Below are 229,449 nucleotides of genomic sequence, written 5' to 3'. Positions count from 1 at the left end.
GCCGCCGCGTCGTGATTCAGCCCTTGCGAAAAACCGCTGGCATTGGCGACGATGCCGGCAAGGGCCGCACCCACGGCATAGCCGATCCTCTGCATGGTCGGCACCGCTGCCGAGGCGATGGTCTGCTCGTCGTCCGGGGCGGAGGCGACGATGACGCGGGTCAGGAATGGCCAGGCAATGCCGAAGCCGCCGCCTTGCAAAAGGGCGCAGACCAGGATCAGCGGGATCGAGCCCAGCGGTATCGTGTAGGCAAAGCCGGCGATGCCCGCCGCGATCATCAATGCCCCACAGACGATGATGAGCCGCTCGCGCCGCGGCGGCGCGTTGGCGACGAGGATCGACAGGATCGACCAGGCAATCGATTCGGCGGCGATGATGTAGCCGGTGGTGAGCAGCGGAATGTCGTGCAGGCTGGTCAGCAGCAACGGACCGTAGACGCCGAAGGAGCAGGTCGCTATGGAAAAGGCGGCGACCATGGTCATGCCGGCGCCGACCGGCGTGCGCCACGAGAACAGCCGCGCCGGGAAAAGCCGCGAGCGCGGCTTCAGCCCGTCGACGTAGAAGAACAGCGCGAGACCCGCCAGGCCAAGCACGATCAGCAGCGAGGAACGCAGCAGGGCGATATCGACGCCCGCCGAGGCGATCAGCACCACGGCGACGGCAAGGCAGCCAAGGGTAGCGAACGGGAAGGGTGGCGCCTTGCCGGCGCTTGTCGCTGGTTTCTTCGCCTCCGGCGTGTCGAGCACGAGGAAGCTAGCCAGTGCCATGGCGGTGCCGCCGACGGTGAAGACGCCGAACGCCCAGCGCCATGACAAGAACTCGGTCATGATCGCCCCGAGCAACGGGCCGCTGAAGGCGGCGATGCCCCAGATCGCCGACATGATGCCGAAGAGCTGCGGCCAGATGGCGCGCGAAAACAGCCGCTCGACCGAGACGAAGGCCAGCGACACCAGTGCGCCGCCACCCAGCCCCTCGATCAGCCGGCCGGCCAGGAACAATTCCATGGACGGCGAGGTGGCGCAGATCAGCGCCCCGGCGGCGTAGAGCAGGGCCGCGACCACCATGGTGGTGCGCAACGCCACATAGCTCACCAGTCGTCCGGCGGCAGCACCGGCGACAATGGCGCCGAGCTCGTAGATCGCCAGCGACCAGCCGACGAGCTGCACGCCCGCCAGTTCCCCGACCATGGCCGGCATGACGGTCGCCACCATCGTCTCATTGGTGGCGTGCAGCAGGATGCCGAGGCTGATGAAGCAGAAGCGCGCCAGATCGCCGCTCGCCCACAAGGCGCGCCAGTCGACCCTGTTTGTGCTGATTTCAGTCATTTCCACCCCTGCCTCTGCATAACTCGACGCCGGCGCGTGGCACCAGAAGCCAGCAAGGGTTTCCGGCAGGACCATGCGCGATCAGGATCGTGCGCCGCACCAGGCGCTGTTTGCCTGGGCGGGCTTGTAGGACCTCAACCGCGCTTGAGCTCAAGCGAATTTTTGAGAGTGCGTTCCGCGGCTGTCTCCCGCGACTGGCCGCGTTCGCGAAGCAATCAGTTCTCTGTACTGCGCAGCTGGAACTGGCTGACGCCGATGGCGAGATTGATGCCGGTCTGGGTCTGCAGGCTGAACGGCTGGAGGGTGAAGGCCTGCGAGGAGCCGCCGACCAGCAGATTGGCGCCGGCGCCGACGGCCGCCGTCACCTCGGCGCTGGCGCCGATATAGTCGCCCGCCAGCGCACCAGGCGCGTAGATGTTCTTCAGTGGCGTCAGCACCAACCATTGCATCACCGACTGCTGCGTCGTGCCGATGTCGAGGCCGTATTTGTTGACGGCGCCGAAATAGGCTTCCGGCGCGAAGGTCTTGTCGGCCGGGGTGAAGGTGCAGCTCAGATCCTTGCTCGAGCCGAAAATGAAGCCGGTGCCGCCCCCGATGGCGCATTCGAGCGTGCCTAGCTCTATTCCGCCGTCCTGCGCTTGTGCCGCGCCGGCAAGCACGGTTGCGATCACGGCAGCGGCAATGGCTGTCTTCAGCATGGCGGTCCCCCCAAATCAAACGGCGCGGAACCAATCCTATCCGGTTCCGCGCCGCAGGGTGAGGGGTCGTGGAGCTCAGAGCAGTTCGCCGTGTCACGGAAACGGTGAACTGCTCTAACCCTTTGTTTTAGCGCAATTGCGGACGGAAAACCGTCTCAAACTTTTCCTGTAATTGCGCGAGACCCATCCACTCACTTGAGCGAATGGATCAGCTCAAGCGAGGTCACGGCCACGGCAAGATTAACGCCGGTCTGCGCCTGGACGCTGAGCGGCTCAAGCATGAAGGCGCTATCGAGGCCGCCGACCAGCAGATTGGCACCGCCGCCGGTAACGACGCTCGCCTCGGCGTTCACGCCATAATAGCTGCCGGCAAGATCGCCCGCGTCACGGTCGCGGGTCGCGGCAAGGACCGCCCAGACGAGCTGGCCCTGATGCGTCTGGCCAACGTCGACGCCGAGCTTGGAGATGACGCCGGTGTAGATCTCCGACGGCCCATGATGGTGGGGGCGGAAGACGCAGGACACACCCTTGTTGGACGTCACGATGTAGCCGGTACCGCCATCGATGGTGCAGTCGAGCGTGCCGAGCTGCAGCCTGCCGGCGCTGGCCGGGGCAGCAGCGAACACGGTCGTGGCGAGTGCCGCGGCGCAGACGAGTCTCTTGATCATGGGAGGGTCCTTTCGCAAAATGCTTCGAAATAACGGCTTGGGTGACCAGACCGTTCCGCCGAAAACTTGGCGCGAACAAGGCAAGGGTAAACGGCTTGTTGCGGGGGTTAACGCGCGGTTGCCAGATTGGCGGCGATCTGCGGCGGCGCGTGTCCTTTTGGACACGCAACCCGACCCGCAATGCTTAGCCGGCTGTCAGCTGACGCGAGCGAGGCCATCCTTGGCCGGCTGGTAGCTGGGATTGAGGCGCACGGCTTCGTGATAGGATTTCGCCGCCTTCGCCTTGTCGCCGCGCTTCTCGTAGATCAGCGCCTGGTTGGCCCAGGCCTCGGCATTCTGGCCGTCGAGCTTGATGGCCATGTTGAAATCGGAGAAGGCATTGTCCTCGTCGCCCGTCGCCAGATAGGACAGGCCGCGCCCGTTGTAAGGCTCCGCGGCATCAGGGGCCAGCGAGATGGCGGTCGAGAAATCCTCGATGGCGAATTTGTGCTGGCCCTGGCTCTGATAGATCAGGCCGCGATTGTGATAAGCGCGGGCGTCCGTGGTGTCGAGCTGGATCGCCTTCTGGAAATCGTTGAAGGCATCCTGGGTGCGGCCCGCCTTGCGATAGAGATTGCCGCGGCCGATATAGGCGGCATCATAATTGCCGTTGATCTGGATCGAGCGGTTGTAGTCGGCAAGCGCCGCTTCCTGATTGCCGAGGAAGCGCTGGATGAGCGCGCGGTTCGAATAGGCCTGGTAGAAATTCGGATTGAGCTGGATAGCCTGGTTGAAGTCCTTGAGCGCCGCCTGGTACTGGCCGCCCCGGCCATAGGCCGAGCCTCGCACATTGTAGCCTTCGGGATCCTGGGGATTGCGCTGGATGACCGCCGACAGCGAGGAGATGTTCTCGCTCGACCCCTGCGCCTTGTCGATGTTGTTGAACTCGCCGGCCGGGCCCGACGTCTGGCAGGCGGCAAGCACCAGTCCGGAAAGCAGGGCCGCTGTCAGGGCAAAACCACGCAATGCGGTCCCCCGCTCCACGCTTGTTGCGTTCATGTCTGCCCTGTCCTCACTTGCCGCGTCGTTCAGGTCCGGATCCCCCCTCCGGGCCGGTCACAATGTCATAAAGTGTCAGAGCGTACCCCTGTGCGCCCAGGCGGGCGCACATGCTCTAAACAAAAAGGTGGCGGCGATTCCGCATCGCGCCACCTTGGTATCCTTCGAAAAGGACGAAATATTGGCGATAATCAGCGCGGCGGACGCGCTGCACCGGCAGCACCGGCAGCCACCGGACGCGGCGTCATCGGCAGCAGGCCTTCGCGCTGTGCGCGCTTGCGGGCCAGCTTGCGGGCGCGGCGCACGGCTTCAGCCTTTTCGCGGGCGCGCTTCTCGGAAGGCTTCTCGTAGTGACCACGCATCTTCATTTCGCGGAAAATGCCTTCGCGCTGCATCTTCTTCTTCAGCGCGCGAAGCGCCTGATCAACGTTATTGTCGCGGACGAGTACCTGCACGGGCAATCCTGTCTTTCGGGTTTGATATCAATAGGCAAGCGGCCATAGCCACTAGCCTCCGCAGCGGTCGACACCACGAATTGTGGCGGCTGATAGCAGAATCAGACCGCGCTGTCCACAGCCGAAATGAAGGACGGCGGCCTAATCGCCACGAATGGACAAGAGATAGGGGGCCGACTACGCCGTGGCCAGATGCAGCCGTTCAAAATCCTCGAAGAACTCGCCATAATCACAGGTGATCTCTTCGCCAATTGCAATGTCGCGGGTGGCGGTCGCGCCGCCATATTGCGAAAAGTCGGTGTTCGGCGTCGCCGAATGGTTCATGAAGCGGCCATTGTCGACCTCATAGACCATGAAACCCGGCCGATCGGGGCTCGGATAGGCGTAGCGGTCGAGCAACTCCTTCAGAGGCGGCGGCGCCGCCTCGTACTTGTCCATCGGGATCAGCCGGTCGAAATCGGGATCGAGGCGCCAGATCGAGGCGCCTTTCCGGATCGGCTCGGCGGCGAACATGCCGACGCCCTCGATCGCGCTCGCGGCCACGTAGGTTCGGATCAGCATCATGGTTCCAGGACCTTTTTCGGCAAGAAGACCCGTTTCGACAGGAAACGAGATCGTCAAATCGCGCCGAAAAAGCAAGTCCGGTGGGCTGCGTCAAAGCGACGAAGTGGCTGTTCGCCCCGAAAATCCTTCACGTCCGGTTGATCGAGACGCCGCCGTCGGCAAACAGCGCGGTCCCCGTGGTGAAGCTCGATGCATCGGAGGCGAGATAAAGCGCCGAGCGGGCAATCTCCTGCGGCTGCGCCATGCGCTTCAAGGCATGGATGCCTTCGACGAAAGCGCGGGCTTCGGGGGTGGTCGTCGTCGCGCCTGGGGTGTCGGTGCCGCCGGGCAGCAGTGCATTGACGCGCAGGCCCCTCGGCCCGTATTCGGCGGCAAGAACTTGCGTCAGCCCGATCAGGCCGGCTTTGGCCGCCGCATAGGCGGCCATGCCCGGCATGCCGGCGGTGTAGCCGACAAAGCTCGACGTGAAGATCAGCGAGCCGCCACCCCGCTCCAGCATGGCCGGTATCTGGTACTTCGCGCAGAGGAAGGCGCTGGTCAGGTTGGTGTCCATCGTGTCGTGCCATGCCGCCGGCATCATCTCGGGCAGGGGCACCATCAAGCCGACGGCGCCGGCATTGTTGAAGGCGATGTCGAGACCGTCGAACTTCTCCAACGCCAGGTCGACAAGGGCCTTCGCATAGGCCTCGTCCCTGACGTCGCCGGCAAGGGCGACGGCGGTGCCCTCCGCGTCTGATATCTCGGCGACAAGCGTATCGAGCTCCGCCTGACGGCGGGCGGCGATGACGATCCTGGCGCCTTCCTCGGCAAAGAGCTTTGCCGTGGCGCGGCCGATGCCGGAACTGGCACCGGTGACGATGGCGATCTTGTTGGCGAGTGCGAGCATCTTTTGCATCCCTTTTTGTTCGTGCCGGTCTCGCCGGCAATCGGGATGCTTGGTCGCAAATGGAGAGGGGGTGGAGCCACCCGAAAGCTGCGAAAGCGTTACTGCCTCAGCAGCCAACCGAGCCGGCCGAGCGATAAGGCGTAGCTGATGGCGATGAGCGCGGCGACGGTGATGCCCGCGACGGCGTACCCGGCGACATGGAATCCGGCGGCACCGGCAAGCAGGATGACCAGTTCCAGTACCAGCCGCACCATGCCTGGAACCGGCACCGGTGCGCGGCCAGATCGGCTTGGATCGCCTGACACCGCGAACGTACCCCACAAGACAGCCGCAATGAACGGCAAGCCCAGAGCCAGGATCCAGTGCCACGATCCGCTGGAGAAGCTCCAGCCCGCCATGCCGATGCCGAGCAAGGCCGCAAGCTCCAGAAGGAAGCGCAACGTCAAGTTCCACCAGGCATTGCCCACGATCGTCCTCCGGAGTTTCACCGCCGGCACTGTGTCGGAAGGCCCTCATCGGAACCAGAGAGCACGCGTCTTTTTCGTCGTGGCGCAAAACGGCAAGCGCCGTCGCAAACAGCGCAAGGGTGGCAGCGCTGTTTCGCTAGTGATACACCTCGCGCGCCGGGGCCGAGTGAATGCCCTGCGCCATTTTGCGAGACCTTTTTGGCGAGAGGCTGGGACGTTGAAAAAATATTCGGTATTCGCCATCGCCCGCGAGGCCATGCGCGGCCACAAGGGCTGGGAGGAGCAATGGTCCTCGCCCGAACCCAAGAAGGAATACGACGTCATCATCGTCGGTGCCGGCGGCCATGGCCTGGCCACTGCCTATTATCTCGCCGCGGTGCACGGCATCACCAATGTCGCTGTGCTGGAAAAGGGCTGGCTCGGCGGCGGCAACACCGGCCGCAACACCACCATCATCCGCTCCAATTATCTCTATGACGAGAGCGCCGGCATCTACGACCACGCGCTGAAGCTGTGGGACGGGCTGAGCCAGGAACTCAACTACAACGTCATGTATTCGGCGCGCGGCGTCATGATGCTCGCCCACAATGTGCACGACATCCAGGTGCTGAAGCGCCACGTCCATGCCAATCGTCTCAACGGCATCGACAATGAATGGCTGTCGCCGGAGCAGGCCAAGGAATTCTGTCCGCCGCTCAACATCTCCAGGGAGGCGCGCTATCCGGTCGTCGGGGCTGCCCTGCAACGCCGTGGCGGCACCGCGCGCCACGATGCCGTCGCCTGGGGCTATGCGCGGGGTGCTTCCGCGCGCGGCGTCCACATCATTCAGAATTGCGAGGTCACCGGGGTCAAGCGGGCACCGAACGGCGCGGTCACCGGCGTCGAGACGACGCGCGGCTTCATCGGCGCCAAGAAGGTCGGCGTCGTCGCCGCCGGCCATTCCTCGGTGATCATGAACATGGCCGGCGTGCGTATGCCGCTGGAGAGCTACCCGCTGCAGGCGCTGGTGTCGGAGCCGATCAAGCCGGTGGTGCCCTGCGTGGTGATGTCGAACACCGTGCATGCCTACATCTCGCAGTCCGACAAGGGCGAACTGGTGATCGGCGCCGGCACCGACCAGTATGTCTCCTATTCGCAGACTGGCGGGCTTCACATATTGCAGCATACGCTCGACGCCATCTGCGAGATGTTCCCGATCTTCACGCGCATGAAGATGCTGCGCTCGTGGGGCGGCATCGTCGACGTGACGCCCGACCGCTCGCCGATCCTGGCCAAGACGCCGGTGCCCGGCCTGTATGTCAATTGCGGCTGGGGCACGGGCGGCTTCAAGGCAACACCGGGTTCAGGCCATGTCTTCGCCCACACCATCGCCAAGGACAATCCGCATCCGATCAACGCGCCCTTCACCATCGAACGCTTCCGCACCGGCCGTCTTATCGACGAGGCGGCGGCGGCGGCGGTGGCGCACTGATGATGGCCGAAATGGCTGTCGCGATGCCGCTGATGCTGGCGGGGGAACAGGGCATGTTCCATTTTCCGACGCCGGAGGAAGTCCGGCTGCAGCCGATAAGCCGCGCCGGCAACGAGACCGCATGGCCGTTTTCGATCGACGAGGGAATGCTCGCCTGTGTGTGGAGCGCCGGTCAGAAAGTGGTGATGTTCTTTGAAGGCCGGCCGCATGGGCTGGATGAAGACGAGGATTTCAAACCGCGTGGCGTGATCGTCACCACCGACCCGATACAGCTGACGCTCGGCAACATGGCTAACCGCGCCCTGTTTCGGCCGGCGGCCAGCGTCGAGGAGCGGCTGAAGCTCGTCGCTCCATTCATGGCCATGGGTCAAAAGCTCTGCGACCAACCGGCGGGCGCGCACGTCGGCCACGGCGAACTGTAGGATCAAACACGATGCTTCTCATCCGCTGCCCCTATTGCGAGGAAGAACGCCCGGAACTCGAATTCCGCAACGCCGGCGAGGCGCACATCGCGCGCTCGGCCAACATGGCAGGCGAGAGCGACGACGATTTCGAGAAGTTCTTCTTCATCCGCTCGAACCCCAAGGGCATCATCTACGAGCGCTGGCGGCACATGCATGGTTGCGCCCGCTTCTTCAATGCCGTGCGCGACACCGTGACCGACAAGTTCATTATGACCTACAAGGCCGGCGAGCCGAAACCCGCCAAGCTGCCCAAAGATTCCAACGAAGTGGTTGCCAAATGAGCGGCGCATTCCGCATTCCGAGCGCCGGTCGCCTCAGCCAGGCGAAGACCGCGCGGTTCAGCTTCGACGGCCAGTCCTATAGCGGCATCGAGGGCGACACGCTGGCCTCGGCACTGCTTGCCAATGGCGTGCATCTGGTCGGCCGCTCGTTCAAGTACCACCGGCCGCGCGGCGTGCTGTCCGCCGGCGCGGAAGAGCCCAACGCGCTGGTGCAGATCGTGCGTGACGACGCGCGCAAGACGCCGAATGTGCGCGCGACCGTGCAGGAGCTCTATGACGGGCTCGCCGCCAACTCGCAGAACCGCTGGCCGTCGCTGTCCTTTGACGTCGGCGCGGTCAACGACATCGCGTCGCCGATGTTTTCGGCCGGCTTCTACTACAAGACCTTCATGTGGCCGAAGGCCGCCTGGAAGAGCCTCTACGAGCCCAAGATCCGCGAAGCCGCAGGCCTTGGCGTTTCCCCCGACAGACCGGATCCCGACCATTATTCGTCGCGCTACGCGCATTGCGACGTGCTGGTGCTGGGCGGCGGTGCCGCCGGCATCGCGGCGGCACTTGCGGCGGCCGGGACCGGCGTACGCGTCATCCTGGCCGACGAGCAGGCCGAGTTCGGCGGCAGCCTGCGTTTCGAGAGTGGAGCGAAGATCGATGGCCAGGACGGTTTTGCCTGGGCGCAAGCGGCCATCGCCAGGCTGAGCGCGATGGACAATGTCCGCGTGCTGCCGCGCACCACGGCGTTCGGCTACTACGCACAGAATTTCGTCGCCCTGGTCGAGCGCGTCAGTGATCACCTCAAGGCTCCCGGCCATGATCTGCCGCGCGAACGCCTCTGGCAGGTCCGCGCCAAGCGCGTCGTGCTGGCCTCCGGCGCCATCGAGCGCCATATGGTGTTCGCCAACAATGACCGGCCGGGCATCATGCTGGCCGGCGCGGCGCGCACCTTCCTCAACCACTATGGCGTGGCCGTTGGCAGGAATGTCGGCGTCTACACCGCCAATGACTCGGCTTACGCAGCGGCGATCGACCTGAAGAAGGCCGGCGTCAATGTCGCGGCGATCGTCGACCTGCGCGACAATCCGACCGGTCCGGTGATCGACGAGGCGAGGGCGCTCGGCATCGAGATCAATTTTGGCCGCGCGGTGATCCGCGCCGGCGGCAAACTGCGCGTGTCGTCGATGACGGTGCAGCCAAAGAATGGCGGCGGCGAGCGCACCATCCCCGTCGATGCAATCCTGATGTCGGCCGGCTGGACGCCGTCGGTGCATTTGTTCTCGCAGTCACGCGGCAAGGTCGCCTTCAACCACGAGACCCAGCGCTTCGTGCCGGGCACCTATGCGCAGGACTGCGTCTCGGTCGGCGCTTGCAACGGCACCGACGGCTTGTCGGCCACGGTGGACGAGGCCTATGCGGCGGGCGCCAAGGCGGCCAAGGATGCCGGCGCCAAAACCGCCAAGGGCACGAAGCCGAAGGTCGATGCCTCGGAGAACTGGTCGCGCGGCATGCTGGGTGCCGCGCCGGGGGCCGGGCCGGACACGACGGTGAAAGCCTTTGTCGATTTCCAGAACGACGTTACCGCCAAGGACATCCGCCAGGCGGTGCATGAAGGCATGCGCTCGATCGAGCACGTCAAGCGCTTCACCACCAACGGCATGGCGACCGACCAGGGCAAGACCTCCAACATGCATGGACTGGCGATCGCGGCCGAGACGCTGGGTAAGCCGATCCCGGAGGTCGGCCTGACCACGTTCCGCGCGCCTTATACGCCTGTCACCTTCGGCGCGATCGTCAGCCATGCGCGCGGGCCGCTGTTCGATCCGACGCGCAAGACGGCGATCCATCCGTGGGCAGAGGCACATGGTGCCGTGTTCGAGGATGTCGGCCAGTGGAAGCGCGCCTGGTATTTCCCCAAGGCCGGCGAAGACATGCATGCCGCGGTCGACCGCGAATGCGTCGCCGTCCGTAACCAGGCAGGCCTGTTCGACGCCTCGACACTGGGCAAGATCGAAGTGGTCGGGCCGGATGCCGCCAAGTTCATGGAACTGCTCTACACAAACCCGTGGGAGAAGCTGGAGCCCGGCCGCTGCCGCTATGGCATCATGCTGCGCGAGGACGGCTTCATCTATGATGACGGTGTCGTCGGCAGGCTGGCGCCGGACCGTTTCCATGTGACGACGACGACTGGCGGCGCGCCGCGCGTCATGAACCATATGGAGGACTATCTCCAGACCGAGTTCCCGCATTTGAATGTCTGGCTGACCTCGATCACCGAGCAATGGGCGGTCATCGCCGTGCAGGGGCCAAGCGCGCGGAAGATTATCGAACCCTTGGTCGAAGGCATCGACATGTCCGACGAGGCGCTGCCGCATATGTCGGTGCGCGAAGGCAAGATCTGCGGCGTGCCGACCAGGCTGTTCCGCATGTCGTTCACCGGCGAGCGCGGCTTCGAAGTCAACGTGCCGGCCGATTACGGCCAGGCCGTCTGGGAGGCGCTCTGGGCCGAAGGCCAGAAGCATGGCGCCGCCGCCTACGGCACCGAGGCCATGCACGTGCTGCGCGCCGAGAAGGGCTACATCATCGTCGGCCAGGACACGGATGGCACGGTGACGCCGAACGACGCCGGGCTCGACTGGGCGGTCGGCAAAAAGAAGACCGACTTCGTCGGCATCAGGGGCATGATGCGGCCGGACCTGGTCGCCAAGGGCCGCAAGCAGCTTGTCGGCCTCAAGACCAAGGACCCGAAGGTGGTGCTGGAAGAGGGCGCGCAGATCGTCGAAGATCCCAAACAGGCGATCCCGATGAAGATGATCGGCCATGTCACCTCGAGCTACTGGTCGCAGAATTGCGGCCGTTCCATAGCGTTGGCGCTGGTCACCGGCGGCCGTGACCGGATGGGCGACACGCTTTACGTGCCGATGCCGAACGGGGTGATCGAAGTGGAGGTTACCGGCATGGTGTTCTTCGACGAGACGGGAGGGCGCCTCAATGGCTAAGGCTGCTGCAAAGACAACCGCGACGGCTTCGCCTTCGGCCGAGCGGCGTCCGGCATTGGCCGGGCGCAGCGTCTCCGCGACGGACGTCAAGGTCGAGGTGCTGCCGCCGGCCGAACGCATTTCGCTGCGCGCGCCGGAGGCTTCCGTCGCGGCCCTGTCGAAGGCGCTCGGCGTGACCTTGCCGAAGAAGCCGAAGACTTCAACGTCGAAAGCCGGGCGCACGGCGCTTTGGCTTGGGCCAGACGAATGGCTGGTCATCGACGAGGCCGGCAATGACCCGCTCGCCGATTGCGCAGGGGTTTCCGCCTTGCATTCGTCGGTCGGCATCTCGCATCGCAACATTGCCATAGCCGTCACTGGTCCGGCGGCCGAAGCCGCGATCAATTCGGGCTGCCCGCAGGATCTGTCGCTCGAAGCCTTCCCCGTGGGCGCCGCCTCGCGCACCATCCTGGGCAAGGCCGAGATCGTGCTGTTGCGCACGGCCGAGGACGCCTTCCGGGTCGAATGCTGGCGTTCCTTCTCGGACTATGTCTTTACTTTCCTGTCCGAGGGAGCCCGCGACGCCGCCGGCTGATCCCGGAACGTTTGCCGCCAGCATTCGTTGTGCGGCGACAGGTCGAGGGAGAAATGCCGATGCCGTCGAAGTCCGCGCCGAAATCGCCCAAGAAAACCATAGCGAAAACGGCGGCGGTTCGCTCGTTTGAACATGAGCGGCATCACGAGGCCAACGCCGAAGAGGAACTCGAGGAGGGCCTCGAGGACACGTTCCCGGCCAGCGATCCGGTGTCCATTACCGGCTCGGCCATTCCGGGCGGGCCGGCGAAACCCGGCAAGGCCAAGACCGTCCCCGGACGCAAGGCCCGCCAGCCCTGATTTTGAGAAATTTTGGTCGAGAGGCATCTTCCCAACACCTCAGCGGATGCGATATTCAAAGCGCTTTGGAGAGGGAAATGACGATAAGAGCCATTGTCTGGGGCGAGAACGTCCACGAACAGACCAATGCCGCCGTGCGAGGCCTCTATCCCCTGGGCATGCATGGCACCATCGCGGCCGCGCTCAACCGGGACAAGCGCATCGAGGCGACCACCGCCACCTTGCAGGAACCGGAGCATGGCCTGAGCGAAAAGCGCCTTGCCGCCACCGACGTGCTTTTATGGTGGGGGCATGCGGCGCATGGAGAGGTCAAGGATGAGGTCGTCGAGCGGGTGCAGAAGCGGGTCTGGGAGGGCATGGGGTTGATCGTGCTCCATTCCGGCCACTACTCGAAAATATTCAAGCGGCTGATGGGCACGCCCTGTTCGCTGAAATGGCGCGAGGCAGGCGAGCGCGAGCGTGTCTGGGCGATCAACCGCGGTCACCCGATCGCGCAAGGCATCGGCGAATGCCTGGAGATCGGCGAGACCGAAATGTATGGCGAGCCGTTCGCGGTGCCGGAGCCGCTGGAGACGGTGTTCATCTCCTGGTACGAAGGCGGCGAGGTGTTCCGGTCGGGGCTGACCTATCAGCGCGGCGCCGGCCGCATCTTCTATTTCTCGCCCGGCCACGAGACCTATCCGATCTATCACAATGAGGGCGTGCAGCAGGTGCTGCGCAACGCCGTGCACTGGGCGCACAACCCGGCACCCGCGTGGGCCGGTATCACCAATGCACCCAACGTGCCGACCGACAAGGCCAAGGAGAAGATCGTCCAGAAGGGCCTACGCCTGCATGCCGACGGCGACAAGGGATTGAGCTGATTGGGGCCTGAGTTGATTGGGGGCTGAGTTGCCTGGGGTGAGTTGATGAGGGGCTTGGGCCGATGACACACAGGCTGCTTCTGCTCGGCACCGGCGGCATTGCCGGGCATCACGTCGAGGAATTTGCCGCGATTCCCGGCTGCACGATCGTCGCTTGTGTCGATCAGGTGCCGGGCCGCGCGGCGGCGTTTGCCGCCGCCAACAGGATCGGCGATTTCTTCGAGAGCCTGGAGGCGGCGATCGCCTGGGGGCAGTTCGACGCCGCCATCAACGCGACGCCGGACGGCGTGCACAAGGCAACGACGCTGGCCCTGCTGGCTGCGGAAAAGCACGTTTTCTGCGAAAAGCCTCTGGCGCCGAACCACGCCGATGCGCTGGCCATGACGGAAGCGGCCGAGGCGGCCGGGGTCGTCAACATGGTCAACCTGACCTATCGCAACTCGCCCGCGATCCAGGAAGCGCGGCGCATGGTGCAGGCCGGCGAGATCAGCGATTTGCGCCATGTCGAGGCGAGCTACAAGCAGAGCTGGCTGGTCAGCAAATCCTGGGGCGACTGGCGGGTCGAGGACAAGTGGCTGTGGCGCCTATCGAGCCGGCATGGTTCGACAGGTGTGCTGGGCGATGTCGGCATCCATATCCTCGATTTCGCCACCTACGGCGCGGCGGAGGACATCGTCAGCCTGCATGCCGATCTGGTGACGTTTCCGAAGGCCGACGGCGATCGGATCGGCGATTACGTGCTGGATGCCAATGACAGCGTGGCGATGACGGCGCGGCTGAAGTCGGGCGCGCTCGCCACGATCGTGGCGAGCCGCTACATGACCGGCAACACCAATGAGCTGTCGCTGGCCATGCACGGCACCAAGGGAGCCATCAAGGTCGAGACCGACGGCAAGGTGTCAAGCCTGTCGGCTTGCCTCGGCAAGGATGTCGACCAGCAACGCTGGCGGACGCTGACGCCGCCGGATGTCAAGCGCAACGCCCGGCGTTTTGCCGAAGCGCTGAACACCGGCCTGAACGGCGATCCGTCCTTCCGGCGCGCCGCCGACATGCAGAAGCTGATCGACGCGGCCTTTGAGAGTTCTGCTGCCAGGCGACCGCTGACGATCGCCTGATACGGTCTTTCGGAGAGCCAGTCCCGGCCCTGAAGCTGGGCTCCGAGGCAACTTTTCGAAAGCCGTGGATCAGAAGTTCGGAACGATCCACGGATTGATGTCGATGCCGAGCCGCGGGCTCTTGCCTTTGGTCGAACTGGTGGTCGTTTTTTCGACCGATCCCGTCGCGCTGCAATCAAGCTTCGCATGGGTCTTGGTGTCAACGCAGGTTACGGCAGGCGCCTGCTTGACCGGCTGGGTGGCGCTGGCGGCGAAGGCCGAGCCTGAAAGTGCCAGCACGGCGGCGAGGGCGAGGAGGGTCTTTTTCATTGTCAGTCTCCGTTCTTGACGGGTGAATTCTTTTCGTACATGTACGATATGCTGTACAGATACGCCCGTCGACCCGGAAGTTCAAGCCAAAATCGTACGCGTACGGTAGATTTTTGTTAACCCAAAAATTTCCCCCCGGTTTGGCCGGGGATGACGGGGTGATCCAGGAATGAAAGAAGCAACTGTCAGCAGTTGACCGGCGTCTCGGTCAGAGGCGGCACCTCTTGCGTGCTGAGCGTGGCAAGGGTGAAATCGCACATCCGCTTCACGAAAGCCTGCGGGTCGCCGAAGGGGTAGAAGGGAAAGGTGATCAGCAGCGAGATCGTGCCGTGGCCGACGGCCCACAGCATGGTGGCGATGGCGCGCGGATCGCCATGCAATTTGCCGGCGGCGACGCAGGCCTCGACCCGCTTGATGAGCACTTTCATCGCCGGGTTGCCTTCCTCCATGTCCTTATAGCTTCGGCCTTCCGGCGGCTTGGTTTTTTCCGTCATGAAGACGGTGCGGTATTCATTGGGATTGCCGAGCCCAAACGCGGCATATTCGGTCATCACAGCCTGCAGGGCCTCGATCGGATCGTCGGACGGGTGCTCCTCGATTCGGCGGGCAAGCGTCTCGAACGCATCTTCGGCCAGCGCGAACAGGATGTCCTGCTTGTCGGCGAAATAGGAATAGACGGACATCGGCGCATAGCCGACCCGCTTGGCCAGCTTGCGGATGGTCAGGCCTTCATAGCCTTCTTCCTGGACGAGCTTGTGCGCGGCCTCGACGAGCTCGGAGCGCAGTTCGGCCTTTTGTTTCGCGCGGCGTTTCTGGACGCTCAGCGGCAAGTCTGGTGCCTCTTTTGGTTGGTGTACCTGGCTAATTATATACGCTGTACGGAAACGAACAAGGGCGGCGCCTGTTCCCAGGCATCAGATGGCGCCGACGCCGCCATCGACGGCCAGTGCGTGCCCGGTCATGAAGGAGTTGGCCGGGTTGAAGCGGCCCGTCATGTCTCCTCCTCAATCCGTCTGGCGGCGAGATGCGAAAGCAGCTTCACCGCCTCGCCGTAGGTTTTGGCCTTTTCGGGATTGGAGGCGTTGCCGTCGAGCGCCCGCTTGTAGACGCCTTGGCAGATCGCGGCCAGCCGGAAGAAGGAGAAGGCGAGGAAGAAGGTCCAGTTGCCGATGCCGGCGAGCCCGCGCCGGCGGCAATAGGCGGCGACATAGTTCTCTTCGGAAGGCAGGCCGAGGGCGGCGCGGTCGATGCCGCCGAGACCGCGAAAGCCGGAAGCATGCGGCAGGCGCCATTGCATGCATTGATAAGCGATGTCGGCGAAGGGGTGGCCCAATGTCGAGAGTTCCCAATCAAGCACCGCCAGCACCTTTGGCCGGTCCGGCGCGAAGATCAGATTGTCCAGCCGATAGTCGCCATGCACCAGCGATATCAGGACATCATCGGCGGGCATATGCGTTTCCAGCCAGGCGATCAACTGGTCCATGTCGGCGATGGTGCCGGTTTCCGAGGCACGGTACTGGCTGGTCCAGCGCGCCAGCTGGCGCTCGAAATAATTGCCCGGCCGGCCGAAATCGGACAGCCCCACGGCCTCGACGTCGACATCGTGCAGGGCCGCGAGCGTGGCGTTCATGGCATCGTAGATCGCGGCGCGCTCGTCATTGTCGCACGCCTCCGGCAGTGCCGGATCCCAGAAGATGCGGCCGTCGAGGAAATTCATGACGTAGAACATGCGGCCGACCGGCGACTCCTCGGCCGATAGATGCAGCATTTCGGGCACCGGCACGGCGGTGCCGGAAAGCGCCTTCATCACGCGGAATTCGCGGTCGACCTGATGCGCCGATTTCAGCAGCTGCCCCGGCGGCTTGGCGCGCAGCACGTAGCGGCCGCTGGCCGCCTTAAGAAGATAGGTCGGGTTGGACTGGCCGGATTTGAATTTCTCGATCGTGGCGAGCCCCGAAAAGCCCGGTATTGCCGCCTCGAGGTAAGGCGCGAGCGCTGCCTGGTCGAGCGCGTTGGCGTCGTTCATGCGGTCTCGGGCTGGCGTTCGATCAGGGTCAGCGTCAGCCAGCGGGCGGTGAGCGCCGGTTTCTTCGATCCCTCGATCTCGATCGTCACATCGTGCGCTGTCTGCACCCAGCCCGACGGCCGGACCTTGACGTCGGCCAGCACGAAATGGGTGCGGATGCGAGCGCCGGTCTTGACCGGTGCCAGGAAGCGCAGCGAATCGAAGCCGTGATTGACGCCCATCTTGCCATTTTCCAGCGGCGGCATGGTCTCGAAGGTCATCGCCGACAACAGCGAAAGCGACAGGAAGCCATGCGCGATGGTGCCGCCGAACGGCGTCTCGCGCTTGGCCCGCTCCGGATCGCAGTGGATGAATTGGTGGTCGTCGGTGGCGTCGGCGAATTGATCGATCATGCGTTGCGTGACCACACGCCACGGTGAGACGCCGACTTCCTTGCCGACACTGGCCAGAAGCACATCGAGACTGATCGGTTCCACGCTCATGTCCTCCAGTTCATCTCCGGCTTCTGCGGCCGGAACATGTCATTCCTTGAACAGGGTCAATCCATGCTGCACCGACTGCCCGCCGTCGATCGGCAGGATGGCGCCGGTGACATAGCTGCCCGCACGGCTGCACAAATAGAGCGTTGCGCCGGCAATGTCATCTGGCGCGCCGATGCGGCCGATCGGAACATGGCTGCCGACATGCCGGGCCTGTTCCTCCGTAGCCGTCGCGAACGCCGTCATGCGGCTCTGGAAAGGCCCCGGCGCGAAGGCGTTGACGGTGATGCGGCGGGCGGCGAACTCAAGCGCCAGGGTGCGCGTCAGATGATGAACGGCGGCCTTGGAGGCGGCGTAGGAATAGGCGTCGTCGGCCAAGGGCTGCGTGCCCATCACCGAACCCAGATTGATCACCCGGGCCGGATCGTCGTCGCTGGCCGCCGCTTCGAGCAGCGGCAGCAATTCGCGCGTCAGATGGAAGACCGCGGTGACATTGACGCCGAACATCTTGGCCCAGGCCGAGTAGGGAAAACTCTCCAGCGGCGCGCCCCAGGAAACGCCGGCATTGTTGACGAGGATATCGAGCCTGTCGGTCCGCGCCTTGACCTCGGCGACGAGCGCCGCAATGCCGGCCTCGCTGGAGACGTCGCCGGCAAAGCCCTCCGCGCGGCCAGAGGCGCCGAGGGCGTTCATCTCGCCGGCGACCTTGATGCAATCCTCGCCCTTGCGCGACGCGATCATCACGCTGGCTCCCGCCCTGACCAGCGCGGTCGCCGCCATGCGGCCGATGCCTGTCGCGGCTCCCGTCACCAGCGCGATCTTGCCGGTCACCGAAAACAGCTCGTCCAGGTAGGCCATTCCAATCCTCCGCGCTCGGTGTGCGGGCAAACAGTTCGCGTTGACAAGGCTATCCGAAGTGCGGTCATCCTTGCCACTGACAAAATGCCCGGCTTGCATGAAGGGTTAGCGACCGATGAGGGAGATGAATCTCGGCATGACCGAGCGGCTGAAGCCGATCCACGCGCGTGTCGCTGCCATGGTGCGCGACGAGATCATGCCGCTCGACAAGGAATTCCTGGGCGAAGTCAGCAAGGCCGGCGATCGCTGGACCTACAGCGCGCGCCAGAGCGAGATCCTCGAAGGGCTGAAGAAGACCGCGAGAGAGCGCGGCCTTTGGAATTTCTGGCTGACCGGCTCGGAACGCGGTTATGGCCTTTCCACTGTCGAATACGCCTATCTTGCAGAAGAAATGGGCAAGGCGCATCTCGGTGCGGAGACCTTCAATTGCTCGGCGCCCGACACCGGCAATATGGAGGTGCTGGAGCGCTTCGGCTCGGCCGACCACAAGCAGGCATGGCTCGAGCCGCTTTTGGATGGAAAAATCCGTTCGGCCTATCTGATGACCGAGCCGGATGTCGCCTCGTCCGACGCCACCAACATTTCGATGAGCTGCGAGCGGCAGGGCGACGACTATGTGCTCAACGGCGAGAAATGGTGGGCGTCGGGCGCGGGCGATCCGCGCTGCGCCATCTACATCGTCATGGTGCGGACTGGCGGCGACGGGGAGCCACAGCACCGCCGCCATTCGATGATCCTGGTGCCTGCCGACACGAAGGGCGTGACCAAGGTCCGCGCCATGCAGGTCTATGGCGAGGATGACGCGCCGCATGGCCACATGCACCTTCGCTTCGACAATGTCCGGGTACCGGCATCCAACCTGATCCTCGGCGAGGGCAGGGGATTCGAGATCGCGCAGGGCCGGCTCGGCCCCGGCCGTATCCATCATTGCATGCGCGCCATCGGCCAGGCCGAGATGGCGCTGGAGATGCTGTGCCAGCGTTCGGTCCGCCGCGAGGCCTTCGGCCAGCCCCTGGCGAAACTCGGCGCCAATTTCGACATCATCGCCGAATGTCGCATGGAGATCGAGATGGCCCGGCTGCTGTGCCTCAAGGCGGCGTGGATGATCGATCAGGGCGATGCGCGCGCCGCGGCTCCCTGGATCAGCCAGATCAAGGTGATCGCACCGCGCGTTGCGCTGAAAGTCACCGACGAAGCGGTGCAGATGTTCGGCGCGCAAGGCATCAGCCAGGACACGCCGCTGGCCCGCTCGTGGACGCATCTCAGAACCTTGCGCCTTGCCGATGGGCCGGACGCCGTGCATCTGCGGCAGGTGGCACGCACGGAGCTGAAGAAGTACACACAGGAGAAGATCTGAGCAGCGGTTCAGGCCGCCGCATTTCCGCGACAAGCAAGGAGTGTCACCAATGACCATTCCCTCCGAAATGAAGGCGCTGCTCCTGGTCGGCGACGGTTATACCAAGACACCAAGCGGCAGCGTGCTCGAGGCAATGGAGCCTTATCTTCAGCCGGGCAGCATCGCGGTACCAACGCCCGGACCGAGCCAGGCGCTGATCAAGGTCAGCCTGGCCTCGATCAATCCCTCGGATGTTGCCTTCATCAAGGGCCAATATGGCCAGCCGCGGGCCAAGGGTCGGCCGGCAGGCTTCGAGGGCGTCGGCACCGTCGTTGCCGGCGGCGACGAGCCTTACCCCAAGGGCCTTGTCGGCAAGCGCGTCGCCTTCGCCACCGGCCTCAGCAACTGGGGCTCCTGGGCCGAATACGCGGTTGCCGAGGCGGCGGCCTGCATCCCGCTTCTCGACAAGGTGCGCGATGAGGATGGCGCGGCCATGATCGTCAATCCGCTCACCGCGATCGCCATGTTCGACATCGTCAAGCACGAAGGCGAAAAAGCCTTCATCATGACAGCCGGCGCCAGCCAGCTCTGCAAGCTGATCATCGGCCTGGCCAGGGAGGAAGGGTTCCGGCCTGTCGTTACCGTGCGCCGCCATGAGCAGATCGCGCTTCTGAAGGAGATCGGCGCCGCCCATGTGCTCAACGAGAAGGCGCCGGATTTCGAAGCCGCGCTGCGCGAGGTGATGAAGGCCGAACAGCCGCGCATCTTGCTGGACGCGGTCACCGGTCCGCTGGCGTCGGCCATCTTCAATGCGATGCCAAAACGGGCGCGCTGGATCATCTATGGCCGGCTCGATCCCGATCCCACCATCATCCGCGAGCCTGGCCAACTGATCTTCCAGCACAAGCATATCGAGGGCTTCTGGCTGAGCGAATGGATGCGGCAATCCAAGGATCGGCGCGGTCCTGCGATCCTGGAAGCGCAGAAGCGTTTCTCCGACGGACGCTGGTTGACCGACGTGACGGCTGTCGTGCCGCTCGCCGAGGCGATGGCGCGGGTGCCGGGTGAACTGGCCAAGCCCAACGGCAAGGTTTTCATCCGGCCTTGAGGCCATTCGGAGCTGTGCCGGAAGTTTCAATCCGAGGCTTTCAGGGCTTTTCCGAGCCAGGCCCCATGATGCATGGCCGTCGGCGGCAGTCCGCGAAGTTGATGGCCGCGTCCTTCAGCCCCTATGCCAATTCGCTTTGTCCGTGATATGCCGCCGCCATCGAAATGCCGGACGGCGCGGGCAAGGGCCTGTTCTGAAGTGGTGTGGGGTGCCTTTATGACGATTTCCAAGCCGGTTTTCGACCGTTTGGGATTTGGCCTGTGGATCGGGGCGTTTCTGGTCGTCCTTGTCCTCGTCCTGTGGGCGCCCGACACGCGTTCCGTGTTGCTGGCCTACAGGTATGGCAGCGAGGAGTTTCTGGCCGGCCGTCCGCTCTACAATATCCAGTCCGAGATGGGATATCTCTACGCGCCCGCCTTTGCAGCGCTCTACATCCCACTGTTCAAGCTCGGCCCTCATCTTGGCGGCCTGGTGTGGCATATCATCGGTTTCGCGGTGCTGACCTTCGCCGCGATGCGGCAGGTGCGCAAGCTTGGCGGCGGGGAATTGACGTGGCTGCTTTCGTTCGGGCTCTTCCTTGCCCTGCCGATGTCCCTGGGCGCGATCCGCAATGGCCAGGCGACGATCCTTTTGACCGGCGCCTGCTGGCTCCTCACCCTGTCGGCGCTCGAAGGGCGGCGCGCCGAGACCTTCTTCTGGGCTTCGGTCGCCATCATCGCCAAGCCGACCGCGGTCATCATGCTGTTGTTGGTGGGCGCCGTGCGTTTCCGGTTGATACCGGTGCTGGTGCTGGCGGTGCTGTTCGTGATCGCGCTGCCTTATGCATTCGCTCCCGCCGGCTACCTGACCGAGCAGTACCGGGTTTTTGCCGGGATGCTGACCTCGATGGCTGTCGACAACACCAGCCATTTTGTTCCCACCGACTTCACGGCGCCCTTTACCAAAATGGGGCTGCCGATCCCGGAATTCGGCGCCACGATCGTGCGCATCGTCATGGCGCTGTTTACGCTTTCCATGGTCGTCTGGTTCGACCGCAAGCTCGAACGCGGAACGGCTGAGCTCGCCATCTTCCTGACGGCGGCGTTCTACATGTGCGTCTTCAACCCGCGCGTCGAGCCCAACACCTATGCCATGATCGCCGTGCCCGCCGGTCTCGCCATTGCCTTGCTGTGGCGCGAGCAGCGAGGCGGTGTGCTCGCCTCGATACTGTCCGTGATGCTGTTCGTGACAGGGTTGACGGGCATCGAGCGTCATATCCAAGATTTCACGTATCCTTGGTTCCGGCCGATCGCGGTCACCGTCATCGCCGGCTCGCTGATCTGGTGGTTTTGGGCCAAGGCGCGAGACAAGGTGGCTCGAGACAAGGTGATGAATGAAAGGCCTATCGCAAATGGCTGAGTCGCGGCCTGCTCTCGATATCGTGGCGCCGTTCTTCAACGAGGCGCAATCCGCATCGGCTTTCGCCGCCTTGCTCGACAAGCTCGAGGCCGCGGTGTCGCAGCGTTTCGGCATGGCCGTCCACAAGATCCTGGTCGACGACGGCAGCCGCGATGACGGCGCGGAGCGATTTTCGCGGGCGCTGTCCGGTTCCTGGGAGATCGTGCGGCTCAGCCGCAATTTCGGCAAGGAGGTCGCGGTGCTCGCCGGCCTCGATTACGCGCGCGGTGACATGGTGCTGATCATGGATTCCGATCTTCAGCATTCCATGGATGTCAGCCTGCGAATGATTGGCGAGTTGGTGGAGCATCCCGACATCGACGTGGTTTACGCCCAGAACGACCGGCGCGAGGCCAGCTGGCGGCGCAGCCAGTTGGCGAAGCTGTTCTATAGCCTGATCAACAGCAGCCAGCGTTTCGACATTCCCGAGAATGCAGGCGATTTTCGCGTCATGCGCGGTACCGTGGCCCGCGCGCTGACAAGCTTGCGTGACAAAAGGCGCTTCAACAAGGGTCTGTTCGCCTGGGCTGGCTTTCGCCAGAAGGCCATAGCTTATTCGCCGGAGAACCGCGCCAGCGGCACGTCGAAATGGAGCAGGCTCAACCTGCTTGCCTTTTCGCTGGAAGGTTTTACCTCGTTTTCCGTCATTCCCCTGCGCCTGATCAGCCTGAGCGGATTGCTGGCGGCGCTGGCGGGTGCGGCCTATGGCGCCAAGGTGTTCTTCGAAGTGTTGTTCTACGGCATTGCCGTTCCAGGCTACCCCAGCCTTCTGGTCGCCGTCGTCCTGCTCGGTGGTCTCAACCTAACCTTGCTTGGACTGATCGGCGAATATGTCTGGGTCACACTCAGCGAGAGCAAGGACCGGCCGGTTTACATCGTGCGCGATGTCGTGCGCGGCGACGTTTTGCACAGGCCGCCAGGCGCGTCCGGCGCATGACGCGGCGCATCCGCCTGATCGCCGATGACTATGGCCTGGCGCCCGGCGTCTCGGCAGGGATTCTCGACCTGCTCGATCGTGGACGCCTGACCGGCACTAGCTGCATGACCGGCTTTCCCGAATGGGCGGAGGCGGCGGCGCTTATCAAGCCGCTGCGCGGCCGCGTGGCGATTGGGTTGCACCTGACCCTCACCGACCAGCCGGCCATCACCGGCCAGTCGAGCCTGGCGCCAAAAGGCCGGCTGCCGCCGCTCCGTTCGCTGGCACTGCCGATCCTGCGCGGCCGCGTCGACGACCGGGATGTCCATGCCGAACTCGACGCGCAATACAGCCGATTCATCGAGACGCTTGGCCGCCTGCCCGACTTCGTCGACGGGCATCAGCACGTACATTTCCTGCCGGTCGTACGCAAATGGGTGCTGGCCCGTTTTCCCGCGGGCACGGGCAGGCCGATGCTGCGCGGCGCTCCTGCACCGGCAGCGATGCCGAAGATTGCGGCGATCGCAGCACTGGCCCGGGGCTTCAATCGGTCCATGCAAGGCGCTGGTTTTATCGTCATGACGCCTCTTGCCGGCATCTACGATTGGCGGCAGCCGGAAAAGTTCGCGCCTGCCCTGCAAGCCGCCGTCGAGACGTTGCCGCAAGAGGGGCTGTTCATGTGCCATCCCGGCCATGTCGACGAGACGCTACGCGCGCGAGATCCGATGCAAAGCGTGCGCACGGTCGAATTGGAGATCCTGGCCTCGGACGCTTTCGGCGCGAGCCTCGCCCGTGCCGGTGTCGAGATCATGGATGGCAGAGGATGAGCGGCGCCGATCAGCCCCGGCGCTCGACCGGCAACAAGATCGTCCGCTTTGCCATTGTCGGGCTTGCGAACACCGCCATCGACCTTGCCGGCTTTTTCCTGCTGCTCAGGCTGCATGTCCCGCCGTTGCCCGCCAACGTCATCTCATGGTCGATCGCCGTCGTCTTCTCTTTCGTGGCAAATGGCTTCTGGTCGTTCGAGCGCGATCAAACCATCCGGCTGCATGATGCCTTCCTGCGTTTCGTCTCGCTCGGGGCGCTGATTTCGCTGGGCGTCTCCAGCCTGTCCATCGCACTCTTTGCCGGCATCGCCGGCGTGTGGCCGGCAAAGATCGGCGGTGTCATCGTGGCGGCGGTGCTGAATTTCCTCGCCGCGCGCTGGTCGATCGAGGGCCGGCTGCTGAAATAGATCTGGATTACCCTATTCCGCCGATTCCACATTGGCGTAGGCGGCTTCCTCGAGCTCGCGCTTCCGCCGCGCTTCCTCGTGGGTCTTCGGCGTGACGAAACGGCCGAGCAGCAGATAGGCGACCGGCGTCAGGAAGAGCGTCGAGATGGTGGCCAGCCCCAGCCCGCCGACGATCACCCAGCCGAGCGCCACGCGCGCTTCGGCGCCCGCACCCGCTGCCAGCACCAGCGGCACGCCGCCGAGCACGGTGCAGATCATCGTCATCATCACCGGCCGCAAGCGGATGGTCGAGGCCTGCTCGATCGCCTCGCGCACGCCGAGCCCGCGATCGCGCAGCTGGTTGGCGAACTCGACGATCAGGATGCCGTTCTTCGCCATGACGCCGACCAGAAGCACCAGGCCGATCTGACTGTAGGCATTGAGGCTGGTGCCCGAAAGCAGAAGCGCGAAGATGCACAGGCGAGGCCGAGCGGCACCGTGGCCATGATGATGACCGCGCTGACAAAACTTTCGAACATCTCGGTAACGTGAAGGCGGGACGGTCTTCGGCGCGGCTGCGATTTGCCCGGGATCGGCTGCCTGATTCCGCTCCCGTTGTTTTGGCGCAATTCCGGAAGGGAAAACCGTTTCACAGATTTTCCCGGGATCGGGCTAGCGGAGACCTTCCATCTCGCGGAGGCGCCGGGCACCGTCGGCCTCGAGCTGTCTCGTGACGGCGCCGATCAGCGTTTCGGCGACGACGAAAAGCGCGGCCGATGAATCCCATGCGGAAGGCACCGCCGTACGTCCGGCGATGACGTGGCGGGCAAAACGGGCGATTGGCGACAGCCACTGGTCCGTGAAGAGCACGATCTGAACGCCGCGCTGATGCGCCTTTTCGGCGAAGCGGACGAGGCTGTCCTGGTAGCGCCTGATATCGAAGATCACCAGCACGTCGCGCTTGCCCATGTCTATGAGCCGGTCGCGCCACATGCTCTCCTGTCCGGCGAGGTGAAAGACATCGGGCTGGATGACGGCGAGGTGGGCCGCCATGTAGCGTGCCAGTGGGTCGGTGAAGCGACCGCCGATCAGGAAAGTCTTGCCACGCCGGTCGGCAAGCCGCGCCGCGATATCGTCGAGCTGCCGGTCGGAGAGGTGGCGGAAGGTCTCGCGCATGTTGTCGAGCGTCGCTTCCAGCACCGGCGACACAGCGCTGCCGCCGGGCGAGGGCGGGTTGAGCGTCCGTATCGCCGGCGATTGAAGTTGCGCGGCCAGTTCGTCCTGAAGGCTCGACTGGAATTCCGGGTAGTTCTGAAAGCCGAGCCGGGCGACGAAGCGCAGGATCGTCGGCGAGGAGACGCCGGCGGCAGCCGAGAATTCGGCGACCGTCTTCAGGCCGATCATCGGATAGCTGGCGATCAGCGTCTGGGCGGCGCGCCGTTCGCCCGCCGGCATCGTGCCGACGCGGTCGGCGATCAGTTCGGCAATGCTGGAAATCATCTTTTCCCCCACGCAGTGGCCTCGCCAATGAGATCGCATTTGACAAAGCCGGATAAACTGTATGAAATCATTCACAGGGACGCAATGAGACAAAATACGTAACATACGGTACAGCGCTCCCCGGGGACGGCAGACTATGGAGCAAGCACGGCCCGCCAGCCTTGCATCGTCTGATACCGTGAGGGTAACCAATCCCCGCGGATCAAGTCCTTTCGTGCTGACCTGCGATCACGCCTCCAATTTCCTGCCCGCCGAATTCGGCGCGCTCGGCCTCGCCGCCGAGGACCTGTCCCGCCACATCGCCTGGGATCCCGGTGCGCTGCCGGTTGCGTTGCGCATGGCGCAGGCGCTGGATGCGACGTTGGTCGAAACCCGCATCTCGCGCCTCGTCATCGACTGCAACCGGCCGCTCGACGCGCCGGACCTTGTACCCCCGGTCAGCGAGACGACAGCCATCCCAGGCAATACCGGTCTGTCGGAAAAACAGCGCGCGGCGCGGGTCGCCCTGTCCTGGCAGCCGTTTCACAGCGCCATCGAGCGCATCGTCGAAGACCGGCTGGCGCGCGGCCAGGAGACGCGGCTGGTTTCGGTCCACTCCTTCACGCCGGTCTACAGGGGCCGCAACAGGCCCTGGCATATCGGCATCATCCACGACGAGGATCGCCGGCTGGCGTCGCCGCTGATATCGGCGCTGCGGCGGCTTGCCGGCGTCACCGTCGGCATCAACGAACCCTATTCGCCTGCCGACCGCGTCTATTTCACGCTCGAACGGCATGCGCGCTCGCGTGGGCTGCCCTGCGCGATGATCGAAATCCGCAACGATGAAATCTCCGGCGAGACCGGGCAGCGGAAATGGGCGGATCTGCTCACAGGCATTTTTTCGAATCTGGAGCCCGAGGAGGCCAAGGGCTCTCGATCAAGTGCAGTTGGAAAGTCAGTTCAATCGGCCAGCCAAGAATAAGGGGACTTCAGATGGCAGCACCGGGTTATACCGAAGTTGACAAGGCGGAGGACATAAAAGTCCTCCACAACATGGGCTACGCCCAAGAACTGGAGCGGCGGCTCAGCCGCTTTTCGAATTTCGCCGTTTCCTTCTCCATCATCTGCATCCTGTCGGGCGGCATCAACTCGCTGGCGCAGGCCACGTCCGGGGCCGGCGGTATAGGCATCGGCATCGGCTGGCTGGTTGGCTGCTTCATATCGCTGACCTTCGCGGTGGCCATGTCACAGATCAGCTCGGCCTATCCGACGGCCGGCGGCCTTTATCACTGGGGCTCGATCCTCGGCAATCGCGGCACCGGCTGGGTCACGGCCTGGCTCAACCTGCTCGGCCTGATCACCGTGCTCGGCGCCATCAATGTCGGCACCTGGACGTTTTTCGTCGGCGCCTTCGGCCCTGCGCTCGGCATCGAGGGCACGCTGACCAACCAGATGATCTTCCTGGTCATCATCACCGGCGCCCAGGCGCTGATCAACCATCTGGGCATCAAGCTGACGGCGAAGCTCACCGACTTTTCGGGCTACCTGATCTTCTTCGGCGCCATCCTGATCGCCGTGGTCTGCCTGATTTCGGCCGAACACTGGGATTTCAGCCGGCTGTTCACATTCCACAACTATTCCGGCGATGCCGGCGGCGGCGTCTGGCCGTCGGTGTCGAATGCCTGGGTGTTCGCCCTTGGCCTTTTGCTGCCGATCTATACGATCACCGGCTATGATGCCTCGGCGCATACCTCCGAGGAAACGATCAAAGCAGCCAGTTCCGTGCCTCGTGCCATGGTGATGTCGGTTATCTGGTCGGCATTGTTCGGCTATCTTTTCCTTGTCGCCTTCGTACTGATGATCCCCAATATGGACGACGCCGCCAAGCAGGGCTGGAACGTGTTCTTCTGGGCTTTCGACCAGCGCGTCAGCCCCGGCGTCAAGGAGTTCGTCTACCTCGTCGTGTTCGTTGCCCAGTTGCTCTGTGGCCTCGCCACCGTGACCTCGGCTTCGCGCATGATCTTCGCCTTCTCGCGTGATGGCGGCCTGCCCGGCTCGGCGGCACTCGCCAAGGTCAGCCCGACCTACCGCACGCCGGTGGCGGCGATCTGGACGGCGTCGATCCTGTCGGTGCTGTTCGTCTGGGGCTCGACGCTGGTTTCGGTCGCCGGCACCTCGGCCTACACGATCGTGGTGTCCTGCACCGTCATCTTCCTGTTCCTCTCCTTCATCGTGCCGATCGTGCTTGGCATGCTGGCCTGGGGAACGCCGAAGTGGGACAAGATGGGTCCGTGGAACATGGGCCGCGGCGTCTTCATGCTGTTCGGCTTCCTGTCGATCGTGTCGATGGTCCTGATCTTCGTCATCGGCATTCAGCCGCCGAACGACTGGGCACTCTACATAACCGTCGGTTTCTTCATCCTGACGGCGATCGTCTGGTTCGCCTTCGAGCGCAACCGCTTCCAGGGTCCGCCGCTCGGAGACATCATCGCGGCACGCCAGGCGGCGATCAAGGCGGCCGAGATGGCCGTCGGCGAAACCGGCCACTGACACTTCGCCTCAAGCTCATGGCCGGCCTCGCGCCGGCCATGACTGCGTTTATCCCTTTCAACCGAAAAGCATTTGGAGTGCCAAAGGAATGGCCGGGAATTTCTCGTTCGATCAGTTGAAGAAAGCGGTCTCAAACGATGAGATCGACACGGTGCTGGCTTGCATCGTCGACATGCAGGGCCGGCTGGCGGGAAAGCGGTTCCTGGCGCAATATTTCGTCGATTCCGCGCATGACGAAACGCATGGCTGCAACTATCTGCTCGCCGCCGACATCGATATGGAGCCGGTGCCGGGCTACAAGGCGGCAAGCTGGTCGAAGGGCTATGGCGACTTCGTCATGAAGCCGGACCTTGCGACGCTGCGGCGCATTCCATGGCTGGAAAAGACCGCCCTGGTGATCTGCGATGTGCTCGACCACCACACCCATGACGACCTGCCGCATTCGCCGCGCGCGATCCTGAAGAAGCAGGTCAAGCGGCTGACGGAGCGCGGCTATATCGGCTATTTCGCCTCCGAGCTCGAATTCTACCTTTTCAACGAGACCTACGATTCCGCCCGCAAGAAGCACTGGCAGGGTCTCGACACCGCCTCGCCCTATATCGGCGACTACCAGATCGGCATCACTACCAAGGAAGAAGGCGTCATGCGCCGGCTTCGCAACGAGATGGAAGCGGCCGGCATTCCGATCGAGAATTCCAAGGGCGAATGGGGTCCCGGCCAGGAAGAGATCAATGTGCGCTACGCCGAGGCGCTCGACATGGCCGACCGCCACGTCATCCTGAAGAACGGCGCCAAGGAGATCGCCGAGTCCGAGGGCAAGGCCATCTCGTTCATGTCCAAGTACAATTACGGGCTCGCCGGCAATTCCAGCCACATCCACAATTCGCTATGGAGCGCCGACGGCAAGACGCCGCTGTTCTTCGATAAAAAGGCCGACTGGACGCTGTCGACGCTCGGCCAGCAATGGGCGGCGGGACAGCTCAAATATGCCAAGGAGTTCACCTGGTTCCTGGCGCCCTACATCAATTCCTACAAGCGCTTCCAGGCCGGCACCTTCGCACCGACCAAGATCATGTGGAGCGAGGACAACCGCACCGCCGGCTTCCGCCTGTGCGGCGAGGGCACCAAGGGCATCCGCATGGAGTGCCGCATCGGCGGCGCCGATCTCAACCCCTATCTCGCCTTCGCGGCGCTGATCGCGTCAGGCCTTGCCGGCATCGACGAGAAACTGGAGCTGCAAAAACCGTTCGTCGGCGATGCCTATCAGGCATCTCGTTTGCCGGAGATCCCGAAGACCCTGCGCGATGCCACCGAGACGCTGGCGAAGTCGAAGATGCTGAAGCAGGCGCTCGGCGAGGATGTGCTCGAACACTACGTGCATACCGCGAAATGGGAACAGTTCGAATACGACCGCCGGATTACGGATTGGGAACTGCACCGGGGGTTCGAGCGGTACTAGTCGGCGTTGTCCTCTCAGCCATCGTCTGAATGGCGGGCTGCGTCAAAATCAACATTTCATGAAGTGTGAGGACCGAAGGAATGACCGAAACGGTCAAGTTAAAATCTCCCATCGACAGCTTGATCTATGCCGAGCGGCCCGTGGCAACGGACCAGGCGATCAATGCCGCTGTCGAGCGCGCCAAGGCGGCGCAGGAGAAGTGGGCCGAGACGCCGATCGTCGAGCGCGGCAAGTACATGCTCGCCATGCTCGAAGCGCTGGTCGCGATGACCGACGAGATCGTGCCGGAGATCGCCTGGCAGATGGGGCGGCCTGTCCGCTATGGCGGCGAGTTCGGCGGCGTCAAGGAACGCACCAATTACATGGTCGAGATCGCCGAGGCGGCGCTGAGATCGGTGCCGGCCTCCAATCCCAAGGACGGGTTCCGCCGCTATGTGAAGAAGGATCCGCTCGGCGTGGTGATGGTGATTGCGCCCTGGAATTACCCTTACCTGACCGCCGTCAACACCATCGTGCCAGCGCTGATGGCCGGCAACGCCGTCATCCTCAAGCACGCGGCGCAGACGCTGCTGGTCGGCGAGCGCTTCCAGCAGGCCTTCGACAAGGCCGGCCTGCCCAAGGGCGTGTTCCAGAACGTCGTGCTGAACCACGCTCAGACGGAAAGGCTGCTCGGCTCCGGCAAGATCGATCACGTCAATTTCACGGGTTCGGTCGCCGGCGGCCGCGCTATCGAAAAAGCCGCAGCGGGAACCTTCATGACACTTGGCCTCGAGCTTGGCGGCAAGGATCCAGCCTATGTGCTGCCCGATGCCAAGATGGATCACGCCGTCGCCAATCTGGTCGATGGCGCCTTCTACAATTCGGGCCAGTGCTGCTGCGGCATCGAACGCGTCTACGTGCACGAAAAGGTTTATGACGAGTTCGTCGAAGGCTTCATCGCCGAGACCAAGAACTATGTCGTCGGCAATCCGTTGGAACAGGCGACGACGATGGGGCCGATGGCGCAGGCGCGTTTCGCCGACCTGATCCGCGAGCAGAAGGCGGAAGCGCTGCGCAAGGGCGCCAAGGCACACATCAACATGAAGGTGGCTAACGACAAGGCCGGCTCACCCTACCTGGCACCGGAGGTGCTGACCGAAGTCGACCATCAGATGAGCGTCATGCGCGAGGAAAGCTTTGGCCCGATCGTCGGCATCATGAAGGTGCGTAATGACGAGGAGGCGATCGCGCTGATGAACGACAGTCCCTATGGGCTGACGGCCTCGATCTGGACGCGCGACAGCGAGCACGCGGTGGCGATCGGCAACCGCGTCGAGACCGGCACGGTGTTCATGAACCGCTGCGACTATCTCGATCCGGCGCTGGTCTGGACCGGCGTCAAGGACACCGGCAAGGGCGCGGCATTGTCAGCCATCGGCTACGACAATCTGACCCGACCGAAATCCTTCCACCTGCGCGAAGCCATCTGATTTTTCGAAAGACAAGCAATGTCCAAACTGATCTCCAAATGGAACTACCCCACCACCGTCCGCTTCGGCGCCGGACGCGTCAAGGAACTGCCCGAGGTGCTGGCGGCAACCGGCATCAAGCGGCCCTTGTTCGTCACCGATCCGGGCCTTGCGAAACTGCCGGTCGTCGCCTCGACGCTGAAGATTCTCGACGATGCCAAGGTTCCCTATGGCGTCTTCTCCGAGGTGAGGCCGAACCCGGTCGAATCCAATCTGACCGCCGGTATCGCCGTGTTCAAGAAGGGCAAGCATGACGGCGTCATCGCCTTTGGTGGAGGCTCGGCGCTCGACCTCGGCAAGCTGATCGCTTTCCAGGCCGGCCAGACGCGGCCGGTGTGGGATTTCGAGGATGTCGGCGACTGGTGGACGCGCGCCAATTCGGACGCCATCGCCCCGATCATCGCGGTGCCGACCACCGCCGGCACCGGCTCGGAGGTCGGCCGCGCCGGCGTCATCACCAATGAGGAGACGCACACCAAGAAGGTCATCTTCCATCCCAAGCTGCTGCCGGCGATCGTGATCGCGGATCCGGAATTGTCGGTCGGCATGCCCGGCCTCATCACCGCCGGCACCGGCATGGACGCGCTCGCCCATTGCCTGGAAGCCTATTGCGCGCCGGGCTACCATCCGATGGCCGACGGCATTGCGGTCGAAGGTGTGCGCCTGGTGTTCGAGAACCTGCCGAAAGCCTTTGCCAACGGCAAGGACCTGGTCGCGCGCGCCCATATGATGAGCGCCGCCGCCATGGGCGCCACGGCCTTCCAGAAGGGGCTGGGCGCCATCCACTCGCTGTCGCATCCGATCGGCGCGCTCTACGACACCCATCATGGCATGACCAATGCCGTGTTCATGCCTTATGTGCTCGCCTTCAATCGCGACTCCATCGAGGAGCGCATTGCCCGGCTCGCCGCCTATTGCGGCATCAAGGGCGGCTTCGACGGCTTCGCCAAGGCGATCATCAAGCTGCGCAAGGACCTGAAGGTGCCGCACGCCCTGCCGGGCCTGATCAAGGGGCTCGACATGGACAAGAAGCGCAAGGCACTGATCGCCGACATGGCGGTGGTCGATCCCACGGCCGGGGGCAACCCGGTCAAGCTGACAAAAAAGGCGGCGCTGACCTTGCTCGAAAACGCCATCGCGGGCACCGTCTGAAGCACTTTTCGCGCGTCGAGTTGATCTGGAAATGGGGCAGGGAAACAAGGGGAGGCGATGCAGGACAAGGCAGAAACTAGTTAGCCGGAAAAAGATACGCCGGCCAATTGCTACATCAGGTTAAAAAGAGTTTACTTTTTCGCACTGCGGGCTGCCGGTTTCACAAAGCTTTCATCTGGCTGTCACATGAAGACGATACCGCATCGCAGGCGTCCAACGGCGTCAGTTCAACGGAGAGAACACATGTTCAAATTCACGGGGAAGGTGCTTTCCCTTTCGGCCGCGACCCTCATGGTGTCGTCGGTGATTTCGTCCGCGGCTTCGCTGGACGATCTCGTCAAGGCTGCAAAGGCTGAAGGCCAGCTCACGACCATCGCCCTGCCGCATGACTGGTGCGGCTATGGCGATGTCATCGCCGGCTTCAAGGCGAAGTATCCGGGAATCACCATCAACGAACTCAATCCCGATGCCGGCTCCGGCGACGAAGTCGAGGCGATCAAGGCCAACAAGGATAACAAGGGCCCGCAGGCTCCCGACGTCATCGACGTTGGCCTGTCCTTCGGCCCGACCGCCAAGGCCGATGGCCTGTTGATGCCTTACAAGGTATCGACCTGGGACTCGATCCCGGACAGCGCCAAGGATGCCGATGGCGCCTGGTACGGCGACTATTACGGCGTTCTGTCGTTCATGGTGAACAAGGACTTGATCAAGGAATCGCCGAAGGACTGGGCCGATCTCCTGAAGCCGGAATTCGCCAATGCGGTAGCCGTTGCCGGTGACCCGCGCGCTTCGAACCAGGCCATCCAGGCTGTGTATGCCGCTGGCCTGTCGTCGGGTGCCGCTGCTGGTCAAGCCGCCGGCACCGCTGGGCTCGACTTCTTCAAGAAACTCAACGCCGCTGGCAATTTCGTCCCGGTCGTCGGCAAGCCCGCGACGCTGGCACAGGGCCAGACCCCGATCCTGATCAACTGGGATTATAACGCCCTTGCTGGCCGCGACACACTGAAGGGCAACCCGCCCGTCGACGTCATCGTACCGAAGAGCGGCGTTGTCGCCGGTGTCTACGTGCAGGCGATCAGCGCTTTCGCTCCGCATCCGAACGCAGCCAAGCTCTGGATGGAATACCTCTATTCCGACGAAGGCCAGATCGGCTGGCTGAAGGGCTATTGCCACCCGATCCGCTTCAACGACCTCGCCAAGAACGGTAAGATCCCGGCTGACGTGCTGGCCAAGCTGCCTCCGGCTGAAGCCTACGCTTCCGCTGCCTTCCCGACGCTCGACGAGCAGGGCAAGGCCAAGGAAGCCATCAGCAAGAACTGGGACGCCGTTGTCGGCGCCAACGTCAAGTAAGACTTGAAATGACCGGGCGGCCGTGAGGCCGCCCGGCTTTCCCTCGAAGACGGTAGCCGGCGCATGACCGATCTTACGCTTTCAAATCAGTCGCTTGCCGCCAAGCCCGCGCCGCCGAACGAGGCGACTGCTTTCCGCTTGCCGACGCAATGGATCGGCGTGGCGCCCTTCTTTATCTTCGTCCTGATGTTCCTGATCCTGCCGACGATCTACCTCGTCGTGGGGGCGTTCCAGACCGGCGACGGCCGATTTACGCTGGACAACATCCTGCAGCTGGTCAGTGATCCGTCGATCAGCGCTTCATACTGGGTTTCGATCAAGATCAGTTTCTGGTCGGCCATCATCGGCGCCTTTGCCGGGCTCGCAATAGCCATCGCGATCGTGCGCGGCGGACTTCCAAGCTGGACGCGCTCCGCGACCCTGACCTTTTCTGGCGTCGCGTCGAATTTCGCCGGCCTGCCGCTGGCCTTCGCCTTCCTGGCGACGCTCGGCCGGGTCGGCATCGTCACGACGCTGCTGCGTGACGTGCTCAATATCAACATCTATGCGATGGGCTTCAATTTCCTCACCACGTCGGGGCTGATCGCCGTCTATCTGTTCTTCCAGATTCCCCTGATGGTGGTCATCATCGTGCCGGCCATCGACGGCTTGAAGAAAGAATGGGGCGAGGCGGCGGCCACGCTCGGCGCCACGCAGTCGCAATATTGGCGCATGGTGGTCATACCGGTGATATGGCCAAGTTTCCTCGGCACCGTCATCCTCCTGTTCGCCAATGCCTTCGGCGCCATTGCCACCGCCTATGCGTTTGCCGGACCGGCACTCAACATCGTTCCCATCAAGCTCTACTCGCAGATCAATGGCGATGTGCTGCACAACCCGCAGCTCGGCTATGCCATCGCCTTCGGCATGATCGTCATCACGGGCTTGGCCAACGTCTTCTACATCTGGTTCCGGACTCGCTCCGAGAGGTGGCTCAAATGAAGTCGGGCAAATTCTGGGCCTGGGTCATCTTTATCGTCGGCGCGGCCTACTTCTTCATTCCGCTGATGGCGACGGTCGAGTTCTCGCTGCGGATGCGGCGCGGCGTCCATTCCTTCGACGCCTATCAGATCGTGTTGGGCGATGCGCGCTTCCAGTCAACCTTCCTGTATTCGGTGATCGCTGCCATCTTCACCATCATCCTCGGAATCCTGATCGTGGTGCCGGCTGCATACTGGATCCGGCTGCGTCTGCCTCAGCTCAGGCCGATCGTCGAGTTCATCACATTGTTGCCGCTGGTCATACCGGCCATCGTCATCGTCTTCGGCTACATCAGGATGTACGGTTCGAATTCGCCGCTGCCGTTCCTGGGAAGCAATATGGGTGCGAACGCTTTGCTGGTGATCGGCTATGCGACGTTGTCGCTGCCTTACATGTATCGCGCAGTCGACACCGGGCTGCGCACAATCGACGTGAGGACATTGACGGAAGCAGCACAGATCCTGGGCGCGGGCTGGTCGACGATCGTCGGCCGGGTTATTCTGCCCAATGTGCTGATCGCGGTGTTGTCAGGGGCGTTCCTGACCTTCGCGATCGTTATCGGCGAGTTCACCATGGCGAGCCTGCTCAACCGGCCGGCCTTCGGCCCTTACCTGCAGAACATCGGCGCCAACCGCGCCTATGAGCCGGCAGCCCTTGCCATCATCGCCTTCGCGATTACCTGGGGCTGCATGTCGCTCATCCAGATCCTGTCCCGCTTCGCGCCGAAATCGGCGAACCGTCCGAATTGACCTGAGAGAAAAGCCATGGCCGAGCCATTTCTGTCCATCCAGCATGTGCGAAAATCCTACGGCGCCAACACAGTGGTCCAGGATTTCAGCCTCGACGTCGAGCCGGGCGAGTTCGTCTCGTTCCTAGGACCGTCCGGTTGCGGCAAGACCACGGTGCTGCGCATGGTTGCAGGCTTCGAGGAGCCGTCGGCCGGCAAGATCGTTGTCGCCGGCAAGGACATCACGCGACTGAAGCCCAATCAACGCAATGTCGGCATGGTGTTCCAGGCCTACGCGCTGTTCCCGAACCTCACCGTGGCGCAGAACATCGCTTTCGGGCTGAAGGTTGCAGGCATGCCCAAGGCCGACGCCGACAAGCGCGTCGCCGAGATGCTCGACATGATCAAGCTGCCGCAGATGGCCGACCGTTACCCCTACCAGCTCTCGGGCGGCCAGCAGCAGCGTATCGCGCTGGCGCGTGCGATCGCGCCGAAGCCGAAGCTTCTGCTGCTCGACGAACCGCTGTCGGCGCTCGACGCCAAGGTGCGCGTTTCGCTGCGCGAGGAAATTCGCTCGATCCAGAAGAAGCTCGGCATCACCACCATTTTCGTCACGCACGACCAGGAAGAAGCGCTGTCGATATCCGATCGCATCGCGGTCATGTATGGCGGCAAGGCCGAGCAGGTCGCCACGCCGTTCGAGATCTACAACCGGCCGGCGACCAAGTTCGTTGCCAACTTCGTCGGTACGCTGAACGTGCTCGAAGGCAAGGTCACCGATGCCGCGTCAGGCAAGGTGCAGGTCAACACGCAGGAAGTCGAGTTGAAGGGCAAGCTCAACGGCTCGAAGTCCGGCGATACGCTGGCGCTGGCGCTGCGGCCCGAGGCAATTTCGCTCGGCCGTCAGCCCGGCCGCGATTCCAGCCTGTCCGGCGAGATTTCGGAGGTGCATTTCCTCGGTTCGGTGATCCGGGTCCGCGTCGGCATCGGCGGCAACACGGTATCGCTCGACACGTTCAACAACTCGGCGACGCCTCCGCCCGCCGTTGGCGAGAAGGCTGAGATTTCGTTCTCGTCGGGCGATATGCTGGTGCTGCATTAGCCCGATCGCATGAGCCTCAGGGAACGGGGTTGAGCCCCCAGATTTCGGCGGCAGCGTCGCCGGAAATTGCGTTGCTGTTCAATCCAGCCGGGATTGCGGCGGCAAGGATGCCAACACATAGTTGGACACATTCATTATTCCCGCCCCTCTCAAGCGTCGGCAAGCGGCGTCAAGCCGGTGGTGAACGACCGCGATATCTTCTGGGCAACGGGCAAGGCCTCCATCCGAGGCGATTTCGGGCGTATTGCCGGAGGGCTTGAGTTCGATGGCCAATCCACCGCATGCTGCGTGCATATCTGCGCCAGCAATCCCACGGATGTAACAGCCCATGGCTCTTTTCGAACTGACGCTTGTCCTGCTTTTGACTGCCGTCGCATTGACGGCGTTGTCACGGCGGCTGGAGATTCCCTATCCGTCCCTGCTGGCCTTGGCCGGCGTCGGGATTGCCTTCGTGCCTGGCGCGCCAACCATCGAGATCGATCCCGAACTGGCGCTTGCGCTGTTCATCGCCCCGGTGCTTCTCGATTCCGCCTATGACACCTCGCTGCGCGACCTGAAGCGCTACAGGCTGTCGCTTGTATTGCTGGCGCTCGGCGCCGTTGTCTTCACAACCGCCGTCGTTGCCTTCGTCGGCTGGAAGATGGCCGGCCTGCCGATCGCGGCGGCGATCGCGCTCGGCGCCATCGTTGCTCCGCCGGATGCGGTGGCGGCGAGCGCGGTTCTTGGGCAATTCAAGGTGCCGCACCGCATCACCGCCATCCTGCAGGGCGAGAGCCTGCTCAACGATGCCACCGCGCTGCTGATCTACCGGCTGGCGGTTTCGGCGGCGCTCGGCTCGATCACGCTGAGCAACGCCGTTCCAACGATCCTGCTGTCGACCATCGGCAGCCTCGTGGCGGGCTATCTGCTTGGCCGCTTCTCACTGTTGACGCTGTCCCGGATCGAGGATGCGGCAAGCAGCACCGTGGTGCAGTTCGCCGGGACGTTCGGCGTCTGGATCCTGGCGGACAGGCTCGGGCTGTCCGCGATCATCACCATTGTCGTCTACGCCATCACCATCGCGCGCAGCGCGCCACGGCACATGTCGGCGAGACGCCGCGTCAGCACCTATTCGGTCTGGGAGTCGGCGGTGTTCGTGCTCAACGTGCTGGCCTTCGTGTTGATGGGCCTGCAGGCACGATCGATCGTCGGGCGTCTCTCCGGCGATGGGCAAGGCGAAGCTTTTCTCTTTGCCGCGATGGTGCTGGCCGTTGTCATCGTGGCACGCCTGGTCTGGGTGGCGAGTTTCGTTGCGATCATCCGATGGTTTGCCCGCTTCGACGGCGAAGAGCGGAGGCGCGATGCGCCGACGTTTCGCGGCGCCGTGCTCGTCGGTTGGTGCGGCATGCGGGGGCTGGTGACGCTGGTGGTGGCCATTGCGCTGCCCGCCGGCTTTCCCGGCCGCGATCCGATCGTGCTTGCCGCCTTCGCGGTGGTGCTGGGCACGCTGGTGCTGCAAGGGATGAGCCTGAAGCCCCTGCTGCGGATACTCAACTTCGAACGGGATACGACGATAGACCGTGAGGTGGCCCAGGCACGCGTCGCCGTCATGCAGGCCGCGCTTGACGTGTTGAGCCGCAAGACATCGGCCGCGGCGGCCGTCGTGCGCGAGCAATACCAGGCTCAACGCACGATCGCGGAAAACCCTGACGACGCACAGGCGGCAACCGAATACGACCGGCTGCGCCTCTATGCCATCAACCGCCAACGCGATACGCTGGAGGAATTGCGCAGCAATGGCACGATCGGCGACGAAGCCTATCATCGCCTGGAAGAAGAGATCGACTGGTCGGAACTGGCGGCGTCTCCGGCTGGTCGGTTCCAGCCGTTGACGACGGATTAGACGGCTCATCGCCAGACTTGAGCCGCTACAGTCCGCGAAATGTCATACGCCGTTTTCCGGCGCGCGAAGGATACCGGAACGGACCGGAATCGGTGCAAGATCGCGCGGTGAGGCGGAGGGCTCCTGGCACAAGCCGCATCCATTCTCCTGCACATTGCAACCAACCCGCCGAACCGCTACTGCCATGATGGAAATTAAGCCGGATAAGCAATGAAGCTGGTCAGCTACAACATCCAGTATGGATTCGGCAGCGACGAGCGCTACGATCTTTCGCGCGCGGCACGCATCGTCGACGGCGCCGACATCATTGCCCTGCAGGAGGTGGAGCGGCACTGGCAGCGCAGCAATTTCGACGACCAGCCGGAATTGCTTTCACGCCTGCTGCCCGATTATTACTGGGTCTACGGGCCGGCCTTCGACATGGATGCTAGCGAGCGGCGCGAGGGGCGCCTGGTCAACCGGCGGCGGCAGTTCGGCACCATGGTGCTGTCGAAGCTGCCGATCGTATGGTCGCGGCTGCATGCGCTGCCGATGCGCCGCACGCTGCGGCCGCTCAACACCCGCAACGCCGCGCTGGAATGCCTGATCCGCACGCCGGCCGGCCCGGTGCGCGTGCTGTCCTTGCATCTGGCGCATATCGCGGCCGAAGAGCGGTTGGAGCAGATCGAATACCTGCTGGCCGAACATCGCCGTGCGCCCACCGACGGCGGACCGTGGAGCGGGGTCGATGACGAACCTTCGCGCAACTGGACCCATGGCGAAGCCGAGCCGGAAAATCCGCCGGCGGCGATCTGGATGGGCGATTTCAACATGGAGCCGGGCAGCGCCGAATATCGCCGCATCGTCGGCAGCACGCCTTACCATCGTGGCGCTGCCTATCTCGACGGTTTCGTCGATGCCGCCGCCGTGGCGATCGAACCGGCGGCTGACTTCCACACGCATGAGAAGATCATCGACGGCAGGCTGGCAAAGCGCCGGCTCGACCATTGTTTCGTCGGCGGCATGTTCGCCGGGCGGGTGCGTTCGGTCGGATCCGATATGGGCGAGGTGGCATCCGATCATTTCCCCGTCCGGGTCGATATCGATCTCGAAACGCCCCTCGGCTTGGGAGGTCGACAAGCCTGAAATGACGCTTTTCGTCTTCTTCGCGGTGCTTGCCGCGGCTGCCATGCACGCCATCTGGAACGCACTGGTCAAGGTCCATCTCGATCGCTTCCTGTCGATCACGCTGATGACACTCGGTATGGGCGCGGCCGCGCTCCTGGTGCTGCCCTTCGTCGAGGTGCCGAAGGCGGAAGTCTGGCCCTACATCATCGCGTCGGTGATCTTCCACATGGGCTACCGCACCTTCCTGATCGGCGCCTACCAGGCCGGGGATTTCGCCCAGACCTATCCGCTGGCGCGCGGCACGGCACCTTTGCTGGCCGCGATCGGTGGGATGTTCGTCGTCGCCGAAGTGCCGTCGCCGCTTGCCCTTGTCGGCATCGTGCTTTTGTCGGCCGGTACGCTGGTGATGTCGTTTCGCGGTGGCGCGCATCTGGAAAAGCTCAATTTGCGCGCGGTCGGCTTTGCATTCGGCACTTCGCTGTTCATTGCCAGCTATACGCTGTCCGACGGCAGCGGCGCACGGCTGGCGGCAACCGCGCAGAGCTATGCCGCGTGGCTGTTCGTCTGCGATGCGCTTGGCGCGCTGGTGCTGTGCCTCATCTTCCGGGGGCCCAAGGCGCTTCCTATCCTGGCGCGCGACTGGAAGACCGGGCTGTTCACCGGCGTGCTCAGCGGTGCGGCCTACTGGATCGTGATGTGGGCCATGACCGAGGCGCCGATCGCCTCGGTGGCGTCGCTGCGCGAGACCTCGATCCTGTTCGCCATGCTGATCTCGGTCTATGCGCTCGGCGAGAAGATGACGGGCTGGCGCGGGGCGGCCGCGCTCAGCATCGTTGCCGGGGTCATTGCACTCCGGCTGGGTTAGACAAGGCCGCGCTCAACCCAGCACGGTCATCACCTGGCCGCGCCGTTCCGGACTGAAGCGGATGACGACGATGATGCAGACGGCAACCACGCCGGCGAAAAGCGCCAGCGCGTAGCCGTAGCTGCTCCCCGGTGCCTCCGCGATTCCCGCCTGATACGGACCGCCATACGACGCGGCGAGATTGCCGGCCTGATAGATGAAGCCGGGCAAGGTGGCGCGCACGGCGCCCGGCGAAAGTTCATTGAGGTGTACCGGGATGACGCCCCAGGCGCCCTGGACCGCGATCTGCATGACGAAGGCGCCGATGGCGAGCATGAACGGCGTGGAGCTATAGGCCCATAGTGGAATCGCCGGCAGGGCGATCAGGCAGGCCAGGGTGATGGCGTTGACGCGGCCGATCTTCTCGGATAGCGCGCCGAACGCCAGGCCGCCAACGATGGCGCCGATATTGGCGACGATGGTGATCCAGCTCACCGTATGCGGATCGAAGCCATGCTGCTTCTTCAGGAAGGTCGGGTAGAGATCCTGCGTGCCATGGCTGAAGAAGTTGAAGAACATCATCAGCACGACGGCGTAGAGCGCGACGCCCCAATGCTTCTGCAGCGTTTCCAGCATGCCGGGTCTTACGGTCTTTTGCGCCTCGACGAAGGCCGGCGATTCCGGCACATGCGAGCGGATGAACAGGACAATCAGCGCTGGGGCAAAGGAGAGCAGGAACATGGCGCGCCAGCCGATCGTGTAGCCGCCGATCGTCTGCTGAAAGAGCAGGCCATAGACCACCGCCGCCAGAAGGTAGCCTGCCGGATAGCCGCATTGCAGGATGCCCGAGACCATGCCGCGCGCGCTGGGTGGGATGGATTCCATGGCAAGCGAACTGCCGAGCCCCCATTCACCGCCCATGGCGATGCCGAACAGAGCGCGCAGGGCCAGGAAGATGCCGAGATTGGGTGAGAAGGCGGCCAGCGCGCCGATCACCGAATAGCTGACGATGTTGAGCATGAGGATGGGCTTGCGCCCGTATTTGTCGGCGAGCATGCCAAAGAAGAACGCGCCGATGAAGCGCGTCGCCAAGGTCAGGAACAGTGCCTTTGAGACTGCCGGGACATCTGTGTGGAATTCACTTGCAATATCGGTGAGCAGGAATGTCAAAAGGAAGAAATCAAAGGCATCCAACGTCCAGCCCAGGAATGAGGCCAGGACGGTTTTCTTCTGCTCGGCATTGAGGTTCAAGGCGTCCTCCTTTGGTTCCCCAAAGGAACGATATGTCGCCTGGTAAACAAAAGAGAACAGCGATCGGCCGGCTTTCGAAGAGCCGGCGGTCACTTTTTCGTAAGATCGAGGTCGAAGACCATCAATCCGTCGGCGCCGCCTTCGAGTGCCGCGACCAGCCGGGCGCCGGCGCGTTGATGCGCTTCATGGACCAGATAGGCGTCACGCGCGGCGGCATTGCGGAAATCGATGGTGAAGCCGTGGGTGGAGCCGCGCGCGAAAGGCTCCGGGCTGACATTCGCGCTGAAGTGCACCGTGTCCATGCCGTCGATCACCTGGCGCAGTGCCTCCAGGTCGGCATGGATCGCCCTGCGTTCACCGTCGGGGACATCGTCGCGAAACCTGCCGAAGACACAATGCCTGATCATTTTCTCTTCCCTCAAGCGGCGCGATTCCCGGAAAACACGGCCGGCGCCAGAGGCTCGCGGCCAAGCACCAGATCGGCGCCCTTTTCGCCGACCATGATGGTCGGCGCGTTGGTGTTGGAGGAGGGCACGCGCGGCATCACCGAAGCGTCGCAGACACGCAAGCCTTCGATGCCGCGCAGCCGCAGGTCCGGCGTCACCACGGCCATGTCGTCGTGACCCATCCGGCAGGTTCCGACGGGATGGTGGTCGGTCTTGGAACTGCGGCAGGCATAGTCGATCAGCTCGTCGTCGCTTGCGAGCGACGGACCGGGCAGCAGTTCGCGCAGCACGTAGGGCTGAAGTGCCTTCTGCCGCATGATCTCGCGCGCCAGCCGCAGCCCCTTGAGCGACATGGCGCGGTCATAGGGATCGGACCAGTAGTTCGGGTCGATCAGCGGATGGTCGGCCGGGTCGGCGCTCTTCAGCCGCACCGTGCCGCGCGAGCGCGGCCGCAGGAAGGCCGAGTTCAAAGTGACGCCCGGGTTATTCAGTTTCTCGACGCCGGCCTCGATGCCAGATCCGAGACCCAGATGGAACTGGATGTCGGGCGAGGCGGCGGTCGGGTCGGCGTACCAGAAGCCGCCGGTCTCGAAGAGGCTCGAGGCCACCGGCCCCTTCTTCAAGAGCAGATATTGAAGGCCGGCCCACGCCGTGCGGTGCAGCTTTGCGTAGTTGTCGTAGGTGTGGTCCCCGGTGCATTCGGCGATGACGAACAGGTCGAGATGGTCCTGCATGTTGGAGCCGACGCCGGGCAGGTCATGCACCGGCGTGACGCCGACCGATTTGAGGTGGTCGGCCGGTCCGATGCCCGACTGCATCAGGAGCTTCGGCGAGCCGATGGCGCCGGATGAGACGATCACCTCGCGGTCGGCACGCAGGACCGTCTTTTCGCCGCCTGGCTTGTCGACAATTTCGACGCCGATGGCGCGGCCTTTCTCGATGACGATGCGGGTCACCAGGACATCAGTCCTGACGGTCAGGTTCTTGCGCGCGCGGATCGGCTTCAAGTAGGCAACGGAGGCCGACGAGCGGCGGGCGTCCTTCTGGGTCAGCTGGTAGTAGCCGACGCCTTCCTGGTTGGCGCCGTTGAAGTCCGGATTGAAGGGAATGCCCATCTGCTGGCCGGCGCGGAAATAGGCCTCGCAGATCGGCAGCGGCGAAATCGGGTTCGACACGCCGAGCGGACCTTGGTCGCCATGAAAATCGTTGGCGTAGCGCTGGTTGTTCTCGGCGCGCTTGAAATAGGGCAGCACGTCGCGATAGCCCCAGCCGGCAAGACCTTCTTCCTTTTCCCAGGCGTCGTAGTCGCGGGCATTGCCGCGCGTGTAGATCTGGGCGTTGATGGAGGAGCCGCCGCCGACCACCTTGGCCTGCGTGTACCAGAAAACGCGGTCGTTCATGTGCCTCTGCGGCACGGTCGACCAGCCCCAGGAGGCGATGCCCTTGGTCATCTTGGCAAAACCCGCCGGCATATGGATGTAGGGATGCCAGTCCTTGCCGCCGGCCTCGAGCAGCAGCACCGAATTGGAGGGATCCTCGCTCAGCCGGTTGGCCAGAACGCAGCCGGCCGGGCCGGCGCCCACGATGATATAGTCGGTCATGACACTATCCACTTACAGCCGCGGCACGGAGAGCGCGCCGTCGACATTGATGATCGAGCCGGTCGAAAAGCCGAGCTTGCCGGTGGCAAGCGTCGCCACCACGGCGCCGATGTCGGAAGCCTCGCCCCAACGCTTCGACGGCACCAGGCCGCCATCGATCAAGGCGTCGTATTTGGCGGTCACGCCTGCCGTCATATCGGTGCGAATGATGCCCGGCCGCACTTCGAACACGCCGATGTTTTCCGGCGCGAGCCTGAGCGCCAGGTTTTTCACCCACATGGAAAGGCCGGCCTTCGACATGCAGTAATCGGCGCGTTCCGGCGAGGCCATGTCGGCGCTGACCGAGGTGATGGTGATGATCGATCTTGGGAGGTCGCCCGGTGTGGTCAGCATCGCCTTGGCCACGGCCTGGCTCAGAAATACGGTGCCGCGCAGATTGATGCCCAGTGCGCGGTCGAAATTCGCCGGCTTCAGCTCGAGAAGATCGCCGCGCACGACGGCACCGATGCCGGCATTGTTGATCAGGCAGTCGATGCGGCCGAAGGCGCGCATTGCGGCATGGACCAATGCGGCGTGGCTGGAGAGGTCGGCGATATCGCAGCTGACATAGCCGAAATTCGCGCCGCGTGCGGTGATATTTTCCGAAAGTCCGTCAGCCGGGCTGTCGGCCAAGTCCGCAACGAGAATGTCGAAGCCTGCGTCCGCAAGCGCCTCGGCGCACGCGAGGCCAATGCCACGCGCACCGCCGGTAACTATCGCAACCGGGCGGATCATATGAGCCTTATCCTAAGAAGGCTGGTGCCGCCCCTCATCGCCCTGCCGGGCACTTCTCCCCGTATAGCGACGGGGAGAAGGAGGCCGTCGCCGCCGCTTTCGCCAATCGCCGACGCTGCAAAAGGAGCGCCAAGGTTGCGGCCAGCCCTCTTCTCACCGTTTACGGGGAGAAGGTGCCGGCAGGCGGATGAGGGGCGGCGCCGACAGATCATGCGGAAAGCTCCGTCGTGCGAATATGCTCCGCCACCCGCAGCGCCTGTGCGGCGATCGACAATGCAGGGTTCACCGCCGCCGAGTTCGGCAAAAAACTGCCATCGACGACGAACAGGTTCCGGTGGTCGAACGACCGACAGAACGGATCGAGTGGCGAGGTCGCCGGGTTGTCGCCCATCTTCACCGTGCCGCACTGATGCGAGGGCGTGCGCTTGTCGAAGGGGCGCGACAGCACGAGGGGATAACCGCAGGCGCGGAAGTTTTCGCGCATCACCTTGGTCAGGCCGTCCAGAGACTGCATGTTGGAGCGCCGCCACTGCATGACGATGTCCTTGCCGTCGACCATGATGCGGCTTTCGGGATCGGGCAGGTCCTCGCACATCAGATACCAGTCGATGGCGTGGCCGGCCATGAAATCGAGCGCGAATTTCGGCGCCAGCTTGACGTTGGCCCTCAGCATGTTGCCGTCGATCTTGCCGAGAAGCTGGACGTTGCCGAGCGGTTTGCCGCCCTTGCCGTCGGACAGGTAGTAGTCGTTCAGCATCAGCGTCTTCTGGTAGACGGCATCATTGCGGCGGCGCGGATCGATCGCCAGCATGGCGCTGGAATTGTGGTTCATGAAATTGCGGCCGACCTGATCGGAGCGGTTGGCAAGGCCCTTGCCGTCGGCCGAAGGCGAGCGCAGCAGGATGACCGCGGAGTTGACCGCACCGGCGGAGAGGATGACCAGCTTTGGCGTCACCTTCTTCAACTCGCCGTTCTGTCGGTAGTGAATCGCGGATATGGTTTTGCCGTCCGGCGATGCCTCGAGATATTCGACATGGGCACCGGTTTCGAGCTTGATGTTGCTGTCCTTCAGTGCCGCCGTCAGCGGTCCGGTTTGGGCGTCGACCTTGCCCTGGCCGGTGTTCGGAAAGGCATCCCAGCCGGTACTGCCCTCCTTCAGCCAGGTGTCGATGTCAACGCCGAGCGGCAACGAGGCCGGGTGCAGGCCGAGGCTCTTGAGTTCTGCCCGGGCGCGCGCGATCGGCGCCTCGTCCGGCACCGGCTTATAGGCGTAGGGGACCGAGTGGAACGGCTCGGTCGGGTCTTCGCCCAGAGTGCCGCGCACGCGAAACAACTGCTCGGCCTTGGAATACCAGGGCTCGAATTCTTCGTAGGAGAACGGCCATGCCGGCGAGACGCCGCCAAAATGCTCCATAGCGGAGAAATCTTCCTCGCGATAGCGGATCAGCACCGCGCCGTAGAATTTCGAATTGCCGCCGACATAGTAATAGTTGCCGGGGTTGAAGGCAGCGCCGCCGGCCTCTCGCCACATCTCCTTCGGCCGATAGTGGCCGTCGAGGAAGATCGAGCGCGTGTCGCGGGCATGCGGCGTTGCCGGCAGGAGCTCGCCGCGCTCCAGCATCAGGATCGTGGCGCCGCTGCCGGCCAGACCGGAGGCGATCGTGGCGCCGCCGATGCCGGAGCCGATGATGACGATGTCCGGATTTGTCATAGCTGTCAGCGGATGCGGTTCTCGGTCGCCGGATCGAAGAACACCGCCTTGGTCAGGTTGAAGGCGAGCGGCGTGCTGGTGCCCGGCTGGATGTTGGCGTCGGCGCGCAGCCGCGCCACCACGCCCTTGCCGCCGAGATTGGTGACGGCGAAGGTGTCGGAGCCGGCCGGCTCCACCACCTCGATGTGACAATCGGCGGTGGCAATCTGTGAAGCGTTGCGCTCGGCCCCTTCCGGATCGGTCAGGGCTTCGGGGCGGACACCAAAGATGACGGGCTTGCCCTTGAAGGCCGCCAGCCCGACCGGCGCATTGGTCATCGGCAGAGTGATCGGCTGCCGCGCCTCGCGGTCGAGCATGACAGCCAGTCCGCTGCCATTGTCGCCAATGGTCGCCGGGATCAGGTTCATCGCCGGCGAGCCCATGAAGTCGGCGACGAAGACGTTGGCGGGGTTGTTATAGATCTCGGCCGGCGTGCCGAACTGCTGCACCTCGCCATCGCGCATCACGGCAATCTTGGTCGCCAGCGTCATCGCCTCGATCTGGTCATGGGTGACGTAGACGATGGTGGTGCCGGTGGTGGCGTGCAGGCGCTTGATCTCGATGCGCATGTCGACGCGCAGCTTGGCATCGAGGTTGGACAGCGGCTCGTCGAACAGGAACAGTTTGGGGTCGCGCACCAGCGCCCGGCCCATGGCGACGCGCTGGCGCTGGCCGCCCGAAAGCTGGCTTGGCTTGCGCTTCAGGAGATGGCCGATCTGCAGCACCTTGGCCACCTTGTCGATCGCCTTCTGGCGTTCGTCCGCCGGCACGCCGCGCATTTCCATGCCGAAGGAGATGTTCCCGGCCACCGTCATGTTCGGATACAGCGCATAACTCTGGAACACCATGGCGATATCGCGCTTGGAGGGATGCAGATCGTTGATTGCCCGACCGTCGACGCGGATCTCGCCCGAGGTGATCGTCTCCAGTCCGGCAATGGTGTTGAGCAGCGTGGACTTGCCGCAGCCGGACGGGCCGACCAGCACCAGGAAGCCGCCTTTTTCCAGTTCCAGATTGATCCCTTTCAGGATCTCGATCTGGCCGAAACGCTTCCTCAGACCGTCAATTTCAAGAAAAGCCATTGGATTATCCTTTGACCGCGCCCGCCATCAGGCCACGCACGAAATAGCGGCCGGCGAGCACATAGACGAGAAGGGTGGGGAGGGCCGCGATCATCGCGGCCGCCATGTTGACATTGTATTCGACGACGCCGGTCGAGGTGTTGACGACGTTGTTGAGCGCCACCGTCATCGGCATGGAGTCACCCGTGCCGGCATAGGCGGAAGCGAACAGGAAGTCGTTCCAGATGTTGGTGAACTGGTAGATCACCGTGACGACGAAGATCGGCATCGAGTTGGGCAGCATGATGCGCCGGAAGATCTGGAAGAACGAAGCGCCGTCGACCTGGGCGGCTCTCACCAGTTCGGTCGGGAAGGCCTCGTAATAGTTGCGGAAGAACAGTGTGGTGAAGCCGATGCCGTAGACGACGTGGACGAAGACGAGGTTGACCGTCGAATTGCCGAGGCCGAAACTGGTTCCGACCGAGTTCCGCAGCGACGCGCCGAAACGGCCGACGCTGCCGAGGATTGTCGCCATCGGCAGCAGCACCGACTGGAACGGGATGAAGCAGGCAAACAGCATCAGCCCGAACACCAGCGTGTGGCCGCGGAAGCGCCATTTGGTCAGCACGTAGCCGTTCAAGGCGCCGAGCAAGGTCGAGATTATGACCGCGGGGACCACCATCTTGATGGAGTTCCAGAAATAGCCCTTGATTCCGGCGCAGGTGAGGCCGACGCAAGTCTCACCCCAGGCCTTCAGCCACGGATCGAAGGTCGGTGCCTTGGGCAGCGAAAGCATGTTGCCGTTCTGGATCTCGTCCATGGTCTTGAACGAGGTCACCAGCATGACGAACAGCGGCATCAGGTAGAACAGCGCGAACAGCGCCAAAAGCCCATAGATGACGACGCGGTTGACGGTCTTGACGTTAACCCCGCTGGACGGCAGGCGGGCGGGAGTGGCCACGGTGCTCATCGCGACTTCTCCCTGAGTTCCGAATAGAGATAGGGGACGATGATGGCGACGATGGTCATCAGCATGATCACCGCACTGGCCGAGCCGACCGCCATCTCGTTGCGCTTGAAGGTGTACTCATACATGAAGTTGGACGGCAGCCACGCCGAGCCGCCGGGGCCGCCGCTGGTCAGCGCCACCACAAGATCGTAGGACTTGATGGCGAGGTGGGCGAGCACGATGAACGCCGACAGGAAGATCGGCCGCAGCAGCGGAATGACGATGCGGCGGTAGAGCTGGAAGGTTGTGGCGCCGTCGATCTGCGCCGCCTTCATGATCTCGCCGTCGATACCGCGCAGGCCGGCCAGGAACATCGCCATGATGAAGCCCGAAGCCTGCCAGACGCCGGCGATGACCACCGTGTAGATGACGAAATCCTTGTTCTTGATCCAGTCGAAATGGAAGCTCGTCCAGCCCCATTGATGCAGGGTCTGCTCAAGGCCGAGGCCCGGATCGAGGAACCATTTCCAGGCGACGCCGGTGACGATGAAGGACAGCGCCATCGGATAAAGATAGATCGGGCGCAACACGCCTTCGCCACGGATCTTCTGGTCGAGCAGGATGGCCAGGAACAGGCCGAGCGCCAGGCAGATCAGGATATAGAGAAAGCCGAATATGCCCATGTTGGTGATCGAGGTGTACCAGCTTGATGGCGGGTCGGTGTCGAAGGTCCAGCCCCACAGCCGCTGATAGGCGCGAGGCCCTGTTATGGCGTAGGACGGGAAGGTCTTGGAATTGGTGAAGGACAGATAGATCGTCCACAGGATGAAGCCGTAGACGAAGATGACAGTGATGGCGAAGCTCGGCGCCAGCACGATCTTCGGCAAGGCATCCTGCAGGCGCGAGCGCACGGTGGCGCGCGGTCGGGCATGCTCCGGCGTCAGCTTGATCTGGCTTGTCGCAACTGTGCTCATGAGGTTCCTCCCGTCAGCATTCGGCCGGGGACCCTTCCCCGCCGAAGCGGGGAAGGTGTTTTGACGCGTAACGCTTACTTGGCGTCGTCGATCGCCTTGACCAACTCGGTCACGGCTTCGTCCGAGGTCTTGATCTGGCCGTGGACGAACTTCGAGACGACGTCCTTATAGGCATTGGCGACGGCTGGAGGCGCGCCATAGCCCTGGGCCAGCGAGCCGAACAGCGTGCCGCCTTCATTGGCCTTCTTCAGGTCGGCGATGCCCTTCTTGCCGCAAGCGTCGAAGTCGGTGTCCGGCACGTCGGTGCGTGCGGGAACCGAACCCTTCACCACATTGAAGGCCGACTGGAAGCTCTTCGACAGGGTGGCGGTGGCCAATGCGACCTGGGCGGCCTTGCGGTCTTCCGGAACATTGAACATGCCGAACATGTCGGAGTTGTAGATCACCGAGCCGTCGGTGCCCGGGAAGCGATAGCACAGGAAGTCGGTGCCCGGGGTCTTTTTGGCGGCGTGGAACTCACCCTTGGCCCAGTCACCCATGACCTGCACCAGGGCATCGCCCTTGATCACCATGGCGGTGGCAAGATTCCAGTCGCGGCCCGAGAAGTTCGGGTCGACATAGGTGACCAGCTTGGCGAGGTTGTCGAACGACTTCTTCATCGTGTCGGACTTGAGCGAAGCGTCGTCGAGGTCGTTGAAGGCCTTCTTGTAGAAGTCAGGTCCGCCGGTCGAGAGCACGACCGAGTCGAACATGGTTGCTTCCTGCCAGTTCTGGCCGCCCAGCGCGAGCGGGATGACACCGGCAGCCTTGGCCTTATCGAGCAGCGCGACGAATTCGTCGAAGGTCTTCGGCTCGGTGCCGCCGATCTTGTCCATCAGCGCCTTGTTGATCCACAGCCAGTTGACCGAGTGGACGTTGACCGGAGCCGCGACCCACTTGCCTTCATAGACCGAGAATTTCTGCAGCGCCGCCGGAACGGATTTGTCCCAGCCTTCCTTCTTGGCCGTCTCGGTCAGGTCGCCCATGACGCCGGCCGCGGCATAGTCGAGCACGGTGTAGCCGAGCATCTGCGAAGCGGTCGGGTAATTGCCGGCCGCGACCATCGCCTTCAGCGCGGTCATGGCGGCGTCGCCGCCGCCGCCGGCCACCGGCACGTCTTTCCAGGCATAGCCTTCCTTGGCCAGATCCTGCTTCAGCACGTTCAGAGCAGCCGCTTCGCCGCCCGACGTCCACCAATGCAGCATCTGCACTTCCTTGACGTCCGCGGCATGCGCCGAAAATGCAAAGCTCGTCGCAAGAGCCGTTCCGATAAGCAGTTTGCGCAACATGTACTTCCTCCCTTGTTGCAGTCATACGACCGGCGGAAACCCGCCGGGTTCTTCCAAACTCAGCCGACCCACCATCCGGTGCGCTGGCCGCGATGAAACTGGATTGTCTTTTCCTCGGTATAATCCTCGACGGCGCGTTTGCCGAGTTCGCGTCCAAGGCCGGACTGTTTATAGCCTCCAAAAGGCAGCTCGGGGTAACCTTCCATGAATGTGTTCACCCAAACTGTCCCCGAACGCACCCCACGCGCCACCGACATGCATGTGTCGATATTGGCGCTCCACACGCCTGCCGACAGACCATAGGGCGTGTTGTTGGCGATGTGCAACGCCTTTTCAATCGTTTCAAAAGTCAGCACCGAGAGCACGGGGCCGAAGACTTCCTCACGCGCAATGGCCATGTCCTCGGTGACGCCGCGGATGATGGTGGGATCGAGATATTGACCGGCATTCGAGGCCAGCTGCTGGCCGCCACTATAGACAGTACTGCCCACGCTTGCCGCTGCCGTAACGTAATCCGTCACCTTGGCCAGGTGGTCGGACGAGATCATCGCGCCGACCTTGGTCCGGTCGTCGAGCGGGTCGCCCACAGTCACCCTGGACGCAAGGGCCTTCACAGCGGCAAGAAAATCGTCGGCGATCGCCTCATGCACGATCAGCCGGCTGCCTGCATTGCAGCATTCGCCGGCATTGAAGAAGCCGCCGAACACCGCCGCGTCAGCCGCGGCCTTGAGATCGGCGTCGGGGAAGACGATCTGACCGTTCTTGCCGCCGAGTTCCATCGAGACCTTCTTCAGCGACTGCGCGGCGGAAGCCATGGTCATCTTGCCAACGCGGGTCGAGCCGGTGAACGACACCATCTCGACGAGGGGATGGCTGACCATCGGCGCGCCGACATCGGCGCCAAGGCCGGCGAGGATGTTGACGACGCCGGCGGGCAGGCCGGCCTCCATCAGGATGTCACCGAGCACGAAGGTGGAGGCCGATGTCATTTCGCTCGGCTTGACCACGGCGGTACAACCGGCGGCCAGCGCGAAAGGAAGTTTCTGGCTGACGATCAGGAACGGGAAATTCCATGGGGTGATGATCGAGACGACGCCGATCGGTTCACGGACCACCACGCCCAGCATGGCGTCGCCGAGATTGGCATAGGATTCGCCATGCAGCGTGCGGGCGAGCGAGGCCGCATAACGCCAGATGTCGACAGCGCCGCCGATCTCACCGCGCGCCTGGGCGACCGGCTTGCCGGATTCCAGGGCATCGAGCCGGGCGATGTCTTCCAGCCGCGCCTCGATCAGGTCCGCCGCCCTGAGCAGGATCGCGGCGCGTTCGGCTGCCTTCATGCGCGGCCAGGGGCCGGTCTCGAACGCCTGGTGCGCGGCCTGCATCGCTGCTTCCACTTCGGCCGCGCCGGCTTGCGCATAGCGCGAGACGGTGAAGCCGTGGCCGGGGCTCTTGCGTTCCAGCACGCGGCCGTCACGGGCATCGACATGCTTGCCATCGATCAGCAGCCGGTAGATTTTTGGCGCTGCGGATGCCTCGGCGGGCATGGCGATGTTGAGGGGAGCGTTCATCAGCTTCACTTTTCTCTATGATCTTGAAAATGCCGGCTTCTGCTTGGTCTTGAAAGCACCGACACCAGCCTTGAGGTCGTCGGTTAGCGCGATGAAGCCGCTGGCCAGCGCCTCGGTCGCGGCAGCACTTTCCTCGCCTTCGGCGACCGCGATCATCAGCTTGGCCGCTTCCGTCGCCAAGGGGCCGCGCTCGGCGATCTTCTCGGCCCAGGCCTTCGCCTCCGGTAGCGCCTTGCCGGTTTCGACCACCCTGTCGACGACGCCAAGGGCCAGCGCTTCGGGTGCCAGAACGATCTCGCCACCAAGGGCCATGCGACGCACCGTCTGTGCGCCGAAGCGGCGCACGGCGCGTTGCGTGCCGGACCAGCCGGGCACGACGCCGATCGAAGTTTCCGGGAAGCCCAGTTTCACATGCGTCTCGGCGACGCGGAAGTCGCAAGCGACAGCCAGTTCCAGCCCGCCGCCCAGCGCGTGGCCGGACAGCACCGCGATGGTCGGTTGCCTGAGCCGCGCCAGCCGGTCGAAGACGCGGTGGCCGTAGCGGACCCATTGCACCTGGAAATCGGCGGCGCTCATGGCACCCCAGGCCTCGATATCGCCGCCGGCGCAAAAACCCTTGCCTTCGCCGCGCATGAGCACGACGCGCACGCCCTGCGCCGCTTCAGCTTCGTCGAGCGCGGTTTCCAGTGCCCGCAGCATCGGAACATCCAGCGCGTTGAATTTCTCCGGCCGGCGCAGTGTGACGATGCCGATGGCGCCATCCTGCTCGAAGGTGACGAGACGCTCAGCCATGCATGCCTCCAAGCGAGGCGCCGCCATTGAGCGACAGGCCGATCGGCCGATCCTGATAGAGCGCCGCCGGCGTCACCTTGAGGTCGTTGGCGACACCGAGCGGAATCTCGGCCTGATCAAGCACATCGCGCTCGAGGTCGATCCCGGGTGCGAGTTCCGTCACCATCAACCCATCGGGCGTCAGCTTCATCACGCAGCGCTCGGTGACATAGGTGATGTCCTGCCCCTGAGCGACCGCCCGCTTGCCGGAGAAGGAGATGTGCTCGACCTCGTCGACGATCTTCTTGACCTTGCCCTCCTGGTCGATGCGGATGCCGCCATCGGCCAGTGAGAGCTTGGCGCCGGCATTGAAGAAGCCGGAAAAGACGATCTTCTTCGCCCGCGACGTGATGTCGACGAAGCCGCCGGCGCCGGCGGTGACATGCGGCCGCGCCGAAAGCTTCGACACGTTGACCGAGCCGTGGCGGTCGATCTGCAGGAAGGAAAGCAGCGAAGCGTCGAAGCCGCCGGCCTGGAAATAGATGAACTGGTGCGGCGAAGGCATGATCGCCTCGGCGTTCGATGCGCAGCCGAACTTGAAATCGAGCAGCGGCACGCCGCCGACAGCGCCCTGTTCGATAACCCACGTGACCTTGCCGTGCTGGCCTTCTTCCAGAAGGATGCGCGGCACGTTGGCCGAGATGCCGAAGCCGATGTTGACGGCCATGCCGTCGCGAAGCTCCATGGCGACGCGGCGCGCGATCACCTTCTGAACGTTCATCTCGGCATTGCGGAAGCTCGACAGCGGCCGGAAGATCTCGCCGGAGATCGCCGGATCGTAAGGGGTCAGCGTGGTCTGCAACTGGTCGGGCGCGACAACGATATGGTCGACCAGCACGCCGGGCACGCGGACGTCGTGCGGCTTCAGCGTGCCGTTCTCGACGACGCGCTTGACCTGCGCGATGACGATGCCGCCATCGTTGCGGGCGGCGAGCGCCTGTTCGAGGCCGCCAAGATAGGCGCCTTCATGCTCATAGGTGAGGTTGCCGCGCTCGTCCGCCGTGGTGGCGCGAATGATCGAGATGTTGGGCACGATCGAACGGAAATAGAGCCATTCCTCGCCGTCGAACTGCTGTACCGAAACAATCGGCTCGTTTGCCGCCGCGTTCATGGCGCAGCCCTGATGGCGCGGGTCGGCGAAGGTGTCGAGGCCGACCTTGGTCAGCACGCCCGGCCGCTTGGCGGCGGCTTCGCGGTGCATGTCGAACAGGATGCCGGACGGGACGTTATAGGCGGCGACCGAATTGTCGCCGATCATCTTCCAGATCCGCGGCGGCTCGGCGGAGGAGGGGCCGGACGGATAGGAGCCGCACAGCGTGCGCTTCAACAGGCCCGGCTTGGCCAGATGGTCGATGCCCTTGATGCCATACATGTCGCCGGCGGCGATCGGGTGCAGCGTGGTGATCTCCTTCGGATGGCCCTCGGCGTCGAAGCGCTCACCGATCGCGGCGAGCACGGCGTCCGGGCAGCCGAGGCCGCTCGACGAGGACACGGAGACGACCATGCCGTCCTTGATCAGGCTGGCTGCCTGCGCCGCTGAAACGACCTTGCTCAATTCATGCTCCCGAGTTTGGGGTCGATCTTGACGGCCTTGCCGGAGCTGGCCGATTGAAGCGCCGCCTCGGCTGATGCCAGCGACCAGACGCCGTCCTCTCCGGTGGCGGCAGGCTGGCCCTTGCCGCGGATCGCGGCATGGAACTGACGCACAGACCTGACGTAGAGATCCTCGCGGTCGAAGCTCAGCTGCTCCTCCCCCTTGGCGGTGCGCAGCAGTACCGAGCCGTCCGGCTTCTGGGTCATCACATTGCTGGCGATCAGCGAACCTTCCGAGCCGTGTACCTCAAGGCCGGTGCCGGCGAACCTGGTGGTGAAGCCTTCATGCGACTGGGCGATAAGGCCCGAGTTGAAGCGCCAGATGCACATGGCGCCATCTTCCAATCCCCCGCCGGCCATGCCGGCCGTCTGCGTGAAGGCCGAGACCTCGGCCGGATCGTCGCCAAGCACGAAGCGCAGCGTGTCGGCATCATGCACGGTGATGTCGAGCACCACCCCACCGCCGGCCTCGGGTTTGGTGATGCGCCAGCCCTGCAGGGTCTCCGGCAGGTAGACGGAATGGAAGACCCGCGCGGCGATCGGCTTGCCGATGCGGCCGGCGGCGATCGCCTCGCGCATGGCACGGTGGGCGCCGGCATTGCGCAGATGATGGTTGGTGCCGAGCACGACACCCGCTGCCTGAGCCGCGGCGACCATGTTGCGCGCGTCGGCGCTGGTCAGCGCCAGCGGCTTCTCGCACAGCACATGCTTGCCCGCCCTGATCGCGGCGAGCGCCTGTTCGAGATGCAGTTCGTTGGTGGTAGAGATATAGACCGCGTCGATGCCGGATCCGAGCAGGGCATCGAGGCTCGACATGGCGGCTGGAATGCCATTTTCCCCGGCATAGGCCGTGGCGCGTTCCGGGTTGGAACTCATCACCGCGACGATCTCGCCATCGGCTTGCGCGCGAATGGCATTGATCATGAATTGCCTGGCGATCGTGCTGGCGCCGATCAGTCCCCATTTGACGCTCATACGGTCACTCCCGGCCCCGCGGGCCTGTTTCGTGTGCGGCGATCCGGGCCGCAGCTTTCCCTGACCACGAGATTGACGGCGCCGATATGGTCTTCCGCACGCGTGGTGCGCGACTGGATCATCTTGAGCATGACGTGGGCGGCGCGTTCGCCGAGACCGGCACTGTCCACCGCGACGCTGGTCAGTGCTGGCATGTAGTGTTCCGCCTCCACCACGTCGTCGAAGCCGACGACGGCAAAATCCGCGCCGGGTTCAAGCCCGCGCTTGCGCAGCGCCAGCAGGGCACCAAAGGCAACCGCATCGTTGAAGCAGAGGGCCGCGGTCGGAGGCTCGGCCATCGTGAGTGCGGTTTCCAGGCACGCAATACCGCCCTTGCGGCTGGTCTCGCCCTCGATGATGAGCACGTCGCGGGCGGCGATGCCGAGGGTCTCACAGGCCTCGCGAAAGCCGCCAAGGCGCTCATGGTAGACCACGAGGTCGGGCGAGCCACCGAAGAAGACCAGCCGGCGATGTCCCTTGCCGATAAGATGGGCCGTGGCGAGGTAGGCGCCGCGATGATTGTCCGGAGCGATCACCGGGATACGGCTTTCAGGCAAGCGTCGCATAGCGAAGACGATCGGCACGCCCGCCGTCTCCAGCCGCCGAAACGCGCCCGGCGTGGTGCCACGCGCCGGCGACACGATGAGGCCGGCGACGCCCTGTTCCATCAGCGACTTGAGCACCTCTTCCTGACGCACCGGATTCTCCGCCGTGTTGGCGATGAAGGGCACGATGCCGGCCGACTGGAAGACGCGCTCCATGCCGACCGCCAGTTCGGCGAAGAAGGGATTTGTGAGGTCGTTGATGACCATGCCGATGACATTGGAATGGGCCTTGCGCAGATTGGCTGCGCCGCGATTGTAGACATAGCCGACATCCTCGATCGCCTTGCGAACCTTGACCGCGGTCTCAGGCCGGATCAGCCCGCTGCCCTGGAGCACGAGCGACACCGTCGATTTGGACACGCCCGCCTCGCGGGCGATGTCGAAGATCGTCGCCTTGGCCCGGCTGGCCATTCAGATATCTCCTCCGGTTCGGGTCGAGTTTTATTGGAACGTTCTAATCATTGCTCCGGCCGAGAGTCAATCGGGATTTTTCCTGGCGCGAAAAATCGATAATTCGATGCTGCGGGACGTGTGATTGAAGGCATCGCGTGCTGCGACGCAGCATTTGAGGGAAGTCGCCTGCAAATCCTAAAGGTTCTTGATTTATTGGAACGTTCCATTTATAGGCGCAATGAAGGGAGAGATCGATGGATATTGCCTTGCCTGGTGAGAGTGGTGGCCGCAGCACCCGTTACGCGCTTGTCGGCCAGCCGGTGCAGCCGGTGATGGGCGCGCGGTTTCCGCGCATCGCCTATGCCGCCGCGCATGTCGTCGCCGATCCCCTTGGAATGTCCGATCCGTGGTCACGGCCCGTGGTCGACTGGGACAGGACGATGGCGTTTCGTCACCATTTGTGGCGGCTCGGCTTCCGCATCGCCGAGGCGATGGACACGTCGCAGCGCGGCATGGGCTTCGATTGGGCAAGCGCGCAGGAATTGATCCGCCGCTCTATCGCCGAGGCACGCACCGTCGCCGGCGCCGATCTTGCCTCGGGTGCCGGTACCGACCATCTGGCGCCGGGGTCGGCCAGGACACTGGACGACGTGATTGGCGCCTATGAGGAGCAGTTCGCTTTTATCGAAGGGCAGGGCGGCAAGGCGATCATGATGGCCAGCCGCGCCCTGGCGGCAGTGGCGAAGGGGCCGGACGACTACGCCGCCGTCTATGACCGTATTCTGAACCAGGCCTCCGGCAAGGTCATCCTGCACTGGCTGGGCGACATGTTCGATCCGGCCTTGAAGGGCTATTGGGGCGGCGACGATTTCGAGGCCGCGCTCGATACGGTGGTCACCATCATCGAACGCCACACAGACAAGGTCGAAGGCATCAAGATATCGTTGCTCGATGCAGGCAAGGAGGTTGCACTGCGCGATCGGCTGCCGGACGGCGTCGTGATGTTCACCGGCGACGACTTCAACTATCCCGAACTGATCGCCGGCGACGGCAAGAGGCACTCGCACGCGCTGCTTGGCATTTTCGATGCCATCGCGCCGGTCGCCAACGCGGCGCTGGCGAAACTGGCGGATGGCGACCGCGCCGGCTATGACGCTCTGATGGCGCCGACGGTACCGCTATCGCGAAAGATCTTCGAGGCGCCGACCGAATACTACAAGGCCGGCATCATCTTCATGGCCTGGCTGAACGGTCATCAGGACCATTTCACGATGGTCGGCGGCATGCAGTCGGCGCGCGGCATCCGCCACTATGCAGATATTTTCCGCCTTGCCGACCAGGCAGGATTGCTGGCCGATCCGGACCTTGCCATATCCAGGATGAAGAGCCTGTGCGCCGTCGCAGGCGTCTGAGCTGAACGAAATCGGGCCATAAGAATCCCCCAAGTGGGGATTTGCGAGATGGAGCGGCGTCTGGGCCGGCTGAGGACGTCTCTACCCATGCATCCGCCCCGCAACAATCGCGGACCGTCCCGGTTTCGTGCATGTCGCCCAAAGACGCCTGGTGATTCAGGCTCGCCGCGCCGATCCGCGCACGATGCGCCTTCTGCCGGAATGGCCGCACCTTGCGCTATTCGTCCGGTGGAACGGAACCGGGCCTCTGCCGTAGCGCCCTTGTCGCCTTCGGACGGTTGGCCGCTTCGATGATGCGCAAGGCTTCTTCTTCTGTAATTCCGCACTTGCGGGCCTAGTAGGCGGCTTCCGTTTGAATCTCGTCATCCAACGGTAGTGCAATAATCGCCTGCTTTGCCTTGCGCTTTTCCTTCCTGCCCATGTCACGAATCATGCGACATTTCTGATATGGACTATGAAAGTAGGGTGGTCCATCAGTTTCAAATCTGAGAGGCGGATTTACTTACTGATGATCCAATCCACCAAGCCGGGCTCAACCCGCTCGCAGTGGCAAAACTCGTAAACCAGGCTCTGAGCTAGATTACGCCATTGACACTCCGGTGCCTTCATTTCCAAGATCAAATCTCGAAAAACAGACCGGAGAATGTCTGCGTCGAACGCTGATACCGAGGGGTGTTGCTTAACCTCCCATAGCGCCTCGTCTATCTTGCGTTGGCGAAACCGCTTTAGAAGCTCGCGTGATGCCGCGATTGCACTCCGGGTTTGAGCTATATCGGCGCGTAGTGAGGCAATGTCAGCCCTAGCGCGGTGCTGCGACAGAAAGATGGCGTCAATCGTCACCCGCGCCATGTCTGTATCGCCTGGAGACACCGCCACCTCCCTTATGCCTAAGGAAGTATTTACTCCTTCAGCGGAGGACATCAAAGGGATTCAAACGTCGGTTTGGTACAAAGCTAACCCGGAAGGATGCGATCGCCAGGCAGACGAGCATTTGCTTCATCCCGGCCCGGGTTAGGGAGGAGTGTGCGGATAATACGCCCCATTCACCAAGTGCCATCAATCTCATTGTGGGTGCCGCTGATGGGCATAGCGTGAACCGGCGCCCCGCCCGCGACGCCGCGTCATCGAGCGGCATTTCTGTGCCATCCGACTAAGGGAAACGGCTAAGTTATTGAAAGGATGGTGGGCGTGACAAGGATTGAACTTGTGACCCCTGCAATGTCAATGCAGTGCTCTCCCGCTGAGCTACACGCCCATCCGACGACGCGCATACACCATTTTTGATCCGGCGCGTCAATAGCAGGAAAAAGGAAAGACGGCGTCGTCTCGCCGCACCGGCAAACAAGTGCCGATGCTCTTGCTGGAAGCGCTCAGGCCGCCTGCAGCATCTTCTCGACCTCGTTGACGAGATCGCGCAGGTGGAAGGGCTTCGACAGCACCTTGGCGTCTTTCGGCGCCTTGGAATCCGGATTGAGCGCGACGGCGGCGAAACCGGTGATGAACATGACCTTAAGGTCCGGGTCGATCTCGGTGGCGCGGCGCGCCAGTTCGATGCCGTCCATCTCCGGCATGACGATGTCGGTCAGAAGCAGCGAGAACGGCTCCTCGCGCAGCCGCTCATAGGCGCTGGCACCGTTGTCGAAATCGCTCACCTGATAACCGGCGCGTTCCAGCGCCTTGACGAGGAAACGACGCATATCGTCGTCGTCTTCCGCCAGAAGAATGCGTGCCATGATATCCCGTCCGAATCACCCGCCCGAGACTGCCGTGGGGCAGGCCCGTTAACCATCCTGTATATGAGGAGGCGAGGGTAAACATCAAGTGAACGAGGACGGCGATGACCCATATTTGCCTGGCGGCACGACCGCTGAAATGCTGGACATACGGCCGGCAAGGTGGCAGCTTCATGCCATGATGCACTGGTGTTTTCGGGTTCGTTCAAATTGAAGACGGCAGCCGAGGATTTTTCGGTCTTTCCACCCTTCGAAATCCGGGCGGGCGCCGAGCAGCGCGTCCCCTTCCTCTTCAACTCACCGCATAGCGGCCGCTACTATCCGGAACGTTTCCTTGCCATGGCAAGGCTCGACCGCAACGCCATCCGCCGCTCGGAGGATTGCTATGTCGAGGAACTGTTCGGCGGCGCCGTAGCGCTGGGCGCGCCGATGCTGGCGGCGAATTTTCCACGCGCCTATCTCGACGTCAATCGCGAGCCGTGGGAACTCGATCCGCGCATGTTCGCCGAGCCGGTGCCGTCATTCTGCAACATCCGGTCGGCGCGGGTGGCGGGCGGACTCGGCACCGTGCCGAAGCTGGTCGGCGAGGGGCTCGACATCTATTCGGGCCGCCTGCCGCTTGCTGAAGCCGTCGCCCGCATCGAGGCCGTCTACAAGCCCTATCACGAAACGCTGAAGCGGCTTTTGACCAGAACCCATGCCCGCTTCGGCTTTGCCGTGCTGATCGATTGCCATTCGATGCCGGCGAGCATCCGTGTCGGCGAGAGCGGCGTGCGGCCCGACTTCATCATCGGCGACCGTTTCGGCATTTCGGCGACCTCGGCCCTCACTGAAACCGCGATCGGCCTGCTGACCGCAATGGGCTATACCGTCGCCCACAACAAGCCCTATGCCGGCGGCTTCATCACGGAACATTACGGCCGCCCGGCGCGCCATCTGCATGCGCTGCAGATCGAGATCAATCGCGGGCTCTACATGAATGAGCGGACCTTCGAGAAGGCCGCCGGCTTCGACGCGCTGGCCGACGATCTGACGCGATTTTCGGCCGACCTGATGGCAATGCCCGACCATCACTTCATCGACCTGCCACTGGCGGCTGAATGAAACTTGCAGCCGGATTCGCGGCTTAAAAAAAGACCGCATCGTTTTCACGATACGGTCGAAGTCTAGGGAGGAAACGCCCAAGGAGGGCATGGACAGGAAAACCTATCCAAGGCTGAAGGTATTGTGCGGTGCACAAATGTCAAGCGACCTTCAGGCTTTTTTAATTCAGAGTGATGTGGAAATTGTGTTTCGATGATATCCATGTGACATTTTGGCAACGATGAACGCAGGGATAATCGATAAACACCCTTGTTTTGGCGGGAAAGTCGCGGCAGAGCCGGGCTAGGGTATGCCGCAAGGCGGGAGAATCAGTTGGACATCAGCATCGATTTCATGCGCCGTATCGCGCAAGCGGCAGCGGCCGAGACTTTGCCGAGGTTCCGCAGCCAGGGGGCGGTCGCCAACAAGGAAAAGGGCAGTTTCGATCCGGTCACGGAAGCCGACCGCGAGGCCGAGCGCGCCATCCGGGCGCTGATCTCGGCGCAGTATCCCGACCATGGCATTCTTGGCGAGGAGCACGGCAGCGAGAACACCGCCAGCCGGCACGTCTGGGTGATCGATCCGATCGACGGCACGCGCGCCTTCATCTCCGGCCTGCCGGTGTGGGGGACGCTGGTCGGGCTGACGGTCGAGGGTGACGCTGTCGCCGGCATGATGTCGCAGCCCTTCACCGGAGAACTGTTCTACGCCAATGCCTCCGGCTCGCACTATGAGGGACCGGGCGGGCCGCGCAAGCTTTCGACCCGCAAGACGACCAGCCTCGCGGACGCGACGCTGTTCACCACCACACCGGCGCTGTTCACGGGCGAGGCGCGCACGCGCTATGACGCGTTCGAGAAACAGGTACAACTCGCCCGTTACGGCACCGATTGCTATGCCTTCGCCATGATCGCCTCGGGAAGCGTCGACATCGTTGCCGATCCCGGATTGAAGCCCTACGACATCGTGGCGCTGATCCCGATCATCGAGAAGGCGGGCGGCGTCGTCACCACTTTCGACGGCGGCCCGGCGGAAAAGGGCGGCGATGTGCTGGCGGCAGCGACGCCGGAGCTTCATGCCGCCGCGATGGCCGCCTTGCGCGGCTGATTGGCTTCCTTGTTGGGGCCACTGGATGATCCGGGGCGTATCGCTCAGTCCTCGCGGAGGCTGACCGGGGTGCCGCTCAGGCCGTTGGGTCGTCCGAACCGGGAATGAAGGCGTCGAAGGCGGCGAGGAATTGTTCGCGGTACAGGTCGACTTCCTGCAGGATTTCGTGCTTGGCGCCGTCGATCATGAGCAGCGAACCGAGCCTCAGACTTCTGGCGTATGCCTCCACCGCCTTGGTCGAGACAACCTGGTCGGCGCCGGCGGCGATGATCAGCAGGGGCACTTGAATGCGGGCCATGAAGTCGGGGTCGCTGATGACTTCCGATGCCTTCGCGGCTGCCTGCAGCCAGCGGATCGTCGGGCCGCCAAGCGCCAGTTGCGGGAATGCCTCGTAGATCCCTGTATTGCGGCGATAGCGCTCTGGATCGGACGTCACCTTGTTGGTTTCGAAGGGCGCCGTTACCTTGGGCCGCGGACCCCAGGCGGCATAGAGCCGGCCAAGACCCAGCAAACAAAAGAGCGAACAGACGCGGCGGACGGTCGATATCGAGACCGGCAGATCCGGCAGTGTCAGGAACGGCGCGATCAGCACCATGCGGCGCACGCGGTTCACCATGGACGGCGCCGCAAGCAGCGTGATCACGGCGCCCGCGGAATGGGCGAGGATATAATACGGCCCGCGGCAATCGGGCAGCACGATCTCCTCGAAGAACTGCTCCAGATCGGCCGTATAGTTGCGGAAGGATCTGACATAGCCGCGCTGGCGATCACGGATCAGCCGGTCGGAACCGCCTTGGCCGCGCCAATCGAAGGTGGCGACGCCAAAGCCTCGCGCGGCAAGGTCGCGGATGGTCTCGAAATATTTCTCGATGCATTCGTTGCGGCCGGACAGCAGCACTACGGTGCCCCGCATCGGACGCGCCACCGCCGCGAACAGGCCGTAGCGTATCTTCTTGCGATCGCGCGTGGTGAAGAAGCCACCCGTGGCGTTCTCCGGCCGCGGATTGCCCTGCGTTTCGTAAAAAAGAGGGGTGTCGTGGAAAGTGTCCGTCATGCGGCGCTTTTTGCCCGGCGTCTTCGCGCCAGCCCGTCGCGGCTGGCCTCCTCAAGGTGATAGACGCCAATACGTCAAAAGCAAAGCAAATCCAGGGTATGCAGGACCGCAAAGGGGAAGGCCGGAAGCAAGCTTGCAGCATGCTTCCGGCCCCTGTCGATCCGGGAGGAAGGGACGTTAACACCCGGTTCGGCCTCGTTGCTGCACCTCTGTCAATTCGGCGCCGCCAATTCTGATCTTGAGGCTACTTTAGCGGCGACTCTCTGAACGCGCGCCGAAGCGACGGTTCATCTGCCGTTCATCAGGCGCAAATGGGCCGCTTTTTCCATCGGGTAAAAATCTTGAAATGCCTTGGGACGCTTCCCAAATGACTGGAGCGGTCGCCAAGATTGGGGCCGCTGGTCCATCCGGGACGCCAAACCAAGGGTTCCGTACCGGCCATACGCAAACCATGTTGCTCAACAGGAGAACACATCATGCGTCACGTTGACTTTTCCCCGCTTTACCGTTCGACCGTCGGCTTCGACCGTCTTTTCACCATGCTCGATTCGCTTGCGCAGCCTGATGGCGCGCAGACTTATCCGCCCTACAACATCGAGCGCACCGGCGAGGATTCCTACCGGATTTCGATGGCTGTTGCCGGATTCTCGGATGAGGAAATCTCGATCGAGGCTCATCGCAACGTGCTGACCGTGAAAGGCGAGCGCAAGGATGAGGGTACCGGCGAAGAATCCGAACTGCTTTATCGCGGCATTGCCTCCAGGGCCTTCGAGCGCCGCTTCCAGCTTGCCGACCATGTCGACGTCGTCGGCGCCACGCTGAAGAACGGCCTGCTCTTCGTGGACCTGAAGCGCAATATTCCGGAGGAGTTGAAGCCGCGCAAGATCGCGATCACTTCGGCTCCGGCCAATGCCAAGCAGATTGAGGCCAAGACTGCAGCTTAATATCTATGCTACCGCAATTCCGGACGGAAAACCGCTTTACACTTTTCCTGGAATTGCTCCGAAGTCTCCTCCCGAAACGGAAGCGGCGCCGAGAGGCGCCGCTTTTTTATTGTCGGGGAGACTGATTCTATCCGGCGATCAGCCGGCCAAAGCGGTCGACTTCCTCTGAGGTCGTGGCGAAGCTGGTGACGAAGCGATAGAGCAGTTCGTCCTCGCCGATATGGCCGTCGAAGCCATGCGGCTTGTGCCAGTCGTAGAAGACCGCGCCCGCCGCCTGCAGCTTGTCGGCCTCGGCCCTATTGATCACCGCGAACACCTCGTTGGCCTGCGGCAGCCAGGCCAGCTTCGCCGTTTGCGAATCCTCGATCGCCGCGGCCAGGCGCGCGGCCATGGCGTTGGCATGGCGCGCTGTATCGAGCCATAAGCCGTCCTTGAAATAGGCTTCGAACTGCGCCGCGACGAAGCGCGACTTCGAAAATAGCTGGGCGGCACGCTTGCGCAGGAAGGACAATTCCTTGGCGCGATCGAGGTCGAACAGCACGATCGCCTCGGCACACCAGCAACCGTTCTTGGTGCCGCCGAAGGACAGGATGTCGACGCCGCGTTTCCAGGTCATCTCGGCCGGTGTCGTATCGAGAGCGACCAGCGCATTGGCAAAGCGGGCGCCGTCCATATGCAGCGGCACGGAATGCTGCCTGGCGATGGATGAGATCGCGGCGATATCGTTCAGGCCATAGACGGTGCCGACCTCCGTCGACTGGGTGATCGAAACAGCCATCGGCCGGCCCCAATGGACCACCTCGCCGGCGAAACGGCCGATCGCCCTTTCCAGATTGTGCGGGTCCATCCTGCCCAGGGCGCCATCGACTGCATGCAGCCGCGAACCGCCGGAAAAATATTCCGGCGCGCCGCATTCGTCCTCGATGACATGCGATTCGCGGTGGGCGAAGGAAATGCCGCCGGGCTTGTTGAAGGTGGTCAGCGACAGCGAATTGGCGGCGGTGCCGGTGGCCACGAAGAACACGGCGACCTCGCGTTCGAAAATCTCGCTGAAGCGCTGGTAGACGGCCTGGTCGAGCGCGCCGTCACCATAGGCGGTGGCAAAGCCGTCGGCCGCGGCCGACAGGCCGGCAACGATATTGGGATGGGCGCCTGCCCAATTGTCGGAAGCGAAGAACATGCATCTGCCTGTGTTGGGGAAATCAACGTCGAGTTGACCGGTTTCGGGAGCCGACCGCAAGAGGCCAGAGGCTGGAAAACCGTTAAAGCCAGCCAGGCCGACTGGCAGGGATTGAAGACTGAAGCTTACGTTTCCTGCAGGCTTCACGTAATTTTATGTCGCGGAAGCTCCAAGTTTTTTGTGAATCGGTCTTGTGCGCACCAGGGAATTCTGCCATAAAAATTTAGGACAGTAGTGCTGTCTTATTTTGTCGCACAAAACTGGCCGGATTGGCGTAACATATTGGCCTCTCCGGCTGTTGCCGCGAGCGACAGGTGGACGGCCAGACGCTGGCCTGTACGAATGCGAACCATGCGGAATGCCGCATGGTTCGGCAAGGATTTCGCAAGACGTGCCGCAAGGATCAGGGTGAGCCAAGCGCTTGCCGAGGCAAACCGGCGCCTGCAGGGCTGAAATGGAGACCAGGACGATGACGGATATGACGCTCTCTGCGACGAACGGCCAGGCCGCGCAGACGAAAGCGGCTGCCGTCAAAAATGCGCCTCGAATCGACATTGGCCGAACCACCAATGGTCTTGCCGCTCAGGGCCTCTACGATCCGCGCAATGAGCATGACGCCTGTGGCGTCGGCTTCATCGTCAACATGAAGGGCGTGAAGTCGCACCAGATCGTCGAGGACGGTCTTGCCGTGCTCGAGAACCTGACGCATCGCGGCGCCGTCGGCGCCGATCCTCTCGTTGGCGACGGCGCCGGCGTGCTGGTGCAACTGCCTGACCAGTTCTTCCGCGAGGAGATGGCGGCCCAAGGCATCGAACTGCCGCCGGCCGGCCAGTACGGCGTCGGACACTGGTTCATGCCGCAGGACGCAGCCCTTCGCGCCCATATCGAGGACATCATCGCCGAATCGGCGCAATCCGAAGGGCTGCCGCTCATCGGCTTCCGCGATGTGCCCGTCGACAACTCATCGCTGTCGAAGGCGCCTGACATCGCGGCGTCCGAGCCATTCCATCGGCAGGTCTTCATCGGCCGCACATCGGACATTCCCGACGATGAGGAATACGAGGCCCGGCTTTACCTGCTGCGCAAGGTCATTTCGGGCCGCATCTACGCCGAGAACGACAACAAGGATATCGGCGCCTATTGCGTGTCGCTGTCGGCACGCACCATCGTCTACAAGGGCATGTTCCTGGCCTATCAGGTCGGCGCCTACTACAGGGACCTGACCGATCCGCGCTTCGAAACGGCGCTGATCCTCGTCCACCAGCGTTTTTCGACCAACACCTTCCCGTCGTGGAAGCTGGCGCATCCCTACCGCATGGTCGCGCACAATGGCGAGATCAACACGGTGCGCGGCAACAACAACTGGATGGCGGCCAGACAGGCATCGGTCGATTCCGAACTGTTCGGCAACAACATCTCGAAGCTCTGGCCGATCTCCTATGAAGGCCAGTCGGACACCGCTTGTTTCGACAATGCGCTCGAGTTCCTGTTCCAGGGCGGCTACAGCCTCAGCCACGCCATGATGATGCTGATCCCGGAGGCCTGGGCCGGCAACAAGCTCATGGACGCCGACCGCAAGGCTTTCTACGAATACCATGCCGCGTTGATGGAGCCGTGGGACGGGCCGGCGGCGGTGGCCTTCACCGATGGCCGCCAGATCGGCGCCACGCTCGACCGCAACGGATTGCGCCCCGCACGCTACATCGTCACCGACGATGACCGCGTCATCATGGCCTCGGAAGCCGGCGTGCTGCCGGTGCCGGAGGAGAAGATCGTCCAGAAGTGGCGGCTGCAGCCCGGCCGCATGCTTTTGATCGACCTTGCCAAGGGCCGCATCGTCCCCGACGAGGAGATCAAGTCCGAGATCGCGACCAAGCACCCCTACAAGACCTGGCTCGCGAACACGCAGCTCATCCTGGAAGAGCTGAAGCCGGTCGAGCCGCGCGCGCTGCGCAAGGATGTCAGCCTGCTCGATCGCCAGCAGGCGTTCGGCTACACCCAGGAAGACACCAAGCTGCTGATGTCGCCGATGGCCACCACCGGCCAGGAAGCGGTGGGATCGATGGGCACCGACACGCCGATCTCGGCGATGTCGGACAAGTCGAAGCTGCTCTACACCTATTTCAAGCAGAACTTCGCCCAGGTGACCAATCCGCCGATCGACCCGATCCGCGAGGAACTGGTGATGAGCTTGGTGTCCTTCATCGGGCCGCGGCCTAACATCTTCGATCTGGTCGGCAATTCGCGCCGCAAGCGGCTCGAAGTGCGCCAGCCTATCCTGACCAACGGCGATCTGGAGAAGATCCGTTCCATCGGCCATACCGAGGACCGTTTCGACACCAAGACGATCGACATCACCTACGGGTCGAGCGAGGGCGCGGCCGGCATGCAGGGCGCCATCGACCGCCTGTGTGAACGGGCGGAAGCGGCTGTCGCCGGCGGCTACAACATCATCATCCTGTCCGACCGCCAGGTCGGGCCGGACCGCATCGCCATTCCGGCATTGCTGGCGACGGCCGCGGTGCACCACCACCTGATCCGCAAGGGGCTGCGCACCGCGGTCGGTCTCGTCGTGGAATCCGGCGAGCCGCGCGAAGTGCATCATTTCTGCTGTCTCGCCGGCTATGGCGCCGAGGCGATCAATCCCTATCTCGCCTTCGACACGCTGCTCGACATGCACAAGCGCGGCGAGCTGCCGGAAGAAGTCGACGAATACGAGGTCGTGTCGCGCTACATCAAGTCGATCGGCAAGGGCATCCTCAAGGTAATGTCCAAGATGGGCATTTCCACCTACCAGTCCTATTGCGGCGCGCAGATATTTGACGCCATCGGGTTGAAGTCGGATTTCGTGCGGCAGTATTTCACCGGCACGGCGACCCTGATCGAAGGCGTCGGGCTGGATGAGATTTCGGCCGAGACGCTCAGCCGTCACACCGATGGTTTCGGCAACGATCCGGTGCTGCGCAACAGCCTGGAGGTCGGCGGCGAATACATGTTCCGCATGCGCGGCGAAGCGCATATGTGGTCGCCCGACGCGGTCGCCACCCTGCAGCATGCCGTGCGCCAGGGTTCATGGGAGACGTTCAAGGACTATTCGGCGCAGATCGACAGCGAGACGGCGCGCGCGCAGACCATCCGTGGCCTGTTCAAGATCAAGCTGGCTGACGAGACCGGCCGCAAGAAGGCCGCGCTGGACGACGTCATGCCGGCGGCCGAGATCGTCAAGCGCTTCTCCACCGGAGCGATGTCATTCGGCTCGATCTCCAGGGAGGCGCACACCACGCTGGCGCGTGCCATGAACCAGATCGGCGGCAAGTCGAACACCGGCGAGGGCGGCGAAGAGGCGGATCGCTACCTGCCGCTGCCCGGCGGCGGCAAGAACCCGGAGCGCTCGGCGATCAAGCAGGTCGCTTCCGGCCGGTTCGGCGTGACCGCGGAGTATCTGGTCAACTCGGATGTGATGCAGATCAAGGTCGCACAGGGCGCCAAGCCCGGCGAGGGCGGGCAATTGCCCGGCCACAAGGTCGACGCGACCATCGCCAAGGTCCGGCATTCGACGCCGGGCGTCGGCCTGATCTCGCCGCCGCCGCACCACGACATCTATTCGATCGAGGATCTGGCGCAGCTGATCTACGATCTGAAGAATGTCAATCCGGCGGCCGACGTGTCGGTCAAGCTGGTGTCGGAAGTCGGCGTCGGCACGGTCGCGGCGGGTGTCGCCAAGGCGCGTGCCGATCACATCACCATCTCGGGCTATGATGGCGGCACGGGTGCATCGCCGCTGACCTCGCTCAAGCATGCCGGCAGCCCGTGGGAAATGGGCCTTGCCGAAACGCACCAGACGCTGGTGCTGAACGGTCTGCGCTCACGCGTGGCGCTGCAGGTCGATGGCGGCCTGCGCACTGGGCGCGACGTCATCATCGGCGCGCTGCTCGGCGCCGACGAGTTCGGCTTCTCGACCGCGCCGTTGATCGCGGCCGGCTGCATCATGATGCGCAAGTGCCACCTCAACACCTGTCCGGTCGGCGTGGCGACGCAGGACCCGGTGCTGCGCAAGCGCTTCAAGGGCACGCCCGAGCATGTCATCAACTTCTTCTTCTATGTGGCGGAAGAGGTGAGGGGGCTGCTCGCCGAAATGGGCTACACCCATCTCGACCAGATCATCGGCGACAGCGACCTTCTGGAAAAGCGCGACGTGATCCAGCATTGGAAGGCGCGCGGGCTCGACTTCTCGAAGATGTTCTACAAGCCCGATGCGCCGCATGAAGCGGTGCACTGGACCGAACGGCAGAAGCACCCGATCCACGACGTGCTCGACCGCAAGCTGATCGAACTCGCCAAGCCGGCGCTGGAGGCCAAGCAGCCGGTCAAAATCGAGGTGGACATCCGCAATGTCGACCGCTCGACCGGCGCCATGCTGTCGGGTGAAGTCGCCAAGCGTTTCAAGCACAAGGGTCTGCGTGAGGACACGATCCAGGTGAAGCTGACCGGCACGGCCGGCCAGTCATTCGGCGCCTTCCTGGCGCGCGGCGTGTCGTTCGATCTCGTCGGCGCCGGCAACGACTATGTCGGCAAGGGTCTGTCGGGCGGGCGCATCGTCATCCGCCCGCCGGAAGAGGCCAAGATCGTCGCGGCCGACTCCATCATCGTCGGCAACACGGTGCTCTACGGCGCGACCGAAGGCGAGGCCTATTTCGCCGGCGTCGCCGGCGAGCGTTTCGCGGTGCGCAATTCGGGTGTCGCGGCGGTTGTCGAAGGCGTCGGCGACCATGGCTGCGAATACATGACCGGCGGTGTCGTCGTCGTCATCGGCAAGACCGGCCGCAACTTCGCCGCCGGCATGTCGGGCGGCGTTGCCTATGTGCTTGACGAGGCCGGCGATTTCGCCGAGCGCTGCAACATGGCCATGGTCGAGCTGGAGCCGGTTCCGGAAGAAGACGACCTGATGGAGAAACTGCTGCATCATGGCGGCGACCTCGATCACAAGGGGCGCGTCGACGTTTCCGGCGACATGACCAGCCATGACGAGGAGCGGCTCTACCAGCTGATCTCGAACCACGTCCACTTTACGGGTTCGGTGCGCGGCCGCGAGATCCTCGACGACTGGGCGACGTTCCGGCCGAAATTCCGCAAGATCATGCCGGTCGAATACCGCCGCGCGCTGATCGAGATGGAACGCATGCGCATGGGCGTCGCGGCCGAATAGACTTTTGCAATTGCCGGGGAGCCCAGGCTTCCCGGCCACCTTCATCGACAGTTTGACCTCGGGCGCAAGGTTGCCATGGCTGCCTCAAGAGGTTAACGGGTGCGGCGAAAACCGCACCATCTGGACAGCAGGAACTGGACTATGGGCAAGGTAACAGGCTTTCTCGAAATCGACCGGCAGGTGCACAAGTACCAGCCTGCCTCCGATCGCATCCGGCATTTCCGTGAATTCACGCTGCCGATGTCGGACAAGGAGGTCGAGAAACAGGCCGCGCGCTGCATGGATTGCGGCATTCCGTACTGTCACGGACCGACCGGCTGCCCGATCCACAACCAGATCCCCGATTGGAACGACCTCGTCTATAACAGGGACTGGGACAATGCGATCCGCAACCTGCATTCGACGAACAATTTCCCGGAATTCACCGGCCGCATCTGCCCAGCGCCCTGCGAGGAAGCCTGCACGCTGAACCTCGAGGACATTCCGGTCGCCATCAAGACGGTGGAGCAGGCGATCGCCGACAAGGCCTACGAGACCGGCCATATCAGGCCCTATCCGCCGGAGAAGAAGACCGGCAAGCGGGTCGCAATCATCGGCTCCGGCCCCGCCGGCATGGCCGCCGCCCAGCAGTTGGGCCGCGCCGGCCACGACGTGCATGTCTATGAGCGCGAGAGCCGGCCGGGCGGACTGATGCGCTATGGCATTCCCGACTTCAAGATCGAGAAGCACTATATCGACCGGCGCATCGAACAGATGCAGGGCGAGGGCGTGACCTTCCATTGCGGCGTCAATGTCGGTGTCGACAAGCCGGTCGCCGAACTGCTGGCCGAGCATGATGCCGTGCTCTATTGCGGCGGGTCTGAGGCGCCGCGCGCGGCCAATATTCCGGGCGACGATCTCGGCGGCGTGCACGACGCCATGCCTTATCTGGTGCAGCAGAACCGCCGCGTCGGCGGCGAGCCGATCCAGTCGGTTGCGTGGCCGTCGCATCCGATCATCGCCAGCGGCCAGCATGTCGTCGTCGTCGGTGGCGGCGATACCGCCTCCGACTGCGTCGGCACCGCATTCCGCCAGGGCGCGGTGCGCGTCACCCAGCTCGACATCCGTCCGCAGCCGCCCGAGAAGGAAGACAAGCTCGCTGTCTGGCCGTACTGGGCGACCAAGATGCGCACCTCGTCCTCGCAGGCCGAGGGCGCCGAGCGCGAGTTCCAGGTGGCGACGCTCGAATTCATCGGCGAGGAAGGCCAACTCACGGGCGTCAAGTGCTGCGAGGTCGACGAGAAGCGCAAGCCGATTCCCGGCACCGAATTCGTCATCCGCGCCGATCTCGCCTTCATCGCCATCGGCTTTGCCGGCCCGGCGGTGGCCGGCGTGGCGAAGGAGCTGGAGGGTGAGATGAAGATCGTCACCGACAGCCGCCGCTCCAGGAACGTCGAAGCCAATGACCGCGACTACAAGACCAGCGTCGACCGGCTCTATGCGGCGGGCGACGTGCGCCGCGGCCAGTCGCTGGTCGTCTGGGCGATCCGCGAAGGCCGCCAGGCGGCGCGCTCGATCGACGAGGCGCTGATGGGGTCGAGCGTCCTGCCCCGCTAGAGCAGTTCACCGTTTCATAGAAACGGCAATCTGTTCTAGCTCCTTGTTTTGACGCAATTCCGGACGGAAAACCGTTTCACACTTTTCCTGGAATTGCTCTAAGGGGTGACCGACGTCGTGGTATCGGCCGCCGCGGCCGTGGCCGCAGGATTTGCCTTGGGCGGCCAGGAGAAATCATCGGCGCGCCCCGGCGAAGCCTCCGGCGCCTTGCCCTCGATCATCAGTCTTTCCCCGGGGAGAGCTGGATCGGCTTTCGGCGGAGGAGCCGCGCCGAGCAGTTCGGTGCCGCCGTCGAACGCCGGGTCGCTGAGCAGCATCGGTGCCGTGCGGTCTATCACGATCGGTGCGGCCGCTGGGCCCGGTGCCTCGATGGGCGCGCCCGCCGACACTGCTGCCGGGGTCACGCCGCCGGGCGCGGCCAGGCCCAGGATCTTCATCAGCGGCTTTTCGGTGTAGAAGGCGAGCTTGCGCTTGCCGGCCTTCGACACGTTGATGCCGTCATCGGCACGCAGCCGCACGGGCTGGCCGTTCATGTCGGGACCGCTGGTGACGAAGGCGCCGTTCTCATCGACGAACCCATCCCAGACGTCGACGAACTCGCCGCCATTGCTTTCAGCAGCCTTGTGATAGATGTCATTGAAGGCCAGCATGTCGGAGGTCATCTTCGGCAGCCGGAAGGCCGGCATGCCGACCCACAGGAAAGGCACCTTGGCGGCGGCGATGACCTTGCCGAGTGAATCTGTGCGGCGCTCATATTCCTTGGTCCAGTTCTCCGACCTGGGCTGCTCGCGAACGTCCCCGACCTTCATCTGCTGGCGGTCGTTGGAGCCCAGCATGACAACCACCACGGCCGGTTTCTCGGTCTCGATCAGGGATTTGATCCGTTCGGGCCAGTTGTAGAAATCATCGCGCACGAAGCCGGAGGAGCCATTGCTTCGCGCCACGATGTTGACGCCGGGATTGTCAGCGAAAGCGGTGTCCAGACCCTCGGCGAGGCCTGCAGCCATGAAGTCGCCAACCACCAGGACGGTGCGGGCGTCCGGCGTTTTTTCGACCATCGGGGTTTCAGGTTCCGTGGGCGGGCGGGGCGCTCGGGGTTTCCTGGCCTTGGGTTTCGGTCTTGCCTTTTGGACGTCGAGCGGCGGCTCGACCCGCTCGCTGCGGCGTGGAAACAGAAGGTCGCGCAACGACCAGCCGCGATCCTGCTGCTCCTGCGCCAGGGCCGGCGCATGGAAGGCGCCGGCGGCGCCGATCGCCAGCAGGACGATCGCCAGAATCAGGATCGGCGTGCGACGAACAAGGATCGCGATACGCGCGGCCGAAACCAATCACTCCTCCATCCCCTTGCCCCTGATCCCGCAAACCGGAGCCGGTTTCAGGGCCGGGCGCAAGTTCAAAGTTCCCCGGCAGCCGATGCGTGCGCCAGAAACGCGCGGCGCCGCGGCCGGTTCTATTTTTGCCTGAGCCATTTAAGCACTTCCATGCTCGGATAGCCGTCCTGGGTCAAGCCGACCTTTGCCTGATAGGCCATGATGGCGCTCTTGGAGCCGTCCCCGATCTTGCCGTCGAATTTGCCGTCATAGAGCCCGTGCTGCGAAAGCCGCTTCTGCAACTCCTGCCTTTCCTCGAAGCTGAGCTTGGTGAAGGGCCGGTTCCAGTCCTGGACCAGGCCGCTGCCACCGGCGATCTCGTCGGCGAGAAGGCCGACGGCGAGGGCATATTTGTCGGCGTTGTTGTAGGCCTTGATGACCGAAAAATTCCTGATCATCAAGAAGGCCGGTCCGCCACGGCCGTCCGGCACCTTCAGTGTCGCCTTGTCCGTGAGGTTCCTGAACGGCTTGCCGCTGGCCCTGACGACGCCGAGCGTCTCCCACTGCGCCAGCGTCTTCGCTCCGCCGGGCAATTTGCCGGCCGGCAGCGTGACTTCGTAGCCCCAGGTCTTGCCGGCTTGCCAGCCGTTCTTCTTCAACAGATTGGCCGCGGTCGCCAGCGCGTCGGGGATGGAATTCCAGATATCGCGCTTGCCGTTGCCGTCCATGTCGACGGCGTAGTGCTGGTAACTGGTTGGGATGAACTGGGTCTGGCCCATGGCGCCGGCCCACGAGCCCATCAGGTGGCTTTCGTCGATGTCGCCGGTCTGCAGAATCTTCAGGGCCGCGACCAACTGGGTGCGGGCATATTTCGACCGTTTCGGATCGCCATAGCCCAAAGTCGCCAGTGAGCGGATGACATTGCGCATGATGTCGTCGCGCTTGAGGATCTCGCCATAGTTGGATTCCATCGACCATATCGCCAGGAGGACATAGCGGTCGACACCAAACCTCGCCTCGATCCTGTCCAGCCACGGCTTCCACTTTTTCGCCATCGCCTGGCCATTGGCCACCGACTGGTCATGCACGCGGTTGTCGAAATAGTCCCAGGCGGGCGCGGTGAATTCCGGCTGCGTGCGGGCCTTTTCCAGCACCACCGGGTCCGGCTCGTTGATGCCCCGGAAAGCCTGGTCATAGACAGACGCGGAAACGCCGCCCGCAACGGCGGTGGCACGGAAGCTGGCGACCCACTGCCGAAAACCGGCGTCGGCGAGGGCCGGCCCGGCGGGCATCAGCAGCGCAAGCGAGAGGCTGGCCGCCGTCATGACGCTGGTGAAACGTTTTGCGGCATTGCGAACGGACATGTTTTCCTCCTTCTCTATCTCAGGAAAGACCATTCATCGCCGAACCGGGTTAGGAATTGGTTTACCATAGGCGTCGTCTGGAACGAAAAGACACCTTGATGCTTTACCGGTGGAAGCTCCCCTCGGTTGTGCGAGTAATCCTCAATTCCGGCGTGAAAATGTCGACTGACGGGATTGCGGAGCCGGCCATCACATGGATAATTGAAAGCATGAAGAGAGTTCGCAAGGCAGTTTTCCCAGTCGCCGGCCTCGGTACGCGGTTTCTCCCAGCCACCAAGGCTGTTCCCAAGGAGATGCTGACCGTCGTCGACAGGCCGGTCATCCAGTATGTTGTCGATGAGGCCCGCGAAGCCGGCATCGAGCATTTCATCTTCGTGACCGGCCGCAACAAGGCGGTCATCGAGGATCATTTCGATATTCAGTTCGAGCTCTATGACACGCTGGCCCAGCGTGGCAAGGACGAGCAGCTTGCCCGCCTGCAGCGGCTGCAGCCGGCGCCTGGGCAGACCAGCTTCACCCGCCAGCAGGTGCCGCTCGGCCTTGGCCACGCGGTCTGGTGCGCGCGCGAACTGGTCGGCGACGAGCCGTTCGCGCTGTTGTTGCCCGACATGATCATGCAGTCGGAAAAGAGCTGCATGAAGTCGATGGTCGAACTCTACGAGGAAACCGGCAACAACATCATCGCCGTGCAGGAATGTGACCCGGCGGAGACCCACAAATACGGCATTGTCGGCCGCGGCGAGGATAGGCATCACGGCTTCCGCATCACCGAGATGGTGGAGAAGCCGAAGACCGGCACCGCGCCGTCCAACCTTTACATCAACGGCCGCTACATCCTGCAGCCGGAGATTTTCAAGATTCTCGAAGGCCAGGAAAAGGGAGCGGGGAACGAAATCCAGCTCACCGACGCGATGCTGAAGCTGGAGAAGCAGCAGTCCTTCTATGGCTATCACTATCAGGGCCGCACTTTCGACTGCGGCTCGCCGGAAGGTTTTGTGGAGGCCAATGTTGCTTTCGCGCTGTGGCGCAGCGACATGAACCATAGCATGGCCGGCGTCATCCGCACACTTCTCGACGAGATGAAGCCCTCGGAGCGGCGCGGCGCTGCTTTTTAGGTCGCGGGGCGAGTTTGGCCGACCGCAGGCCCCGCGCCTTCGTCATCCTCGGGTCTGCGCCGCGTCGCTTCGCTCCTTGCTACGCCCCAGGATGATGAACCTCAAAACGTCCTCAGCGTTGCACTTTCAGGCCGAGATAGATGCTGTTGGCGGTGTAGTCGCGGCCGGGCAGGTTGCTGGTCAGCTTTTCGGTTCTCACCCGGCTGGTGAGGCCGGCATAGCGGTTCAGCCACCAGGTCAGGCCGGCCTCGGCGCTCAGGATCCTGTCATGGCCATCGATGCCGATATAGTCTCGCCAATCGAGGCCGAGTGCCGCATTGCCGGTAAGGTTGGCCCGGATATGCCGCTCGGCCGTCAAGCGGCCGGAGTAGAGGATATCGCCGCTTTCACCTGGTGTGGTCGTGGTCTCGACAGTGGTCTTGCCGGTCAGGCCAATCGTGGTTCCGCGCTCCGGCGACCATTTGAGATCGGCGTTGACGGTCGCGCCTGAAATAGGCTCCAGGCTCTTGTCGTCGAGCGCTTCCCGCAGCCAGCCGGCCGAGAATTCACCCGACAGCTTCTCACCCATGTCGAGTTGCAGGCCGGCGCGGGCGCCGAAGCGCGTCGAGGAGCGCTCGAAACCTTCATTGTCGATGCGCTGATCATAGGTCCGGCGGCCGAGCTCGACTTCCGTGAACGGGGTGAGGGCCGGGGAGATTTCGTAGCCGGTGCGCAGGGTCGCCGTGTAGAGCGTCGAGTCCTGATCCTTCTGCGACAGCGAGGTGCCGTCCGAAAGTTTCGCGTCGCCATAGAAGTCGTGCGAGACCGCGCCGGTCAACGTGTACTGCATCTTGCCGACGGCTTTCTCGATGCCGAGGCTGCCGTCGATCGTCTGCCGCAGCGGCTGGGTGCTGACGCCGGCAATGGCGTTGGGTGATGAGGCCGTTTCCGGCACGGCTTCGTAGCCGAGCTTGGCGATGGCGCGCAGCTCATTGTCAAGGTCCATATTGAACTGGCCTTCGATGCGGCCTTGCCCATTGTGAACCGGGTAACCCGACACGGTCTCGCGGAACAGGCCGTAGCCGTCGATGGTGGCGGAGTTTTCGCGCCAGTCGGAGACCGCTGAAAAGCGCAGCGCCGTCTCCGACAGCAGCGCCGATGTGCCGGCACTGCTCGAATCGCCGTTGGTCGTGGCGGTCAGGCCCTGTTCGATCGTCGGCCGGATGATGAAGGACCCCCATCTGACACCGGTAGCGGCGAACGGATCGTCCTCGGCCTTCCTGTTCAGGCCTTCGATGGCGGCGGTGCGCTCGGCGCCGGGGTCGAGCTTCTGGCGCTCGGCGCTGTCGATGGTGAGGGCGCGGCGGTTGGCCGTTTCCTGGTCCGTCGCGGCCGTGTCGCTGCCATCGGTCACGGCCCCGGTGGTGTCAGTGGTCGCGGCGGTCGTCTTCTTTTTCTTCGACCTGTCGGCCGCCTTGGCGCCGGCCTTGGTCTTGTCCTGATCCGCCGCGGTCTGCCCGGCGGTCGATGGGCGGCGGCGGGGCTTGGGAGGCGTCGGATTGTCGGTGGACGTGTCGTCGTTCGCCTGCGGCGGATCGAAAATGCTGCCTGTGGCGGCATCGGTGTCCGTGCCGTCAGGGACGGCGCCGGCGCTGGCCGGCAAATAGGCGCGCGGCTGCGTGTCGTCCTGCGCGGCATTGGCCGGTTGTTGCTGGCCCTGGGCAGCGAGGACCAACCGCCTTGCCTTGCGTTGCCGATCGGACAGGATCGCCGATTCGGAAACCTCGCCGCGCAGCTCCGTTTCCTGGGCATGGAGCGGAGCCGGGCGCAGCAAGGCGAGCATGCTGGTCGCCAGCAACAAGGCACATGCCGCCTTGCCGTGTCGTCCTCTTGATTTTTCTGGCTGGACCCCGGACATCGCCACCACTGCTTGCGCGGCGCCCGCGCGCCATACTTACCGAACCGTAAATGGGGATGGTTAACGGAGGGTTGAGGCAGCGGTTGCTCGGTCGGCTAAAGCGCCGCTGTTCGCAGGCTCGCGCGCTGCGCGCGAGGCCTCCGCGGTCTGGGTATCAGCGCCATTTCTGTTGGACAGGCGGACGGCAAAGCGCTAATCGCATCATCCATGCATGCGAGATCCCTCGATAAGAAGCCCCTGGACAGGCAAGCGTCGATCGATTCGGCGCTGAGAACGGTGGCAACCGAGCAGGCGGGAATCGCCGCCCTGGCCGAAGCGCTCGAGAACGGACTGGCCGCGCCTTTCGCGCAGGCCGTCGACATGATCTCGAAGATCGATGGCCGACTGATCGTCACCGGTATCGGCAAAAGCGGCCATATCGGCTCCAAGATCGCGGCGACGTTGGCTTCGACCGGCACGCCGGCCTTCTTCGTCCATCCCGTCGAGGCCAACCATGGCGATCTCGGCATGATCGCCAAGGACGACGCGATCATCGCCATATCATGGTCGGGCGAGAGCAAGGAGATGATGGGCATCGTCACTTATTCCAGGCGATTCTCCATCCCGCTCATCGCCATCACCTCCGGCGAGACATCGGCGCTGGCGCGCGCGGCCGACATCGTGCTGCTTTTGCCGCGTACGCCTGAGGCCTGTCCGCACGGATTGGCGCCGACGACGTCGACGCTGCTGCAATTGGTCATGGGCGATGCGCTGGCGATCGCGCTGCTCGAGGCACGCGGCTTCACGCCGGATCATTTCCGCACCTTCCATCCCGGTGGCCAGCTCGGCGCCAACCTGACCGTGGTTTCCGAGATCATGCGGGTCGGCGATCAGATTCCGCTGGCTCCGCTCGGCACCAAGATGCCGGAAGCGGTGATGACGCTGTCGCAGAAGAAGGTCGGCTGCGTCCTGATCGTCGACGCCAACGGCGAATTGGCAGGGATCATCACCGACGGCGACGTCGCGCGCAATTTGCATCGTAATCTCGCCGACGTCGTCGTCGACGATGTGATGACGCGCACGCCCAAGACGGTCGACCCTCAGACGCTTGCCGGTACGGCAATCGCGCTCCTCAACGAACACAATGTCGGCGCGCTGGTGGTGACCAGGAACAACATGCCGCTGGGCGTGGTGCATTTCCACGACCTGCTGCGCATCGGCGCCGCCTGAGATGTACCTGATATTCAGGTGAGGCCGGTCCGCAAACGGCTCATACCTGCGCTTTCGGTGCTCCCGGAATTTAAATATGCCCCGCTCTGGCTCTCGATATCAGCCGGCGATTATATATTTGACAGACCCGACAAAGAGATACATCGCAGATGTCGATTGAGATGACACAGCATGAGAAGGCAAAGGCGACTAAGTGACCGTCATCGTTCTTGAAGTCGCTGCAATCATATTGCCGATATTGGGGCTGGTTATCTTTCTGTCTCGCAACCTTGAGACGCATCAACGCTTGTTCGTATTCATCGTAGCCCTCATTTTGAGTGCGCCGGTTGGCTTCGCGCTATACCTATGGTTCGTTCTGATGCTTTTTAACGGCCACTCACTATGAGATGGCAAAGAGGTCTTCCTTGCTTCGTCATCGGGGCTGTAAAATATAATCTCCTATCAGCCCTTGTTGCTCGTTTCGCGCCCGTCTTCGACTCCGACTCGGCCTAGCCTGAATCGCAACACACCTCCAAGCGCGGCGCGGTCGAAAAATTTAGACCTGCTCCACCGTCAATTCCAGATCGGTATCAGCGGCCGCGGTGACGCGCACCTGCGTGCCGGCCGGCAGGTCCGGGCCGGAGACGCGCCACAACGTATCGCCAAGCTTGATGCGGCCACGGCCGTCCTTGATCGGCTCGGCGAGCGTCGCCATCCTGCCGACCAGCTGCGCGCCGCGGCGATTGAGAAGCGGCTGGTCGGTCGGCTGGTCGCGTCCGCCCATCAGTTTCTTGCCGACGAAGGCTGAAACCAGCGACAGCACGAGGAAGACGAGCACCTGGACCTGCCAGCTCCAGATGGCGGCATCCCAGATCAGCAGCGACGCCGCGCCGACGATCAAAGCGGCGATGCCGATCCAGAGCATGAAGAAGCCCGGCGCGACAACCTCCACCACCAGCAGCACGAAGCCCAGAACCATCCAGTTCCACGGGCCGAGTTCCGAAACGATATGGTCGATCATGACAGTGGCCCGATCTTAGTTGTCGGAGGGCCTGACAACAGGCGGACGTGCTGCCTGCCGCTGCGCGCCGGCCGTGCCTTCGCCGCGGAAGACTTCCTTGGCGATCTCGCCAATGCCGCCGAGTGTGCCGATCAGCGACGAGGCTTCGAGCGGCATCAGCACCACCTTGCTGTTGGTGGCCGAACCGATCCTGGTCAGTGCTTCGGTGTATTTCTGGGCGACGAAGTAGTTCAACGCTTGCACGTCGCCCTTGGAAATGGCTTCCGACACCACCTGGGTGGCGCGAGCTTCGGCCTCGGCCGAGCGCTCGCGCGCCTCGGCGTCGCGGAAGGCGGCTTCCTTGCGGCCTTCGGCTTCGAGGATCTGCGACTGCTTGAGGCCCTCGGCGGCGAGGATCTGCGCCCGCTTGTTGCGCTCGGCGGTCATCTGGCGGCCCATCGATTCGATCAGGTTGGCCGGCGGATTGATGTCCTTGATCTCGACGCGAGTGATCTTGATACCCCACGGATGCGCCGCCTCGTCGACGACACGCAGCAGGCGCTCGTTGATGGCGTCGCGGTTGGACAGCAACTCGTCGAGGTCCATCGAACCCATGACGGTACGGATGTTGGTCATCGTCAGGTTGAGGATGGCGTTCTGCAGGCCCGAAACCTGGTAGGCGGCCTGCGCCGCATTGAGGATCTGGAAAAAGGCGATGCCGTCGACGCCGACGATGGCGTTGTCGCGGGTGATGATCTCCTGGCTCGGAACGTCAAGCACCTGCTCCATCATGTTCAACTTGGCGCCGATGCGGTCGACGAACGGTGTGATCAGGTTGAGGCCAGGTGTCAGTGTCTTGGTGTAACGGCCAAAACGTTCGACGGTATAGTTGTAGCCTTGCGGAATTGTCTTGATGCCCTTGAACAGCACAAGCACGACAAGCGCGACCAAAACAACGACCGCAATATCGAAACCACTGAAATCCATTTGGCTCTCCCTCAGAGGCAGGCTGCGAGAGCCATTCCCGCGCAGCCGGCTTCACCAAAGACTTAAGTGTGTTTCAGCAACGTTACAATCAGGTGATGAGGGATTGTTTGCGGGTTGCGCTCAACGGTTGAAGGCAAATAGTCCTGCATCCATGTCGTCCAGCCCGCCGATCGAGGCGGAGACGATCTCGGAAGCGATGCGCGAGAAGGTGATGCCGTTGCCGCCATAGCCCATCACCGCATGGATGCGCGGGTGCCTCGGAATGGCGCCGATATAGGGCAGGCCGGTGGTCGTGGTGCCGAAGGAACCGGTCCAGGCGAATTCAGGCCTGACGTCGAGATGCGGAAACAGCCGGCCAAGTTTTGCGGCGATGCGCGCGCTCTTGTCGGCGATCAGCTCGTCACGCCGCGTTTCGTCGACGAAATCCTCGTCCTCGCCACCGCAGATGACCCTGCCGTCGGCCGTCGTCCTGACATAGAGGTATGGGTCGGACGCTTCCCAGACGAAGGCTGCCCGGGGCCAAAGCTTTCGCGGTTGCGGGCAGGTCGCGATGGCCCAGGTCGAGATGATCCGGTGGGCCGCCGCCGGCACGATGTCGATCAGTTCATAGCCGGTGGCCAGCACCATTTGTCGTGCCGTGATGATCGGGCCGTCTTTCGTGGCCACGACCACCTCGTCGGCGCCGTCCTCGATCCTTGTCGCTTCGACGGGGGCGTGGAAGCGCGCCTTGCGTTCCAGTGCCTTGAGAAACAGCCCGGCCGTCAGTTTGCATGGATCGAGCGCGATGTTGCCGTGGCTGTGGATGGCGCCATCGCGATCGATGCCGAATGTCTGCGCCAACGGCGCTGATGTGAGGTAGGTCGCGTCGATGCCGGCCTCGCGCCGCGCCTCGGCCTCGCCCCGGAGTTGCGAAGGGCCGAGCATGGTGCCGGCCAGATAGAGCGATTGGCTGCGGCTTAGGGCGCAGTTGATGCCAAGTTCGGCGATGCGGGCGGCAAGATTGGAAACGGCGAGCCGCGAGCGCCGCCAGGCCTGCTCGGCGGAGGCCTTGCCAATCGTCTTCGATAGAATTGAAAGCGGCTGGTCGATTTCGAACTGCACCAGTGCGGTGGTTGCCGCGGTCGAACCTTTCAGCGGTCCGCGCCGGTCAATGCAGATGACGGAGTGGCCGTCCGCCGTCAGCGCTTCGGCCATCATGGCGCCGCTGATGCCCATGCCGATGATGAGCACATCCGCTTTGGTGTCGCGGGTCAGCGCCGAAGTCGGCACGCTGGGTGCCCGATAGGCGGACCAGACAGGCCGGCCAGTGCTGAGGTCGAGTTTGCGGGCCATCGAATTCTCCGGAAGCGCGGCTCAACGCTGCGGAGAGGCCGTTGTTCCGGTCTCAGACCCAGCCGGACAGTTCGCGCCGCGCCATCGCCTCGATCACCGCCATCCCTTCGGCGCTGTCGTTGAGGCAAGGGATATGGGCGAAGTTCTTGCCGCCGGCGTGGTGGAAGGTCTCGGCGGCTTCGCGGCCGATTTCATCCAACGTCTCGATGCAGTCGACGGAAAAGCCGGGATTGACGATGGCTATCGACTTGACGCCGTCCTTGCCCAGTTTCTCCACGGTCTTGTCGGTATAGGGCTGCAGCCACTCCTGGGCGCCGAAGCGGGACTGGAAGGTTGTGATCAGCTTCTTCTCGTCCCAGCCGAGCTTCTCGCGCAGCAGCCGTGTCGTTTCCAGGCAATGCGCCTGATAGGGGTCGCCCTTGTCGGAATAGGGTTTCGGGATGCCGTGATAGGAGGTGATGACGATTTCCGGTTCGAAATCGAGTGTTGCCAGATGCCGTTCGATCGAGGAGGCGAGCGCCTCGATGTAGACAGGCTCGGCATAATAGGGCGGCACGCTGCGGATGGCCGGTGCCGCCCGCATCTTCATCAAGGCGCGAAACAACTGGTCATTGGCGGTGGCCGTCGTCGTCGCCGAATATTGCGGATAGAGCGGAAAGGTCAGGATGCGGTCGCAGCCCTGCGCGAGCAGCCTTTGGGCGACGCTCGCAGTCGAGGGGTTGCCGTAGCGCATCGCCCAATCGACGACGACATTGGGCAGGTCGCGCAGTGCCTCGGCCAGCTTTTCGGACTGGGCGCGCGTGTAGGTGCGCAGCGGCGACTCGTTCTTCTCCTGGTTCCAGATCCGGGCATAATTGGCGCCCGATTTCTTCGGCCGCGTGGTGAGCACCAGGCCGTAGAGGATCGGATACCAGACCGCCCTGTTGAGCTCGATGACGCGCGGATCGGACAGGAATTCCCTGAGATAGCGCCACATCGGCTTGAAACCGGTGCCGTCGGGCGTGCCAAGATTGATCAGCATGACGCCGACCTTGCCGGCTCCGGCGGGCGCGTGCCCCGCCGTCAGGCCAACCGGCCTGGCGGCTTTGTGATCGACAGCGGTGGTTAGCGTCATAAGGGTTCTCCGGACACGGCGTGAAACTAGCGATGGCCCGCCGGTTTTCAATGCCGCGTCTGGCCGCACCTTACCGCGTTTCCAGCCGAAAACAGAACACCCGCCCGGTTCCCGCGGGTGTCCGTGGGAAAGGCGAAGTGACGCTACTTCGCCGGGATGGTCAGCGTGGCACCGGGCATAAGCCGGTGCGGCCTTTGACCCTGGTTGGCTTCATAGATGACTTTCCATTTGGTCGCGTCGCCATAGGCCTTCTTTGCCAAGTCCCAGTAGGTATCGCCGGCAACGATGACATGGCTGCTCTCGGCTGGCGCGGCCTCAGCCGGCTTTGCCGGTTCTGATGGTGTGGATATTGGCGCGGATTCGGCAGGAACTTTCGCGGCCGGGGCGGTCTCGGTTGGCTTTGCCGGTTCGGCAGGCGCCGGCGTCGTCGGGGCGGGTGCGGGCGGAGCAGGCGGGGGCGGCGCTCCCTCCGTCGATATGGCAGGTGGCGTGTTGGCGATTTCGCCTGAATTGGCGGGCGGTTCCGGCATTGCAGGCGCGGCCTCGGCGGGCTTGGCCGGTTCTGCCGGCTTGGCGGCATCCGCTGGTGCCGGGGCCGCGGGAGCCGCCTCGGCCGGCTTGGCAGGTTCGGTTGCCGGAGCAGCGGGAGCTGCCGCTGTCGTCGCGGCGATCTCGGTGATGCGGCCGTCGAGCTTGGGCGTGTAGGGCCGATGGGCTGCGAGATAGTCGGCAACGACCTGTTCGAGGCCGGGGCCATAGTCGTAGGCGTTCCTGGCCTTGTCGGCGAAGACCTTGTAGCCGTCGCCGCCCTGGCGCACGTAATTGTTGGTGGCGACCAGATAGTCCTTGTCGGGCTTGATCGGCGTCCAGGCGCCGTTTTCCATCACCTCCACCGACTTGACGCGGCCGGCATTGGGCGCGACCGACTTGTCGAAGGAATATTTGAGGCCCGCCACCTGCGGGAAGCGCCCGGCGCCGTCCTCGATCTGGCTGAGGCCGTTTTCCAGCCCCGCGACCAGATCCTTGCCGGAGATCTGGAAGGTCGCCAGCGTGTTCTGGAACGGCAGAACGGTCAGCACCTCGCCCATGGTGACGGTGCCCTTGTCGATCGAGGCGCGCAAGCCGCCGCCGTTGGAGATGGCGATCTCGACGCCTTGTCCCTTGACGCGATCGAGGATGGCGTCGGAGACGAGGTTGCCCATCGTGCATTCGCGGGCGCGGCAGCTCTCGCGGCTGCCGTCGACGACATCGGTGGTCTCGGCCACTTCCTTGTTCTTCAGGGCCTCGATCGGTGCGCCGAGTTCCTTGATGCGTGCGAGCACGGCGGGATCCGGCGGGATCGACTTATCGAGATAGACCGGATCGCCGCTGGCCGATTTGACGACGCCATTGTCGTCGAACACGACCTTGAACTCGCCGAGATATTTCGAATAGGACGCCGCCTGCACCACCGGCACCTTGTAGCCGCCGGGATTGTCGACCATCGTCGGATAAGGCCCCGCGGCCTTCGGGTCGGTGTTGGACAGAAGCGTGTGGCTGTGGCCGCCGACAACGACATCGATGCCGGGAATCTTGGCAATGATGTCACGCTCCCTGTTATAGCCGATATGGGTCACGGCGATGATCTTGTTGATGCCTTGCGCCTGCAGCTTCTCGACCTCCGCCGTGATCGACTTGACGTCGTCCTCTATTGCGATGTTGGGGCCGGGGGAGGCGAGTTCGGGCGTGTCGTTGGTAACGGCGCCAATGATGCCGATCTTCTGGCCGCCGACTTCCACGACGATCGATGGCTTGACGCGGTCGCCGAGCTTGGACTGAGCGTTGGCTTTCACATTGGCGCCAAGCACGGGGAATTTGATCATGTCGAGGAACGGCGCCAGCGCCGCTTCGCCGTCGTCGAACTCGTGGTTGCCGAGCGCCATGGCGTCGAACTTCATGTCGTTGAGAAACTCGCCTTCGACCTTGCCCTTGTAGGTCGTATAAAACAGCGAGCCTTGGAAATTGTCGCCGGCGCTGAGCAACAGCACGTTCTGGCCCTGGAGCTTCTTGCGTTCCTGGGCGATCGCGGTGATCAGCCGGCCCGCGCCGCCGATGCACTCGCCCTTGGTCTCTTCGTCGGCCGAGCAGGTCGTTTCATATTTGTTGTTGCCTTCGATGCGGCTGTGCCAGTCATTGATGTGCAGGATGTTCAGTGTGTAGTCGGCAAAGGATGCGCCGGCCGATAGGACAAGCGTCGATGCCGAAAGGGCGGCAATGGCGGCAAGCTTCTTCATCTTCGTCTCCCGGTAGGCTGATCAGAGGCGTTTAACGCGCTTGCTTGACTGGGATATAACAGCCAGCGTTTTGACCATGTTCCCATCGTGTTCCGGCTGAGGCAAGCGCAAAACCCGGGGTATTTGCAAGCGCAAAAAAAGGACGGCGGCCACTGGCCGCCGTCCCCGATGAGTCCGATGTCTGCTGGTTCAGACGCGCCGTGTCAGCACGAAGTTCTGGCCGGCTGAACTGGTGCAGTTCAGCTGGCTGGTGGACACCAGCAGGCAGTTGAAGCTGACGCCGGTCTGGCGGATCAGCGAGGTGCCGTTGATCTGCACCGACGTTGGGCCGGTCATCGTGTAGCTGCCATCGGCAAGCTTCTGGCCGGTATCGGTGGCGACGGTCGTGAACTTTCCGCCGTTGAAGGTCGACAGGCCGGTGCCCTTGGCATCGATCCACGACCCTTCGACGCCCTTTGGCGCGGCTGCCATCGGCGGCGCGTCGGGACCGGTGGTGGTACAGGCCGCGAGCATCGTGGCAATGGCGCCCGCCACGCCCATCGAAAGAACTTTGCGCGCAATAGTCATGTGAAATCCTCTCCAAACGCATCAGCCCAAAGATCGGATCCGATTTTGGAAGGCATGATGCGAACGTCCAAAGTGCTGGAGCGGGCGTGCGTCCCATAAGACGCACGCTGCCCAGGCCGCATCTCTTCAATCGCCCGATTTCCGGGCGATTGCAAGGCAATGGCGCAGGGTGCGCGCGACGCTATCGGACGAGGATGTTGCGGAATTGCCACGGGTCGCTACGGTCGAGATCCTCGGGGAAGAGGCCCGGGCGCCGGTCGAGCGGCGTCCAGTCGGTGTAGTAACCCTTGACCGGCCCGAGATAAGGCAACTGCACGTCCAGGCAGCGCCTGTAATCCATCTCGTCGGTCTCGACGATGCCGGCCTGGGGATTCTCGAGCGCCCAGACCATGCCGGCCAGGACCGCCGAGGTGACTTGCATGCCGGTGGCATTCTGATAAGGCGCCAGCTTGCGCGCCTCGGCGAGCGACAGTTGCGAGCCGTACCAGTAGGCATTCTTGTCGTGGCCGTAGAGCAGGACGCCGAGCTCGTCGACACCGTCGACCAGTTCGTTCTCGTCGAGCACGTGGTGCACCGGCTGAGGCTTGCCGGCGGCGCCGAACATCTCGTCCAGCGACAGCATCGCGTCGTTGCAGGGATGGTAGGCATAGTGGCAGGTGGGGCGGTATTGAACCTTGCCCTTCTTGGAGCGCACGGTGAAGAAATCGGCGATCGAGATCGCCTCGTTATGCGTCACCAGCAACCCGTATTGCGGGCCAGGCGTCGGGCACCACGAGCGCACGCGGGTGTTGGCCCCGGGCTGCTCCAGATAGATCGCGGCCTTGGAGCCATGCTTGTGCTTCTTGCCGTTCTTGGGCATCCATTTCTCGTGCGTGCCCCAGCCGAGTTCGGCCGGCTGCAAACCCTCCGAGATGAAGCCCTCGACCGACCAGGTGTTCCAGAACACATCCATCGGCTTCGGCTTCTTGGTGCGCTGGGTGTCCCGCTCGGCAATGTGGATGCCCTTGACGCCCGCCTTCTTCATCAGCTTGGCCCAGCCCTCACGGTCGTCCTGTGCCGGCTCCGAGAAGTCCATGCCAAGGTCGGTGGCGAGGTTGACCAGCGCCTGCTTGACGAACCACGAGACCATGCCCGGGTTGGCACCGCAGGTGGAGACGGCGGTGGCGCCACCCGGCTTGTCGTGCTTTTCCTTGATCAGTGCTTCGCGCAGCGCATAGTTGGTGCGGCTGGCATTGTCGGCCTTGGCGTCGAAATAGAAGCCGAGCCATGGCTCGACGACGGTGTCGATGTAGAGCATGCCAAGTTTGCGGCAGAGCCGCATCAGGTCCACCGAACCGGTATCGACCGACAGGTTGACGCAAAAGCCCTGGCCGCCGCCATTGGTCAGAAGCGGCGTCAAAAGCTTCTTGTAGTTCTTCTCGGTCACCGCTTCCTGGACGAAGGCGATGCCGCGCTCGTCGAGCAGCTTGCGATCGGTATCGCGTGGGTCGATGACCGTCATGCGCGACTTGTCGAACTTGAAATGGCGTTCGATGAGAGGCAGCGTTCCCCGTCCGATCGAACCGAAGCCGATCATCACCACAGGGCCGGTGATCTCACCGTAAACAGGCCAGTTTTCATTCGCCATTTTATCGAGCACTCCTTCAGACACGTGCAAAAAAAGCCAGGCATTTTCGCCAACGGCCATGCGCTACATCACAGATCATTGTCATAAACCAGCGAAAAGCGCCAACCCGCGGCTAGCCATCCTTGGCCATGTGGTTAAGGACCGACACCAGCCGGTCGCGGTCCGATGTCAGGCCCTTGTAGTCGAGTTGGGCAAGATCGAGCTCTTTGAGCTGGGCGGCAAAGGACACTGCGAGCGTCGCCCGGTCGGGGTGCCGCGCCAGCACGGCGAGCGGGTCGAGATGGATTCGGATGGTGAACAGGATGTCGCGCGAAGAGGGCAGCTTGCGCAGCGTCTGGCGTTCGACGCGGATGAAGGCGTGCGCCTTGACGTCACCGTCGGGGAAGCGTGTCGGCCGGTTCGTGGCGCGGTCGATGCGCTCGACATTGGACAGCGGATGGTAGAGCGCATCGCCCGACTGGATCGACCAGTTGTAGCGTTCGACGGCTTGCCCCTGCAGACCGTCGAACATGCGGTTGATCAGCTCCGCCGGCCTGGTGCCCGGGCCGAAGCCCGGAACCGGCGCGTGGATCTGCTGCAGCGGCTTACCGAATTTTTCATTGAGCGACCAGGACGAAGGGAAGCACAGCGAACCCGCGGCGAGCCGCCAGCCGCTGTCGTCGCGGCGCATCAGGATCAGGTCTTCCTGAACCAGCAGGGAGGCTTCGACGAGCGGTGCGCTGCTGATACCGGAAGGCAGGGCAGGTTGCTTCGTGGCGCCCACAATTTCGATGCCCGCATCGGTGCGCCTATAGGTGCCCGGAAATCTCCGAGGCAGGTATGCGCCGAGCAGGTCGAGCACTTCCTGCTGGGCATCGCGAGTCCCGTCCTCCTCGACGAAGACCCGCTCCGGAATTTCGGCGTAAAGCCGGCGCTTCTCGGCGAGATACGCCGGCAGATGGTCGTCGATCTCGATCCAGTCCGCGGGGTCGAGCGGCTTCAGCCCGATGGTGAAGAGTTTCGAGGAGCCGTCATAGGGCGTATGGGTGGGTTGGCGAAGACTCATTTTCGACTGTCGCATTCTCCGGGCCGCCTGTCAGGCCAGCCTCGCCGGGATCAGGCCGCGCAGCGAATTGCCGACGAACAACGCCTTGGCCAACGTCAGATCATCGTAGCTGTAGATTGCTTCCTCGGCCCGGCCTTCATCCAGAAGCGCTTCGCGCAGTACGCCAGGCAGCAAGCCACAGTCGAGCCGGGGTGTTGCCAGCACGCCGTCGCCGAAATCGGCGAAGATATTGGTGATGGTGCCCTCGCAGATTTCGCCGCGTTCATTGGCAAGGATCACCTCGTCGGCCTGGGTGACGAGATATTCGGAGCGGGCATGGGTGTAGAGCTGGCGCCGGCTGGTCTTGTGGCGCAGCAGTGTGTTGCTCGAATCGAGCCTCGTTCGCGCCAGCCGCAGCATCCAGATCTTGTCGGCGGCGAGCGGTTCATAGGGCTGCGCCGAGGCGGTCGCGTCGCCGTTGCGCGACAAGGCAAGCCGGGTGCGCATGGCGCCACGGGCGCCATCGAGGGCGTCGCTCAACACTTCCGCGATCCTTTGCGGGTCGCAGATGAAGCCAAGTTCAGCCGCCGAGCCGTAGAGGCGCGCAAGGTGGCGATCGAAGCGCAGGAAACCGGTCCCGGGTTCCCAGCGCATGGTCTCGATCAGCTCGAAATCGGCGGTGTCCCCGTCGCGAAGCGGGCTTTGAGCAGACACTCCTGATACTCCTCTTCGGCGACCGAATCGAAAACGATGCCGCCGCCGACATTGTAGACGGCCTCGCCATTGTCAAAGAGCGAGATGGTGCGGATCGCCACGGAAAAGCGCATCGTGCCCCCGGGAGCGATCCAGCCGATGGCGCCGCAATAGACGTCGCGCGGCGTGCCTTCCAGATCGTGCAGGATTTCCATGGCGCGGATCTTCGGCGCACCGGTGATCGAGCCGCAGGGAAACAACGCCGCGAATATCTGGCGAATCGACAGTCCCGGCAGCAGCTTCGCCCTGACGTCGCTGACCATCTGGTGGACGGTCGGGTAACTCTCGATGCGGAACAGTTCCGGCACCTCCAGCGTGCCGACCTCGCTGATCAGCGAGATGTCGTTGCGCAGGAGATCGACGATCATCCGGTTCTCGGCCTGGTTCTTCTCGTCGTTGCGCAGGAAGTTCTTCCGCCGTTCGTCTTCGGCTTTGGTCGCACCGCGCGGCGCGGTGCCCTTCATCGGATGGGTCTCGATCATGCCTTGCGCGTCGATCTCGAAGAAGAGTTCGGGCGAGCGCGACAGCACGATCGGGTTCCCCATTGCGACCAGCGCGCCATATTTCACCGGCTGGCGTTCGGTCAGCGCGTCGAAGGCTGCCAGCGGATCGCCCGACCATTGCGCCTGCACCGGAAAGGTCAGATTGCCCTGGTAGCAATCGCCTTGCCTGATGTGCTGGTGCAGCCGCGTAAAGCGCTTCTCATAGTCGTCGAACGACCAGGCCGCCCTTGCATCGAAGATTGGACCATTGGTCGCCGCTGCCGTGCGTAAAGGCACCGCCTCCTCGACCGGCGCATCGAAGACGCCAAGGCAGACCAGCGGCGCGCGGCGCCTCCCCGGCAGCAGGGGCACAAGTTTCGGCTCGAGCAGGTAACCCGCCTCGTAGGAGAAATAGCCGGCCAGCCATTTGCCGGCGTCGTGCGCGGCTTGCGCGGCCTGCAGCGCCGGCGCGAAATCCCGGGCGCCATGCGCCACGATGATGTCGGCCGGCCGGTCGAAAACGAGCTGGCGCGCGCTGTCGTCGTTGCGGAAAATGGCGGCGGGCAGGGACATGGGAACCGAGATCGATAAGGCCGACGATCGCTCTATATGGGAGGCCGGCCGCGCGCAATCGAGGGAACGGCGCCCTGTCCCTCAAAGCCGACCTATAGGCGACCTGCCCTGCCGGCAAAGAAAACCGGCGGCGCCCGTGGCGTCGCCGGTTACTGCGCTTGCCTTGGCCGTTCAGGTATTGCTGGAAGTTCCCGCGCTGGGGAAGCGCCGGGCGAATTCCTTCTCGTCGCCGGCGGCCAGCAGCTTGGCCTGTTCGACCCAGCGCTCGCGTTCGACGCGGCCACCGAATTGCAGGGCATGTTCGATCCGCTCGATGTCGGCCGCCGTCCAGGCTGCGATCTGGGCGAAGCTGGTCACGCCCTGTCCCCTGAGCAGCTTCTCGTTGACTGGGCCGATGCCGATCAACCGGCGCAGATTGTCGGGCTTTGCCGTGGCCGGCTTGGCTGCCGCCGGTGCAGCCTTCTTGGCGGCTGCCGGCCTGGGCGCGGCCGAACTCTTTGTCGCCGAAGCTGGGGTAACTGCGGGCTTGCTCACGGCCGGTTTGGCTGGAGCGGATGGCTTCGGCGCGGCCGATTTGGCTGTGGTCGCTTTCGCTGGCGCGGCCTTCGCGGCCGGTTTGGCAGGCGCAGCCTTGGCCGCCGCCGGAGCGGATTTGGCAGCAGCCGGCGCCGACACCGGGGCTGCCGGCGACTGACTGGCCTTCGCCGCGCCGGTTCCCGAGGAAGCCTGCGCCTCGCGCAACTGGCGCTCGAGATCGGCGCGCGTCTTGCCACATGCATTGAGTTCGCCGCGCAGGCTGTCGAGCTCACCGCGCAGACGGCCCCAGAGGAACCAGCCAACCAACACGCCTACCAGGAACGCCAGGACCACGTAGAAAAAAGTGCTCATTGTCTCTCTCCAGTCAGGTCCGTCTGCCGTGGCATGAGGCCATGACTTTCGGCGCGACTACTCGATGGTGGTTCCGCGGTTCGCGGAACAGCCGGCTTCGGTCGAGCTGCCGGCGATCGGCTTTTGCTTGCCGATGGCCAACGGCCGTTGTCGCGTTCGCCTGAGCGCCACGGCCGGCTGAGATTTTCCCCGCCGATCCGCACGCGCTCCGGCTGAGCTTGCGGCGAAGGCTATCATAGAGCTTATGGAAAGCTATCCGAAAACTTCCCTAGAGAGTTCTTCAAGAACAAATATTTAGGGCAAGAATAATGCAGTCTCAACATGCATTCCGGCCAAAATTGTTCTTCGCGGACGAGAGACATATCAGCCGTCGAGCGCTTCCAGTTCGTCGATCAGCCCGCCGATCACGCCAAGTCCGATCTGCCAGAAGGCGGGGTCGGTGGCGTCGAGCCCGAAAGGCGCCAGAAGCTCGGAGTGATGCTTGGTGCCGCCGGCGCGCAGCATCTCGAAATACTTATCCTGGAAGCCGCGCTCGGCGTTCTGGTAGACGGCGTAGAGCGAGTTCACCAGGCAGTCGCCGAAAGCATAGGCGTAGACGTAGAAGGGCGAGTGGATGAAGTGCGGAATGTAGGTCCAGAACACCTCGTAGCCCTCGCGCAACTTGATCGCGGGCCCGAGACTTTCGGCCTGCACTTCCAGCCAGAACTGGCCGAGCCTGTCGGATGTCAGTTCGCCGTTGCGGCGCTCGGCATGCACCTTGCGCTCGAATTCGTAGAAGGCGATCTGGCGCACCACCGTGTTGATCATGTCCTCGACCTTCTGGGCGAGCATGGCCTTGCGCTCACGCCTGTCTGTGGTCCGCTCGAGCAGCGAACGAAAGGTCAGCATCTCGCCGAAGACGGAGGCGGTCTCGGCCAGCGTCAGCGGCGTCGAGGCCATCAGTGCCCCCTGGCCGGCGGCCAGCACCTGGTGCACGCCATGGCCAAGCTCATGTGCCAGCGTCATCACGTCGCGCGGCTTGCCCATGTAGTTGAGCAGCACGTAGGGGTGGGCCGACGGCACGGTCGGATGCGCGAAGGCGCCTGGCGACTTGCCCGGGCGCACCGGCGCGTCGATCCACTTGCGGTCGAAGAAGGTGCGTGCGATCTCGGCCATCTCGGGCGAGAAGCGATGGTAAGCCGAGAGCACCGTGTTCCTGGCCTCGTCCCAGCCGATCACCGCCTGCGGCGTCTCCGGCAGCGGCGCGTTGCGGTCCCAGTGGTTCATCACCTCCATGCCGAGCCAGCGCGCTTTCATCGCGTAATAGCGATGCGACAGGCGCGGATAGGCCTCGCGCACCGCGGTGGCGAGCGCATCGACCACGCCGCGCTCGACCCGGTTGGCGAGGTGACGTGAATCGGCGATGTCCTCGAAGCCGCGCCAGCGGTCGGAGATCTCCTTGTCCTTGGCCAGCGTGTTGGTGATCAGCGTGAAGGTGCGCAGATGCTTGCGGAAGGTCTGGGCCAGCGCCTCGGAGGCCCGGCGGCGTACCTCACCATCAGCGTCCTGCAGGCGGTTCAGTGCTGGCTCCAGTGTCAGCTCCTCGCCATCGACGTCGAAACGGAGGTCGGTCATCGTCTCGTCGAACAGGCGGTTCCAGGCGCCGCGCCCGGTGATCGACTTCTCGTGGAAAAGCTGCTCGATACGATCCTCGAGCTGGTAGGGTTTGTCCATGCGCAGGTCGAGCACCCAGGGCCGGTAGTGGCCGAACGCCGGGTCGGCAATGAGCGCGCCTTCGATCGCGTCGTCGTCGATCAGGTTCAGTTCGAGCGCGAAGAACAGAAGATGCGCGCTGGCGTCGGTCATCTTCTCCTGGACGTCGCCATAGAGCTTGGCGCGCTGCGGGTCGGCGGTGTTGCCGGCATAGACCAGGCCGGCATAGGAGACGATGCGGCCGATCAGCTCTTCCAGTGCTTCGTAGGCAACCAGCGCCTCGCCCAGCCTGCCGGCGCTGCCGCGCCCGGCCTCGGTGGCGAGCGTGCCCTTCCAGCGCGTTTCGAAAGCGATCGCGTCGGCGGCGGCCCTGGCGATGTCATGCTTCAGGTCCGGCGCGTCCATGCCGGCATAGAGGTCGGCAAGGTTCCATTCCGGCAGATCGCCAAGCTCGACCGCGCCCTGACCGGACGCCGGTGCCGCAAGCCGCCGACCAAACATCATGCGCATCGACAATACCTTTTGTGAATTACGAGGTCAGAATCAAGGGGCCAGAATCGGGGGGAATGGAGAAGCCGGTCAAATCCTAAGGAATTCGTTCACCGGGTTTTTTGAAACCTTCTTTAGAACCCTGTGCCAAGATGATCCATGGGATTTCGGGCGCGGGCAAGCCAAGACAGTCATGACAGGTTCCATACTCATAGTCGATGACGATCCCGTGCAGCGCCGGCTGCTCGAAGCAGCGGTGACGCGCTTCGGCCACACGGCCATCGTCGTCGACTGCGGTGTCGCCGGGCTCGACGTGCTTGACGGGCCCGGTGCCCGCGACGTCTCGGTGATTATTCTCGACCTGGTCATGCCCGGACTCGACGGCATCGGCGTGCTGAAGGCGATGCGCGAACGCGACATCCGCGTGCCAGTCATCGTCCAGACCGCGCAGGGCGGCATCGAGACCGTGGTTTCGGCGATGCGCCACGGCGCCTTCGACTTCGTCGTCAAGCCGGCTTCGCCCGACCGGCTGCAAGCTTCGATCTCCAATGCGCTCAAGGTCGAGGCGGTCGAGGGCGAGGTCAAGCGCACGTCGCGCAAACGCGGCGGGCTGCTGACCTTCAGGGACATGATCACCCACAGTCCGACCATGGACAGGGTGATACGCCTCGGCCAGAAAGCGGCTGCCTCAAACATCCCGATCCTGATCGAAGGCGAATCCGGCGTCGGCAAGGAATTGGTGGCGCGTGCCATCCAGGGCAGCGGCGACCGCCGCTCGAAACCCTTCGTCACCGTCAATTGCGGCGCCATCCCCGATAATCTGGTCGAGAGCATCCTGTTCGGCCACGAGAAAGGCTCGTTCACCGGCGCCACCGACAAGCACACCGGCAAATTCGTCGAGGCGCATTCCGGCACGCTGTTCCTCGACGAGATCGGCGACCTGCCGCTCGATGTGCAGGTGAAACTGCTGCGCGCCGTCCAGGAAGGCGAGGTCGACCCAGTCGGCGGCCGCTCGACCGTCAAGGTCGACATAAGGCTGATTTCGGCGACGCATCGCAACCTGCTGCAGCAGGTCAAGGACGGTAAGTTCCGCGAGGACCTCTTTTACCGACTGAACGTCTATCCGATCTTCGTGCCGCCACTGCGCGACCGCCGCGACGACATTCCCCACCTGGTCACGCATTTCATGGAAAAGGTGGCGCCGGCCGACCCTCGGCGTCGCCTGCAAGGCATTTCGGCGGCAGCGCTTGCCGTGCTGCAGGCCTATGATTGGCCAGGCAACATCCGGCAGCTGGAGAACGCCGTCTTCCGCGCCTCGGTACTGTGTGAAGGCGACGTGCTGACGATCGATGATTTTCCGCAGATCCGCGCGCAGGTTGAAGGCACCGTCAATCTCGAAACGGACGATGCCGCGCCTCCCGTTCCATCGCCCGCGGGGCCGCGCGATGAGGAGGTCCTGGTCGGCGACGCCGTTCCGGCGGCCGAGCCTGATCCGCCGGCCATGTTTCAGCCCAGATTCGGCACGCTGCGGGCGCTCGACGAACGCGGCAATGTGCGGGCGCTGGCCGATGTCGAATTCGAGATGATCAGGCTCGCCATCGACCACTATAACGGCCAGATGAGCGAGGTCGCCCGGCGTCTCGGCATCGGCCGCTCGACGCTTTATCGCAAGCTCAAGGAATACGGCATCGATCCGGAAACAGGCCGCGTCGACCGGCTCGCGTCCTAGGGGTCATCGTTTCACGGAAGCAGAACCGCTCTCCTTTGCTTATGAAGCAATTCCAGGAAAATGGCTTCGCGCTTTTCCTGATATTGCTTCCGCCCAAGGCCGGGACAAGTTTTCCCCGCCACGATATCGCTTGATGGAGTGTCGCTGCCGCATCAGGGCGGGCTGGAGGCGACGCTCGATAGGACGCTGTTCACGCATTAAGGCTAACGGTAACAGATCGTGTTTCGGCCAAAGCCGGAAACGTGATCTAAACCAGCGGTTTACCAAGAAACTTTGTGAACAATTTTTGACGGGAAATCGCCATGGTGTTACCGCATTTCGACTTCAATAAGTGATGGTTAACCATTAGGATCGATATTCGGATGTGAAAACGACACGTCCGTTTGGGCAAATCCGGGGACAAACGGCAGCCTGCAAGGCCTTTTGATTTGAACAGAATCGAACGACTCACAAACGGGCGTCATAATCATTTGAGCGTCTGGCCGAGATGGCTGGCGGCGGTGGTTGTCGCTTTTGGGTTTGTTGCCGCGGTTGCCACGGGCGCCCAGGCCGAAGTTCGCTCGCTGAAGCTCTATCATCTCCACACCCACGAGAAGGCCGAGATCGTCTACAAGCGCAATGGCCGCTACGATCCGGAAGGCCTGAGGAAGATCAACATCATCCTGCGCGACTGGCGTCGCAACGAGCCGACCAAGATGGACCCGCGTCTGCTGGACCTGGTCTGGGAGGCGTATCGGGAAAGCGGCGCCACCGACTATATCCAGGTCGTCTGCGGTTATCGTTCGCCATCGACAAACTCGATGCTGCGCAGCCGCAGCAAGGGCGTCGCCGAGAAGAGCCAGCATATGCTCGGCAAGGCAATGGATTTCTACATTCCCGGCGTGCCGCTGAAGAAGCTGCGCAACATCGGCCTGAAGATGCAGGGCGGTGGCGTCGGCTATTATCCGACCTCGGGTTCGCCGTTCGTCCATATGGATGTCGGCAATGTGCGCCACTGGCCCGGCATCAGCCGCCAGGAACTGGTCAGCCTGTTCCCGAACGGCAAGACGCTGCATGTGCCGAGCGATGGCCGGCCGCTGCCTGGCTACGAACAGGCGCTGGCCTCCTATAAGGCACGCAAAGGTGCTGGTACGCCCAACGTCGAGCTTGCGAGTGCCGGCGGCGGCAAGAGGTCCGGTGGGTTCCTCTCTGCCTTGTTTGGCGGCGGCGGCTCCGATGAAGCCGACGATAGCGCCGATGTCGAGACCGCTTCGGCTGCCCCTGCGCCCAAGGCTAGAGACCTGAAGCCGGCCGCGACCGCCAAGAGCAGCAACCTCCCGGGCATCGCCATCGTGGCGCCCGAGAATGCACAGCGCGCCAACATTCCGCAGGTCGCCGACGAGCAGGCTCCGGAGCCGGAGAAGGATACGCCGGAAACGATCATTGCCGCGCTGCCGGCCAAGGAGATTCCGCTGCCCGATTTCGCGCCGCGGCCGAAGGCCGATGTCGGCGCGCAGCCGCCCGCGAATGTTCCGTTCGCCATGGCGGATGCGACGGCGACCACCGAACAGGCCGTGGCGACCGCGCAGGCGCCGGCGAATATGCCTTTCGGCAAGGCTGACCCTGCTGCCATGGCGGCGGCGGCGGCAGCCGATCCGGCGCAGGTTGCGGCCAACAACATCCCCTTGCCGACATGGCGTCCTGAACACTCGCTGCCGGCGGATCTCGCACCGCCGCCCGGCAAGGACGTGCTGATGGCGCTGGCTGAAACCGCTGATCGCGGCAAGACGGCGACCGATGCGTTCTCGGTACTGCCGACGGCGCGGCCTGAGCCGAGCAAGCCGGATGCCGTCAAGGCCGTGCTTGACGAGGCCAATGCCCAGGTCGGCAATGCTGACGAATATCAGGTTGCGTCGCTGTCCGAAGAGCCGCGCTCGGCCTTCAACGATCCGTCTGACGTCAATACCGCATCGCCGCGCCAGGCTGTCGCCGCCCGCCCGGCCGGTTCCGATCCGGTCGCCGCGATCGGCGCCGGCGTGAAGACGACCCGCAAGGAAGCCAGGGCCACCGCCCGCGACCAGAAGCCTGGCCCCAAGGCCGTGGTGGTCGCCGCCGCGCCGCAAGCCGCCCGCTGGGCGCTGACCAGCGGCGAGAACGTCACCACCGTTTCCAGCGCGACGACGGCGCCGGGCTATGCCTACAACATCGTCCATACGCCGCCGAGCGAGGTCTATACAGCCGGCTTCCAGTCGGGCAACCAGATGGCCGATGCCAATCGCTTCACCGGCAACGCCGTCAAGTTCCTGTCGGTCGCTCGCTTCCAGACGAAGTAACCAAGGCACCGGAATCCGAAGCCGCGCTGGGCGACCCGCGCGGCTTTTTGCTGTCCAAAAGCGCGATGCATGTGGAGTTTCGAAGCGCTTGCGGCCTCATCGGCGAGGGCACCGATGGGTGCGCCGGGGGTTGAAGCGATGACCGGCTACGACAGGACCGCACCCAGTGGAATCACATGCGCCTGAACTTCTCGTGAACCCGGAACGGCCTCTCTGTTTACGGGTTAGAGCGCGTACGTTCCAACCTGGGGATATTCATGAAGAAGATTCTATTGGCATCGGTTCTGGCCCTGGCGGCCGCGTCAGCCGCGATCGTTCCGTCGCAGGCTGAAACAGTGATCGTCAAGAACGGCAAGCATCACTGCCGGACCAGGGTGGTCACGCATTGGCGGCATCACCATAAGGTGGTCGAGAAGGTCAGGGTCTGTAACTGACCATGTCCAAGCAACCGACCCGGTCGGCGAAAGCCGGCCGGGTTTTTCATGCGCCTAAAGCGCGGCGCGTCGAACTGGATTCATGCGACGCGCTTTGGGTCTTTTTATGCATGTCATTGTCCCCAAACCGATGTCACCTTCGGGCATGCATTAGCTATTCCTGAGCTTGCTCGCCGCGCGCGCCAGCGCCTCGATTTCATCCCATTTGCCCGCCTTGACCATGTCGTCGGGCGCGACCCAGGAGCCGCCGACGCAGATGACATTAGGCAGGCTGAGATAGTCGGCCGCGTTCTTGCCGGTGATGCCGCCGGTCGGGCAGAATTTGACATCCGCCAGCGGCGAGGCGAAGGCCTTCAGCGAAGCGATGCCGCCGGACTGCTCGGCCGGGAAGAATTTCAGGAAGCGCAGGCCCGCCTCGCGCGCGGCCATGATCTCGCCGGGCGTGATGGCGCCGGGCAGCAGAGGGACCTCGCTGTCAGCGGCCGCGGCCAGAAGCTCGCGCGTGATGCCTGGGCTGACGATGAAACGCGAGCCTGCGGACGCCGCTTCGTCGAATTGCCTGGCGTCCAGAATGGTGCCGGCGCCGACGATGGCCTCCTCGACCTCAGCCGCCACCTGCCGGATCGCTTCCAGAGCGTCGGCGGTTCTCAGGGTAATCTCGATCGCCGGCAGGCCGCCACGCGCCAGGGCGCGGGCCAGCGGCACGGCGTCGGCCACATCGGCGATCTTGAGGACCGGAATGACCGGCTGGCCATTGAGGAGCGACAGGAGTTTCTCGGTCTTGCTGGGCATTTGTCTCTCCATATCGTGGGCAATTCAACCGATTAGCAGACGAGTGTTTTTCTGTCCATGAAACGAAGCGTGTCGCGGTGTCACGCGTCCTGGGGTGATCATGCCGGCCATTACCATCACACAGAATGACGGGCTGATGAACGGCGTCGCCTTGAATCGGTTGCCATGAGCGTCTAGTTGCTGCGGACAATGACACCATCCGCGCCATCCCAGCCTGTCCGCGTCGCCGCGCTCTACCGGTTTGCCCGGCTGGACGCGTTCGGCGAGCTGCGCGCGCCGCTCGCGGCCTTCTGCTGCGGACGCGGTATCAAGGGCACGCTGCTCCTGGCGCATGAAGGGATCAACGGCACCGTTGCCGGCAGCGAAGCCGCGATCGCCGAGCTCATCGAGTATATCGAAACTATCGATGGACTGGCTGGCCTCGAGGTCAAGTACAGCGTGGCTGCGGCGATGCCGTTCCACCGCATGAAGGTGCGGTTGAAGCGCGAGATCGTCACCATGGGCGTCGAGGATATCGACCCGGCGGCGAGTGCGGGCACCTATGTGGCGCCCGCCGACTGGAACGCCCTGCTTTCCGAGCCCGGCACGATCGTCGTCGACACGCGCAACGCCTATGAGGTCTCCATCGGCACCTTCAAGGGCGCGGTCGATCCGGCGACCGCGAGCTTTCGCGAATTCCCGGCCTGGGTGGAAGCGCACCGGGCGCAGCTCGAAGGGCGCAAGGTGGCGATGTTCTGCACCGGCGGCATTCGCTGCGAAAAGGCGACCGCCTATGTCAGGTCGCTCGGCTTCGAGGACGTCTTCCACCTCAAGGGCGGTATCCTCAAATACCTCGAGGAGGTTCCGGCGGAGCAGAGCCTGTGGCAGGGCGAGTGCTTCGTCTTCGACGAGCGGGTTTCCGTATCGCACGGCCTCGCCGAGGGCGAAGCGGAACTGTGTCGTGCCTGCCGCCACCCGCTGACGGCAAGCGACCTGACGTCGCCGAAATATGCCGCCGGTGTTTCCTGCCCGCACTGCTTCGACGCCCGCTCGGAGGAAGACCGCAAGCGCTACGCGGAGCGCCAGCGGCAGGTGGCGCTCGCCGAGGCGCGCGGCAAGGGACCGCATATCGGATCCTGATCGCGGCACCCGGGGGCGCGGCAAAGCGGCTGCCTGTCATTGCAATGTCAAGCTTCGGGACCTACGTCTTCGGCGTTCGAAACCTGCCCGTTCGGCCGGGCCCATGCTGGAGGCATTGAATGTTCGATCCCAAGAAGCTTCTCGACGATCTGCTCGGCTCGCAAATTCCCGGCACCAGCGGCACTGTCCGCGACAAGGCCGGGCAGGCGGTGCAGATGGCCAAGGACAACCCGTTGGCCGCAGGCGCGCTGGCGGCGGTGCTGCTTGGAACGGGTGCCGGCCGCGAAGTGACGGGTGCGGCCGTGAAGCTCGGCGGGCTGGCCGCGATCGGCGGCCTCGCCTACAAGGCCTACCAGAACTACAAGGCCGGCAACGCGCCGGAGCAAGCGCCAGCCGCCGGCGAACCGGAATTGCTGCCGCCGCCCAAGGACACGGCCTTCCATCCGTCGCAGGCGCCGCAAGGCGAGGATGAATTCACGCTGACGCTGGTGCGGGCGATGATCTCGGCCGCCAAGGCTGATGGCCATGTCGACGACGAAGAGCGCAAGAAGATCGCCGGCAAGCTCAGCCTTGCAGGGATTGGCGCCGACGCCGAGAAATTCCTGATGGCCGAACTGGAGAAGCCGCTCGATCTCGACACACTGGTGGCCGGCGCCCATACCGACGCGCAGAAGCTCGAACTCTACACTGCCTCGCGCCTCACGATCGATCCCGACACACGCGCCGAGCGCGGCTATCTCGACCTGCTCGCCGGACGGCTCGGCCTGCCGGACGCGCTGGTCGACCATGTCGAGGCGACGGTTTCAGCGGCCAAGGTGCCGGCGGCCAACGCGGGCACCTCGCCCAATCCCCGCTGGTAGGCCAAAACGGCACAGGCCACGTTTCCAACGTTAACCTTTCATTAACTCAGGAAGCGCATCATTCTACACAGTCGGATCGGCTTTTCCTCCTCCCAAGCCCGGTTCAGATCAGGGCGGTCGCCAATGACCGCCCTTTTTGTCGGCGGGCAGCTTCGTCGAAAACTGGCCCCGATCATCCCCCGAAGTCCGTTCCCAATCAGCAAAACCGGCACCCTTTTTTTGGGTGCTTCAGGGAACGCGCCGCCCGCTTGGCTCTTGTCTTACGCATGCCATTGTCCCAAAACCGCTACGCGCTTTTTGGGGCGACGTACATTCGGAGGACAGCCATGACCGAGCAGAAAACCGCCATCGTCACCGGCGCCGGCACGGGCATCGGCAAAAGCGTCGCCACGGCCCTGCTCAAGGAGGGCTGGAACACGGTGTTCTGCGGTCGGCGCAAATCGGTGCTGGACGCGGCGATCGCCGAGGCCGGGCCGACGGAGGCCAGGGCGCTGGCGGTTGCCTGCGACATCAGCAAGGCTGGCGAGGTCGACGATCTGTTCGAGACGGTGGCGGAAGCGTTTGGCCGCGTCGACCTGCTCTTCAACAATGCCGGCATGGGCTACAAGTCGACGCCGATCGACGAGATCCCGGTCGAGGTGTGGGACGAGATCGTCGGGGTCAACCTCACCGGTTCGTTCCTGTGCGCGCGTGCCGCCTTCGGCGCCATGCGCAAGCAGCGGCCGATGGGCGGCCGCATCATCAACAACGGCTCGGTGTCGGCCTATGCGCCGCGCCCGGGCTCGGTGCCCTATACGGCCACCAAGCATGCGATCACCGGGCTGACCAAGACGCTGGCGCTCGATGGCCGCCCCTATGACATTGCCTGCGGCCAGATCGACATCGGCAACGCGCTGACCGACATGGCGCAGCCAATGACCGTCGGCGTGCCGCAGGCCAATGGCTCCATCGCGGCCGAAGCGGTGATGGATGTCCAGCATGTCGCGAACGCCGTCCTCCACATGGCCAGCCTGCCGCTCGACGCCAATGTGCTGTTCATGACCGTGATGGCGACCAAGATGCCGTTTGTCGGGCGCGGGTGAGCAGCGGATGCCGGCGGGGCTTTCGCAGTCCGCTCATTTGCCCGCCAGCGGCACGCCGGGCTTGAAGAGCAAAATGGGCCTGATCTCGTAAACGGCTGTAGGATTGACGCGGCGAAGGTCGCGGGCGATCGCGATGGCGTCGTCTCTCGTGGTGCAGTCGACGACATAGAGGCCAAGCAACTGTTCCTTGGTCTCGGCGAAAGGGCCGTCGAGGATCACGCCGTCGCCCGGGCCGCGCAGGGTGCAGGCATCCTGTGTTGCCCCCAGACGCGCGGAGGGTCCAAGCGTGCCTTCCTCGTGAAGCCGGGTGTTTATCTTCAGCAACTCGGCCATCAGCGCCGCATCTTCCTGCGGCGTCATCGCCTTGATCGCGTCTTCCACGTGATAGGCGAGGATTGCATAGAACATCCGGGTTTCCTCATCTTGTCCTGATCCGGGAAAGTCGTAGCCGTTTTCGGCATGCCCGCACAGCCTTGGCCAAGCGCCTCCGGACGGCTCATGACACCGCCGTGGCGGCCGGCCGTAACCTGTCTCGACGAGGAGACCGGCCAGCCTTCTGTCTCACTTGGCCAGGAACGCTCCGATCCTGTCCAGCGCGCGCAAAATGTTCTCCTCGGAGTTGGCGTAGGAGAGCCTGACATAGCCTTCGCCGAGAATGCCGAAATCGGGACCGCCGATCAGCGCCACGCCGGCGTCGTCGAGCAAAGCGGAGGCGAGCTTCTTTGCCTTCCAGCCGGTCTTCGACACGTTGGGGAAGGCATAGAACGCGCCCTTCGGCGTGATGCAGGAAACATTGGGCAAGGCGTTCAACCCTTCGACGACGACCTTTCGGCGCCGGTCGAAAGCACGCATCATCTTGTCGACGTCGTCCTGCGGGCCGTCGATGGCCGCGATGCCGGCGAACTGGCTTGGCGCGTTGACGCAGGACCAGCAGTTGACCGCCAGCTTGCGCACCTTATCGTAGAGGTGGGCACCCTTGTCGCCGTTCGGCCAGATCGACCAGCCCATGCGCCAGCCGGTCATCGCCCAGGTCTTGGACCAACCGTTCAGCACGATCAGGCGGTCGCGGATCTCGGGGTAGCCGAGCAGCGAGCAATGCGTCTCGCCGTCATAGGTCATCACGTCGTAGATCTCGTCGGAGAGGACGGCGACGTCGGGGTGCTTTTCCAGCCCCTTGACCAGCTTTTCGATCTCGGCGCGCGGGGTGACGCCACCAGTCGGGTTGGCCGGTGAGTTGAGGATCAGCAGCCTCGTCCTGGGGGTGATGAGCGCCAGCGTCTCCTCGGCGGAGAAGGCAAAGCCGTTCTCCTCGCGCATCGGCACCGGAATGGGAGCCGCACCGGTAAACTCGATCATGGAACGGTAGATGGGAAAGCCAGGGTCGGGATAGAGGATCTCGGCGCCAGGTTCGCCGAACATCAGGATGGCGGCGAACATGGTCGGCTTGCCGCCGGGCAGGATCATCACCGCTTCGGGCGAGACCTCGACGCCGGTGGTGGTCAGCGTGCGCCGCACCACCGCCTCGCGGGTCGCCAGAAGCCCATTGGCTGGCGTGTAGCCATGGTGGCCGTCACGCAGCGCCTTGATCGCGGCCTCGACGATGTGCTGCGGCGTCTTGAAGTCGGGCTGGCCGATACCGAGGTTGACGATGTCGCGGCCCTGGCTCGCCAGCGCCGTCGCGCGCGCCAGCACGGCAAAGGCGTTTTCCTCGCCGAGACGATCGAAGGCCGAAATCGTGTGGAGCATTTTTCCCGTCCGTGTGGTTCTTACCATGAGGCTGCGTTTTTGTGAGCCTCATCGGGCAAAAGTCAAACGGATTGGAGCTTTCGGTGTCGGAAAATCTCAAGGATTGGCAACCGCGTCCGCGCCCGGAGCGCAAGGTGCTGGACGGCCGCACCGTCAGGCTCGAACCGCTGAGTGCCGCAAAGCACGGCGATGGCCTCTATGAGGCGTCCTCGGTTTCGGACGTCGACGGCCGCTTCGCCTGGCTGCCGGACTATCCGCCGGAAACCCGCGCCGCCTTCCAGCCTTGGCTGGACAAGGTCGAAGCCAGTGAGGATCCGCTGTTCTTCACCGTCATCGACAAGGCCAGCGGCAAGGTCGCAGGCCGCCAGACGCTGATGCGCATCGATCCCGCCTACGGCGTTATCGAGATCGGCAATATCTATTGGGGCCCACTGATTTCACGAAAGCCGGCGGCGACGGAAGCGCAGTTCCTGTTCATGAAATACATCTTCGACGAGCTCGGCTATCGGCGCTACGAATGGAAATGCAACAATCGCAACGAGCCGTCGAAGCGGGCCGCCGAACGCTTCGGCTTCAAGTTCGAGGGCATTTTCCGGCAGCATCTCATCGTCAAGGGTGAAAACCGCGATACCGCGTGGTATTCGATCATCGACAAGGAGTGGCCGGCTCTTCGCAAAGCCTATGAGGCGTGGCTCGATCCGGCCAATTTCGACGGCGCCGGCCAGCAGAAGCGACGGCTCGAGGATTTTCGCGCGCAGTTCGGCGCCTGACGCAATTCAGAAAGCGAGCAGCGGTTTTCAGTCCTGGACTGCGTAATAACAACCGCTCAGGAGTCTGCCATTGGCGCATGCCCATTCCCACGGCCATAGCGGGCATGATCACGGGGCCGGTCATGTGCATGGCTCGACCGACAAGAAGCGCGTTCTGATCGCGGCCTGCCTGACGGCGGGCTTCATGGTGGCGGAAGCGCTTGGCGGTCTCTTCACCGGGTCGCTGGCGCTGCTGGCCGATGCAGGCCACATGCTTGCCGATGCGATCGCGCTCGGTCTTGCCTGGTACGCGTTTCATCTCGCGGACCGGCCAGCGACCCGCCAGCTCACCTACGGCTTCGGCCGGGTGAAGACGCTGGTCGCCTATACCAACGGCATCGCCATCTTCGTTATCGCGCTCTGGATCGTCTATGAGGCGTGGGAGCGCCTGCAGAGGCCGTCGCCGGTGCTGGGCGGACCGATGCTGGTCGTGGCGGTGCTCGGCCTGCTGGTCAATATCGGCTCCTTCCTGGTGCTGCATGGCGGCGACCGCGAGAGCCTCAACATGCGCGGCGCCATATTGCATGTGCTTGGCGACCTGCTCGGCTCGGCCGCGGCGATCGTGGCGGCGGTGGTCATCCTTGCGACCGGCTGGACGCCGATCGACCCGATCCTGTCGGTGCTCGTCTCGCTGCTGATCCTGTCGACGGCATGGTCGCTGATGCGTGCCGCGGCCCACGTGCTGATCGAAGGCGTGCCGCCGAGCCTCGACCGGGATCTCATCGCCAGGGACCTTGAAAAGACCATCCAGGGCGTGCGGGAAGTGCACCATATGCACATCTGGTCGCTCGATGGCGCCAGCAACATGGCGACGCTGCATGCCTGCCTCGACGAGGGCGTCGACGCGCATCAGGCGGTCAGCGCCATCAAGAAGCGGCTTGCCAGCGAGCACGCCATCAGCCATGCCACCGTGGAACCGGAGTTCGGCCAATGCGCCGATGACGGCGACGATCATGAGTATGAGCACGATGCCGCCCCGCATCAAGGCCACCACCACTAGGCCCGGTCAATGACCGGTCCTGTCTCAGGAGTTCCACTGCCTTGGAAGCCAGCTTGACGAACGCCCGCCGCCCTGGTGCAGCCTAATGGACCGAGACACCAGGAATTCGGCCATCGCTGCGCTGTTGATCATACTTCTGTTCGGCACGGCGGCCTTTTATCTGCCGGCCGTGATGCTGGCACTCGGCAAGCTTTCGACAGTGCTCGCGGGCATTTTCGGCGTCGTCTTCGTGCTGGCGTTTTTTACGGTTTTCTGGCTGCGGGCCCGCAGCCAGCGCAAGAACAAGGGCAAATAGGGGAGTTTGACATGCGCATTCTGATCACCGGCGCCGCAGGCATGGTCGGCCGCAAGCTCATCGCCCGGCTGGCCAAGGACGGCACGCTGCGCGGCAAGAAGGTCACCGCGCTCGAATTGCACGACATCGTGCCGCCGCAGGCGCCGGCCATCGACGGTGTCAGCATCCATATCCATACCGGCGATCTCGCCGAGGCGGGCGCCGCCGAAGGCCTGGTCGCGTCGCGCCCCGACGTCGTTTTCCACCTCGCCGGCATCGTGTCCGGCGAGGCGGAAGCCAATTTCGATCTCGGCTACCGCGTCAATCTCGACGGGACGCGGGCACTGTTCGATGCCATCCGGCTGGCGGGCTTTGCGCCGCGCATCGTCTTCACCTCGTCGATCGCCGTGTTCGGCGCGCCGTTCCCGGATGTCATCCCCGATGACTTCCATCCGACGCCGCTGACCTCCTACGGCACGCAGAAGCAGATGAGCGAGGCGCTGCTGGCCGACTATACCAGGCGCGGTTTCTTCGACGGCATCGGCATCCGGCTGCCGACGATCTGTGTGCGGCCAGGCAAGCCCAACAAGGCGGCCTCCAGCTTCTTCTCGGGCATCATCCGCGAGCCGCTAAGCGGCCAGGAGGCGATCCTGCCGGTGCCGCGCTCGGTCGTGCACACCCATGCCAGCCCGCGCTCGGCCGTAAACTTCCTGATCCATGCGGCGCAGATCGATGGTGCGGCCGTCGGGCCGCGCCGCAACCTGACGATGCCAGGCGTGGCCGTCACCGTCGGCGAGCAGATCGAGGCGCTGGAGCGCATTGCCGGCGCCAAGGCGGTGAAGCTGATCCGCGAGGAGCCGGACGAGACGATCTGGGCGATCGTCAAGGGCTGGCCGACCCGGTTCGAGGCGCGGCGGTCACGGGAACTCGGCTTCGTCGCTGAGAAAAGTTTCGACGAGATCATCCGCGCCCATATCGAGGATGAACTCGGCGGCAAGATTCCCGGTTAACGGTCTGCGGGCGCCCATCACGTTCGATCGGGATCGGATAGGCCTAGACGCTGCCCGTCAGGCTCGCTGAAAGCAATAACAGCCCGAACAGGAAGACGAAGGCGGCGCCGCCGATCTCGACGACCGAATGGATGCGGTTGCCCATGCGGCCGTCGCCGGCGAAATAGACCGCCCAGTTCTTGGCGGTCACCGCGACCGTCGCCAGCGCGGACACTGTGATTGCGGTTCCAATCGACATCGCCAGCACCGACAGCAGGCCACCGAGCCAGAGCCCGTTGAGCAGCGCGAAGCTCAGCACGATCAGCGCGCCGGAGCAGGGGCGGATGCCGACCGCCGCCACCGCCGTCCAGGCCGTGCGCCAGTCGAAACGGTCGCCCGACAGCAGCGCCGGATCGGGCGCATGCGAGTGGCCGCAGGTTTCGCAGACTTCGCCGGCCGCGTGGCCATGATGCGCATGATCGTGCGCACCGTGGTCATGGTCATGCGCGCCATGGTGGTGATGGTCGTGCGAATGGCCATGTGCATGGTCGTGGTCTTCATGCACGTGCAGCGCATGCGAATGAGCATGTGCCGAATGAGCAGCATGGGAATGGTTCGCATGGGAATGGCCGGCATGGGCCGCCGACAGGCTGTAGGCGGGTGCCCCGCCGAACAGGCGCGTGATGGAAGGACCGAGCTTGCGCCACAGCAGCCAGGCGCCGAACAGGGTGACGAAGACAAAGCTCATGATCTCCATGAACCATGCCGCGTCGGTCATCGAGACGGCCGTGCCGCGCAGGACGAAATAGGCGACCGCCATCACCGCAACCGCGGTCAGGCCCTGCAGCAGGGCCGAGACGAAGGACAACAGGATGCCGCGCCGCAGCGCCACTTCATTGGCCACCATGTAGGACGAGATCACCGCCTTGCCGTGGCCGGGGCCGGCGGCGTGAAAGATGCCGTAGGCGAAGGACAGGCCGACGAGTATCCAGATCTTGCTGCCGTCCTGGCGCATCGCCTTCATGGCCGTTGCCAGCGCACGATAGAATTCCTGTTGCCTCAGATTGATCCACATCAGGATATGGGCGAATGGACCGGTGCTGGGCGCCATGCCGTCATTGACGCCGATGCCGAGCGAACTCTGGGCATGCGCGGCATTGGCGAATGCAATCGCGACAAAGGTGACGGCAAACAGGCCGAATGCCAAACGCAGGGACGGTTTCGTCACCGGGTTCATCCTTCTGGCTGACAGTTCAGTTCGAGCTTTGTGGCAAAGATCTTGCTCATGTTGGTGCCTGTCGGGTCGTTGAAGAAGGCATCCGTCAGGGTCTTCTGGTTTTCCTTGATGGCTTCGTCCGGATCCGGCCGAATGACCTTGCTGGCACAGTTCGACGGCAGGCCTTCGACCGTGATGTTGGAATCCTCGGTAAAGTCGATCGCCGTATAGAAGGTCGGGTCGTAGACGCCGATGTCGATCTTGCCGGTCAGCTTGATCGGCGCCTTGGGTTCGGACTCGAACAGGATGATCAATTGGTCATTGTCGAAATTGGCCATCAGATGTGGAGGCGGCACCATCGTCACGTCCTTGCCGTTCTGCGTGACGAGCTGGAAATAATTGAATTCGGCCAGAGAGGCATGAACTGTGTCGGCGACCTCCTTCAGCTCCTTGTCGTCAAGCTTCAGGTCGGAGTTCTTGTCGAACTCCATCATCACCGTACTCGAAAACAGGTCGTCGAAGCGCCAGAGATGGCGCAGCGCTTTCACGCTTTGGTGATCCGGAGACAGGATCACGTCGAGCCGCGCCTCGGCGAAGACGTGCGGATGCACATAAGCCGGCCCCGTGGCGGCAAGGGTCGCCGCCAAGGCCGAAGCCAGCATGATTGCGTGCCGTTTCAGGTGCATTCCCGGTCGCGATTCCCTTGGCTTCGGAGAGATGCCGACAGTTACCACAAAGGGGGCGAAATTGGGACCGCGAGACGATTGAAACGGGTCAAGCAATCTCACGCGTCCTGAACCATTGCACCAGGAAGTCGACGAAAACGCGGACCTTGGCCGGCAAATAACGGCGGTGCGGGTAGACGGCGAAGATGCCGCCGCCGGACAGGATGCGGTCGTCAAGCACCGTCACCAACTGGCCGCTCTTGAGATCGGGCGCGGCGATGAAATCCGGCAGGATGCAAAATCCGAGCCCCGACATGGCGGCGGCGCGCGCCGCCATCGGGCTGTTGACCTCGATAGGGCCGGACACGGCGACGCTCAACTGGTCGTTGTTGTCGCCCTTGAACGCCCAGTTGTTCAATCCGCGGCCATTGGTGTCGACGATGCAAGGCATGTGGCCGAGATCCTGCGGCCGTGTCGGCATGCCATGCTTGGCGATCAGCTCCGGCGACGCGCAGAGCTTTACGGAGAATGGCGCCAGCCGTCTGGCGATCAGCGACGAGTTCTCCAGACGCGATATGCGCACCGCGAGATCGAAGCCTTCCTCGACCAGGTCGACGAAGCGGTCGTCGAGCTGGATGTCGAGCACGATGTCGGGGTGCTGCTTGGCGAAATCGATCAGCGACTGGCCGACCGGCGCGTCGGCGAAGGTGCGTGGCGCCGACAGCTTGATTCGGCCGCGCACATCGCCGGAGGATTCGCGCACCGCATCGGCCAGGCTATCGACTTCGCGCACGATCTCCGAGGCGCGCCGGTAATAGGTATGGCCGGCCTCGGTCATCGAGAACTGACGCGTGGTGCGGTTCAAGAGCAGCGCGCCGAGCTCGTCCTCCAGCTCGCGCACATATTTCGACAACAGCGCCTTGGAGCGGCCGATCTTGCGCGCCGCCGCCGAAAAGCCCTCGGCCTCGACCACATCGATGAAGGCGCGCATGCGGGTCAGTGTGTCCATGGATCAGGCCTTTCGTGCGGGTCCAAAGCGCGTCGCGTCGAAGCGGATTCATGCGACGCGCTTTGAGTTTTTGTTTGATGCATGTCGTCATCGCAAAACCGAGGTCACTTTTGCGCGACATGCATTAGAAGTTTTCGGCCGAGCCGTATCAGGGCAATGTCGCTGCCGGAAGGGCCCAGCAGCGACAGGCCGAACGGAGCGCCGGCGACCGAACCGATAGGCAAGGTGATCTGTGGAAAGCCCGACAGGCCGGCGAGGCACAGAAGATGCAGCGCCCGCTCGCGATAGGCCTGGAACTGCTCGGGTGTGCTGTCCACGTAGGGCGCCGGCCCCGGCACCGTCGGCAGGATGAGGAACCCATCCTCGCCGAGCAGGGCGCTGAGTTCGTCGCGGAAGGTCAGCCGGCGCACCCTCTCGGCCTGCGCCGTGCGGTCATCGACGGCACGGCCAAAGCCGAATCGCTCCTCGACGCCGGGGCCGAGGTCCCGCTCGCCGCTGGTGATCCATTCGCCATGCACCGCCCAGGCTTCCTTGGCCTGCAGCCGGCGAAAGCACCAGTAGAGTTCATCCGGGGAAGAACTGAAGCGCGTCGTCGGCGTCGCCGGCGCGCCGAAGACCGCGCTCGCCAGCGCCGTCATCCCGGCATATTCTTCGAGCGCCGGCCGGGCGACCATCTCGTCCAGCCAGGCGAGCGTCAGCGGGCGGTCCAGCGTGTGCTGGTGCGGGTCGCGGCCGAGCAGAAGCTTGCCGACGGTTTCGTAGGTCTCGATGTCATCCGCGAACCAGCCGAATGTGTCGAAGCTCGGCGCCAGCTTCATCGTGCCATCGAGAGAGATGGAGCCATGCGTGGTGCGCAGCCCGATCAGCCCGCAAAAACTCGCCGGCGCGCGGATCGAGCCGCCGGTGTCGGAGCCCGTGGCGATGTCGGCCAGCCTGCCCGCCACCGCCGATGCCGACCCCGATGACGAACCGCCGGTGACGCGGTCGGGCGCGGCAGGGTTCACCGGAAAGGGAAAATGCGCGTTCTGGCCGAATAGCGCGAAGGCAAGCTCGTCGGTCTGGGTCTTGCCGACGAAGCGTGCACCGGCGTCGAGAATCATCTGGATGGCGGGGGCGGTGCGCGAGGCGGCAGGGCTTTCGGCGAATTTCCGCAAATTGCCGCAGCCGGTGCGGTAGCCGGCAACGTCGTAGATGTCCTTGACGGCCAGCCGCAGTCCGGCGAGCGGGCCGAGCTCGGCATGCGCGACCGGCATCTGGCGAAGATCGAGAAAGGCATTCAGAGGGCCATGCGTGCCTATCATCTTCGATATCCGGATGCGTTTGCGCCAACATTGTTCGATGCCGGAAATTTTACAACCTGCGATAAGATTTTTATTGATTGTGACGGCCACCGGCCATATATCGCGCTTGCCCAAAGTCGCACGTGCCTGTGGGTGTCCGCCGATCCTCGAATGGTGAGGGCAATCGGTAAGGTAACTGGAGCTAACCCCTCCAGTCGGTTTAGCGGCCAACCGCCAGACCGAGGACACCTTGAAGCAACGACGGTGCGGGCCTTTCTGGTTCTCTGCCGGTTGTCCAAAGACCGGGGTTACTGAAGAGGCACACCTTCATTGCCGGCAGTGCGGAACGGGGTTCTCCCAATCCAAGCCAAGGCAGACAAAGCGAACCGAAGCCGGGCAAGGCTAGGTTCATCGCCGCGAGACGGCGTTTCATGGTTCCGGGGTCTCCACCGGCTGGTTCCATGGATTTTCCGTCCCGCCTTTGTTTGACCGCGTGTTCGCGAGGCCGACAGCCCGCGTCCGCACCCTTGTGCGCGCCGAAAGGCGTGATGGAGAAACCCCGATGGCTACCCAGCGCATCCTCGACTTCCTCGCCACCCGACGTCCGACTGGCCCCTGCCTCGTCGTCGACCTCGATGTCGTGCGTGACAATTTCCGCGCCTTCGAGAAGGCGCTGCCCGATTCCAAGATCTACTATGCGGTGAAAGCAAACCCGGCGCCGGAGATCCTGCGCCTGCTTGCTGCGATGGGCTCGTCCTTCGACACCGCATCCGTTGCCGAAGTCGAGATGGCGATGGACGCCGGTGCGCCGGCGGACCGCATCTCCTTCGGCAACACCATCAAGAAGGAGCGTGACATCGCCCGCGCCTATCAGCTCGGCATCCGCCTGTTCGCGGTCGACTGCGTTGAGGAAGTCGAGAAGATCGCCCGCGCCGCTCCCGGCGCGCGTGTGTTCTGCCGCGTGCTGACCGACGGCGAGGGTGCCGAATGGCCGCTGTCGCGCAAGTTCGGCTGCGTGCCGGCCATGGCCGTCGACGTGCTGCGCCATGCCAAGGGCCTCGGCCTCGACGCCTATGGCGTGTCGTTCCATGTCGGCTCGCAGCAAACCGACCTGACCGCATGGGACCGTGCGCTCGCCGACGCCAAGACGGTGTTTTCGACGTTGGCCGACGAAGGCATCGTACTCAAGATGGTCAATATGGGCGGGGGTTTCCCGACCCGTTATCTGAAGGACGTGCCCGTGGCGCAAGCCTATGGCCAGGCGATCTTCTCGGCGCTGCGCAAGCATTTCGGCAATGCGCTTCCCGAGACCATCATCGAGCCGGGCCGCGGCATGGTCGGCAATGCCGGCGTCATCAAGTCGGAAGTCGTGCTGATCTCGAAGAAGGCCGACAACGACAATGTGCGCTGGGTGTTCCTCGACATCGGCAAGTTCGGCGGTCTGGCCGAGACGATGGACGAGGCGATCCGCTACCCGATCGTCACCGCGCATGACGGCGGCGAGACCGCGCCTTGCGTGCTCGCCGGCCCGACCTGCGATTCGGCCGACGTGATGTACGAGAAGACGCCGTACCCGCTGCCTTTGTCGCTGACCATCGGCGACGAGGTGCTGATCGAAGGCACCGGCGCCTACACGACCACCTATTCGGCGGTCGCGTTCAACGGCTTCGAGCCTCTCCGATCGTACGTGATCTGACGGTTCGAAAGAGCCGGTCAGATCATCCCAGGTGGGCGCCTGTCGCCCGCCCGGGTTCGCTTGTGGAACAGATCTCCGCTCGTGAAGGATTGCGGAAATGGACATTGCAAATTTCATCGTTGAGGACGCCGCCCGCGGAATCTCCCCCCTTGAGGGGGAGATGGCCACGCAGTGGCCAGAGGGGGTCGTCTCAGCTGCCTCGACCTCTCTTGGACCGTATGGGGCCAGCGCTTCACGCGCGGCGACCCCCTCTGTCGCCTTTGGCGACATCTCCCCCTCGAGGGGGGAGAGTGCCCGCGCCATTGTCGTCGTTTCCGAAACCGCTGATGACGTCGCGGCCCGCGAGGCGCTGCTCGACGACGCCATGGGGCCGAAGCGCAAGACAAAGTCATCCGAAAAACTGCGGCGCGGCCGCCGGCCTTCCGAAGGCCTGGCTTTCGTTGCGCGCGATGCATCCGGCTCTGTCATGGGCACGGTGCGGCTGTGGGATGTGACGCTGGGCGAGGCCGGCCCGGCAGCGCTGCTGCTTGGCCCGCTTGCCGTCGATCCGTCGCTCAAGAATGCCGGCATCGGCTCGGTGCTGATGCGCCATGCCATCGCCGAGGCGGCGCGGCTTGGCCATGCGGCGATCCTGCTGGTCGGCGATGCGCCTTACTATGGACGCTTCGGCTTTTCGGCTGCCAAGACCGGCTCGCTTGCCATGCCGGGGCCCTACGAGCGGCACCGCTTGTTGGCGCTTGAGCTGGTGGAGGGCGCGCTTGACGGCGCGCGGGGCACGCTGAAGGCCTCCGGCCGCAAGCCGAAAACCCAGGCGCCGACGCTGGCGGCCTGAAACATCCACCAACCCGAACAAAAACGCCGCCTGAAGAGGCGACGTTTTTTCGTGATCGGTGAAGCGATCGGCGGCTGTGTGCTCAGCCGATCAACTGGCTGAGCGCCATGGCGACCGTCATGTCGCCCTCGACTTTTATCTTTCCGGTCATGAACGCCATGGTCGGGTTCAGGTCGCCTGATATCAGCGAATCGAGATCGTCGAGTGAGAGCTTGATGGTGCAGTCGGTGGGGGCGTCGGTGGTCGAAACAGTCGCGCCGTCGATGACGATGACGCCGTCGCTGCCGGTGTCGAACTTCACGGAACGATCGAACCCGCTGCTGGCCACGCGCGACTTGATCTTCTCGGCAATCTCCTGAACGCTCACGCTGTTCTCCCTGTCTGGTTGCATCTGCCTGTCTGGTTGCATCTGCTTGTCTGGTTGCATCTGTCGCGCAACGGCGCTTCGGTCCGGCCGAAGCCCATGCCGCACCTGTGGCGATCACAATCGCTGCCGCATATAGCTTTGGATTGACGTTTACGTCAACGCGAATTGCAGGGGCTGGTTCCAATCGCCGCACCGGGCGAATAGCCGGGACCCTCGGTGCGTGGCGTGCCGGATGGCGTCAATGCGCGCTGACCGGCTTGGCCGTCTCGGGCGCGGCTGTGCCGGATTCCTGCCGGCGGCGCAGCCAGTTGTCGCGGATCTCGTCCTTGCTCAGGAAATTGACCTGGTCGACCAGAACCTCATGCACCAGGTTCGCGCCGACACGGGTATTGACGGTGTCGCGGATGGCGGCGCGAAAGGCATCGAGGTCGATCGTCGCCTTCTTGGTGAAGTCGATCTGGGGATTGGCGTAGAGGTAGGTGTAGACCTGGTCGGTGATCAGGGCCTCGGCCGGGATGGAGAGCTTTTTTATCTGCTCGGGCTCGACCGTGTAGACGAGCTTGGCCAGGAAGTAGCCGTCGATCCTGGCATCGTGGATCAGCGGCACCGAAATGATGTCGGTCTTGACGTAATCCAGCCCGCCCAGCATCGGCTTGGGTTTCTCGCCGACGCCGCGTTCGCCGGCGGCCTGGAACGAATAAAATACCGCGCCGAGCGTGGCGACGCACACCCAGACCGCGATGGCGATGACCTTGATCATTCGGAGACCGGGCCCGACATTGTCGCGCTCTAACCTTTCAGCCTGCCGAACTCGCCGGCGGAATAGGTGCCGTCGGTTTCGGCGCGCTGGATGGCGCTGCGCAGCAGGCTGGCGACTTCGTTGACGGCGCTCAGATGCGCCAGGATCGCCGCCTCGTTGCGGGCCAGCTTCTGCCGCAGCCGGGTCAGACCCTCGCGGTGCTGTTCGAGGAATTCGGCTTCGCTGCCGCCCTTCATGGCGCGCGTCAATTCGTAGAGATAGCGGCTCTTGCGGGCATTCGAGGCTTTGAGGTCATAGCTGGTGTCGCTGCGGATGCCGGCGGTTTCTTCCTCGACCGCCTCCTCGATGCGGCCGATGATGGCGGCAAGGTTTCCGGGCCGCGCGAACGGGATCGGCGCTTCCGACGCAGTCGCGCGCGCTGGCAGGTTGGCGGTGAATTCGGATGAGTCGGCCATGGTGTTTCCCAGTCTAGACCTTGATGTCTGTTTTTATGGTTGTCTCGTCGCCGGTCATCGACCTGGCGGCCTTGCGCTGCAATTCCTGGACGAGCGAGGTGGACAGACGGGTTTGCCGATCGATCTCGGTCTTTTCCGGTCCGTTTGAAACCGGTCCGATCGGCACCTTGCGCTTGCCGTCGAGATAATGATCGGCGAGCAGCGACTTGGCGATGCCGATACCGCCGCGATCGGCCATGACGTCGGCGACCCGCTCGGCGAGCTGCGATTTCCACATGTCTCCGGCGAGACCCGTGCCATAGACGCCCTCGGTGTCCTTGGGCAGCATGTTCTGGATGAAGGTCTGCAGCACCATGGCCTCGAACTTCTTGAACTTCTTGGCCGGATCGGTCCCGGCGGCGTGTTCGGCGGAGGCGCGCGACAGGATCGAGCCGGCGTCGACCGATGCGGCAGTGTCGACCGAGAACGTGCCTGCGGCACCGCCGGCACGCTTGGTCAGCGCAGCGCGGGCAGCCTCGATATCCGTCGGATCAACTGCGCGGGCGACATCCATAACGATGTCGCTGGGTGGAGAAATCGCCAAGAAAGTCCGCCTTTTGCCGGGTTTCCTTAGCCAGACCATGCCTCAACAAGCTTGTGGCAGGCTTGCGGGCCATGCTCGGCCTATTCGTCGGCTTCGTGGCCCCGCTTCTGCGCGATCAGGTCGAGGCGTTCGCGGTCGGAGCGTTCGCGCTCGTCGCGGTTGCGCACGTCCTTGTAGGCGCGTTCGACCATGTTGGCGCGGGCGGTTGCAGCGGCGATGAGGCCGGCTTCCCGCCTGGCGCCCTCCAGGCTCTTCTCCTGGCGCACCACCGCCTGGGCGATGCGGCGATGATAGAGATCGGGGAACAGGCCGGAAAGCGAATTGTCCTGGTCGAAGTGTCCGATCAATTCGCTGGCTTCTGCCGCAGCGGCGTTGGCGGCGGCCAGGAAGGTGGCGTGACGGGTTTCGTGCAGCGCCTTCAGCTGCTCCTGCACCTTGACCAGTTTCTTGAGGCGATCCTTGCGCGTGCTCATGTTACCTCGCCAGCGTCAGGTCGACGAAGCCGTCGACGAACAGCGACAGCATGGTGCCGACGGCGAAATAGAAGATGATCATGCCGCCGGCGATGACGAAAGGCTGGGAGATGAAATAGATCGGGATCTGCGGGGTCAGCTTGTTGACGAAGCCGATCGTCAGATTGACCAGAATGGCATAGGCGACAAACGGGCTGCCGAGGCGGATGACCAGGAAGAAGGTGTCCGACATCGTGTCGGTGATGTCGACGAGGGCTGCCTGGGGGTTGAAGAAAACGTTGACCGGCGCGACCGTGTAGGAGGTCACGAGGGCGCGCACGATCTCATGGTCGAAGTCGAAGACGAACAGCATCAAGAGCGCCGAGAACGAGATGATGGCGGCGAGGGCGGCCTGCGGTTCCGGCTCCTCGATCGCCGGTCCGCCCGAGCCGCCATAGCCGATCAGCATGGCGATGGCCGAACCCATGAAGCGCAGCGCTTCCATGTAGAGCCTGGTCATGGCGCCGATCAGACCGCCGACCAGGAGTTCCGAAATGATCATCGGCACCAGGATCTGAGGGCGCGGATCGACGAAGGGAAAGATGCGGTCCCACAGGAAGGCGAGCAGGCCACCGGTGGCGGCCACCGCCACGAACAGCCTGACCTGCATCGGGACGCGCGCGCTGGACAGGCCCGGCATCAGCATGAAGCAGGCGCCGATGCGGCAGAAGGCGAGGAATGCCGCGATGACGACCGCTTGCGAGAGAACGCTCACGATATGGTTCCGAGCACCCTGATCTCGACGCCCTTGGCGATTTCGACATGGGAAAGCACCGGCAGCGTGGTGAACAGGCGCTCGATGATCATGCGTACATAGGGGCGGGCGTCCGGCGCGGTGACCAAGACGAAACGTTCGCCGGCTTCCAGGTGCTTCTTGATCGCCTTGGTGGCGTCCTGGCCGAATTCTTCCAGCTGGCGCGGATCGATGTCGAATTCGCGCACCTCGCCCTTGGCGTCGCGCTTGAGGCTCTGGTGGAAAGCAAGGTCCCAGCGGTTGCCGAGGCGCAGCACCTTGAGCACGCCGCCCTCGGACAGGTCGCCGCAGATCTGCTGGGCCATGCGGATGCGGACATGCTCGACGATCTGCTCGGTGCGGCGCACATGCGGCGCGATCTCGGCGATCGCCTCGATGATCAGGTGCAGGTTGCGGATCGAGACACGCTCGGCAAGAAGCAGCTTCAGCACCGCCTGCAGCCCTGGGTAGGAGATGTGCGTGGTGCAGATCTCGTCGGCGAGCTTGCGGTATTCCTGGTCCTGGCGTTCGAGCAGCGCCTTCATGTCCTTGTAGGAGAGAAGCTGCGGCAGGTTGTTGCGGATGACTTCCGAGAGATGGGTGAGCAGCACCGACATGTTGTCGGCGAAGGTGAAGTTCTCGCGCTTCAAATCCTCGGCGAAGGTTTCCATGACCGAATAGGCGCGCATGCCGAAGGCGGGCTCGCGGATCTCTTCGCCCGGGATTTCGGGCAAGTCGCGGTTGCCGAGCAGCACCATGATCTCACCGACGCGCATCGAATATTCGGCGACCACCGTGCCGTGCACCTTGATCTGGTAGCTCTTCGGCGGGATGGCGAAATCGTCGGCAACGCGCACTTCCGGCACGACGAAACCGTATTGCTGGGCGAATTTCTTGCGCATCTTGGCCATGCGGAAGACCAGTTCCTGATGGGAGACGAGCAGCCGTGTCGAAAGCTGCTTGCCGATCAACAGCTCGATCTCGGCGGTGGCGAGCGAGGCCTTGACCGAGTTCTTCTCTTCCTCGGCCTTGGTCGCCTTCTCCTGGCTCTTCAGCGCCTCGGCTTCGGCGACGGCGCGGTTGTGGCGCATCGGAATGACATAGCCGAGACCGGCCATGCCTGCGGCGAGCGCGAAGAAGGGAAACAGGGGCAGGCCTGGCATCAGTCCGAGCAGCACCAGGAGCGCCGCCGCCACATAGAGGGCGCGCGGATGGGCGCCGAGCTGGCCGAACACCGCCTGGTTCGTGGAGCCGCGGGTGCCGCCCTTGGAGACCAGCAGGCCGGCGGCGAGCGACACGATCAGCGCCGGGATCTGGGTGACCAGACCGTCGCCGACGGACAGCTTGATGAACACGTCGGCGGCCTCGCCCATGCCCATGCCGTGCCTGATATAGCCGATGGCGATGCCGCCGACGATGTTGATGGCGGTGATGATGAGGCCGGCGATGGCGTCGCCGCGGACGAATTTCGAGGCGCCGTCCATCGAGCCGAAAAAGGACGATTCCTCCTCCAGCTCGCGGCGGCGCAGCTGCGCGGTCTTGTCGTCGATCATGCCGGCGGAGAGATCCGCGTCGATCGACATCTGCTTGCCCGGGATGGCATCGAGGGTGAAGCGGGCGCCGACCTCGGCGATACGGGTGGCGCCCTTGGTGATGACGATGAAGTTCACCACGATCAGGATCATGAAGACGATCAGGCCGATGACGAAGTCGCTGGCCATCACCAGCTTGGAGAAGCCGGCAATGACATAGCCGGCGGCGTGCGTGCCCTCATTGCCGTGCGACAGGATCATGCGTGTGGTGGCGATGTTGAGCGATAGCCGCAGCATTGTGGCGATGAGCAGCACGGTCGGAAAGGAAGAGAAATCCAGCGGCCGCTGGATCCACAGCGCCACCATCAGGATCAGCACCGAAAGCGCGATCGAGAAGGCGAGGCCGATGTCGATGAGGAAGGCGGGGATCGGCAGGAACAGCACGGCCAGGATGATGACGATGCCGAGCGCGAAGAAGATGTCGCGGCCGTTCTTGGCCACCGCGCCGGGCTGGATGCTTTCGCTGATCGCCATTCTCGTCCTCGAACCATGGGCTGCCAGGCATGCGACAGCCCGGCGAGGGTAGCTGGCCAAGCTTGCGCGAGGGTGGGAGAGTGGCCGAACCGAATGCAACGCAAGAAGGAAGACCCCATGCTGCTGGTCATCGGCACGATCCGCATGCCGCCCAACAGGTTCGAGGAGGCAAGGTCCGCGATGGAGAGCATGATCTCGGGCAGCCGTGGCGAGGACGGCTGCCTGGAATATTCCTATGCGCGGGATGTTCTCGACGCGGGGCTGATCCGGGTCATCGAGGTATGGCGCGACAAGGCGGCACTCGATGCGCATTTCCGCTCACCGCACATCGCCGAGTGGCGTTCAAGCTGGCCGGCACTCGGCATTGGTGAGCGTAACCTCGTGCTCTATGAGTCCAGCGAGCCTATGCCGACCTGATCGAATAACAATCAGGATACCCGGACCTGACGGCGGAACCGGTTGCTTCACGCTCAAGGGGCGGGAAAGACCAAAATCAGCCGGTCTCCCGGCCATAATGGCGCCTTTGATGTCGGCATTGTGGTTGTCTTGCCGTGCCGCCCGGCGTATCAGGCGGGTCTTCCATTGCCTTTCATATCGGCGAGCCGCCCCGGTGCTTTCCAGAAACCACAGCGAAGTCTACGCCCGCCGGATGCGCGCGGTGCTTCTGAGGTCAATACCGCTGCTCGAGGCGCGCGGCATCGCCGTGGTCATCCTGGCGGGCGTTGTCGGCATCATGGCGGGCATACTGGTCACCGCGATGAGCCAGATCGTGCAGGATCTGCACGGGCTCATGTTCGGCGTTCAGCCCGGCGGCCGGCTTTCCGGCATGTTTTCGCTCGCCAATCCGATGCAGGCGTTGATACCGGCGATCGGCGGCATCCTGCTCGGCTTGAGCGTGCTCTGGCTGAGAAAGCGCAGGTTCCGCACGCCCGTCGATCCGATCGAGGCCAATGCGCTCTATGGCGGGCGCATGTCGCTGACCGACACCTTCATCATCGCCGTCCAGACGATGATCTCCAGCGGCTTCGGCGCCTCGGTCGGGCTGGAAGCCGGCTATACACAGGTCGGCTCCGGCCTGGCATCGCGGCTGGCGCGCATCTTCAGGCTGCGCCGCAACGATGTCCGCATCCTGGTCGGCTGCGGCGCGGCCGGGGCCATCGCCGCCGCCTTCGACGCGCCGCTGACCGGCGCGTTCTATGGCTTCGAACTGGTCATCGGCATCTATTCGGTCGCCAATGTCGCGCCTGTCATGACCGCCGCTATCTCGGCCTCGCTGACAGCGGAAGTGTTCGGCGGCGTGCCGTTCCCGCTGGAGCTCGCCGGCCTGCCGGCACTGACGCCCAGCCAATATGTGCCGTTCCTGCTGCTTGGACTGCTTGGGGGGGCTGCCTCGATCGCCATCATGCATCTGGTAACGCTGATCGAACGCGGCTTTGCCAAACTGTCGATCGATGCCTCGCTGCGCCCGGCCATCGGCGGCGTCATTGTTGGCCTGCTGGGCCTGGTTACGCCACAGGTCCTGTCCAGCGGCCACGGCGCGCTGCACCGCGAATTCGCCATGAACTACGGGCTGACCGTGGTGGCCAGCGTCTTCGTGCTGAAGCTGGCCGCGTCGGCCATTTCCCTGGGCTCCGGCTTTCGCGGCGGCTTGTTCTTCGCTTCGCTGTTCCTCGGCGCGCTGCTCGGCAAGGCGTTCGCCGGCGTGATGGCGCTCGTCTCGCCGGCGACCGGCATCGACCCGGCCGTCGCCGCCGTCGTCGGCATGACGTCGCTTGCCGTCGGTGTTGTCGGCGGCCCGCTGACGATGACCTTCCTGGCGCTGGAATCGACCCGCGACCTGACGCTCACCGGCGTGGTGCTGGCGGCCTCGATCATGGCGGCGATCCTGGTGCGCGAAACCTTCGGCTATTCGTTCTCGACATGGCGCTTCCATCTGCGCGGCGAGACGATCCGCAGCGCCCACGACGTCGGCTGGATGCGCAGCCTCACCGTCGGCTCGATGATGCGCAAAGATATCAAGACCATCGATGCCTCGACGACGCTTGCCGCCTTCCGCAAGGAAATCCCGCTCGGCTCTGCCCAGCGTGTCATCGCCGTCGACCCGGGTGATGAGTATGTCGGCGTGCTGATCGTGGCCGAACTGCACAGCGATCCCTCCGACGGGGAGGTGCCGGTGCGCGATCTGGCCCAGTACAAGGATGCCGTTCTGGTGCCAAGCATGAACGTGCAGGCCGCCGCCGAGACGTTCCAGCGCGCCGGCGCCGAAGAACTGGCCGTGGTCGAGGACTTCACCGAGCACATCGTGCTCGGCCTGCTGACCGAGGGCCATTTGATGCGGCGCTATGCCGAGGAACTCGAAAAGGCGCGCCGGGACCTTTCCGGCGAAGGCTAGGGATTCTCCTGCTCGTCCCCTTGTCGTCCGGCTGACACATCCTGCTCCGGCGAAAATATCCTTCCTGGTTGCAGCCTGGCCGAATAGTGCCGCGGTCCTGGCCTCATGCGCGGCTTGCCAGCTGTACAGTGGTACTGTACATCTCGTTAAGTGAGGTGAGGAGACGGCATGGGCAAGGCTTCCGGCCAGGCTTCGGTAACGACGCTCGACGCATCGGCCGCGACACATGCCCATCAGGTGCTGGGCATGCGGCTCAAGAGCCTCCGCCTTGCCCGCAGGCTGTCATTGCGTGATCTCGCTGAGGCGACCGGCACCAGCGCCAGCTTCATCAGTCAGCTCGAACGCGGCCTGACCGGCGCCAGCACCGCCTCGCTCAACCAGATAGCCTCGGCGCTTGGCGTCAGCGTCGCGATGCTGTTCGAGGAAAGTGCCGCGCAGAACCGCGGCGTGCTTCGGCGTAGCGAGCGGCCGAGCCTGCCGCCCAGCGACGGGTGCCGTAAGATGCTGCTCTCGCGCCCGCCGCTGAGCGACATGGAGGTCTATGTCGGCGAATTCGACATAGGCGGCTCGACCGGGCACGACCAATACACGCATGGCGACGCGCATGAGATGCTCGTCGTGCTGCGCGGCATCGTCGAGGTCTCGCTCGGCGAGGCGCGCCATGTCCTGGAAGAGGGCGACAGCATCGAATACACGACGTCGACGCCGCATCGCAGCGAGAACATCGGCGGTGGCCGAGCCGAAGTGATGTGGATTATCGCCCCGCCGACCTCGGCGCGCGCCGAACTCGATCAATACACGGCCTGGAAACCGCTCGCGGCCAGGTAGTCCGATCAAAACGCGGGCATGAATGGGAGAGTTAGTGTCATGTTGAAATCGAGATATGCAAGGCTTGGCGCCGCTCTGGCGCTCGGTGTCCTGACAGGCGCGGCCTTTGCGCAGGACAAGCCGGTGGCAGGCGAGGTGAAGGAGGGGTCGCTCAAGGGCAAGACCCTGACGTTCGTCTCCTACGGCGGCATCTACCAGGACGGCCAGGCGGCGGCGCTGAAGGAGTTCGTCGACAAGTCCGGGGTCAAGCTGCTCAATGACGGGCCGACCGAGATCGCCAAGCTGCAGGCGCAGGTCGAGTCCGGCAATGTCACGTGGGATGTCGTCGACACCGACGACCTGCCGCCTTACGTCTATTGCGGCAAGCTGTTCCAAAAGCTGGATCTGACGAAGCTCGACGTCTCGAAGATTCCGGCAGGCCAAGTCGGCGAATGCTCGGTGCCGGCGATGAACTACGGCGTCGTGCTGATGTACAACAAGGAAAAGTACAAGGATAACCCGCCCAAGAGCTGGGCGGACTTCTTCGATACCCAGAAATTCCCGGGCGTGCGCGGGATCGACGGCTCCGGCAGCCCGACCGGCGGCTTGCTGGAACAGGCGTTCAAGGTTGCCGGCGGCGACCCGAAGGCCATGACCGTGGCCGATATCGACAAGGCCATCGACGTGGTCCGCAAGCTCGGCCCCGATACCATTTTCTGGAAGACGGGGGCTGAATCGCAGCAGCTGGCGGAGTCCGGCGAGGCCGACATGCTGATGATGTGGACCGGCCGCGCCATGACCGCCGTCAAGAACGGCGCCAAATATGCGCCGGCCTGGCAGGACTGGCTGGTGGTGATGGACCAGATGACGATCCCGGTCGGCGTCAAGGATACGGACGCATCCTACGCGCTGCTCAATGCCTATCTCGGCAAGCATGCCCAGGAGGTCCTGACCGAGCAGACGTCCTATACCCCGATCAACAGCGACGCGCAGCCCAAGGTCGACGCTTCCGTCGCCGCCTTCCTGACCAACACGCCCGAGCGCCAGAAGCAGGGCTACAAGCAGAACTTCAAGTTCTGGGTCCCGAACTTCGCGGTGGCGCAGGAGAAGTGGTCCGCGCTGATGGCCGGCAACTGACCGGCTGAGAGAGGCAAATCCCGTGAGCGCGCTCGAACCGACGACGCCTTCCGCCCCGAACCGGGCGGGCTGGGCATGGAGGCCGTACGCGCTCACGCTGCCGGCGCTGCTCCTGCTGGTGGCCGTGATCGGCTACCCGCTGCTCACCATCGTGCTGCGCAGCCTGTCGGAGCCGCAATGGGGCGTGCAGAACTACATCTGGTTCTTCGGCGCGCCCGTCAATCTGACGGTGCTGCAGCGCACCTTTGTCATCTCGGCCTGGGTCACGGTGGTCTGTGCGGCCTGTGCCTATCCCTATGCCTATCTGATGACCGCCGTCGGGCCGCGCGTGCGGCTTATCCTGGTGCTGTGCGTGCTGATCCCGTTCTGGGTGAGCGGCGTGGTGCGCACGCTCTCCTGGGTGATCCTGCTGCAGGATTCGGGCGTCATCAATTCGTTGCTGAGGTCGGCCGGTTTTGACGGCATCCGACTGATCCGCACGCAGACCGGCGTCGTGATCGGCATGGCGCAGGTGCTTTTGCCCTTCATGATCCTGCCGCTCTATTCGGTGATGAAAGGCATCGACCTCAGGCTGATGCGGGCGGCGCAGAGTCTTGGCGCGCGACCTTCCCGCGCCTTCTTCACCGTCTATCTGCCGCTGTCGCTGCCCGGCGTTTATGCCGGGGCGATCATCGTCTTCATCCTGGCGCTGGGCTTCTATATCACGCCGGCGCTGCTCGGCGGGCCGCGCTCGACCATGCTGTCGACGCTGGTTCAGACCCAGGTGCTCAGCCTGCTGCAATGGGGCCGGGGCGGCGCCATGGGCGTGGTGCTTCTGGTCACCACCTTCGTGCTTCTGGCGTTGGCGGCACCGGTGATGCGCTCGCGCTATCGGGAAGCGGAGCGACGTTGAATGGAGATGAAGCCGCTCACTCGTGTGATCCTCGGCCTCGTTTGCCTGCTGGTGGCGATCTGGCTGGTGGCGCCGACGCTGGTCGTCGTGCCGATGTCGTTCAACGGGAACAAATCGCTCGCTTTCCCGCCGCAGGGGTTCTCCTGGCAGTGGTACCAGAATTTCCTCACCAATCCGGACTGGTCCTCCAGCTTCCTGAATTCGCTGAAGGTTGCCTCGATCGTGGCGGTGCTGGCTACGGTGCTCGGCACGCTTGCCGCCTTCGGCTTGGACCGCATGAAGGCGCGCCCCGCCAATCTGCTGCGGATGCTGATGCTGACTCCGATGGTGGTACCGGGCGTCGTCCTGGCCATCGGCATCTATGCCGTCTATCTCGATGCGCGGCTGGTCGGGACGCTGGTGGGGTTCGTGCTCGCCCATACCATCCTTGCGCTTCCCTTCGTGCTGATCGCGGTCTCGGCCAGTCTCGAAGTGTTCGACCGGCGCCTGGAAACGGCCGCGGCAAGCCTTGGCGCCGGTGCGCTCACCACGTTCCGCACCGTGACGATGCCGCTGATCCTGCCCGGCATGCTGTCCGGCTTGCTCTTCGCCTTCGCCACTTCCTTCGACGAGATCGTCGTATCGCTGTTCATCACCAACCCCTATCTCAAGACCTTGCCCGTGCAGATATTCTCCTCCATCACCCGTGACGCCGACCCGACGGTCGCGGCCGTCGGCACTATCCTGCTGTGCGCCACCACGATCCTGATCGGCGGCGGCATGCTTCTTCTTGGCCGTGAGCCGAAGGGACGCCAATGAAGCCGGAACGGCAGAGCAAGGGTGCGGCGATCGATCTGGAGTCGATCAGCAAGGCCTATGGCGGGTTCAAGGCGCTGGACGGCATCTCGCTTCGAATCGAGCCCGGCGAGTTCATGACGCTGCTCGGCCCGAGCGGTTCGGGCAAGACCACGACGCTCAATGTGGTTGCCGGCTTCACCGATGTGACCAGCGGCAAGCTGGTGGTCGGGGGAAAAAGCGTGGTCGGCGTGCCGGCGCACAAGCGCAATATCGGCGTCGTCTTCCAGCATTATGCGCTGTTCCCGCATATGAGCGTCGGCCGTAACGTCGCGTATCCGTTGACCCTGCGCGGCGTCGACCAGGCGCAGCGCAAGGCGCGCGTGGCAAGGGCGCTCGACATGGTCAAGATGGGCGATTTCGCGCATCGCTATCCGAGCGAACTGTCGGGCGGCCAGCAGCAGCGCGTGGCGCTGGCCCGCGCCATCGTCTTCGACCCGCCGCTGCTGCTGATGGACGAGCCGCTTGGCGCGCTCGACAAGAAGCTGCGCGAGTGGCTCCAGCTCGAGATCAAGCGCATCCACCGCGAACTCGGCACCACCTTCGTCTATGTGACGCACGACCAGGAAGAGGCGCTGGTCCTGTCCGACCGCATCGCCGTGTTCAATCGTGGACGGATCGAGCAGGTCGGTACCGGGCGCGAGCTCTACGACGAACCGAAGACGCTGTTCGTCGGCCGTTTCGTCGGCGACTCCACGGTGCTGCGCGGAGAGGCGCGAAGCGACGGCGCCAGCACGGCGCTGCGCATCGCCGGCGAGACGGTGACGGCGCCGCGGCGGATCGCCGGGGAGGCCAGCCCGGTCATGTTGCTGCGCCCCGAAAAGCTTGCCATCCGACGGCCTGGCCAGAGCGCGGTGGGCACCACCAACCGCCTGCCGGGGACGATCGCGGAAGTCATCTATCTCGGCTCGGGATCGAAATACGAGGTCAGGCTCGCCGACGGCTCCACGGCGATCGTGCGCTCGCCGCTGACCGGCGAGAGCTTTGGCCTCGGCGAGACGGTGGAGCTCTGCTTCGACGGTGCCGACGCCAAGCTTCTGGCCGACGACAGCACGGCCGATGCAACGCTGACCTGATCCCAATCAATCCGAAAGTCATTCCATGCAAGCCAAGCGCAACGGCGACATATCGTTCTGGTATGCGGATCTGGGCGGGGTTCCCGCGCCCCGGCCACCCTTGCCCGGCGACATCGAGGCGGATGTCGCGATCGTCGGTGCCGGCTATACCGGGCTGTGGACGGCCTATTACCTGAAGAAAGCGAAGCCCTCGCTGCGCATCGTGCTTATCGAACGCGAGTTCGCCGGCTTCGGCGCATCGGGGCGCAACGGCGGCTGGCTGTCGGGCGGCTTCGGCTGGTCGCGCGAGAAATATCTGAAGACCTCGACCCGGCAAGGCGTCACCGCGATGCAGAAGGCGATGGCCGGCTGCGTCGACGAGGTGATCCGGGTGGCGACGGAAGAGGGCATCGATGCCGATATCCGCCGCGTCGACAATCTGACGGTCGCCACCAATCCGGCGCAGCTGGAACGCGTGCGTGAGGAATGCGAGACGATCCGCTCGTGGGACGCAGACCCTGAACGCATCGAGCTACTCGACGCCGAGGCGACCCGGGCGCGCATCAACATCCGTAATGTCATGGGCGGCTTCGTCATCCATGGCCAGGCGCGCGTGCAGCCGGCCAAGCTGGTGCGCGGGCTTGCCGCCGCCGTCGAGCGGCTGGGCGTGCCGATCTACGAACAGACAACGGTGACCGCCATCGCCAAGGGCAGCGTGACGACCGACCGGGGCGCGGTGCGCGCGGAAACCATCATCCGTGCGACGGAGGGCTTCACGGCCGGCATTCCCGGCGAGGAGCGGACCTGGCTGGCGCTCAACAGCGCGCAGATCGTGACCGAGCCGCTGTCCGAGGAGCTTTGGCGCCAGATCGGCTGGGAAGGCCACGAGCTTCTCGGCAATGCCGCACACGCTTATTGCTATGCCCAGCGCACGCGCGAGGGCCGCATCACCATGGGCGGGCGCGGCGTGCCCTATCGCTATGGCTCGCGCACCGACGTCAATGGGCAGACGCAGCAGGCCACGATCGACCAGTTGCATCAGATCCTATCGACGCTCCTGCCGCAGACCGCGGGCTGCCGCATCGAGCACGCCTGGTGCGGTGTGCTCGGCGTGCCGCGCGACTGGTGCACGACCGTCGGCCTCGATCCCGCGACCCGCATCGGCTGGGCCGGCGGCTATGTCGGGCTTGGCGTGTCGAGCTCCAATCTTTCGGGGCGCACGCTCGCCGACCTGATCCTTGGCCGCGACACGGAGCTGACGCGCCTGCCCTGGGTCAACCGCACCGTGCGGCGCTGGGAGCCGGAGCCGTTCCGCTGGCTCGGCGTGCATTCGATGTACCAGCTCTATCATCTCGCCGATCGCCGCGAAGCCGCCGGCCTGGCACACACCTCCAGGCTTGCCGCCCTGGCCGACGGCATCACAGGCCATTAGGGCGGTTCAGCGTTGGGTGGAATCGTTGAGCCATTCCAAGTCTTTGTCATTTCGCAATTCCGGGCGGAAAACCGTTGCACTTTTCCCGGAATTGCTCTGATCCATGGAGTCCGACTTGATCGATCTTTCGACCTTCCACGACCTCTCCAAGACTGACATCGGCGTGTTCTCCCCAAAGCCCACGTCCATCGAGGGCAATCAGGTCGAGGCGGCGCGCTCGCTCTTCCAGTCCCCGGACGGGACCATCGATGTCGGCATCTGGGAGTGCACGCCCGGCCGCTTCACCGCCGACCGATCGGGTTCGTCGGAAATATGCCACATCATTTCGGGGCGGGTGGAGGTGAGCCGCGCCGACGGTGAGACGCGCGAGCTGGGGCCGGGCGACCTCCTCGTGCTGCCGCAGGGATGGAAGGGCGAATGGCGGATCCGGGAGACCACGCGCAAGCTCTACATGATCCAGTCAGCCGGCTGATCGACTGACATCAGTTCCGCGGCGCATCAGTGCTCGATCGGCCCCTTGGCCATCACCAACGCGGTGCCGGCGGTTGTCGGCCGCTCGATCACGCGACGCACGCGCGGCGGCCCGTCGCCGCTGTGCAGGGCCCGCAAGCGTTCGCCGACCATGGCGTCGGCTTGGGTGATGCGGCCATTGTGGCGCACATATTCGAGCCAGGTCGGCGTGTGGTAATGCTCGATCCAGATCATCGGATTTTCGAGGTCGCGCGCCAGCGTCCAGTTGCGGGCGCCGTCGCGGCGGCGGATGCGGCCGCGTTCGGCCATGGTGGCGAGGAATTCCGCCTCGTCGTCCTGGCGGATCACATATTCGATCATGATGGCGATGGGACCGCTGCGCGGCTTCAGGTCGAGCGCCAGATGCGGCTCCTTGAAGCGGTTGAGCGGATCGAGGTTCAACACCTGCTGCTGCGGCAGCGGCAGTACAAGGCCGATGGCGCCGCCGGCCAGCATGGCGATGGCGGCCGCGATCAGCGCCGTCTCGGCGCCCTGGGCATCGGCGACGACGCCCCAGATCCAGCTGCCGAGCGCGATGCCGCCAAAGGTCGCGGTCTGGTAGACCGACAGCACCCGGCCGACCACCCAGCGCGGCGTCGCCATCTGCACGGTGACGTTGAAATGCGAAAGCGCGATCACCCAGCAGGCACCGCCAACCAGCAGGCCGAGCGACGTCTGCCAGGCATGCTGGCTGATCGCCGCATTGAAGGCGCAGACGGCGAAGCCGGCGAAGGCGCAGCGCACCATCGTCTCGCTGGAGAGCAGCTGCCGCAGCCGCACGCTGATCAAGGCGCCGCCAACGGCGCCGATGCCGAAGGCGCCCAGCATGATGCCATAGGTCAGCGCATCGCCCTTGACGACGTCGCGCGCCACCAGCGGCAGCAGCGCCAGAACCGCGCCGGCGCTGAAGCCGAAGGCGGCGCCCCTGACCAGCACCTTGCCGATGTTGGGCGACATGGCGACATAGCGCAGGCCGGCGCCCATGGCCGCACCCAGCGACTCACGCGGCAAGGTCGATGCCGGCACATCCGGCTTCCAGCGCGCCATCACGACGATGAGGCCGATATAGCTCACCGCGTTCGCCGCGAAGGCGGCCGCGGCACCAGCGGCCGCGACGATGATGCCGCCGATCGCCGGACCGACACTGCGCGTCAGGTTGAAGCCCATGGAGTTCAGCGCCACCGCGGCGGGGACCTTGTTGCGGGGCACGATGTCGCCGACCGAGGCCTGCCAGGATGGGCTGTTCAATGCCGTGCCGCTGTCGATCAGGAAGGTGAAGGCCAGAAGTGTCCACGGCGTGATCAGGCCGTAGTAAGTGAACACGGTCAGAAGCACCGAGACGACCAGCATGAAGGTCTGGGCGACCAGCATCACCTTGCGCCGGTCGAAGCTGTCGGCGATGGCGCCGGCAACGAGCGCAAACAGCATGATCGGCAAGGTGGTCGAGGCCTGGACCAGGGCGACCTGATAGGGCGAGGTGGCGATGGTGGTCATCATCCAGGCAGCGCCGACACCCTGGATCAGACCACCGAAATTCGAGACGAGGCTTGCGGCCCATACGGCACGGAAGATGCCATGCCGGAAGGGCGCCAGCGCCGAGACGCTCTCGCTTTCCGGCTTTTCGTCAATCATGGATGGGTCCCTGCCACGGCCTGCTGATCCTTGCGATGATCCCTTTCCCGGATCGTTTGCCGAAACTATGGCATCACACTGCAAAGGGCGAACGTCTTGCGTGGAAGATCATGGTCCAACAAGGGGATAGCGAAGGGCCACGCAGCCCATCAGCCTCGCAAAGCTATCTTTGGCGCCTGCGCCCAAGCCTTTTCAACCCGCCTCATTGACGGCGGCCCGCAGTGCTTCGGTAAGATGGCCGGCGGTCTGGCCGCCGGCATGCAGGCGCAGGAAAAGCTCCATACCCACCAGCCGCATCCGCGATGCCTGATCGCGCCTTGCCAGATCGATCAGGTCGTCCACGGAAGCTGCCGGCCATTTCATGGCATCGCGCAGCAAGCCGCCGCGCAGCAGACCTTGCGTGCCGGTGGTAAAGTTCGCGGAAACCTGGAACCCGTTCTTGCGGGCATGAACATTCTCACGCGGAATGTGTTTTTCCGCGACCTTCTTCAAAAGCCATTTGCCCTGCTTGTGGCGGTATTTGTGCCGTCTCGGCAGATGGATCGCGAAATCGATCAGCCGGTTCTCGATGAACGGCACCCGGAGTTCCACGGAGGCCGCCATGCTGAGCCGGTCATGCCGGTTCAGCAGATCCTGCATGTGCCCATACAGGTCGTGCAGGCAGCAGCCCAGGAAAGCGCGATCGCTGAGCGACGGCAACGCCTCCAAACGGTCGAAGATCTTGGCCTGAAGGAAATTCAGTTCCGGCGACAGCGCCCTGAGCACGATGTTGCGATCCCAGCCATGGGCATTCGCGATCGATGTCCGGAAAGGGGCGTATCTCTGGCGTTCGAATCGCCGGGCGAGGTAACGCTTCGAACGAAACAGGCGTCCCGGCCATGACCAGGGCCGCCACAGCCTCATGCTGGCCTCCTGCCAATCATAACCGCCAAAGAGTTCGTCGGCGCCTTCGCCGGTCAGCAGCACCTTGACGCCATCGGTCCGGCATTGCTCGGCAAGCGCCAGCAGGCAGGCATGGCTTGCATGCCAGCCATCGCTTTCCAGGTGCCAGATCGTCCTTGGCCAGAGTTCCAGAAAGCGGTCCTTGTCGATAGGGATCCTGTGCAAGGTCACGCCGGCATGGCTGGCGGTGCGTTCGGCATCCTCGGCTTCGCTGTGGCCAATGCGCGGATCAACGACATAGGCCGACATTTCCGGCCTGAACCGTTTCGCCAGTGTCGTGACGAGGCCGGAATCGACGCCGCCGCTGCAGGCCGCGGCCAGGCTGGTGTCGGCAATGCAATGGAGCCCGACGCTGTCCTGGATCAATTTTTCCAGCGTCGTCATATGCTCGGCGTCCGTGGCGTCGTCGCCGACGATGCGGGCCGCGTCGAGCACATCGAGGACGTGCCAGAAGCAGCGCTTCTCGATGCCGGCGTCGGTGATCTTCCACAGGCCTGCCGGCGGCAGCCGCTCTATGCCCTCGAACAGGCTGGAGCCGGAGTCGCGGCTCTGCCAGGCAAGGCGCAGGGTGATCTCGCGCGCATCGATGGCGCGGGCGACATCGTCGCAGGCAAGGATCGCCTTGTCCTCGGAAGCGAAGAGGATTCGCTCGGCGGTCTCGGCCACCGACATCGGCTTGATGCCGAGACGGTCGCGCGCCAGCCAGAGCGTGGCGGCCCGCATATCGAAATAGGCGAGGGAAAACATGCCGTCGAACAGCGGAATGGCCTTGTCCGGGCCCCAATGGTGCAGGGCTTCGAGAACCACCTCGGCGTCCGAGACCGTTCGGAACCGCCTGCCTTCGGCTTCAAGTGTCCCGCGCAAGGATCGGTAGTTGTAGACCTCGCCATTGTAGACCAGCACACCCTGGCCACAGGCCGTGAGCATCGGCTCACGCGCATGCTCGGAGAGATCGATGATCGAGAGCCGCCGGTGCCCCAGCGCCAGCCGGCTGTCGTTCCACGTGGCATGGTCGTCAGGGCCGCGATGCGCCAGCGCCTGCGTCATGCGGCCGACGGCGGCGAGATCGCCGCCGGAGACAGGGTTTCGCTTGCGCCATACGCCGGCTATGCCGCACATGGTCCGCCGGTCGGTCCTGGCTGGTCCAGGGATTTGCGAGAAGTCATCGGGACAAAATGATCGCCTGGCCGGGAATGGCTATACGGCAATCTAGCCAGAACGGGCGCCGCCGCAAGCGGACCGCCGTTTTCAAACATTCCGAGTTGAAGCCGCCGCACCCTTCCCGAGGGGTTTCAGAACCCGTTCTGGATGCGCTCGAAGATGACGTTGGCGAAGGCCGATATCTGGCCACCGATGAACGGGCCGGTGAGCGCCACCACCAGCATGATGGCGACGATCTTCGGCACGAAGGTCAAGGTGATCTCCTGGACCTGAGTCAGTGCCTGGATAAGGGCGATGCCGATGCCGCACGCCATGGCGACCAGCACCACGGGCGCGGAGGCGGTCAGCACCGTCCACACCGCATACTGGACGATGTCGAGAGCGTCGGCCTCGTTCATGTGGGCGGTTGGGCCTAGCTCGCCGGCTTGATCGATACGCCCGCGCCGACCGGGACCGTGGTGCCATCCTGCAGCACTGCGATCAGTCCGTTGCTGCCAAGCGTCACCGAAGCCACCGTGCCTGACGTCTTGCCGTCGGCCGAGGTGATGTTGCGGCCTATGAGTGCGTCGGCCTGCGACAGCGCCGAAGACTGCATGATCTGGTCGAGCTTGGTGTTGGTCTGCACCGACTGCTCGACCTGAGAGAAGGTGGCGAGCTGGGCGACGTACTGCGTCGAATCCATCGGTTTGGTCGGATCCTGGTTCTTCATCTCGGCGATCAGAAGCTTCAGGAACGAGTTGTAGTCGACAGCTGTCTTGGATGTCTGCGTGGTGGTCTGGTTGGCGCCAACCGGTATCGTCGTCGTCATGTCCACGGTCATCAGTAGCGTGCTCCCACAGCCAGCGAGCGCGCGGCGCCCGGAACATCGTCATTGCCGCCAAGCGCGCGGCGTTCGAGAGGATAAAGCGAACGGATCGCCTTCAATGCCTCGTAGATATGATCCTCGCCGACCATGCGATCAATCTGTTTCAAGGTGCCGCAGATCTCAGCATCCTCGAAACTTGCAATGAGCAGCGGCAGCGAGCGGCGGAACATCTCGCGTGCTTCGCCAGCGCCGGCAGGGTTGATCAGCATGACCTGCACGATGAAATAGAGCTGCCTGAGCGGTGTCGATGCCTGGTCGGCCTGGATCACATGGCTCTCGAGCAGGAACTGCACGTCGTTCATCAACTCGACGGTGACCTTGCGGTCGACACGGATGACGGCGCCATTTATGTAGATCTTCTCGTTGGGCTTCAGCGAGATCTTCAGCGTGTTGGTCATTGAATGCCGTCGCGGATGATCTGGGACACTTCGATCAGCCCTTCGAAATTGTTGGTGCGCCCCTGTCGGATGTCCTCCGCTTCGCGCAGCAGCCACAGGCCGATGGAGATCAGGTTGGCGCGCAATTCCTTGGGAAGCGCGTTGTCGCTGGAGCCGAGGTCCTCGACGAAGGCGGTCCAGACCCGGTTGGTGAAGTGCAGCGCCTCCACCGCCTCCATCGAATCCTGGCCGGCCACCGCTGCGGCCGACAGCATGTCGATCGAGCGGGTCAGCAGCTCACGCTCACGGTCCTTGGCGTCCGCGACAGAGGTGCTCTGGATGTCGGCGTAGGAGAATTGGTACATCGTCGGCTCTACCGTTCCGCTGGGAGTTGTCAGGTCAGGTAATTCAACAGGCTTAGCTGCTGCAGGCGCGCTGTCAGGGCAAAGGACGTCTCGATATGCTGCGTCAGATCGGCGACGCGCGTCGCGGCTTCGGCGGGGTCGACCGCTTCGAGATCGAGAATGTGGCGCTCGAACAGGTCGACCTGTGTCTTCATGCGGTCGCTGGCGTCGGAGACGCGCTTCTGAACGATGCCGGTTTCGGACTGGACCTGGCCGATTCCGCTCAGCGCCTCGCCGACCAGCGACTCGGAGCGGCCGATGATCGTGTCTTTCGCCGCTTGGCTGATGTTGGTGGACATCAGGCTGGACACCATTGCGGCCGCCATGGCGAGCTTCTTGATGCCGTCGTTGTTGGCGCTGGTCGAGGTCGCGGTGGTCTCGTTGAGCGCGATGCGGCTGACGATCTGCTGGTCGGTGGCGTTCGACATGTTGGTCTGCCAGCCCGCGCCGAGGAACTGCGGCGTGACATCATTGGTGATGAAATCGTCCATCTGGGTAGCGGTGATATTGGCCGCGGCCGGATCATTGGGCGTGAAGCCGAATTTCGCGACGAAGGAGGCGTCGAAGGCCGCCCTTGCGGTTGAGCCGGCGGCGGTGAAATCGTTGATCGGCTTGACGTCGGTGTTGGTGCCGGCGAACAAGTATTCGCCGTTGACGCTGGTGTTGAGGATCGAGGCAAGCTGCTGGATCGTCGTCTGGCCGCTCGATTGGGTCAGCGTGTCGGAGTTATCGCCCGATGAAGCGGTGGTGAGGCTGGACAGGAAAGTCTGCGCCACGCCGGAGAGCTGGCCGAGCGAGGTCTGGATCGATGAAAGCCTGGCGGCGACCAGCGCGTTGGAATCGATGATGACGTTCAGCCGGTCGAGATCGCGCGAGAAGGTGACGGACTGGGCGGTGCGTCCGCCCAATGCCAGGCCGACATCGGCGACCTTGCCGGTCGAGGATTCCTTCGTTGCTTTGACGAGGTCCGCCTGCATGCGCATCTGCTGATAGCGCATGGCATTGGAGATGGCGGCCGAGGAAACTGAGGTCATGGATTATCCCACCGCGTTCAACAGGGCCGTCATCATATCGTCGACGGTTTTCATCATTCGGGCTGACGCCTGATAGGTGTGTTCGAGGTCGAGCATCAGCGACATTTCCTGGTCGACATTGACACCGGTCGCATTGGACAGAGCCTCGGCGCTGCGCTGTGCCAGCGCTTGCTTGGCATCGGCGGCGGTGGAGGCCTGCTGGCGCATGCCCTGGAGCCAGCCGATCGAATTGGCGGCATAGTCGGAAACGCTGGACGTCGCCGAAATCCCGGCGGCGGGGTCGAACGTCATCGGCTGGTCGAGCCGGTTGCCATAGGCAACCAGAAGGCTGGAATAGGAAGCGCCGCCGCTGGTGTTGGCGACATAGGCCGCGCCGTTGGCGCCGCCGTCGCGCAGCAAGGTCGGGTTGCCGCCAGCGCTCGGATCCATCGCGGCATTGATGCTGATCGTGCCCGCAAGGCCATTGACCAGGGTACCCGCGGCCGGCACGGCCGGCGCGCCGGACCAGGTGAACAGACCAGCGGCGTTGGGCATGGAAGGCGCGGTCTCGGCAAAGGCCGTGATCAGGCCGCGCGCGGTCTCGTCGAGCTGGCTCTGCATGGTCGAGGCGACGCCGTCACGCAACTGCAGCAGGCCGGCAAGCTTGCCGCTGGCGCTGGTGTTGCCACCGGTTCCCGCCGAGACCGGCACGTTGTCGATATAGACGGTGTTGCCGGCGGCCCCGGCGGCATAGCCGGCGGATGGCGTGAAGCTCACCGTGCGCGGTATCGTCTCGAACAGGGTCGTGCCATCACCCGTGGTGATGACCATGTCATTGTCGCCGCGGGTGAAGGTCGAGACCGGGACATAGTCCGCGATCTTCTTCAGCAGAGCGTCACGCTGGTCCAGCGCATCGGAAACATCGGTGCCGGAACGGGTTCCCGAAATGACCGCCTGGTTGGCGTCCTGGAACTGGCTGAGCAGCGAATTGAGGTCCTTGACCGCCGTGTCGATCTGGCCGTCCGTCTGGGTGCGGAATGCCTGAATGGCCTGGGAGCCCTCATTGAGGGCGCGCACGACCTGCCTGGCCGCGTCGATGACGGCGGAGCCAAGATTCTGGTTGGACGGCGAGGTGGCGTAGAGCTGCAGCGCCTGCTGCAGGTTGGCGATGGCGGTCGAGGGTGAGGAGGCGTTGTCGACGCCATTGACCGACACGTCGAGCTGATCCATGCCGCTGTAGAGCGCGTTCTGGCCGCTATAGGCCGACAAGGCGCTGAGGTTCTGCCGGAACAGCAGGTCGTTGGTGACGCGCTGGATATCAACCGAACGGGCGCCAGGCGCCGTGCTGGTGACGGCGGCGATGCGGCGCGTATAGTCCGGATTGGAAGCGTCCGAGACGTTGCGCGTGACAACGCTGGTCTGCCGCGCGGTATTCATAAGCGCCGATTGGGCGATGCTCAATGCGGAGGATAGCGACATGCTGGTCTTTCACGGGCGGCGCCCGGTTTATCTCTTCAGGTTGACAAGGACGTCCATCAGGTCGGAACCGGTCTGGAAGACTTTCGAATTGGCGGTGTAGCTGCGCTGCGCCGCGATCATGTCGGTCAGCTCCTCGGCGATATCGACGTTGGAATTCTCGAGCGCGCCGGAGATGATGGAGCCGAGTTTGCCTTCATTGGCAAAGCCGACGCGGACCGCGCCGGAATCGGTGCCCTGCGCGTAGACGTTGCCGGGAAGGGCCTTGAGCTGGTCCGCGCTCTGCACGTCGGCCAGCGGAATCTTGTAGAGCGGCTTGGTGGAGCCGTCCTTGTACTGTGCGTAGATGGTGCCGTCCTTGCTGATCTGGACCTTGTCGATGGTGCTCGGCGCGTTGCCGTTGACCTGGGCGTCGGAAACCGTGAAGCCGGTGCCGAGCTGGGTCAGCTTCGACAGATCGAGATTGAGGCTGGCGCCGTTCGGCACGGTGAATGAAACGCCGGTGGTCGCGCCGGTCATCTTGCCGGTGGTGGTGTCGAAGGTCAGGTTGGCCGAGCCCAGCGCGCCGCCAGTATAGGGGAAGGAAGTTCCAGGCGTGGCCTTCGACTGGTCGAAGACCGATACTTCCCAGGTGCCGGGCCCGGTATTGGTGAAATAGACGTCAACCAGCACCTTGTTGCCGACATTGTCATAGGCGACCATCGAGGATTTCGAGGTGTACTGAGCGCCTGCCGAGTTGGTGGAGGGCAGGTTGCCGGCCGCGACCGGGGTCGCACCCGCCGGCAGATTGCCGGTGTAGCTGCCCTGGGTGCTTGGCGTCGCCGTCATCCCCTGGTCGGAGATGACGACGGGGACCAGCCCTTCGAAGCCGTTGACCGTCGCCGCCGGCACGCCGTTGGCGTAGCTGTAGGCCATCAGCTGGAAGCCGGCCGCGTTGACCAGCCTGCCTTGCGCATCGGGAACGAAGGCGCCGGCGCGGGTCAGGAAAGGCGTGCCGCCGGGGTCTCGGACGACAAAAAAACCATCGCCGCTGACGGCAAGGTCGGAAACGGAGGTCGTGTATTGAAGCACGCCCGGATCGCTGACCGCCTGCCGGATCGTCGTGGTGACGCCGCCGGAGTTATAGGCGCCTCCCGTGGACGGCATGATCAGCGTCGAGAATTCGGCGGAGGAGCGCTTGTAGCCGGTGGTGTCGGAGTTGGCGATGTTGTCGGCTGTCGTCGACAGGCGGTTTGCCTGAGCGTTCATGCCGGAAACGCCGGTCCGCATCATTCCGTAGAGGCTCATCGAGATGTCTCCGCAATATCCATGCCACTGGCGGCGAGGCTACGCGTCCTGTCTTGCGCGAGGCTGGCGCGGTGCCGCATCAAAACACGAGCCGGTAGCCGAGGAAGCGTTTGGAATCGATCGGGTCGGTGCCCAGCTTCTCACGCAGTTTCTTGCGCAGTTTGCTGATGTGGCTTTCGACCACGTTCTCCTCGACCTCCTCGTCGAAGATGCCGTAAATGGCATTGAAGACCTGGGTCTTGGTGACGCGGCGGCCACGGTTGCTCGCCAGATATTCCAGGATGCGGCGTTCGCGGCGCGGCAAGGGCAGCGGCTGGCCGTCGATCTCCGGATCGCGGCCGTCCATGAAGATGCGCATGGCGCCGATCTCGGTGTAGGCGACATCCTCATTCGCGCGACGGCGGATGGCGGTGATGCGGGCGAGGATCTCGCGGATGTGGACGGGCTTGCGGATGACGTCGTCGACACCGCTTTCGAACAACCGCAGCGTGTTTTCGAGCGAATGCTGCTCACTGAGCGCAATGACCGGGGCGCCGGTGCGGTCGCGGATCTGGCGCGGAGAGATGGCGCCGTCACGGCAGTCGCCGATCAGGAAGGCCCGCACCGAACGCAGGTCGGAATCGGCGGCCGAGTTCACCCACTCGCCGAATTCATTGGGCGCGAAACCGGCGCAGGCAACGCCTTCGCGGTCAAAAAGTGAATTATATCCCTCTGTTACGAGCTCTCGCTCGTCAACGATAACAATCATCGGCCCCGCCTCCGAATCAGCTCATCTGCCCCGTGAGGAAAGGCGTAACGGCTGGCGGGAATCCTGAACACCATCATTTCTTGTAACTAGTTTCTTGGGAGTCTGGAATCGCACCGGTTGCATTAGCGTACAGCCAGATAAGCCCGGGGTGGCAAGTCTTGATCAAGTCAAGGCGCGGGTCCGAAGCAGCGAGTCGGCCCATTAGAAGCAGAAAATGCGCTTATGGGTTGCAGAAGGCGCGGGCGTTGGTGGTCCATTTTCCAAAGCCGGTGGCAACCATGTTGGCGATCACCCGGCAGACATAGACCTTCTGCGCGGGGTCGTTGTCGGGACCGGCATGATAGCGGGCGACGGCCATCGACCAGGTCTCGTGGCGGGCATGGAGACTGGCCAGGAAGCGCGCCGCGTAGTCGACATTCTGGCGCGGATCGAGCATGTCCTCGACGCTGCGGAAATGCGAGGCATGGTAGTGGTGATTGATCTGCATACAGCCGAGATCGATCAGCGTCTTGCCCTCGCGCTGCGCATTGGCGAAGGTGGCGAGCGCCTCGGCGCGGCTTCTCGGGAAGATCGCTTTTCCTTCTACATTCAACGCGTTAGGCTGAAGGCTGCCTTTCTTGCCGGTTTCGGTCAGGCCGACGGCATAGAGGATGCCGGCGGGCACGCCATAGCGGTCGGCGGCGCGCAGGATCTCGGGCTCGCAAGGGTTGGTGGCGGCGATGGCACCGTTCGCGAGACTAGATAAAAATATCGCCGCCAGCGCGCTCGCGAGAAGGCGAAGCGGCGCGGCCATAATCCTGCGCGTCATCATGACTCCCCCTTGCGGATTGCTGACCTGACTGCTGGCCACCGGTCCCACTGCCGCCGCCGCCGGAGTTTCCGGGCTGAAACGATGACTGGTCACGGCCAGGTGCCGTGGTCAGGGAGGCGGTTGCATCCGTCCGGGTTGTCGCCGGAACAGCTACCGATGGTTGCATGATGGTGACCTTATCCACCTCGAATCCCAGTCCGCGCAGCGATTTCACGATCGCCTCGCTGTCGCTGGAAAGGCGGCGGTAGGCATCATGCGTTTCGGGCTTCAGTTCAATCGAAAGTTGTTCTCCCGAGAGGCGAAGATGGGCCGTCACCATGCCCAGCTCGGCCGGGTGAAGTTCGATCTTCAACACATGTGTCGGAACGGCAACAGAGCCCGCCAGATGGCTGGTCGCCGAGGCCGTTGAAAGCGCTTGGCGCGGGCCGCCATCGGCCGCTACCGCGTTGATTACGTTGAGGGCTGCCTGGCTCATCGGAGCCTGCGGCGGGGCAGGGAAGCTGCGCTCGGAAACCACGTCCATGCGCGCCGATGCCGGGAGCTGTTTTCCTGGATCGGACCGCAGCGAGGACTGAACGTCGGCGATGGACTTCGGCTGCGGCGCCGCCTGTTTCGGCTCCGCGCCCGGCACCTCGGCCGGCTCCGTCTCGGAGAGCGGGCCAGCGGCGATCGCATTCTCACGCCTTGGCGCGCCAGCGGCGGTATCGCGGACGGACTGGACGTCGAGCTTCGTCAGCGGCCCGTCGACGAGCGATGCCCGCTCGGGCTTCGACATGGGTTCGAGGTCGTCGTGCCCGGCGACGGATTTCGCCCGATAGGCCTTAGGCACGACTTGCCCCTCGGGCGGCGGCTCCTGCCCGGTTTCGCTTGCATCGGCCGACGTGGCAGATGTCGAGAAGTGGCGCAGCTCATGAAACGCCATCAGCAGCGGCAGATGGTTGTCGAGCGGTACGGCGCCAGGCGCCGGCGTTTCGGCATCCGCGTCCTTGTTCGTCCCAACGTCCTTGCCGTCTTTCATCGATTTCGCGGCCGGCAAGCCGGCGGACGCGGCTCTCGTCTTGCCGGCCGGCATCGGTTCGTCCTCGCCGGCTTGCGCCGCAAGGCCGGCGGCAAGCTTGCTCCAGCGCGGATCGCGCGACCCGGCCTCGGCCGCCGGCTGCTTTTCCGAGTGGGCCGGGGTTGCGCCGCCGCGCACCATCTTGCCGAAACCAGCATCATCCGTCTTTCCGGGCGTGGCCGGCTGCTCCGCCGTCGTACGCGCGGTGGTAAATCCTGGCAGGGCCGGGCCGAGGCTGGGGGTCATTTCGGGGCGGCTCCAAGCATCTGGTCGATCAGGTCGAGCTGTCGACGGGTCTTCATCATGGCGGCGTCGGTCGGATCGGTTGTGCCGGGACCGGCAGAGGTGGCTGGCGCCGATGCAGGCAGGACCGTCGCTGAATCGGCTGCAGGCGCCGAAGCCGGCGCGGCGGCCTTTGTGCCGGATGGCGCAATGGCGGGCTGCTCGGAGACGGCACCCTCGACAGGCGGCAACCCGGCAGCGTCGTCGGCCTTTACGGCGGTGGCTTCGGGTTCGGGCGACGCGGCTGCCCTGGTGGCTGGAAGGGAAGCCGGTGGCGCCACCACCTCACCGGCGATGGTCTGCGCGGCGTCGAGCAGGGCGCGGTCACCGTCCGACAGCCTGCTGCGGTCGATCTTGCCGAGCTTGGCGCGAACATCTGCGATGGTGCCCGAGGTCACGGTGGACAGGCTGGAGTAGAGCAGGGCGCGCGGATCGCCATGGTTGGTGCTGCCGTCGCGGCCCTGCACGGCCCGCGCCGAGGCGAAGGCCGACAATTCGCCAAGACCGTCGATCGCGGCACGGCGGGCGATGCGCAGATAGATCACTTTCTCCCGCTCGGGATCCATCATCGAGGTGATGTCGGCAAGCTTGTCCTGGCTGATCGACATGTGCAGCGCAATGACGCCGGACACGAAGGAATCCGCGAACTGGCTGGCATAGGGCGAATAGAGATAGCGCTCGACATACTGGGTGGAGGCAAGCGCGAAACGCGCCGCATCGCCCTGCGCGGCGGCAATGCCGACCGAACGCCGCAAGGCGGCTTCCTCGACCAGCGTGCCGGGGCTGAGAAGTCTGGCCTCGTCGAGCAGTGTGAGCGCCACCGCCGGTTGATCTCCGGCAAGCAGCGACCCTTTGACCAGGGCAAGGAATGCGCCGAGATCGCCGGAGAGCATCATCGGATCGATCGGCGTCAGCGCTTCGATCGCCTCGCCGGGGCGGCCGTTGAGATAGTCGATGACGCCCCTGGCGATGGCAAGGTTCGGCGGATCAGCGGCGGCGCGCGAGACGGCCGCCTCGACGGTCACCGGATTGCCGCCGCTCATGCCGTAGACCAGGAGCGCGCGAAAATTCCTGGCGTCCTTGAAGTCCTCCGCATCCGCTTCGCGCAGGCGCGTATCGGTCATTTCGAGCAGCTTGGCCTGCATCGGCATCGCGGCGTGATCGCCGGCGGCGATGCGGTCCTGGATGAGTTGCAGCGAGCGCACGAGCTGGTAAGGCTGCAGCGTGTCCTGGGCGAAGCCGGCGGACGGATATCCGGCGGCCAGCAGCAACAGGCCCATCAAGCGACTGATGACGGCCGCCCGCTTCATCCGCCGGTCGCCATCAGGATCTCGATGCGGCGATTGACCGCCGACATGGGATCGGCGGGATCCTTCGGCTGGCGGTCCGCGAAGCCGGCAACCTCGGTAATGCGGCGTTCGTCGACGCCGCCGCGCACGAGCATGTAGTAAGCGGAATGCGCCCGCGCCGTCGATAGCCGCCAATTGTCGTAGCTGGCGCTGCGGAAGGGCCGCGCATCGGTGTGGCCATCGATGCTGATCGTCCCCTTCTGGCTGTTGACGATGCGGCCGATCTTTTCCATCGCCAGCACCAGCTCGCGGCGCGGCAGCGCCGATCCAATTTCGAACATGCCGAAGTCGAGCTGATCGGTGATCGATATGACGATGCCTTTGTCGGTGGCTTCGACGGAGACGCCGTCATGCAGCTTGTCGCCAGGCTTGAAGGCATCGGCCAGCTGGCGCTTGACCTCGGCGGCGGCTTTCAGCGCGGCGGCGGTCGGTGCCTTTTCCGCGGCCCCGGGCTTTGCAGCCTCTTGCCGCGCGACGGTCGCATCCATCGCCTTGCCACCGGCCGCCATTGCGTCGCTGGCTTTGGCGTCGCTGGCCTTGGTTGCGCCGGCCTTGGCCATGGCGGCGTCCATGTCATCCTGTGCCAGGGGCTCGAGCGGTGCGTCCTCGACCGGCGGTGCCGGCGGCACGGCCTTGACCTTGGCGACCTGTGTCTCGGCAGCCTTGTCGCCGGGCTTGAGCGGGTCGCCCTCGATCCTGGGGCGCTGGGCGCTTGCCTCGGCGACGGGCGCGGCGACCTGCTGCGACCAGAAATCCGGCTCGAAGGGATCACGGTAGGACGCGCCGCCGGAGGCGCCGGTCGCGGGACCGGCATTTTGCGCGCCGCCGTCGCCCTTCTGGCTGACATTCTGCATGACGCCGGTGTCGGTGGCGATCTCGGACAGCACCGCGTAAGGGTCGGCGAAGAGATGATCGTCGGTCTGTTGCGGCTGCTGTGCCTGCTGCTTGTCCTGCTTGCGGTTGGACGAGCCCGCGGCGCCGATGCCATCCTGCCCGGTCTTGATGGTCGCGTCCTGCGGCTCGTCGGCGGTCAGCCCGACCGAGCGCGGCCCATTGCCGAGATCCTTAAGGCCCTTGCGGCTCGACTCACGGTCGACGAGCTTGACGGGATTGAAGTAGCTGGCCACGGCCGTCTTGGTCTGCTCGTTGGCGGCGTTGATCAGCCACATGACCAGGAAGAAGCACATCATCGCGGTCATGAAGTCGGCGAAGGCGATCTTCCAGACGCCGCCATGGTGGCCCTCGTCATGGTCGTCATGCCCCCGGCGCACGATGATGATCTCGTGCTTGCCATGATCGGCTTCGGCGACGCTCATGACAGGACCTCGGAGAGGGTTGCCGACCATTCGGCCATGCGTGTCTCGAATACGGCCTCGTCAATGGTGACCGTCAGGTCGAAGCCGGGCGCCTCGACGAAGTCGAGATGTGCAGCGCGGGCGCCAAGCGATGCCTTCAGGGTTTCGAACAGCGACAGCGGCCCACGGACGGCGACGCGCACCGCTTCGCCGTCGCCGACGGCTTCGCGAACCGCGCTGGCGAGCGCTTCAAGCGAGCGCCGCTGCAGATCGTCGCTGACCACGCCGCCAATGATGCGGGCGACCGTTGCGGCGACAAGATCCGTCACGCGCGCCTCCATGGCGTCGATGCGCGAGGAGACCGCCTTGCCGATATCGCCGCCGAAGCTCTCGAGAAAGATCCTTGCTTCCTCGGCATGCGCCTGGCGCTCGGCTTCCAGCGCTGCGTCATGGGCGCCCGAGAGCCGTTCGGCGAGCGTCGCCTCCGCCTGGGCGACCGCCTCGGCGATCAGCGTGCCGATATCGGCCTGCGGCTCGGATGCTTCCGGCTTGTGCTCGGTCGCGGCCTGAGCCTGGCTGACGCGTGGCGCGCGCGGACCGAAATCGGGGAGAAGATCGAAAAGGGCTGCGGAGGGCATGGTTTACGCCGCGACTTCCTGGGCCGCCCATTTGCGCAGGATCTGCGCGGTGCGCTCCTCGTTGATGTCGACCATGCGGGCAAGCCGCTCCTGCGGTGCCGGCCTGATCTTCTGGCGAAGATCATCGAGCGGGGTGGCGCCGGGCCGCGCGCCCGGCAAGGCGCCGATGGCGACACCTGCGTCGGCGGCGGCGGCTGCCTCCGGTGTCGGCAGCGAACGCTGGACCTCGTCGAAATTGGGCCCCGCTATGGCGGGCGTCGCCCTTGCCGTCAGTGCCGCCGCCATCGGCCGCAGGCCGAAGAAGGCCACCAGGAACACGACGACGATGAAGGCGCCGGCGTTGATTAGCGTGCCGGCATGCTGACCGATCGAATCGAGCATTCCAGCCTGCGGGATCGCCTCGCCGTCCAGCCCATCGATGAACTCGACCGCCGAGACGTCGACGACGTCGCCGCGCTTGTCGTCGAAACCGGTGGCCGATGCCACCATCTTCTGGATATCGGCGACGCGCTTGGCTATCTGGTCCGGCGTCGCGTCCTTGCCCAGGATCGCCTTCAGCCGGTCCTGGTTGACGACGACGGCGATCGACATCTTGGTGACGGTGTAGCCGTTGGAGACGGTGGCGATCTTCTTGGAGTTGATCTCGTAGTTGGTGATCTCTTCCTTGCGGTCGTTCTGCGAGGAGGATTGCGGGCCTTCGGTCGCCGTCGCCTGGGTCTCGGGCAGGTTCTGCTCGACGCTGGCGGGGGTGGAGGCCTGCCTCTGGTTGTTGTTCTCATTGGCGCGCACCGATTGCACCGAGCGCTCGACGCGGGAATTCGGATCGAAGATGGTCTCTTCCGTCTGGCGGGTGTCGGTGTTGATCTCGGCCTTGACGCTGGCGCGGAAGTTGTCGGGCCCGAGATAGGGGGTGAGTGCGCGGCGGATATTGTCGCCGATCTGTGCCTCGACAGTCTGCTCGACACCGAGCGTACGGGCGGCACTGGTGTTGGAGGGATCATCCCCGGCGGCCAGCAGGTTGCCGTTGGAGTCGAGCACCGTCACCTTGTCGGCCGACAGGCCAGGCACGGCGGCGGCGACGAGATGGCGGATCGACTGGGCGCTTTTCTCGGCATCGATGCCGGCATAGCGGATGACGACCGATGCGGAAGGCTGCTGCTCGTCGCGGCGGAAATTGGCGCGCTCGGACATGACGATGTGGACACGTGCCGCCTTGATGCCCGATATCGACTGGATGGTGCGGGCGATCTCGCCTTCCAGCGCACGCACGCGGGTAATCTGCTGCATGAAGGAGGTGAGGCCGAGCGAGCCGACATTGTCGAACAGTTCGTAGCCGGCATTGGCGCTGGTCGGCAGGCCCTTTTCGGCGAGCAGCATGCGCGCCTGCGCCGTGGTGCCGGCCGGCACCAGCACGGAGGTCCCGTCGGCGCCGACATCGAAGCCGATGCCGGCCTCGCCCAGCACCAGGCCGATCTGGTTCACGTCGGAGCGATCGAGCCCGACATAGAGCGTGTCGTAGGCGGGGCGGTTGAGGTAGACCGAGGCGATGCCGATGACGCCCATCACCAGAACGGCGATGCCCGCCAGCATGGCGAGGCGCCTCACACCAAAACCGCGGAGATTCGAGATGATGCTCTGGATCTGTTCCGGCACGATTCAGCGACTCCCAGCATGACTGTCCGCCGGAACACTAGCCCCCGAAGCTTGTGCGAAAATGAAATCGGGCCGCGCTTGCGGCGCGGCCCCTTGAATTGGAAATGGGAGTATCCGCCAGCTAGGGCGGAACTAGCCATTCTTGAACAGCGACAGGATCGACTGCGAGGAACTGTTGGCTATCGACAGCGACTGGATGCCGAGCTGCTGCTGCACCTGCAGGGCCTGGAGGCGGGTCGATTCCTTGTTCATGTCGGCATCGACGAGCTGACCGACGCCGCGGTCGATGGAATCCATCAGGCTCTGGGTGAAGGTCTTCTGCAGATCGATGCTGCTCTTGGCCGCCCCGAGGATCGTGGCTGAGTCGGTCAACTGGCTCATCACCTTGTCGATCTTGCCGATCATCTGGGTGATGATGTCGTCGGTGACGCCGGCCGCCGTGATGTCGAGATTGTAGGCGGAGACGTTGTCGATCTTGGCGGGGGTACCGGTGACGGCGGCCTGGCCGGCGGTGTTTGCGGCGATGTCCGTGGCTCCGCCCGCGATCGCGGTGGCATAGGCCGTATCGTACTGGCTCTGGGCGGCCGCGGTGGAATAGACCGAGGTCTGGCGGTCGAGCGTGCCTTGGTTCTTGACGTCGGTGGCGAGGCCGGAATCGAACAGCTTGGTGCTCTCGATGTCGATGTCGATCGTTCCAAGCGAGATGGCGCCCGACGAGGAACGATTGAAGGACGAGACGATCTTGGCGTCGGGCTGCACGCCGTCATTGGGCGCGGCGACCTGCTTCGACGTCACCGAAAGGAAATTCGAACCGGAGAACGTAGCGGCATCGGCGAAGGACTTCATCTGCGCCTGGAGCGTCGTGATTTCGGTCTGCGTCTTTGCCTTGGCGGCATCCGTCTGGCCGACAGTGGAAAGCAGCTTGGTCTTGATCTGGCCGATCGTCGTCAGGACATTGTTCATGCCGGTGTAGGCGGTGTCGACCTTCGAGGCGCCGAGGCCGAGCGCGTCCTGCACGGTCGACAGTGCCTGGTTGTCCGAGCGCATCGTCGTGGCGATCGACCAGTAGGCGGCGTTGTCGGAGGCCTCGGAGACCTTGTAACCGGTGGAGATACGGGCCTGTGTCTGTTGAAGCGATTTGTTGGTGGCGTTGAGGCTTTGAAGTGCTGTCAACGCCGCAGCGTTTGTCATGATGCTCGCCAAGAAACTCGCTCCTTCTTCCCAGGCCGGTCTTTCTCAAAAACCGGCATTTCCCTCGCGAGCGTTCGCCCGCCCATGGATTGCCGTCGCGCCCACCGGCCGATTCGCCAATCCGTTGTAAGCTATTGGTTAACCATGACTAGCGCGTTATGGTTAACGGCCTGTTAAAGGCTCGCTTTCGAGGGTTAAGGACCGAGGGTTGCGCGGGGCTGGAGCAAACGCAAAACGGGCCGCGCTTTTGGCGCGGCCCGTTGTTTACTGCGCTCTAGGTTGAGCGAAGTGGATTAGCGGAAGAGCGACAGGATCGACTGCGAGGAGCCGTTGGCGATCGACAGCGCCTGGACGCCGAGCTGCTGCTGAACCTGCAGCGCCTGGAGGCGGGTCGATTCCTTGTTCATGTCGGCATCGACGAGCTGACCAACGCCGCGGTCGATGGAGTCCATCAGGCTCGACGTGAAGGTCTTCTGCAGGTCGATGGAGCTCTTGGCAGCACCGAGCTTGGTGGCTGCGGTCGTCATGTCCTTGAGCGCGGCGTCGACGACGGTCATCATCTGCGAGATCTGGCTATCGCTGGCGGCCTTGCCACCCGAGAAGATGGCCAGGCTGGCGACCGAATAGGTGTCGGTAGCCGCCGCGGGAGCGCCGAGCGTCGGGGCCGAGGCCGTTGTGACCGCGGCGCCGGTGGCGCCGAGGCGGTCCGTGTCCAGAATGCCCTTGGCCGTCGGCGCCGCGCCGCCGTCATAGAGCTTGATGCTTTCCACGTTGACGTCGATCGTCGAGATCGAAACAGCACCGGTGGCGTCGCGGTTGAAGGCCGAAACGATCTTCACGTCGGCCGCCGTGCCCGAAGCGGTGGACAGCGAAAGCATGTTGGTGCCGGAGAAGGTGGCGCCGTCGGCATAGGCCTTCAACTGATCCTGAAGCGCCTTGATTTCGACCTGAGTCTTTTCCTTGGAGGCGTCGGTCTGGCCGTAGGACGCGGTCAGCTTCTGCTGGATCGTGTTGATGGTGGTGATCGCGCTGTTCATGCCGGTGTAGGCGGTGTCAACCTTCGAGGCGCCGAGGCCGAGCGAGTCCGAAACGGTGGACATCGCCTGGTTGTCGGAGCGCATCGTGGTCGCGATCGACCAGTAGGCGGCGTTGTCGGAAGCCTGGGAGACGCGATAGCCCGTCGAGATGCGGGCCTGCGTGTCCTGGAGGGATTTGCTGGTGGCGTTGAGGCTCTGCAGCGCCGTCAACGCGGCGGTGTTCGTCATGATGCTGGACATGGCTACTCATACCTTGATTTTACAGGTGTTTTTTTGACATACCGGCTTGTCCGGTATGACGGAGCGGCATCATGCCAATGATCGTCGAAAGAGATCACCCGCCATCTGCGAGCGACTATGGCGGCGAGTTCCTACCAAAGACCTAAATCGGACGGTTAATCGAAAATAATCTGGGAATTCGATGATGGTTCCCGCACCGCCTACCCTCGTCGGTAGACGGTGCCTTTTGCCGGGGCCGTGGGACGGAAACGATCAGGTGAAGGAGCGCACCAGGCTGCCGACAAGCAGGTTCCAGCCGTCGATCAGGACGAAGAACAGGATCTTGAATGGCAGCGACACCACGGTGGGCGGCAGCATCATCATGCCCATCGCCATCGTGATGGTGGCGACGATCAGGTCGATGACCAGGAATGGCAGCACGATCAGGAAGCCGATTTCGAAGCCGCGCCGGATCTCGGAGATCATGAAGGCCGGCACCAGGATGCGCAGGTCGACCGTGTCGCGCGAGACGGTCTGGCCGCGCTCGCGGGCGAGGTCGGCGAAAAGGTCGAAGTCCTTGTCGCGCACATTGTGCAGCATGAAGGTTCGGAACGGATCCGAGATCTTCTCGAAGGCCTCGGTCTGGCTGATCTGGTTGTCCATCAGCGGCTTGACGCCAGTGTTCCAGGCCTGGTCGAAGGTCGGCGCCATGACATAGAAGGTCATGAACAGCGACAGCGAAATGAGGATGAGGTTGGCCGGCGTCGACTGCAGGCCGATGCCGGCGCGCAGGATCGAGAAAGCGATGACGAAGCGGGTGAAGCTCGTCACCATGATCAGCAGGCCCGGCGCCACCGACAGCACCGTCAGCAGGCCGAACATCTGGATGATGTAGCCGACGGTGGTGCCATCGGCCTTGCCGATGCCGCCAAGGTCCAGTTGCTGGGCCGCCGCGACGGAGGTGGCAGCGCCGATCAGCGCCGCGGCAAGAAGGAATTTCCTCATTCGAGCAGCAATGTCCTGATGAGTACCTGTTTGGCGTGGCCCTGACTGCGGATCGAGGCGCGTTCCTCGAGATCGGCTTTCAGGTGCTGGTAACCGCTGGCGCCTTCGATCTGGTGCATCTTCAAGGTACGCACGAAGGCCAGAAGGTCCTGCTGGATGTCCTCCGCCATCGCCGGCGGCTGCGGCGCGTCATAGACCACGGATGCTTCCATCCTGATCCAGGTGTCGGCGGGCGAGGCGATGTTGGTGGTGATCGGCGCCAGTGCCACGAGCGTCGGCCCCGTGCCCGGCTGTTGCGCGGCGGCGGGCTGGGCGACCTTGCCCTCGTTCTCCGGCGCGACCGGTACCGACTCGGGTCCTCCGACGCCCTTGAGATAGCCGCCGGACAGCCAGCCCATGCCGATGGCGGCGGCCGTCACCACCAGCAGCATGGCGCCCTGGACGGCAAGGGAAGGTCCCTTGCGAGGCTGAAGCTGTTCGACATTGGCCACGCTGTTCTCCAATCCCTAGAACGGAAGAACCTGGTCGAGAACCTGCTGGCCGTAGGCCGGCTGCTGGATCTCGGTGATGCGGCCGCGTCCGCCGTACGAGATGCGCGCCTCGGCGATGCGCTCGTAGGGGATCGTGTTCTCGGCACCGATATCGGCCGGCCGCACGATGCCGGCGATGGTCAGCACCCTGAGTTCGGCGTTGACGCGCACCTCCTGCGAACCGGTGATCATCAGATTGCCGTTGGGCAGGACGTCGGTGACGATGGCCGCGACATTGAGCTCCAGCGTTTCCGATCGCTTGATCTCGCCGTCAGCAGTGGTGTCCGTGGCCGAGTTGAGCGCGCCTGAACCCTTGCCGGCTGTGCTGAGCTTGTCCCATTGCGCGCTGATGTCGAAACCGAGCTTGCGGTTGGCGGTGCGGCTTCTGTCGTTCTGGTTCTTGAAGTTGGCGCGGTCGTTGATGCTGATCTTGACGGTCAGGATGTCGCCCTGCGACAGCGCCCGGGGGTCTGTGAACAGCCGGCTCTGGCGATCGTTCCAAAGCGAGAATTTCTTGACCGGCGCGCGTGGCGACTCCGGGTATTTGTAGAGGGAGCCGGTGTTGCCGCCATCGATGCCGGAGCCGACCGGCGACAGCGCCGGTTCCTTGCCGACCTCCCTGAGGTTGGTTCCGCAGCCGGACAGCGCTGCGACCGCGCACAGGATGAGCACTCTGCGGATCATGACGGATCTACCCTTCGGGCTGCGCTGGCCATGATGCCGGTGAGCGTCGCCGCCGCCTTCTGGTCCATTTCGTTGAGAATGACACTGGCCTTGCGCGAATCGAGCTTCATCAGGATGGCCGCGGCCAGGTCTGCGTTGACGATCGCCAGGCGTTCGGCCGCGGCATCGGGCTTCATGCCGGCATAGATCTTGACGACGCCGTCCTCTGCCCGGGCCAGGAAGACCTCGCGCCGCTTCAGCCACGTCTCGTATTCGGCCTTCTTCTCGTCCAGCGCCTTCATGCGCTGGTCGATGCCGGCCTGGAGCTGCTTCAGTTCTTCTGCCTGCAAGGCATAGCGGCGGTCGCGGGCGGCGTCGGCGATGTTGGAGCAGAAGCGCTCGATCTCGCTTTGGTCAGGTGCCTTTTCCCGCGTCAATTGTCGCGGCGCCATCGCGGGCTGCGCTCCGGGCAGAACCTGGCGAACGGTGTCCTCGGCGTCCGCGCCGCCGGAAAAGGACATGGCCGCGAGAGCTGCTGCCGCGAACAGGATTGCGCGGGAGCGGCGCCTTTCAGGAGATGAGAGGGGAAGGATCATCGGCATCGCCTATTGGAGAACCAGATCGGCTTGCAGGGCGCCGGCCGACTTGATGCCTTGCAGGATGGCAATGATGCCGTCCGGCTTGACGCCGAGACGGTTGAGGCCGGAAACGAGGGTTTGCAGGTCGGGCCCGTCGAGCACGGCGACGCGGCCGTTGGGCCGGCTGGCGTCGATGGCGGTGAACGGCTCGACGGCGGTTTCGCCCTTGGAGAAAGGTTCAGGCTGCACGACACGCGGCGCTTCGGTGATGCGCACCGTCAGTGTGCCGTGGCTGATGGCGACGCGCGAGATCTTGACGTCGTTGCCGATGACGATGGTGCCGGTGCGCTCGTCGATGACGACGCGGGCCGGCGTGTCGGACTCGACCACCAGATTCTCGATCTCGGCATAGAAGCGGGCCGCCGATATGCTCTTCGGCCTCCTGATCTGTACGGTGCGGGAATCGCGCTCGGCCGCCACGCGCATGCCAAAGCGCTGGCTGGTGTAATCGTTGACCGCGTCGGCGATACGGATGGCGGTCGAAAAATCGGGATTGCGCAATTGCAGCGTCAGCGTCGGCTGGTCGTCGAATTCGGCCTTCACCGATCGCTCGACAATCGCGCCGTTCGGTACCCGGCCGGCGGTTGGCACGCCCTGCGTCACTTGCTGGGCCTGACCCTGGGCGGTGAAGCCGGAAACGATGACCGCGCCCTGGCCGACGGCATAGATCTCGCCGTCCGCAGCCTTCAGCGGCGTCATGATCAGCGTGCCGCCTGAAAGCGACGTCGCGTCGCCCATCGAGGAGACGTCGATATCGATGCGGGCGCCCGATTGCACATAAGGGGGCATATTGGCGGTGACGATGACGGCGGCGACGTTCTTGGCGCGCGCGCTGCCCCCCTCGGTGGCGATGCCGAGATTTTCGAGCATGGCGCGGATCGACTGCTCGGTGAACGGCGAATTGCGCAGGCTGTCGCCAGACCCGGCGAGCCCGATGACAAGGCCGTAGCCGACGAGCTGGTTGTCACGCGAGCTCTGCAGCTGGGCGATGTCCTTGATGCGCGAGGCGACCTGGCCCGGTGGCAGCGAGCTTGGCCCGGACGACACGCGGAACATGCGGGTGGTGGTGGCCGGATCATATTCCGGATCGTCGTAGACGCCGCCATTCTTGGCGGCGAGTTCGCGCTTGGCCTTGGGCGTCAGGCCATCGGCCAGCGCCGGTTGCAGGCCGAGCGCGGCCGCAAGCAGAAGGGTAAATGCGCGCATCATGAAGCGCTGACCTGGATGGTTCCGTCGGCCATCACAGTGCCGGAAAGGATCTTGCCGCTGTCGGTGTTGCGAACCTTGATGAGGTCGCCGGCCGAACCTGGCTGCAAGGTCACGGCGGTCGCCGATATCGTCAGTCCGCCGGCGATGAAGAAGACCTGCACGGCGGCACCCTGTTCGACCAGCCAGGCCTCGCGGATGGCGGTCGAAGGAATGTAGCGGCCGGGCAGCAGCGTGCGCTTGGCGATCTTGCCCTGCAACTCCTCGGCGCGGGTCGCCACCGCATCGGGCTTGTGCTTGCCCGGGATGAGGGTCACCTGTTTCAGCGCGGTGATCTCGATGGTCTCGCCGGGATAGATGACCCGGTTGGGGATCAGCACGACCTCGCCGGCAGGCTGACTGCTGGCGATCTGCGTTGCCGATTGACCTGCCGACTGGCCTGTCGACTCCTGGGCGAAAGCCGGCATGCCGCCGACCACCAGCGCAAGGGCAAGCGCGGCGCGGCGGACTGCGGAGCAGGAGATCGGCATGGCCATCGTCCGTTACCTGATGTTCTTGGAGACAACCGAGGCCATGTCGTCGGCGGCCTGGATGACCTTGGAGTTCATTTCATAGGCACGCTGCGCCGAGATCAGTTCGGTGATTTCCTTGACCGGGTCGACGTTGGAAGCCTCGAGATAACCTTGCTGGACGGTGGCGAAACCGGGATCGCCGGGCACGCCGACATTGGCCGGGCCTGACGCCGTCGTTTCCTGGAACAGATTGTCGCCGAGCGGTGCCAGCCCCGCTTCGTTGGCGAAGTTGACGATCTGGAGCTGGCCGAGCGTCTGCAGGTTGGTCTGGCCGTCGATGCGGGCGAAGACCTGGCCGGTCTTGTTGACGATGACCTCGACGGCGTTGACCGGCACCGTGATGGCCGGGATGACACTGGCGCCGTCCGCGGTCACCAGCTGACCGGTGGCGTTGGTGTTGAAGGCGCCGGCGCGGGTATAGAGCGTGCCGCCATCGGCGCCCTCGATCTGAAACCAGCCGCGGCCGGTGAGCGCCATGTCGAAACTGTTGCCGGTGCTGGTCAGTTCGCCCTGTGTGTGGACGTTGCGCACCGCGGTCGTCTTGACGCCGAGGCCGATCGAAACGCCCTCCGGCACCAGCGAGGCGTTGGAGCGGTTGGGCACGCCTTGCGTGCGGTCGACCTGGTAGAGCAGGTCCGAGAATTCGGCTCGCGCCCGCTTGTAGCCGGTGGTGTTGATGTTGGCGATGTTGTTGGCGATGACTTCCAGATTTGTCTGCTGGGCATTCATGCCGGTGGCGGCAATGGCGAGCGCTTTCATGGCCTAACTCCTCAGATACCCATGCGACTGACTTCGAGATAGGCCGAAACAACCTTGTCGCGGATTGCGACGGCGGTCTGGAGCGCCTGCTGCGCGCTCATGACGGCATCGACGACCTGGCGGGTGTCGGCATCGCCCTTGAGCGCCTGCAGCGACACCTGTTCGGCATTCTGCAGCGTGTTGACGGTCTTCGACGCCGCCTGGCTCAGCGCCTCGGTGAAGGAGGTGCCAAGATTGCCTGATGTCGCGGGCGCGACACCGCCTTGAAGCAGGTCGGTCGCCGTGTCGCCCAGCCCAGGCTTCAGGTTAAGCGCGCCGATGCCGTTCACGATCATTGGTTCCTCATCAGGTCTATGGTCATTGAGATGAGGTCGCGCGCCTGCTTCACGACTTGCAGGTTGGCCTCGTAGGAGCGGTTGGCCTCGGTCATGTCGGCCATTTCGATCAGCACGTTGACATTGGGCAATTTGACGTAGCCCTTCGCGTCGGCGGCCTCGTTGCCGGGTTGGAATTCGACGGGAAAGTCACTCGGATCGCGGTCGATCGAGTTCACCGCGACCGTCGAGCTGCCGGAGGCCCGGTCGAGCTCCGAGACGAAGCTGATGGTCTTGCGGCGATAGGGGTCGGCGCCGGGAGTCGTGCCGGTCGACTGGGCATTGGCGAGGTTCTCGGAAACCACGCGCAGGCGCTCGGACTGGGCGCCGAGGCCGGATGCCGCGACTTTCAGGGCTGAGGTCAACGCGTCCATGGTCAGCTCTTCACCGCCATCATCATCATCGAGTGGAAAGCCTTGACGATGGCCGTGTTGAGCTCGAAGGAGCGGCGCACTTCGCCGGCCTTGAGAAGCTGGTCTTCAAGCACGACGCTGTTCTTGGACGGCATGACCACACCATCGTCTTCCTGCGGCTTGATGGTGAAGCCGGCATTGGTCGCGGCGTTGCCGAGATGGCCGGCCTCGGTGGCCTGCAGCGACACCGCCGTGCGGTCGAGCACTTTTTCGAACGGCTCGACATCGTTTGCCGTGTAGCCCGGCGTGTTGGCGTTGGCGATGTTGCCGGCGATCGCCGACTGACGCACGGAAAGCCACTGCGCTTGCTTGGCGGCGAGATCGAAAAGGGAAACGGGCTCCATGGGAATCTCCGGGCATGTGCCCAAAGACTAGGCCGCCAGTCTTGCGCGGACCTTGCGAACGGCCGCCAGAAACGTGTGAAGCGGTTTTCGCACGACATCATGCCCCGTTTCTTGATCGGAGCCGGATGGGCAGAACCACGGCGGCCTATCTGGAGAGCTCGATCACCTGGTTGGTGCTGGTGAGCATGACCCACTTGCCGTTGCGCTGCTCGATCGAGGATACTTTGCTGGAATCGGGCAGGGTCGAGCCACGCTGGACCATCCACAGGCCAGTGTCGTCCTCGATCATGGCGCGGCCGTTGGCGACATGGATCATGCGGAATTTCGACACGTCTGCCGGAAAGGGCTGCTCGCCTGGCGCCCGGGCCGGCGTGGCGTCGTCCCGCACCGTTCCGGTGGCAAGCAGGTCGATGTCGGCGTTGGGAACGTCCTTGGCCGTCAGTGGTGCACTGCGCTGGGCGACCACGCCGCCGCCCTCACGCCCCGAATTGGTGCCGGTGCCGCCAAACTTGATCGCCTGGACGCCGAACTGTTCCTGGTTGAAGAAGATGTACCAGGGAAACAGCGCGCAGATCAGGCCAAGCGTGATGCCGAGCGCGGCGATGACGAAGTCGCTGCGCCGGCCCGCCTTCTTGCCCAGCTTGGGAAATTGCGGTTTTGGAGGCTGCGGCCATTCGGTGACCGGGAACAGGCCGTCGATGAGCGAGTCCCGGCTGGCCTGCGTCACGTCGGCGGTCTCGGCCCGGGAGGGCCTGGGCAAGGCTGGCTTGGCAGCCCTGGCCAGAACGGCCTCGGCTTTGGCGCGGTCGGCCTCTGTCTTGGCGGCCCTGGCTTCTTCAGCCCTGGCTTGCTCGGCGGCGTTCGCCTCGGCGATCATCTCGCGCAGGAGGCGCTCGGCGTACTGGCCTTCAGTCTCCTGGTTCTGCATTCTGCTTTCCCTTGAGATGGCGGGCGAGATCGGAGAACGGATCGGCCGATGGGCGGTCCCTGGGCGATTGCGTCAACGCCTCGTAGATCAGGGGCACCTGGCGCACGGCCATGTCGAGTTCGGCGTCGACGCCGCCCTGATAGGCGCCGAGCAGGCGAATGTCGCGCGTGTCCTCGAAGCGGGAGATCATCGACTTCAGCCGGGCCACAAGCGCGCGCTGTTCGGCGCTCCAGGCCTTGCCCGCCAGTCGCGAAATGGACGACAGCGGGTTGACCGGCGGATAGCGGCCTTGCTCCGCGATCGCACGGTCGAGCACGACATGGCCGTCGAGGATGCCGCGTACGGAATCGGCGACCGGATCGTTGTGATCGTCGCCGTCGACCAGCACGGAAATGATGGCGGTGATCGATCCTTTACCTTCCGCCCCTGGTCCGGCGCGCTCGAGCAGCTTGGGCAGTTCGGTGAAAACGGAGGCGGGATAGCCGCGCGCGACCGGCGGCTCGCCGGTTCCCGTCGCCACCTCGCGCAGCGCATGGGCGAAGCGGGTGATCGAATCCAACACCAGAAGCACGCGGTGACCCTGGTCGCGAAAATGCTCGGCGATGCGCATGGCGGTGTCGGGAGCACGCCGGCGCATCATGGCGCTCTCGTCGCTGGTGGCGACGACGGCCACGGTCTTGGCCATGCTGTCGCCGATCGTGTCCTCGAGGAATTCGCGTACCTCACGGCCGCGTTCGCCGATCAGCGCCACGACGACGGTATCGAACGCGTCGGCGCCGGCGAGCATGGCGAGCAGCGTCGACTTGCCGACGCCGGAACCCGCGAAGACGCCCATGCGCTGGCCGAAACACAGCGGCGTGAATATGTCGATGACCTTGACGCCGGTCATGAAGGCGGTGCCGACGCGCTGCCGCGCCATGGCACCGGGCGTCGTGGCGCTGCCCGCAATGTCGTCGCCTCTTGTTAGCGGCGAACCGCCATCGATCGCCCGGGTGAGCGCATCGATGGCGCGGCCGCGCCATGAGCCGTGCGGCTGCACCGCGAGCGGCCCCCTGCGGAACACGGCATCGCCGATACCGGCATCGGCGCTGCGTTCGAAGGGAGCAACGACAACCTCGTCGCGGCTGATCTTGACGATCTCGCCGCGGCGCGCGCCGGCCTGGCCGCGCTGTTCAACGATGTCGCCCAGCCTGGCGAAATCGGAAAGGCCGCGCACTTTGTAATGCGTGGGCGTGACTTCGGTGACGAGACCGCCACGCTTGACCAGTCCATCGGCGTTGCTGAAGCGCCGCCATATCCTCTCCAATGCGGCAAGCCGATCCTCCGGCGCCGGCTGGAACTGTCTTTCGGGTGCGCGGATCGATGGCTGGTTCGACGACATGCTACGACTTCGAGCCGAGTGTCTTGATCGCCTCGTCGGTGGAGGAATCCGTCTGCCGCATCAGCGCGGCGGTGTTCTCGAAGGCACGCTGGACCATGATCAGCCGGGTCATCTCCAGCACCGGATTGACGTTGGATTCCTCGACGAAACCCTGCGCGACGCCGACGTCGGAGCGGTCGGTGACCGGCTCGGGCGTGCGCGCCGGCACGATGCCTGAATTGCCGTAGCGCACGAAGTTCTCGCCCGGGTCGAAATTGTAGAGGCCGATCGAGCCGACAAGCTGGTCGTTCTGGCGCAGCGAGCCGTCGGCGCCGGCCTTGGGCGGACCGTTGCGGGGATCGAGCTGGATCGGCGCGCCGCCGGCGTCGAGCACCGGGTGGCCTTCGATCGACATCAGCTCGCCATTCTCGTTCATCGAGAAACGGCCGTCGCGGGTCATGACGGTGCCGGCTGGCGTATCGATGGCGAACCAGGCATCGCCCTGGATCGCGAAATCGAACGGATTGCCGGTCTCGGTCAAGGAGCCATGGGCGCCCGAAAGATAGGTCTTGCCCGACGAGGCGAAGGACACCGATTTCTGGCCGGTGCCCGACACCACGTCCTCGAATTTCACACCGGTGGCGCGAAAGCCGACGGTCCCGGCATTGGCGACATTGTCGGCTATCGTGTCGAGCCGGCGCTCGAGCGCCATCTGCGAGGAAAGGGCGACGTAGAGACTGTCCCGCATGATCAGAACTTCAGTTTCTGCATGGCCATCATCAGATCGGTGGAGATGCCAGCCGTGACCGGCTGTGCAAACAACACGCTGACCGACGTCACGGCCGGCGAGGTCGGGTTGTTGATCTCGTACATGCTGGTGAAGCGGGTGAGGAACTTGCCGAGTTTCTCGGGGTCGGAGAAATCCGAGATGTTGAGCTTCTGTCCGAAGAGCTGCGCCTGCTTGTCGATGTCGGCGGTGGCGAAGGAATCGGGGAGCCCGAGCGCGGTGCGCACGACGCTTGCAAGCGCCGTGTCGGCCAGCACGTCGTACCAGCTGGTGATGGTGGGCGCCTTGCGCTGGAAATAGAGCGCCAGCCGCACGCCTTGATTGGTCTGGCCAGCATCCTCCTCCAGCGTCTGGCGCATGTATTTGTCGACGGTCGGCTGCTGCGCCGGATTGATGGTGGTGGCGTTCTGGCCGTACTGCTCGAAGTTGAGGGCCGTGGCCAGTCCCGCGTAAGCCGGGTTCGTCTGCTTGTTGGCGACGCTGTTGGGGTCGCGCACGCCACCCTGCAGGACCTGCTTGATGAGGTCCTTGTCCTCCGTCGCCGAATCGAGGCCGTACGCGGCCAGTGCGTAGGTGTACAGCCGGCTGTTCGACATCAGGTCGTCGACCGACTTCACCTTGGTGATGTTGGCGAGATAATAAGTCGTCTCGCCCTTCACATAGTCCGAATTCGGGTCGAGACCGGCAATTTGCGCCTGTATGGCGTAGTTCTTCGCCACCAGCTGCTGCGCCTTGTTGTAGATCGTTGCATCGGCGCCGTTGGCAGCGAAGTTGAAGGCCGTGACGAACTCGGCATAGCGCTTGTCGGTCAGCTTGTTGGCGAAACTGTTGGGGTCGGAAACACCTTCCTTGAGCGCCTTGACCATGAAGGCCTTGGCGTAGTCCATGTCCTCCAGCCCGTAGGCCTTCATGGCATATTTGAACAGCCGGTCGTTTTTGACGAAATCGTCGATCGATTTCACCTTGGTGATGTTGGCGAGATAATATTGGGTATCGCGATCCACCGTCGGCTGTTGCTCGATGCGGGCGATAGACTTGGTGATGTCCTTGGTGATCAACTGGTAGCTGGTAAAGGTATTGAGCAACGTCATGCCTCCGGCCGAAGCTTAATGTCGCGACGATAACCTCACTTCCTTGCGCGAAACTGAATCGGGTAATGCGCCCCCATTCAAGCCTCACACAAGGCACGGGGACTATCCCTTGCGTTGACGTGAAATGCGGAAGGACCTGCCGTGGGCATTCTGATTGGACTGGTGGTGACGCTCGGCTGCGTCCTTGGCGGCTTCATGGCCATGGGCGGACATCTGCACGTGCTGGTCCAGCCGTGGGAAGCGGTGGTCATCTGCGGCGCTGCCTTGGGCACCTTCCTGGTCGCCAACCCGATGAAGACGGTCAAGGATACCGGCAAGGGCATTCTCGAAGCCTTCAAGCAGGCGGTGCCGAAGGAACAGGACTATCTGGAAACGCTCGGCGTGCTGCACAGCCTGATGCGCGAATTGCGCTCGAAATCGCGCAGCGAGGTCGAGGCGCATATCGACAATCCGGAAGAATCGGCGATCTTCCAGGCCTTTCCGACCGTGCTCAAGAACCACGACCTGATGAATTTCATCTGCGACTACTGCCGCATCATCATCATCGGCAATGCCCGCTCGCACGAGATCGAGGCGCTGATGGACGAGGAAATCCAGACCATCAAGTCCGACAAGATGAAGGCCTATCACGCGCTGGTCGCGGTCGGCGACGGCCTGCCGGCGCTCGGCATCGTCGCCGCCGTACTCGGCGTGGTCAAGGCGATGGGTGCCCTTGATCAATCGCCGGAAATCCTCGGCGGCCTGATCGGTGCCGCCCTTGTCGGCACCTTCCTCGGCATCTTCCTGTCCTATGCCGTGGTCGGGCCAGTCGCCACCAAGATCAAGACCGTGCGCGAAAAGAAGAACCGCCTCTACATCATCGTCAAGCAGACGTTGCTCGCCTACATGAACGGCGCACTGCCGCAGGTGGCGATCGAGTTCGGCCGCAAGACCATCTCGTCCTATGAGCGGCCGACCATCGACGCGGTCGAACAGAGCACTATGGCCACCGGCGCCGCCGAAAAGAAGGCCGCTTGAGCAATGCACGACAGATCGGTGCCGATACGGTCATGACCAGTCCAGGCAGCCCCGTGCAAGCGCGCTCGCTGATCATCGAGCGCCTGGTCGGCGACAGCGGCGAGGCCGATCAGGTGATCGACGCCGGCCGCGCCATGGCCGAACGCGCCGTACCGTTGCTGCAGAAGGGACTGTCGGGCGAGCTCGGCATTCCCGTGATCGTCGACCTCAGAGCCGTCGAGGTCAGCCGTGTTCCCGAGGCGCGCTCGCGCGCCGGCGAAAATTTCGCCATGACCGTCGTCGGCTCGCCTGCGTCCTCGGATGCGATGACGCTCGTCATCGATGCTCCGGCGATCGCGATCATGGTCTCCACGCTGTTCGGCGGCGATCCGGATATGCCGGCGTCGCCGATCGAGCGCGACCTGTCGCCGATCGAAGCCGATGTCTCGACCATGGTGTTCCAGGAGGTGGCGCAGGCGCTCAACGGGTCGGGGCGGCGTTCGCTCGACCTCCGGCTGCCCGCGCCGCGGGCCCTGTCCGGCATCGAAGCCAGAAAGCATGTGCTGCGCGACGGCGCCGCGATCCGCATCGTCCTTGGCATCTCGACGCCAGTCGACAGCGGCTCCATCACGGTTACGATGCCGCAGCGCGTCGTGCTGGCCGGCCGCGACGGCACCGCCCCCGTCGCCGAAGACGATCACGGCGGCAGTTGGCGTGCACGTTTTTCGGAAGAGGTGATGCGCTCGACAGTGGCGCTGGAAGCCACCATGCCGCTGGCGCGGCTGACGCTTGGCGACCTGGCCGGTCTCGAAAAGGGGCAGGTCATCGATTTCGAAGAGACAGCGCGGTCACGGGCTCGTCTCAGTGCACGCGGGCAGACGCTGTTCGTATGCGAGTTCGGCAAACTGGGGCAGAATTACACCGTCCGAATCACGCATCCCTTCGATGCCGGGCAGGATTTCATCGATGGGCTCATGCCGGCTGATGCCGGGCGCGCCTGAGCTTTTGGAGACGACGCATGCGCAAGACCAAGGTAGAAGCAGAGCTCGACCAGCCGGACGAGCAGCTCGACCGCGCCATCGAGGAACTGCGCGGGGTCCTGCACGAAGAAGAGCGGCGTCCCGATGCGGCGTTCAGGGCTGCCGCGGGAGCCAATTCGAGCGTCATCATGAACATCCCCGTCGATGTCCAGATCATCCTCGGCAGCACTGAAATGGCTGTAGCCGATCTGATGGCGCTGCAGAAGGGCTCGACGGTGGCACTCAACCGCCGCATCGGCGAGCCGGTCGACGTCGTGGTCAACGGCCGCAAGATCGCGCGCGGCGAAATCACGGTGCTCGAAAGCGATCCCTCGCGCTTCGGCATCAGGCTGACCGAAATCATCGCCGGCACGAAGGGCGCCTAGACGTGGATCGCGGCACTTGCCGGTTGCAGCTGAGGCGAGGGGCAGCATGACGCCGCTGACGACGCTCACGCGCGCGCAGAAGGCGGCCGCCATATTGGTGGCGATGGGCAAGCCATCCGCCAGCCGCCTGCTGAAATTCTTCAAGCAGGAAGAGCTCAAGGCATTGATCGAGGGCGCCCGGCTGCTCAGGACCATTCCGCAGGCCGATCTCGAGCGCATCGTCGCCGAGTTCGAGGCCGAGTTCACCGAAGGCGCGGGACTGCTCGATTCCGCCGACAGGATGGACACCATCCTCAACGAGTCGCTGTCGCCCGAAGAGATGAGCGCGATCATGGGCAACAAGAAGCCGGAGGCGGCACCCGAAGGGCCGCCGCCGATCTGGCCCGATCTCGAAAAACTCGAAGCCTCGCGGCTGGGCACCTTCCTGGCCGGAGAACATCCCCAGACGGCGGCCATGGTGCTGTCGAAGCTGGCGCCGCAAGCGGCCGCAGGCGTGCTTTTGACGCTGACGAAGCCGATGCGCGGCGAAATCATCAAGCGCATGGTGACCATGGCCAATGTTCCGGCCGCCGCCACCAGGATCGTCGAGAACCGGCTACGCGCCGGCGTGCTGTCGGACACCTCGACCAAGGACACTTCGGCAGGGCAGGCGCGCGTCGCCAGCGTGCTCAATGAGCTGGAAAAGCCGCAGCTCGAGGAGGTCATGCAGGATCTGGAGGCCGCCGGCACGCCCGATCTCGACGGTGTGCGGGCACGGCTTTTCGCTTTCGACGACCTGCCGCTGCTTACCCAGAAAGCGCGTGTGCTGTTGTTCGACGGACTGTCGACCGAGCTTGTCACGCTTGCGCTGCGCGGAACTTCGGCGGCACTCGCCGAATCGGTGCTGTCGGCGATTGGCGCGCGGTCGCGGCGCATGATCGAGGCCGAGCTCGGACAGGGTTCGGACGGCGTCCCTGCCGCCGACATCATGGCGGCGCGCAAGACCATCGTGACGACCACCATCCGGCTGTCGCGCGAAGGTGCATTCGAACTTCCCTCGACGCAGAACGCCGCCTAGAGCCGGATGATTTCAGGTCGAATTGACCTAAAATCTGAATCCGGCTCTAAATCAAAGGGTTAGAGCACGATGTCATCCGAAAACCGCTGCACACTTTTCGGCATCATGCTCTAGATATGTCCGACGCCACCGACAAGGACTCGAAAACCGAAGAGGCTACGGAAAAGAAGATCCGCGACACCATCGAACAGGGCAAGCTGCCCCATTCGAGGGAAACCGCGCTCCTCGCCTCCTTCGTCGCCATACTGGTGTTCACCGTCTTCTATGCCAAGGACGCCGTTATCGATCTCGGCATGTTCCTGTCGATGTTCCTCGAGAAGCCCGAAGCCTGGCCGATGGACACCGAGACCGACATCATCGCGCTTTACAAGACCGTCTTGCTGGAAGTGGGCCGCGCCCTCGTCAGCCTGCTGGTGCTTTTGACCGTCGCCGGCATCGGCGCTTCGGTGCTCCAGAACATGCCGCAATTCGTCGGCGAGCGGATCAGGCCGCAGATGTCGCGCATCTCGATCGTCAAGGGCTGGAACCGGATGTTCGGCGCTCAGGGCTGGGTCGAGTTCCTGAAATCCCTTGCCAAGGTGGGCTTCGCCATCGCCGTGCTTGTCTTCACGCTGTCGGAGGATCACCGCAAACTGCTCGCCGGCATGATCACCAATCCCGTCGCTTTCGGTCTCGTCATCCGCGGCATTGCGGTCGACATCCTGGTTGCCATCGTTTTCGTCATGGGGCTGATCGCGGCGATCGACCTCGTCTGGTCGCGCTTCCATTGGAAACAGGACCTGCGCATGAGCAAGCAGGAGGTAAAGGACGAGTTCAAGCAGTCCGAGGGCGATCCGATCGTCAAGTCGCGGCTGCGCTCGCTGGCGCGCGACCGGGCGCGCAAGCGGATGATGACGGCGGTGCCGCGCGCGACGCTGATCATCGCCAATCCGACGCACTACTCGATCGCGCTGAAATATGTGCGCGACGAGGATTCGGCGCCGCTTGTAGTGGCCAAGGGGCAGGACCTGGTGGCTCTGAAAATCCGCGAGATCGCAAGGGAAAACAACATCCCGATCTTCGAGGACGTGGCGCTCGCCCGCTCCATGTACAAGCAAGTTTCGGTCGATAATGTGATCCCGTCGCAATTCTACCAGGCCGTCGCCGAACTGGTGCGGATCATCTACTCGAAGAAGGCTGAGCGCAGACAGATTTCATGAACCGTCAACCGCACGCCAAATCCCGCGAGATCATCGTCGCCAGCGCCATAGAGCAAGTCGTGGCCGAGTTGCGGCTGATCGATGTCGCCGACTACATCGCCTTCATCCGGCTGGAGCATTTCGCCTGCCTGTCGGACCTGGTCGATTCAGCTGCGGAGTTGTTCTTCAATCCGCGCACGCTGAGGCTGGGCCATGGCGGAGAGGCGCATGTCGACTGGAGCGGCAGCCCGCGCATCGTACTGGATCTGGAGCTGCGGCCACCGGGGGTGACCGTCTATTTCCAGCTGACGCTGAGCGAGACCGGCAACTCGGTCGCGGTCAATTACGTGTCGTTCGAAAAACCTGGCGAAGACCCCGAGCACAATACGGCGCTGCTGGAGGCGGTGATCGAACAGGCCCGTATCCGCAGGGTCGAACCACTGGCCTTCTGAACCGGCTCTATCAGACAGCGAACGCTATTCGATCAGGCCAAGCCGCAGTGCCTTGGCGACCGCCTGGTTGCGGTTGACGGCGTTGAGCTTCTGGGCCGACTGGGTCAGGTACTGGTTGGCGGTGTGCACAGACAGTTTCAGGAGCCGCGCAATCTCCTCGCTGGTATTGCCGTTGGCGGTCAGCTTCAGGCACTCGAGCTCGCGCTTGGAGATTGCGCGCATCCTGCCGGTATCACCGGGACGGATGCGCGCGACCGCGGCGAACAGGGAAAAACAGCGGGCATGGATCTCGTAGAGCGCATCCTGCGGCAGGGTGATCTGCGACCCCAGGAAGACGACGAGGCCGCATTGGCCCCGATCGGCGTGGACGGGAAAGGCTATGCCGCTGGTGCCAGGCGTCAGCGGCGCCATCTGTCCGGTCCAGGCGAGATTGCCGAACATGTCGGCCATGGCTCCCACGCCGTCATCCGACCACCAGCGCGGTTCCGTCGAGAGGCGGGTGTGGCGCACGATCTCCTCGCCATTGGCCCCTGAAATGAATTTCGTCGCCACGGCTGTGCCGGGGTAGTCGGAATCAAAGCACGGCACCAGCCGCGCTCGTTCCGGCGACGGGCTGACGAAGAACAGGCCGAAGGCCGAGGCGTTGATGTCGACTGATATCCAGCGGCAGCGGCGCACGGCATCGGGAATGGTGACGGCGTGATGCGTTTCGGAGCCGAGCGTGAAGGCGCCGAACGGGCTGTGCTGCTCGTTGAAAAGGGCTTCAGCGGCATCCTTGATGTCGGCGTGTTTCAAATGATGCCACTCCTGATCGCCGTGGCGATGGCCATCGCACGGTTGCTGGCCGCGAATTTCTGGATGGCGTGGGTGATGTAGCTGTTGACCGTGTTAGAGGAGACGCCAAGGATGACGGCCACCTCATCGGTGGTCTTGCCTTCCGAGACCCAGAAGAGGCATTCGCGCTCGCGGTCCGACAGTGGATCCTGCATCGCCGCGGCGGCGATCAGTTGCGGAATATGCGAAAGCGCATAGCAGCATTTCAGCTGCGCCTTCATCAATGCCGGCTCGTCGATCTGGCCGGCCGTAGCCGCCGAGAACAAGGCGAACAGGCGCTGGCGGCCGACATTCAGCCGCAGCGAATAGATCTCGGCATGGCCGAGCACGTCGAGAAGGCGGGCCTCTTCGCCGGAGACCAGTCCGCCGGCATCCGGCGCTTTGGCCGCCACCAGCGGCTTCGGACGGAAACCGGGCGCGACGGTGAGGGCACCCTGGGCGAGGCTGGCGATCAGCCGCTTGCCGATCAACTCGATGGCATCGAAGATCCAGTTCGAAGAGACGATGCGCGCATCGTTGCGGTCCTGGTCGTGGACGATGGCGACCAGCATGTAGCTGTCGGCGCCGATCTCGGCGGTCAGCTCCATGAAGAAGCTGGTGAGATCACCCCGCGACGCCAGGCGCGAGCCCAATGTGTCGGATTGAAGAGGCGCGGCGGGACTGCTCATCTGCTGCTTTTGGCCGGAATCGATTCTGATGTCCGGATGCTGGAGAGCCAGCCGCCGAACCCTAAAACGCGTTACTTTTACGAGGCACACACGAGGCGCGGGGCCGCGCCCAACCAGACGGAATCCATTCAGGGAACGCGAAGCCGTCCGCGTCTGGCGCCGGAAAATTCCGGAACTTGAGACTTTGGGTGGTCGCCGCGCCCCCCGAGGACCGGCTGATTCGGGTCTAATCTAACCGCAGATGAATCCGACATCAAACGCGATTTGACAAAATCGAATCCGGCGGACTCGGCCTGCGACTCAGGGAGGATTTTCCCGGCTCTCAATGTGCGAAAATCGCCGGAACCGTGCAAGCCGGCCATATCGGCGGCGGCCCCGTTGCGATAGATTCGCGACTGTCGAAGGGGAGGGCACCTTCGACAGTCGCGCGCGCAATCGGCAGGACGGATATGGTCATCCGTGGCGGTTCCGCTCGGCTCCTGGCGAGGTTTGTTTCGGGGGGAAACGATGAGCGATTCATTTCGGGAAGTTATATCCGTCTCGTGGTTCGGGCGGATCAAGCGCGCGGTCGGCGGGATCATCGTCGGCCTGCTGCTGATCGTGCTGATGGTGGTCGGGTTGTTCTGGAACGAAGGCCGCGCGGTGCAGACGGCGCGCTCGCTGGCCGAAGGCGCCGGCGCCGTCGTCTCGGTGGACGCCGACAGCGTCGACGCCGGCAATGACGGCAGACTGGTGCACGTCAGTGGCCCGGTGACCGCGGACGGCGGTCTGTCGGACCCGGATTTCGGCATTGCCGCGCAGGGGCTGCGTCTGTCGCGCACCGTCGAGATGTATCAGTGGAAGGAACAGTCCAAATCCGAGACCACCAAGAAGCTTGGCGGTGGCGAGGAGACGCAAACCACCTACAGCTATTCGCGGGTGTGGGACAACAGCCAGATCGATTCGTCGGACTTCAAGAAGCCGGACGGCCATCAGAATCCGCCGATGGCGATCCACAGCCGCGCCTTCCAGATTCCACGGGGCAAGCTCGTCGCCTTCGATCTGGAAAAGCCGGTGCTGGACCGCATCGGCGGCGAGAGGGCGTACCCGCTGTCGGCGGATCAGTCGGCGCCGATAAGGGCCGCCTATACCGGGACGAGACCGCTCAGCATCGTCGATGGCAAGATCTATCTCGGCAGCGACAACACATCGCCAGCGCTGGGCGAATACCGCATCGGCTATCAATTGGCGCCGCTTGGCGTGGTCAGCATCGTGGCGCGTCAGGCCGGCAGCCGGTTCGAGCCATACCAGACGCAAGCGGGCGATGCGCTGCTGATGGTCGACACCGGCACGGTGCCGGCCGGCAAGATGTTCGCCGACGCGGTCAGCGCCAACACGCTGATCACCTGGCTACTGCGTGGTGCCGGCCTGCTGCTGCTGACCATCGGCTTTGCACTGTTCCTCGGCCCGATCGGCGTGATCCTCGACGTCATTCCGTTCCTCGGCAGCATGGCGCGGATGGGGACCGGCATCATCGCCTTCTTCCTGGCGATCCTAGTCGGCGCGACGACAATCGCGATTGCCTGGTTCTGGTACCGGCCGCTTCTGGCGGCGGGCATCCTGGCCGCCGGCGTCATCGCGGCGGCGGCGGTTTATTATCTCGGACGATCACGCAAGGCAGCACCAATGCCGAATAGCGCCGGCGCCAGCCAGATCCGCTGATGGGATTGCCGATGAGTTGTTTCGTGGCGGCTGATTCAGTGTAGACAAGGCGAATGTATTGGAGGCATCGATGTTACTGGCTCGCAATTTTGCGCCGTTGATGCGTGCGGTAGCATTCCTCTATGTGGTGCTGTTACCAGATTTATCTTTGACAGATGCCTCTGCGGGCGTGCTGGAAGCGCAGGCGGCCTTCAATGCTAAAAATTATGAGGAAGCGTTCAAGCAGTGGAAACCGTTGGCCGACGCCGGGAATTCGTCAGCGGAGTTCGGCTTAGGTATGTTGTATGGTCAGGGCCTGGGCGTCACGCAAGACAAGCAACAAGCAATATCTTTGTGGCGCAAGGCGGCGGAGCAGGGGAACGCCGACGCCGCCTTCTATCTCGGCTCGTGCTATCTGCTTGGCGAGGGTGTTGGAAAAGACGTTTCGGTCGCCGCGACTTGGATCCGCAGTGCGGCGGAGGCGGGGCAAGCGCAGGCCCAATATCAGTTAGGGAGTTTATACTGGCGAGGTGAGGGCGTGCCAGCCGATGACAAGCTGGCGTTTGCTTGGTGGCTCAAAGCTGCGCAGGCAGGCGTGGCAGAGTCACAGTACAATGTTGGATCGGCGTACAGCTCCGGCAGGGGCGTTGCCACAGATGACGCGCAGGCCGTGGCCTGGCAACTTAAGGCGGCGGAGCAGGGGAACGCCGACGCCCAATACGTGCTTGGTTACCGATATGTGCAAGGGCTGGGTGTCCCCAAGAGTGGTTCAGATGCAATTGAATGGTGGCTGAAGTCCGCCAATCAAGGCTACGTCAATGCCGAATTGGCCCTGGGGTATGCTTATGCCACAGGGCAAATAATACCGAGAGACATAGGATCAGCCGCAGCTTGGTGGGTAAAGGCGGCAAATCAAGAGAATGCAGACGCGCAGTTTAATCTCGGGCTCTTATATTACAATGGAATAAATGGAAATTCAGATTACGGGAAAGCGGTTCTCTGGTTTCGAAAGGCTGCGTCGAATGGAAATAACAAGGCAAAGAGACAGTTGGAACTTATGAAATCCAAAGGTCAAATCTAGCCTGGAAGAAGGGCGGCATGCCGCCCTTCTTCCTACATGCTATCGCACTTTACTTGCCGGCCGGCAGGCTTACCGGTCCTCGAAACCGGTCAGCACGCCGACGGCGTTGATGCCGATCTCCTCGACGGCATAGCCACCTTCCTGGACGAACAGCGTCGGCAGTCCGAGCCTGGCGATGCGCCGGCCGATCTTGGGATAGTCGGCGGATGTCAGCTTGAACTGGCTGATCGGGTCCTTCTCGAACGTGTCGACGCCGAGCGAGACGACGACGACATCCGGCGCATAGGCGGCAAGCCTGGCGCAGGCGTCCTCCAGCGATGCGTTCCAGGCGTCCCAGCCGGTGCCGAAGGGCATCGGATAGTTGATGTTGAAGCCTTCGCCTGCGCCCGCGCCGCGTTCATCGGCATGGCCGAGGAAGAACGGATATTCGACCATCGGATCGCCATGCAGGTTGAGAACCTGCACGTCGGCCCGGTCATAGAAGATCTCCTGGGTGCCGTTGCCGTGATGGTAGTCGACATCGAGGATGGAGACACGCTTGGCGCCCTGATCAAGGAACCATTGCGCGGCGACGGCGGCGTTGTTGATATAGCAGTAGCCGCCCATGAAGCTGGCGCCGGCATGGTGACCGGGCGGGCGGCAAAGCGCGAAGGCCGACCTCTCGCCGTCCTTGACCAAACCGGCGGCGCTCAGCGACACGTCATAGGAGGATTTGATCGCGGCCCAGGTCCCCGCGACGAAGGTGGCGCCGCCGTCGAAGGAATAGTAGCCGAGCAGGGCGTCGATGCGCTTTGGCGGCACGTCGCCACGCAGGCCGCGCGTCGGCCAGGTGAAGGGCATTGCCGTGCCCGTGTGGCCCTCAGCCGTCCATTGCGGCCAGACCGTCGGCAGGAAATCGATGTAGTCGGCCCTGTGGACGCGCTTGGCGGCGGCAAGATCGTGCTCGACCGGCGCGATGATCGGCCCGAGCTTCTCGCTTTCGACCCGCGCCTTGATGAACTCGGCACGCGAGGGCTTTTCGAAACCCGGCACGATGGCTGACGTGACGAGTTCCATCTGGCCGGCATGGCCGGCATGAAGCGGCGAATAGACAGTCTTCATAAAATTCCTCTCGAAGTGCGAAATCAGTCAAGATTGAGATAGGGGTTCACCAGAGCGAGCCACATGGTTTCCACATCGTCCTCGATGAGGTCGAACGTCTTGCGATCCTTTTTCAGCCCCACGAGCCGGCAGACGTGCCCGACCTCCATCATCACCACGCCGAGCCGGCTGGCGATCTTGTCTTCAAGGGCAGGGTTCACATGCTGCAGCCATGCGGCGTAGAGGGCGATGATCTGGTCGTCATATTCGTTCTGGATCGGCCTGAGGTCGGCATTGCCCGATATGGCCTCGATCACCGGCATCAGGGTGGCGTTATCGAGATAGAGCCTGGACGTGTCGGCGAAGAGCTTGCGCACTTCGCGCCGAAACTCTTCGCGGTTGGTGGGAGGGGGGACCTTGATGCGTTTCGCGATCACCTCGGGAAAGGACGACAGCCAGCGCCGCGCGAGGTCCAGAAGAATGGCTTCCTTGTTGGGAAAGTATTGGTAGACCGAACCGACCGACAAGCCCGCGCGCTGCGCAATGGCGAGCGTCGTCGGCGTCTTGGTTCCTTGCTCCCGCGTCAGGATCAACGCCGCGTCGAGAATCCGGTCGACCACCTTGCTCGACCGTTGTTGCCGCGGCTGCTTGCGTGGTTCGAGCGCTATCCTGTTTTTGCGGTCGAGACTGCGCTTCACTGCTTGATATCCCCGTTCCCCACCCGGTCTCAACACAAGCGGAGGATGCTGTCCACAATACATTCTAGATTCCGCATGTTGACAAACGCGAATAATTAGTCGCATTCTTTTATCCACGCTGTCTTCAGGGATAACAAGGGGAATTTCGAGGACAGCGCGCTGGCATCATTCTTTGTCCCATGGCACTGCTCCAGCGGAGCGGCGGTGGTTGGACGCGGAGTTGCCGGTCTCAGTCAGTCGTCAAAAGCGCGGAGTCGCGATGTCTGTCACGGATGCGGGTCACAATGCGGATCTGGTCGTCATCAATGGTCGTGTCCTGACCATGGATGCCGGCAATCCCACCGCCGAGGCCGTTGCCGTCAAGGACGGCGCCATCATCGCCATTGGCAGCCGCGCCGCCATCGAAGAGTTCAAGGGACCGGGGACCAGGGTTGTCGACGCCAAGGGCGGTTCGGTGCTCCCGGGGTTCATCGAAGCCCACATGCATCTCTTTTCGGGTGCGGCCGAGCTCGCCCATCTGCAGCTTTCGGGCGTCCACGGCTTCGAGGCGCTGCAGAAGGCGATCCGCGGCTACGCATCGACACATCCCGACGCGAAAATGCTTGTCGGACAGGGCGTCGACTATACCGTGCTCGGCGACGAGCGGGTGACGCGCCATCATCTCGACACGATCCTGCCGGACCGGCCCTTCGTCATGGCCGCGCCCGACCACCATACGATGTGGGCCAACACCAAGGCGCTGGACATGGCCGGCATCCTGCATGGTCGCGCGCTTGGCCCGGGCAACGAGATCGTCATGGGCGAGGACGGCCTGGCCGATGGCGAACTGCGCGAGGGCGAAGCCTTCGGCCCGGTGCTCGACCTTGCCGGCGAAAGCCGCGTGCGGCTGGGGCTGGCGACCGGCGGCGAGCCGGACCCGATGCCGTCGGCGGAAGAGCGCGCCTTCGACCGTGACATCATGCGGCGAGGGCTTGCCTGGTGCGCGCGCCACGGCATCACCTCGATCCAGAACATGGACGGCAATCTCTACCAGCTCGAACTGCTGGCCGAGATCGAGGCCGAGGAAGGCTTGCCCTGCCGCGTGCAGATACCGTTCCACTACAAGAATTTCATGACGCTCGACATGCTCGACAAGGCATCCGAGATGGCCGAACGCTTCGACAGCGAGTGGTTGTCATCGGGCATGGTCAAGGTGTTCTATGACGGGGTGCTGGATTCCTGGACGGCTGTCATGATCGAGCCATATGCCGACCGTCCCGACTGGGTCGGCGAGCCGCTGTTCACGCCGCAACAGTTCATCGACCTCGCCGTCGCCATCGACAAGCGCGGGCTGCAGATCGCGGTACATTCGATCGGCGACGGGGCGGTGCGTGCCGTGCTCGACGGCTACGAGGCGGCGCAAAAAGCCAACGGCAAGCGCGACAGCCGGCATCGCATCGAGCATATCGAGGTCACCACCACATCGGACGTGCCACGCTACGCCGAACTCGGCGTCATCGCTTCCATGCAGCCGCCGCATCCGCCCGGCGCCATGGATTTCCCGCTGGAGCCGACCGTGTCGCGCATCGGGCCGGCCCGCTGGCCGCTGAGCTATGCCTGGCGCACCTTGAAAAACGCCGGCACGCATGTCGTCTTCGCCTCGGACTGGCCGGTCTCGCCGATCGACCCGATCCTGGGCATCCAGGCGGCGATGCTGCGCAAACCCTGGGCAGAAAGCGATCCGGACCAGAGCTTCTCACTGCATGAATCGCTTGCGGCCTATACGGTCGAAGGCGCCTATGCGGAATTCGCCGAAGATCGCAAGGGCATGCTGAAGCCCGGCTACATGGCGGATCTGGTCGTCCTGTCGGCCGACATCGAGAAGACCGCGCCGGCAGACCTGCACAAGGTACGGCCGGCAACGACGATCTGCGGCGGGAAGGTTACCTATGAAGCCTGACCTTGGCATGGGCCTGCCAAGCCTGGAATGACTGACTGAACTGTGATTCAATGCCGGGCTTGCCAACCTACCGGCCATGTGTTCACATCCAACAGGGGAAGAGCTCCGCCAGCAAGAGCGGGGTCAACAGTGAGGCGTAATCGTGCCGGACAAACCGGATCGGAATGCGATTGAAGTAGTAAACGTCAGCAAAATTTTCGGATCGGGTGAGGGGCAGGTCGCTGCCCTCGACAGGGTTTCGGTATCCATCCGCGAGAACGAGTTCTTCACGCTGCTCGGACCGTCTGGCTGCGGCAAGACAACCTTGCTGCGGCTGATCGCCGGCTTCGACTTTCCAACCGCCGGCGAGATCCTGCTTTACGGGCAGGACATCGCGCCGCTGCCGCCCTTCAAGCGACCCGTCAACACCGTCTTCCAGTCCTATGCGCTGTTCCCGCACATGACGGTGGCCGACAATATCGGCTTCGGCCTGGAGATGCTGGGCAAGCCCAAGGCCGAGATCAAGGCGCGCGTCGCCGAGATGCTCAAGCTGGTCAAAATGGAGGCCCTGGCGGGCCGCCGCACAGGCCAGATTTCCGGCGGCCAGCAGCAGCGCGTGGCATTGGCCCGGGCGCTCGCGCCGCAGCCGAAAGTGCTGTTGCTCGACGAACCGCTCTCGGCGTTGGACTACAAGCTGCGCAAGGAGATGCAGATCGAGTTGAAGCGGCTGCAGCATGAGACCGGCATCACCTTCATCTTCGTCACCCATGACCAGGAAGAAGCGCTGACGATGTCGGACCGCATCGCGGTGATGTCGTCGGGCAAGATCCTGCAGGTCGGCTCGCCCTGGGACATTTACGACAAGCCGGCGGACCGTTTCGTCGCCGACTTCATCGGCGAAACCAACTTCCTCACCGCCGCCATATCGGGCATCGGCAATGGCAAGGCACGCGCGACGCTCAAATCGGGCACGACGATCGAAGCAACCGTTGCCGAAGGCTTCCAGCCCAAGGACAATGCCACCGTGGTGGTGCGGCCCGAGCACGCCAAGCTGACGAAGGACAAGGGCGAGCTGTCGGGCATGGTCGACAACATCGTCTATTTCGGCACCGACACGCATATTCATGTCCAGCTTGACAGCGGCGAGGCCTTTACCGTGCGCCAGCAGAATACGCGCAGCGCCGGCTGCGGTTTCGAGCGCGGCGACAAGGTCGGCATCATGATCGGCAACGACGCCGCGCAAGTGCTGAGGGACTGATGGCCACCGCGGAAGAAGTCGCCAAGGCGGCGGAACGGCGCGATGTCCGTGACCGCTGGCTCTTGTCAGCGCCGGCGCTGCTGGTCATTTTCCTGGCCGCGACCGGCCCGTTGCTGATCGTTCTCGTCTATTCCTTCCTGACGCCCGGCGCCTATGGCGACGTGAAATGGCAGTTCTCGTCCGACGCCTGGACGTCGGTGCTCCTGGAACGCGATATTTTCGACGATACGCTTTCGCTCGCGGCGGCGCATGTCACCATCTTCCTCCGCTCCATCAAGCTTGCCGTCGTGACGACGATCGCCACTTTGGCGCTTGGGTTCCCGACCGCCTATTTCATGGCGACACGCAGCGAAAAGACCCGCGACCTCTGGCTGTTCCTGATCACGATCCCGTTCTGGACCAACCTTCTGATCCGCACCTTCGCCGTACTGCAGATCATTCGCAACGAAGGCATCATCAACACGATCCTGTTGAAGCTCGGCATCGTCTCGGCGCCTGTCCAGATCCTCTACACCGACACGGCGATCCTGATCGGCATGGCCTATGTCTACCTGCCGCTGATGGTGCTGCCGATCTATGCCAGCATGGAGAAGCTCGATTTCCGGCTGGTCGAAGCCGGCTACGACCTCTACGCGACGCGTTTCCGGGTGCTGCGGCGCATCATCTTCCCGCTGGTCAAGCCGGGCGTCATCGCCGGTTCCATCCTCGTCTTCATTCCGGCCCTCGGCGCCTATGTGACGCCGAGCGTGCTCGGCGGCGGCAAGAACATGATGCTGTCCAACCTCATCGAATTGCAGTTCGGGCAGGGCCGCAACTGGCCGCTCGGCTCGGCGCTGTCGATCACCGTGATGATCATCGTCATGGTGGCGCTGCTTGCCTATGTGCGCAATGCCGGCAAGTCGGGGGTGCGTCATGGCTAGCAATTTCTCGATCAAGCACCAGCCGGGTTTCACCGCGATCGCGGCGACCTGCTTCGTCGTGCTTTACCTGCCGATCGCGGTGCTGGTGATCTATGCCTTCAATGCGGCAAGCTCGACGTCGGAATGGGGCGGCTTTTCGCTGAGATGGTTCCAGTCGGCATACCAGAACACGCAGGTCATCGACGCAACGCTGCGTTCCTTCCAGATCGGTTCCATCGCGGCGGTGCTGTCGACCATCTTCGCCACCATGGCGGCGCTCGCCACCACGCGCACCGCCTCCTATCCCGGCCTCACCTTCAAATATGCGGCGATCAACCAGCCGTTGATGGTACCCGAGATCGTCACCGGGGTGGCGCTGCTGATCTTCTTCTCGCGCATCAAGATCTTCACCGGCTATTCCGGCCTCGGTTACCTGATCGCCGCGCATACGGCGTTTTGCATTCCCTTCGCCTACCTGCCGATCCGGGCGCGGCTGGAGAATATGGACCTGACGCTGGAGCGTGCCGCCGCCGATCTCTACGCGACGCCGTGGAAGACCTTCCGCCGCATCACGCTGCCGCTGTTGTGGCCCGGCATCCTGGCCGGCCTGATGCTGGCTTTCGTCATCTCGCTCGACGACGTCGTTATCACCGAGTTCGTCAAATCGGGCGGTCAGGACACGCTGCCGACCTACATGCTCGGCCAGATCCGCCGCGGCATCACACCCGAGATCAACGCGATATCGACCGCCTTCCTGCTGCTTTCGGTCGCGATCGTCACGTTGTTTTTCTTCGTCAGCAGGAAACGAGACTGAAACCGACAATGGGAGTTAAAACCATGAACTGGAAGACAACAGCAACCGCCATGGGGTTGGCGTTGCTCGCTTCGACGGGCCTCGCCCGCGCCGACGGCGTGCTCAACATCTACAATTGGGGCAACTACACCAGCCCTGACGTAATCAAGAAGTTTGAAGCCAAGTACAACGTCAAGGTCACGATCACCGACTACGATTCGAACGACACCGCGCTCGCCAAGGTCCGCCAGGGCGGCACCGGCTTCGACATCGCCGTGCCCTCGCAGACCTACGTGCCGATCTGGATCAAGGAAGGGCTTGTGCTCGAAACCGACCCGGGCAAGATGGAGAACTTCAAGAACGTGGCGCCGGAATGGGCCAATCCAGATTTCGATCCCGGCCGCAAATATTCGGTGCCGTGGGCGCTGGGCACGGTGGGCGTCGTCGTCAACACCGATGCCTACAAGGGACCGGCCGACAGCTGGGGCATCATCTTCAACACGCCCGACGAGCTGAAGGGCAAGGTCAACGTCGTTCCCGAGATGAATGACGTCATCTTCGCCGCGATCAAATATGTCGGTGGCCAGCAGTGCACCGACGACAAGGCGGTGCTGAAGAAGGTGCGTGACACGCTCGTCGCGGCCAAGCCGAACTGGATCGCCATGGAATACAACACCATCGAGAAGATGGGCGCCGGCGACTTCAAGGCCACCAGCGACTGGAACGGCTCTGCGCTGCGCCAGCGGCTGGCCAATCCGGCCATCCACTACAATTATCCGAAGGAAGGCTACGGCCTGTGGAGCGACAACGTCGTCGTTCTCAAGGAAGCCAAGAATGTCGACAACGCCAAGCTGTTCCAGAACTTCATCATGGATCCGGAAAACGCAGCCGGTCTCTCGGCCTTCCACCGCTACGCCAATGCCATCACCGGCTCGGACAAATACATGCCGGCCGACATGAAGGATGCGCCGGAAGTCGTCATTCCGGCCGCCGCGAAGCCACAGGGCGAATTCCAGAAGATGTGTGCGCCTGAAATCCAGGACATCTACACCAAGATCTGGACCGAACTGCAGAAGTAAGCGCTGCATGACGGACCCGGCGGCACACGCCGCCGGGTCCTTTCTTTTCCGGAAATGGCCTCTCATGAATTCCTATCGCAACAGCGATCCGCGGCCGCCGATCATGCAGGGCTCGCCGCCCGCCATGGTGCCGCCAAAGCTCGACTGGGACCGGCCGCCATGGAACCGCTGGACCTTCCAGCACATCAGGGAAATCCTGCCGACCGCCGAAGTCTGGCGCGGCAATGGTCACCGCCATCGCCTCGAACGCGCCGAAGTCGATCTCGACGGGCTGACGGTCGAAGACAGCGAGGGCAGGCCTTCGACGCTCGCGGGGTTGCTGGACGAGACCTATACGGATGGCTTCCTGGTGCTCAAGGACGGCAAGGTCGCCTATGAGTGCTATTTCAATGGCATGGACGAGCGCACGCTGCATCTGTCGCAGTCGATGGCCAAATCGATCACCGGCGCGGTGTTCGGCATATTGGCCGGGCGCGGACTGATCGATCCCACCCGGTCGGTCACGGATTATCTGCCGGAGCTTGGCGCCACGGGCTGGGCCGGCGCCAGCGTCCAGCACGTGCTCGACATGACGACGGGCGTGCGCTTTTCCGAGGACTATACGGACCGCTATTCCGAGATCGGCCAGGTCGATGTCGCCGCCGGCTGGAAGCCGGTACCGCCTGGCAGCGATCCGGACTTCCGCTGGCCATCGCACATGTTCGAGCTGATCCTCGGCTTGAAAGACACGGTCCGTCCGCACGGAGCAAAGTTCGAGTACCGCTCGATAGAGACCGACGTGCTCGCCTTCATCATGGAGCGGGTGACCGGCAAGCGGCTGGCGCAGCTGGTTTCGGAAGAGCTCTGGCAAAAGCTTGGTGTCGATGAAAGCGCCTGCTTCACCGTCGACGGCGCCGGCTATGCGCTCGCCGATGGTGGCTTCAACGCCACGCTTCGCGACTATGGCCGCTTCGGCCAGATGATCCTCGACAATGGGGGCGGCATCGTGCCGGCCGTCTGGATCGAGGCGACGCGCAACGGTAGGCATGGCCCGGATTTCTCCGCCAGCATGCCGGAGGGCAGTTACCGCAACCAGTTCTGGATCGAGAATCCCAGCTCGCGCGCGCTGATGTGCCGGGGCGTGTTCGGACAGATGATCCATATCGACTGGAATACAGGAATGGTCGTGGTGAAGCTTTCGACCTGGCCGGATTTCAGCAATCTCGCCTATTCCATGGCAACGCTGAAGGCCGTGCACGCGATCGCCGCCGCCCTGCGCTGAGCCCCACAAGAAACGACCTGGAAGGAAAACGCCATGACCGGCAAGACCGCGTTCGAGACCCGCTACGGCTTCCGCCGCAACGAGGTGCTGCTCGCCAACTGGCGTGAAAATCCGTTCAACCGATGGTCGTTCCAGAACCTCGGCGAACTGGTTCCGACCGCGCGTGTCACCGCAATGCCTGGTGCCGCCGAGGAGCCGGTGCGAGACCTCGGCGGCCTGCTGGGCGAGAAAGTTTCGGTCGCCTGCGCGCCGGAGACCGTGCACGAATTCCTCGTGCGTTCCAGCACCGACGCGCTGACGGTGATGAAGAGCGGCAAGACCGTCGGCGACTGGCTCGCGCCGCATATGGATTTCGGTGCCCGTCACATCATCTTCTCGATCAGCAAGTCGGTGACCGCCATCATCGCCGGCATACTGGAAGGCGAGGGTGCTTTCGATCCGGAAGCGCCGGTAACGCAATACATCCCGGAGGCCACCGGCTCGGCCTATGGCGAGGCCAGCGTGCGGCATGTGCTCGACATGAGCGTCAGCCTCGATTTCGAGGAGGCCTATCTCGATCCGGAAAGCGCCTTCGCACGCTATCGCCGCGCCACGCTATGGAACCCGGGCGGCGGCACGGAAAGCCTGCGCGAATTCATCCTGACCCTGCAGCGGCTTGCCGAGCCACATGGTCAGACCTTCCGCTACCGTTCGCCCAATTCCGACCTGCTCGGCCTGCTGCTTGAACGCGCTTCCGGCCGGCGCTTCGCCGACCTGATGCGCGACAGGCTGTGGCTGCCGCTGGGGGCCGTCAGCGAAGCGTCGATCGGCGTCGACATGGAAGGCACGGCGCGCACCGCCGGCGGCATTTCGGTGACGCCGCGCGACCTGGCGCGCATCGGCGAGATGATGCGGCAGGGCGGCACCGCCAATGGCCGGCGCATTGTGCCGGAAGCCTGGGTGCGTGACACGGTCGCGACCGGAGGCAGTTCGGAAGCCTGGCAGCGCGGTGCGATGCTGCCGCTTTTTCCGCAGGGCCGTTATCGCAACAAATGGTACCAGTCGGGCAAGCCGAGCGGCGCCTATTGCGGCATCGGCATCCATGGCCAGTGGCTCTATGTCGACCCGAAGGCGGAAGTGGTCATTGCCAAGATGTCGTCGCAGCCGGTACCGGTCGATGACCCGCTTGATCTCGAAATCGTCGCTTTCTTCGAGGCGCTGACGCGATTGGTCTGAGCCGTTAGGCGCGGTCAGCTGCCGCATGGTTTCTTGTGGACCGCCTGCGACGGTTGAAAACGTCGCGGTTGGCGGGGCATGCATCTGCGCCTATGGTCGCCGCTCTTTTCGACGACAGCAGGAACGACATGGCATCCGACATCAAGCGCATCGCAGCCATCATCGCAGCCGAGATCAAGGCGCGGCCCGAACAGGCGGCCGCGGCGATCGAACTGCTCGACGAGGGCGCGACGGTGCCCTTCGTGGCGCGCTACCGCAAGGAGGTAACGGGCGGGCTGGACGACACGCAACTGCGCGACCTTGCCGAGCGGCTCGCCTACCTGCGCGAACTCGACGCCCGCCGCGACACCATCCTCGGCTCGATCCGCGAACAGGGCAAGCTGACGGAGGAACTCGAAGCCAAGATTGCCGCCGCTGCTACCAAGGCGGAACTCGAGGACATCTATCTGCCCTACAAGCCGAAACGCCGCACCAAGGCTGAGATCGCCAGGGAGCGTGGGCTGGGGCCGTTGGCGCAGGCTATTCTTGCCGATCGCTCGCTGGTGCCCGCCGAGGCGGCGCTGGCCTATGTCACCGGGGAGGTGGCCGACGCCAAGGCGGCGCTCGAAGGCGCCCGCGACATCCTCTCGGAGCAGTTCGCCGAGAATGCCGATCTGGTCGGCAAGCTGCGCGGCTACATGAAGGAACGCGCCTTCTTGCGGGCCAGGGTGGTCGACGGCAAGCAGGAGGCCGGCGCGAAATTCTCCGACTATTTCGACCATGTCGAGCGCTGGGCAAATGTGCCAAGCCACCGCGCGCTCGCCATGCTGCGCGGCCGCAACGAAGAGGTGCTGTCGCTCGACATCGAGGTCGATGCCGACGATGCTTCGCCGGTGAAGCCGGTCGAACGGATGATCGCCAATGCCTACGCGATCGGCGGCAGCCTGCCGGGCGACCGTTGGCTGATGGACGTCGCGGGTTGGACATGGCGCATAAAACTGTCGCTGCACCTGACGCTTGATTTGATGCGCGATCTGCGCGAGCGGGCCGAGGAAGAGGCGATCCATGTCTTTGCCCGCAATCTCAAGGATCTGCTGCTGGCGGCTCCCGCCGGCTCGCGGCCGACGATGGGGCTCGATCCCGGCATCCGCACCGGCGTCAAGGTGGCGGTGGTGGACGGCACCGGCAAGCTGGTGGCGACGACGACGGTCTATCCGTTCCCGCCGCGGAACGATGTGCGCGGCACGCAGACGGAACTCGCCGCGCTGGTCCGCCTGCACAAGGTGGAGCTGATTTCGATCGGCAACGGTACCGGCAGTCGCGAAACGGAAAAGCTGGTGGCGGACATGCTGTCCGACATGCCCGCCGGCTCAGGCCCCAAGCCGCTCAAGGTGATCGTCAGCGAGGCAGGTGCCTCGGTCTATTCGGCATCGGCGACGGCGGCGGCCGAATTCCCCGGTCTTGACGTATCGTTGCGCGGCGCGGTGTCGATCGCGCGGCGGCTGCAGGATCCGCTGGCCGAACTGGTCAAGATCGAACCGAAGTCGATCGGCGTCGGCCAGTACCAGCACGATGTCGACCAGTACCGGCTTGGGCGTTCGCTGGAAGCGGTGGTCGAGGATGCGGTCAATGCCGTTGGTGTCGATCTCAACACGGCTTCGGCACCGCTCTTGGCGCGCGTTTCAGGTCTTGGCGCGTCGCTCGCCGACGCTATCGTCGCGCACCGCGACGCGACGGGACCGTTCGCCAGCCGCAAGGATCTGCTCAAGGTGTCCCGCCTGGGACCGCGCGCCTTCGAGCAATGCGCCGGCTTCCTGCGCATTCCGAACGGCAGCGAGCCGCTCGACGCCTCGGCGGTGCATCCCGAAGCCTATGGCGTGGCCAAGAAGATCGTGGCCGCCTGCGGGCGCGATGTGCGCGCATTGATGGGCGACAGCGCCGCACTCAAGGCGCTCGATCCGCGCGTCTTCGTCGACGAGCGTTTCGGCCTGCCGACGGTCCGCGACATCCTGGCCGAGCTGGAAAAACCCGGCCGCGACCCGCGCCCCGGCTTCAAAACCGCGACCTTCGCCGACGGCATCGACGACATCAAGGATTTGAAGCCCGGCATGCTGCTGGAGGGCACCGTGACCAATGTCGCGGCCTTCGGCGCCTTCGTCGATATCGGCGTGCACCAGGACGGGCTGGTGCATGTCTCGCAGCTGGCCGACCGGTTCATCAAGGACGCGCATGAGGTGGTCAAGGCCGGCGATGTGGTCAAGGTGCGCGTCGTCGATGTCGACATCAAGCGCAAGCGCATCGGGCTCTCCATGCGCAAGGACGGCGGCGAGGGCGGCGGATCGAAAGGCGGGTCGCGTGACAATTGCGGCGGCAGGCCGGCGCCGCGCTCGCCAGCACCCCAGCGCCAGCCCGAGCGGCCGGCCCAGCAAGGCGCATTCGGCGCGGCGCTAGCGGACGCGCTGAAGCGCAAGTAGCTACCACGCCAGAACAGCCGGCTCCTTATCAAGCTGGGCCAGCAGCCAGTCGCGAAAACTCGCGACCGGCGGATAGCCGCGCTTGTCGTGGGGGACAACGAGGTAATAGGCGCTGCGGCTTTGCATGGGCTGGCCGGGCGCGGGCACCAACTGGCCGCGCTGCAATTCGCCGGCGATGAGCAGCAGCGGCAACAGCGCCACGCCGAGCCCCGCCATGCAGGCCTGGGCGGCGGTGCCGAACTGTTCGAACTGCATGCCGGGGCCCGTCGGCGCGCTCAGGCCCTGGTGCTCGAACCATTCGGTCCAGGCGCCGGGGCGCGTCGCCATGTGCAGCAGCGGCAGGCGGCCGATATCGGCCGGCGAGGCGATGGCGCGGCCGGCGAGGAATTCGGGCGAGGCCACCGGCGCCACCGTCTCGCGCACCAGGAGCGTGGAGTCGGCCTCCGGCCAGTCAGGCAGGCCGTAGTGGATGGCGGCATCCAGCCTCTCCCGGGCGAAGTCGAAGCGGCCGACGCGGGTGGCGAAGTTGATGGTGATGTCGGGATTGTTCTCGACGAAATCAGGGATCATCGGCATCAGCCAGCGCGTGCCGAAGGTCGGCAATATGGCGAGGTTCAGGATGCCACTATGCCGATTGCTCATCAATCCCAAGGCGGCGTCGCGCAATTGCCCGAGGGCGGCACGCACCGCCTCGGCATAGATTTCGCCCGCAGCCGAGAGCCGCACATTGCGGCTGTCGCGCTCGAACAGCCGGCGGCCGAACTGGTCTTCCAGCAGCCTGATCTGCCGGCTGACAGCGCCCTGGGTCAGGTCCAGCTCCTGCGCGGCGGCGGTGAAACTGCCAAGACGGGCGACGGCCTCGAAGGCCGCAAGGGCACCGATGTTCGGCAAAAGGCGACGCTGGACACTCATGATCTATTCCTAACGCTCATTGATCGATGAAGCAATTTCGTTTGATTTTTTCAGGCCGCGGGCCGATAAGCCGGGCTTCACTTGTTTGAGGATCGAGAAGCCATGGCCGCCGACAAGAATGCATTCGTCTGGGAAGACCCGTTCCTGATCGAGGACCAGCTTTCGGAAGACGAGCGCATGGTGCGCGACGGTGCCGCGGCCTTCGCCGCCGACAAGCTGGCGCCGCGCATCGAGGACGCCTACCTCAACGAGACCTTCGATACCGCGATCTTCCGCGAAATGGGTGATGCCGGGCTACTCGGCATCAACATTCCAGAAGAATTCGGCGGGCTCGGCGCCAACTATGTCACCTACGGACTGGTCGCGCGCGAAGTCGAGCGCGTCGATTCCGGCTATCGCTCGATGATGTCGGTGCAGTCGTCGCTGGTGATGTATCCGATCCATGCCTATGGCTCGGACGCACAGCGCAAGAAATATCTGCCCAAGCTCGCCAGCGGCGAGTGGATCGGCTGTTTCGGCCTGACCGAGCCGGATGCTGGCTCCGATCCTGGCGGCATGAAGACCCGCGCCGAGAAGACCGCCAACGGCTACAGGATTTCCGGCTCCAAGATGTGGATTTCCAATGCGCCGGTCGCCGACGTGTTCGTCGTCTGGGCGAAGTTGAAGGGCGAGAACGGCAAGGACGAAATCCGTGGCTTCGTGCTGGAGAAGGGCATGAAGGGGCTTTCGGCGCCCAAGATTGGCGGCAAGCTGTCGCTGCGCGCCTCGATCACCGGCGAGGTGGTGATGGAAGGCGTCGAGGTCGGCGAAGACGCGCTGCTGCCCAATGTCTCCGGGCTGAAGGGCCCGTTCGGCTGCCTCAACCGGGCCCGGTTCGGCATTTCCTGGGGCTCGATGGGTGCGGCGGAAGATTGCTGGCACCGCGCGCGCCAGTATGGCCTGGACCGCAAGCAGTTCGGCAAGCCACTCGCCGGCACGCAGCTTTTCCAGAAGAAACTCGCCGACATGCAGACCGAGATCGCGCTCGGGCTGCAGGCATCCTTGCGCGTCGGGCGCCTGCTCGACGAAGGCAAGATGGCGCCGGAGATGATCTCGATCGTCAAGCGCAACAATTGCGGCAAGGCGCTCGACATCGCCCGCCAGGCCCGCGACATGCATGGCGGCAACGGCATCCAGATCGGCTATCACGTCATGCGCCACGCGCAGAACCTGGAGACGGTGAACACCTATGAAGGCACGCACGACGTGCACGCGCTGATCCTGGGACGGGCGCAGACGGGGATACAGGCGTTCTTCTGAGACGGGCAGCGCCATAAAGGCAATTCGCACCTGAATGGATTGCTGATCGCGTTACTACTGCGCGATTGAGAACCGCCTTCCCCCACTCCGTCTCGGCTTCGCCGAGCCACCTCTCCCCCCTCCGGAGGGAGAGGAAGGGGGCCAGTTTGGGATAGGTTCGCGCCCTTCCTCTACCCCGTCGATCGGGGGAGAGGTGGCTCGGCGAAGCCGAGACGGAGTGGGGGTCGACCTGCTCGGGAGACGAAAGAAGGCGTTCGATTGGGTGCACCGCAACATCCGCTTGGAGATCGGCTGCTATCTGTGTCAGGGTCTAGCGTTCGTTTGAAACGCCGATCTCCGGGGTCCCATGGCAATTCTGGCAGCCGTCTACCACCTGACCCACTACAAATACGACCGGCCGGTGGTTCTCGGTCCTCAGATCATCAGGCTGCAGCCGGCGCCGCATTCCCGCACCAAGGTGCTCAGCCATTCGCTCAAGGTCGAGCCGGCAAACCATTTCGTCAATCTGCAGCAGGACCCCTACGGCAACTTCCTCGCCCGCTTCGTCTTTCCCGAGCCGGTGAGCGAACTGAAGATCGAGGTCGACCTCGTCGCCGACATGACAGTCTACAATCCGTTCGACTTCTTCGTCGAGCCGTCGGCCGAGACCTTCCCGTTCGAATATCCTGAAGAGATCAGGGACGATCTCGCCATCTACCGGACACCGGAGCCGGCGGGGCCGCTGCTCTCGGCCTTCCTGAGAACCATCGACCGCAGTGCGCCCAATACGGTCAACTTCCTCGTCGACCTCAACGCCCGCCTGCAGCGCGAGATCGCCTACATCGTGCGCATGGAGACCGGCGTCTTCTCGCCGGAGGAAACGCTGGCCGCAGGCAAGGGTTCGTGCCGCGATTCGAGCTGGCTGCTGGTGCAGATCCTGCGCAATCTCGGCATCGCCGCGCGCTTCGTGTCGGGCTATCTGATCCAGCTCAAGCCCGACCTCGTCGCGCTCGATGGTCCGGCCGGCACGACGGTCGATTTCACCGATCTGCACGCCTGGTGCGAGGTCTATCTTCCGGGCGCCGGCTGGATCGGCTTCGATCCGACCTCCGGCCTGCTGACCGGCGAAAGCCATGTGCCGCTGGCGGCGACACCGCATTTCCGCAACGCCGCCCCGATTTCGGGCATGGCGAGCTTCGCCAATGTCGAGTTCGGCTTCGACATGCGGGTCGACCGCATCGCAGAGCATCCGCGCATCACCAGGCCGTTTTCGGACGAGAGCTGGCAGGCGCTCGACGCGCTGGGCAACAAGGTCGATGCCGTGTTGAAGACGCAGGATGTGCGGCTGACCATGGGCGGCGAGCCGACCTTCGTGTCGATCGACGATTTCGAATCGGCCGAGTGGAACACCGCAGCCGTCGGGCCAACCAAACGCGAAAAGGCCGATGCGCTGATCCGACGGCTGCGCGGGCGTTTCGCGCCGGGCGGCTTTCTCCACTACGGCCAGGGCAAGTGGTATCCAGGCGAGAGCCTGCCGCGCTGGACCTTCTCGCTCTACTGGCGCGCCGATGGCCAGCCGGTGTGGAGCGACCCGTCGCTGATCGCGCGCGAGAAGAGCGACGCCAAGGTCGGGCCTCGGCAGGCGGAAAGCCTGCTCACGGCAATCGCCGGTGAGCTCGGCATCGACAGGTCCATGGTCAGCGAAGCCTATGAGGATCCGGCCGAATGGCTGCTCAAGGAAGGCAAGCTGCCCGACAATGTCGATCCGTCCAACTCAAGGCTGGAGGATCCGGAGGAACGCAGCCGCATGGCGCGCGTGTTCGAGCGCGGGCTGACCAAACCGTCGGGCTATGTGCTGCCGGTGCAGCGTTGGAACAGCCAGGCATCGGAACCGCGCTGGCGTTCGGAGAGATGGACGACGCGGCGCGGCCGCCTGTTCCTGGTGCCGGGCGATTCACCGGTCGGCTATCGCTTGCCGCTGGGCACGCTGCCCTATGTGCCGCCGGCACAGTTTCCCTACATCGTGCCGGTCGATCCGTCGCTGCCGCGCGGGCCGCTGCCGGCGCGCGAGGCGATCCTGCCCGGTGCGGCTCCAGCCGAACGCGAAGGCGCCGACGAAATGGCGCGCCGCCAGCAGGCGGCATCCTTCACCGCTGTAAGTGGCCAGCAGGACCGGGTCGAGCAGGAGATCACCGAGATCGGCGGCGCGGTGCGCACGGCGCTTTCGGTCGAGCCACGCGACGGGCGTCTGTGCGTGTTCATGCCGCCGGTCGAGGCGCTGGAAGACTATCTCGAACTGGTTGCGGCGGCCGAGAACGCGGCAAAGGCAATAGGGCTTCCCGTGCATATCGAAGGCTATGGCCCGCCGCATGATCCGCGCCTCAACGTCATCCGCGTCGCGCCCGATCCCGGTGTCATCGAGGTCAACATTCATCCGGCTTCCAACTGGCAGGATTGCGTGGCGACGACGACGGCGATCTACGAGGAAGCGCGGCAGACGCGGCTTGGCGCCGACAAGTTCATGATCGATGGCCGCCACACCGGCACCGGCGGCGGCAATCATGTCGTTGTCGGCGGCGCGACGCCCAACGACAGCCCGTTCCTGCGCCGTCCGGACCTGCTGAAGAGCCTGGTTCTGCAATGGCAGCGGCATCCTTCGCTGTCCTACCTGTTCTCGGGCCTGTTCATCGGGCCGACCAGCCAGGCGCCGCGTTTCGACGAAGCGCGCCATGACTCTCTCTATGAGCTTGAGATCGCGATGGCGCAGGTGCCGCATCCGGACCAGGGTGCCGCACCCTTGCCGTGGCTGGTCGACCGGCTGTTCCGCAACCTTTTGACCGACGTCACGGGGAATACGCACCGCTCGGAAATCTGCATCGACAAGCTGTTCTCGCCGGATGGGCCGACCGGCCGGCTGGGGCTGGTGGAATTCCGCGGCTTCGAAATGCCGCCCAATGCGCGCATGTCGCTGGCGCAGCAATTGTTGGTGCGCGCCATCATCGCCCACGCCTGGCAAAACCCGCTCGACGGCCGCTTCGTGCGCTGGGGCACGTCACTGCATGACCGCTTCATGCTGCCGCACTATGTCTGGGCCGATTTCCTCGACGTGCTCGACGACCTCAAGCTCAACGGTTTCGAGTTCCGGCCCGAATGGTTCGACGCCCAGCTCGAATTCCGCTTCCCGTTCTGTGGCGAGGTCCGCCATGCCGGCATCAAACTGGAGCTGCGCCAGGCGCTGGAGCCCTGGCATGTCATGGGCGAACAGGGCGCCATCGGCGGCACCGTGCGCTTCGTCGATTCCTCGGTGGAGCGGCTGCAAGTCAAGACCGAAGGGCTGAACCCCGAGCGTCATGCGATCGTCTGCAACGGCCGCCTCGTGCCGATGAAGGTCACCGACAACAGGGAGGTCGCGGTGGCCGGTGTACGGTTCAAGGCGTGGCAGCCGGCTTCCGGCCTGCATCCGGCGCTGCCGGTCAACACGCCGCTGGTGTTCGACATTTACGACCGCTGGTCGGGCAGGGCGCTTGGCGGCTGCGTCTACCATGTCGCGCATCCGGGCGGGCGCAACTACGATACGTTCCCGGTCAACGGCAACGAGGCCGAGGCCCGGCGGCTCGCCCGCTTCGAACCGCGCGGCCACACGCCATCCGGCTATGTGCTGCGCGAGGAACAACCGGCACAAGATTTCCCGATGACCCTTGACCTTCGGCGCCCGCCAAGACTGTGATCCGATATGGCAAAGGGGAATCACAAGAGGGTACGCGGCAAGCCGCAGACCCACAGCCTGCTGGAGCACTACCAGCCGATCGACGGCGTCGTCGACGAGATGGTCGATGCGTCAGGCAATCCCCGTCCGGCCTGGAAGGATTTCATCGAGGCGCTCGACGAATTGGGGCCTGAAAAGCTCGGTCAGCGCTTTGCCCGCGCCGACCAGTATCTGCGCGACGCCGGCGTCTACTACCGCGTCTACGACAAGGCAGGCGCCAATGAGCGCGAATGGCCGCTGGCGCATGTGCCCCTGCTCATCGAAGATACCGAATGGGCCGCGATCAGCGCCGGCCTCGTCCAGCGCGCCGAGCTGTTCGAGGAAACCATCGCCGATATCTATGGCCGTAACCGGCTGATCGAAAAGGGCATCCTGCCGGCAGGGCTGATCGCCGCCAGTCCTGAATATTTGCGGCCCGTGGTCGGCACCAGGCGGGCCGAGGGCCATTTCCTGCATTTCTGCGCCTTCGAGCTAGGCCGCGGGCCCGATGGACGTTGGTGGGTGCTGGGTGACCGCACGCAGGCGCCGTCCGGCGCCGGCTTCGCGCTGGAGAACCGCGTCGCCACCACGCGCGCGCTGTCGGACATCTATGGCGAGATGCATGTGCACCGGCTCGCCGGCTTCTTCCGCCGCTTCCGCGACGCGCTGCTCGGCATGGCCACCGACGGCCGCGTCGCCATCCTGACGCCGGGGCCGCTCAACGAGACCTATTACGAGCACGCCTACATCGCGCGCTATCTCGGCATCATGCTGCTGGAGGGCGAGGATCTGACCGTTTCCGGCGGCAGGCTGATGGTGCGTACCGTTTCCGGCCTGATGCCGATCAGCGTGCTCTGGCGACGCCTCGATGCCGCCTTCGCCGATCCGCTCGAACTGCGCTCGGATTCGCAGATCGGCACGCCGGGGCTGGTCGAGGCGATCCGGCAGGGCTCCGTGTCCACCGTCAATGCGCTGGGGTCCGGCCTGATGGAAACGCGGGCGCTGCTCGCCTTCCTGCCCAAGGTCGCGCGCGAGCTGCGTGGCGAGGAATTGTTGCTGCCGAGCGTCGCGACATGGTGGTGCGGGCAGGAGGCCGAGCGCGCCCATGTGCTTGCCAACATCGACCGTATGGTGATCGGCCCGGCGCTGTCGACCAGGCTCGCCTTCGAGGATGACGGCCAGACCAAGCTCGGCTCGGCACTGTCGGCCGGGGAGCGGGCGGAGCTGGTGGCGCGCATCGAGCGCGATGGCGACGCCTTCGTCGGCCAGGAAGCGGTGACGTTGTCGACGACGCCCGTCTATGTCGGTGGCTGGCTGGAACCACGGCCAGCGAGCCTGCGCGTCTATCTGGCGCGCACGCCACAGGGCTGGACGGTGATGCCGGGTGGGTTCGCCCGCGTCGGCCTGTCACTCGACCCGACCGCGATAGCCATGCAGCGGGGCGGCCAGGCGGCTGACGTCTGGGTGGTCAGCGACAGGCCGGTGGAGCGCGAGACGCTGCTGCCGCAAGAGGGCGACAGCTTCAGCCGCACCAGGCCGGGCAGCCTGCCCAGCCGCGCGGCTGAAAACCTGACATGGCTCGGCCGCTACATCGAACGCTCGGAAGACACGGTGCGTATACTGCGCGCCTATCATGTGCGGCTGGCCGAAACGTCGGACCCGGACATGCCGCTGCTGGCCGACATCAGGGACTATCTCGAACCGTTCGGCATCGATGTCGGCACGGCGATCCCGTTGGGGCTGATCGGCACGCTGGACAGAGCGGTTTACAGCGCCGGCCAGATCCGCGACCGTTTCTCGCCCGACGGCTGGCTCGCGCTCAAGGACCTGTCGAAGACCATCCACCAGTTCGCCACGACGGTGGCGCCGGGGGATGACGCGACACGCGCAATGACCGTCATCCTGCGCAAGCTCGCCGGGTTTTCCGGCCTGCTGCACGAGAACATGTATCGTTTTGCCGGCTGGCGATTCCTCGAGATCGGCCGGCGGCTGGAGCGCGGCATCCAGATCGCCCGCACGCTCGCACGGCTGACCGGCGCCCAGGCGCCGGAAGGCGCTCTGGACATGATGCTGGAGATCGGCGATAGCGTGATGACCCACCGCCGGCAATATCCGGTGCAGGCCGGCCGGCGCACGGTGATCGATCTTCTGGCGCTCGATCCGCTCAATCCGCGCTCCATTCTGTTCCAGCTCGAGAGGCTGAAGGCCGAGATCGGCCTCTTGCCGTCGGTCGGCGGCGAGGGGCACATGTCGCCGGCGGCGAAAGAAATCCTGCAGCTCAACACGGCTATCGCCATCAAGGAGCCTTCGGACATGACGGCCGCGGCACTTGACGATCTCGCCAACGAGATAGGCGGCCTCTACAACAGCCTCGCCAAGGCCTATTTCGGCTAGGCAGGTCCCGCAAAAGCCTCGCGCGGTTTGCGACAGAACCCGCGGCAGGACAAGAAAAGTAGCGCATGCTTTACGACATCAGGCTTCATCTCCATTACGACTATGCAGCCGCGGCCGGCGGCGGCCGCCACCAGATCCGCGTCCTGCCGTCGACGATTTCCGGTGTGCAGCGCGTCATCGCGGCATCCCTGTCCTTTGCACCGGCGCCCAACGAGCGTTCCGACTTTTCGGATTTCTTCGGCAACAACGTCACCTCGATTGCCTTTCGCGATGCGCATGACGCGCTCGACATCAGGATGAGCGCGCGTGTGTCGGTGTCGCGGCCCGAGCCCGGGCTCGACGTGTCGCCGGATATCGGGCGGCTGAGGCAGGAACTGGCCGCAGTGCGGTCGCTGGCGCCGGATGCACCGCATCACTTCCTGTCCGTCAGCGGCCATGCCGGCATCGACGCGGCGATCACTTCATATGCGCAGGACAGCGTCGGCAACTCGGCCGCCGGCACGGCCATGAACCTGTGCAACCGCATCCACCGCGATTTCACCTATGATGGCGAGGCGACCACGGTGCGGACCCGGGCCAGCGATGCTTTCAGGCTGAAGCGCGGTGTCTGCCAGGACTTTTCGCACATCATGATCGCCGGGCTGCGCGGGCTCGGCATACCGGCCGGCTATGTCAGCGGCTTCCTGCGCACCATCCCTCCGAAGGGCAAACCCCGGCTGGAAGGCGCCGATGCCATGCATGCCTGGGTCAAGGTCTGGTGCGGACGCGACGCCGGCTGGCAGGAGTTCGACCCGACCAACGGCATGCGGGCCAGCAACGACCACATCACCGTCGGTCACGGCCGTGACTATTCCGACGTCGCTCCGATCGTCGGCGTGCTGAAGACCACCGGCGGGCAGGTCGGCGAGCAGGCCGTCGACGTCATCCCGGTCGCGCTCGAAAAGGCGTGAAAGCGGGCCTGTATGTGCAAGGCGCCCGTTGCTGCAATTCAAGGAGGACAAGGCGACTTCTCAAACATCGACGGGGCCGTTACTCTATGCTCGTTTTGAGGGGACAGTCATTGTATTGCTAAAGCGCGCAGGCGCGAGGTTCGTAATTGAGAGCAGTCTGCATCGTCATCCCTGCCCACAATGCGGCCGCGACCATCGCGACAACGCTGGCGTCGCTCAGCAGTGAGGCCGAGGTCATCGGCCAGATCCTGCTGGTCGACGATGCCTCGACGGACGACACGGCTGATGTGGCACGGCAGGCAGCGGCACAACCTTAGTGGGGCTTATTCCGCCGGAACAAGCCTGACCATACCTTTTCGACTTGCCCGCAATACTTTTCGTGACCGTCGGCAGATCCGAAAATTGACCCGGACCGGACTGTCCGGACCGGAACTGGCCGTCGCCATGCGATCGATGCCAATCCTCTCCCTGGCTTTATTTGTGAAATCTGTCGGCGTCTATTTCGGCGCCCGCAATCACTTGAAAACCATCAGGCGGCCCAGGGGAGGATCGCTGGCCCCAAGAAACCAAACATGAGATGAAGACATCGGCTATGATTATTTAGCCGACGAAACAGGCGCTCGCCTGGAGACGATGCCACCCGGTCGCGGTTACCAGCCGCCGCATGTCGATGATGGCGGGATGGGTGGCCGATCTCGCGGCTGAAGCCAAAAGGCACCATTTCGGACACTCTTCGGAACCGGTGGCCGATCCGTTGCTTATCTCCGGACAATTCGGTGGAGCGGACATGCTGGGCAAATCAGAGACGCATTTTGGTCGATCGGCCGCGAAAGAAGATCATGCACGGCCGCGGCCGCAAGGCTCGGCCGATCACACCGCGCTGACCTATGTCAGCGATGCCGAGCCCGGTATCCGCCGGCTGCGGGCAGGCAAGCGATTTTCCTACAAGGGACCGGATGGGCGACCGGTCTCGGATACCACCAGGGCGCGTATCGAGGCGATCGTCATTCCGCCAGCCTGGACGGATGTCTGGATTTCGCCCGACGCCGATGGCCACATCCAGGCGACCGGTAGGGATCAGCGGGGACGCAAGCAATACCGCTACCATCCGCAATGGGCGCAAGAACGCGACAGCGCCAAATATTCGAGCCTCGTTGCCTTCGCCGAAAGCCTGCCGGACCTGCGGCGCAAGATAGACAGCGACCTGCGCCGTCACGGCCTGCCGTTCGAGCGTGTCGTCGCCGCGGTCGTCTGGCTCCTCGACAACACGATGATCCGTGTCGGCAATACCGCCTATGCACGCGACAACAAGAGCTTCGGCCTGACGACATTGCGCGACCGCCATGTCGACATCAGGGGATCGAGCTTGCGGTTCGCCTTCAAGGGCAAGTCCGGCAAGGAATGGAGCCTGAAGCTGGTCGATCGGCGCATCGCCAGGATCGTGCGGGGCGCGCAGGACCTGCCGGGCCAGAAACTGTTCCAGTATCTCGACGAGCAGCACAACAGGCACCCAGTCCGCTCCGAGGACGTCAACCGCTATATCAGGGACGCCGCCGGCGATGCGTTCAGTTCGAAGCATTTCCGCACCTGGGGCGGTACCATCCATGCCGCGTCACTGTTTGCGCAAACGGAGCTGCCCGAAAGCCAGGCTCAGCAGAAGCGGGTGATGAACAGCGTCATCGACGAGGTGGCCAAGCGGCTGGGCAACACGCGCGCCGTCTGCCGCAAATGCTATATCCATCCGCGGGTTTTCGAAGCCTGGTCGCAGGGGCGGCTGCTTGCCGAAATGGCGCAAGCCAACAAGCGCAAGCGGGCGATAGATGGCCTCGACCACGAGGAAGCCCTCGTGCTGAGATGGCTGAAAACCCACGAAGGTTGACTCGTGGCGGCTGGCGGAAGCGGCGTCGGGATTTTTTTATCGACGCCGTGTCGGGATCGGTCCTACTGTTTCGTCCTTTGACACAGAAAGGACCAACGATGCTCTACGCCATCCTCTGCTATGCCTCCGAAGACGTCGTCAGCTCCTGGAGCAAGGCGCAGGACGACGAAGTCATGGCCAATCTCCTCAACGTCCAGGAAAAATACGCCCAGGCTGGACGGCTTGGTCCGGTGGCGCGTCTGTTGCCCACGACAGCGGCGACGACGCTGAGGAAAGTGAAAGGCGAATCGGTCGTCATCGACGGGCCGTTCGCCGAAACCAAGGAACAATTCCTCGGCTTCTACACGCTCGAATGCGCAGACCTCGATGAGGCGGTCGAGTTCGCCCGCGAGCTTTCCGAGGTCAACCCAAGCGGCGGCTCCTACGAGATCCGGCCGGTCTCCATCTTCAATCCTGCCAGGATTCCCGCATGACCGAACTCGCCTGGATCAGCTCCGCCATCAGCGCCGCCCGCCCGCAGGCGATGGGCGCGCTGCTGCGCTATTTCCGCGATCTCGACACGGCGGAGGAAGCTTTCCAGGATGCGTGCCTCAGGGCGCTGAAGAACTGGCCTCAGAACGGGCCGCCACGCGATCCGGCGGCCTGGCTGATCTTCGTCGGCCGCAACAGCGGCATCGATGCGGTGCGCAAGCGCGCCAAGCAGGCGCCGATGCCGGAAGAGGACCAGATCTCCGATCTTGAAGATGCCGAAAGCGATATCGCCGAGCGGCTGGACGGCGCGCATTACCGCGACGACATCTTGCGGCTGCTGTTCATCTGCTGTCATCCTGATTTGCCTGCAACGCAGCAGATCGCGGTTGCGCTGCGCATCGTCTCCGGCCTCACCGTCAGGCAGATCGCCCGCGCCTTCCTGGTTGGTGAAAGCGCCATGGAGCAGCGCATCACACGTGCCAAGGCGCGCATCGCGGATGCCGGCGTGCCGTTCGAGACGCCAGGCGCGGTCGAGCGCTCGGAACGGCTCGCCGCTGTGGCGGCCATGGTCTACCTGATCTTCAACGAGGGATACTCGACCAACAGCGGCGAGGCACCCGCCCGTGCGCCGCTGTGCGAGGAGGCGATCCGGCTGGCCCGGCTGCTGCTCAGGCTGTTCCAGACCGAGCCGGAAATCATGGGGCTGACGGCGCTGCTTCTGCTGCAGCACGCGCGCGCACCGGCCCGTTTCGACGCAGAGGGCGAGATCGTGCTGCTCGAGGACCAGGACCGCGGCCTTTGGAGGCGCAAGATGATCGACGAGGGGCTGGCCCTTGTCGATAAGGCGTTGCGCCATCGCAAGCCCGGCCCCTACCAGGTGCAAGCGGCCATCGCCGCCCTGCATGCCCGGGCTGACAAGGCCGAGGACACCGACTGGGTGGAGATCGACCTGCTTTACGGCCTGCTCGAACAGATGCAGCCGTCACCGGTGATCACGCTCAACCGCGCGGTGGCGGTCTCCAAGGTGCGCGGGCCTGAAGCGGCGCTTGCCATGATCGAACCGCTGGAGTCGAGGCTTTCCGGTTATTTCCACTTCTTCGGCCTCAAGGGTGGGCTGTTGATGCAACTCGACCGGGGTGAGGAGGCGCGTATCGCCTTCGACCGCGCCATAGCGCTTGCCAACACGGCGGCGGAAGCGGCCCATATCCGCATGCATATCGACCGGCTGATGAAGGATGGCGCCGTGCGGACGCCGGCGAAAAAGGCCAACTGACCACCATCGCCTGGCTGGCTCAATCGTGCAGCTTGGGCTTGGACCATGCCGGGGTGGCGATTTTCCCCTGAAACAGGTAATGGCACGCCATGACAGCGCCTCCTGGGCCTGACGGCACCGGGAAGGCATGGCGGCAGGCCTTGGCCGACGCCATATAAGCGATGGGATCTGAAAGGAATAAATATGACCATAGCGAAGGAAACGGCCGAACTGCTGGCGAAACTGGGCGTGGCCAAGGACGCGCTTGCCGGCGGCGACCTCATCGTGCGCAGCCCGGTGACCGGCGAAGAGATCGCGGCGCTGAAGACGATCTCGCCGGCCGACGCGGCCAAGGTGATCGATGAGGCACACAAGGCGTTCCAGTCCTGGCGGCTGGTGCCGGGGCCGAAGCGTGGCGAACTGGTGCGGCTGCTTGGCGAGGAACTGCGCGCGCACAAGGCCGAGCTTGGCCGGCTGGTGTCGATAGAGGTCGGCAAGATCCCGTCCGAAGGACTGGGCGAGGTGCAGGAGATGATCGACATCTGCGATTTCGCCGTCGGTTTGTCCCGGCAGTTGTACGGCCTGACCATCGCCACCGAGCGTCCGGGCCACCGCATGATGGAAACCTGGCATCCGCTCGGCGTCGTCGGCGTCATTTCCGCCTTCAACTTCCCGGTCGCGGTGTGGTCGTGGAATGCGGCACTTGCCCTGGTCTGCGGTGACGCGGTGGTGTGGAAGCCGTCGGAGAAGACGCCGCTGACCGCACTTGCCTGCGAGGCGATCTTCAAGCGCGCGACCAAGCGATTCGGCACTGACGCGCCGGACGGGCTGGCGCCGGTGCTGATCGGCGATCGCGCAGTTGGCGAAATCCTGGTCGACCATCCCAAGGTGCCGCTGGTTTCGGCCACCGGCTCGACCCGCATGGGCAGGGATGTCGGGCCGCGCCTGGCCAAGCGCTTCGCGCGCGCCGTGCTTGAACTCGGCGGCAACAATGCCGGCATCGTCTGCCCGACCGCCGACCTCGACATGGCGTTGCGCGCCATTGCGTTTGGCGCCATGGGCACGGCCGGGCAGCGCTGTACGACGCTGCGGCGCCTGTTCGTGCATGACAGCGTCTACGACGCCTTGGTTCCGCGCCTGAAGAAGGCCTATCAGAGCGTTTCGGTCGGCAATCCGCTGGAGACCTCGTCGCTGGTCGGTCCGCTGATCGACAAGGCCGCCTTCGAAGCCATGCAGAAGGCGTTGCGGGAAGCCACCGACCAGGGCGGTAAGGTGACCGGCGGCACGCGGGTCGAGAACGGCCACCCGGATGCCTATTACGTGCATCCGGCGCTGGTCGAGATGCCGAAGCAGGTTTCGCCGGTGACCGAAGAGACCTTCGCGCCGATCCTCTATGTGATGAAATATTCGGATTTCGACGCCGTGCTCGACGAGCACAACGCGGTCGGCGCTGGCCTGTCGTCATCGATCTTCACCCGCGACCTGCAGGAATCCGAGCGTTTCCTCGGCGTCGACGGTTCGGACTGCGGCATCGCCAATGTCAACATCGGCACATCGGGAGCCGAGATCGGCGGTGCTTTCGGTGGCGAAAAGGAAACCGGCGGCGGCCGCGAGAGCGGCTCCGATGCATGGAAGGCCTATATGCGGCGCGCCACCAACACGGTGAACTATTCCAAGGCGCTGCCGCTTGCCCAGGGCGTCTCGTTCGACATCGATTGAGAACGCCCGGGCTTAGCCAAAGTCAGTGTCGTTCAGGCTCGGCGAGCATCAATCGGCACAGGTGGAAGGCGTGCACGCCGCTGTAACGCTGGACAGCTTCCGACGTTTGTCCAGCGTCGGCTTTGCCACGCTGGCCGAGCCAGCCAACGTTGCCGAGATCCCCGGCATCGCGCAGCTTGCGTGCCGCTTCAGCCCTCAGGCGAAATCACCGATCGAGGCGATGCCGGTCGGGATTCGGTCGAGGCCGGCATGCTCGGGATCGACGCCCGATATCAGCCAAAGCAGGCTTCGAAGGCGCTGTCGACGACGGCAAGCTTGGCCGCCTGAACGGTCATGTATTCCTCATAGAACCGGTGCGATACCCACATCACCGAATGGCCGCGCTGACCAAGCCAGCCAATGCTGCCGAGTTCCTCGGCCATGCGCAGTTTGCGGCCGAGATGGGTCCGCGACAATTTAAGCCATTTGGCGAAGTCGCCGATCGAAACCACGCTGGTTGGAATCCGGTCGAGGCCAGCATGATCGGGATCGATGCCTGACATCAGCCAGTCCATGACGATGCCGCCATTGTTGAGCCAGATGAACAGGGAAAAGGTCTGGTTGGGCTCGCGCACCGGCTTTGAAGCGAGCAGGCCGTCGGCGACCAGGGGCTGCAGCGTGGCAAGCATGTCGGGCCGCTCCAGGTATCTGGCCAGCCGGTCGCCGCCGTCGATATGGTCAAGCGTGCGCAGATGGGCGACCACCCAGCCGGTGAACCTCTCAATGGTGGCCGCCGTCGGTTGCAGCGGATGCGTGCGGCCATCCCCGCCCGCCACATACTCGGCGATGTTGTAGTGCAGCATCTCCTTGATGAAGGCGTCGGCCGTATTGCGGCTGGCCACCGCGTTGCGGTGCACGACCTCGATGAAACGCGATACCGTCAGTTCCTTGCGGCGGTCGTTCGGGTCGCGCCTGAAATGCATGGCAAGGCCAACGTGACCCATCAGCCAGCGCTGCTGCGTGGCAAAGATCGAAGCCAGTCGGGGGCTTTCCTCATAGATTCGGATCAGGGACTGCGACTGTTCCTGAACGTAGCGGTGCAAGGCCGGATGGGCGGCTATGTCTTCCAGATGCAGGGCTATTCTCCCGATGCTTTGAACCGCCTCGGATGGCGAGGTTGCGTTCCCTATTTTTCAGCCTTCAACATTTGTGTCCAGACATAGCAAAAGCGGCGTACAGGGCCAGTCAAGCACATAAGGCCTATCCCGACTGATGCGGGATAGGCCTTATGTGGTCTTCGAGATGAGTTCCTAAGCGGTCAGCCGCAGACGCGAACGTCCTCGATCACCTTGTGATGGTGGCGCCAGTGCACGACCGTTTCGATATGGCAGCGGTGGCGCCGATGATAGCGGCGATAGTCGCCATTGCCATAGTCGTCATATTGCACGTTCTGATCGTCGCCATACTGATTATAGTGTCGGTGATGGTGGCGGCGAATGACAATTCCACTATCGGATTGGTCATCCGAATACTGGTTGTTGTCGTCGGATTGGATAACCAGACTTGCGGCTTGTGTCGGCGCGATGACTGCGGCTGTTGCGGCCAAAGTCAGCACGGAAGCCAAAATGAATTTTTTCATGTTTCGTCCTCCTGCGGTTCTAAGCCATATCAACTCGTGGAAAGACTTAGCGTTCCAATAGCAATCGGTAAGCTTTTCGTCGCCGCGGCCGCCAAGCCGGTCGGAGCGGCCGGGCAACGGCCTTACAGCCGAACAAAGGCCGTCAACGGCAGGTGATCGGAAGCCACGCGCGAAAGCGGCGTGTCATGCGCTTCCACAGCCGAGATCATGCCGTGCCGGTTGCCCATGATGCGATCGAGCGCCAAGAGCGGCAGGTTCGACGGGAAGGTGGGAACGGCCGGCGGCAGCGGTCCAAAGGTCATGTGCAGCGTGTTCAGCGCGGAGCGGTTGCCGAGCCGCCATTCGTTCAGGTCGCCGAGCAGCAGCGTCGGCGTTTCGTCGGGGCTGTTCATGATATCCAGCACGACCTGAGCCTGCTGCGAGCGTGAGCGGCGCAGCAGGCCGAGATGGGCGGCGATGACGCGCAATGTCCGGTTTCCGTCGAGATCGATCTCGGCCACCACCGCGCCGCGCGGCTCCAGGCCCGGAAGCCTGATCTGATGCACGTCGCGGACGACGCCCTTCTTGAAAAGCAGGACATTGCCATGCCAGCCATGGCCTTTGCCATTGGCAGCGATCGGCACCGGCACCAGGCCTGTCTCCCGTTCGAGGTGGGGCAGGTCGAGGAGTCCGTCACGGTCGCCGAAACGGTTGTCCGCCTCCTGCAGCGCAATGACGTCGGGGTCGATTTCGCGAATGACACGGCTGGTGCGGTCAGGGTCGAACCTGCGGTCGACGCCGATGCATTTGTGGACGTTGTAGGAAGCGACCAGCGTCCCGGTGGCGCCGGCCTTTTTGGGCGACGCGGCATTGGCCTTGCGCATCCGCCGGTCACGGATGGACAAAAGCATGCTCGCCGGCAGGCTGCGCCCGTTCATCCGCATGGCATGCCTGTCCCTGCTTTTCTCACCATGCACCTCAAATAGAGTCTTCCGGCCGATGTTCCATGGGTGCACGCTATCCGCCAAACACGTCGTTTTGTTAAAGATAGGGTGAACCGAGCCACAATATACGATCGAAGAGGCGGATGATGAACGGGCGGGCCCGCAACGCTTCCAGCGTCACGGGTGTGGCCGTTTCGATCGCTGCTTCAATGCGAGCCTCGATCTCCTCGGCAAATCCGGCATCGAGAACCTCGAGATCGATCTCGAAATTCAGCCGCAACGAGCGGGCGTCCAGGTTGGACGACCCGACATAGGCCCACAGCCCGTCGATTGAAAGTAGCTTGGAATGATCGAACGGGCCTGCGGTACGCCATATCCGGCAATAATTCTTGAGCATCTGGTCGAATTGCGCGGTCATGGCGCGGTCGACGAGGAAGAGATTGTTCTTCGCCGGCACCACGATGTCGATCTCGACGCCGCGCCTGGCAGCGGTAATCAGCGCGCTGATCAGCTCGCGGTCCGGCAGGAAATAGGGCGACATGATGCGGATCGACTTGCGGGCGATGGAGAACGCGCCGATCAGCAATTTGTGGTTGGTTTCGTTGCTTGCATCGGGCCCCGAGGCGACCGCGCGCACCATCATCGACTGGCCGGCGGTGGACGAAAATGGTGTGATCCGCCAGGCATCGCCCTTCAGCCTCTCATTGCCGGCGAAACGCCAATCTTCGGCAGCGACCGAGAACAGGTCGGTCACTACAGGCCCGCTGACCTGGAAATGCGTGTCCCTGGCGCTGGCAAGGCCGGCGAACTCGGCCGAGAATCCTTTGCGTATGTTCATGCCGCCGGTAAAGGCGATCGCGCCGTCGATGACCAGGATCTTCCTGTGCGTCCTCAGATTGGCGTAGGGCAGGCGCAGGCCCATGACGATGTTGCCGTTGAAGAGATCGGCGGTGATGTTGGCGCGGCGCAGATGGCCAAGGATGCTGGGCACGGAATAACGGGCGCCGACGGCATCGATCAGCACGCGGACGGTGACGCCGCGCTTCACGGCTTGTGCCAGCGATTCGACGAAGAGCAGGCCGACGGCGTCGTTGTCGAAAATATAGGTTTCCAGAAGGATGCTGTGCCTGGCCCTGTCGATGGCCAGACACATCGCCGCATAGGTCTCGTCGCCGGTTCTAAGCAGGGTGATCGTGTTGCCCGAGGTGAGCGCGCGCCGTGCCACCCGGTCGCCCAGCGTCTTCAGGCCGGTGAAGCGCTGGCCATATCGCTTGCCGATCAACTCCTCGACGGCAGCGTCGCGAACGGAGGCGTCACCGGCAAGTGGCCGCTGCGCGCTGATCGAGGCGCGGCGGATGCGGTTTATGCCGGCCACGGCATAGATCAGCACACCGATGATCGGCGACAGCAACATGACGCCGACCCAGCCGGTGGCGGCACGAACGTCCTCCTTGGTCATGACGGCATGGGCAATGCCGACGGTCGCCATGATCACCGAGATGATCGCCAGGATTCGGGGCCAGTGAGTCGCCAGGGTCTCGAACATTTTGCGGACTATCCAGCGGGTGGTCGCAGAAGGCAATGCTGGCGCTCATACCTGGATATCTGCCGGATGGTGGTCGCGGCGTGTACCAGCTGCCGGCCAGCGGGCCATGCTAGCAGTGGCGACGCGTCGCGACAGCGAACTCGAAGTTCAACCGTTGACGGCGGCTCAGCCGAAGAATTCCGTTTCCTGAAACAGATTGAGCTGATCAAGCTCCGATGGAACTCCGTCCAGGAGAGCGAAGCTTGACCTCAGGTAAAGCATAGGGCCGACTTGATTCGGCACCGTTCTGTGCTGCCCCGATCCTCGGGGCTTCCTGTACTTTGGTACCACATCTATCGTATATAAGAGGGAACGAAATTAACGAGATAACATTTTGACTGAGGCGAGGGGAGCACCGAATGGTGCAGTTCAATTTCGACGGACCGCCTGTGGGGGACGACGCTCTCGACATATCGGTGGAATGCCAAGCCCAGTTGCTGCCTCTGATTCGAGAAATCGTCCAGGCCGCGGTCGCGGCTGGCTGGAGCCAGGACGATGTCCTTCTGGCTTTTGTGGAACTCGCGTGGGACCTGTACGAGAAACGGCGCGGTGATCTGTAGCACCGCGCCGCCGAGTTGCTGGCCTCATAGCGTGTCATTGCCTGTCGTTGATCCCGGTGGCAAGCCAAGCTGTGGACCTGGAGAGGGCCGCACAGGCCTCCACGTCAGGAAATGCTAAACATGCGAAAACGCGGAATCGGGCACCAGGTTCGATGCCCGAAACTGTTGCATGGCGAAGACGGCCAACCCGTCAAATAGAACGCCCGCCGACTTCATTGCCGGTCATTTTTTCTCTCTTTTCTCGAACAAAAATTTTTCTTTGCGCGTGGAAGTTCTTCCCTAGCCCAGGCACGTGCGTTAGGCTGTCTTCCGGGTGGGCCTAGGGGGATTTTCGAGCGACGGCAGGCGGCTGAGGCGACGCAAATGAAAAATGCGGAGGAGGCGCGGGAAGGCGGCTTTTCCCGGGAGGCCGGTCGAAAGCGGGCGGCCCGAGACGTCCTGGATATAATTCCTGAAAACGCGGGTCCCAGAAGGGCCACCAGGCAAGGGAGCGTGGTATACTCCATCCGCGCCCCTGGATCACAAAAATTCCTGGCCAAGGAGCATTCCGCAGGGATCGTCCTGGCCCCGGTGCGCAAGTTGCGAGCCTCGCTCGGCAGCGACAGGGTCAAGGAATACGATGCGCCTACCGGCTGCATGGTCATCAACCCCGCAGGGGTGGACAGCACCCTTGCGTGGTCGGCGACCAGGGAAAATGCCGTTATATCCATTTCGCCCGCAGCGCTCTCGGAACTGGCCGGCCATGAATTCGATGCCGCCAATGTCGAGCTCGAACCGCCAACCTTCGGCACGGTCGACCTGTGGGCGCTCACCATCGCCCAAAAGGTCACCGCCGAGCTGACGGGGAAAGCATCTCCCAATGAGCTTTATCTGGACTCGTTGATCACGGTGTTCGGCGTTCATCTGCTGCGCACCTACACGGGCCGCGGCAAGCAGCCCGCGCCGCCCAGGGGCGGTCTCTCGCCCGATGGCGCCCGACGCGTGCGGGAGTACCTCAATGAAGGTTTCGCGCGAAAAATAATGGTGGCCGAACTCGCCTCGGTCGCGGGCGTTTCGCCGAACCATTTTATCGTGGCGTTCGCCAAGACGTTTGGAATGCCGCCGCATCGCTATCTGGTCAATCTGCGCCTGGATTTCGCGGAAAAGCTGCTTGTCGATGGCAAGCTTTCGATTGCCCAGATCGCCTTCGTGGCAGGTTTTTCAGATCAAAGCCACCTGGCCGCGACGATGAAGAAGTACAGGGGAAGAACTCCTGCCGGATATGCTTCCGCAAGAAAATGAAAGCTCTTTGTTTTGACGGAAACAGCAATGCATTCTCCCTGTGACGGCACCGGCATGTCGCCCCGAAAATTGGGCTCGATTTTTGTGCGTCCAAGCGCTGCGGCGTGGCAAAGCAGCGACAGCCGCCGTTCAGCGTTCAAGGATCGGAATTTCCTACAAAGAATCCGGGGTTTTCCAAAATACGCCCATCGCGAATGCACCCATGCTCGGCGGGAGAAGCCATTCGGTGTGCCTTGTACTCTGGCGCAGTCCTTGCCTGTGGATGATGCTGTCCCCGGCGGCGCCGAGTACCAGCCGGTCGGCTTCTATTTTCTCAACGCCGCAATTTTTTGAAATACCATCCGCCGAAACCGTGGTCTTGCTCTGTGTCGTCATCTGACTGGAACCGCCGAACGAATCTCACTGGCGATAACGGTCAGGTCTCATCAATCAAGAATTGTTTTTCCGGGGAACCGAGGGACTGTCCTGAGGTTGGCTCTCATCAGGGGAGTTGTCAGGAGGCCGAAAAAATGCGGCGCGATGATGAGTCCGCGGGACGGGTTTCCCGGACAGATGCGACGCGGCAGCCGCTGCTCAATGTGAAAGGCGGGCTTTCCGTCCGCAGCGTACGCAAGGCGCAGGAATTCCTGAACGAGAACTTTTCGCGCAAGCTGGCGCTTGCCGAAATGGCCGCCGTCTGCGGGCTTTCACCCTATCATTTCGTGCGGGCTTTCTCCAGGACGTTCGGGATGCCGCCGCATCAATATGTCCTCGACCTTCGGCTGGACTTCGCGGAAAAACTCCTTGCCGACAGCCGCATGTCGATCGCGGACATCGCCCATTTGAGCGGTTTCTCAAGCCAGAGCCATTTCACCACCGTGATGAAGAAATACCGGCATGTAACGCCAATGCAGGCGCGGTTGAGGAAGGTTAGCTTGAGATCTGGGCAATAGACCGGCCACTCAAGTTCTTCTTAACGTGACGTGCGTCTATTAAAGTAGCTTCTAAAGTAACTATCCGTTAACCTACACCGTTCTGCCTCACCCTTTTCTTTCAAGGCAGCAAGTTCTTGAAATACTACGGACCCGAATCGTGTCTTTCTGCCAAAAGTTCGAACTGTTCCGGCATTTTCGAGCCGGGCGGCAGGCGGAGAGGGGCCATGACCGACAATCGCTTTTTAAGTCGTTCTCTTGTCCAGCATCAGGCGGGGAATTTTGACAGTCGCTGGGCGCGCAAGAAGGGTCTTCTAGCGAGTGCTGCCGTGCTGGCGCTGTCGGCGCTCCATGCCGGCCCGGCACATGCGCAGTATGCGGCGGGCGGCGGAACCGCGACCGGCGCTAGTTCCGTAGCGGTCGGGCCTGGCTCGACGGCGAACGGGCTGCGCGGCATCGCGGTTGGAAACGGAGCGGCGCAAGCGGGGATCGATTCCATTGCCCAAGGCACCAGCGCCAACGCGGGAAACCAGAATGCCATCGCCATCGGCTTCCAGTCGATCGCTTCACAGCTGAACTCCGTTTATCTTGGCGCGCGCACCGTTGCGAACACAGGTGCCCTTGCTGTGGGCGCCATCGGCATCGGCACGGATGTGACGGCATCTGCGCTCAACGCGATTGGGATAGGAACCCGGTCCAGTTCGTCGGCACTATATTCGGTGGCGCTTGGCCAGGATGCGAATGCCTCGGGCGGCGGCGGGGCAATGGCGCTGGGCGCCGGCACGATCTCAAGTGGAGTGAATTCGGTGGCGCTTGGCGTCCAAGCCAATGCCACCGGGGCCGGCTCTAGTGCTTTGGGCACCTTCGCCAAAGCTTCGGGCGGGAACGCCACCGCGGTCGGTGTTAGTTCCACGGCCAGCGCCAACTATGCATTCGCCGGAGGCTGGTCGTCGGTCGCCAGCGGCGCCAATTCCACCGCGGTCGGCCGCGAGGCCGTCGCCAGCGGCGTAAACTCATCTTCATTCGGGTCTGGAGCGAACGCGATAGGAGACAACTCTCTCGCTGCCGGCGTCAGCGCCAACGCCAGCGGAGCCGGCAGTACCGCGCTCGGCATCGGCACCGTAGCGGGCGGCAGCCTATCGGCAGCCGTGGGCTTTCAGGCCAGTGCGGCGGGACAAAGCTCGGCAGCGCTCGGCAGTACCGCCAATGCTTCGGGCAACTTCGCGCTGGCGCTCGGCAATCAGGCGGTGTCGAGCGGGGTCGGTTCGGTCGCGGCGGGCTCGGGAGCCCAGGCTACTAATGTCTCCGCCACGGCGCTCGGCAACAACGCCACTGCGACCGCCGCGCAAGCAATCGCGCTGGGACTGGCCGCGACTGCCAGCGCCCAGAGCGCCATCGCCGTCGGCACGAACGCCAAGGCGGATTCCGCCGAGGCGGTGGCGATAGGCACCAATGCGACGGCGACCGGTGGCAAGGCGGTCTCCATCGGCTCGGGCAACACCGCTTATGGCGACGGCGCGGTGGCGATCGGCGATCCGAGCTATGCCAGCGGCAATGGTGCCTTCGTCGGTGGCGCCAACAACATCGCCAACAGCGACGGCACGGCAACCGCAACCGCCGCCAACCAGGCCGCTGGCGCGGTCGCGATCGGCAACAACAACAAGGCGATCGGGCAGGGCTCGGTGGCGCTGGGCAATGGTTCCACCGCGGGTGCTGCCGGGTTCATCGGCAATGTCGCGCTCGGCAATGGCGCGACGGCGGCGGCGAGTTCCGGCGACGTGGCGCTGGGCTCGGGCTCGGTGACCGCCGTAGCGGTCGGCACGCCCAATGCGGTGATCAACGGCACGACCTACGCCTTCCAGGGCATCAACCCGACCTCGACGGTCAGCGTCGGCGCGGTCGGCGCCGAGCGCACCGTCACCAATGTCGCGGCGGGACGCATCAGCGGCTCCTCGACGGATGCGATCAACGGCTCGCAGCTCTTCGCCACCAACCAGGCGGTCGACGCCATTGGCGCCGCGCTCAACAACATCAACGTCGGCGGCGGCATCAAGTATTTCCATGCCAACTCGACCTTGCCGGATTCGCAGGCGCTGGGCGCCGATTCCGTCGCTGTCGGCCCCAACGCAGTGGCCAACAATGCCGGCGATGTCGCGATCGGCCTGAATTCGGCATCGGGCGCCACTACGACTGTCGGCGGCACGACGATCGGCGGCGTCAACTACACCTTCGCCGGCGGCACGCCGGCCGGAGCCTTCTCTGTCGGCTCGGCCGGCGCCGAGCGCCAGATCCAGAATGTCGCCGCTGGTCAGTTGAGCGGCAGTTCGACCGATGCGGTCAACGGCTCGCAGCTTTACGCGACCAACCAGCAGGTCACGCAAAACACGACCGACATCGCCAATATCGGCGGCAACATCGCCAATCTCGGCAATACGATCAACAACATCGCCGGCGACACCTCGACCGCCTATACCAACGCCAATGGCGAGGGCATCCGCTACGCCCGCACCAACGAGAGCGGCCTGGCGCAAACCGATGCCTTCGCGCAAGGCGTCGGCTCCACCGCCGTCGGCTACCAAGCGACCGCGACCGGAGACAGCGCGCTGGCGCTCGGGCGCGGCACCCAGGCGAGCGTCGATGGCGGCGTCGCGCTTGGCTCAGGCTCGGTCTCCGACCGGCCCCTGGCGCCCGACACAGGCCAGATCGCGGCCGGTCCAACCAACTTCATCCAGTACAACACGACGGACAAGGCGCTGCTCGGCGCCGTGTCGGTCGGCACGGATACGTCTTACCGGCAGATCATCAATGTGGCCGACGGTACGGAGGCGCAGGATGCCGTCACAGTCCGCCAGCTGCAGGGGGCCATCGCCTCGGTGGCGAGCACGCCAAGCAAGTATTTCCACGCCAACTCGGCGGCGGGCGACTCGCTCGCCGTGGGCGCCGAGTCGGTCGCGGTCGGCCCGACCACGGTCGTCAACGGCGACAACGGCATCGGCATGGGCAATGGCGCCATCGTCGATCAGACCGCGCCCGGCGGCACGGCCATCGGCCAGAACGCCCATGTGATGCTGGCCGACGGCATCGCGCTCGGCACCGACTCGACCGCCGCCGGTATCCAGTCGGTGGCGCTCGGCGCCGGCGCCCAGAGCACCTTCGCCAACAGCGTGGCGCTGGGCGCGTCGTCGATCACCACCGTCGGCGCGCAGGCTGGCTACACGGCCTTTGCCCTGACCAGCCCGCAGACATCGGCCGGCGAAGTCTCTGTTGGTTCCGCCGGGGCCGAGCGCAAGCTCACCAATGTCGCGGCGGGTTCGGCCGAAACCGACGCCGTCAACGTCTCGCAGCTGCGCGGCGTGTCGCAAAACGTCTCCAATCTGTTCGGCGGCGGCACCACGGTCAATCCCGACGGCTCGATCACCGGCCCGACCTACACCATCCAGGGCAACAACTACTCGACCGTCTATGATGGCTTCACGGCCGTCGACAATGCGCTCACCAACATCGCCAATGGCGGCGGCATCAAGTATTTCCATGCCAATTCGACGCTGGCCGACTCGGTCGCCAGCGGCACGAACAGCGTCGCGATGGGACCGGAGAGCGTGGCGAGCGGCGCCGACAGCCTGGCCGCGGGCCATGGCTCGACAGCCGCTGGGCAAGGTGCCGTGGCGCTCGGCCAAGGCGCAAAGGCCAACAATGCCAATGATGTGGCGCTCGGCTCCGGCTCGGTGTCGCAGACCGCGGTCGGCACGCCCAGCACAACCATCAACGGCAAAAGCTACGCCTTTGCCGGCACGAACCCGGTCGGAACCGTCAGCGTCGGCGATACCGGCGCGGAGAGGACGATCACCAATGTCGCCGCCGGACGCGTTTCCTCCGACAGCACCGACGCGATCAACGGCTCGCAGCTCTACGCCACCAACACGGCGATCGAGGATCTGACCAAAACGATCGGCGGCATCGGCGGCACCGTCCAAAACACCGTGCAATACGACACCGTCACCAATCCGGACGGATCGACGACCAAGACCAATAAGATAACGCTGCAAGGCGGCGACCCGAATGCGCCTGTCGTTATCTCCAATGTCGGCCCAGGCGTTACCGGCACCGATGCGGTCAACGTCAACCAGTTGAACCTGAACCTGGCCCAATCCAAGAGCTACACCGACCAGGTGGCGGTCACGACCCTGCAGCAGGCTAACAACTATACCGACCAGAAGTTCAGCCAGCTCAATTCCGACATAAGCGGCATCAGGGACGAGGCACGGCAGGCGGCGGCAATCGGCCTCGCCGCGGCCTCGCTGCGTTACGATGATCGTCCCGGCAAGCTGAGCGTGGCGGCGGGCGGCGGCTTCTGGCGCGACTCGAGCGCCTTCGCCTTCGGCGCGGGCTACACAAGCGAGGATGGGCGCATCCGCGGCAATGTGTCGGGCACGGCCGCCGGTGGAAACGTCGGCGTCGGCGCCGGCCTGAGCTTCACGCTGAACTGAAGGGGGATTTGAGGCGGGAATGGACAGGCGAACAGGCCATGCCGGCCTAGATGCAATTGCCGTGGCCATGCTGACCTGCCTGGCGCTTGCCGGCGGGCCGGCGCCGGCTGCCGCGCAGGTGGCTTCGCCCTACAGGATCAAGCGTTCGGATGTGGTCGTGCCTCCCGACGTGAAGCTCGGGCAATACCAGCGCACCATCCGTCCCTTCGAGAACTGGACGCTGATCTGCGACGAGAACCTGAAGGCCCGCAAGAAGGTGTGCAACGTCTCGCAGGTGATCGAGGACGGAGCCGGCAAGATGGCCTTCAGCTGGTCGCTTGCCGCCACCCAGGACGGCAAGCCGTACATGATCGTGCGGACCGCGCCGAACGCCAGGAGCGACGGCCCGGTGTCGTTGAAGTTCGATGGCAAACAGCCGATCGACGTGCATCTCGACGGCTGCAACGAAATGGTCTGTGTCGGCATGCTGCCGGTGGGGCCGCTGATGCGCCAGCAGATAGCGCAGAAGGCAACGCCGGCGATCTCCTATTCAACCGTCGACGGCCAGACCATCACCGTGACCGCAACGCTCAAAGGGCTGTCGGAAGCCCTTGCGCCAATCAAGTAACGAGGCATCGCCATGAGCCAGCAACAGGATCCGTTCATATCCGCGACACGCGGCAGCCCGAATGTCGAGGCGGATCGGCGAAGGGTGATCGAGCCCGTGCGCGCGCCGCGGCGGTGGCCGCGCGTCATCGGATTTGCGCTCTTGGGGCTGGCCATGATGGGCATCGGATTCGCCGCCGCGAACTATGCCGCGATCGCCGGTCTCGTCGGCACGCCGACGGCCGCGCAGGCAGGGACCCAGCCGCCCGCGCTGCCGGACTCGCCTTTCCTGCAGCACGTCAAGCAGGCCGGTGTGCAGGCCTGTTCGACCGTCTTTCCCGTGCTCGGACAGCTTTTGACGACCGGCACGAAATACAGCGTCAAGTCACTGTGGAACGATCAGGCCGCCGACAAGCATGCCGTGCAGGCATTTGTCGGCATGGACTACGCGACGGAGCGCTATAGCGGTCCGGCCGCCGGCGTTGTTTTCGCATCACCCACCGCCACCGGCTGCGAGGGGGCGATGGTGCGGGTGGCGCCGTTCGCCAGCCCGTGCGCGGACGTCCTGTCCATGCTGCCGCAGGGCAGCAAGATCACCGACCATCTCGGGCAGGTCGAGGTGTACGAACTCGGCGGCAACACGGGTGAAGCCCTGCTGCTGCCGACCGGCAACAGCTGCGTGGTGATTTCCATCGCGTCGGCGGCCAAGTGAGAGCACGAAACGGATGGGCGAGCGGAAAGGATTGCTGAGATGAGACAGGGACCTTTGGCCGCTTTCTGCATGGCCTTGCTCTGGACCGGGCAGGTCGTCTCGGCCGATCTGTCGGTTGCACCGTTGGAGCCGCCGCAAGAGGAAAAAGGCATCTGGGCGGCGATCGCCTATTCCAGCACCGACGTCCGCCACGGCTTCTTCTGGGGCGCCGACAAAAGACAGGAGGCCATGGATATCGCGCTCAAGCATTGCGAGGACGCGGGCGGAAAGGCTTGCAACGTCGTTGCCGTGTTCCGCAACCACCGCCATTGGGATGATGACGACCAGACCGGCTTTCCCTACAAACATTGCGGCGCGCTGGCCGTGGCCGAGAAGCAAGCCAACCGGTTCACGCCCTGGGGCGTCAATTCCGCCGAGACCCGCCGGGAAGCGGAAGACCTCGCCTTGCGCGCCTGCGAGGCAGGGGGAGCCCAATGCAAGATCCGCGAGTGGGTCTGTACGTGACGCCGGTTGACGGTGTCCCTTCGACGAAAGAGAAAGTCGCAATCCTTGGTTCATAGACATGTTTTCCCGAAGGCGGCCGCCATCAGCGCGGTTGCCTTCGCTGCTTTGGTGCCGGCTGCTCTGGCGCAGCAACAGCAACAGCAGGGTTCGCTTCCAAACGGCGCGTCGTCGCTGCAGGAAACCTATCAGGACTGGCAGCTGGCCTGCAGCATGCAGGACAATGCCCGGGTCTGCACGGTCACACAGGACCAGACGCAGAAAAACGGCCAGAGGCTTCTGGCCGTGGAGTTGCGCGTGGGGCAGAAGGGTGGGTTGATTGGAACGTTGCTGCTGCCCTTCGGCATCTTGTTCGATCCGGGCGTGACGCCTCAGATCGACGATCAGCCGCCGATGGCGCAGCAGCGATTGAGGACCTGCCTGCCAACGGGCTGCATCGTGGTGTTTCCCATTGATCGGCCGACGCTTGGAAAGATGAAGGTAGGCTCGGTGCTGAAGCTCAATGTCACCACCGCCGCCGAGACCCCGCTGACATTTCCGGTGTCGCTCAACGGCCTGTCGGCAGCGCTCGACCGCATGGTTGCGTTAAGCGCACGTTGAGGAGAAGCCTGCCTGCCCCCGATGTCAGTCGCCGACCGCTCCTGACCTGCGAGGCGGCCTTCGATGGCGGACCAGAGCCGCTCGCTGGCCCTCCGCATAGGCGCGGGCACAAGATTCGAGTTCAAAAACCAGGATGTAACTTTTCCCGCCGCGTACAAGGCGGACAAACCATTCGCCCATGTTTCCGGTAACTTCGACGGAGTGGGGACCGAGATCGATGGCATTTTCAGAAGTCAAAGCGTCCTGCCAGGGTTGGGCGAAACCTTGACGCACCCCCAGGCGTCGGTTTGCGATGCAAATTGCGCGAAAGCCGGTTCGTCATTTACTTCATCGGGTAGTTGCCACGTCCATTCTGTGCCGCAGTCCGGGACGCTGTGTCGTCGGGTCCGGCGCCTGCTGATACCTGGCGAAGAGTTTGAGTTTGTCGGGATAGGTGATCCGGATCCGGCGTCGACAACCCTCGCACTCATACCACGAAACACTCTGAAACCAGCTACCGTGCTTTACGAATGCGAAACCGCATTCGGGACATTCGAACGTCATTTTGCAAGTCAGCAATGCTGCGGAGAGCGGCATCCAAGTTCTCACACCATGTTGAAGTTTTTGTGGATCCGGTCCGCCGCCTCGCCGGGCGGCGGGCCAAATGCTGCGATCGCCCCTACTGGATGATCTTGACGACCTTGCGGGTGCTCGGATCGACGACAACCGTTCGGTTGTCGATCACGGTGTAGCGATATTTGACATTGGGAACTTCGTGGAGTTCGACGGTATCGGGCAAAGCCGTGCCGACGTTGAGTTCCACACCAGGAACCTTCACTGAAGCCAGCGGCTGCTTCTTCACATATTCCTTGATGACTGTTTCCTGCTCGGGCTGGATGACGACGTCCTCCGCCGCGGCTGCGCCAATACCTGCTAGCAACAGGGCCGCAGCGGCGGCGGCAAGATGCATTCTCATGAGTTCCTCCTTCGCAAAATAAGCGCGGTACGACTGCCGTTGCCGCGCCCGGACCGAACTTGGCCCGGGGACAAACGTTCCCGAGTTAGGGCTTCGGTCGGGCGGACATCGGACTTAGGTCCAATCGCGAAACGCAAAAGTCCTGCCAAACCCCTTAGCGGGAACAGCCACCTTTTGCGGTCGTTGTTCGCTGCAAGTTTGTGGGAGGAAGTTGATGGATAGGAGTGTCGGACAAGCGCGCTGGTTGCTCGCACCAATATTCGCCGTGGCCATCACCTTCATGGTGGTTGGTATTGCCCTCAGTTGACCCTTCAGGAGAAGCGACCACGAAGGTTTTGCAGATTGGCGCAGCTAACGTCCCTTCCTGCGCCGATAGGGTTCGCACGCCGCTCCCATGCGGCGAGCGAACCCTCAATTCCCGGCATACACACCGAGATGTGAGGTTTTGGCCTGATGTTCAGAGACAAGGAAACCCGTCTTCTGGAGGCAGCACTGTTCATGGCGGTGCCGTTATCGATCCTGGTGGCCGTGTTGCTCGTCAGCCTTACGACAGGCTGAAAATGGATGGGCGCTCACCTCACACGAGCGAGCGGAGATGCTCTTTCCGGGTTAACGCATGTCGCCCAAAAGTGACCTCGGTTTTGGGAGAACGACATGCGTAAAAACAAAGACCTGAAGCGCGTCGCATGAATCCGTTTCGACGCGACGCGCTTTAGTCGAGCTTCTTGATGCGCCCCTTGTCGAGACGGAACACGCCATCCGTGCCGCCTTGCAGCTCGAAATCGGTTTGCAACTCATCCCATGTGCCGAGATATTTGCCGCAATCAGCGCAAGTGATCGGCGTCAGCGGCTGGGCATCGCTGGGAATCCGCAACCGGATAGTGCCGCAAAAGGGGCACTCCAAAAGGTGGTTCAGATATTCGCTGGCCATGGCTGCCTTCAGAACGCCCCGAAGAGACTATCGGGCGAGCGAGAAAAGACAAGGGCGTCGGTGGTGCCCATCGTGGGCGAGCGCCCTGGCAATCAACAAGCCATTCATGCCCTTGTCGGCGATGTATTTTCAGGCGCTTTGGCACCTTTGGATCACGGGCACGGCAGCGGCAACTGGCTGCGCCGGCGCGCGGAGTCATTGAGATCGACTAAAGGTCATCCACTCCCCAAAGCATCCCTTTGCATGCGCTTCCGGCGCTTTTCGATCGCATAGGAAGTCCAGCGGCAGCACATGCCAGCTATCGAGGTTGCGGCACCACAAAACAGGCATGCGGCAAGCATCGGATCTTGCGAGGCACCTTTCCAACTGACCACCGCCAGCAATATGACGCTTATGGTTGAAATCACGTAGCCGGCGCCTTTCAGCGCATGCGGCGAAACCTTAGCCATCAAACTCTCCCTTTCGCTGCAATGTTGAACATCCGCTTTCAAAGCTGGTTCCATTTGTCGGCTGGCAGAACGGGAACCTTTTGCTTCGTCGCGCGTGCTATTGCGATGGCGCTCTCGGATGTATGGCTATGACAAATTTCTTGAAACTACCGACGAAGACCCGGAACCTGTTTCGCGTCGTGATCGAAACGCCAAGGGGAGCAGCGGCAAAGCTCGCTTACGAGCCGAAGACGGGTGTCTTCCAATATTCAAGGCCGCTGCCGGTCGGCAACACATACCCGTATGATTGGGGCTTCGTACCCTCCACCCTCGGCGATGACGGTGATCCGCTTGACGGCATGGTGATCCACCAGGCGGCCACGGCCCCAGGCGTGGTCATCCGATGCGACCTGCTCGGTGCGCTGCGGGTGAGGCAGAAGGATCCGCACGGGACCGTGTTCAGGAACGATCGCTATATTTTCTGCCCGCGCAAGGAGGACGCCCTCGACGAGCCCATCGCCGTCGACCATGTGCCGCAGGATTTGCGCGAGGAGATAGAGCAGTTCTTCTTGTTCTCCGTGGTGGGCACGGGCAAGACAATCAAGCTGAAAGGCTGGCAGGACGCCGGCGAGGCGATCAAGTCACTCATCAAGGGTGCCAAGGCCTTTCAGCGAAAACAAAGGATATTGAAGTGATCCCTGGGTCTATGACGAGTTGGTCATTGCGAGGTGTTTTTGCCGGCTCGGATACGGCACGATTCAAACGTTCAGTTCCTTGATCGTCCGTCTCATTGCAATGGCAGGGCTTGACGTGGGATAATCCGAAAGTCAGCTGCCGAATAGCCGCCGATGGGGTGCGAATATGTCCACCGATCCGGGTAAAGTCCCTCGCAATTTCAGGCTGGTGGATGTTGAATCGGGTGCCGACTACACAGATGAAGGCATCGCGATAATTCTCGTTGGCAATCGAGGAGAGCGCCTGTGCCTTCATATAAATGTAGTAACGGGGGAGTTGCTTTGCGAGCGAATAGCTGACGCTCTTGAAGTCAGATACAGTACCTGACGTTACAAAGAACGATTTACGAGGCTCTTGCCCCTGTTGTGGCGCGAGGATCTAACATTGCGATCTTGCCGTCGGCGGGTTGCGGCGCTTACTGTGGTGCGCCGGAGTGGCTGGGCTTCGACCCAGCGGACGGCATCATGCAATCCCGAACAAATAGACCTGGAATCGCCATTGAGGCCGCCTGCGCCGAACGTACCTCAGCGATCAGCGGCGCAATCGATCAAATCGACCGTTGTCGCCTGGCGGTTCGAAAGAACCAGGCCCAGCCAGGAGCACGGCCCCGCGACGCCAAACGCGCGCCCGCGGCGGCGGCACTTGGTCTTATCGTCCGGATATCCAGCGGCAGACGGAAATCGAGAAGGCGACAGCGCTGAAGAGGATCGCGAGGCAAGGCCTGGCAGGAGTGAGTTGCATCAGACGCAGCGATCTGTTGAGATGCTGGCCAACCTTTCCATTCCACGACCCCCAATCCAACGGATCTTCCCGAAGCGTCGATACGCGGGGTCTGATAGCGAGGAGGGCTGTGCGATGTCGCAAGAATTTCTCGATCACCGGCTGGAGTGCCCTTATTGCCTTACCATCCGGCTGAGAATACCGCATGATGCGCGACCCGAGACCCGGATCCTGTGTGCCGACTGTGGGGAGCACCTTGGCACCTGGGATGAATTGCAGACCGATTTTGAGAAACAAGGCGGCAATGCCGGAGTATTCCGCCTCGAGAAGGGCCGCATCAAGCGCCTCGATTAGGCACCGGCACGCAGGATTCCGCTGGAGATTGAAATTGGCGATTCCGCGAACGATGAGGTTGATCAAGGGCCGAGGATTATCGCTTAGGCTCCCGAATCTTCTCGGCTTTGCTAGCTCGGGCGATGAGAGCCAACGCCTCATCGGTGGTGATCCCACACCTTCGAGCAAAATATGTGGCTTCGACGATGAGTTCGGGCGAAGGCAGGGAAAGAATCCTGATTCGCTTTGGCTTGCGCTTTGCCATCTGCGCTTCCTCGCACTCTTCTCCTCAAATCCGCTTGGGCGGGTTAGTCTTCTGGGGATCTAACAACCTCCAGGTCGAACAGACGCGCAACGGCGTCGCTCGGCGCGCGCCAGGACTAGTCCCCTCCTGGCCCGTGTCCTGCCGGGGACGCGTGATCGGCATCAGCGCTTGGATGGCGCGCATTGGCAGTGCGATGGAGAGGAAGCGCGCCTTTCCTCTGGAAAGAACACAGGCCTTGGCCGCTCTTTCAACCGTGATGGTGTGAAAAGCGTTGGTCATCAAGAATACCCCGCACCCAAACCAATACGATTAAAGGCCAACGGTCGGCAGTCTTCAAGCGTATGTCCGGCTTCGGACAATCGGCGGATGGTTCGAGGCCAGACGAGGGACGTCATGCCGACTGCCAGTCGAGCCCGCCGGTCGCCGAGAGATTGCAGAAATCGCGTTTCAATCCATGGCGAATGTCCTGGCCAAGCTTTCGCCGCCAAGTTCTAGCTTGAACACATCACTTCGCTGGCGCGGCATATTTGAATAGCAGCGGTGCCCCGAAGCAGGCGAGGCGGCCGCGTGAGAGCGACCGCCCCAATTATCAGGCGTGGTTGCGCCTTTCGTTGTTGACGAGTGGCGGCACCCACTCGTCGGCCACCAGGCCTTTTTTCTCGGCAAACGCCACGAAAACGCCTCGCGCCGTCTCCGCATCAATATCACCGGTTAATGCCGCCTTGCAGGCTCGAATTGCAGCTCTCTGTTCAGGGCTGTTGCCGCAATAGTCCATGGCGAACTGGTAGGCATCGACAACGGTGTTGAGTTGACGAGGAAAGCCGAGACCAACCCATACACGGATTGGCTTTGTGAAAGGCTTCGAAAGCATCGTAACCTCCCATCAGCACTGCTAAGCCGCCACGCCGCCTTGGCTGGCCTTGCCCGTCATCCACGCCAGCGGCGCGCTGACCTCTTCGATAATTTTGGCCGACTTGGCAAAACCCGCGAAAGCGTTGCGCGCGGCAGACAGCGGATAGTCCCGATCAAAGGCTCGCTGGCAGGCGCGAAGCGCCGTGTCGTAAATCGGGCCGCGTCTATTCTTCGGCCACTCGTACATAAACTCCAGGGCGTCTTCGAGGCACGCAATCTCCTGGATGATGTTTTCCCCGCCCTTCACGAATACGGGGCTATCGAACATCCGATCGTTCATCAGATCCTCCAAGTTGAACGAATTTTGAGTTTCGGGGTGGTGCAGGCCGGCTGGCTCCGCACCCGGAAAACGATATGTGTTCGGGCCTTTCAGGTGTCAAGACAGACGGACATTTGGCAGGACTGCCGAACGGCCGGGACACGCTGACCTCCCGGACGCCCCGGTGCGCAGCTGTCGTTGCCGCTCGGCTGGTTGCGCAGGTATCGATTTATTCGATTGACCCGAAGCACGCTTCTTCGCAAGCACGGCGCGGAGGCGGGGCTCAGGCGCTAAAAAAGAAGATTGAAATGAGCGCTGGTTCTGATGAATGAAAGTTCCAGCTGTCCTTCAGCAGCGTGCCTCGCTGGACTGCTTGGATGCGAAACATTTGTTCAAGGTTTCTGCCGACCTCGAGAGGCTTCCTGGATTTGGGTCATTACCTTTCGCGGATCGACGTTCTCGGCCAGTTGCGGCAGCTCCTCGTCGGCCGGCGTCGCGACGTTCAAGCGCGCCGTCAAAGCAGCCACCATTTCAATCAGCCGCGTGGTTTCATGTTCGTTTAGAAGGCTGATCTGCAGGTCCAGTTCGGCTCGGCGTTCGCTCTGTTCAGTCATCCTGTTCTGATTGATCAGCACAAAAGTGGACAGGAAAATCGCCTCGACTGACGCGACCATGGCCAGGATCACGAAAGTCGGGTCCCAAGCCGGGATGCCTGGGATTGCTCCCACGTTCGCGAGGATCCAGCCAACCAGCGCCGCAAGATGCAAATACACAAAGGTCATGCTTCCCGCGAAACGCGAAATGGCGCCAGCAATCCGCATCTGGATTCCGCGATGCTCCTCCTGTTGCTGCCTGTGGTCGACCAAGGCCTGTATGTTGTGGTGAAGGATCGGCTGCATGTCGGCAAAGTGTCGAGCGGTCATGGTGCCACCCCCGGCGACGTTGTCGCCCCCCGCTTGATACGTCTGGCGCCAGCTTAGGTTCCATCGACGGTTCCGTCGGTTCCCCAGGTTCGGACCATCTGGACGGCACCGCGCCCGATGCCGCCGGCCCGGGCCCGATCTCGTCGCCTGCTCAAGCCTTGCAGGAGGGACCTGGTAGCGACCTGGAATGCATTTGCGCAACCCTGTCGACCATGGCGAGGACTGACCGCGGCGCACTTTGATGAACCATGTGGCCGGCGCCCGGAACGATATCGAGGAGAGAGCCGCCGATCTCCGCGTGCAGTTGTCGCGCATTTCGTTCCGCATCGAACAGCCGGTCAGCCGCGCCCGCCACGATCCCGGTGGGAACGGCAATGTCCTCATAGCTGGCTTTTGTAAACAGGGCCGCGGCCAACATGAAAGCCGTCTCCGAACAGACTGCGCGTAGCTGTGAAGGGCGGCTGGCGACTTCTTTGGCGAGTGCGGCAAACTCGCTGGCGACCATCGCCGGGAGGAAGATCTCCTTCATCGCCCAAGGCCAGGCCGATCTCACAAGCAATGGCAGCAGCGTGTGCCGAAACGCGGTGCCGACCAACGGCAGGGCCGGGAGTGCGGCCAGTGCAAGATCCAGCCGTGGCTGCGGGTAGTAGTAGCCGGACACCAGAATGATGCCGGCGACCGATGCGGAATGCCTGCGCGCCAGTTCGATTGCGATCCATGCTCCCCAGGAATGCCCGAGCACCAGATATTCCTCGATGCCAAGCTTGGCGGCGGCGGCATGTATGAGGTCGGCCTGATCGCAAGCCGACCAGCGCCGGCCCCGCGAGCGTGAGCTTCTGCCAAACCCCGGACGATCGAATGCCAGCACCCGGTAGGTCTTTGCCGCCTTCTCGAAGATGCCGCTCGACGTGAAATCCTCCGCTATCGACCCGTTGCCATGCAGCAGAAGCAACGGCACGCCGGTGCCGGCTTCCAAAAAATGCAGGCGTGCACCATCGATCTCCATCACATGTCCGTGGGCTCGGCTGGTAAGCGCCCGATTGGCGCGGGCATGATTATATCCAGCCAGCGCCGCGAACGCCGCGGCCACCAGCACTGGCGCGAGTTTCGGTCGATCTCTGCCCAAAAGCATCCCTGTGACTGAACCCGTCTTGCGAGCAACCCTCATGGTAAACATTCGACTATGCGCCTGGTCTGAGCCTTGGCTCGCCCCGCCAGCCGACGGCAATGCTGCACAGCCGGCTCGAGCGTGGATGCGTGCCCAGGATCGATGTGACGAGCGGAAGAGCTCGCGAAGCTCTTTATTTCGACGCCTGACCGGAGACAGGAACCAACCTTACCGGCACCGATTTGGCCGCGGGCACATGCGCCTTCTCCGCCCGATGCCACAGGGGAATCAGAGGATTGAGCTCCGGGTAGTAGCCTGCGCAATTACCAGGAGGGATCGCGTAAGGCGTGACCCTCAGGCCCCGGACACGTCGCTCGACCCCGTCCTCGGCTGCCGATTGCAGATCGATCTCGTCCCCGTCCGAGACCCCAAGCCGTTGCATATCGCGTTTGTTCATCAGCAGAACCATGCGGGTTCCATTGATGCCGCGCAATCGGTCGCGATAGCCGTAAATCGTGGTGTTGAACTGATCGTTTGAACGGATCGTAATGAGCGTCAGCACATCAGACTGAGAGACGTCGATGTCCGGATCGGTCTCCAACATGCTCGGCGCCTTGAAGTTGGCTTTCTTGTTGGGCGTCTGCCATACCCGCTTCGACGCCTTGATGTCGCGGTGGAACCCTCCCGGCGCCAGAAAACGTTTGTTGAAGTCCTTGAAGTGGTCCGGATAGCAACGCTCGATCTCATTCCTGATAAGGCTGTAGTCGCCGACCCATTCGTCCCACGGGACAGCGCTTTTGCCGCCCACCGTGGCCTTGGCGAGTTCGGCGACGATCCTTGGCTCGGAAAGCAGATTGGGACCCGCCGGCGGCCGGTAGCCGAACGAACCGTGAATGCAGGCCGTCGAGTCCTCCATCGAGACATGTTGCTCGCCGCCCGCCTGGCTGTCCCTCTCGATCCGTGACAAGCACGGAAGCAGATAGGTGACCGCTCCGGGGATGAGATGACTGCGGTTGAGCTTGGTGGCGATCTGTACGTGCAGTCGCAGACGCCGCCACGCCTCCTCGATGAGACCAGTCTCCGGAACCGCGCGCACGAAATTGCCGCCGAGGCCGATGAAGGCCTTTACGGATCCGTCGATGACGCCTTCGCAGGTCTCCACCGTATCGCGGCCCTTTTCTCGGGGTGGCTCGAATTGGTAGAATTCGGCGAACTTGTCGAGCGGCACCAGCTCGGGCTTTTCGGAAATGCCCACCGTGCGCTGGCCTTGCACATTGGAATGACCACGCAGCGGCGAAACGCCGGCGCCCGGTTTGCCGACATTGCCGCGCATCAGCAACAGGTTGCACAGCATGTGGACGTTTTCGGTGCCGTGCCGATGCTGCGTCAGGCCCATGCCGTAATTGCCGATCACCGCGGAAGCCTCGCTGTAGATCTTTGCGACACGTTCCAGATCCGCGCGCGCGATGCCCGAACGTGCAACGATCTTGTCCCATGGCGTGCGCCGCAGATAGGCTTCGAATTCTTCGAAGCCGGACGTGTGTTCCGCGATGAAGCCCGTATCGAGAACGCGCTGGCCGCCGTTTTGCACGGCAGCATCATCGAGCGCGAGAAGGGATTTCGCAATTCCGGTCATGGCCGCGATATCGCCACCGCCGCGCACCTGGAAGAACTCGCTCGACATCTTGGTGCCCGGACCGGGCGACAGCATTTCGATGGGGCTTTGCGGGTTCTTGAATCGCTCGAGACCGCGCTCGGGGAGGGGATTGAAGGTGATCACGGGAATGCCGCGCTGACGCGCCTCTTCGATCGGATGCAGCAGTCGCGGCGCCGTGACCCCCGTGTTGTGCCCGAAGAAGAACATGAGGTCACATTGTGCGAAGTCTTCCAGCTGCACGGTGCCGACGGGTGAGCCGATGGACTCGGGCAAGCCCACGGATGTCGATTCGTGACACATGTTCGACGAATCCGGCAGGTTGCTCGAACCATAGATGCGGGCGAAGAGCTGATACATGAAGGACGCTTCGAGAGACGCCCGCCCGGAGGTGTAGAAGACGACGGATTGCGGATCGAGCTTTCTCAGTTCCTTGCCGATCTCATGAAAAGCCGCGTCCCATGACACAGGTTCGTATTTGTCGGTAGCCTGGTTGTAGCGCATGGGCTCAAGCAGCCGGCCTTGCTTTTCGAGGTCATGATCGGGCCAGTCGAGCAGCTCATTCAGCCGGTGGACGGCGAAGAATTCCGGCCCGCAGCGACGTTTGGTCTGGTCCCAGAGCGTGGCCTTGGCGCCGTTCTCGCAGAACTCGAAAGGCCGTGGCTCCGCTGGCTTGGCCCAGGAGCAGGACACACACATGTAACCGTCGGACTTGTTCTGCCGCATCAGCGTGCTCCAGATGCCCGACACGAGAAGACCTTCGCCGCGTGCCTTGCGTATGAGCGACTTCAGCGATCCCCAACCGCCGGTTGGGTGATTATATCGTTTGATTTTGACGTGGTCGGTGACGGAGGGTTTCATGTGGGTGCTCGGCTGTTTGATGACGAACATCAACCTGCCTTTGACGGCTAGGTTCCCGCGTCAGGACCTCCGTTGCCGCGCCAACAGTTCACGGATTGGTGAAGTCCTCAGGAAGCCAAGCCGGCATCCCTCCACGTTGCGCCCCGTTCGGGAGGATGCCTGCAGTCAATTCCTTGCCACCGCGGCGTGATGAAGCACGTTTGTGAGAAACGGGGCGTCCTGCCCAAACCACGCGACCGGAACTTATTTTCGGGCCCGTCGTTGCAGCTGGCATCACCGAGCAGTGTTTCCTCAGGCTGATTGACGATGTCTTCTATCCGCTATCTCCAGATGGCCTCCGAAGTCCTGTCGAAGTGGATGCGTTTCGAGAGACCCCGTCACGCGGGTAGTGATCGAGAGTGACACATCACCATCGCGGAGCGGCGGTGCCGGACATGGACAAACTGCGCTGCGCAGGGGGGATAGGGGCGTTGGCAGTCCTGCTTTCAGGGTGCAGCCAGTGGCAGTCGGCATTGCATCCTCAAGGCGGCGGCGCGCGAGCCATCCTCGGGCTGATCTGGCTTTTCACGGCCGTCTCCGTGGTGGTGTGGGTCCTTGTCGTGATGGCTCTGGCGATGGCTGTCCTTCACCGTCGGCGGGGTCAACAGGCAGGCGAGCCGCTTGTGATGGATCGGAGACGTGAGCAGAACTTTTTTCGCGTCGTCGTCACAGCCGTTGCAGTGACTGTCGCTGTCCTCGTCGGACTGACTTTCGCCAGCTTCCTGACTGGAAAATCCAACGCCGCGCTCAACGGAGAGGCGTTCACCATCCATCTCACCGGTCATCAATGGTGGTGGGAGGCGCGCTACCAGCTTGACGGTCAATCCGACATTGTCACCGCCAACGAAATCCATCTGCCTGTGGACCTGCCGATCCGGGTCGAACTCGACTCCGCCGATGTCATCCACAGCTTCTGGGTCCCAAGCCTCGCTGGAAAACGCGATCTTATCCCGGGTCGGCCGAGCGCGATCACGCTGCTGGTGGAAAAGGCGGGGACTTACCGTGGCCAATGCGCGGAATTCTGCGGCTATCAGCATGCGCACATGGCAATGACGGTCGTGGCCGAAAGCCGCTCTGCCTTCGATACCTGGGTCGCACGGCAGCGGCTCGACGCCCTGCCGCCGAAGGTGGACGAAGCCCGCCGCGGGCAAGCAGCTTTCCTCGGAACCGGATGTGCGCTCTGTCATACGATCCGCGGCACTCCGGCGGCTGGCGCCGTCGGGCCGGATTTGACGCATCTTGCAAGCCGCGGCTCTCTTGCCGCCGACACCTTACCGCTGACCCGAGGCGCCCTCGCGGCGTGGATCGCCGACCCGCAGTCGATCAAGCCCGGCGCCAGAATGCCGAGCATCGCTCTCAGTGCCGACGACCTCAATGCGGTGGTCGCCTATCTGGAGGGCCTGCAATGAGCGCATCCGAGGTCGAGCTCGACGGAGAGAAGCTCAAGGGGATACGCGATACCGGCCTCGACGATGCCACGCTTCATGGATATCTGTCCAAGACCTGGAAAACACCAGATGGCCTTTATGGTTGGCTGGCGACCGTAGACCACAAGCGCATCGCCCACCGCTACGTCGTCACGGCCTTCCTCTTCCTCGTGCTGGCCGGGATTTCCGCGCTCGTGATGCGCTTTCAGCTTGCTTCGCCCGAAGCGGGCCGCGTCGGCCCGGATCTCTACAATCAGCTTTTCACCATGCACGGCACGACGATGATGTTTCTCTTCGCCGTGCCGATGATGGAAGGTTTTGCCATCTACCTGGTACCGTTGATGATCGGCTCGCGCAACGTCGCGTTTCCGCGCCTCAATGCCTTCAGCTATTGGGTCTATGTGTCGGGCGGATTGATGATCTGGGTGGCGTTTGCCTTCAACACCGGTGCCGATGCCGGGTGGTTTTCCTACGTACCGTTGGCGGGTCCCGAATACGGCACCGGCAAGCGCCCGGATTTCTGGGCGCAGATGGTCACCTACACAGAGGTTTCGGCGCTTGCCGTCGCCGTGGAGATCATCGCCACCGTCTTCAAGCAAAGAGCACCGGGCATGACGCTGGACCGCATGCCGATCTATGTCTGGTCGGCTTTGGTGATGGCATTCATCATTCTCTTTGCTATGCCGGCGGTGATGGTGTCGAGCACGATGCTCATTCTCGACCGGCTCGTCGGGACGCAGTTCTTCAACCCGGCAAGCGGAGGTGATGTGCTTCTTTGGCAGCACCTCTTCTGGTTCTTCGGCCATCCGGAAGTCTACATCATCTTTATCCCGGCGACGGGTTTCGTTTCGGCTATCCTGCCTGCCTTCGTCCGCAGGCCGGTATTCGGCTACCTGGGCATCGTGCTGTCGCTCATAGGCATCGGGCTGCTGTCTTTCGGCCTGTGGGTACACCACATGTTCGCCACCGGCCTGCCGCAGCTTGGCGAAAGCTTCTTCACCGCTTCGTCCATGATGATCGCCATCCCGAGCGGGATCCAGATCTTCTGCTGGATCGCCACGATTTGGGGCGGACGACCGGCCCTGGCAGTGCCGTTCCTGTTCGTGCTCGGCTTTATCGTGACCTTCGTCATCGGCGGCTTGACCGGCGTCATGGTCGCGTCGGTACCGCTCGATCTGCAGGTGCATGACACCTACTTCGTCGTCGCCCATTTACATTATGTGCTGATGGGCGGCGCGGTCTTTCCGCTGCTCGGCGCGGTCTACTACTGGTTTCCCAAGATCACCGGGCGCATGCTTGGCGAACAGCTTGGGAAATGGAACTTCTGGCTGGTCTTCATCGGCTTCAATGCCACTTTCTTTCCCATGCACATTCTTGGCCTGCAAGGAATGCCGCGACGGGTCTACACCTATCCGCTCGAAAGCGGCTGGGGAGGCACGAACCTCTTCGTCAGCCTGTGCAGCCTCGCCTTGGCTGCCGGGTTCGGAGTTCTCTTCCTCAATGTCGTCCTTAGCCTCAGGCGCGGACGCCTTGCCGGGGACAACCCCTGGGGCGCGAGCACGCTGGAATGGGCAACCACCTCGCCGCCGCCGTCGTACAATTTCCCGCGCATTCCGGTGGTCGATCATCGCGAGCCGCTCTGGAAGAATGCCGAGGTGCTTCCTGTCGCGGAGGGGCTGCGCATCGACGCACGCGAGGTGATGGTCGGCACCGTCGCCGATGCGGTGCCGCAAATCCGCCAGCCCTCGGCCGACAATTCCATCTGGCCGTTTCTCGCCGCGATTGCAGTCGGCGTGGCCTTTCTGGCCTCGATCTATACGCCGTGGGCCGTGGTTTGGGGCTCCTTGCCGGTGGCGGTGACCTTCATCGGCTGGTTCTGGCCCCAGGCGATTCCGGAGGACGAGGAATGAAGCACCGCGCCGTTGCCAATATCAGCCGGCTGCCGACCTATGATTTCGGCGCGAGTACTCCCATGTGGTGGGGAACGCTGGCCTTTATCGCGCTCGAGGCGACCGGTTTCGCCCTCGCGATCGGCGCCTACCTTTATTTGGCGTCGGTCAGCCCGCAGTGGCCGATCGCCGCGCCGCCGCCGGACCTGTTCCCGGGCACGGCCATACTGGTCGTTCTCATCATCAGCGTCGTTCCCAATCACATGGTCGAGCAATGGGCAAGGAGGCAGGATCTGGCGAAGGTGCGCGTCGGCATGATCGTGATGTCAGCCGTTGGTTTCTTGCCTTTGCTGCTGCGCATCTGGGAGTTCGCGGCACTGGAGATCCGCTGGGACCAGAACGCCTACGGCTCGATAATCTGGTTCATCGTCGGATTGCACACGACCCACCTGCTCACGGATGTCGGCGATACGGTCGTGCTCGCGGTGCTGATGTTCACCGATAAGGGCAACACGGGCCGACGTTTCAGCGATGTGGCCGACAATGCCTTCTACTGGGATTTCGTGGTCGCTTCGTGGGTCGTGCTCTATTTCGTAATCTACTGGTTTCCGAGGATGTGAGATGCAGGCCATCAGGCACCGGCAGCGTTTCTCGCGCCACCATATTGCGTTGCGTGGTCTGGCCGGGCTTCTGCTGTTTGCCGGTGGCCTTGTTTTTCTGTTGCGTGTGCGTCCACGCGTAGCCATTCCATCGAGCGCCTCGGACGTCGCCTCGCTGCCGCGAGACAAAATCGTGACATGGAGCGCCGCCTTCCTCGGGGGTGCCGTTTTCGTGGCCGGCGCCTATCTCGCGCAGGCATGGCGCGCGGAGTTCCTGAGCGAGGCGCAGATCAATCAGCAGACCGGCGGCGAGGCTGCCCGCGCCATCCCCGCGATGATCCGCAACGGTTGCGGCGGATGCCATGAAATTCCCGGCGTGCCCGGCGCCAGAGGGACGGTCGGCCCATCGCTGGCCGGCGTCTCCCGGCGGTTCTATATCGGCGGCACGGCGCGAACTTCCTCCGACACCATGATACGCTGGATCAGCCGTGCACGGGACGTCGACCCGAAAACGGCCATGCCCAACACCAACCTGTCGCCGCAGGAGGCACGCGACATCGCCGCCTATCTTTACGCACGGACGTGACCTGGAAGGAGCCGTCCCAGGTAGCGTCGAGCGAGCAGCCACACACAAAGCAACAGGAGCGCGGCGTAGGCGGCGACGAGCGCCTCCACGCAGATCAGCATCAGTGTTTCCGGGGTTTGCGCGCCCGCCCTCATCTGGCGCACGTCGGACGCCGCGACGTTGACCTCGGGATTGCCGAAATGGGCGAAAACATAGTTGGCAAGGCTTGCGACCTGGCCATCGTCGAGCCAATCGGCGAACGCGGCCATGGAAGGGCGGCCCGCGACGCCTCCGGCCTGGACGCCATAGAGGATCGTCATCACGACGTTTTCCGATGTCGGCGCCCCCGTCGTCGTGTTGTGGACGAGCGAGGGGAAGCCGCCGTCGGATGATCCGCGCCCATCAGGTCCATGGCAATCGGCGCAGAGCGAGGCATAGAGTCCGGCTCCGTCGGAGGTGATGTTGCCGTGCGGCACGTTTTGGCCGTCCGGCCCGGCACTAGCGGCGATGCCTTGCCGTGAGGACCGTGGCTGCCTCTCCTCGCCGGCTTGGGCCGGTACGCTGCGCAGATAGGCGACCATTGCACGGATGTCGTCGTCGGGCAGATGGCTCAGGCTGTTGGTCACCGTTTCGGCCATCGGCCCTCCGGCGTAGGACTTGCCGGGCAGAGCGCCGGTCTTGAGAAAGCGGACGAGTTCGGCGTCGCTCCAGCCGCCGATGCCGGCTGTCGGATCGGACGTGATATTGTAGGCCCGCCAGATACCCGCGGACCCGCCGGCGAGGTTCTTTTGTTTGTCCATCCCCAACGTCATGGTTCGCGGCGTGTGGCATGCGCCGCAATGCCCAAGTACCTCGACGAGGTAGGCGCCTCTGTTCCATTCGTCGTCGTGGGAAGGGTCCAGGGCGAATGGACCGCCGCGCCAGTTAGCGATCTTCCAGAACTTCACGATGGGCCGTTGGCTGAAAGGAAATGGTAGGATGTTGGCAGCGCGAGGCTGGGCGATGGGTGGCTGGGCGAAGAGATAGGCCTTGACCGCCAGAACGTCGGCGCGGCTCATCTGCGCGAAACTGTCGTAGGGCATGGCCGGATAGAGATCGGCGCCGTCCCGCCGCTTGCCTTCCCGTACCGCGCGGACGAACTCGTCATCCGTATAGCGCCCGATGCCGGTGTCGCGGTCGGGCGAGATGTTCGTGGAATAGACCTCCCCGAATGGCGTCGGCACGCGATAGCCGCCAGCCAGCGGCCGGCTGGGATCCGAGGTGTGGCAGCCGATGCAATCGGCGGCGCGCGCAAGATATTCGCCCCGATCGATCTCGGAGGCCCAAAGCGGCGGGACGCCTGCCGGCAGCAGCACCAGGAGGAAAGCGGTCCGGATGCACCAATCCCGCGGCGCAAAATGGGGTCGACCCAACTTGATATGCAGCATGGTCGAAAACCCGAACCAGATGGCTCCGGCCTAACCACGAGCGGCGAGGTATGTTCCTGAGCTTCGGCCAGCATGCAATGGCCACGACGAGACAGCGGCGCCGCGGCACCGACAGCAACGGCCTTACGACCGCCCGCAAGTGAACCGAAATCCGGTCGACCTCGTCACGGTGGCGCCCGCTGCCGTGCAGGCGGTTCGTTCTCGGCTGAGGAACAGAAGCTTCATGCCAATGGAACGGGTTGCGACGCCTCACGTTGCTGTCGCGAAGAGGAGATCACGATGAGACAAGCGGTCATGGCTGTTGTCGCGATGGTTTTGCTCGCGGCGTGCAGCAACAGCGATCCGGTGCAATCCAAGAGCGATCCCAACACCCAGCCAGTCGATCAAAACCCCAAGGTCGACAAGGACCCGACGCCTCAGACCTCCACGGGAGGGGATCAGCAGGGAACCCAGCCGGCTCAGGGGACCTTGCCGGCGAAGCCTGCTTCTCCCTGATTCACGAAGAGGTCCGATCAGCTGGCGGACCGCTCATGCTCGTCGTTGCGCCCGTCGAGCGAGCGTTTTCGCTCGATTTCCTCCGGCTCTTTCTTGTCGATTTGGGTGAGATCGTTGCGCGCGTTACCGGTCGCGCGGATCAACTCGTCCAGCTTGGCCTGCAAGGCTTGGGTATCGCGGTGCTCCGCCCGCTGGATGAGAAGCGTCATGGCCCAGGTCACGAGGGTGGCGACGCCATGCCAGTCGAGTGTTTCATGCTCGAAGACAATCCACGCGACGGTATAACCGATAAGTATCAGAAAGGCCCAGGGCTTCGCCGTCAGCGTGCCGGTTGTGGTCAGAATTTCTCGGACGGGGTGAACAGCCATCATCACGAACGTGGTCGGCGATTTTGAGTTCCAGATTGCGTGCGGAATGGAACACCGGCCCTTTGTGCAAGTTGTCCGGTCGAGGAGACCAGATATGAGCGCAACCGTAGAGTTCTTTCGAAGCTGGTTACAGGAGAATGTCGGTAACCTGCCTGCCGACACGCAGGTCAGTATAGCGGTGCTGGCGCAACAGTTCGAACAGGATGCCGATGCCGCCGGATACGGACGCGAAATCCGCGAGGAGGAAATCGGTCATATCGAAGATGCCATCCAGCGCGCGCTCGATCAGGCGAGCGATAATGATCCTGAAGAGGCAAGGATTCCCCCTGAAGAGAGCCCTCTGGCGCCGGTCATCGAAGCCTTGGAGACCTCCGAAGGGGCGGGCGCTCCGGGCTCGGCCGCAGACGAGAAGAGTGCGGGAACATAATGGTAAGCAACCGGCGACCTGAGGCCCGCAGATCGGTCTGCCATCTGCGCGTCGCAGGCGAGTTCGCAGGGCAATCTTTGGCCGGACGGAACTTTCCGCCTTAGCCCGCTTTTTAGCTTCATCAACTTGTCGAGAGGCGAAAAATGACGCCGAAACTTGACCGGCATTGCGCGCGGCCGAGGGAGGATGGCGTTCGGCAGCGAGGCAGTGGAGTTTGAAGCTTTTCAAGAATTGCGTTGAGCGGCTTTGCCGCGCCTGCCTGGTGATGACCGCAGTGGCCCTGGCTGCTTGTACGTCCTCCGACCCCGTCCAACAGCAATCCAGGACGGTCGCGTCAGCCGCGCAGACGGCAGCCCTGGTAACCGACGCCTGGATGGCAGGAGCCGCCCCTGCACGCTATACAGCGGCCACATTGCAATCGCTTGCCGAAACCGTCACCGGGGCCGATCGGCAGTTGCGGTCGGACGCCTCGCCCGAACCCGGAAGGAGAAGTGAAGTTTCGGCGGCGATGACACGGCTGTCAACGGCGGTGAAAGATGCCGAAGCCGCCGTGAAGGCCGGCAGCCGGCCGCAGGCGGACAAGGCGCGGCAGGATCTTAACGGCGCGATGGCGGATCTGACTGTCGCCGCTGCCAGATACGACCAGCCGCAGTCATGAAAAAGCTGCTCGAGATTTCGCTTGGTGTCGTTACCAGTGTTGGCGGCTTTCTGGAGATCGGCTCGATGGCGACGGCCGCTCAGGCCGGCGCACTGTTCGGATTCCAGCTGATCTGGTCGGTCGTTCTTGGCACTGTCTGCATCATCTTCCTGGTCGAGATGGCCGGCCGCTTCGCTGCAGTGAGCCGCCATACGATAGCGGACGGCATCCGCGAGCGGTTCGGCTTCAATGCCTTCCTGTGGCCGCTCCTGACCACGGTGCTGGTCAATTTCATGGTGCTGTCGGCGGAGATCGGCGGCGTTGCCATTGCCGGCGAACTTGCCACGGGCATCAGCTTCCAATGGTGGGCGCTGCCTGTCGCTTTCGTAGCGTGGCTGTTGTTGTGGAAAGGCACGTTCGGCCTGATCGAGAAGGGCGTCTCGATGCTTGGCCTTGTCACGCTCTGTTTCGTCGTCGCGGCGGTGATGCTCAAGCCGGACTGGAAACAGGTTGCTGTCGGCGCCGCGCCGAGCCTGCCCAGTCACGATACGGCAAACTACTGGTTCATGGCCGTCAGCATTCTTGGCGCCTCGATATCACCTTATCTCTTCATGTTTTACTCTTCGGGGGCGATCGAGGACCGATGGGACAAGAGCTATCTCGGCACCAATCGCGCCATTGCCGGCCTGGGTATGAGCTTTGGCGGGACAATTTCCGTCGGCGTTCTGATCGTGGCCGCGCTCGTGCTCGGCGCGCATGGCATAAGTCAGGTGGACGACTACAATCAGCTGCCGCTGATGCTCATCCCTATCTTCGGGTTCTGGGGTTTCGTGCTGTTTGTCGCTTCACTCGGCATCGCCTGCTTCGGCGCCGTGCTCGAAATTGCGCTGCAACAGGCTTACCTGATCGCGCAGGGCTTTGGCTGGACATGGGGCGAGGACAGCAAGCCGCGTGACAATCCGGGCTTCGCCAGCGTCTATTCGGTGTCGATTTTCCTTGCCGCGATCCCGATCGCGCTTGGCCTCGATCCGCTCAGGCTGACGGTCTTTTCGATGGCGATTACCGCTGCCAGCCTGCCGCTGACCGTGGTGCCTTTTCTCTTCCTGCTGAACGACAAGCATTACGTCGGCGAGCATCGCAACGGGATCATCTCGAATATCGCGGTGATCTTCATTATCACGCTGGGCTTTGTGCTTGCCGTGGTGACCATCCCCCTGCAGATATTCGGAGGCACCTGATGAAGCTGCTGCGCGATATGCTGGACAAACAGGTTGTCGATCGTGAGCAGGTCAAGATCGGCAAGCTGGACGGCTTGGTTGCCGAACTGAGGCCAGGCAAGCCGCCCAGGATCATTGCCATAGAAGTTGGATCGGTTACGCTGGCGCGCCGCCTTGGAAGGCTGCCAGGGCAATGGATGGCGCGCCTTGCGGCAAAACTCGGTGGCGAACGGCACGCCCGGCCGCATCGGATCCCCTGGAGCAAGGTGCGCGACATCGGCGTCGACATCGAATTCGACATCGACGCGCGCGAGACGGCAATCTTCGACTGGCAGGATTGGTTGCGCGATCATGTCATCGGCCGAATTCCGGGAGCCTGAGGATGGCGATCGTGAACGTCGACCATCTGGCTGGCCGGAGGGTCCTGTCCCAAAATGGCGAAAGCATAGGCCACATAGAGGAGATCGTCGCGGAATCGCAAGGCGACGACTTCGTCGTTACCGAATTCCGCATCGGCATTTTCGCCGCTTTTGAACGCCTGTCCGCTTCGTCGATAGGTACCGCCGTTCTCGATCTTTTTGGACTTCGCCGCCGCGAGGGGCTCTATCGAATTCCGTGGGACAAGTTGGATATTTCGGATCCGACGAAGCCCAAGCTCCTTTGCACGAAGGAAGAACTTGGTGGCATGAAGGCGGAGCCCGAGAGCGGGACATGAAGCTACCGCCCGGGCCGACCTAACCTGGCCGAAGCGCATCGGCGCCTGCTCTGGTTTCGCTTGAGCGAATCCAAAGGCCGGCCAGGAGAAGCGCTGCTCCGCCATAGACAAGGCCAGCCGGAATCCACATCACCAATCCCGCGAGCTGCTGGTCTTCGATAGGGCTCAGGTTCCACAACGCCGCGCCGACAGCGTTTTGCGGATACCAGAGCTTCGGCGACAAAAGCAGCAGAACGCCGAGCAGACCGGTGTGCAGCGAGGTGACGAACAGATGCATGACGGCGCTGCCATAATTCTGCTGGCGGCCTGGACGTGGCAGCAGGGTCCACCAGAAGAGCAGTCCAGTGCCGAAGAAGCTTGCGTGCTGCGCGTAGTGCAGCACGCCTTGCTGAAGTGCTATCTCGAACAGGGCCGGGATATGCCAGATCCATATCGCGATGCCGTGGATGACGGTCGCGTTGAGCGGACGGACGACGAAGGCCCAGGCCATCCGCAGCAGTTTCCCATGCCCGATCGTTCCAAGATTGCGCCGAAACCCGGCGGGCAATGCCCACAGCAAGGCCGCGGCAGGACAGGCTGCAACCAGCAGGGGCGCCGCCACGGCCATCAGCAGTTCATGTTCGATCATGTGCGCAGCAAAGAGCCGCTCGCCAAGCGCATGGATCGGACTGACCAAAGCCGCCGCCAAGACAATCCAGCCCATGGCGAACCACAGTGCCTGCCGTACCCGTAGAGGTCTGCCATGGCCGCTGCGGCGCCACAGCCGCGTCGCGCCGGTCGCATAGGCAATGGCCACCGCCGCTAGCGGCAGGGTAATCGGCAGCGCCAAGGTCCATCCCGCTGCCGGCGCGCCCGCGCCGTAGCAAATCGAACTGGAGAAGAATGCATCGAAGCTCATCGCAGGCAGCCATCGACGATGAGTGCGGCGCTGCCTTGCATGATGATGACCAGCGCAAACAACAAAGCAGTCCCCATACCGAGATCGGCAATGAAGCGTTCAGTGCTTTGCTTGCGTCCGGAGGCGCCGTCTAGCCGCCTTGCCCGCCACGATAGCGCACCTCCGACGAGCGAAAGCAGCGTAAGCGTCAGGGCCAAGGGCAGCATGACAGGCACTTGATGGGCGCATTGCCAAGGCACCAGAACGTAGTTCACTTGCGTCGAGGTAGCCCAACTCAGCGGCCCTGACAGGAGCCCGCACCAGGAAGAACCCAACAGAACCGTGCGCATCCGAACTCGGTGTCCGCTTCACCAACGTGGGAACCCGCAACGCGATCATGCTGATCCGGCTATCGCGCGAGCCGCCACTTCCAGCAATATCCCCACAGCTGCCGCGGACCTAACGACGGTGCGAAAGCAATGTTCCGACAATGAACGAATGGCCTCGCGGGGCCACGTGGACCATCCAAGCCAACCCGCCTTCGGCGGCCCAGTTGACCCGTAGCGCGACGGGTCGAAAGTTGGCGCCATGGATTCTGGAACGAGTTTACGTCGAGACAGGAACGATCCTCATTCTCCTGCATTCTTCCTAGGCTCCGTTCAACTTCTCTTGCCGAGG

The 229,449-nt window shown here is 63.5% G+C and carries 214 protein-coding genes, 1 tRNA gene and 1 pseudogene (1 of these 216 only partly in view); 100 read left to right on the top strand and 116 right to left on the bottom strand.

What is annotated here, in order from left to right; translation table 11 throughout:
• From FJ930_RS05300 to FJ930_RS05265, 8 genes are all read right to left on the bottom strand, one after another.
• On the bottom strand, window positions 1–1,325 hold the 5' portion of the coding sequence (locus tag FJ930_RS05300) for an MFS transporter (protein ID WP_141835572.1). Its footprint begins 112 nt before the window's first position; only the first 1,325 of its 1,437 coding nucleotides appear in the window; it begins with the start codon at window positions 1,323–1,325; its stop codon lies off the left edge, out of view.
• A 215-nt stretch (window positions 1,326–1,540) separates the two neighbouring features.
• Window positions 1,541–2,023, bottom strand: coding sequence for a DUF992 domain-containing protein (locus FJ930_RS05295; protein WP_141835569.1), 483 nt, complete (start codon window positions 2,021–2,023; stop codon window positions 1,541–1,543).
• A 191-nt stretch (window positions 2,024–2,214) separates the two neighbouring features.
• A complete protein-coding gene (locus tag FJ930_RS05290) occupies window positions 2,215–2,691 on the bottom strand; it encodes a DUF992 domain-containing protein (protein ID WP_141835566.1) in 477 nt (158 codons plus the stop codon).
• Between the two features lie 195 nt (window positions 2,692–2,886).
• The gene (locus FJ930_RS05285; RefSeq protein WP_140609626.1) at window positions 2,887–3,729 is read right to left on the bottom strand and encodes a tetratricopeptide repeat protein; all 843 of its coding nucleotides are present in this window, start codon (window positions 3,727–3,729) and stop codon (window positions 2,887–2,889) included.
• 191 nt (window positions 3,730–3,920) lie between these two features.
• The gene (rpsU, locus tag FJ930_RS05280) at window positions 3,921–4,184 is read right to left on the bottom strand and encodes a 30S ribosomal protein S21 (protein WP_008874389.1); all 264 of its coding nucleotides are present in this window, start codon (window positions 4,182–4,184) and stop codon (window positions 3,921–3,923) included.
• Between the two features lie 177 nt (window positions 4,185–4,361).
• Entirely contained in the window at window positions 4,362–4,748 is a 387-nt protein-coding gene (locus tag FJ930_RS05275; RefSeq protein WP_140609628.1) for an SET domain-containing protein-lysine N-methyltransferase, read from the bottom strand.
• 127 nt (window positions 4,749–4,875) lie between these two features.
• Window positions 4,876–5,634 (bottom strand): SDR family oxidoreductase, encoded by a 759-nt coding sequence (locus FJ930_RS05270; RefSeq protein ID WP_141835563.1) that lies wholly within the window; start codon window positions 5,632–5,634, stop codon window positions 4,876–4,878.
• A 98-nt stretch (window positions 5,635–5,732) separates the two neighbouring features.
• Window positions 5,733–6,101, bottom strand: a complete 369-nt coding sequence (locus FJ930_RS05265; protein ID WP_141835560.1) for a YrdB family protein — start codon at window positions 6,099–6,101, stop codon at window positions 5,733–5,735.
• Between the two features lie 217 nt (window positions 6,102–6,318).
• On the opposite strand from FJ930_RS05265, the gene FJ930_RS05260 reads away from it, so the two are divergent.
• The 8 genes from FJ930_RS05260 to FJ930_RS05225 all read left to right on the top strand — a co-directional run bounded on the left by FJ930_RS05260 (window position 6,319) and on the right by FJ930_RS05225 (window position 14,158).
• On the top strand, window positions 6,319–7,572 hold the full coding sequence (locus FJ930_RS05260) for a sarcosine oxidase subunit beta (protein WP_141835557.1): 1,254 nt from the start codon (window positions 6,319–6,321) through the stop codon (window positions 7,570–7,572).
• Complete coding sequence (locus tag FJ930_RS05255) at window positions 7,572–7,994, top strand: hypothetical protein (protein ID WP_141835553.1); 423 nt, start codon at window positions 7,572–7,574, stop codon at window positions 7,992–7,994. The genes FJ930_RS05260 and FJ930_RS05255 overlap by 1 nt, the downstream gene beginning before the upstream one ends.
• A gap of 11 nt (window positions 7,995–8,005) precedes the next feature.
• The gene (locus FJ930_RS05250; RefSeq protein WP_141835551.1) at window positions 8,006–8,317 is read left to right on the top strand and encodes a sarcosine oxidase subunit delta; all 312 of its coding nucleotides are present in this window, start codon (window positions 8,006–8,008) and stop codon (window positions 8,315–8,317) included.
• The gene (locus FJ930_RS05245) at window positions 8,314–11,307 is read left to right on the top strand and encodes a sarcosine oxidase subunit alpha (RefSeq protein WP_141835549.1); all 2,994 of its coding nucleotides are present in this window, start codon (window positions 8,314–8,316) and stop codon (window positions 11,305–11,307) included. The genes FJ930_RS05250 and FJ930_RS05245 overlap by 4 nt, the downstream gene beginning before the upstream one ends.
• The gene (locus FJ930_RS05240; protein WP_141835546.1) at window positions 11,300–11,881 is read left to right on the top strand and encodes a sarcosine oxidase subunit gamma; all 582 of its coding nucleotides are present in this window, start codon (window positions 11,300–11,302) and stop codon (window positions 11,879–11,881) included. The genes FJ930_RS05245 and FJ930_RS05240 overlap by 8 nt, the downstream gene beginning before the upstream one ends.
• Window positions 11,882–11,940: 59 nt before the next feature.
• Window positions 11,941–12,180 (top strand): hypothetical protein, encoded by a 240-nt coding sequence (locus FJ930_RS05235; RefSeq protein ID WP_140741874.1) that lies wholly within the window; start codon window positions 11,941–11,943, stop codon window positions 12,178–12,180.
• Between the two features lie 77 nt (window positions 12,181–12,257).
• On the top strand, window positions 12,258–13,043 hold the full coding sequence (locus FJ930_RS05230) for a ThuA domain-containing protein (RefSeq protein ID WP_141835544.1): 786 nt from the start codon (window positions 12,258–12,260) through the stop codon (window positions 13,041–13,043).
• Between the two features lie 62 nt (window positions 13,044–13,105).
• Window positions 13,106–14,158 (top strand): Gfo/Idh/MocA family oxidoreductase, encoded by a 1,053-nt coding sequence (locus FJ930_RS05225; protein WP_141835541.1) that lies wholly within the window; start codon window positions 13,106–13,108, stop codon window positions 14,156–14,158.
• A gap of 69 nt (window positions 14,159–14,227) precedes the next feature.
• Here the strand turns inward: FJ930_RS05225 and FJ930_RS05220 are convergent, their stop codons facing one another.
• From FJ930_RS05220 to FJ930_RS05200, 5 genes are all read right to left on the bottom strand, one after another.
• Entirely contained in the window at window positions 14,228–14,467 is a 240-nt protein-coding gene (locus tag FJ930_RS05220; protein ID WP_141835538.1) for a DUF680 domain-containing protein, read from the bottom strand.
• A gap of 185 nt (window positions 14,468–14,652) precedes the next feature.
• Window positions 14,653–15,297, bottom strand: coding sequence for a TetR/AcrR family transcriptional regulator (locus tag FJ930_RS05215; RefSeq protein ID WP_141835535.1), 645 nt, complete (start codon window positions 15,295–15,297; stop codon window positions 14,653–14,655).
• A 161-nt stretch (window positions 15,298–15,458) separates the two neighbouring features.
• Window positions 15,459–16,493, bottom strand: coding sequence for a phosphotransferase (locus FJ930_RS05210; protein WP_141835532.1), 1,035 nt, complete (start codon window positions 16,491–16,493; stop codon window positions 15,459–15,461).
• A complete protein-coding gene (locus FJ930_RS05205; RefSeq protein WP_280175382.1) occupies window positions 16,490–16,975 on the bottom strand; it encodes a MaoC family dehydratase in 486 nt (161 codons plus the stop codon). Before FJ930_RS05205 ends, FJ930_RS05210 begins: the two co-directional genes overlap by 4 nt.
• 39 nt (window positions 16,976–17,014) lie before the next feature.
• Window positions 17,015–17,830 carry an SDR family oxidoreductase gene (locus FJ930_RS05200; protein WP_141835529.1) on the bottom strand — a complete coding sequence of 272 codons (816 nt, stop codon included), beginning with the start codon at window positions 17,828–17,830 and terminating at the stop codon, window positions 17,015–17,017.
• A 115-nt stretch (window positions 17,831–17,945) separates the two neighbouring features.
• Here FJ930_RS05200 and FJ930_RS05195 point away from each other — a divergent pair, with 115 nt between their 5' ends.
• The 6 genes from FJ930_RS05195 (at window position 17,946) to FJ930_RS05170 (ending at window position 23,861) form a co-directional block, all read left to right on the top strand.
• Window positions 17,946–19,187: an acyl-CoA dehydrogenase family protein gene (locus FJ930_RS05195; RefSeq protein WP_141835526.1), complete on the top strand. Its 1,242-nt coding sequence runs from the start codon at window positions 17,946–17,948 to the stop codon at window positions 19,185–19,187.
• Between the two features lie 49 nt (window positions 19,188–19,236).
• The gene (locus FJ930_RS05190; protein WP_141835523.1) at window positions 19,237–20,274 is read left to right on the top strand and encodes a zinc-binding dehydrogenase; all 1,038 of its coding nucleotides are present in this window, start codon (window positions 19,237–19,239) and stop codon (window positions 20,272–20,274) included.
• 216 nt (window positions 20,275–20,490) lie between these two features.
• The gene (locus tag FJ930_RS05185; protein ID WP_141835520.1) at window positions 20,491–21,672 is read left to right on the top strand and encodes a glycosyltransferase family 87 protein; all 1,182 of its coding nucleotides are present in this window, start codon (window positions 20,491–20,493) and stop codon (window positions 21,670–21,672) included.
• On the top strand, window positions 21,665–22,648 hold the full coding sequence (locus FJ930_RS05180; protein ID WP_141835517.1) for a glycosyltransferase family 2 protein: 984 nt from the start codon (window positions 21,665–21,667) through the stop codon (window positions 22,646–22,648). Before FJ930_RS05185 ends, FJ930_RS05180 begins: the two co-directional genes overlap by 8 nt.
• A complete protein-coding gene (locus FJ930_RS05175; protein ID WP_141835514.1) occupies window positions 22,645–23,454 on the top strand; it encodes a ChbG/HpnK family deacetylase in 810 nt (269 codons plus the stop codon). Before FJ930_RS05180 ends, FJ930_RS05175 begins: the two co-directional genes overlap by 4 nt.
• Complete coding sequence (locus FJ930_RS05170; protein WP_141835511.1) at window positions 23,451–23,861, top strand: GtrA family protein; 411 nt, start codon at window positions 23,451–23,453, stop codon at window positions 23,859–23,861. Before FJ930_RS05175 ends, FJ930_RS05170 begins: the two co-directional genes overlap by 4 nt.
• Window positions 23,862–23,873: 12 nt before the next feature.
• Here FJ930_RS05170 and FJ930_RS05165 read toward each other — a convergent pair.
• Window positions 23,874–24,443 (bottom strand): annotated as a pseudogene (locus tag FJ930_RS05165) (efflux RND transporter permease subunit); the annotation flags it as partial.
• Between the two features lie 69 nt (window positions 24,444–24,512).
• Window positions 24,513–25,340, bottom strand: coding sequence for a MurR/RpiR family transcriptional regulator (locus tag FJ930_RS05160; protein WP_141835508.1), 828 nt, complete (start codon window positions 25,338–25,340; stop codon window positions 24,513–24,515).
• A 136-nt stretch (window positions 25,341–25,476) separates the two neighbouring features.
• On the opposite strand from FJ930_RS05160, the gene FJ930_RS05155 reads away from it, so the two are divergent.
• The 12 genes from FJ930_RS05155 to FJ930_RS05100 all read left to right on the top strand — a co-directional run bounded on the left by FJ930_RS05155 (window position 25,477) and on the right by FJ930_RS05100 (window position 40,041).
• Entirely contained in the window at window positions 25,477–26,301 is an 825-nt protein-coding gene (locus tag FJ930_RS05155; protein ID WP_141835505.1) for an N-formylglutamate amidohydrolase, read from the top strand.
• 11 nt (window positions 26,302–26,312) lie between these two features.
• Window positions 26,313–27,869 (top strand): amino acid permease, encoded by a 1,557-nt coding sequence (locus tag FJ930_RS05150; RefSeq protein ID WP_140690546.1) that lies wholly within the window; start codon window positions 26,313–26,315, stop codon window positions 27,867–27,869.
• Window positions 27,870–27,957: 88 nt separating this feature from the next.
• Window positions 27,958–29,328 (top strand): glutamine synthetase family protein, encoded by a 1,371-nt coding sequence (locus FJ930_RS05145; RefSeq protein WP_141835502.1) that lies wholly within the window; start codon window positions 27,958–27,960, stop codon window positions 29,326–29,328.
• An 80-nt stretch (window positions 29,329–29,408) separates the two neighbouring features.
• Window positions 29,409–30,797 carry an aldehyde dehydrogenase family protein gene (locus FJ930_RS05140; RefSeq protein ID WP_141835500.1) on the top strand — a complete coding sequence of 463 codons (1,389 nt, stop codon included), beginning with the start codon at window positions 29,409–29,411 and terminating at the stop codon, window positions 30,795–30,797.
• Between the two features lie 18 nt (window positions 30,798–30,815).
• Window positions 30,816–31,988 (top strand): iron-containing alcohol dehydrogenase, encoded by a 1,173-nt coding sequence (locus FJ930_RS05135; protein WP_141835497.1) that lies wholly within the window; start codon window positions 30,816–30,818, stop codon window positions 31,986–31,988.
• A gap of 243 nt (window positions 31,989–32,231) precedes the next feature.
• The gene (locus FJ930_RS05130; protein WP_140741910.1) at window positions 32,232–33,338 is read left to right on the top strand and encodes an ABC transporter substrate-binding protein; all 1,107 of its coding nucleotides are present in this window, start codon (window positions 32,232–32,234) and stop codon (window positions 33,336–33,338) included.
• Between the two features lie 186 nt (window positions 33,339–33,524).
• Window positions 33,525–34,319 carry an ABC transporter permease subunit gene (locus FJ930_RS05125; RefSeq protein ID WP_246676816.1) on the top strand — a complete coding sequence of 265 codons (795 nt, stop codon included), beginning with the start codon at window positions 33,525–33,527 and terminating at the stop codon, window positions 34,317–34,319.
• Window positions 34,316–35,107 carry an ABC transporter permease gene (locus FJ930_RS05120; RefSeq protein WP_141835492.1) on the top strand — a complete coding sequence of 264 codons (792 nt, stop codon included), beginning with the start codon at window positions 34,316–34,318 and terminating at the stop codon, window positions 35,105–35,107. Before FJ930_RS05125 ends, FJ930_RS05120 begins: the two co-directional genes overlap by 4 nt.
• Before the next feature lie 15 nt (window positions 35,108–35,122).
• Complete coding sequence (locus FJ930_RS05115; protein WP_141835490.1) at window positions 35,123–36,187, top strand: ABC transporter ATP-binding protein; 1,065 nt, start codon at window positions 35,123–35,125, stop codon at window positions 36,185–36,187.
• Window positions 36,188–36,515: 328 nt separating this feature from the next.
• A complete protein-coding gene (locus FJ930_RS05110) occupies window positions 36,516–38,069 on the top strand; it encodes a sodium:proton antiporter (protein ID WP_141835488.1) in 1,554 nt (517 codons plus the stop codon).
• Between the two features lie 210 nt (window positions 38,070–38,279).
• Window positions 38,280–39,194, top strand: coding sequence for an endonuclease/exonuclease/phosphatase family protein (locus FJ930_RS05105; RefSeq protein ID WP_141835485.1), 915 nt, complete (start codon window positions 38,280–38,282; stop codon window positions 39,192–39,194).
• A gap of 1 nt (window position 39,195) precedes the next feature.
• Entirely contained in the window at window positions 39,196–40,041 is an 846-nt protein-coding gene (locus FJ930_RS05100) for an EamA family transporter (protein WP_141835483.1), read from the top strand.
• A 12-nt stretch (window positions 40,042–40,053) separates the two neighbouring features.
• Here FJ930_RS05100 and FJ930_RS05095 read toward each other — a convergent pair whose 3' ends face one another.
• The 14 genes from FJ930_RS05095 to FJ930_RS05030 form a co-directional block, all read right to left on the bottom strand.
• On the bottom strand, window positions 40,054–41,271 hold the full coding sequence (locus FJ930_RS05095; RefSeq protein WP_141835480.1) for an MFS transporter: 1,218 nt from the start codon (window positions 41,269–41,271) through the stop codon (window positions 40,054–40,056).
• An 89-nt stretch (window positions 41,272–41,360) separates the two neighbouring features.
• Window positions 41,361–41,678 carry a Dabb family protein gene (locus tag FJ930_RS05090; protein ID WP_141835477.1) on the bottom strand — a complete coding sequence of 106 codons (318 nt, stop codon included), beginning with the start codon at window positions 41,676–41,678 and terminating at the stop codon, window positions 41,361–41,363.
• An 11-nt stretch (window positions 41,679–41,689) separates the two neighbouring features.
• Window positions 41,690–43,318 (bottom strand): choline dehydrogenase, encoded by a 1,629-nt coding sequence (locus FJ930_RS05085; RefSeq protein WP_141835474.1) that lies wholly within the window; start codon window positions 43,316–43,318, stop codon window positions 41,690–41,692.
• 12 nt (window positions 43,319–43,330) lie between these two features.
• Entirely contained in the window at window positions 43,331–44,092 is a 762-nt protein-coding gene (locus FJ930_RS05080; protein WP_141835472.1) for a 3-ketoacyl-ACP reductase, read from the bottom strand.
• Window positions 44,093–44,300: 208 nt separating this feature from the next.
• On the bottom strand, window positions 44,301–45,803 hold the full coding sequence (locus tag FJ930_RS05075) for a GMC family oxidoreductase (protein WP_141835469.1): 1,503 nt from the start codon (window positions 45,801–45,803) through the stop codon (window positions 44,301–44,303).
• A gap of 5 nt (window positions 45,804–45,808) precedes the next feature.
• Window positions 45,809–46,924 (bottom strand): ABC transporter ATP-binding protein, encoded by a 1,116-nt coding sequence (locus tag FJ930_RS05070; RefSeq protein WP_141835467.1) that lies wholly within the window; start codon window positions 46,922–46,924, stop codon window positions 45,809–45,811.
• Between the two features lie 4 nt (window positions 46,925–46,928).
• Window positions 46,929–47,873 (bottom strand): carbohydrate ABC transporter permease, encoded by a 945-nt coding sequence (locus tag FJ930_RS05065; RefSeq protein WP_141835464.1) that lies wholly within the window; start codon window positions 47,871–47,873, stop codon window positions 46,929–46,931.
• Window positions 47,870–48,826, bottom strand: coding sequence for a sugar ABC transporter permease (locus FJ930_RS05060; RefSeq protein WP_140741938.1), 957 nt, complete (start codon window positions 48,824–48,826; stop codon window positions 47,870–47,872). The genes FJ930_RS05065 and FJ930_RS05060 overlap by 4 nt, the downstream gene beginning before the upstream one ends.
• Window positions 48,827–48,900: 74 nt before the next feature.
• A complete protein-coding gene (locus FJ930_RS05055; protein WP_141835462.1) occupies window positions 48,901–50,154 on the bottom strand; it encodes an ABC transporter substrate-binding protein in 1,254 nt (417 codons plus the stop codon).
• Between the two features lie 59 nt (window positions 50,155–50,213).
• Window positions 50,214–51,725 carry an aldehyde dehydrogenase family protein gene (locus FJ930_RS05050; RefSeq protein ID WP_141835459.1) on the bottom strand — a complete coding sequence of 504 codons (1,512 nt, stop codon included), beginning with the start codon at window positions 51,723–51,725 and terminating at the stop codon, window positions 50,214–50,216.
• A gap of 15 nt (window positions 51,726–51,740) precedes the next feature.
• Window positions 51,741–52,517, bottom strand: coding sequence for an enoyl-CoA hydratase/isomerase family protein (locus tag FJ930_RS05045; RefSeq protein ID WP_141835456.1), 777 nt, complete (start codon window positions 52,515–52,517; stop codon window positions 51,741–51,743).
• Complete coding sequence (locus tag FJ930_RS05040) at window positions 52,510–54,111, bottom strand: acyl CoA:acetate/3-ketoacid CoA transferase (protein WP_141835452.1); 1,602 nt, start codon at window positions 54,109–54,111, stop codon at window positions 52,510–52,512. The genes FJ930_RS05045 and FJ930_RS05040 overlap by 8 nt, the downstream gene beginning before the upstream one ends.
• Window positions 54,108–55,124 (bottom strand): Gfo/Idh/MocA family oxidoreductase, encoded by a 1,017-nt coding sequence (locus tag FJ930_RS05035; RefSeq protein WP_141835449.1) that lies wholly within the window; start codon window positions 55,122–55,124, stop codon window positions 54,108–54,110. The genes FJ930_RS05040 and FJ930_RS05035 overlap by 4 nt, the downstream gene beginning before the upstream one ends.
• The gene (locus FJ930_RS05030; protein WP_141835446.1) at window positions 55,121–56,179 is read right to left on the bottom strand and encodes a LacI family DNA-binding transcriptional regulator; all 1,059 of its coding nucleotides are present in this window, start codon (window positions 56,177–56,179) and stop codon (window positions 55,121–55,123) included. The genes FJ930_RS05035 and FJ930_RS05030 overlap by 4 nt, the downstream gene beginning before the upstream one ends.
• A 236-nt stretch (window positions 56,180–56,415) precedes the next feature.
• Between FJ930_RS05030 and FJ930_RS05025 the strand changes: the two genes are divergently transcribed.
• A complete protein-coding gene (locus FJ930_RS05025) occupies window positions 56,416–57,573 on the top strand; it encodes a dihydrodipicolinate synthase family protein (protein ID WP_141835443.1) in 1,158 nt (385 codons plus the stop codon).
• A 1,180-nt stretch (window positions 57,574–58,753) separates the two neighbouring features.
• Here FJ930_RS05025 and FJ930_RS05015 read toward each other — a convergent pair.
• Window positions 58,754–58,828 (bottom strand) — tRNA-Val (locus tag FJ930_RS05015).
• Between the two features lie 115 nt (window positions 58,829–58,943).
• Window positions 58,944–59,306, bottom strand: coding sequence for a response regulator (locus FJ930_RS05010; RefSeq protein WP_006199474.1), 363 nt, complete (start codon window positions 59,304–59,306; stop codon window positions 58,944–58,946).
• A gap of 162 nt (window positions 59,307–59,468) precedes the next feature.
• Here FJ930_RS05010 and FJ930_RS05005 point away from each other — a divergent pair, with 162 nt between their 5' ends.
• Window positions 59,469–60,410, top strand: a complete 942-nt coding sequence (locus FJ930_RS05005) for an N-formylglutamate amidohydrolase (RefSeq protein WP_141835437.1) — start codon at window positions 59,469–59,471, stop codon at window positions 60,408–60,410.
• A 312-nt stretch (window positions 60,411–60,722) separates the two neighbouring features.
• Window positions 60,723–61,496: a histidinol-phosphatase gene (gene hisN, locus FJ930_RS05000; RefSeq protein WP_141835433.1), complete on the top strand. Its 774-nt coding sequence runs from the start codon at window positions 60,723–60,725 to the stop codon at window positions 61,494–61,496.
• A 76-nt stretch (window positions 61,497–61,572) separates the two neighbouring features.
• Here the strand turns inward: hisN and FJ930_RS04995 are convergent, their stop codons facing one another.
• Window positions 61,573–62,550 carry an alpha/beta hydrolase gene (locus FJ930_RS04995; protein WP_141835429.1) on the bottom strand — a complete coding sequence of 326 codons (978 nt, stop codon included), beginning with the start codon at window positions 62,548–62,550 and terminating at the stop codon, window positions 61,573–61,575.
• Between the two features lie 476 nt (window positions 62,551–63,026).
• Between FJ930_RS04995 and FJ930_RS04990 the strand changes: the two genes are divergently transcribed.
• Complete coding sequence (locus FJ930_RS04990; RefSeq protein WP_140741960.1) at window positions 63,027–63,494, top strand: Hsp20 family protein; 468 nt, start codon at window positions 63,027–63,029, stop codon at window positions 63,492–63,494.
• Between the two features lie 127 nt (window positions 63,495–63,621).
• Here FJ930_RS04990 and FJ930_RS04985 read toward each other — a convergent pair whose 3' ends face one another.
• Complete coding sequence (locus FJ930_RS04985; protein ID WP_141835425.1) at window positions 63,622–64,674, bottom strand: low specificity L-threonine aldolase; 1,053 nt, start codon at window positions 64,672–64,674, stop codon at window positions 63,622–63,624.
• 469 nt (window positions 64,675–65,143) lie between these two features.
• On the opposite strand from FJ930_RS04985, the gene gltB reads away from it, so the two are divergent.
• Window positions 65,144–69,880, top strand: a complete 4,737-nt coding sequence (gene gltB, locus FJ930_RS04980) for a glutamate synthase large subunit (protein ID WP_141835423.1) — start codon at window positions 65,144–65,146, stop codon at window positions 69,878–69,880.
• Window positions 69,881–70,021: 141 nt separating this feature from the next.
• A complete protein-coding gene (locus FJ930_RS04975) occupies window positions 70,022–71,476 on the top strand; it encodes a glutamate synthase subunit beta (protein WP_141835420.1) in 1,455 nt (484 codons plus the stop codon).
• Window positions 71,477–71,574: 98 nt separating this feature from the next.
• On the opposite strand, the gene FJ930_RS04970 is transcribed toward FJ930_RS04975, so the two are convergent.
• Window positions 71,575–72,804 carry a DUF459 domain-containing protein gene (locus FJ930_RS04970; protein WP_141835417.1) on the bottom strand — a complete coding sequence of 410 codons (1,230 nt, stop codon included), beginning with the start codon at window positions 72,802–72,804 and terminating at the stop codon, window positions 71,575–71,577.
• Between the two features lie 122 nt (window positions 72,805–72,926).
• Window positions 72,927–74,150 carry a lytic murein transglycosylase gene (locus tag FJ930_RS04965; protein ID WP_141835414.1) on the bottom strand — a complete coding sequence of 408 codons (1,224 nt, stop codon included), beginning with the start codon at window positions 74,148–74,150 and terminating at the stop codon, window positions 72,927–72,929.
• 200 nt (window positions 74,151–74,350) lie between these two features.
• On the opposite strand from FJ930_RS04965, the gene galU reads away from it, so the two are divergent.
• Entirely contained in the window at window positions 74,351–75,265 is a 915-nt protein-coding gene (galU, locus tag FJ930_RS04960) for a UTP--glucose-1-phosphate uridylyltransferase GalU (RefSeq protein WP_181176357.1), read from the top strand.
• A gap of 112 nt (window positions 75,266–75,377) precedes the next feature.
• Here galU and FJ930_RS04955 read toward each other — a convergent pair whose 3' ends face one another.
• A complete protein-coding gene (locus FJ930_RS04955; RefSeq protein WP_181763282.1) occupies window positions 75,378–77,162 on the bottom strand; it encodes an outer membrane beta-barrel protein in 1,785 nt (594 codons plus the stop codon).
• Between the two features lie 207 nt (window positions 77,163–77,369).
• Between FJ930_RS04955 and FJ930_RS04950 the strand changes: the two genes are divergently transcribed.
• A complete protein-coding gene (locus FJ930_RS04950; RefSeq protein WP_141835409.1) occupies window positions 77,370–78,371 on the top strand; it encodes a KpsF/GutQ family sugar-phosphate isomerase in 1,002 nt (333 codons plus the stop codon).
• A 535-nt stretch (window positions 78,372–78,906) separates the two neighbouring features.
• On the opposite strand, the gene FJ930_RS04945 is transcribed toward FJ930_RS04950, so the two are convergent.
• The 12 genes from FJ930_RS04945 to FJ930_RS04890 all read right to left on the bottom strand — a co-directional run bounded on the left by FJ930_RS04945 (window position 78,907) and on the right by FJ930_RS04890 (window position 93,172).
• Window positions 78,907–79,371 carry an NfeD family protein gene (locus FJ930_RS04945; RefSeq protein WP_141835407.1) on the bottom strand — a complete coding sequence of 155 codons (465 nt, stop codon included), beginning with the start codon at window positions 79,369–79,371 and terminating at the stop codon, window positions 78,907–78,909.
• 15 nt (window positions 79,372–79,386) lie between these two features.
• Entirely contained in the window at window positions 79,387–80,337 is a 951-nt protein-coding gene (locus FJ930_RS04940) for an SPFH domain-containing protein (protein ID WP_140741979.1), read from the bottom strand.
• 120 nt (window positions 80,338–80,457) lie between these two features.
• Window positions 80,458–81,669 carry an FAD-binding oxidoreductase gene (locus FJ930_RS04935; protein WP_141835404.1) on the bottom strand — a complete coding sequence of 404 codons (1,212 nt, stop codon included), beginning with the start codon at window positions 81,667–81,669 and terminating at the stop codon, window positions 80,458–80,460.
• A gap of 52 nt (window positions 81,670–81,721) precedes the next feature.
• The gene (gene hemH, locus FJ930_RS04930) at window positions 81,722–82,783 is read right to left on the bottom strand and encodes a ferrochelatase (RefSeq protein WP_140741983.1); all 1,062 of its coding nucleotides are present in this window, start codon (window positions 82,781–82,783) and stop codon (window positions 81,722–81,724) included.
• 143 nt (window positions 82,784–82,926) lie between these two features.
• Complete coding sequence (locus FJ930_RS04925; RefSeq protein ID WP_141835402.1) at window positions 82,927–85,056, bottom strand: 5'-nucleotidase C-terminal domain-containing protein; 2,130 nt, start codon at window positions 85,054–85,056, stop codon at window positions 82,927–82,929.
• A 189-nt stretch (window positions 85,057–85,245) separates the two neighbouring features.
• Window positions 85,246–85,623, bottom strand: a complete 378-nt coding sequence (locus tag FJ930_RS04920; RefSeq protein ID WP_141835400.1) for a hypothetical protein — start codon at window positions 85,621–85,623, stop codon at window positions 85,246–85,248.
• Window positions 85,624–85,804: 181 nt separating this feature from the next.
• Window positions 85,805–87,250 (bottom strand): homospermidine synthase, encoded by a 1,446-nt coding sequence (locus FJ930_RS04915; protein ID WP_141835397.1) that lies wholly within the window; start codon window positions 87,248–87,250, stop codon window positions 85,805–85,807.
• 112 nt (window positions 87,251–87,362) lie between these two features.
• Window positions 87,363–88,295 carry a DUF3445 domain-containing protein gene (locus FJ930_RS04910; RefSeq protein WP_141835394.1) on the bottom strand — a complete coding sequence of 311 codons (933 nt, stop codon included), beginning with the start codon at window positions 88,293–88,295 and terminating at the stop codon, window positions 87,363–87,365.
• Window positions 88,296–88,325: 30 nt separating this feature from the next.
• The gene (locus FJ930_RS04905) at window positions 88,326–88,988 is read right to left on the bottom strand and encodes an aminotransferase class IV family protein (RefSeq protein ID WP_141835392.1); all 663 of its coding nucleotides are present in this window, start codon (window positions 88,986–88,988) and stop codon (window positions 88,326–88,328) included.
• Window positions 88,937–90,094 (bottom strand): aminodeoxychorismate synthase component I, encoded by a 1,158-nt coding sequence (locus FJ930_RS04900; protein ID WP_181763286.1) that lies wholly within the window; start codon window positions 90,092–90,094, stop codon window positions 88,937–88,939. The genes FJ930_RS04905 and FJ930_RS04900 overlap by 52 nt, the downstream gene beginning before the upstream one ends.
• Before the next feature lie 159 nt (window positions 90,095–90,253).
• On the bottom strand, window positions 90,254–90,970 hold the full coding sequence (locus tag FJ930_RS04895; protein ID WP_141835386.1) for a proton-conducting membrane transporter: 717 nt from the start codon (window positions 90,968–90,970) through the stop codon (window positions 90,254–90,256).
• A gap of 363 nt (window positions 90,971–91,333) precedes the next feature.
• Window positions 91,334–93,172 (bottom strand): M3 family oligoendopeptidase, encoded by a 1,839-nt coding sequence (locus FJ930_RS04890; protein ID WP_181763281.1) that lies wholly within the window; start codon window positions 93,170–93,172, stop codon window positions 91,334–91,336.
• 172 nt (window positions 93,173–93,344) lie between these two features.
• Here FJ930_RS04890 and FJ930_RS04885 point away from each other — a divergent pair, with 172 nt between their 5' ends.
• The 3 genes from FJ930_RS04885 (at window position 93,345) to FJ930_RS29970 (ending at window position 97,626) form a co-directional block, all read left to right on the top strand.
• Window positions 93,345–94,880, top strand: coding sequence for a sigma-54 dependent transcriptional regulator (locus tag FJ930_RS04885; RefSeq protein WP_141835383.1), 1,536 nt, complete (start codon window positions 93,345–93,347; stop codon window positions 94,878–94,880).
• Window positions 94,881–95,350: 470 nt separating this feature from the next.
• A complete protein-coding gene (locus tag FJ930_RS04880) occupies window positions 95,351–97,192 on the top strand; it encodes a DUF882 domain-containing protein (protein WP_141835379.1) in 1,842 nt (613 codons plus the stop codon).
• Between the two features lie 257 nt (window positions 97,193–97,449).
• The gene (locus FJ930_RS29970) at window positions 97,450–97,626 is read left to right on the top strand and encodes a hypothetical protein (RefSeq protein WP_181165494.1); all 177 of its coding nucleotides are present in this window, start codon (window positions 97,450–97,452) and stop codon (window positions 97,624–97,626) included.
• Between the two features lie 150 nt (window positions 97,627–97,776).
• Here the strand turns inward: FJ930_RS29970 and FJ930_RS04875 are convergent, their stop codons facing one another.
• Window positions 97,777–98,418, bottom strand: coding sequence for a 2-dehydro-3-deoxy-phosphogluconate aldolase (locus tag FJ930_RS04875; RefSeq protein ID WP_140742005.1), 642 nt, complete (start codon window positions 98,416–98,418; stop codon window positions 97,777–97,779).
• Between the two features lie 189 nt (window positions 98,419–98,607).
• Here FJ930_RS04875 and FJ930_RS04870 point away from each other — a divergent pair, with 189 nt between their 5' ends.
• The 3 genes from FJ930_RS04870 (at window position 98,608) to FJ930_RS04860 (ending at window position 101,479) form a co-directional block, all read left to right on the top strand.
• Window positions 98,608–99,537: a rhodanese-related sulfurtransferase gene (locus tag FJ930_RS04870; protein WP_141835376.1), complete on the top strand. Its 930-nt coding sequence runs from the start codon at window positions 98,608–98,610 to the stop codon at window positions 99,535–99,537.
• 119 nt (window positions 99,538–99,656) lie between these two features.
• Window positions 99,657–100,397 (top strand): tellurite resistance TerB family protein, encoded by a 741-nt coding sequence (locus tag FJ930_RS04865; RefSeq protein ID WP_140742009.1) that lies wholly within the window; start codon window positions 99,657–99,659, stop codon window positions 100,395–100,397.
• A 326-nt stretch (window positions 100,398–100,723) separates the two neighbouring features.
• Window positions 100,724–101,479, top strand: coding sequence for an SDR family oxidoreductase (locus FJ930_RS04860; protein WP_141835373.1), 756 nt, complete (start codon window positions 100,724–100,726; stop codon window positions 101,477–101,479).
• Between the two features lie 33 nt (window positions 101,480–101,512).
• On the opposite strand, the gene FJ930_RS04855 is transcribed toward FJ930_RS04860, so the two are convergent.
• Both FJ930_RS04855 and FJ930_RS04850 read right to left on the bottom strand, forming a co-directional pair.
• Window positions 101,513–101,887: a YciI family protein gene (locus tag FJ930_RS04855; protein WP_141835370.1), complete on the bottom strand. Its 375-nt coding sequence runs from the start codon at window positions 101,885–101,887 to the stop codon at window positions 101,513–101,515.
• Between the two features lie 153 nt (window positions 101,888–102,040).
• Window positions 102,041–103,225 (bottom strand): pyridoxal phosphate-dependent aminotransferase, encoded by a 1,185-nt coding sequence (locus FJ930_RS04850; protein WP_141835367.1) that lies wholly within the window; start codon window positions 103,223–103,225, stop codon window positions 102,041–102,043.
• Between the two features lie 83 nt (window positions 103,226–103,308).
• Between FJ930_RS04850 and FJ930_RS04845 the strand changes: the two genes are divergently transcribed.
• The 4 genes from FJ930_RS04845 (at window position 103,309) to denD (ending at window position 106,318) form a co-directional block, all read left to right on the top strand.
• Window positions 103,309–103,995: a GNAT family protein gene (locus FJ930_RS04845; protein ID WP_141835364.1), complete on the top strand. Its 687-nt coding sequence runs from the start codon at window positions 103,309–103,311 to the stop codon at window positions 103,993–103,995.
• Between the two features lie 70 nt (window positions 103,996–104,065).
• A complete protein-coding gene (locus FJ930_RS04840) occupies window positions 104,066–105,034 on the top strand; it encodes a cation diffusion facilitator family transporter (RefSeq protein WP_140742019.1) in 969 nt (322 codons plus the stop codon).
• Between the two features lie 85 nt (window positions 105,035–105,119).
• A complete protein-coding gene (locus FJ930_RS04835; protein ID WP_140742021.1) occupies window positions 105,120–105,329 on the top strand; it encodes a hypothetical protein in 210 nt (69 codons plus the stop codon).
• A gap of 11 nt (window positions 105,330–105,340) precedes the next feature.
• Window positions 105,341–106,318, top strand: a complete 978-nt coding sequence (gene denD, locus FJ930_RS04830; protein ID WP_141835361.1) for a D-erythronate dehydrogenase — start codon at window positions 105,341–105,343, stop codon at window positions 106,316–106,318.
• Window positions 106,319–106,361: 43 nt separating this feature from the next.
• Here the strand turns inward: denD and FJ930_RS04825 are convergent, their stop codons facing one another.
• From FJ930_RS04825 to FJ930_RS04810, 4 genes are all read right to left on the bottom strand, one after another.
• Entirely contained in the window at window positions 106,362–107,534 is a 1,173-nt protein-coding gene (locus tag FJ930_RS04825) for a nickel/cobalt transporter (protein ID WP_141835358.1), read from the bottom strand.
• Window positions 107,531–108,199 carry a DUF1007 family protein gene (locus FJ930_RS04820; protein WP_140742027.1) on the bottom strand — a complete coding sequence of 223 codons (669 nt, stop codon included), beginning with the start codon at window positions 108,197–108,199 and terminating at the stop codon, window positions 107,531–107,533. The genes FJ930_RS04825 and FJ930_RS04820 overlap by 4 nt, the downstream gene beginning before the upstream one ends.
• Before the next feature lie 88 nt (window positions 108,200–108,287).
• A complete protein-coding gene (locus FJ930_RS04815) occupies window positions 108,288–109,187 on the bottom strand; it encodes a LysR family transcriptional regulator (RefSeq protein ID WP_140690414.1) in 900 nt (299 codons plus the stop codon).
• A 104-nt stretch (window positions 109,188–109,291) separates the two neighbouring features.
• Complete coding sequence (locus FJ930_RS04810) at window positions 109,292–110,488, bottom strand: amidase (protein ID WP_141835355.1); 1,197 nt, start codon at window positions 110,486–110,488, stop codon at window positions 109,292–109,294.
• A 541-nt stretch (window positions 110,489–111,029) separates the two neighbouring features.
• Here FJ930_RS04810 and odc2 point away from each other — a divergent pair.
• Window positions 111,030–112,163 carry an ornithine/lysine decarboxylase gene (gene odc2, locus FJ930_RS04805; RefSeq protein ID WP_140742033.1) on the top strand — a complete coding sequence of 378 codons (1,134 nt, stop codon included), beginning with the start codon at window positions 111,030–111,032 and terminating at the stop codon, window positions 112,161–112,163.
• 268 nt (window positions 112,164–112,431) lie between these two features.
• Window positions 112,432–112,995, top strand: coding sequence for an N-acetyltransferase (locus FJ930_RS04800; protein WP_141835936.1), 564 nt, complete (start codon window positions 112,432–112,434; stop codon window positions 112,993–112,995).
• A gap of 82 nt (window positions 112,996–113,077) precedes the next feature.
• Here FJ930_RS04800 and FJ930_RS04795 read toward each other — a convergent pair whose 3' ends face one another.
• The 7 genes from FJ930_RS04795 to flhA form a co-directional block, all read right to left on the bottom strand.
• Complete coding sequence (locus tag FJ930_RS04795) at window positions 113,078–113,362, bottom strand: SCP2 sterol-binding domain-containing protein (RefSeq protein WP_140742035.1); 285 nt, start codon at window positions 113,360–113,362, stop codon at window positions 113,078–113,080.
• Window positions 113,363–113,600: 238 nt separating this feature from the next.
• The gene (locus tag FJ930_RS04790) at window positions 113,601–114,122 is read right to left on the bottom strand and encodes a hypothetical protein (protein ID WP_141835353.1); all 522 of its coding nucleotides are present in this window, start codon (window positions 114,120–114,122) and stop codon (window positions 113,601–113,603) included.
• 29 nt (window positions 114,123–114,151) lie between these two features.
• Complete coding sequence (locus FJ930_RS04785; RefSeq protein WP_141835350.1) at window positions 114,152–114,577, bottom strand: hypothetical protein; 426 nt, start codon at window positions 114,575–114,577, stop codon at window positions 114,152–114,154.
• Window positions 114,578–114,590: 13 nt separating this feature from the next.
• Window positions 114,591–115,199, bottom strand: coding sequence for a rod-binding protein (locus FJ930_RS04780; RefSeq protein ID WP_181763280.1), 609 nt, complete (start codon window positions 115,197–115,199; stop codon window positions 114,591–114,593).
• A 41-nt stretch (window positions 115,200–115,240) separates the two neighbouring features.
• Window positions 115,241–115,633 carry a hypothetical protein gene (locus tag FJ930_RS04775; protein WP_141835348.1) on the bottom strand — a complete coding sequence of 131 codons (393 nt, stop codon included), beginning with the start codon at window positions 115,631–115,633 and terminating at the stop codon, window positions 115,241–115,243.
• A gap of 1 nt (window position 115,634) precedes the next feature.
• On the bottom strand, window positions 115,635–116,387 hold the full coding sequence (gene fliR / locus FJ930_RS04770; RefSeq protein WP_141835346.1) for a flagellar biosynthetic protein FliR: 753 nt from the start codon (window positions 116,385–116,387) through the stop codon (window positions 115,635–115,637).
• Complete coding sequence (gene flhA / locus FJ930_RS04765; protein ID WP_141835344.1) at window positions 116,384–118,471, bottom strand: flagellar biosynthesis protein FlhA; 2,088 nt, start codon at window positions 118,469–118,471, stop codon at window positions 116,384–116,386. The genes fliR and flhA overlap by 4 nt, the downstream gene beginning before the upstream one ends.
• Before the next feature lie 117 nt (window positions 118,472–118,588).
• On the opposite strand from flhA, the gene FJ930_RS04760 reads away from it, so the two are divergent.
• The 9 genes from FJ930_RS04760 to FJ930_RS04720 all read left to right on the top strand — a co-directional run bounded on the left by FJ930_RS04760 (window position 118,589) and on the right by FJ930_RS04720 (window position 127,492).
• A complete protein-coding gene (locus FJ930_RS04760) occupies window positions 118,589–118,888 on the top strand; it encodes a putative quinol monooxygenase (RefSeq protein WP_141835341.1) in 300 nt (99 codons plus the stop codon).
• A 193-nt stretch (window positions 118,889–119,081) separates the two neighbouring features.
• Window positions 119,082–120,863: a chloride channel protein gene (locus FJ930_RS04755; protein ID WP_141835338.1), complete on the top strand. Its 1,782-nt coding sequence runs from the start codon at window positions 119,082–119,084 to the stop codon at window positions 120,861–120,863.
• Window positions 120,864–121,031: 168 nt separating this feature from the next.
• Window positions 121,032–121,691, top strand: coding sequence for an XRE family transcriptional regulator (locus FJ930_RS04750; RefSeq protein WP_140742049.1), 660 nt, complete (start codon window positions 121,032–121,034; stop codon window positions 121,689–121,691).
• Window positions 121,692–121,730: 39 nt separating this feature from the next.
• A complete protein-coding gene (locus FJ930_RS04745) occupies window positions 121,731–122,807 on the top strand; it encodes a PotD/PotF family extracellular solute-binding protein (RefSeq protein WP_140779548.1) in 1,077 nt (358 codons plus the stop codon).
• A gap of 22 nt (window positions 122,808–122,829) precedes the next feature.
• Window positions 122,830–123,699: an ABC transporter permease gene (locus FJ930_RS04740; protein WP_141835335.1), complete on the top strand. Its 870-nt coding sequence runs from the start codon at window positions 122,830–122,832 to the stop codon at window positions 123,697–123,699.
• Window positions 123,700–124,497 (top strand): ABC transporter permease, encoded by a 798-nt coding sequence (locus FJ930_RS04735; protein ID WP_141835331.1) that lies wholly within the window; start codon window positions 123,700–123,702, stop codon window positions 124,495–124,497.
• Window positions 124,494–125,609 (top strand): ABC transporter ATP-binding protein, encoded by a 1,116-nt coding sequence (locus FJ930_RS04730; protein ID WP_141835328.1) that lies wholly within the window; start codon window positions 124,494–124,496, stop codon window positions 125,607–125,609. Before FJ930_RS04735 ends, FJ930_RS04730 begins: the two co-directional genes overlap by 4 nt.
• A gap of 25 nt (window positions 125,610–125,634) precedes the next feature.
• On the top strand, window positions 125,635–127,020 hold the full coding sequence (locus FJ930_RS04725; RefSeq protein WP_141835325.1) for an FAD-binding oxidoreductase: 1,386 nt from the start codon (window positions 125,635–125,637) through the stop codon (window positions 127,018–127,020).
• Between the two features lie 103 nt (window positions 127,021–127,123).
• Window positions 127,124–127,492 (top strand): cupin domain-containing protein, encoded by a 369-nt coding sequence (locus tag FJ930_RS04720; RefSeq protein ID WP_141835322.1) that lies wholly within the window; start codon window positions 127,124–127,126, stop codon window positions 127,490–127,492.
• A 26-nt stretch (window positions 127,493–127,518) separates the two neighbouring features.
• Here FJ930_RS04720 and FJ930_RS04715 read toward each other — a convergent pair whose 3' ends face one another.
• From FJ930_RS04715 to FJ930_RS04560, 32 genes are all read right to left on the bottom strand, one after another.
• Window positions 127,519–129,162 carry an MFS transporter gene (locus FJ930_RS04715; RefSeq protein WP_141835320.1) on the bottom strand — a complete coding sequence of 548 codons (1,644 nt, stop codon included), beginning with the start codon at window positions 129,160–129,162 and terminating at the stop codon, window positions 127,519–127,521.
• 192 nt (window positions 129,163–129,354) lie between these two features.
• Window positions 129,355–131,223 carry an asparagine synthase (glutamine-hydrolyzing) gene (asnB, locus tag FJ930_RS04710; protein ID WP_141835317.1) on the bottom strand — a complete coding sequence of 623 codons (1,869 nt, stop codon included), beginning with the start codon at window positions 131,221–131,223 and terminating at the stop codon, window positions 129,355–129,357.
• A gap of 173 nt (window positions 131,224–131,396) precedes the next feature.
• Entirely contained in the window at window positions 131,397–131,663 is a 267-nt protein-coding gene (gene fliQ / locus FJ930_RS04705; protein WP_141835314.1) for a flagellar biosynthesis protein FliQ, read from the bottom strand.
• Between the two features lie 14 nt (window positions 131,664–131,677).
• Window positions 131,678–132,085: a flagellar hook assembly protein FlgD gene (flgD, locus tag FJ930_RS04700; protein ID WP_140742067.1), complete on the bottom strand. Its 408-nt coding sequence runs from the start codon at window positions 132,083–132,085 to the stop codon at window positions 131,678–131,680.
• A complete protein-coding gene (gene flbT / locus FJ930_RS04695; RefSeq protein WP_141835311.1) occupies window positions 132,085–132,528 on the bottom strand; it encodes a flagellar biosynthesis repressor FlbT in 444 nt (147 codons plus the stop codon). Before flbT ends, flgD begins: the two co-directional genes overlap by 1 nt.
• Entirely contained in the window at window positions 132,525–132,872 is a 348-nt protein-coding gene (gene flaF, locus FJ930_RS04690) for a flagellar biosynthesis regulator FlaF (RefSeq protein ID WP_140607221.1), read from the bottom strand. The genes flbT and flaF overlap by 4 nt, the downstream gene beginning before the upstream one ends.
• Window positions 132,873–132,901: 29 nt before the next feature.
• Entirely contained in the window at window positions 132,902–133,945 is a 1,044-nt protein-coding gene (locus FJ930_RS04685; RefSeq protein WP_141835308.1) for a flagellar hook-associated family protein, read from the bottom strand.
• A gap of 3 nt (window positions 133,946–133,948) precedes the next feature.
• A complete protein-coding gene (gene flgK / locus FJ930_RS04680; protein WP_141835304.1) occupies window positions 133,949–135,403 on the bottom strand; it encodes a flagellar hook-associated protein FlgK in 1,455 nt (484 codons plus the stop codon).
• Window positions 135,404–135,430: 27 nt separating this feature from the next.
• Entirely contained in the window at window positions 135,431–136,687 is a 1,257-nt protein-coding gene (locus tag FJ930_RS04675) for a flagellar hook protein FlgE (protein WP_141835301.1), read from the bottom strand.
• A 79-nt stretch (window positions 136,688–136,766) separates the two neighbouring features.
• A complete protein-coding gene (locus FJ930_RS04670; protein ID WP_140742079.1) occupies window positions 136,767–137,435 on the bottom strand; it encodes a response regulator transcription factor in 669 nt (222 codons plus the stop codon).
• A gap of 220 nt (window positions 137,436–137,655) precedes the next feature.
• Entirely contained in the window at window positions 137,656–138,243 is a 588-nt protein-coding gene (locus FJ930_RS04665) for a transglycosylase SLT domain-containing protein (protein ID WP_181176349.1), read from the bottom strand.
• Complete coding sequence (locus tag FJ930_RS04660) at window positions 138,173–139,549, bottom strand: flagellar hook-length control protein FliK (protein WP_141835298.1); 1,377 nt, start codon at window positions 139,547–139,549, stop codon at window positions 138,173–138,175. The genes FJ930_RS04665 and FJ930_RS04660 overlap by 71 nt, the downstream gene beginning before the upstream one ends.
• Window positions 139,546–140,895: a chemotaxis protein MotC gene (locus FJ930_RS04655; RefSeq protein ID WP_141835295.1), complete on the bottom strand. Its 1,350-nt coding sequence runs from the start codon at window positions 140,893–140,895 to the stop codon at window positions 139,546–139,548. The genes FJ930_RS04660 and FJ930_RS04655 overlap by 4 nt, the downstream gene beginning before the upstream one ends.
• Window positions 140,892–142,250, bottom strand: a complete 1,359-nt coding sequence (locus tag FJ930_RS04650) for a MotB family protein (protein WP_141835293.1) — start codon at window positions 142,248–142,250, stop codon at window positions 140,892–140,894. Before FJ930_RS04650 ends, FJ930_RS04655 begins: the two co-directional genes overlap by 4 nt.
• Complete coding sequence (locus tag FJ930_RS04645; RefSeq protein ID WP_141835290.1) at window positions 142,247–142,867, bottom strand: hypothetical protein; 621 nt, start codon at window positions 142,865–142,867, stop codon at window positions 142,247–142,249. Before FJ930_RS04645 ends, FJ930_RS04650 begins: the two co-directional genes overlap by 4 nt.
• 3 nt (window positions 142,868–142,870) lie before the next feature.
• Window positions 142,871–144,520, bottom strand: a complete 1,650-nt coding sequence (fliF, locus tag FJ930_RS04640; RefSeq protein ID WP_141835288.1) for a flagellar basal-body MS-ring/collar protein FliF — start codon at window positions 144,518–144,520, stop codon at window positions 142,871–142,873.
• A 132-nt stretch (window positions 144,521–144,652) separates the two neighbouring features.
• Complete coding sequence (locus tag FJ930_RS04635) at window positions 144,653–145,723, bottom strand: flagellin (RefSeq protein ID WP_141835285.1); 1,071 nt, start codon at window positions 145,721–145,723, stop codon at window positions 144,653–144,655.
• 281 nt (window positions 145,724–146,004) lie between these two features.
• Window positions 146,005–146,988, bottom strand: a complete 984-nt coding sequence (locus FJ930_RS04630) for a flagellin (RefSeq protein ID WP_141835282.1) — start codon at window positions 146,986–146,988, stop codon at window positions 146,005–146,007.
• 252 nt (window positions 146,989–147,240) lie between these two features.
• Complete coding sequence (gene fliP, locus FJ930_RS04625; protein ID WP_140690344.1) at window positions 147,241–147,972, bottom strand: flagellar type III secretion system pore protein FliP; 732 nt, start codon at window positions 147,970–147,972, stop codon at window positions 147,241–147,243.
• The gene (locus tag FJ930_RS04620; protein WP_141835279.1) at window positions 147,969–148,463 is read right to left on the bottom strand and encodes a flagellar basal body-associated FliL family protein; all 495 of its coding nucleotides are present in this window, start codon (window positions 148,461–148,463) and stop codon (window positions 147,969–147,971) included. Before FJ930_RS04620 ends, fliP begins: the two co-directional genes overlap by 4 nt.
• Before the next feature lie 15 nt (window positions 148,464–148,478).
• A complete protein-coding gene (flgH, locus tag FJ930_RS04615) occupies window positions 148,479–149,186 on the bottom strand; it encodes a flagellar basal body L-ring protein FlgH (protein WP_141835275.1) in 708 nt (235 codons plus the stop codon).
• A complete protein-coding gene (locus FJ930_RS04610) occupies window positions 149,183–149,767 on the bottom strand; it encodes a MotE family protein (protein WP_140742099.1) in 585 nt (194 codons plus the stop codon). The genes flgH and FJ930_RS04610 overlap by 4 nt, the downstream gene beginning before the upstream one ends.
• A gap of 3 nt (window positions 149,768–149,770) precedes the next feature.
• Complete coding sequence (locus FJ930_RS04605) at window positions 149,771–150,859, bottom strand: flagellar basal body P-ring protein FlgI (protein WP_246676815.1); 1,089 nt, start codon at window positions 150,857–150,859, stop codon at window positions 149,771–149,773.
• Between the two features lie 149 nt (window positions 150,860–151,008).
• Window positions 151,009–151,545, bottom strand: a complete 537-nt coding sequence (flgA, locus tag FJ930_RS04600; RefSeq protein ID WP_141835268.1) for a flagellar basal body P-ring formation chaperone FlgA — start codon at window positions 151,543–151,545, stop codon at window positions 151,009–151,011.
• Between the two features lie 6 nt (window positions 151,546–151,551).
• The gene (gene flgG / locus FJ930_RS04595) at window positions 151,552–152,340 is read right to left on the bottom strand and encodes a flagellar basal-body rod protein FlgG (RefSeq protein ID WP_140607203.1); all 789 of its coding nucleotides are present in this window, start codon (window positions 152,338–152,340) and stop codon (window positions 151,552–151,554) included.
• Between the two features lie 11 nt (window positions 152,341–152,351).
• Window positions 152,352–152,675 (bottom strand): flagellar hook-basal body complex protein FliE, encoded by a 324-nt coding sequence (locus tag FJ930_RS04590; RefSeq protein ID WP_181168975.1) that lies wholly within the window; start codon window positions 152,673–152,675, stop codon window positions 152,352–152,354.
• A complete protein-coding gene (gene flgC, locus FJ930_RS04585; protein ID WP_140607202.1) occupies window positions 152,672–153,088 on the bottom strand; it encodes a flagellar basal body rod protein FlgC in 417 nt (138 codons plus the stop codon). The genes FJ930_RS04590 and flgC overlap by 4 nt, the downstream gene beginning before the upstream one ends.
• A gap of 2 nt (window positions 153,089–153,090) precedes the next feature.
• Window positions 153,091–153,471 carry a flagellar basal body rod protein FlgB gene (flgB, locus tag FJ930_RS04580; protein WP_140742105.1) on the bottom strand — a complete coding sequence of 127 codons (381 nt, stop codon included), beginning with the start codon at window positions 153,469–153,471 and terminating at the stop codon, window positions 153,091–153,093.
• A gap of 145 nt (window positions 153,472–153,616) precedes the next feature.
• Window positions 153,617–154,399 carry a hypothetical protein gene (locus FJ930_RS04575; protein ID WP_141835265.1) on the bottom strand — a complete coding sequence of 261 codons (783 nt, stop codon included), beginning with the start codon at window positions 154,397–154,399 and terminating at the stop codon, window positions 153,617–153,619.
• Complete coding sequence (gene fliI, locus FJ930_RS04570) at window positions 154,380–155,780, bottom strand: flagellar protein export ATPase FliI (RefSeq protein ID WP_141835262.1); 1,401 nt, start codon at window positions 155,778–155,780, stop codon at window positions 154,380–154,382. Before fliI ends, FJ930_RS04575 begins: the two co-directional genes overlap by 20 nt.
• 1 nt (window position 155,781) lies before the next feature.
• A complete protein-coding gene (gene flgF / locus FJ930_RS04565; protein ID WP_140607198.1) occupies window positions 155,782–156,507 on the bottom strand; it encodes a flagellar basal-body rod protein FlgF in 726 nt (241 codons plus the stop codon).
• A gap of 2 nt (window positions 156,508–156,509) precedes the next feature.
• Window positions 156,510–157,631, bottom strand: coding sequence for a DUF1217 domain-containing protein (locus FJ930_RS04560; protein ID WP_141835930.1), 1,122 nt, complete (start codon window positions 157,629–157,631; stop codon window positions 156,510–156,512).
• Window positions 157,632–157,778: 147 nt separating this feature from the next.
• Here FJ930_RS04560 and motA point away from each other — a divergent pair, with 147 nt between their 5' ends.
• From motA to FJ930_RS04530, 6 genes are all read left to right on the top strand, one after another.
• Window positions 157,779–158,654 carry a flagellar motor stator protein MotA gene (gene motA / locus FJ930_RS04555; RefSeq protein WP_140607197.1) on the top strand — a complete coding sequence of 292 codons (876 nt, stop codon included), beginning with the start codon at window positions 157,779–157,781 and terminating at the stop codon, window positions 158,652–158,654.
• 32 nt (window positions 158,655–158,686) lie between these two features.
• Window positions 158,687–159,634, top strand: a complete 948-nt coding sequence (locus FJ930_RS04550) for a FliM/FliN family flagellar motor switch protein (protein WP_141835927.1) — start codon at window positions 158,687–158,689, stop codon at window positions 159,632–159,634.
• 17 nt (window positions 159,635–159,651) lie between these two features.
• Window positions 159,652–160,038 (top strand): flagellar motor switch protein FliN, encoded by a 387-nt coding sequence (gene fliN / locus FJ930_RS04545; protein WP_141835260.1) that lies wholly within the window; start codon window positions 159,652–159,654, stop codon window positions 160,036–160,038.
• A gap of 46 nt (window positions 160,039–160,084) precedes the next feature.
• The gene (locus FJ930_RS04540; RefSeq protein ID WP_141835259.1) at window positions 160,085–161,095 is read left to right on the top strand and encodes a flagellar motor switch protein FliG; all 1,011 of its coding nucleotides are present in this window, start codon (window positions 160,085–160,087) and stop codon (window positions 161,093–161,095) included.
• A gap of 116 nt (window positions 161,096–161,211) precedes the next feature.
• Window positions 161,212–162,294 carry a flagellar biosynthesis protein FlhB gene (flhB, locus tag FJ930_RS04535; RefSeq protein WP_141835256.1) on the top strand — a complete coding sequence of 361 codons (1,083 nt, stop codon included), beginning with the start codon at window positions 161,212–161,214 and terminating at the stop codon, window positions 162,292–162,294.
• A complete protein-coding gene (locus tag FJ930_RS04530; RefSeq protein ID WP_140742115.1) occupies window positions 162,291–162,725 on the top strand; it encodes a hypothetical protein in 435 nt (144 codons plus the stop codon). Before flhB ends, FJ930_RS04530 begins: the two co-directional genes overlap by 4 nt.
• Window positions 162,726–162,749: 24 nt before the next feature.
• Here FJ930_RS04530 and FJ930_RS04525 read toward each other — a convergent pair whose 3' ends face one another.
• Both FJ930_RS04525 and FJ930_RS04520 read right to left on the bottom strand, forming a co-directional pair.
• Window positions 162,750–163,520 (bottom strand): helix-turn-helix transcriptional regulator, encoded by a 771-nt coding sequence (locus tag FJ930_RS04525; protein WP_140742117.1) that lies wholly within the window; start codon window positions 163,518–163,520, stop codon window positions 162,750–162,752.
• Complete coding sequence (locus FJ930_RS04520; RefSeq protein WP_140742119.1) at window positions 163,517–164,227, bottom strand: helix-turn-helix transcriptional regulator; 711 nt, start codon at window positions 164,225–164,227, stop codon at window positions 163,517–163,519. The genes FJ930_RS04525 and FJ930_RS04520 overlap by 4 nt, the downstream gene beginning before the upstream one ends.
• Before the next feature lie 507 nt (window positions 164,228–164,734).
• On the opposite strand from FJ930_RS04520, the gene FJ930_RS04515 reads away from it, so the two are divergent.
• Together FJ930_RS04515 and FJ930_RS04510 are read left to right on the top strand one after the other, a co-directional pair.
• Window positions 164,735–165,928, top strand: a complete 1,194-nt coding sequence (locus tag FJ930_RS04515; RefSeq protein WP_181763279.1) for a TMEM43 family protein — start codon at window positions 164,735–164,737, stop codon at window positions 165,926–165,928.
• Window positions 165,929–165,998: 70 nt separating this feature from the next.
• Complete coding sequence (locus tag FJ930_RS04510) at window positions 165,999–166,988, top strand: tetratricopeptide repeat protein (RefSeq protein ID WP_141835253.1); 990 nt, start codon at window positions 165,999–166,001, stop codon at window positions 166,986–166,988.
• Between the two features lie 69 nt (window positions 166,989–167,057).
• Here the strand turns inward: FJ930_RS04510 and FJ930_RS04505 are convergent, their stop codons facing one another.
• Together FJ930_RS04505 and FJ930_RS04500 are read right to left on the bottom strand one after the other, a co-directional pair.
• The gene (locus tag FJ930_RS04505) at window positions 167,058–168,089 is read right to left on the bottom strand and encodes a histone deacetylase family protein (protein WP_141835251.1); all 1,032 of its coding nucleotides are present in this window, start codon (window positions 168,087–168,089) and stop codon (window positions 167,058–167,060) included.
• A 23-nt stretch (window positions 168,090–168,112) separates the two neighbouring features.
• Window positions 168,113–168,766: a TetR/AcrR family transcriptional regulator gene (locus tag FJ930_RS04500; protein WP_141835248.1), complete on the bottom strand. Its 654-nt coding sequence runs from the start codon at window positions 168,764–168,766 to the stop codon at window positions 168,113–168,115.
• 259 nt (window positions 168,767–169,025) lie between these two features.
• Between FJ930_RS04500 and FJ930_RS04495 the strand changes: the two genes are divergently transcribed.
• The 8 genes from FJ930_RS04495 (at window position 169,026) to FJ930_RS04460 (ending at window position 179,642) form a co-directional block, all read left to right on the top strand.
• On the top strand, window positions 169,026–170,705 hold the full coding sequence (locus FJ930_RS04495; protein WP_141835245.1) for an amidohydrolase: 1,680 nt from the start codon (window positions 169,026–169,028) through the stop codon (window positions 170,703–170,705).
• A 142-nt stretch (window positions 170,706–170,847) separates the two neighbouring features.
• Window positions 170,848–171,942 (top strand): ABC transporter ATP-binding protein, encoded by a 1,095-nt coding sequence (locus tag FJ930_RS04490; protein ID WP_140742129.1) that lies wholly within the window; start codon window positions 170,848–170,850, stop codon window positions 171,940–171,942.
• A complete protein-coding gene (locus FJ930_RS04485) occupies window positions 171,942–172,862 on the top strand; it encodes an ABC transporter permease (RefSeq protein ID WP_140742131.1) in 921 nt (306 codons plus the stop codon). Before FJ930_RS04490 ends, FJ930_RS04485 begins: the two co-directional genes overlap by 1 nt.
• A complete protein-coding gene (locus FJ930_RS04480) occupies window positions 172,855–173,655 on the top strand; it encodes an ABC transporter permease (protein WP_140742133.1) in 801 nt (266 codons plus the stop codon). The genes FJ930_RS04485 and FJ930_RS04480 overlap by 8 nt, the downstream gene beginning before the upstream one ends.
• A gap of 23 nt (window positions 173,656–173,678) precedes the next feature.
• Entirely contained in the window at window positions 173,679–174,713 is a 1,035-nt protein-coding gene (locus FJ930_RS04475) for an extracellular solute-binding protein (RefSeq protein ID WP_013529817.1), read from the top strand.
• Window positions 174,714–174,777: 64 nt separating this feature from the next.
• Window positions 174,778–175,974: a serine hydrolase gene (locus FJ930_RS04470; RefSeq protein WP_141835243.1), complete on the top strand. Its 1,197-nt coding sequence runs from the start codon at window positions 174,778–174,780 to the stop codon at window positions 175,972–175,974.
• A gap of 33 nt (window positions 175,975–176,007) precedes the next feature.
• Window positions 176,008–177,189 carry a serine hydrolase gene (locus FJ930_RS04465; RefSeq protein WP_141835240.1) on the top strand — a complete coding sequence of 394 codons (1,182 nt, stop codon included), beginning with the start codon at window positions 176,008–176,010 and terminating at the stop codon, window positions 177,187–177,189.
• 128 nt (window positions 177,190–177,317) lie between these two features.
• Window positions 177,318–179,642 carry a Tex family protein gene (locus tag FJ930_RS04460; RefSeq protein ID WP_141835237.1) on the top strand — a complete coding sequence of 775 codons (2,325 nt, stop codon included), beginning with the start codon at window positions 177,318–177,320 and terminating at the stop codon, window positions 179,640–179,642.
• Here FJ930_RS04460 and FJ930_RS04455 read toward each other — a convergent pair whose 3' ends face one another.
• Complete coding sequence (locus FJ930_RS04455) at window positions 179,643–180,554, bottom strand: LysR family transcriptional regulator (protein ID WP_141835234.1); 912 nt, start codon at window positions 180,552–180,554, stop codon at window positions 179,643–179,645.
• Window positions 180,555–180,656: 102 nt separating this feature from the next.
• On the opposite strand from FJ930_RS04455, the gene FJ930_RS04450 reads away from it, so the two are divergent.
• The 9 genes from FJ930_RS04450 (at window position 180,657) to FJ930_RS04405 (ending at window position 194,242) form a co-directional block, all read left to right on the top strand.
• Window positions 180,657–181,853 (top strand): acyl-CoA dehydrogenase, encoded by a 1,197-nt coding sequence (locus FJ930_RS04450; RefSeq protein WP_141835231.1) that lies wholly within the window; start codon window positions 180,657–180,659, stop codon window positions 181,851–181,853.
• Window positions 181,854–182,199: 346 nt separating this feature from the next.
• The gene (locus FJ930_RS04445) at window positions 182,200–185,559 is read left to right on the top strand and encodes a transglutaminase family protein (protein ID WP_141835228.1); all 3,360 of its coding nucleotides are present in this window, start codon (window positions 182,200–182,202) and stop codon (window positions 185,557–185,559) included.
• Between the two features lie 6 nt (window positions 185,560–185,565).
• Entirely contained in the window at window positions 185,566–187,971 is a 2,406-nt protein-coding gene (locus FJ930_RS04440; protein ID WP_141835226.1) for a circularly permuted type 2 ATP-grasp protein, read from the top strand.
• A 65-nt stretch (window positions 187,972–188,036) separates the two neighbouring features.
• Window positions 188,037–188,921 (top strand): transglutaminase family protein, encoded by an 885-nt coding sequence (locus tag FJ930_RS04435; protein WP_141835223.1) that lies wholly within the window; start codon window positions 188,037–188,039, stop codon window positions 188,919–188,921.
• Between the two features lie 146 nt (window positions 188,922–189,067).
• Window positions 189,068–189,238 carry a glycosyltransferase gene (locus FJ930_RS04430; RefSeq protein ID WP_246676805.1) on the top strand — a complete coding sequence of 57 codons (171 nt, stop codon included), beginning with the start codon at window positions 189,068–189,070 and terminating at the stop codon, window positions 189,236–189,238.
• Between the two features lie 470 nt (window positions 189,239–189,708).
• Window positions 189,709–190,800, top strand: coding sequence for a DNA topoisomerase IB (locus FJ930_RS04420; protein ID WP_141835221.1), 1,092 nt, complete (start codon window positions 189,709–189,711; stop codon window positions 190,798–190,800).
• 98 nt (window positions 190,801–190,898) lie between these two features.
• Entirely contained in the window at window positions 190,899–191,273 is a 375-nt protein-coding gene (locus FJ930_RS04415; protein ID WP_140742153.1) for a YciI family protein, read from the top strand.
• On the top strand, window positions 191,270–192,544 hold the full coding sequence (locus FJ930_RS04410; RefSeq protein WP_140742155.1) for an RNA polymerase sigma factor: 1,275 nt from the start codon (window positions 191,270–191,272) through the stop codon (window positions 192,542–192,544). The genes FJ930_RS04415 and FJ930_RS04410 overlap by 4 nt, the downstream gene beginning before the upstream one ends.
• A gap of 183 nt (window positions 192,545–192,727) precedes the next feature.
• Window positions 192,728–194,242: an aldehyde dehydrogenase family protein gene (locus tag FJ930_RS04405; RefSeq protein ID WP_141835218.1), complete on the top strand. Its 1,515-nt coding sequence runs from the start codon at window positions 192,728–192,730 to the stop codon at window positions 194,240–194,242.
• 272 nt (window positions 194,243–194,514) lie between these two features.
• On the opposite strand, the gene FJ930_RS04400 is transcribed toward FJ930_RS04405, so the two are convergent.
• The 4 genes from FJ930_RS04400 to FJ930_RS04385 form a co-directional block, all read right to left on the bottom strand.
• Window positions 194,515–195,363 carry a hypothetical protein gene (locus FJ930_RS04400; protein WP_181763285.1) on the bottom strand — a complete coding sequence of 283 codons (849 nt, stop codon included), beginning with the start codon at window positions 195,361–195,363 and terminating at the stop codon, window positions 194,515–194,517.
• Between the two features lie 176 nt (window positions 195,364–195,539).
• Window positions 195,540–195,860, bottom strand: coding sequence for a hypothetical protein (locus tag FJ930_RS04395; RefSeq protein ID WP_141835213.1), 321 nt, complete (start codon window positions 195,858–195,860; stop codon window positions 195,540–195,542).
• A 122-nt stretch (window positions 195,861–195,982) separates the two neighbouring features.
• Window positions 195,983–196,783 (bottom strand): endonuclease/exonuclease/phosphatase family protein, encoded by an 801-nt coding sequence (locus FJ930_RS04390; RefSeq protein WP_140742163.1) that lies wholly within the window; start codon window positions 196,781–196,783, stop codon window positions 195,983–195,985.
• Window positions 196,784–196,880: 97 nt separating this feature from the next.
• Window positions 196,881–198,329 (bottom strand): phosphatidylserine/phosphatidylglycerophosphate/cardiolipin synthase family protein, encoded by a 1,449-nt coding sequence (locus FJ930_RS04385; RefSeq protein ID WP_141835210.1) that lies wholly within the window; start codon window positions 198,327–198,329, stop codon window positions 196,881–196,883.
• 398 nt (window positions 198,330–198,727) lie between these two features.
• On the opposite strand from FJ930_RS04385, the gene FJ930_RS04380 reads away from it, so the two are divergent.
• The 9 genes from FJ930_RS04380 to FJ930_RS04340 all read left to right on the top strand — a co-directional run bounded on the left by FJ930_RS04380 (window position 198,728) and on the right by FJ930_RS04340 (window position 208,005).
• Complete coding sequence (locus FJ930_RS04380) at window positions 198,728–198,928, top strand: hypothetical protein (protein WP_181176351.1); 201 nt, start codon at window positions 198,728–198,730, stop codon at window positions 198,926–198,928.
• A gap of 363 nt (window positions 198,929–199,291) precedes the next feature.
• Window positions 199,292–200,209 carry an AraC family transcriptional regulator gene (locus tag FJ930_RS04375; protein ID WP_141835207.1) on the top strand — a complete coding sequence of 306 codons (918 nt, stop codon included), beginning with the start codon at window positions 199,292–199,294 and terminating at the stop codon, window positions 200,207–200,209.
• A gap of 27 nt (window positions 200,210–200,236) precedes the next feature.
• Window positions 200,237–200,542: a hypothetical protein gene (locus tag FJ930_RS04370; RefSeq protein ID WP_141835204.1), complete on the top strand. Its 306-nt coding sequence runs from the start codon at window positions 200,237–200,239 to the stop codon at window positions 200,540–200,542.
• Between the two features lie 32 nt (window positions 200,543–200,574).
• Window positions 200,575–201,141: an AraC family transcriptional regulator gene (locus FJ930_RS04365; RefSeq protein ID WP_246676804.1), complete on the top strand. Its 567-nt coding sequence runs from the start codon at window positions 200,575–200,577 to the stop codon at window positions 201,139–201,141.
• Between the two features lie 206 nt (window positions 201,142–201,347).
• Entirely contained in the window at window positions 201,348–205,607 is a 4,260-nt protein-coding gene (locus FJ930_RS04360) for a YadA-like family protein (RefSeq protein ID WP_141835201.1), read from the top strand.
• A 67-nt stretch (window positions 205,608–205,674) separates the two neighbouring features.
• A complete protein-coding gene (locus FJ930_RS04355; protein WP_140742245.1) occupies window positions 205,675–206,214 on the top strand; it encodes an invasion associated locus B family protein in 540 nt (179 codons plus the stop codon).
• 12 nt (window positions 206,215–206,226) lie between these two features.
• On the top strand, window positions 206,227–206,904 hold the full coding sequence (locus FJ930_RS04350; RefSeq protein WP_141835198.1) for a hypothetical protein: 678 nt from the start codon (window positions 206,227–206,229) through the stop codon (window positions 206,902–206,904).
• A gap of 39 nt (window positions 206,905–206,943) precedes the next feature.
• The gene (locus FJ930_RS04345; RefSeq protein ID WP_141835195.1) at window positions 206,944–207,408 is read left to right on the top strand and encodes a DUF4189 domain-containing protein; all 465 of its coding nucleotides are present in this window, start codon (window positions 206,944–206,946) and stop codon (window positions 207,406–207,408) included.
• 81 nt (window positions 207,409–207,489) lie between these two features.
• A complete protein-coding gene (locus tag FJ930_RS04340; RefSeq protein WP_246676814.1) occupies window positions 207,490–208,005 on the top strand; it encodes an invasion associated locus B family protein in 516 nt (171 codons plus the stop codon).
• A 658-nt stretch (window positions 208,006–208,663) separates the two neighbouring features.
• On the opposite strand, the gene FJ930_RS04325 is transcribed toward FJ930_RS04340, so the two are convergent.
• The 3 genes from FJ930_RS04325 to FJ930_RS04315 form a co-directional block, all read right to left on the bottom strand.
• Window positions 208,664–208,960, bottom strand: a complete 297-nt coding sequence (locus FJ930_RS04325; RefSeq protein WP_140742183.1) for a DUF1236 domain-containing protein — start codon at window positions 208,958–208,960, stop codon at window positions 208,664–208,666.
• Between the two features lie 712 nt (window positions 208,961–209,672).
• A complete protein-coding gene (locus tag FJ930_RS04320) occupies window positions 209,673–209,891 on the bottom strand; it encodes a hypothetical protein (protein WP_140607163.1) in 219 nt (72 codons plus the stop codon).
• A gap of 215 nt (window positions 209,892–210,106) precedes the next feature.
• Entirely contained in the window at window positions 210,107–210,340 is a 234-nt protein-coding gene (locus FJ930_RS04315; protein WP_141835189.1) for a hypothetical protein, read from the bottom strand.
• A gap of 140 nt (window positions 210,341–210,480) precedes the next feature.
• Between FJ930_RS04315 and FJ930_RS04310 the strand changes: the two genes are divergently transcribed.
• Window positions 210,481–211,014, top strand: coding sequence for an inorganic diphosphatase (locus FJ930_RS04310; RefSeq protein WP_246676803.1), 534 nt, complete (start codon window positions 210,481–210,483; stop codon window positions 211,012–211,014).
• 688 nt (window positions 211,015–211,702) lie between these two features.
• Here the strand turns inward: FJ930_RS04310 and FJ930_RS29965 are convergent.
• The 6 genes from FJ930_RS29965 to FJ930_RS04275 all read right to left on the bottom strand — a co-directional run bounded on the left by FJ930_RS29965 (window position 211,703) and on the right by FJ930_RS04275 (window position 218,089).
• On the bottom strand, window positions 211,703–212,194 hold the full coding sequence (locus FJ930_RS29965) for a hypothetical protein (RefSeq protein WP_181763278.1): 492 nt from the start codon (window positions 212,192–212,194) through the stop codon (window positions 211,703–211,705).
• Between the two features lie 767 nt (window positions 212,195–212,961).
• Entirely contained in the window at window positions 212,962–213,243 is a 282-nt protein-coding gene (locus FJ930_RS04295; RefSeq protein ID WP_140742195.1) for a DUF982 domain-containing protein, read from the bottom strand.
• 21 nt (window positions 213,244–213,264) lie between these two features.
• The gene (locus FJ930_RS04290; RefSeq protein ID WP_141835180.1) at window positions 213,265–213,564 is read right to left on the bottom strand and encodes a DUF982 domain-containing protein; all 300 of its coding nucleotides are present in this window, start codon (window positions 213,562–213,564) and stop codon (window positions 213,265–213,267) included.
• A 371-nt stretch (window positions 213,565–213,935) separates the two neighbouring features.
• Window positions 213,936–214,466, bottom strand: coding sequence for a DUF1003 domain-containing protein (locus FJ930_RS04285; RefSeq protein WP_140742199.1), 531 nt, complete (start codon window positions 214,464–214,466; stop codon window positions 213,936–213,938).
• A 151-nt stretch (window positions 214,467–214,617) separates the two neighbouring features.
• The gene (locus FJ930_RS04280) at window positions 214,618–215,472 is read right to left on the bottom strand and encodes an alpha/beta hydrolase (RefSeq protein WP_246676802.1); all 855 of its coding nucleotides are present in this window, start codon (window positions 215,470–215,472) and stop codon (window positions 214,618–214,620) included.
• Window positions 215,473–215,767: 295 nt separating this feature from the next.
• Window positions 215,768–218,089 (bottom strand): FdhF/YdeP family oxidoreductase, encoded by a 2,322-nt coding sequence (locus FJ930_RS04275; protein WP_141835912.1) that lies wholly within the window; start codon window positions 218,087–218,089, stop codon window positions 215,768–215,770.
• A gap of 434 nt (window positions 218,090–218,523) precedes the next feature.
• Here FJ930_RS04275 and coxB point away from each other — a divergent pair, with 434 nt between their 5' ends.
• From coxB to FJ930_RS04255, 4 genes are read left to right on the top strand one after another with little or no spacing between them, the layout of a single operon-like run.
• The gene (gene coxB, locus FJ930_RS04270) at window positions 218,524–219,537 is read left to right on the top strand and encodes a cytochrome c oxidase subunit II (protein ID WP_141835175.1); all 1,014 of its coding nucleotides are present in this window, start codon (window positions 218,524–218,526) and stop codon (window positions 219,535–219,537) included.
• Window positions 219,534–221,465, top strand: a complete 1,932-nt coding sequence (gene ctaD / locus FJ930_RS04265) for a cytochrome c oxidase subunit I (RefSeq protein ID WP_141835172.1) — start codon at window positions 219,534–219,536, stop codon at window positions 221,463–221,465. The genes coxB and ctaD overlap by 4 nt, the downstream gene beginning before the upstream one ends.
• The gene (locus tag FJ930_RS04260; protein WP_141835169.1) at window positions 221,462–222,064 is read left to right on the top strand and encodes a cytochrome c oxidase subunit 3; all 603 of its coding nucleotides are present in this window, start codon (window positions 221,462–221,464) and stop codon (window positions 222,062–222,064) included. Before ctaD ends, FJ930_RS04260 begins: the two co-directional genes overlap by 4 nt.
• 1 nt (window position 222,065) lies before the next feature.
• Window positions 222,066–222,629, top strand: a complete 564-nt coding sequence (locus FJ930_RS04255) for a c-type cytochrome (protein ID WP_141835166.1) — start codon at window positions 222,066–222,068, stop codon at window positions 222,627–222,629.
• Here FJ930_RS04255 and FJ930_RS04250 read toward each other — a convergent pair.
• Window positions 222,614–224,035: a cytochrome c gene (locus FJ930_RS04250; protein ID WP_181763277.1), complete on the bottom strand. Its 1,422-nt coding sequence runs from the start codon at window positions 224,033–224,035 to the stop codon at window positions 222,614–222,616. The two genes, FJ930_RS04255 and FJ930_RS04250, sit on opposite strands and share 16 nt — an antisense overlap.
• Window positions 224,036–224,314: 279 nt before the next feature.
• Here FJ930_RS04250 and FJ930_RS04245 point away from each other — a divergent pair, with 279 nt between their 5' ends.
• Window positions 224,315–224,530, top strand: coding sequence for a hypothetical protein (locus FJ930_RS04245; RefSeq protein WP_140690234.1), 216 nt, complete (start codon window positions 224,315–224,317; stop codon window positions 224,528–224,530).
• A gap of 17 nt (window positions 224,531–224,547) precedes the next feature.
• Here FJ930_RS04245 and FJ930_RS04240 read toward each other — a convergent pair whose 3' ends face one another.
• Window positions 224,548–224,901 (bottom strand): low affinity iron permease family protein, encoded by a 354-nt coding sequence (locus FJ930_RS04240; RefSeq protein WP_348642712.1) that lies wholly within the window; start codon window positions 224,899–224,901, stop codon window positions 224,548–224,550.
• Window positions 224,902–224,992: 91 nt separating this feature from the next.
• Between FJ930_RS04240 and FJ930_RS04235 the strand changes: the two genes are divergently transcribed.
• From FJ930_RS04235 to FJ930_RS04220, 5 genes are all read left to right on the top strand, one after another.
• Entirely contained in the window at window positions 224,993–225,325 is a 333-nt protein-coding gene (locus tag FJ930_RS04235) for a DUF768 domain-containing protein (protein ID WP_141835163.1), read from the top strand.
• A gap of 508 nt (window positions 225,326–225,833) precedes the next feature.
• On the top strand, window positions 225,834–225,983 hold the full coding sequence (locus tag FJ930_RS29960) for a hypothetical protein (protein ID WP_181763276.1): 150 nt from the start codon (window positions 225,834–225,836) through the stop codon (window positions 225,981–225,983).
• Window positions 225,980–227,200, top strand: a complete 1,221-nt coding sequence (locus tag FJ930_RS04230; protein WP_141835161.1) for a divalent metal cation transporter — start codon at window positions 225,980–225,982, stop codon at window positions 227,198–227,200. The genes FJ930_RS29960 and FJ930_RS04230 overlap by 4 nt, the downstream gene beginning before the upstream one ends.
• Window positions 227,200–227,559: a hypothetical protein gene (locus tag FJ930_RS04225; RefSeq protein ID WP_141835158.1), complete on the top strand. Its 360-nt coding sequence runs from the start codon at window positions 227,200–227,202 to the stop codon at window positions 227,557–227,559. Before FJ930_RS04230 ends, FJ930_RS04225 begins: the two co-directional genes overlap by 1 nt.
• A 2-nt stretch (window positions 227,560–227,561) precedes the next feature.
• Window positions 227,562–227,894, top strand: a complete 333-nt coding sequence (locus FJ930_RS04220) for a hypothetical protein (protein ID WP_140742216.1) — start codon at window positions 227,562–227,564, stop codon at window positions 227,892–227,894.
• A 19-nt stretch (window positions 227,895–227,913) separates the two neighbouring features.
• Here the strand turns inward: FJ930_RS04220 and FJ930_RS04215 are convergent, their stop codons facing one another.
• Together FJ930_RS04215 and FJ930_RS04210 are read right to left on the bottom strand one after the other, a co-directional pair.
• Complete coding sequence (locus FJ930_RS04215; RefSeq protein WP_141835155.1) at window positions 227,914–228,792, bottom strand: cytochrome c oxidase assembly protein; 879 nt, start codon at window positions 228,790–228,792, stop codon at window positions 227,914–227,916.
• Window positions 228,789–229,121, bottom strand: a complete 333-nt coding sequence (locus FJ930_RS04210; RefSeq protein ID WP_141835152.1) for a hypothetical protein — start codon at window positions 229,119–229,121, stop codon at window positions 228,789–228,791. Before FJ930_RS04210 ends, FJ930_RS04215 begins: the two co-directional genes overlap by 4 nt.
• Window positions 229,122–229,449 lie beyond the last annotated feature (328 nt).

It is taken from the genome of Mesorhizobium sp. B2-4-15, assembly GCF_006658505.1.
Taxonomy (GTDB): Bacteria; Pseudomonadota; Alphaproteobacteria; order Rhizobiales; family Rhizobiaceae; genus Mesorhizobium.
This window is presented reverse-complemented; position numbering and strand designations above follow the sequence as displayed.

Bases quoted from the DNA above. Each gene is read 5' to 3' on its own strand.
- FJ930_RS05295 (WP_141835569.1), bottom strand. From the start codon at position 2,023: ATGCTGAAGACAGCCATTGCCGCTGCCGTGATCGCAACCGTGCTTGCC.
- FJ930_RS05290 (WP_141835566.1), bottom strand. From the start codon at position 2,691: ATGATCAAGAGACTCGTCTGCGCCGCGGCACTCGCCACGACCGTGTTC.
- FJ930_RS05285 (WP_140609626.1), bottom strand. From the start codon at position 3,729: ATGAACGCAACAAGCGTGGAGCGGGGGACCGCATTGCGTGGTTTTGCC.
- FJ930_RS05275 (WP_140609628.1), bottom strand. From the start codon at position 4,748: ATGATGCTGATCCGAACCTACGTGGCCGCGAGCGCGATCGAGGGCGTC.
- FJ930_RS05270 (WP_141835563.1), bottom strand. From the start codon at position 5,634: ATGCTCGCACTCGCCAACAAGATCGCCATCGTCACCGGTGCCAGTTCC.
- FJ930_RS05255 (WP_141835553.1), top strand. From the start codon at position 7,572: ATGATGGCCGAAATGGCTGTCGCGATGCCGCTGATGCTGGCGGGGGAA.
- FJ930_RS05250 (WP_141835551.1), top strand. From the start codon at position 8,006: ATGCTTCTCATCCGCTGCCCCTATTGCGAGGAAGAACGCCCGGAACTC.
- FJ930_RS05245 (WP_141835549.1), top strand. From the start codon at position 8,314: ATGAGCGGCGCATTCCGCATTCCGAGCGCCGGTCGCCTCAGCCAGGCG.
- FJ930_RS05240 (WP_141835546.1), top strand. From the start codon at position 11,300: ATGGCTAAGGCTGCTGCAAAGACAACCGCGACGGCTTCGCCTTCGGCC.
- FJ930_RS05235 (WP_140741874.1), top strand. From the start codon at position 11,941: ATGCCGTCGAAGTCCGCGCCGAAATCGCCCAAGAAAACCATAGCGAAA.
- FJ930_RS05230 (WP_141835544.1), top strand. From the start codon at position 12,258: ATGACGATAAGAGCCATTGTCTGGGGCGAGAACGTCCACGAACAGACC.
- FJ930_RS05225 (WP_141835541.1), top strand. From the start codon at position 13,106: ATGACACACAGGCTGCTTCTGCTCGGCACCGGCGGCATTGCCGGGCAT.
- FJ930_RS05220 (WP_141835538.1), bottom strand. From the start codon at position 14,467: ATGAAAAAGACCCTCCTCGCCCTCGCCGCCGTGCTGGCACTTTCAGGC.
- FJ930_RS05210 (WP_141835532.1), bottom strand. From the start codon at position 16,493: ATGAACGACGCCAACGCGCTCGACCAGGCAGCGCTCGCGCCTTACCTC.
- FJ930_RS05205 (WP_280175382.1), bottom strand. From the start codon at position 16,975: ATGAGCGTGGAACCGATCAGTCTCGATGTGCTTCTGGCCAGTGTCGGC.
- FJ930_RS05200 (WP_141835529.1), bottom strand. From the start codon at position 17,830: ATGGCCTACCTGGACGAGCTGTTTTCGGTGACCGGCAAGATCGCGCTG.
- FJ930_RS05195 (WP_141835526.1), top strand. From the start codon at position 17,946: ATGAGGGAGATGAATCTCGGCATGACCGAGCGGCTGAAGCCGATCCAC.
- FJ930_RS05190 (WP_141835523.1), top strand. From the start codon at position 19,237: ATGACCATTCCCTCCGAAATGAAGGCGCTGCTCCTGGTCGGCGACGGT.
- FJ930_RS05185 (WP_141835520.1), top strand. From the start codon at position 20,491: ATGACGATTTCCAAGCCGGTTTTCGACCGTTTGGGATTTGGCCTGTGG.
- FJ930_RS05180 (WP_141835517.1), top strand. From the start codon at position 21,665: ATGGCTGAGTCGCGGCCTGCTCTCGATATCGTGGCGCCGTTCTTCAAC.
- FJ930_RS05175 (WP_141835514.1), top strand. From the start codon at position 22,645: ATGACGCGGCGCATCCGCCTGATCGCCGATGACTATGGCCTGGCGCCC.
- FJ930_RS05170 (WP_141835511.1), top strand. From the start codon at position 23,451: ATGAGCGGCGCCGATCAGCCCCGGCGCTCGACCGGCAACAAGATCGTC.
- FJ930_RS05160 (WP_141835508.1), bottom strand. From the start codon at position 25,340: ATGATTTCCAGCATTGCCGAACTGATCGCCGACCGCGTCGGCACGATG.
- FJ930_RS05155 (WP_141835505.1), top strand. From the start codon at position 25,477: ATGGAGCAAGCACGGCCCGCCAGCCTTGCATCGTCTGATACCGTGAGG.
- FJ930_RS05150 (WP_140690546.1), top strand. From the start codon at position 26,313: ATGGCAGCACCGGGTTATACCGAAGTTGACAAGGCGGAGGACATAAAA.
- FJ930_RS05145 (WP_141835502.1), top strand. From the start codon at position 27,958: ATGGCCGGGAATTTCTCGTTCGATCAGTTGAAGAAAGCGGTCTCAAAC.
- FJ930_RS05140 (WP_141835500.1), top strand. From the start codon at position 29,409: ATGACCGAAACGGTCAAGTTAAAATCTCCCATCGACAGCTTGATCTAT.
- FJ930_RS05135 (WP_141835497.1), top strand. From the start codon at position 30,816: ATGTCCAAACTGATCTCCAAATGGAACTACCCCACCACCGTCCGCTTC.
- FJ930_RS05130 (WP_140741910.1), top strand. From the start codon at position 32,232: ATGTTCAAATTCACGGGGAAGGTGCTTTCCCTTTCGGCCGCGACCCTC.
- FJ930_RS05125 (WP_246676816.1), top strand. From the start codon at position 33,525: ATGTTCCTGATCCTGCCGACGATCTACCTCGTCGTGGGGGCGTTCCAG.
- FJ930_RS05120 (WP_141835492.1), top strand. From the start codon at position 34,316: ATGAAGTCGGGCAAATTCTGGGCCTGGGTCATCTTTATCGTCGGCGCG.
- FJ930_RS05115 (WP_141835490.1), top strand. From the start codon at position 35,123: ATGGCCGAGCCATTTCTGTCCATCCAGCATGTGCGAAAATCCTACGGC.
- FJ930_RS05110 (WP_141835488.1), top strand. From the start codon at position 36,516: ATGGCTCTTTTCGAACTGACGCTTGTCCTGCTTTTGACTGCCGTCGCA.
- FJ930_RS05105 (WP_141835485.1), top strand. From the start codon at position 38,280: ATGAAGCTGGTCAGCTACAACATCCAGTATGGATTCGGCAGCGACGAG.
- FJ930_RS05100 (WP_141835483.1), top strand. From the start codon at position 39,196: ATGACGCTTTTCGTCTTCTTCGCGGTGCTTGCCGCGGCTGCCATGCAC.
- FJ930_RS05090 (WP_141835477.1), bottom strand. From the start codon at position 41,678: ATGATCAGGCATTGTGTCTTCGGCAGGTTTCGCGACGATGTCCCCGAC.
- FJ930_RS05085 (WP_141835474.1), bottom strand. From the start codon at position 43,318: ATGACCGACTATATCATCGTGGGCGCCGGCCCGGCCGGCTGCGTTCTG.
- FJ930_RS05080 (WP_141835472.1), bottom strand. From the start codon at position 44,092: ATGATCCGCCCGGTTGCGATAGTTACCGGCGGTGCGCGTGGCATTGGC.
- FJ930_RS05075 (WP_141835469.1), bottom strand. From the start codon at position 45,803: ATGACAAATCCGGACATCGTCATCATCGGCTCCGGCATCGGCGGCGCC.
- FJ930_RS05070 (WP_141835467.1), bottom strand. From the start codon at position 46,924: ATGGCTTTTCTTGAAATTGACGGTCTGAGGAAGCGTTTCGGCCAGATC.
- FJ930_RS05065 (WP_141835464.1), bottom strand. From the start codon at position 47,873: ATGAGCACCGTGGCCACTCCCGCCCGCCTGCCGTCCAGCGGGGTTAAC.
- FJ930_RS05060 (WP_140741938.1), bottom strand. From the start codon at position 48,826: ATGAGCACAGTTGCGACAAGCCAGATCAAGCTGACGCCGGAGCATGCC.
- FJ930_RS05055 (WP_141835462.1), bottom strand. From the start codon at position 50,154: ATGTTGCGCAAACTGCTTATCGGAACGGCTCTTGCGACGAGCTTTGCA.
- FJ930_RS05050 (WP_141835459.1), bottom strand. From the start codon at position 51,725: ATGAACGCTCCCCTCAACATCGCCATGCCCGCCGAGGCATCCGCAGCG.
- FJ930_RS05045 (WP_141835456.1), bottom strand. From the start codon at position 52,517: ATGGCTGAGCGTCTCGTCACCTTCGAGCAGGATGGCGCCATCGGCATC.
- FJ930_RS05035 (WP_141835449.1), bottom strand. From the start codon at position 55,124: ATGAGCGTCAAATGGGGACTGATCGGCGCCAGCACGATCGCCAGGCAA.
- FJ930_RS05030 (WP_141835446.1), bottom strand. From the start codon at position 56,179: ATGGCCAGCCGGGCCAAGGCGACGATCTTCGACATCGCCCGCGAGGCG.
- FJ930_RS05025 (WP_141835443.1), top strand. From the start codon at position 56,416: ATGGATATTGCCTTGCCTGGTGAGAGTGGTGGCCGCAGCACCCGTTAC.
- FJ930_RS05010 (WP_006199474.1), bottom strand. From the start codon at position 59,306: ATGGCACGCATTCTTCTGGCGGAAGACGACGACGATATGCGTCGTTTC.
- FJ930_RS04995 (WP_141835429.1), bottom strand. From the start codon at position 62,550: ATGACGGACACTTTCCACGACACCCCTCTTTTTTACGAAACGCAGGGC.
- FJ930_RS04990 (WP_140741960.1), top strand. From the start codon at position 63,027: ATGCGTCACGTTGACTTTTCCCCGCTTTACCGTTCGACCGTCGGCTTC.
- FJ930_RS04985 (WP_141835425.1), bottom strand. From the start codon at position 64,674: ATGTTCTTCGCTTCCGACAATTGGGCAGGCGCCCATCCCAATATCGTT.
- gltB (WP_141835423.1), top strand. From the start codon at position 65,144: ATGACGGATATGACGCTCTCTGCGACGAACGGCCAGGCCGCGCAGACG.
- FJ930_RS04975 (WP_141835420.1), top strand. From the start codon at position 70,022: ATGGGCAAGGTAACAGGCTTTCTCGAAATCGACCGGCAGGTGCACAAG.
- FJ930_RS04965 (WP_141835414.1), bottom strand. From the start codon at position 74,150: ATGTCCGTTCGCAATGCCGCAAAACGTTTCACCAGCGTCATGACGGCG.
- FJ930_RS04955 (WP_181763282.1), bottom strand. From the start codon at position 77,162: ATGTCCGGGGTCCAGCCAGAAAAATCAAGAGGACGACACGGCAAGGCG.
- FJ930_RS04950 (WP_141835409.1), top strand. From the start codon at position 77,370: ATGCATGCGAGATCCCTCGATAAGAAGCCCCTGGACAGGCAAGCGTCG.
- FJ930_RS04945 (WP_141835407.1), bottom strand. From the start codon at position 79,371: ATGATCGACCATATCGTTTCGGAACTCGGCCCGTGGAACTGGATGGTT.
- FJ930_RS04940 (WP_140741979.1), bottom strand. From the start codon at position 80,337: ATGGATTTCAGTGGTTTCGATATTGCGGTCGTTGTTTTGGTCGCGCTT.
- FJ930_RS04935 (WP_141835404.1), bottom strand. From the start codon at position 81,669: ATGGCCCGCAAACTCGACCTCAGCACTGGCCGGCCTGTCTGGTCCGCC.
- hemH (WP_140741983.1), bottom strand. From the start codon at position 82,783: ATGACGCTAACCACCGCTGTCGATCACAAAGCCGCCAGGCCGGTTGGC.
- FJ930_RS04925 (WP_141835402.1), bottom strand. From the start codon at position 85,056: ATGAAGAAGCTTGCCGCCATTGCCGCCCTTTCGGCATCGACGCTTGTC.
- FJ930_RS04920 (WP_141835400.1), bottom strand. From the start codon at position 85,623: ATGACTATTGCGCGCAAAGTTCTTTCGATGGGCGTGGCGGGCGCCATT.
- FJ930_RS04915 (WP_141835397.1), bottom strand. From the start codon at position 87,250: ATGGCGAATGAAAACTGGCCTGTTTACGGTGAGATCACCGGCCCTGTG.
- FJ930_RS04910 (WP_141835394.1), bottom strand. From the start codon at position 88,295: ATGAGTCTTCGCCAACCCACCCATACGCCCTATGACGGCTCCTCGAAA.
- FJ930_RS04895 (WP_141835386.1), bottom strand. From the start codon at position 90,970: ATGAGCACTTTTTTCTACGTGGTCCTGGCGTTCCTGGTAGGCGTGTTG.
- FJ930_RS04890 (WP_181763281.1), bottom strand. From the start codon at position 93,172: ATGCGCATGATGTTTGGTCGGCGGCTTGCGGCACCGGCGTCCGGTCAG.
- FJ930_RS04885 (WP_141835383.1), top strand. From the start codon at position 93,345: ATGACAGGTTCCATACTCATAGTCGATGACGATCCCGTGCAGCGCCGG.
- FJ930_RS29970 (WP_181165494.1), top strand. From the start codon at position 97,450: ATGAAGAAGATTCTATTGGCATCGGTTCTGGCCCTGGCGGCCGCGTCA.
- FJ930_RS04875 (WP_140742005.1), bottom strand. From the start codon at position 98,418: ATGCCCAGCAAGACCGAGAAACTCCTGTCGCTCCTCAATGGCCAGCCG.
- FJ930_RS04870 (WP_141835376.1), top strand. From the start codon at position 98,608: ATGACACCATCCGCGCCATCCCAGCCTGTCCGCGTCGCCGCGCTCTAC.
- FJ930_RS04865 (WP_140742009.1), top strand. From the start codon at position 99,657: ATGTTCGATCCCAAGAAGCTTCTCGACGATCTGCTCGGCTCGCAAATT.
- FJ930_RS04860 (WP_141835373.1), top strand. From the start codon at position 100,724: ATGACCGAGCAGAAAACCGCCATCGTCACCGGCGCCGGCACGGGCATC.
- FJ930_RS04855 (WP_141835370.1), bottom strand. From the start codon at position 101,887: ATGTTCTATGCAATCCTCGCCTATCACGTGGAAGACGCGATCAAGGCG.
- FJ930_RS04850 (WP_141835367.1), bottom strand. From the start codon at position 103,225: ATGCTCCACACGATTTCGGCCTTCGATCGTCTCGGCGAGGAAAACGCC.
- FJ930_RS04835 (WP_140742021.1), top strand. From the start codon at position 105,120: ATGGACCGAGACACCAGGAATTCGGCCATCGCTGCGCTGTTGATCATA.
- denD (WP_141835361.1), top strand. From the start codon at position 105,341: ATGCGCATTCTGATCACCGGCGCCGCAGGCATGGTCGGCCGCAAGCTC.
- FJ930_RS04825 (WP_141835358.1), bottom strand. From the start codon at position 107,534: ATGAACCCGGTGACGAAACCGTCCCTGCGTTTGGCATTCGGCCTGTTT.
- FJ930_RS04820 (WP_140742027.1), bottom strand. From the start codon at position 108,199: ATGCACCTGAAACGGCACGCAATCATGCTGGCTTCGGCCTTGGCGGCG.
- FJ930_RS04815 (WP_140690414.1), bottom strand. From the start codon at position 109,187: ATGGACACACTGACCCGCATGCGCGCCTTCATCGATGTGGTCGAGGCC.
- FJ930_RS04810 (WP_141835355.1), bottom strand. From the start codon at position 110,488: ATGATAGGCACGCATGGCCCTCTGAATGCCTTTCTCGATCTTCGCCAG.
- odc2 (WP_140742033.1), top strand. From the start codon at position 111,030: ATGGCTACCCAGCGCATCCTCGACTTCCTCGCCACCCGACGTCCGACT.
- FJ930_RS04790 (WP_141835353.1), bottom strand. From the start codon at position 114,122: ATGATCAAGGTCATCGCCATCGCGGTCTGGGTGTGCGTCGCCACGCTC.
- FJ930_RS04785 (WP_141835350.1), bottom strand. From the start codon at position 114,577: ATGGCCGACTCATCCGAATTCACCGCCAACCTGCCAGCGCGCGCGACT.
- FJ930_RS04780 (WP_181763280.1), bottom strand. From the start codon at position 115,199: ATGGTCTGGCTAAGGAAACCCGGCAAAAGGCGGACTTTCTTGGCGATT.
- FJ930_RS04775 (WP_141835348.1), bottom strand. From the start codon at position 115,633: ATGAGCACGCGCAAGGATCGCCTCAAGAAACTGGTCAAGGTGCAGGAG.
- flhA (WP_141835344.1), bottom strand. From the start codon at position 118,471: ATGGCGATCAGCGAAAGCATCCAGCCCGGCGCGGTGGCCAAGAACGGC.
- FJ930_RS04760 (WP_141835341.1), top strand. From the start codon at position 118,589: ATGCTGCTGGTCATCGGCACGATCCGCATGCCGCCCAACAGGTTCGAG.
- FJ930_RS04750 (WP_140742049.1), top strand. From the start codon at position 121,032: ATGGGCAAGGCTTCCGGCCAGGCTTCGGTAACGACGCTCGACGCATCG.
- FJ930_RS04745 (WP_140779548.1), top strand. From the start codon at position 121,731: ATGTTGAAATCGAGATATGCAAGGCTTGGCGCCGCTCTGGCGCTCGGT.
- FJ930_RS04735 (WP_141835331.1), top strand. From the start codon at position 123,700: ATGGAGATGAAGCCGCTCACTCGTGTGATCCTCGGCCTCGTTTGCCTG.
- FJ930_RS04730 (WP_141835328.1), top strand. From the start codon at position 124,494: ATGAAGCCGGAACGGCAGAGCAAGGGTGCGGCGATCGATCTGGAGTCG.
- FJ930_RS04725 (WP_141835325.1), top strand. From the start codon at position 125,635: ATGCAAGCCAAGCGCAACGGCGACATATCGTTCTGGTATGCGGATCTG.
- FJ930_RS04720 (WP_141835322.1), top strand. From the start codon at position 127,124: ATGGAGTCCGACTTGATCGATCTTTCGACCTTCCACGACCTCTCCAAG.
- FJ930_RS04715 (WP_141835320.1), bottom strand. From the start codon at position 129,162: ATGATTGACGAAAAGCCGGAAAGCGAGAGCGTCTCGGCGCTGGCGCCC.
- asnB (WP_141835317.1), bottom strand. From the start codon at position 131,223: ATGTGCGGCATAGCCGGCGTATGGCGCAAGCGAAACCCTGTCTCCGGC.
- fliQ (WP_141835314.1), bottom strand. From the start codon at position 131,663: ATGAACGAGGCCGACGCTCTCGACATCGTCCAGTATGCGGTGTGGACG.
- flgD (WP_140742067.1), bottom strand. From the start codon at position 132,085: ATGACCGTGGACATGACGACGACGATACCGGTTGGCGCCAACCAGACC.
- flbT (WP_141835311.1), bottom strand. From the start codon at position 132,528: ATGACCAACACGCTGAAGATCTCGCTGAAGCCCAACGAGAAGATCTAC.
- flaF (WP_140607221.1), bottom strand. From the start codon at position 132,872: ATGTACCAATTCTCCTACGCCGACATCCAGAGCACCTCTGTCGCGGAC.
- FJ930_RS04685 (WP_141835308.1), bottom strand. From the start codon at position 133,945: ATGACCTCAGTTTCCTCGGCCGCCATCTCCAATGCCATGCGCTATCAG.
- flgK (WP_141835304.1), bottom strand. From the start codon at position 135,403: ATGTCGCTATCCTCCGCATTGAGCATCGCCCAATCGGCGCTTATGAAT.
- FJ930_RS04675 (WP_141835301.1), bottom strand. From the start codon at position 136,687: ATGAGCCTCTACGGAATGATGCGGACCGGCGTTTCCGGCATGAACGCT.
- FJ930_RS04670 (WP_140742079.1), bottom strand. From the start codon at position 137,435: ATGATTGTTATCGTTGACGAGCGAGAGCTCGTAACAGAGGGATATAAT.
- FJ930_RS04665 (WP_181176349.1), bottom strand. From the start codon at position 138,243: ATGACGCGCAGGATTATGGCCGCGCCGCTTCGCCTTCTCGCGAGCGCG.
- FJ930_RS04660 (WP_141835298.1), bottom strand. From the start codon at position 139,549: ATGACCCCCAGCCTCGGCCCGGCCCTGCCAGGATTTACCACCGCGCGT.
- FJ930_RS04655 (WP_141835295.1), bottom strand. From the start codon at position 140,895: ATGAAGCGGGCGGCCGTCATCAGTCGCTTGATGGGCCTGTTGCTGCTG.
- FJ930_RS04650 (WP_141835293.1), bottom strand. From the start codon at position 142,250: ATGAGCGTCGCCGAAGCCGATCATGGCAAGCACGAGATCATCATCGTG.
- FJ930_RS04645 (WP_141835290.1), bottom strand. From the start codon at position 142,867: ATGCCCTCCGCAGCCCTTTTCGATCTTCTCCCCGATTTCGGTCCGCGC.
- FJ930_RS04630 (WP_141835282.1), bottom strand. From the start codon at position 146,988: ATGTCCAGCATCATGACGAACACCGCCGCGTTGACGGCGCTGCAGAGC.
- fliP (WP_140690344.1), bottom strand. From the start codon at position 147,972: ATGAGGAAATTCCTTCTTGCCGCGGCGCTGATCGGCGCTGCCACCTCC.
- flgH (WP_141835275.1), bottom strand. From the start codon at position 149,186: ATGATCCGCAGAGTGCTCATCCTGTGCGCGGTCGCAGCGCTGTCCGGC.
- FJ930_RS04610 (WP_140742099.1), bottom strand. From the start codon at position 149,767: ATGCCGATGATCCTTCCCCTCTCATCTCCTGAAAGGCGCCGCTCCCGC.
- FJ930_RS04605 (WP_246676815.1), bottom strand. From the start codon at position 150,859: ATGTTCCGCGTGTCGTCCGGGCCAAGCTCGCTGCCACCGGGCCAGGTC.
- flgA (WP_141835268.1), bottom strand. From the start codon at position 151,545: ATGGCCATGCCGATCTCCTGCTCCGCAGTCCGCCGCGCCGCGCTTGCC.
- flgG (WP_140607203.1), bottom strand. From the start codon at position 152,340: ATGAAAGCGCTCGCCATTGCCGCCACCGGCATGAATGCCCAGCAGACA.
- FJ930_RS04590 (WP_181168975.1), bottom strand. From the start codon at position 152,675: ATGATCGTGAACGGCATCGGCGCGCTTAACCTGAAGCCTGGGCTGGGC.
- flgC (WP_140607202.1), bottom strand. From the start codon at position 153,088: ATGGACGCGTTGACCTCAGCCCTGAAAGTCGCGGCATCCGGCCTCGGC.
- flgB (WP_140742105.1), bottom strand. From the start codon at position 153,471: ATGGAGCCCGTTTCCCTTTTCGATCTCGCCGCCAAGCAAGCGCAGTGG.
- FJ930_RS04575 (WP_141835265.1), bottom strand. From the start codon at position 154,399: ATGCAGAACCAGGAGACTGAAGGCCAGTACGCCGAGCGCCTCCTGCGC.
- fliI (WP_141835262.1), bottom strand. From the start codon at position 155,780: ATGTCGTCGAACCAGCCATCGATCCGCGCACCCGAAAGACAGTTCCAG.
- flgF (WP_140607198.1), bottom strand. From the start codon at position 156,507: ATGCGGGACAGTCTCTACGTCGCCCTTTCCTCGCAGATGGCGCTCGAG.
- FJ930_RS04550 (WP_141835927.1), top strand. From the start codon at position 158,687: ATGACCAGTCCAGGCAGCCCCGTGCAAGCGCGCTCGCTGATCATCGAG.
- fliN (WP_141835260.1), top strand. From the start codon at position 159,652: ATGCGCAAGACCAAGGTAGAAGCAGAGCTCGACCAGCCGGACGAGCAG.
- FJ930_RS04540 (WP_141835259.1), top strand. From the start codon at position 160,085: ATGACGCCGCTGACGACGCTCACGCGCGCGCAGAAGGCGGCCGCCATA.
- flhB (WP_141835256.1), top strand. From the start codon at position 161,212: ATGTCCGACGCCACCGACAAGGACTCGAAAACCGAAGAGGCTACGGAA.
- FJ930_RS04530 (WP_140742115.1), top strand. From the start codon at position 162,291: ATGAACCGTCAACCGCACGCCAAATCCCGCGAGATCATCGTCGCCAGC.
- FJ930_RS04520 (WP_140742119.1), bottom strand. From the start codon at position 164,227: ATGAGCAGTCCCGCCGCGCCTCTTCAATCCGACACATTGGGCTCGCGC.
- FJ930_RS04515 (WP_181763279.1), top strand. From the start codon at position 164,735: ATGAGCGATTCATTTCGGGAAGTTATATCCGTCTCGTGGTTCGGGCGG.
- FJ930_RS04510 (WP_141835253.1), top strand. From the start codon at position 165,999: ATGTTACTGGCTCGCAATTTTGCGCCGTTGATGCGTGCGGTAGCATTC.
- FJ930_RS04505 (WP_141835251.1), bottom strand. From the start codon at position 168,089: ATGAAGACTGTCTATTCGCCGCTTCATGCCGGCCATGCCGGCCAGATG.
- FJ930_RS04495 (WP_141835245.1), top strand. From the start codon at position 169,026: ATGTCTGTCACGGATGCGGGTCACAATGCGGATCTGGTCGTCATCAAT.
- FJ930_RS04485 (WP_140742131.1), top strand. From the start codon at position 171,942: ATGGCCACCGCGGAAGAAGTCGCCAAGGCGGCGGAACGGCGCGATGTC.
- FJ930_RS04480 (WP_140742133.1), top strand. From the start codon at position 172,855: ATGGCTAGCAATTTCTCGATCAAGCACCAGCCGGGTTTCACCGCGATC.
- FJ930_RS04475 (WP_013529817.1), top strand. From the start codon at position 173,679: ATGAACTGGAAGACAACAGCAACCGCCATGGGGTTGGCGTTGCTCGCT.
- FJ930_RS04470 (WP_141835243.1), top strand. From the start codon at position 174,778: ATGAATTCCTATCGCAACAGCGATCCGCGGCCGCCGATCATGCAGGGC.
- FJ930_RS04465 (WP_141835240.1), top strand. From the start codon at position 176,008: ATGACCGGCAAGACCGCGTTCGAGACCCGCTACGGCTTCCGCCGCAAC.
- FJ930_RS04460 (WP_141835237.1), top strand. From the start codon at position 177,318: ATGGCATCCGACATCAAGCGCATCGCAGCCATCATCGCAGCCGAGATC.
- FJ930_RS04455 (WP_141835234.1), bottom strand. From the start codon at position 180,554: ATGAGTGTCCAGCGTCGCCTTTTGCCGAACATCGGTGCCCTTGCGGCC.
- FJ930_RS04450 (WP_141835231.1), top strand. From the start codon at position 180,657: ATGGCCGCCGACAAGAATGCATTCGTCTGGGAAGACCCGTTCCTGATC.
- FJ930_RS04445 (WP_141835228.1), top strand. From the start codon at position 182,200: ATGGCAATTCTGGCAGCCGTCTACCACCTGACCCACTACAAATACGAC.
- FJ930_RS04440 (WP_141835226.1), top strand. From the start codon at position 185,566: ATGGCAAAGGGGAATCACAAGAGGGTACGCGGCAAGCCGCAGACCCAC.
- FJ930_RS04435 (WP_141835223.1), top strand. From the start codon at position 188,037: ATGCTTTACGACATCAGGCTTCATCTCCATTACGACTATGCAGCCGCG.
- FJ930_RS04420 (WP_141835221.1), top strand. From the start codon at position 189,709: ATGCTGGGCAAATCAGAGACGCATTTTGGTCGATCGGCCGCGAAAGAA.
- FJ930_RS04415 (WP_140742153.1), top strand. From the start codon at position 190,899: ATGCTCTACGCCATCCTCTGCTATGCCTCCGAAGACGTCGTCAGCTCC.
- FJ930_RS04410 (WP_140742155.1), top strand. From the start codon at position 191,270: ATGACCGAACTCGCCTGGATCAGCTCCGCCATCAGCGCCGCCCGCCCG.
- FJ930_RS04405 (WP_141835218.1), top strand. From the start codon at position 192,728: ATGACCATAGCGAAGGAAACGGCCGAACTGCTGGCGAAACTGGGCGTG.
- FJ930_RS04395 (WP_141835213.1), bottom strand. From the start codon at position 195,860: ATGAAAAAATTCATTTTGGCTTCCGTGCTGACTTTGGCCGCAACAGCC.
- FJ930_RS04390 (WP_140742163.1), bottom strand. From the start codon at position 196,783: ATGCGGATGAACGGGCGCAGCCTGCCGGCGAGCATGCTTTTGTCCATC.
- FJ930_RS04385 (WP_141835210.1), bottom strand. From the start codon at position 198,329: ATGTTCGAGACCCTGGCGACTCACTGGCCCCGAATCCTGGCGATCATC.
- FJ930_RS04380 (WP_181176351.1), top strand. From the start codon at position 198,728: ATGGTGCAGTTCAATTTCGACGGACCGCCTGTGGGGGACGACGCTCTC.
- FJ930_RS04375 (WP_141835207.1), top strand. From the start codon at position 199,292: ATGAAAAATGCGGAGGAGGCGCGGGAAGGCGGCTTTTCCCGGGAGGCC.
- FJ930_RS04370 (WP_141835204.1), top strand. From the start codon at position 200,237: ATGCATTCTCCCTGTGACGGCACCGGCATGTCGCCCCGAAAATTGGGC.
- FJ930_RS04360 (WP_141835201.1), top strand. From the start codon at position 201,348: ATGACCGACAATCGCTTTTTAAGTCGTTCTCTTGTCCAGCATCAGGCG.
- FJ930_RS04355 (WP_140742245.1), top strand. From the start codon at position 205,675: ATGCTGACCTGCCTGGCGCTTGCCGGCGGGCCGGCGCCGGCTGCCGCG.
- FJ930_RS04350 (WP_141835198.1), top strand. From the start codon at position 206,227: ATGAGCCAGCAACAGGATCCGTTCATATCCGCGACACGCGGCAGCCCG.
- FJ930_RS04345 (WP_141835195.1), top strand. From the start codon at position 206,944: ATGAGACAGGGACCTTTGGCCGCTTTCTGCATGGCCTTGCTCTGGACC.
- FJ930_RS04325 (WP_140742183.1), bottom strand. From the start codon at position 208,960: ATGAGAATGCATCTTGCCGCCGCCGCTGCGGCCCTGTTGCTAGCAGGT.
- FJ930_RS04320 (WP_140607163.1), bottom strand. From the start codon at position 209,891: ATGGCCAGCGAATATCTGAACCACCTTTTGGAGTGCCCCTTTTGCGGC.
- FJ930_RS04315 (WP_141835189.1), bottom strand. From the start codon at position 210,340: ATGGCTAAGGTTTCGCCGCATGCGCTGAAAGGCGCCGGCTACGTGATT.
- FJ930_RS04295 (WP_140742195.1), bottom strand. From the start codon at position 213,243: ATGCTTTCGAAGCCTTTCACAAAGCCAATCCGTGTATGGGTTGGTCTC.
- FJ930_RS04290 (WP_141835180.1), bottom strand. From the start codon at position 213,564: ATGAACGATCGGATGTTCGATAGCCCCGTATTCGTGAAGGGCGGGGAA.
- FJ930_RS04285 (WP_140742199.1), bottom strand. From the start codon at position 214,466: ATGACCGCTCGACACTTTGCCGACATGCAGCCGATCCTTCACCACAAC.
- FJ930_RS04280 (WP_246676802.1), bottom strand. From the start codon at position 215,472: ATGGAGATCGATGGTGCACGCCTGCATTTTTTGGAAGCCGGCACCGGC.
- FJ930_RS04275 (WP_141835912.1), bottom strand. From the start codon at position 218,089: ATGAAACCCTCCGTCACCGACCACGTCAAAATCAAACGATATAATCAC.
- coxB (WP_141835175.1), top strand. From the start codon at position 218,524: ATGGACAAACTGCGCTGCGCAGGGGGGATAGGGGCGTTGGCAGTCCTG.
- ctaD (WP_141835172.1), top strand. From the start codon at position 219,534: ATGAGCGCATCCGAGGTCGAGCTCGACGGAGAGAAGCTCAAGGGGATA.
- FJ930_RS04260 (WP_141835169.1), top strand. From the start codon at position 221,462: ATGAAGCACCGCGCCGTTGCCAATATCAGCCGGCTGCCGACCTATGAT.
- FJ930_RS04255 (WP_141835166.1), top strand. From the start codon at position 222,066: ATGCAGGCCATCAGGCACCGGCAGCGTTTCTCGCGCCACCATATTGCG.
- FJ930_RS04250 (WP_181763277.1), bottom strand. From the start codon at position 224,035: ATGCTGCATATCAAGTTGGGTCGACCCCATTTTGCGCCGCGGGATTGG.
- FJ930_RS04245 (WP_140690234.1), top strand. From the start codon at position 224,315: ATGAGACAAGCGGTCATGGCTGTTGTCGCGATGGTTTTGCTCGCGGCG.
- FJ930_RS04240 (WP_348642712.1), bottom strand. From the start codon at position 224,901: ATGATGGCTGTTCACCCCGTCCGAGAAATTCTGACCACAACCGGCACG.
- FJ930_RS04235 (WP_141835163.1), top strand. From the start codon at position 224,993: ATGAGCGCAACCGTAGAGTTCTTTCGAAGCTGGTTACAGGAGAATGTC.
- FJ930_RS29960 (WP_181763276.1), top strand. From the start codon at position 225,834: ATGACACGGCTGTCAACGGCGGTGAAAGATGCCGAAGCCGCCGTGAAG.
- FJ930_RS04230 (WP_141835161.1), top strand. From the start codon at position 225,980: ATGAAAAAGCTGCTCGAGATTTCGCTTGGTGTCGTTACCAGTGTTGGC.
- FJ930_RS04225 (WP_141835158.1), top strand. From the start codon at position 227,200: ATGAAGCTGCTGCGCGATATGCTGGACAAACAGGTTGTCGATCGTGAG.
- FJ930_RS04220 (WP_140742216.1), top strand. From the start codon at position 227,562: ATGGCGATCGTGAACGTCGACCATCTGGCTGGCCGGAGGGTCCTGTCC.
- FJ930_RS04215 (WP_141835155.1), bottom strand. From the start codon at position 228,792: ATGAGCTTCGATGCATTCTTCTCCAGTTCGATTTGCTACGGCGCGGGC.
- FJ930_RS04210 (WP_141835152.1), bottom strand. From the start codon at position 229,121: ATGCGCACGGTTCTGTTGGGTTCTTCCTGGTGCGGGCTCCTGTCAGGG.